The sequence below is a fragment of the Methylomonas sp. MED-D genome (assembly GCF_050276835.1).
Lineage (GTDB): Bacteria > Pseudomonadota > Gammaproteobacteria > Methylococcales > Methylomonadaceae > Methylomonas > Methylomonas koyamae_A.
Genome location: NZ_CP189965.1, coordinates 1 through 230686 on the forward strand (window position 1 = coordinate 1; position 230686 = coordinate 230686).

Consider the following 230686-nt stretch of genomic DNA (forward strand, 5'->3'; position numbering starts at 1 on the left):
ATGAGTGTGATTTGGAACAACTGCCTGGCCAAGCTGGAACATGAAATTCCCGGCGCCGACCTGAATACGTGGATCCGGCCACTGCAAGCGGTGGAAACCGACAGCCAGTTAAAACTGCTCGCGCCCAATCGCTTCATCATTGATCATATCAAGCAACATTTTCTGACCCGCATCGAAGACGCGGTCAACGAATTTTCCAACGCCACGCTAGCGGTGCATTTCGAAATCGGCAGCAAGAAAGCGTCGGCGATCAAAACGCAAACGCTGAACAAAAGTCCGGTTCAGAAAAAAAACCAGCCCAACTTTTTAAATAAGGCGTTCACGTTCGAGAGCTTCGTCGAGGGTAAATCCAACCAATTGGCGCGCGCCGCGTCGGTCACGGTTTCCGACAACATCGGCAAGGTATACAACCCGCTCTTTGTTTACGGCAGTTCCGGCTTGGGCAAAACCCATTTGATGCACGCTATCGGCAATGCAGTGCTGCAGAAAAAACCGGACGCCAACATCGTCTACCTGCACTCGGAAAAATTCGTGCAGGATATGGTCAAGGCCTTGCAACAAAACCAGATCAATCATTTCAAGGATTACTATCGCAACATCGATGTTTTGTTGATGGACGATATTCAATTTCTGGCCGGCAAGGAACGTTCGCAGGAAGAGTTTTTCCACACCTTTAATAATCTGCTCGACCAAAAACATCAGGTGGTACTAACTTGCGATAAGTACCCAAAAGAAATCGAGGGCCTGGAAGACCGTTTGAAGTCCCGCTTCAGTTGGGGTTTGCCGGTGGCGATAGAACCGCCCGATTTGGAAACGCGCACCGCTATTTTAATCAAGAAAGCCCAACAGGTTGGCGTGGATCTTAGCCACGACGTGGCGTTTTTCATCGCCAAGCGCATTCCGTCCAATGTTCGAGATTTAGAAGGCGCATTGCGCCGGGTGGTCGCGAATTCGCAATTCACCGGCCGCGACATCACCGTCGAATTTACCAAGGAAGCCTTGCACGATTTGATCAGCTTGCAGGATAAACTGGTCAGCATCGACAACATCCAAAAAACCGTCGCCGAATACTTCAAAATCCGGGTCGCCGACTTATCGTCGAAAAACCGCAAGCAGTCGATTACCCGCCCTAGACAAATCGCCATGACTTTAGCCAGGGAACTGACTTCGCACAGCTACCCGGAAATCGGCGATGCTTTCGGCGGCCGCGACCACACCACCGTCATCAATGCTTGCAAACGGGTCGCCGAACTCAAGGACGAAGACGTCAAAATGGCGGAAGATTACAAAAACCTGCTGCGCACGCTGTCGCACTAAGCCTTGCAGCGGGCGATATCGCTCGCTGCCGCCAATTCCGGGCGCTTTCCGCCCAAAGCCACCACGCCGGCTCAAACACTAAACCTCGAAGTTCAGGCATCGACCGCTCTTCCTGTTACTCGGTCGTATCCCCATTCGCGCGGAAAGACCGGTCATTCCGACATCAATCTTTCGAATTACCCGCTTGACCGAAACGCGAACGATGTTTGTCGCAAACTTCTTATTTCTCCAATCCCTAAAAATTAGTCCTTCCCGCTCGAACAGCCGCCAATCAAACGGGTATCTTAGGCCTAATTCATTGCCTACACCGTCGATTCGCGCGTCGAGAAACCGTCATTTCTGCTGTTGACTATCCTGTCTTTATCCCACCGAGTAGATTGTGGTTCAGCTGTGCATAACTTCAAGACTCGAAGTTGTCCACAATTGCCGCACAGGCGTTACCTACCCGAAAAGACAAGATTCGCCAGACACTAAGACTATGAAAGCACTTCTAAAATTGGGCTTACCCACAACCAAAGGGCTTGCTAATAGCAGTAATAAACTATATTTCTTTTACATTGTTATTGATTAATTCGACGCGAGACGGTCGAAACGAAAAGTCGGTAAACAGACAGACAAAGCCCGTGGAACTCGTTTTTCGAGATTTGCGCGGGTGACGAAAACCGTCAAGCACGCACTAGCTTTTTCCACGATAATACGCCGACCAATTGTGGAAAACCCTGTCATTAGGACCTGGCGCTCTTGGCACGAAACTTGTGGATAAAGTTGCCATCTCTCGTTGTCCACAAATCGTCAACAGGCTATGGGCCGGGATCGCCGCCTTGTTACGTACAAGACAATCGTTTGTTTTATATTACGTAAATCGGGTTTTCCACAGCTTTGCGACTTGTTAATAGTAAAAATAAAAAATAGATATCTATGAAATTTGTTATTAGCCGAGATCTGATTCTGCCATCGTTGCAGCAAATCGTCAGTGTTATAGAAAAGCGCCAGACCATGCCTATTCTTTCCAACGTGCTGTTGTGGGCGGATGAAAGTTCTCTGGTGATGACCGGTACCGATACCGAAATCCAAATCGTCAGCAAGGTCTATTGTGAATCGATAGAAAACCCTGGCGTCATCACGGTACCGGCTCGCAAGTTTTTAGATATTTGCCGGTTGTTGCCTGGCGGTGCGGAGCTCAAGTTCGAGTTGCACGAAGACAAGGTAAAACTATCATCGGGCCGTAGCCGATTTTCGTTGAGCACCTTGCCGGCGGAGCATTATCCGGAGTTCAACGAATCGGAATACGAATACCGGTTTGCGTTAAATGCCGGCAAATTTAAGAAGGGCCTGGATAAAACCCTGTTTTGCATGGCCAACCAGGATGTCAGGTATTACCTGAACGGTTTATTGCTTCACGTCAGTAATTCGAAGATGAAACTGGTGGCGTCCGACGGCCATCGCTTGGCGATTTTCGAGGACGACATCGGTTTCGCCACCGGCTACGAATCGCGCATCATCATTCCCCGCAAAGCGGTTCAAGAGCTAAACCGTTTGCTGGACGATCCCGAAGCGGAATTGGATGTACAGTTCTCGGCCAACCATATCAAGGTCCAATTCAAAGATGTGGTATTCTCCTCAAAGCTGATAGATGCCAAGTTTCCCGACTTCAGTAAAGTCTTCAACCAATCTTTCATGACGCCGTTGCTGATTCAAAAGCAGGTGTTGCGCGACGCCCTGACTCGGGTGGCGATCTTGTCCAACGAAAAATACAAAGGCGTGACCTTCGATATCGGCGGCGACGTTCTTAAACTGAGCACGCATAACCCGGAACACGACGAAGCGGAAGAAGAACTGATCATCGATTATCACGGTCAGACGCTGAGTATTTCCTTCAACTCGCAATACATGCTGGATGCGGTTTCGAATCTTGATTCCGAATTGGCGGTGCTGACGATAGCGGGCAATGCCAGCAGTTGTTTTATCGAAGAACCCGAACAACCCTTATTTAAATTCATTGTCATGCCGATGCGCCTGTAAGCGGGACAATGACCTTGATCGCACTGGATGTTTTTTCGGTTCGAAACATCCGTGAAGCCAGCCTTACTCCTTCGCCGGCAATCAACCTGATTACCGGCGCCAATGCCAGCGGCAAAAGTTCGTTGCTGGAAGCCATTTTCATTCTTGGGCGCGCCCGGTCCTTTCGCACCACGCATATCAAGCAAGCCATTGCCTTCGACCAAACCCACCTGGTGGTGTCCGCGCAAAATCGCCAGCAAGGCCAATCGCTAAGTCGGATTGGGATTCAAATCGACGTCAAGCAATGCGAAATTCGCATCGACGGCGAGAATCGGCAAAAGTCGGATTTGGCCTATGCACTGCCGGTACAGTTGATCGACCCAAAGAGTTACCGCCTGCTTGATGCCGGTCCGCAAGTTCGCCGCGAGTTTTTGGACTGGGGGATTTTTAATCAACACAAACAGTTTCTGGGTCATTGGCGGAAATACGCCAAGGCACTGCAGCAACGTAATAGTCTGTTGAAGTCTCGCCAACTCAGGCAAATTCCGGCGTGGGACCGAGAGTTGGCCGAGCACGGCAAGGTCATCAACCAATTTCGACAAGCCTATGTTGACGAACTGTTGCCGGTGTTTAACGAAACCGCACGGCAATTTTTAACGGACGTTCAAGCGGATGTTCGTTTTCATCCGGGATGGCCTGATGAAAACGAATTGGAACATTACCTGAAACAGGATTTGGATAGAGATCTGCGTTACGGATTTACCCATAGCGGGCCGCATCGCGCAGACTTCATTTGTTATTGCGACAAACGCCCAGCCAAGGACTTCCTATCCAGAGGACAGCAAAAGCTCTATGTACTGGCTTTACTGATGGCGCAAGTAACGTTGTTGAACCGGATTAGCCCGAATGCCTGCTGCATTTTGATCGACGACTTGGCGGCGGAATTGGATACAGAAAACAAGGCAAAATTGTTAAAATATCTGGCTGAACTGAACTGCCAAGTCTTTATCACCAGTACCGATTTTTCCGACTTCGGCGATTTGGCGCCTCTCAAAACTTATAAAAGGTTTCACGTGGAACACGGAAGAATTCAAACGCCGTGATCGCAACGCGAACAAGACAACACAATAACTATAACTCTCACCAGCAGAAGCAACGATGCAGGAATAGATCCCCTCTGGCGTCAATGCGGCAAAACCCTACATTACGGAACACACCATGAGTGAACAATACGACAGTTCGAACATCACAGTACTGAAAGGCCTGGATGCGGTCAGAAAACGTCCCGGCATGTACATAGGCGATACCGACGACGGTTCCGGCTTGCATCACATGGTGTTCGAAGTAGTCGACAATTCCATTGACGAAGCCTTGGCCGGCTACTGTAAAGGTGTCGATGTGGTGATACACGAAAACGGTTCGGTATCGGTCTACGACGACGGTCGCGGTATCCCGGTCGATATTCACAAGGAAGAAGGCCGTTCCGCCGCCGAAGTCATCATGACCGTCTTGCACGCCGGCGGTAAATTCGACGACAACGCCTACAAGGTGTCAGGCGGCTTGCACGGCGTCGGGGTTTCGGTCGTGAATGCGTTATCCGAAGAGCTGACATTGAAGGTGCGCAAGAACGGTAAATTGCACATGCAAAAATATGTGCTCGGCGAACCGGTCGCACCGCTGGCCATCGTTGGTGATGCCGAAGGTAGCGGCACCTACATCAACTTCAAGCCCAGCCCGACCATCTTCACCAACATCGAATTCCACTACGACATACTCGCCAAACGGCTGCGCGAATTATCCTTCCTCAACTCCGGCGTCAGAATCTCGCTACGCGACGAACGCAGCGGCAAGGAAGACGTGTTCGAATTCGAAGGCGGCATCAGCGCCTTTGTTCAACACTTGAACAAGAACAAAACCCCGCTGTTCGAAAAAGTGTTTCACTTCCAGGCCGAGAAAGAAGGCGTCACTGTTGAAGTTGCGATGCAATGGAACGATTCCTATCAGGAAAATGTGTTCTGCTACACCAACAATATTCCGCAACGCGATGGCGGTACCCACTTGGCCGGCTTCCGGGCCGCGCTGACTCGCACCATCAACCAATACATCGAAAGCAACGGTCTGGCTAAAAAGGAAAAGGTCGCCACCACCGGCGACGATGCTCGCGAAGGTTTGACCGCCGTATTGTCGGTGAAAGTCCCCGATCCCAAGTTCTCGTCGCAAACCAAGGACAAACTGGTGTCCTCGGAAGTCAAACCGCTGGTCGAATCGACGATGAACGAGAAACTCCAGGAATTTCTGCTGGAGCAGCCTCAAGTTGCTAAAGCAATCGCCGGCAAGATTATCGACGCCGCCCGCGCCCGCGAAGCGGCCCGCAAGGCCCGCGAAATGACTCGCCGCAAAACCACGCTGGATATCGCCGGCCTGCCCGGTAAATTGGCCGACTGTCAGGAAAAAGACCCGGCCTTGTCCGAACTGTTCATCGTGGAAGGGGACTCGGCCGGCGGTTCCGCCAAACAAGGCCGCGACCGCCGCACCCAGGCCATCCTGCCGCTGAAAGGTAAAATTCTGAACGTGGAACGCGCCCGCTTCGACAGAATGATTTCATCGGAAGAAGTCGGCACCTTGATTACCGCGCTGGGCTGCGGCATCGGCAAGGACGAATACAACGTCGACAAACTGCGCTACCACCGCATCATCATCATGACCGACGCCGACGTCGACGGCTCGCACATCCGCACCCTGCTGCTGACCTTCTTCTATCGGCAATTGCCGGAGCTGGTCGAACGCGGCCATATCTACATCGCCCAACCGCCGCTGTATAAAGTCAAAAAAGGCAAACAAGAACATTACGTCAAGGACGACAGCGCCTTGAATCAATACCTGATCCAATTGGCGCTGGACAAGGCCCAACTGCAAACCGACGCCGATACGCCGATCATCCAGGGCCAGGGCCTGGAAAAGCTGGCAACCGAATTCGCCGAGGTCATGGCGGTCATAAATCGCCTGTCCAGACGCTACGACGATCTGTACCTGGAACAAATGACCTATTTACAGCCCCTGGACGCCACCGCCAAGGCCGACGAAGCGAAACTAAGCGCCTGGTTTGTCGATTTGGAGCAGAAGCTCAACAGCGGCGACCACAAGGCCGTATTCAGCACCGAGGTTAAATATCACGGTGCCGACGACTTCGACATCACCGTCAACAAGCGCCTGCACGGCATCACCAAAAGCTTCGTGCTGCACTCCACCTTCTTTACAGGCATGGACTATCAAAAAATAGCCCGCTACGCCGAGCAAACCCTGAGCCTGTTCGGTCCGGATTCAGTGATGCGGATGGGCGAGCGCGAGCAAAGCGTCGCCAATTTCAAGGAAGCCTTCGAATGGATGATGAAGGAAGTCAAAAAAGGCCAACACATCCAGCGCTACAAAGGTCTAGGCGAAATGAACCCCGAGCAACTCTGGGAAACCACGCTGGACAGCAACAGCCGCCGCCTGCTGCAAGTCACCATCAACGACGTGATCGCCGCCGACGAAATCTTCACCACGCTAATGGGCGACGTCGTTGAACCGCGGCGGGATTTCATCGTCAAGAACGCGCTGGATGTGGCGAATTTGGATGTGTAGAGATGTATCGGAATTACCCAAATGGGTGGTGCTGGGCATTAGTATTTCCAAATGAGATCGAAACTACTCGGATAACCGGTAAAGCCGACGCTAAAGCTGGGTAATGGTATGCGCCGATATTTCAAACGTCGCTTAACAGCGGCCGGCTTAATGTTTGGTACCACCAATTGGCCGCTTCACCTTTATTTGCGGTACGCATTGCCAGCCACACCGGTTCCGACGGACGCGCTTCTGCAACCTGCAACTCCATCAGCGATCCGGTTTCCAGATCTTGGGCAACTAATCGTCGCGGTAAAAAGCCAAAGCCCAATCCGGCCCGTTGAAATTGGATTTTGGTGTCGATATTCGGCACCGTAATGCGTTTTTGTCCAGACAATAAGCCTACCGTTTTTGCCGGTAGCGACCGGGCGCTGTCGGCGACGGCGATAACCGTATGCATATGCAGGATGTCGGTTTTAATTGGCTGATTCGCCGCAGCCAACGGGTGGACGGGCGCGACGCAAAATGCAAAATCCACGGTATCGATTTGCCTGACTTGATAGCCGCTCCAATTCGGGCAATCGCCGACGGCTATGACGATATCCGCCCGTTCCTCACGTAATGCCTCCCATACCCCACTCATCACTTCCGTGGTGAAGCGAATGCGGGTTCCGCATTCCAGGGTATTAAACTCATGCAAATCGTTAATAAACACCCTGCTGGGTATCAGTGAATCAAACACCACGGTCAGCTCGGCTTCATATCCCGACGCGATTTTATATAGCCGAGATTCGAGATCGCCAAAGGCGTGCAATAACAAACGCCCTTCGTTTAACAAGGCATTTCCGGCCGGAGTTAGCGAAAGCTTGGGGCCATTGCGTTCGAATAATTTCAGATTCAATTGTTCTTCCAATTTGCCGACGGCATAGGAAATGGTGGAGGGTACGCGATGCAGCAGTTCAGCCGCGCCCGACATCGATCCGGTGCGGTCGATCGCATCGATAATTTGAATAGCTTCCAGCGATAACTTCATTAGATCTCCAAAACCACTTTCGAAAAAATCGAATATTAAAAGCAAAATAACTCGTTTTAAATACTAAAAACTCAGGAGTATTCTAATTTCACTCGCTTAAAACCCCAAGATTTCAGACAAAAGCTGAGAGAATGTTAATTCGAAATTTTTGAAAGGAGCTAGATCATGCTGGAAATTCGTCCCGCCCACCGCCGAGGTAGCGCTCAGTTCGACTGGCTATTCTCAAGACACACTTTTTCCTTTGGCAATTACTACGATCCGCAGCAAAGCGGATTTTCCGATTTGTTGGTGATCAACGAAGATATTGTGCAGCCGGGTAAAGGCTTTGGCACGCATCCGCATCGGGACATGGAAATTTTTACCTATGTCATCGACGGTGCGCTGGCGCACAAAGATTCGATGGACAACGGCTCGGTGATCGAAACCGGAGACGTTCAGTTAATGACTGCCGGAACCGGCGTGACTCATAGCGAGTTCAATCATTCGCAGAGCGAGTTGGTGCATTTTCTGCAAATTTGGCTGGTGCCGAGTAGCAAAGGCGTCGAGCCGCGCTATCAGCAAAGTCATTTTAGCCCCGCGCAAAAACAAGGCCGGCTGGCGCTGATTATTTCGCCGGACGGTGCGGAAGGATCATTGTCGGTTTACCAAGATGTGCGGGTTTACGCCGGCTGTTTCGATGTCGGCGAACAGGCGCAGTTAACGCTCGCGGATAACCGTTATGCTTACGTGCATCTGGTACGCGGCACCTTGACCGCGAACGGTACCGTGCTGCACGCTGGCGATGGCGCCCGCATCCGCGGCGAGAGCCTAATCGATATACAACAGGGCCACAATGCCGAAGTGTTGGTGTTTGATTTACGCCCGCATGAGAAACCCAGCCGGTAGTGCGCCATGAACGAAATCAGCCAAACGCCGCCCAACAACGAACAAGTTTTTTTCGCCATCCGCCATCGGCTGAAAAAAGGTAAGCGCAACCTTCAGCAGTATGAGCGTTGGTTAAGCAAAATCATGCCGATCGCGGCGAGCTTTCCGGGGCATTTGGGGGTACAAGTCGTCCGGCCGCCGGACGGCCACAACGAGTATCTGATCGTGGTGCGCTTTGCCGGAATCCAGGCCTTGGAATTCTGGCAGCGGTCTCCGGAACGCCAGCAGTTGCTTCAGGAAATTACCGGGATTCTGGACAGCGAAGAAGCGATCGACATCAAAACCGGCATCGATTACTGGTTTACCCCGCCGGCGGTGGGTAAGCATCCGCGGCGTTGGAAGCAATGGCTGGTGACGACGTCGGTGATCTGGCCGTTGACGATGTATGTGCCGCCAGCGATGGAACCCCTGTTTGTAAAGTATCCGCAGCTGGGGGAGTTCGGCATTCGCCAGGGTGTATTGGCTTTGGTTATCGTCGGTTTGGTGGTGTATTTGATTATGCCGCTCTATGTCCGGCTAATCGCGAAATGGTTTTTTAAAAGTTAGCGTCCGAATTATGCCTAGGGCGAAAGTCAACGGCAGCGGACTGTGGCAATCGTTACCGCAGTCCTGGCAAAGCCTATTAAGACCACTTTAATAACGGGACAGACTGAATTATGGGACAAACTCCTTCCAGCAAAATACTGAACTGGCAGATTGAAGGTTGCCATTTTTCTCGCTTCGATATATCGCCCGAGCAGTCGATTTCATTGGAAAAAATCTTTCACGATGAAATTGCCATTATCGGTTTTTCCGGTGCGGTTTGGAAAAGCCGGCAAAATGGTCAGAACTATCTTGAAACGCCAAATTGTCTAGTGATGCGCGATGCGGGGCAAATATTCTCCCTGAAATCGGCTTTTATAAACAAGGACGGTGCAATTTGTCGCGAAATCAAAATCAGCCCTCGGCAACTGATCGATTATTGCGAAAAGCATGAGTTAAGCAAGTTTGTATTGGATTTTAAAAATCCGATCATTGATAACCTGTATTTACGGAATTACTTTGCCGATACGCATAGAGTTTTAGAAGCCAGCCAATGTGCCCTGGAACAATCGACTTGTCTGGCTTTGTTTGTGAATCGGTTTTTGCAGCAAGTGACAGGCAATCATTACGCTTGCCCGCAACTATTAAAGCCTTCGAAAGTGAAAATATCCATTGAATATTTGCGGACTTTTTATAATCGAAACATTTCTCTGAACGAGCTTTCGGAAGTCACTAAATCGAATCCGTTTGTGCTATTAAGGAATTTTAAAAAATGCTTGGGAATTACGCCCCACGAATATTTGCAAGCGTATCGAATTATTCAAGCCAAAAAGTTTATTTCTACCGGAATTGCATTAACCGACGTTGCGATATTGTGCGGTTTTGCCGATCAAAGTCATCTAAATCGCGTGTTTAAAAGAAAAGTTGGAGTAACACCGGGCCAATTTCGAAACGTTTAATCGAGATTGTTTACCCGCCGAATTACTGTCATTTGTACGGTAAAACTGTCATGGGTTTTGTAGCACTTTTCCTACCGGCTCCTCCATGTTTCGCTTTGCCTTTTGTTTACAGGAGAGATATTAAACCATTTTATTTATACGTTAATTTTTAAGAAAAAAAGTCAATATTGTTCAATACCCAAGCCACAGAGCTTGGTCAAATACAAGTCCGTGAATTCGGACTTAATCAATTTAGTTTAAAGGAGCAATCAATGAGCGCAGCCACCGAAAAACTTATTACCCCCGATAATTGTGCGTTTATTTTTATCGACCATCAACCGCAAATGGCTTTTGGCGTGACCAATATCGACCGCCAATTACTCAAGAACAACGCTGTCGCGATGGCCAAAACGGCCAAGTTGTTCAATATTCCTACCGTTCTCACCGCCGTCGAAACCGAATCATTCAGCGGCTATATTTGGCCCGAGTTGATGGATGTGTTGCAGCAAGACCCGATCGAACGTACCAGCATGAATAGCTGGGAAGACGAGGCCTTCGTCGCCGCCGTTAAAAAAACCGGACGGAAAAAATTGGTGATGGCTGCGTTATGGACGGAAGCTTGTCTGATCTTCCCAACCATCTGCGCGCTGGCGGAAGGCTATGAAGTCATCATGAATACCGATGCCTCGGGCGGTACTTCTGTAGAAGCGCACAATGCCGCCATCAGGCGCGCCGAACAACATGGTGCGGAGTCGATCACCTCGCTGCAGGTGCTTTTGGAACTGCAACGCGATTGGAGTCGTAAAGAAACCTATGTCGGCACAACGGATATTGCCCGCGAACATTTTGGCGCGTACGGCATGGGTATCGACTATGCGGCCAGCCTGGTGCACGACTATGGGCAACGCGCCAAATATCCGCACAAAGTTAATCAATAAACGGCGGCGAATTGAATGCGTTTCCCTGATAAATACAGTTGATGAGGTGCGTGGCATATGAATCCTTCTAGCCCGGAGACCATTTTATTTAATGGCAAAATCACGACACTGGATCCAGTACAGCCGGAGGTCAGCGCGATCGCCATCGCCGCCGGCAAAGTTCTTGCGTTAGGCTCGGATGCACAGATCCAGGCGCTGGCGACCGCCGATACCGTCGCCATTGATTTGCACGGTAAACGGGTCCTGCCGGGCTTGAACGACTCGCACCTGCATTTGATTCGCGGCGGCTTGAATTACAACATGGAGCTGCGCTGGGAAGGCGTTGGCAGCATCGCCGATGCCTTGGCGATGCTGCAGCTGCAAGCGGCCAGAACGCCGGCGCCGCAATGGGTGCGGGTGGTTGGCGGTTGGAGCGAGTTTCAATTTAAAGAAAGGCGGATGCCGACCCTGGCGGAAATCAACGCCGTTTCGCCGGATACGCCGGTGTTTATCCTGCATCTCTATGATCGGGCGTTATTGAACGGCGCCGCGTTGCGCGCCGCCGGCATCGGTAAAGACACGCCCGATCCGCCCGGCGGCAAAGTTCAGCGCGACGCCAACGGCAATCCGACCGGGATGTTGATTGCCGAACCCAATGCGATGATTTTGTATTCGACCTTGGCCAAGGGGCCGAAATTGCCGCTGGACGATCAGATCAACTCCACCCGGCATTTCATGCGCGAGTTGAATCGTTTGGGCGTGACCAGTTGCATCGATGCCGGCGGCGGTTTTCAAAATTACCCGGAAGACTACCAGGTGATCGAACAACTGCATGCAGACGGACAGATGACCGTCCGCATCGCCTACAACTTGTTTACCCAAAACAAGGGCGGTGAGCTGGCGGATTTTCAGAAATGGGCCGGCGTTGTCAAACCCTACAGCGGCGACAGTTACTTTCGCCAGAATGGCGCGGGCGAGATGCTGGTATTTTCCGCCGCCGATTTCGAAGATTTTCTGCAACCCCGCCCGGATATGGCGGCCAGCATGGAAAAAGAGCTGGGCGACGTGGTTCGGTTTTTGGTGGAGAATCGCTGGCCGTTCCGGTTGCATGCTACTTACGACGAAACCATAGACCGGGCGCTGGATGTGTTCGAGGCGATTGATCGCGACACCCGTTTCGACGATTTGCGCTGGTTTTTCGACCATGCCGAAACCGTCAGCGAAATAAATCTGGCGCGGATCAAGCAGTTGGGTGGCGGCATTGCGGTACAGCACCGCATGGCCTTTCAAGGCGAATATTTTGTAGACCGCTACGGTAAAAAGGCAGCCGAGCATACTCCGCCGCTGCGAAAAATGTTGGAAATGGGCATCCCGGTAGGCGGCGGCACCGATGCCACCCGGGTTGCCAGTTTTAATCCCTGGGTCTCTTTGTATTGGCTGGTAACAGGCAGAACGGTCGGCGGGTTGCCGCTCTACGGCGAGAGCAATTGCCTGGAACGCGAAGAGGCCTTGCGTCTGTGGACCGCCGGCAGCGCCTATAAATCGAACGAAGAGACGGTAAAAGGCGCGTTGTCGCCAGGCATGTATGCCGACCTGATCGTGACATCGCACGATTTCATGACCGTCGCCGACGAGACCATCAAGGCCATTAGCTCGCTGCTGACCATGGTAGGCGGGAGGATTGTTTACGCGGCGGATGATTTCAGCCGGTTCGATACGCCGTTGCCGCCAGCCAGTCCGGATTGGTCTCCAGTGCGCTATTTTGGCGGCCATCAAACACCGCAAACGCATTATGCGTTACCTGCCGCTTCATGCGCAGCGCACACCTGTGCGATTCACGGTCATCACCCAGGCCACGACGGCAAGCTCTCTCGCTGGTTGGGGCTGGACAATGCTGGAAAACAAGCACAGTTTGACAATCCGTGGGCACTGGGCTGCGGCTGTTTTGCCTACTAGTAGCGGCTCGCCTTCATGCAAAACCGCGAATGAGGTCATTGCCAATGAAACCCGGACTCATGCCATTGGCCTTATTGCTGGTTAGCACCGTAGGGATCGCGCAAGAGACCGAGCCGGGTTTTAACAGCAACCGCTGGCAGGAAAATTACCAATACCTTGCCAAGCACACTCGGCGGAGCAGCTATGAATCGCTCAAATACCTGCCGCTGACCGCCGACCGCGAGGACGTGTATTTATCCTTGGGCGGAAATTTTCGGGAACGTTTCAATAGCTACGACAACGATTTGTTCGGCCTGAAAACACACGCCGACGGCCAGCAATTTTTGCATCGCTTTTTGCTGCATGCCGATCTCCATGTCACCGAACACTTGAGGGCCTTTGTGCAATTGGGCAGCTATCTGTCTAATAACCTGGGGTTGCGGAAAGGGCCATTGGATAACGATAGCGCGGATTTACAGCAGGGTTTTATCGACTTGCATTTTCAAGCCGTGACCGCTCGAGTGGGGAGGCAAGAGTTTGCGCTGGGTTCGTCCCGTTTAATCAGCGCACGTGAAGGCCAAAATGCGCGGCGAGCTTTCGATGGCATGCGGCTTTCGCTAAAGAACGACTATCTGGACCTGGATGCGTTCGGTTTTGAAGAAGTGGCGATAACACCGGCGACTTTCGACGACCAGGGAAATACCCAAGAAAAACTCTGGGGGTTGAACAGCAAATGGTCGTTCAAGCCAACCGATGCCGAAATCTATTACATTGGCCTGCAACGTAAAGAAGCCCATTATCAAAACACCATCGCCGACGAATCCCGCCATTCGTTCGGCAGCCGGGTGTTCGGCAAGCGGTTTGGCTGGGACTGGAATTTTGAAGGCATTTACCAAATCGGCAGCTTCGGACCTTTGACTATCAATGCCTGGACTGCGGCATCCAACACCGGCTATACCTTTGCCACCCCAAGCTGGCGACCGCGCTTGGGTTTAAGCGCCAATATTGCCAGTGGCGACAGGAATGCCAAAGACCGGCAGCTGAATACCTTTAATCCCTTATACCCCAATCTGTCGTATTTTGAGGAAGCGGCGATACTGGCGCCGCAGAATTTTTTTAATGTGATGCCGAATCTCTCCTTGCAGCCGCTGCCGGGCATCCGGCTGTCCGTTGATTGGAATTTTTACTGGCGATTATCAAAAAACGATGCGGTATATACGCGAGGACTCAACCCATTGGAGCAGACGCTAGGGACTAACGGTCGATTTGTCACCCAAGCCCTTTCCACCAATATAGAGTGGGAAATCGATAAGCATTTTTCGCTTGGTTTTAGTTACAGCCATTTTTTTGCGGAACAGGTGATTACCGAAGCGGGAGGACGGGATACCGACTACGTCCGTACCCAATTCAACGCGGTATTCTAAAAACGGGTTCCGTTGCAGTTGGTTGATGCAATTGCCGGCGAGTTTGCCCCATAATCGGGGAAATTTTTCCGGTTTTTACGACTAAGTTAATTTATGGCTATGGATTCATCCGCCTTGCTGTCCCAACCTTTCCTATTCTTTGAAACGCCAATATTTACGCTGGGTACGCAATCGGTCAATGTCATTTGGTTGGCTAAATTCACGCTGTGTCTAGGGTTGATGCTGTTGGTCGTCCGCTGGATACGCCATATCCTGAATACGCGCTTGTTGGTCGGCCTGGTTGTCAACGAAGGCGATCGCAAACTGATCGCCAATCTCGCCGGTTTTACGCTGTTGGCGGTTGGTGTCGTAGCGATCATGCAAGTCATGGGCATCAAATTCGAGACACTGGCGCTCATTTTCGGCGGCCTGGGAGTCGCGGTCGGTTTTGGCTTGCAAGACATCACCAAGAACATTGCCAGCGGCATTACCTTGATGAGCGAACGCAAACTAAAAGTGGGCGATCTTATTTATTTTGCCGGTGGCGAAGGACGCATCCGGGATATTTTTCTGCGCTCGACCGTGATTACATCGTTCCAAGGTTCGGAACTGATCATTCCCAATGTTCAGCTCACCAACAATATCGTGGAAAAATGGGGGTATCAAGCCAAGCGTGGGCGGGTTGAAATTCCACTTGTGGTCGAACAGCACAGCAATCTGGTATTGGTAACCGAGTTGTTATTGAAAGCCGCCGGCCAGGAACCCAACGTATTAAGCGATCCGGCACCCAAAGCCTTGCTTCAGGGGTTTGGCGATATCGGGTTGAATTTCGAACTGTGGGTTTGGACCGATCATATCGATCAACGTAGCCTGATCAGAAGTGCGTTAAACTTTCGGATTGAATACTTATTTCGACTGCATGCCATTAAAATTCCCTATCATCCGACGAATAACCGGAACCTTTACCCGGTCACCGATGCGGCCACCAACCTGATCAACGGTTCGCCGGAAGCGGCAAGCATGCCGTCCATACACAATGCTCTCATTGAGCTGCCTTATTTTCAGTATTTCGATGAACTGGAAATACGCGAACTGATAGAACAGGGCTCGCCGCGTTATTTCAATCCTGGCGACATTTTGGTTAAACAGGACGAATACTTTCCATTTTTCTGCGTCATGCTCAAAGGCGAGGTCGATGCGATATTCGAGAACGAGAAAGTCAGTCAGCGCTTGTTTAGCCTGCAACATCGCGATTTTTTCGGCGAACTGCCCTTGCTTTTGAAGATTCCCTATCCGACATCGATGCGCGCCGTCGGCGAAGTTGTTTTGTTTACAATACCTGAGGATTGCTTTGCGGACCTGTTAAGCCGTTATCCGCAAATCAAGGCCGCCGTAAGCGAAGAAATGCTGAAGCGGCAGGAATACATTCAACTCTGTCAATCGTCGTTGAAAAAAATGGGTTTGCTCCCTGAAGAATTCGACAATAATCCGGTCACATGGCTAAAAAGCCGGCTCATGAAGCTGTGGGGGAATTGATCTCTTTCATTTTTTACAGACAAGCCGTAATCTCGGTTGTTGGGGAGACTAGGATCATGCAATATGCCTAACCCCCGGGCCGGATAGAATAGGTTTAAGAGGATGAGCGCGCCTGGGATCTTCTGGAGGTTGGCTGACCAGAATCTGAAAGAGAGAAACTCCAATGAGTGGCAAGGCTTGATCTCGATTGAATGTCACTATAAGTACAACTTTAGTGTGTTCAAAATCCGTTTTGCTAGTCCTGTAAGCTATTGAATTCAATGGGGGTAAATTCCCGCCATCACAAATTATGAGATCTGACATGCCGATTGAAAATCATGAAACCGTCGGAAGCGCTCAAATCCAAACGCATGGCGATACGCCAGATCGTTGGCCGGTTTCGAGCTGTCGAGTGACACAAAAAGTGAAAACTGTGCCAAATGAGTGAAAAACTAATGACACAAAAAATGAAAAAATCCGACAGTACTTGCTCATTTATTTCAAACTGAGCACTCGCGAGGCAGGTGCCCTTTCTTGGGATGGTACCTGCTCTCCTAAATTGATTTTGATTGTCAGGATTTTTGGTTTGATAGGGAAAAATCTAAGGGAATGGAAAAAATGCACATAGTGTGTCGGTCAATTCTGGCAAAAGCAGTCTACAGCAGCCATATTGATTCAATTGTGCACTGAATGCCACTGCATATTCCCGGCCTATACCAGCGCAATATTCCACCCCAAACCATCCCCAATTCCAATATGTTTGCGACAGTACAGAGCGAGGATTTTTGATAACTCGAACTGTCGCTATCGACCCGTTGCGGCCTGTCTTCCGAAGTGATTCAATGGCAGCAACTTGACCGTCACCAGTCATAAATGCAAAAAATAAATTCTCGCTCAGCTGTGCATTTTTAGATTGGATATGCAGTTAACGAATTCATTGGTAACTTATTCATCAAAATCCGCAGCATGGCAAAGAACGACCGACTTCTATTAGATGGAATTATTGACGATCGTGTTGTAAGCAAACAACCATCGGAAAAGCGTGATGAGGCGTTTGAGTACCTCGCATTGGAGCAAATCCTAAAAGAATTCGATCTCTCGACTGATGAGATTCTTTACGGATCAATTGACGGAAGGGGGGACGGTGGAATCGATGGTTTTTTCATCCTAGTAAATGGTCATCTGCTACAGGATGTCGAATCTTTTGTATGGCCCCGCTCCAACTCAGAGCTTAAGCTAGTTCTGATTAGCTGCAAGCATCACGATACCTTTAAGCAAGCAACATTAGACTCACTTATTGCAACTCTTACAGAGTTGCTAGATTTTTCAATTGATGACGTAGAGCTAAAAGGAGGGTATTCCGAAGACCTGCTGCGTATGCGTGGAAACCTGAAGTTCGCATATAGAAAGCTCTCGCCACGACTCGCAAACTTTACAGTTAATGTGTACTACGCATCGCGTGGGGACACTGGTGAAATTGGTGACGAGGTTGCAGCCCGCGGACGACAAATAGCATTGCTTGCAGAAGATAGCTTTCGATCCTGTACATCCAATTTCACCTTCGTCGGCGCTACTGAGCTTGTAGAACTCCATCGAAAATTTCCAAACTACTCGTTGGAGTTACCATTCGTCGAGGCACTGTCAAAAGGCGAACGTTATGTGGTTCTTGCACGACTTTCCGACTACTATAAATTCATTTCCGATGGAGGAAAGCTCCGGCGCTACCTATTTGAGTCCAATGTCAGAGACTTCATGGGTCTCAATCGCGTGAATGAAGACATAAAGGTAACGCTCGATAACAAGAATTCGCCTGATTTCTGGTGGCTAAACAATGGTGTGACTGTTCTGGCTACTTCTGCTGCGATTACAGGCAAATCAATCCAAGTAAGTGATATTCAAATCGTTAATGGCCTTCAAACAACGGAGTCAATTTTTAGACACTTTGAGCAAGAACCGGGGAGTCTTGATGATCGTTGTGTCCTGGTAAAGGTGATTGTCACAAAAGACGAAGCCATACGTGACGCCATTATTCGCGCAACAAACAACCAAACAGACGTCGAGTTGGCTTCGCTCCACGCTACTGACAAAATTCAACGAGATATTGAGGATGTCTTTTTGCGGCATGGACTGTTCTACGAGCGAAGGAAAAACTTTTACGCAAACCAAGGGCACCCTCCTGCCGAGTTGGTGACTCCACTATATGCAGCCGCCGGCTATGTCGCTCTCATGCTCAAGAAACCACACATTGCGGCTTCACTCAGATCCAAGTTCATGAGATCAACGGAAACTTACGAGGCTGTCTTTGATGAGGCAGTACAGCTCGATGTCTGGCCTAGGATTGTTCAGCTCCTGAAGAAAGTCGATATCGAGTTGGAGATTCTGCGACCACAAGGGAAAGCAACAGACAGGTTCCTTAAAGGTTGGCGCTATGTGACGGCATTTTTGGTTTTGGCACAACACTTTCGCAAGTTTACGTATTCGGCCACAGAGCTTGCCACCTTAGATGTCTCCCAAATTACGCCCCAAGCAATCGAGCAGGTTTGGCATCAACTGAATGCCCAAGAATCCGCGAGCGCTCGAATGGGAGGCTGGACATCGCGTAAGAATGTGCTTGCAGCATGTGAAAAGGCGGCAAGCACGTTTGGTATAACGGGCGGGAAGGCGCTCTCGAACACCCAACCTGTAATTTACCAGCCGTCGTGCCGAACTCCGTTACGCCCCGTTATTACTAGCGAATTTGTTGAAAGGGTACGAGCTTTGCTACCACCTCAACCCTGGAAGCCGGGAATAAATAAAAAGGTATGTGCAGAATTGGGGTGTGAAACCTCGGCCTACTTTGCCGCTGTCGAGATGTTGATCGAAGATGGTGTATTTCTTAGGCAACGAGATGGTGTTCTTTACGATCCCGAAGGCAATGTAGTTGCTTTCGATACAGAACGAGTGGATCCGGATACCCTTGAACTACTAACGAACAAAACCTAATACTGCGCTCAGCCTGAACGTTACCGCATGCTGTTTCAATGCACCGAGGGCGTTGGTCGGGCCATATTTGGCCATTATTTCTGATCACCGAATGATATACCGTGTAGGAAGTTCTATACCAACCAATCAGTTATCGCTCAAATGAGATTTTGCTTGGTAATTTACTGAAACACTTCTTTATTGGTTAGCTGTCAAACCCATGATCGTACCTTGAGGTCTATGTCTCTTATAAAAATTGTCTTCGCTATTGCGGCCTTTGTGCTCGCCTCTTTCTCGGTGTGTGCTGAAGAAGCCAAGGCTTGTCCTTCACGCCCCCAAGCACGGAAGAATGTAACAGCCTCTTCAGCGAAACCAAACGTCCATGAAGTGACCGTTTTTTGCGGTTCGGCAACAGTGACTCAATATGTCGGTGACCCCATGGTCGAAAAGTCTGCGACGGATGGGCATTCCGAACCAACGTCTCTTGAAAAGTTACTCGAAGCGATAGCAAAAATTCTTTCCAGCATTGCTTGGCCCATCGCCGCAGTCTTTATTGCCCATTATTTCAAGAAAGAACTGGCAATTCTCCTGGCTCGTCTTAAGCGTCTCAAAGCTGGCGCAGCGGAAGCAGAGTTTGCTGATCAGTTGAGAGAAACTGAAGAGGAAGTTGAGATTGAGCGAACACCCGATGCTCAAGCGGTAACGCCTGCTGCTATCGAGGGTGCCGCTGCCAATCCAAGAGGAACAATCTTATCTGCTTGGCTTGAGGTTGAAGCCGCAATCCAATGGCTCCATGAAGTTAAAGGGCTCGCTCGGCCAGCGGTTCGACCAATCAGAGGGGTTTTACCATTGATGCGAGAAATTCAAAGGGCAGAAATCCTTGACTTCAATTACGTTGCTCTTTTTCACGATCTCCGATCCCTTCGAAACAACGCAGTACATGACCCAGATTTCAATCCTCCGGCCGAGTCAGTGGTCCATTACGTTCAGCTTGCACGAGAGTTAACGTCAGCGTTGAAGAAAGCCGCTATGGAGGTTTAATGCATTCACCCTCCGGATGCTTAGTGATGAAGTTGCGCAGGGCCGGTTACCTCACCGTTATGCGTAAGCGCTTTATGAACCCCGTCATTGATTTTCCGAACAGAGCGTTACGGGTTTGTTAGGTTATTGAATTGTTGAAATGCCAAGGCAGCAATGCCTCGAAGTCTTCGACGGTTTTGGCCTGGGGTAACTGGCGGAACAACGCCACCAGATAGGTGTAGGTGTTAGCGGAAAATGTTAAAGATGCATACCCTAATGTATGTATCCAAATCTGGCATCCTGAAAAAGACCTATATCAATATCTCTATTTCCAGACGGCTCATTTCGATTCCGGTGCGACCGAAGCGCCAATCCATTTGCCACCAACGGCAGCAGAATATAGAAAACAGATGAATATGATTCGGGAATCTGATTTTGGAAAAATTCTCTTTGACTCACCGGCAGCCAAGGAACAACTTATTGGGCTAGATCTCATTGCTTATCGTCATTTTCAAACACCGATTCCACCTTCAGTTTGGTATTCGCTTCTAAACAATGTTGCTATTTAAGTTACAAAGTACTTTATATGAGTCCCTTTCAAGGTCAAATGGCTTCTAGGGAGCACAGAAACGGGGTCAAGTATTGCATAAAGCATTTACAGGTAAATACGTAAAGGCAGCTATCTATTCAAGAGCTGTCATACGTAATAGTAACGTAACGACTTGAAGGCGTTGTGACCATGATGAAAATCAGCCCGTTCTATTTTCCGGGTGTTCTTTCAACCACGTTTTCAGGGCGTCATTGATGCGGGTTTGCCAGCCGCTTCCGGTTGCCTTGAAAGCCTCGACAATATCGGCATCCAGACGAATGGCGGTAAATACTTTGGGATTAGCCTTGCGCGGCCTGCCGCCTTTGGGTTTTAGCATTTCAGCTGCGATTTCCTCACCAAAAAGTTCCGGTAGCACCTCTGATGACGGGCGAGCGCGGGCAAAGTCTTGTTCTGTCCATTCCGGGTTATCCTCGTCGAGCGAAGCGGGGTTAATTCGATTGGCCATAGCGTTTTTCCTCTCGTTTATTCGCTTTTCTAAAACTGATGATATGCAGGGCATCGTCACGGGTTGTAAACACCACGGCAAAAAGACGGTCTTCAATCCTGCCGAATGCTCTGAAGCGCCGTTCACCATAATCCTGGCGGGTGTCTTCCATGATCAAGGCATGTTGCCAAGCGAAGTTTTCGACCATAGTGAAAGGCAAACCGCGTTCCTGGATATTTCGGGCGTTCTTGGCGGGATCAAAAGTCAATCTCATCAGGTTATTGTATAGACAAAATCATGATAAGCCCATCATGACTCATCCCACTTTCATGAATTTACGATGCTGACCTTAGAAAGGCTAACAACAAGATGCCATCGATACTCTGGGCAAGTTTTTTTCTCTGGCTCGTGACAGACAAAATGCCATGGAGGTATACGCCGAAGCGTTGCAAGTCCAAGGTCTACTCGCTCTGAACGTATTAGACGACAGGCATGATGCGTCACACATTAGAGTGGTATTGAAACTGGGATTAGGACGGCCAGTTTTAGCCAAGACGGATAGGATCGGTGTACTTTCCCATCTCCCATCATTTGGCTCAAAATTGGTTCTATCTGGCAAGCTTGAGCGCAAACAACGGCGCCAAGTGCCATATATAAAAATAAGCGATTGTAATAAAAGGTGTTTTCTTGTGGCTCACGATTGATTTATGAGCCAAGCTTACCAGTCAAAATCGGCGAGACCCCCAGAAATTGCGGCATAAAATCGGCTTGAACGCATTCCCATGAGCCCCGACCGCATATAAACCCAAGCCGAAGGCGTATAAAAAACGCTAGAAGTTGCCTTCCGGCCTTTGGAAGGTGCCTGCGGCTGGTTTGAGCGTGCCTTCCGGTGTTTCGGATGCGCCTTCCTGGGTTGCGAAGGTGCCTTCCGGACATTTTTATGTGCCTTCGGGTTGGATTTATGCGTCTTCCAAGCCTTTGGGAACGCCTTCGCGGCCGTCGGAAACCCGCCCGGATGCTTCGGAAATGACCACAAGGCGATTGCTCATGCCTTCGCCCTGTTTTATCGGCCAATAGTGCGACATTTTACCGCACTTGTAGAAGCGGAGAGCTTACCTATAATTCGTCGCGACCTATTTTTAGTGTTAGAAATCCCGTCGATGGATCATTTCCGCTATGCCGGCTTTCGGATTCGCCGATTCCCGCATGGCTTTAATCGCTTTGTTTTAAAAAGGAGAGCATCCCATGGCTAAATCGTAAGCGGTCCTTTAACAGCATCTGTATAAACAGCTCGAAAGGAACGAAGATAGTGTCCACTTATAATCAGGTGGACACCTATGAAGGAGCATAACACGCGATTATCGCGGCCATTAATCGTGGGGCACGGGCGAGACGGCCGTTGCCTTTATGATCCGGAAGCCAAGCGGGAGCTAGTGAAAGTTTGCTTGCATTCGGGCACATCGGTTGCCAAGATCGCTCTGCAATACGGTATCAATGCCAATCTGCTGCGCAAGTGGATGGGGCATTACCGAGAAACAGGACATCCGAATCCGAACAGTCCATTAACGTTGCCGGCTTTTGTGCCCGTTCAGTCGCTGAGCGCAGAGAAACCGGCTGAGTCAGCGCTCAGTGCGGAGTTGCCCAACGGCGTTAAACTCGCGTTACAGCCTGTCGCACTGAGCGACCTGCCGGTGATTTTGAAGGCGTTGGCCGAGCTGCCATGTTTCGTTTCGACGCAGGATTGAAGGTCTACCTGCACCGCGAGCCGGTCGACGGCCGCAAGGCCATCAATGGTTTAGCGCTGCTGGTTGAGCAGGCATTAGGCTTGAATCCGTTCGAGCCGGCCATCTACGTGTTCAGCAACCGCCGGCGGGATCGGATCAAACTGCTGTTGTGGGACCGCACCGGTTTTTGGTTGATGCTCAAGCGGCTGGAAGCCGACCGTTTTCACTGGCCGAAAGAGGCAGCAGTTGTGATGTTGACGGTCGAGCAACTCCACTGGTTGTTAGCCGGTATTGACTTGGCCGCGATGCGGCCGCATCCGGCACGAACCTATACCCAAGTGGGCTGAAACGCGGATGTAAAGCCGGTAAAATAACGGCATGACGCCCACCATCACGCTGTCCACCGAAGACTACCAAGCCTTGCTGGCCGAGCAGCAACGGCTGGCGAGTCAACTGCGGTTGGTGACGGTCGAGCGGGATTTATTGAAAGAACGTGTGGATGCCTTTCTGCATAGGCTGTATGCCGCAAAATCCGAGGCGCGGGCCAATCCGGCCCAGCGCGACCTGTTCCTGAACGAAGCCGAAGTGTTGGCGCCGAACGGTGCTCCAATCGCCGAGGAAGCCACGCCCGAAGCGGTCGAGGTGGCCGGTCACCGCCGTAAGAAACGCGGTCGCAAACCGCTCGATCCGCATCTGCCGCGTGAGATCGTGCGCCATGAATTAGCGGAAGCCGAACGCATCTGTGCGCATGACGGTACTCGTCTGGTGGAAATCGGCGCTGAAATCAGCGAGCAGCTCGACATCGTGCCGCAACAGGTGCGAGTCATTCAACATCACCGCGTCAAATATGCCTGCCCGTGCTGCGATGAAAGCATTCGCGTGACGCCGGCACCGGTTCGCATCATCCCCAAAGGCTTACTCACCGAAACGGCATTAGCCTGGGTCGTCACCGCCAAATACCAGGATAGCCTGCCGCTGTATCGGCAAGCCGCGCTGTTGAGCCGTTTCGGCGGCGATCTGTCGCGCAACACGCTGGCGGCTAGCATGGTGCGGGTTGGCGACGCAGTGCAACCCATCATCAACTTGCTGCGCGACCATCTGCTCGATGCCGATCTGATCCTGGGCGACGAAACCGTGGTTCAAGTGCTCAAAGAATCCGGCCGAGCCGCGCAAAGCAAAAGCTATCTGTGGGCACAAATGACCGGCTCCGGACCGCCGATTCGGCTGTTCAGCTACACGCCGGGGCGCGGCGGAACGCATGCGCAGCCGTTGTATGAAGGCATCAAACCCGGCGCGGTACTGATGAGCGACGGCTATGAGGTGTATAACGCCATTGCAGCCAGCCGGGGTGCGATTCACCTCGGCTGTTGGGCGCATGCGCGGCGTTATTTTGTCGAGGCCGAAGCCGCCATTCCTAAAGCCGCGCGCGGCCCGGAGCAACTGGCGACGCAGTTTATCGCGGCGATGGGTGAACTGTACGCGATTGAAACTCAGACGGAAGACCTGAGCGTCGAACAGCGTGGGCAGCGGCGCCAGGAGCAAAGCCGACCGGTTTTGGTCAAAATCGAAGCCCTGCTGCTACAACATCTGCATGCGGTAATCCCCGGTAGTTTGCTGGGCAAGGCTTTGCATTACTTGTCATCGCAGTGGTCCAAACTGATCCGCTTCGTCGACAACGGCGCTTGGCCCATCGACAACAACCTCTGCGAAAACGCCATACGCCCCTTCGTGGTGGGCCGCCGCAATTGGTTGTTTTGCGATACGGTGGCCGGCGCCCGTGCCAGCGCTAATCTTTACTCGTTGATCGAAACCTGCAAGGCCAATAGCGTCGACCCTTACACCTATCTGGTCGATCTGTTCCGAAAGCTTCCCACCGCAAAAACTGTCGAAGAGTTCGAAGCGCTGTTGCCTTGGAATCTCGACGCCCTAACGGACTAATCGTACGCCAACGGTTAAGTCATTGTCCGTTTCAGTTCTAGTGCGTCCTTCAAAGATCGCTTACGCTAAATCGGATTATTTTCCGCGTCCCGATGGCGAGTTATTGATGTGGCATGATCGATTTATCTTGAATCTTGCCAGTTTGAAAACGCAGCTGGGCTTATCCGATGAGGATATTGCCGGCTGCGGTAGCGATAATAAGGAACTGCACGGTAAAGTGGCCGCCGCCAATATTGCCGCGGCTGCCTCTCATCATGCCACCGCCGAGAAACAAGCGTATCGCAATCAATTGGAGGATAAGGTAAGAGCTTTGGCTCGGCGTATCAAATCTCATCCCAGTTACACGGATGCGCTCGGCAATCTGCTGGGTATCGTCGGCGCGGAAATCAGTACGGATTTATCGGATGCCAAACCGATTTTGAAGGCGGTCGATCAGACCGGCGGTATTGTGGTGTTGAGTTTTCAAAAGTCCAAAAGCGACGGCATCAATATTTATTCGCAACGCGACAACGATAGCGAGTTTTTGTTTTTAGCGCGCGATACGCTAACCCGCTATGTCGATAACCGTCCGCTGTTGATTGCCGGCAAGCCGGAGTTACGGCGTTATACGGCGGTTTATGTGGTCAAGGATGTTGAAGTCGGCCAATTCAGCGACGAGTTGGTCGTCAGTTGCGCGCCTTAATCGGATAACCCAAGTCTTACCGAGCGGCCTGATCGGCAAAGCCTTGGCGTACCGGGCACGCATTGGGCAGCGCTCACCGTCTATCGCGAAGACGGGCGGCTGGACTTCGACAACAATGCCGTCGAACGCGCCATTCGCCCCTTCCGGATTGGCCGCGACAATTGGATTTTCGCCGATACCGTTAACGGCGCCAAGGCCAGCGCCAAAAGGACTGCGCAAGGCTCGAACGCTTGCGGACATCGAACGACGAATGCCATGGGCCGCCGAATCCTACTATAACTAACTGAACTAAGTGGGGTAGACCTCACTGCGGCCGCGCCCGCTTTGCGCTGAGTAGCGCTCGACTTGCCAGGTAAAGCAATAGTCCGAGCGGGCCAAACAGGAACGTGGTGGGCAGGGCGATAACAAGCGGAAGGCGGGAATTGCCTTCGGACGAGGCGTCGTCGACCAACCACCTGCCGACGAGAAGGTCGAAGGCGAGAAAGTGCGTCCAAGCGCCGAGCATCTTGCCAGGGGCGGCGAACAGAATCTGCACGGCCTCAAGCGACTGAAATCCTCCGCCGGGCGTTGAGCCCCAGTACCGAGCGAGAAACGCGACATAAGCCGTGCAGAGCAGGAGTGGTGCTACTCGACCGCTGACGAACAAGATGTTCTCGCGAGCTCGGCCGGCCCGTAGTGGAGCCGCGAACGCAAGGCCCAACCAGGCCGCCATGGCGGCAATGCTTACGATGGAGAAGGCGCTTTCGGGCAAGGTGATGTCCCTTATTTGGCCGCATGCGCGGCGGGTTTGTGTGAGGTCTAAAGCTAACCGGGCGCGGCACGGAAAACTGAAAAATAAAGCCGTTGTAAAACCGAGCTCCGATCGAGCGCCATGTTATGCATTGGGGCCTTTGCCGAGCACACGTGTCAGACGATCAATATTCTGCTCGTTTGCGGAGCCAACCCTTTGCTTGACGGCTTGAGCTGTTTCGGCGTCTTCGAATACTTGTTCCCAAGTCAAGTGCGTACCTTCGCTGACAGGAATGAGTTGCACGGTAAGCTTGAAGTTTGGAGGGCAATCATGATGGATCACGATTTTGGTATCAGGTACAAGTTCCTCGAAGAAACTGTCATTGGGATAGTTGTTCCCATCAGGGCCGTGCATGATGAACTTCCAGCGACCACCTTCAGTGAACTCAAAAATTTCAAAGGTGTTGGAAAAACCTTCAGGCCCCCACCATAAAGCCAACAAATCAGCCGACGCAAAAGCGCGGTATATTTCCTTGGGCGTGTATGGCAAGTTTCTGGAAGTGCGCATTGTTCTATCTTCACTCATAACCATGACTCCGAGGTAAGTTGGGTTATTACTGCATAACGTCTTAATTCACCGGCCTACTCAACTTTTCGCGCAAGCGGGCATGTGAGTGGTTCTTCGATTGCGGTTGGTTTTTATTTTGAAACAACATGCGGGTTAGTATTGAGTTTCAAGCAACGCTGATGGCGCCAGGAATGAAGCGTATTAACCGGGCGCAATATCTAACTTTTTTTGTTTGACCTGGCGCTAGAGTAAAACGAACGGAATTTTTACCACATTCGCGCAAAATCCATGGATAGGATGCAGCGACTTCGTAATCTCCGGGAGGTAAATCATAGACATATTTCCCCCAAGGTTTGCGTTCTATATTTCCGTTGATCGTAATCGTAGCAGCGAGTGCTTTATAGAAGAACGCAAAAGGGTTGTGCGTAACTGTTACCTCAATACTACTTTTTGCATTTGAAGCGGCTGTGGTCATAAATATTCCTGGCCTAACGCTTAAATTAAGGTGTGCCGTGAGGCGTCCCGCTTGAATGAGGGGTTGGACGGCGATTTCACTTTTGCAACGGGCTACTGGGATTAGCTTGTGTTCGCACAATTCAAACCAACATTCCTCCGATTATGCTATCGCTAATAGTATCTACGCGGGCTTATTTGATGCTTTGAATCTTAGCATTCCAAATGCTGCGGCAATGCCACTGGCAAATAGTGCTAAAGCACTTGGTAGTGGCACTGGTGACGCCTCGACGTGAAAGCTATAGTAACCTCCTGACCAGTCATGCGATAGATACCCGTCGATTATAAGATGTGTGCCATCAAATGTGCCCACAAGACTTTCAGGAACGCCCCAATGCAAAGTTGTATTTGAGCACATATATCCCATTGCGGTTTCAAGAGCGCAAAAATTCCACTCAAAACCGGATATTTCTGTGCCAAACATGTTAAAAGGACCGATGCTATATATAGGACTGAAACCAGATACTTCAGGTGGAAGATCTAATGTTGGAAAATTTATACTAATGTTACGTAAAGTTAAAGGCTCATAACTTGGAGTACCGTCATACTTAGTATCGATATAGTAATCAGTTTGTAAGACCCGAACTAATCCACCAAAATTAGCATTAATTAGCTCTCTAGGCTCATCCCAATATGATGGGTTGTAAGTAAGTATACTTGATGACTCATTAATAATAAGGATGGTCGTTGTATCTGTTGCTGTATTTGCCCCTGCCGCCAGCAAGGGAAATGACATAAGCGTTGCAGTTGATAATAGTTTTTTAATCATAAGTTTTCTACTTTCCTATGTATTGTATTTATAAGGTACCAAAATATTAATGTGTAGGAACTTGTCGGTCCCTTACCTTTGTTAGGCTTCTTGGACTTACTCGCGACATTATCCGCTTTGAGAAGTGCCTCGCACTCACCAGACGATGGAACCGTGCGATCCGCATTAATGTTATGCCAGCCACCACGGTTCGGATCTGGGTAACCACATACCGTAAAGCGCACCGGATGATTCATCAGTCCTTTACGCTTTTGAACGGCATTCGTGCGCTCTTCATCCTCGATGATATCTACGATGGCTGATCGACCGAGAAATGGGCGTGACATAGTAGCTCCGGAAAATTTGAGGTGCCTAACGTAGAGCTAACCGGGCGCGACACAGAAAGCTGAGGAATAAAGCCGCATTATAACCGCGCTCCGATTGAGCGCCATGTTGGACGAAGCCGCTAACGCGGAGAATATCCCGATTGGCAGGTAGTTCATAAAATGTAACCTCACGCCCTCTTTAAGAGTGGACATTCCACGACGAATCATGAGGTTACTCGTCAATGACACCATCACCCGAATCCGATTTCAAGCCAAACTATCAAAGCCATCTTAAACACCTCAAGCTCAAAGGGTTGCAGCCCAAGACGATAGAGAGGCCTAACCGCCATCACGATCACTGCGGTCTGTTTTTTGAAAGCAACGTCATAAACAGACCGCAACCGCCCAAAACACCGAAAAGCTATTTTCTTATATTAAAGTGACCTACCGAACCCAGGGCTTGTCCGACAATCGGTTCAGATGGTGGCTTCGCGCGTTGCGCTCGCACCATCTAACCTTATTCGCGTTAGGCATTTTTCTTCTTGGGCTTGGGTTGGGGGAGCTCATTTGCCGTAACCTGAATTAACTGGCTTAGCCAGTCTCTGTCTTCCCACAAGTCTGCGGTAACTAAAAGGTGGGGTTTTGCTCCGGGATAAGGAGAGCCTTCAATTACCTGTGAAATAAACCCTCGGCCAGTACTCGTGGGTTTTAGAAACAGCTGATCGTCGCAGACTAGTGCGACGGGTTTCCCCGCCAAATACAAACAGTACTCCCCAAACATCTTTTTTGCGGATACTTGGCCTAGACTCGAGAGTTGGTCTAGGAGAAAGTCCATGGTTGTTTGAGAGGTCGTCATGCGGTTTATGCCTAACGCCAAGCTCACCCGACGAAAACCGCGTAGCGGTTTTTGGTCGGGTGGAGCGACATGTTAGGCATTTGCTGCATATTCTTCTGCCGAATAACCGAACAATGAAGATGACAATGATATTTTAGAGAGTTCTAATTCAGGCTCAGCATTAAGCGCCTTGTTTAGTGCATCAATTTCGGCTGAATTGGAAACAAGCATTTCTACGACCCTTTTACTGAATATCTCTGTGTATCCGTTTTCGAAAACTCCTAAAGCAAAGCCAAGGGCAGTTGTAAACACATGGCTGTCTGACACTTTGACCTTCTCGCCTGTATCCAAAAGATCGAATTCAGATGGGAACCGCTTCACTCCCATCTTCTTTAGCAAGCCCCAGCCAAATGCCATTGGAACCAAATCTGCTCGTAATCCGGCTGCTACTCTTGACAAGCCTTCTTCTGTTAGTCGATCAACGGCATTGTCACGATCACCGTTTGCAAGAAGATATGCCCGAATCGTCAAGTAGACCTGCCTTTCAGCTTCTGTATGATCCATCTTTTATGCCTAACGCCGAGCTAAGGGGCGTGCCGCTCACGGACGCTAAACGAAGCCCCAAAGCTTGATAAATTACAAAACTTTAAAACCGTCATGAGGCGGCACATCCCTTTGAGCGCCATGTTATGCATTTAATCTTTCCCAAACTTCTTTCTCCGTAGGTGCAGTTGCTTTGTTTTTAAGCTGAACTCTTCCGCCACTAGAAACTGCCGTTGCCCACGAAACTACATTTTTTACTGGTTTTTGCTGCCAGCCGTTTTCTAAAAGCCAAGACTGAAGACTAGATACATCTATTTCAATGTCATTTTGATGAAGTGCTCGAAGAGTTACTTTAATTCGATCCTCATCGTTGGGGTGTAATGCTGTCTTATTGCAGGTGGTAGATAAAGAGGTAAACGCTTTTTCGAGAATTTCGTTCATTTGTATTCCTTACTATGTGCATAACGTAATGTATACGACATTGCTTGTCCTATAATCCAGGGCATTATGTCGTATAATCCTTTTTTCATGATAGCAAGTTATTGTTTGTGAAAGAATTCGCTCGGGCAAACGGGACATGTTATGGAAACAAATACGACATCGGCACCGCCAAAAAAACGACTGGATCAGGTACGCGATAAAATTCGTTTCAAGCACTACAGTCTGAGTACCGAGGATACCTATGTCTACTGGATTAAGCAATTTATTTTATTAACGCCAAGCGTCATTCGACGGAGATGGGTGCGGCCGAAGTCGAACGGTTCTTGACCTATCTGGCAACCCAGCGGCATGTCTCCAGCTCCACGCAAAATCAGGCTTTGTCGGCCATTCTGTTTTTGTATCGCGACATGCTAGCGGTGCAATTGCCTTGGTTGGACGGCTTCGAGCGCTCGAAAAAGCCGCGCAGATTGCCGGTGGTGTTGACGACGGCCGAAGTGCAGCAACTGCTCAAACACGCGGAATCAGCGTCGCCGCCCATAGGCCTCCTCATCCGCTTGCTTTACGGCACCGGCATGCGATTGATGGAAGCGGTTCGTTTGCGGATCAAGGATGTGGAGTTATCCCGCAAGGAGATTGTGGTTCGCGACGGCAAGGGCGGCAAAGACCGCGTAACGATGTTGCCGGATAGTTTGTTGGAGCTGATGCGGACACAACTGGCGCTGCGCAAGTCTTGGCACGATGAGGATTTGCGCTTGGGGAAAGTCGATGTCTGGTTGCCCGACGCGCTGGCGGTCAAATATCTCAACGCGGCAAGGGAATGGGGCTGGCAATAGGTGTTTGCAGCGGCAAATTATTCCGTCGATCCGCGTTCCAAAGGCGAACGCCGCCACCATGTCTATGAAAAACAGGTGCAGCGCTATGTCAAAAAAGCGGCCGCGGCGGCGGGCGTCGTCAAGCCGACTTCGCCGCATACTCTGCGCCATTCTTTCGCGACCCATATATTGCAAGCCGGCTACGATATTCGTACCGTGCAGGAGTTGCTCGGCCACAGCGATGTCTCCACAACCGTAACTATTCAGCGCGAAGTAAAAACGCCCTCTCCCGACGGAGCGGGGGGGTGAATACCTTGATGTCAGCTATGCCGTTCGCTGAGCGGAGTCGAAGCGAAATCGCTGGCTTCGGCTCCGCTCAGCCAGCGGCTTACATTGACTGTAACCGCTTAACTTGACGCCATTGGTAACCACCTTCCCCCCAAACGGCCTCTGAATAGTTACCCACGACCATGATATACACCCATGTACTGAACAAAGGCGGTAAAGGCGTGACCAGTCCGCTGGATTTAATTAAATAAGCACCAAACCGAGCAACAAGCCAGCAGAAATTCATCGGCGCCAGGTCTTGCAAAACCCGCGTAATCCGACAGGCGTTTCTCCGCATGATAGTAACCGATGGCGCTAGCACCGCTGCTGAAACACGACTAGCTTAACCCACCTGATTTTCGCCGTCCTCGCATACCTTGTCATAAACCTCGCGCAAGCTGAGTTGGCAGTCGATGCTTTCAAGGGGCACGTTCGCGTCCAATCCCAGCGATTCGCTCAATATCCAGACTTCGCCTTGGCGCAGATAGCGCTCGATGCCGGGCTGATCCTGGATAACCAGCAGATATTCGCGCAAACTGGCGATTTTTCGATAATCGGCAAACTTTGCACCGCGGTCGTAGGCCTCGGTGGACGGTGATAACACTTCGATCAGCAGCGTGGGATTGAGCAAGGTATCCAACTGGGTGTCTTCGAACTCCGGTTTGCCGCAAACCACGGCGACATCCGGGTAATGATAGCTGCGGGCCTTGGCGGCCTTGACCCGCATGTCGTTGACGTAGGCTTCGCAGGGGCGGTTTTTCAGTTGTCTTCGTAACTCTCCAGCGATATTGATGGTTATCAAATTATGCTCGCGGCTGGCACCGGTCATGGCATGGATTTGCCCGTCGTGGAATTCGCTTTTAATCGCGGCGCTGCGTTCCAGGCTTAAGTATTCTTCGGCGGTGTAGTGAGTTTGTTTAACCACGGCGGACATGAATCACCTCGGCAAATCATCGCAATTAAGGGAGCAGACCAAATGACGGTGCTGCAAATGGCGGGAAGCTCGATAGGCGTTCAATTCTACGGAAAAACTAAAATAGCAGGCAACTTCCTGCTTTCCTTTTTACAGGGGGTTCTTGTAATGCCGCGCCCCAAATGCTCTCGGCACAAACCACCTCGGCCTGAGATAATAAGCGCTTCGTTGTTTCGCTGTATTCGCCGTCCGTGTCCCCCAAACTCAATCCGCAACAACTCGCCGCCGTCAAAACCATCGATCATCCGCTGCTGGTGTTGGCCGGTGCCGGCAGCGGCAAGACGCGGGTGATTACCGAGAAAATCGCCTATCTGGTGCAGCAGGGCATGCAGGCCCGGCATATCGCGGCGGTGACCTTCACCAACAAGGCGGCGCGGGAGATGAAGAGCCGGGTGTCTAAACTGTTGGACGACAAGCAAAGCCGGGGCCTCAGAGTCTCGACCTTCCACTCGTTGGGTTTGGACATACTGCGCGCCGAGTACAAGACGCTGGAGTACAAATCCAGTATCAGTCTGTTCGACGAGCAAGACCGGCTGAGCTTGTTGAAAAATCTAGTCAGCCACGGCATCAAGGATTGCGAAGAGGATCAGATCGATGAATACAACTGGCAGATCGGCCAATGGAAGAACGCCTTCGTTACGCCCAAGCAGGCCTTGCATTTACCGGACGCGGCGCTCCACGCGCCGGCCAGGCTTTACGAGGCCTACACCCGCAGCCTGAAAGCCTACAACGCGGTGGATTTCGACGACCTGATTCTGTTACCGGTGTTGCTGTTTCAACAGCATGCGGCGGTGCTGGAAAAATGGCAGAACCGGATTCGTTATTTGCTGGTGGACGAGTACCAGGACACTAACATCACTCAGTACCAGTTGGTCAAACTGTTGGCCGGCAACCTGGGTCGCTTTACCGTGGTCGGCGACGACGACCAGTCGATTTACGCCTGGCGCGGGGCGCAACCTGAGAACTTAAGCCAGCTGCAGAAGGATTACGGTCGCTTGCAGGTCATCAAGCTGGAGCAAAACTACCGCTCGGCCGGGCGAATCTTGAAAGTCGCCAACCACCTGATCGCCAACAATCCGCATACCTTCGAAAAGAAATTATGGAGCGAGCTGGGTTTCGGCGACCCGCTGCGAGTGCTGAGCCATAAAAACGACATTGCCGAGGCCAAGCAGATCGTCGCCGAAATCGTCCACCACCGCTTCAAGACCGGCGGCTCGTACGGCGATTACGCGATTCTGTATCGCGGTAATCATCAGTCGCGGTTGTTCGAGAAGGAATTACGCGAGAACAACGTGCCCTACTTCATCAGCGGTAGCGCCTCGTTTTTTTCTCACGCCGAGATCAAGGACGTGTTGGCCTATCTGCGCTTGTTGGTCAATCCCGGTGACGACGCGGCATTTTTGCGGGTGATCAACACCCCACGCCGCGAGATCGGCCCGACCACGCTGGAAAAACTCGGCGCTTACGCCAACGAACGGCATATCAGTCTGTTCGACGCCTGCGGCGAGTTCGGCTTGCAACAGCGCATCTCGGAAAAATCGACGCAACGTTTGCACAAGTTTTGCGAGCTGATTACCGACACTGCCCGCGAGGTCGAAACCGGCGACACCTTCAAGACCATCCACCGTCTGATCGACCAGATTCATTACCAATCCTGGTTGCAGGAAAACAGCAAAACGCCGGCGGCGGCCGAACGGCGCATGAAAAACGTGCTGGAACTGGTCGAATGGCTGGAGCGCATCGCCGTAAAAGACGGAGCTAACGGCGACGGGGATGCCGGAGCTAGCGCGACGCATGCGGCGGGCGCCGGGAAGTCGCTGGCCGAAGTCATCGCCAAGGTGATGTTGCTGGACATCCTAGACCGCAACCAGGAAGAGCAGGCCGGCGATCAAGTCAGTCTGATGACGCTGCACGCCGCCAAGGGTCTGGAGTTTCCGCATGTGTTCATGATCGGCATGGAAGAAAACCTGCTGCCGCATCAAAACAGCATCGAGACCGACAACATCGAGGAAGAACGCCGGCTGGCCTACGTGGGTATCACCCGCGCCCAACGGACCTTAACCTTCAGTTATTGCACCCATCGCAAGCGCTACGGCGAAATGGCCGAATGCGAACCCAGCCGGTTTTTGGCGGAATTGCCGGAAGAGGATTTGGAGTGGGCCAACAAGAAACAGTTGGCACCGGAAGAAAGCAAACAGCGCGGCAAGGCCAATTTGGCCAATTTGAAGGCGATGCTGAGTTGATTTGCATTGTATTTACAGTAATTTCGCAGTAGTCTTTTGTGTCGACGGTTTCACTTTTAGGAGCATTGACATGCCACGCTTTACGATAGATCTTTCCGCCGAGATCGACCAAAAACTCACCGAAATTTCGCGCAAGGAAGGCATCAGCAAAGCCGAAGCCATGCGCCGGGCTTTCGCGTTGCTGGCTGTTGCCGAGCAGGAGAAATCCAAGGGCAATTCATTGGGTATCGTGCGCGAAAATGCCGACAGTCATGAATTGCAAGCCATCGGCAGAATTGTGGGGGTCTGATGGCTGAAAAGCCGCAATCCCGGGACGTTGATATCAACGATGCTTTTCGGAGCGATAGCCAAGTCGGACTCGACGAGAGCGATAGGCTAAAATTGGCCCGCCAGGTGTTAATGGGCATGGCGGCGATTTGTATTGGGGTATTCGTTGGATACGCCAGTTATCCCGACAACAAAGCGTTGGCGGATATTTTTGAGCTGATAAAGATCGGTGCTTTGCCGTTAATTACGTTAATCGTGTCGTTCTATTTTCCGAATAGTGCGAAGTAGCTCGATGAAAGCCGGGGCAATCCAGTTTACCCCGGCTTTTTTCAATTTATTGCAGTACTACGAAAAACGCTTCTCCGCCGCGTTGCAGATTGACCAGCAGCGGGGCATTCGGATTAACCACCTGTTTTATTTCATCGAGATTGCGCACCCGGTAGCGGTTGGCGGTGACAATGATGTCGCCGGGGCGTAAGCCGGTTTTCCAGGCCTTGGAGTTTTGCTCGACCTTCTCGATCAACACGCCTTCGACCTGATCCTTGGGCGTCACGCCCAGCGCCGCGCCGCTCAGCGTGGGGTGCAGTTTGTCGCCGGCCAATTGCGGACGCTTGGGTTTGCCTATCGTGGCTTGCAGATTCATCCGCTCTTCGCCGCGCACGACGTCCAGATTGGCGGTATCGCCGATTTGCAGCAAGCCGACGGCATTGCGGATTTGGGCACTGCCGCCCTTGACGTCCTGACCGTTGATGCCGACGATGATGTCGCCGGGTTCCAGGCCGGCTTTCTCGGCCGGCGAACCGGCTTCGACCCGGCTGACCACGGCGCCGTGCTGGCTTTTCAACGAAAAGGCCTTGATCAGATCCGGCGTCAAATCCTGAGTGGTCACGCCGAGCAGGCCGCGGCGGACTTCGCCATGCTGGACCAACGACTCCATTAAACGCATCGCCATGTTGGACGGGATCGCAAAACCGATACCGACGTTACCGCCGCTGGGCGCCAGAATCGCGGTGTTCATGCCGACGAATTCGCCGCGCAGATTGACTAGCGCGCCACCGGAGTTGCCGGGGTTGATCGAGGCGTCGGTTTGAATGAAATCTTCGTAACCTTCGATACCCAAATTGGAGCGGCCCAAGGCGCTGACGATGCCGGAGGTCACGGTTTGGCCGAGGCCGAACGGGTTGCCGATCGCCACGACGAAGTCGCCGACCTTGAGTTGGCCGGAGTCGGCGACTTTCAACGCGGTCAGATTGTCGGCCGGAATTTGAATAACCGCCACGTCGGCTTCCGGATCGGCGCCGAGCAGTTTGGCGTTCAATTGCCGGCCGTCCGCCAAGGTCACGGTGATCTTGTCGGCTTTGTCGATGACGTGGTTATTGGTCAGCACGTAACCTTGATCCTTATCGACGATGACGCCGGAACCGAGACTGTTTTTTTGTTGCTGGCGCGGATTGTTAGGTATGTTGAAGAAGCGCCGAAACACCGGATCGTTCATCAACGGATTTTCCTGCATCCGCACATTGGTGGAGGTGGAAATGTTCACCACGGCGGGCATGCTTTGTTCCAGCATCGGCGCCAACGACGGCAGCGGACTGCCATCCACTTGGCCAGGCAGCGCGGCCATGCCCCCGGTGCTTTGGAGACCTATCGCTATAATCAGTAACAATCGGGTAATCTTCATCATGGTTTCGGGTTTTAGGCGGTTAAAAATGCCAGCATGGACAAGCTGGATGACGAAATGTTTCTACAAGCCTATAAGTAATAATGTTCTATCATAATTCAAGTGCATCCGACGCAATCCCACCACTTTTTATCCGCAACTGACCCGTGGCTGTCGATATCCATTCCGCCGAAGGCCGGGTCATCCGGCAACTGATACCGCTGTCGACGCTGCCGTTCAACAAGTTCGAGGAGTTGTGCGGGCTGGTCGAGATCGAACAGGCCGAAGTGGGCGATTATTTGTTTCGCTACGGCGAGGATCGTAACGATCTGATTTATTTGATCGACGGCAGCGTCACACTGCAGACTGACGAGTTGACGATAGAAACCATCAAGGCCGGCGGCACGTCGGCCCGCTTCGCGCTAGCGCACCAGATCCCACGAAAAGTCAATGCGCTCGCGGATAGCAGGATTCGATTTTTACGCTTGAGTGCTGATATGATCAGGGCCGCGCAAGAGCCGCCGTACGAAGAAACCGAGAGTTATATGATAGTTGACGATGTCGAGGAAAACGACGATTGGATGACGACGTTGTTGAAGTCCCCGGTATTTCGCGCGTTGCCTCCCGCCAATTTGCAAAAAATTTTGATGGGTTTGCAGGAGGTCCGCTTCAATCCCGGCGACGTCATTGTCAGGCAAGGCGATGTCGGCGACTATTACTACATCGTCAAGAAAGGCCAATGTCTGGTCAGCCGCAAGCCGGCGCCCAACGCCAAGGACATTAAATTGGCGCAGTTGGGCAATCAGGATACCTTCGGCGAGGATGCGCTGATTTCCGGCGAGCCTCGTAACGTTTCGATCACCGCGCTGACCGAGGTGTCGTTGTTGCGCCTGGCCAAGGAAGCCTTCATCACGCTGATCAAGACGCCCACGTTGAAGTACGTCGATTATTACGAGATGCAGGATCTGGTGGCCAAGGGCGCCGATTTGATCGACGTGCGCGAGCCGGACGAATATCGCCGAGGTCATTTGCCGCTCAGTATCAACGTGCCGTTTTACTCGTTGCGGATGCAGATCAAGACCTTGAATCGTCAACACCCCATCGTGGTGGTTTGCCAAAGCGGCCGCATGAGCGCCACCGCCGCGTTCATCCTGCTCCGGCACAAATTCAACGCTTTGATCCTGAACGGCGGTTTAGACCAGATCGATCCCGGTCAATTGAAAACGGCCTCGTCGTTTCCGATCGACGACGGCGTCGAAACCAGCAACTTCATCGACACCACCGGTAGCGAACCGCAACCGGTCAGCAGTTTGCCGGCGACGACCCAGGCATCGTTCGCCGAATCGTCGTCGCTGCAAGACGATACGGTCCGCATGCGCCGCTTGTTGCAGCAACTGAAGACCAAATACAATATTTTGGATGCCGAGAAAAAGGCTTTGGAGATGAAGTATCTGGCACTCGCCAAATACACTGAAGCGTTGAAGGCCGAACTGGCCGAATTGAAAAAACCGCGCTAGCCGGGCCGGCGATGCGATGGCATCCGGCCCAATCCAGCGGACGGAAAGCCTTTATTTGATTTTGGCTTCTTTGTACATCACATGCTTGCGAACGACGGGATCGTATTTTTTGATCTCCATTTTTTCGGGCATGGTTTTTTTGTTTTTGGTGGTGGTATAGAAATGGCCGGTGCCTTCGCTGGATACCAATTTGATTTTGTCGCGCATGGTCAGTCTCCTTAAACTTTTTCGCCGCGTTTGCGGATGTCGGCCAACACTGAGTCTATGCCGTTTTTATCGATGATGCGCATGCCTTTCGGCGACACTCTCAAGCGGACCCAACGGTTTTCGCTCTCGACCCAAAATCTGTGGTAATGCAGATTGGGCAGAAAACGTCTTTTGGTGTGGTTCATTGCGTGCGACACGTTATTGCCGCTCAGCGGGTTTTTACCTGTTACTTGGCATACTCTGGACATGACTACCTCAGTGCGAGCTTTTAATTCAAAATAGCCGCGCTTTATATCAAAAAAACTTAAGCCGGTAAACCACAGCCCGGAAAATAAATTTGATAGAATCGGACTTATTTTCTCCGGTTTTCCCCGCGAAAGGACAGCAATGGCTATCAAACTCGGCATGGTCATGGACCCCATAGACCAAATCAACATCAAGAAAGACACCAGTTTCGCCATGCTGTTGGAGGCCCAGGCGCGAGGCTGGGAATTGCATTATCTGGAGCTCGCCGATCTTTACCTCAGCAACGGCCATGCTTATGCCCGCAGCCGGCTGCTGAGGGTGGAGCGCAATCCGAACGGATGGTTTGAGTTTACCGGCGAACAACGCATTGAATTGGCCGATCTCGATGCGATTATCATGCGCAAGGACCCGCCGTTCAATCAGGAATACATCTACGCGACCTACATGTTGGAACAGGCCGAGCGTCAGGGCGTTTACGTGGTCAATAAGCCGCAATCGCTACGCGACGCCAACGAAAAAATGTACACGGCCTGGTTCCCGCAATGCTGCACCGACACCTTGGTGGCTCGCGAACGGCAACGCATCCGCGAATTCCTGGCGGAGCACCGCGAAATCATTCTGAAGCCGCTGGACGGCATGGGCGGCGCGTCGATTTTCTACGTCCGCGAAGGCGATCCCAACCTGAGCGTGATTCTGGAAACGATGACCGACCACGGCAGCCGCTTCATCATGGCGCAAAAATACCTGCCGGAGGTCAGGGACGGCGACAAACGCATCTTGATGGTCAACGGCGAGCCGGTGCCTTATTGCTTGGCCCGCATCCCGGCCAGCGGCGAAAGCCGGGGCAATCTGGCGGCCGGCGGCCGCGGCGAAGGACGCGAATTGAGCGCCAGGGATCGCTGGATCGCCGAGCAAGTCGGCCCGGTGTTGCGCGAAAAAGGTCTGATTTTTGTCGGTCTGGACGTGATCGGCGACTATCTGACCGAAGTCAACGTTACCAGCCCGACCTGCGTTCAGGAATTGGACAAGCAATTCGGCATCAACATCAGCGCCCAGTTGATGGACCATATCGCCGCCAAGGTATCCGCCTAAAATGTCCGCACCGCCATTGACGCCAACGCCGTTATCGCAAAGCGACACGCTGCTCACCGCGCTATTCGTCGCGGCGATCATTCATGTCGCGGTCCTGCTCGGCGTCAATTTCACCGCGCCGCATCCGCCCAAGGCCGACAAATCGATCGAAATCACGGTCTCGCACGCGCCGGCCAAGCAGGCGCCCAAGGAAGCCAAATACTTGGCCGCCGATCACCAGATCGGCGCAGGCCGCGAAACCCGCAAGCCGGCGACGATTCCGCAAACTCTACCGAGAGCGGAACAAACCGAAAGTCAGCCGCGGCCTAAAGCCGCGCCCGTGCCGTCGGCACCGTCTCCCAAACCCGTCGTGCAAAAAGTCCTGACCCAGGCGCAAGCGCCGGTCAAGGTCGAATCGCGCCCCGAGCAGCCGGTCGAACCGGAACAGGTGGCCGAGCCGCTCGAAGACAAACCGAAATTGTCGGCCGAAGCCTTGCAACAGCAGATCGCCCAACTTGGCGAACGTATCCGGGCCAGCCAGCTCAGCGCCGAAAACACCAAGATCAAGTCCGTCAACGCCATCAGCACGCATAAATATTTGGCGGCGCAATACGTCAAGGATTGGGAGGACAAGGTTGAGCGTACCGGCAATCTGAATTATCCTGAGGCTGCGCGTAAAGCCGGCTCCCAGCAAATGCTGACCATGGATGTCGGCATCAACGCCGACGGCAGTATTTACAGCATGCGCATCGTCCGGTCTTCCGGCAACCCGGCCTTGGACGATGCCGCCAAGCGGATTGTCAAGATGAGCGCGCCGTTTGCCGAATTGCCCGAGGAATTGATGCGCGAAGTGAACGTTTTGGTAATAACCAGAGTCTGGAAATTTTCAGACGAAACCGGGATGACCGCCCGCTAGCCCAACAGTATTCCCATGACAGACGCGACTTATCTGAATAACCAATTTCTGATCGCCATGCCCAGTTTGGCCGATCCGCACTTTTTTCATACCGTGACCTACCTATGCCAGCATAACGACGAAGGCGCGCTGGGTATCGTCATCAATCGACCGACCGGTATGAAATTGCGCGACATCTTCGAACAAATGGGCATCGATTGCGACCTGAACGACGTGCTGGAAACGCCGGTCTTCGCCGGCGGACCGGTGCAGCAGGAACGCGGCTTCGTCATCCACGGTTTTTGCGAACAGCACTGGGATTCCAGCATTCCGACCGCTGAAAACATTACGTTAACCAGCTCGCGCGACATCCTCGAAGCCATTGCCAAGGGCAAGGGGCCTAGGGATTATCTGATCGCTCTCGGTTACGCCGGCTGGGGTAGCGGCCAACTGGAAAAAGAGATCGTCGAAAACGCTTGGCTGAATACCCCGTCCGGCGAAACGATCCTGTATCACACGCCGATCAGCCAGCGCTGGAATGCCGCCGCCAGCCAACTTGGCATCGACATCAATCGCCTGACCACGCCGGCCGGCCATGGTTAACCGCGACCCCTTGGCCGCCAAACTGAGTAGCGACACGTATCTGGGTTTCGATTTCGGCAACAAGAAAATCGGCGTCTCGGTCGGCCATGCCGACACCGGCATCGCCAGTCCGCTGGCCACGTTGCGCTCGATTCAGCAAGTGCCGGACTGGCAAGCCATCGGCAAATTGATTGTCGAATGGCAACCGGTCGGCCTGGTGGTCGGCATTTCCCGGCAACAAGACGGCAGCGACAACGTCATCACCCCCCGTATGCGGAAATTTTGCCGGCAATTGCACGGCCGCTACCAACTGCCGGTGCATCAGATCGACGAAACCCTGACCACGTTCGCCGCCAAGCAAATGCTGTACGACGATCTGCATGTCAGCGCTGCTAAACTATGGGCCGTGCAGGACCAATTGGCCGCTCAAATCATTCTGCAGAGCTGGTTCGACCGCTAGTCGAGGCCGCTTCGGCCCGGTTTTTTCTTCGCTGGTTTTTCCTATAATAATTACAATCCAACCGCCAACCGCCATGTCAACCGCTACTTTAAACATTGATGTATTACTCGACGCGCTGGAGTTGGCGATACGCCAGCAAATCGCCGAACGCAAGCTGCACAACCCGCTGCTGATCGGGATTCATAGCGGCGGCGCCTGGGTCGCCAATCACATGCATCGCCGCTTGGGCGGCAGCGAGCCGTTGGGCTTGTTGGACATCACCTTTTACCGAGACGATTTTTCGCAAATCGGCATGCATCCCAAGATCAAAACCAGCCAATTGCCGCCGCATCTGGAAGGCCGCGACATTATTTTGATCGACGACGTGTTCTATACCGGTCGCACCGCGCGGGCCGCGCTGAACGAAATTTTCGACTACGGCCGGCCCAACCAAGTGGTGTTGGCAGTGTTGATAGAACGCGACGGTCGGCAGATACCGCTGCAACCGGATTGCCGGGGCATCCGCATCGATTTGTCCGGCAATCAGCGCATCAAACTGACCGGCCCGGAACCCTTGGGCATCGAAATTCAAACCCCTAGCGGAGTACCTGCATGACCAAGCATTTGCAGCTCAACGAGCAGGGTAAGCTCAAGCATTTTCTATCCATTGAAGGTCTGAGCCGCGAACTGTTGACCGAGATCCTCGACACCGCCGAATCCTTCGCCGGCATGTCGGAGCATCAAGTCAAAAAAGTGCCGCTGCTACGCGGCAAAACCATCGTCAATCTGTTTTTCGAAAACAGTACTCGTACTCGCGCCACGTTCGAACTGGCCGCCGCCCGGCTGTCGGCCGACGTGATGAATATGAACATCGCCACTTCGTCAACGGCCAAGGGCGAAAGCCTGCTGGACACGATACATAACCTGGAAGCAATGCACGTCGACATGTTCGTGGTCCGTCACGCATTGAGCGGCGCCGCGCATTTCATCGCGCAGCATGTCGCGCCGCATATCAGCGTGATTAATGCCGGCGACGGTCAACATGCCCATCCGACCCAGGCGATGCTGGATATGTACACGATCCGCCAATATAAACAGCGTTTCGAGGGCCTGAAAGTCGCCATCGTCGGCGACATTCTGCATTCGCGGGTAGCCCGCTCGCAAATCGTCGCGCTGAATACCTTGGGTGTTGCCGAAGTCAGGGTCATCGCCCCAAAAACCTTGTTGCCGGCTCAGGTCGCCAGCATGGGCGTCGTCGCCGTACACGACATGGACGAAGGTTTGAGCGATGTCGATGTGGTCATCATGCTCAGATTGCAAAAAGAGCGGATGAATTCGGCCTTTTTGCCGAGCGAAAGCGAATTTTTTCGCTGCTTCGGTTTGACCGAGGCCAGGCTGCAACGCGCCAAGCCGGATGCCGTCGTGATGCATCCCGGCCCGATCAATCGCGGCGTGGAGATTGCCTCCAGCGTCGCCGACGGTCCCCAGTCGGTGATTCTGCAACAGGTTAGTAACGGTATTTCGGTGAGAATGGCGATTATGTCGATGACGATGTCCGGTCAGGGAGGAACGGCGTGAGCAAACTATTGATCAAGAACGGTCGGGTGATCGACCCGGCCAATCGAATCGACGCCCAAGCCGATCTGGCGATCGCCGACGGTAAAATCGTCGGTTTAGTCGGCGACGACTTCAGTGCGGATCAAATTATCGACGCCGCCAACCAAATCGTTTGTCCCGGCTTCGTCGATATGAGCGTGCGGCTGCGCGAGCCGGGCCAAACCCAAAAAGGCAATATCCTCGGCGAATCGCGCGCCGCGCTGGCCGCCGGCGTCACCTCGTTGTGCCTGCCGCCGGATACCCAACCGGTCATCGATACGCCGGCCGTCGTCGAATTCATCAAGGACAAGGCCGAAAAAGCCGAATACCCGCAAATCCACCCGGTCGCCGCCTTGACGCAACGCCTGGCGGGCAGCGAACTGAGCACGATGTTCGCACTGAAACAGGCCGGCTGCATCGCGGTCGGCAACGCCAGCGCGCCGCTCGCCAACCTGTTGATCCTGCGCCGGGCCATGGAATACGCCGGCAGTCACGGTCTGCTGTTGATGTATCGCGCCAACGAAGCCTCGCTGAGCGGCAAGGGGTGCGCCCATGAAGGCGCGGTTGCCAGCCGTTACGGTCTGCCGGGCATTCCGGAAGCGGCCGAGTCGATTGCGTTGGCCCAGTGCCTGGAACTCGCCGAGCTGACCGGTTGCCGCGTGCATATCAGTCAAGTCAGCTGCCGGCAATCCGTGATTAAAATTCAGCAGGCGAAAAAATACGGGCTGAACGTCACCGCCGACGTCGCGGTACACCAACTGCACCTAACCGAGAACGACATTACGCCGTTCGACAGCAATTACCACGTGATTCCGCCGCTACGCAACGATATCGACCGCCAATATCTGCGCGACGGTCTCGCCAACGGTACGCTAGACGCGATTTGTTCCGACCATCAGCCCCACGACCTGGACGCCAAACTCGGCGCGTTTCCGGAAACCGAGCCCGGCGTCGCCGCGTTGGAGACGCTGCTGCCGTTGACCTTGGCCTACGCCCGCCAACATGGCTTGAGTCTGGCGCGCGCCATCGCCAGTCTCACCGAGAAGCCGGCGGGTATATTGAGCCTGAACGCCGGCTCGCTGACGCCGGGGCGCCCCGCCGACGTTTGCGTGTTCGATCCCGAGTACCTTTGGCGGGTCGAACGTGGCCAATGGCTGAGCGCCGGTTGCAATACGCCCTATTGGGGACAAACCTTGACCGGCCGGGTCACGCACACCCTGCTCGGCGGTAGATTGGCGTATCGATTGCCACCCGGATGATGCTAGCTCGCCTCCGCTAACCCCATTTTGCGCCGCCACGCGGCATCTTTCAGGAATACCCATGGTTTGTATCAAAAACAGGAATAGCTCGCCGAGCATCATCGACGACTTGAAAGGCGATCAGTCTTGGCGCATTTTCCGGATCATTAGCGAATTCACCGAAGGCTTCGACGAACTGTCGGATCTGTGCGACGCGGTTTCCATTTTCGGCTCGGCGCGGCTGGAGCCGGAACACTTTTATTACCAAAAGACCGTCGAATTGGCCGAGCTGCTCAGCCAACAGGGTTTCGCGATCATCAGCGGCGGCGGGCCGGGCATCATGGAAGCCGCCAACAAGGGTGCGCTGGCCCAGGGCCAGACTTCCATCGGTCTGAACATCGAGTTGCCTATGGAGCAAAAGCCCAACCCCTACCAAAGCCTGTCGCTGAATTTTCGCTATTTTTTCGTCCGCAAGGTCATGTTCGTCCGCTATTCGATGGGTTACGTGTGCATGCCCGGCGGTTTCGGTACGTTGGACGAGTTCTTCGAAGCGTTGACGCTGATGCAAACTCACAAGATCTATCCGTTGCCGCTGGTCTTGTTCGGCGGCGATTTCTGGAACGGATTGGTGGATTGGATGAAATGCAAGATGCTGGAATACGGTACGATTTCCGAGGAGGACCTGTCGTTGATCACGATCACCGACGATCCCCGCCAAGTCGTCGACATCATGATCGCCCATCGGGAATGGAAAGACCAACAGCGGCGCAATTAAACTTTCCGGGCCGCCATCTGTCACAACCTTGCTTTAAACCAGGATTTTATTCGACATGACCGAGACCAGTCTCAGTACCAGCCAAGCCGCCCTCCAACAACTGCAAGCCCACATCAACACCCAAATCATCGGTCAGGCCGTTCTGGTGGAGCGGATGCTGATCGCGCTGCTGGCCGACGGCCACTTGCTGGTCGAGGGCGCGCCGGGATTGGCTAAAACCCGTGCCATCAATGTGTTGGGTCAGGGTCTGGAAGCCGATTTCCATCGGGTGCAATTCACGCCAGACCTGCTGCCGGCCGATTTGACCGGCACCGAAATTTACCGTCCGCAACAAGGTAGCTTCGAATTTCAAAAAGGTCCGCTGTTTCACAACCTGATATTGGCAGACGAAATCAATCGGGCGCCGGCCAAGGTGCAGGCGGCGCTTTTGGAAGCGATGGCGGAACGCCAGATCACGGTCGGCAAGGCCACCTACCCGCTACCGCCCTTGTTCATGGTCATGGCCACCCAAAACCCGATCGAACAAGAAGGCACCTACCCGTTGCCGGAAGCCCAGCTCGACCGTTTCCTGCTGCACGTCAAAATCGATTATCCCAGCCCGAGTCACGAGCAGGCGATTCTGCACCTGGCCCGAGCCGAGGCGCGCGGCGAGCTGGCGCATAAGACCGCGGCGCCGACCAAGGTCGGCCAACAAACTTTGTTCGCGGCGCGCGCCGAGGTGCTGGATTTGTACATGGCTGAAAGTCTGGAGCAGTATTTGCTGCAAATCGTGCTGGCAACCCGCAATCCGGGCGCGTACGGCCAGGACTTGGTCGGCTGGATACAATACGGCGCCAGCCCGCGCGCCAGCATCGCGTTGGACCGGTGCGCCCGGGCCAAGGCCTGGCTGCAACAGCGCGATTTCGTCGATCCCGGCGACATCCAGGACCTGGCCTACGACGTGCTGCGCCATCGTTTGATTCTGTCCTACGAAGCGGAAGCGGAAGGCATCAGTCCGGACCACGTCATCAAAGAGTTGATCGCCCGTATCGCGGTACCCTGATGAACCAGTTCCAAATCGCCGGCAACGAACGCATCGCGGTCGACTTAAAGACGCTGCTCGATTTGGCCAAACCGGCCGCCGCGTTGAAACTGGGCAGCGGCACGATTCGCGCCAGCCAGGGCGGACATTATCTGTCGCGCTTCAAGGGGCGCGGCATGGCCTTCGATGAAACCCGTTTGTACCAACCCGGCGACGACGTGCGCCGCATCGATTGGCGGGTGACCGCCCGCACCGACAAACCGCACAGCAAAATCTATCGCGAAGAGCGCGAGCGGCCGATGTTTATTGCCGTCGATTATCGCGCCAGCATGCAATTCGCGACTCGAGGCGTATTCAAGGCGGTACAGGCCGCCAGACTAGCGGCGCTGCTGGCTTGGGCCGCCTGGCATCAGGGCGACCGGATCGGCGGGCAGATTTTCGCCGAACACGGCTGCCAGGAATTCAAGCCGCAAAACGGCAAGGCCGCCGTGTTGCGTTTCCTGAACGCGCTGGTTCGGCCGGATTTTGCCGGCGACCCGGTGACCGGTTTGGACCAGCCGTTGGCGCGTTTGCTGCACCACGCCCGCCCCGGCAGTCGGGTCTATATCCTCAGCGATTTTCGCGGACTGAACGCCGCCGCCGAAAATCATTTGGCTTATCTGGCTCGCCACTGCGACATCGTATTGGTGCAAATTTTCGATCCGTTCGAGCTTGCCTTGCCGGCGAGCGGCAGATTCCGACTGGTGGACCGTTGGCGCGAACTGATCGTCGACGCCGCCGACCGTCGGCAAGCTGAGGCGCATCGCCAACGTTTCGAGCAACGCCAAACCTTGCTGCAGCGCTTGAGCAAGCAATTGCGCTTGTCGTGGCTGCAATGCAGTACTCAGCAGCTTCCGCGGCAGGCCTTGGGACCGACCTTGCCCGCACCCGGAGGCCGGGCATGAACGCGATGCCGCCGATGTTTAACATCGTAGACAATGGGTTCGGCCAGGTCGGCCGCGAAAGCCGAAGCCTGCCGCCCGCCGGCATCAAAGCCATGTTTTGGTTGGCCGCCGCGATGTTCGCCAGCGGCTGGGCCGGCTTGAATATCGTGATTCCGCCGGGCTATGCCAGTCCGCTGTGGCCGCCGGCGGGTATCGCGCTGGCCGCGTTGCTGATCTGGGGCCGCCGCTTGTGGCCCGGCGTCTGGTTAGGCGCGACCGCGACCCAGTTTCTGGCGATCGCCGACTTTACCGAACACTATTCGCTGGTTTCGGCGCTGACCGCGTTGGTGATAGGCGGCGGCAGCACCTTGCAGGTGTTGGCCGCCTGCTATTTATCCGCGAAATACCTGGAACCCGGACTGCCGAAATTGGACAGCCCGCGCTCGATACTCGGATTCTTTGTGCTGACCGCGCCGCTGGCCTGCTTGATCGCCCCGAGCGTCGGCGTTGCCGCGCTATCCGCCGCGCAATTCATGCCACCCGAGCAGTTGGGAAGCGCTTGGCGTAACTGGTGGATAGGCGACTGTCTCGGCGTTACCGTCGTTACGCCGCTGTTGTTGTGCTGGTTCGGGATGCCTCGCGAACTCTGGCGGCCGCGCGGGATCAGCGTCGCGCTGCCGTTGCTGGCCGCGTTGTTGGCTTTGGTGCTGGTTTTCGTTCAGGTGTTTCGGGCCGAGCAGGCTCGCATCCAGGTGGCATTCGATAACCGTGCCGGCGAGATCGAGCGCTTGTTGACCGAGTACGCAGCCAATGTACTCGACAATACCCTGGCCCTGCGCGATGTGTTCGTGGCGTCCGAGGAGGTGACCCGCCGCGAGTTCGCGGTGTTCGCCCAAGGCATCTTGTTGCGCCATCCGGAGATTCAGGCCCTGGAATGGCTGCCGCTGGTCAAAGCGGCACGGTTGGCCGCCTTCGAAACATCGGTGCGCGCGGAAGGTTACCGCGAGTTTCGAGTGACTGAGCGCCGGCCCGACGGCTCGCTGGCGCCGGCCGAATTACGTCCGGAATATTGTCCGGTTGCGTTTATCGAACCCATGCCGGGGAATCAGGCCGCCTTCGGCCTGGATTCCTGCGCCAATTCGGCTAGTAAAGCCTCCAAGGATTACGCTCGCGAAACCGGCAAGATTAGCGCCTCGCCGCTTTTGAATTTGATTCAGGATACCGCCGGTTTGCCGGGCATACTGGTATCGGCACCGCTGATCAAGCAAGCATCGAGCATCGATGCGCCGGTATTCGAGGGCTATATATCGGCGGTGCTTCTGCCGGCCAAAATGGTCGACATCGTCACCCAGGGTTTGAGTTTGGACGAATTCGGTTTAAAAATCGAAGATCTTGGCGCTCCGGAAACCTTGGCGGTGTTGTTCGCCAAACCCATCGACAGCCTGACCGGCAAATACGCTCTGAAAGAGTGGCACCATCGCTTTGCGTTCGCCGACCGAACTTGGCAAATCACGGTCAGTCCGGGTAGCGGCTTCGTGGCAGCGCAAGGCTCGTCGCTGCCCTGGATTACCTTGATCGGCGGTTTATGCTTCGCCAGTTTGCTGAACGTGTTGCTACTGATCGTCAGTGGCCGCACCGCTCACGTCGAAGCCTTGATCGAGGAACGCACCGACGAATTGGAAAACGCCGTCGCCGAATTGCAGTCGGCCGCGGCCAAGGCCCGAGAATCGGAAGTGAAGTTGCGCACCATCGTCGATTCAGAGCCGGACTGCGTGAAACTGCTGGATACCGCCGGCCGTTTGTTGCAGATCAATCCGGCCGGTTTGGACATGATAGGCGCCGAGAGTCTGGAACAGGCGCAAGCGCTGGATTTGGCCGAACTGATCGTGCCCAAGTACCGCGCCGCTTTCGAAGGCTTGAGTCGGCGGGTGTTTGCCGGCGTATCGGGAACCTTGGAATTCGAAATTATCGGCTTGAAGGGCCGCCATCGCTGGCTGGACACTCATTCGGTGCCGATGCGCGACGCCGAGGGGCGGATCACCGCGCTGCTGGGCCTGACCCGCGACATTACCGAACGCAAGCGCGCCGAGGAACATTTGCGGCTGGCGGCCAGGGTGTTCAGCGATGCCCACGAAGGTATCCTGATTACCGACGCCAACGCCAATATCATCGATGTCAATCCGACCTTTTGCGACATTACCGGCTATAGCCGCACCGAAGTCCTCGGACAAAATCCGAGGTTTTTGCAAAGCGGCAAACACCCAACCGATTTCTACGCGGACATCTGGAGAACCCTGCGGCTCAATTCGTATTGGCGCGGCGAGTTGTGGAACCGGAAGAAAAACGGCGAACTCTATGCCGAACATCTGACGATCTCGGCATTGTGCGACGCCGACGGCAATACCAGCCACTATATCGGCCTGTTCTCGGACGTGACCCACGCCAAGCAGCAACAGCAATTGCTGGAGTTGATCGCCCATTACGATCCGCTGACCGGCCTGCCCAACCGGATTTTGTTCGCCGACCGGCTGAACCGGGCCATCGCCCACGCCAAGCGCGAACCGTCGCTGCTGGCGATCTGCTTCCTGGATTTGGATGGTTTCAAGCCGGTCAACGATCAGTTCGGCCACGACGCCGGCGATCGGGTGTTGGTCGAAATTGCCGAACGCATCAAGGGCGGCATCCGCGAGGAAGACAGCGTGTCCCGCCACGGCGGCGACGAATTTGCGTTATTGTTGGGCGGCATCGAGTCGGTCGAACAATGCGAACAAGCGATATTGCGCATCCACCGGGCGATCTCGCAACCCATCCTGATCGACGACCAGCCGGTCGAGGTCGGCGCCAGCACCGGATTCACGGTGTTTCCACTGGACGACGCAGACCCGGATACCTTGTTGCGCCATGCCGACCAAGCTATGTATCAGGCCAAAATGGCCGGCAAGAACTGCTTCCGCCTGTTCGATACCAACCGCGACCAGCAAATCATTCACCGCAATCTGCGCCTCAAGGAAATCGAGGAAGCGTTTGGCGCCGGCCAGTTTTGCCTGTACTACCAACCCAAGGTCAACATTCAAACCGGTCGGGTGACCGGCGCGGAGGCCTTGCTGCGCTGGCGGCATCCCGAGCAAGGCTTGGTGCCGCCGCTGAGCTTTCTTCCCGCCATCGCCTCCACCGAACTGGAAATCCGGATCGGCAATTGGGTGATCGCCGAGGCTTGCCGACAACTCGCCGACTGGCAAGCGCAAGGCTTGAACTTGGAAGTCAGCGTCAACGTTTCGTCCTACCATCTGTTGTGGCCCGGTCTGTACGAGCACATCGAGGCGACGCTGGCCCAATATCCGGCGGTCGACTCGACCTATCTGCAACTGGAGATCCTGGAAAGCACCGCGCTGGACGATTTGACCGCGGTCAACCGTACCGTCAGGCATTGCCGCGAGGAGTTGGGCATCAGCATCGCCCTCGACGATTTCGGCACCGGTTACTCGTCGCTGACCCATTTGCGGCACTTGTCGGTGGATACCGTCAAAATCGACCAAAGCTTCGTCCGCGACATGCTGGACGATCCGGACGATTATGCGATCATCGAGAGCGTCATTGGGTTGAGTCAGGCGTTCCGGCGCCGGGTTATCGCCGAGGGGGTCGAAAACCCGGATCACGGTACCGTCCTGTTGTTGATGGGTTGTCAATTGCTGCAAGGCTATGCCATTGCCAGGCCGATGCCGGCCGCCGATCTGCCGGCCTGGATCGCCGCCTACCGCCCGTATTCGGAATGGCGGCATTACGCCAATGCCGGTTTGGCGCCGGATCGGGCCCTGGTCGAGATCCGCAAATTCGACACCCGCCACTGGCTGGAGCATCTGCGAGACAGTTTGAATGCGGAATCCGGTGCCGACCGGCATTGGCCGATATTGAATCCGCGTAAATGCCATTTGGGCCGTTGGTTGAAACAGGCCAAGGCAGGGAACAAACACAGTCAGGCCTGGTTGAACCAAATAGAGGTCCTGCACCAGGAACGTCATCGCTTGGCCAGCGACTTAAAACATCGCTACGATGCCGGCGAAATCGCGGTCGCTCGCAACGGGTTCGAGCAAGTGCGGGCCGTTCACGATGCGCTGTACGCGCTACTGGTCGCCGAACCCGAACCGGACACCGAGGACGCTTGATCATGGATGGCTTGCAACTCAAGGATATACATTTGCCTAGCCCGGTCGGCTATTGGCCGCCGGCACCGGGTTGGTGGCTGCTGGCAATAGTGCTGCCGGCGCTAGTTTGGGCGAGTTTCCGGTGGTACCGGCGCCCGCGCCGCCGCGCCGTCGTTAAAACCGCGCAAGCGATGTTGACGGCGATTCGCGACGATGCCGGAATGGACGATCGCCAAAAGCTGGCCGCCCTGTCGGCGCTGTTGCGGCGGGTGGCGATCAGTCGCGATGGGCGCGCATCGGTCGCCGGATTGCACGGCGACGCTTGGCTACGCTATCTGGACGCGAGTCTGGCCGACCGGCCGTTCAGCGAGGGCGAAGGCCGCTGCTTGGCCGACGGGCCTTACCGGCCGTCGGCGCCGGTCGACGACATTGCCGCCGTTGCCGCACTGTGCGAGCGCTGGCTGAAGCAACGAGCGAAATCCTCATGATTGAATGGCAATGGCCCTGGCTGCTGGTTTTGCTACCGCTGCCGCTGCTGATCAGAATCGCGTTGCCGGCCCGGCCCATGGATAGACAGGCCGCGCTAAAAGTACCGTTTCTCGACGAGTTCGGCGGCGGCGACGCCCGCATCGTCAGTGCGCGTAGTCCTTGGGCGCTACGCATCGCGGCAATCGCTTGGCTGTGTTTGATCTTGGCCGCCGCCCGGCCGTTGTGGCTAGGCGAACCCTTGGAACAGGCCATCAGCGGCCGCGATTTGATGCTGGCCGTCGACGTATCCGGCAGCATGCAAGAAGAAGATTTTTTTATCGGTAAACGCCGGGTCGACCGACTGACCGCGATCAAGCAGGTGGCGGGCGAATTCATCCGGCGCCGGGCCGGGGATCGGCTCGGATTGATCTTATTCGGCACTCAGGCTTATTTGCACGTGCCGCTGACCTTCGACCGCAAAACCGTGCAGACCTTGCTGGACGAAGCCTTCATCGGGATTACCGAGGACGATCCGAAAACCTCCATCGGCGATGCGATTGGCTTGGCCGTCAAGCGCCTGGAACAGCAGCGGGACGACAGCCGGGTCTTGATTTTGCTGACCGACGGCGCCAATACCGCCGGCGAACTGACGCCGTTGAAAGCCGCCGAAATCGCGGCCGAACACCATTTGAAAATTTACACGATAGGCATAGGCGCCGATGAAATGGTGGTGCGTAGCCTGTTTGGCAACCGCCGGGTCAATCCGTCCGCCGACTTGGACGAAACGACGCTGACCGCGATCGCAGAGGCAACCGGTGGCCGCTATTTTCGGGCGCGCGATACCGAAGAGCTGGATCGCATTTACCGGCTGCTGGATCAGCTGGAACCGGTCGAAAAGGACAAGCAATATTTCCGGCCGCGCCGGGAACTCTACCATTGGCCGTTGGGATTGGCGCTGTTACTGAGCGCCGGCTTGGCGACCGGTTATTTGCGGCGCGGCTGACGGAGACTTGAGCGATGATCGATTGGTCTAACTTTCATTTTCTACGTCCCTGGTGGTTGTACGCTTTATTGCCGGCCGCGATCTTGCTGGGACTGCATTGGAAGCGCCGTTTGGGGCGCGGGGCATGGCGGGCGTTTTGCGATGCCGAGTTACTGCCGTTCATCTTGCAAGACCAGCCGGCGACCGGCCGGAATTACCGTTTGCCGCTGGCCGCGGCGGTTGTGTCGCTGACCGTGGTCGCGCTGGCCGGCCCAACCTGGCAACGTTTGCCGGGTCCGGCCTTCCGCAACGAATCGGCGCTGGTCATCGCGTTGGATTTGTCGCGATCGATGGATGCGACCGACATCAAACCCAGCCGCATCGCCAAGGCTCGCTATAAAATCGCCGATCTGCTCAAGCAGCGCAAGGACGGCCAGACCGCGTTGCTGGTCTACGGCGGCGATGCGTTTACCGTGACGCCACTGACCAACGACGTCGCGACCATCGATAGCCAATTGACCGCGTTGACCACCGACATCATGCCCAGTCCCGGCACCAACGCCGGCGTCGCCATTCGCAAGGCCGCCGAATTGTTGCAACAGGCCGGCCTCGCCCAAGGCCATATCCTGCTGGTCTGCGACGGCGTCGATAGCGACAGCGCCGCGCTGGCGGAACAATGGTTGGGTCGCTATCGCCTGTCGGTGCTGGGCATCGGCACCGGCGACGGCGCGCCGATTCCGGTCGGCGGGGGCGGATTCCTAAAGGACGCCGATGGTAATATCGTCGTCGCCAAGCTCGATGCCGGCGCGCTGCAAGCCTTGGCCGACGCCGGCCGAGGCCTGTATCGACCGGTCGGCGCCGGCGATGAAGACGTCGAGGCATTGAGCAAGCTGTTCAATAATCCGAACACTACCGAGCCGCTGACCGGCACCGAATTGATGTTGCAGCAATGGGACGAAACCGGCCCCTGGTTGGTTTTGCTGCTGCTGCCTTGGGCTGCCTGGCAGTTTCGCAAGGGCTTGTTATTTTGGGCTGCCTTGGCGCTATTGCCGGCCTGGCCGGATGACGCCCACGCCCTGGACTGGCAAAGTTTGTGGCGCACGCCGGATCAACAGGGCCGGCAAGCTTTCGACAGCGAACAATACGACGCGGCGGCGAGCCGTTTCGAAAACCCGGAATGGCGCGCGGCGGCCCAATTTAGGGCGGGTCAATATCGGGAAGCCGCCGAAACCTTGAAATCGGCCACCAGCGCCGACGGCCATTACAACCGGGGGAACGCGTTGGCTCGGGCCGGCGATTTGTCCGCGGCGCTGGAAGCCTATCAACAGGCACTGAAATTGCAGCCAGATCATGCGGATGCCCGCTACAACAAAGAATTGATAGAGAAGCAATTGGCCCAACAACAGCAAGCGGAAAATTCGTCCGATTCCAAGCAAGACTCCACGCAAGCGCAACCCGGCGCTCAAAACCGGCAACAGCCGGGGTCGAAGCAGGATGATGCCACCCAATCGCCGCGTCCCGACCAACAAGGCCAGCCCTCGGACCCGGCGGCGGGTAACGAGAAGCGCCAGTCCGACACCCAATCGGCGCAAGCCGACGATCAACAGCGCGACGACAACAGCGAAAAGTCGCGAGAAGCCTCGCCGCAATCCGCCGAGCCGGCCAAGCCGCCCGAATCGACCGAGGCGGGTCGGGAGCTTACTCAACCGACCGCCCAGCCGGATCAAGCCGGCGAACGCGACGAAACCGAGCGGGCCAACGCCCAGTTGCTGAAACGCATCCCGGACGAACCGACCGGCCTGCTCAAGCGCAAATTCAAATACCAGTACGGTCAACGCAACCCGGCGCCTCGCGACGCGCCGGGTTGGTGAGCGCCGTGCCCTCCCGTCACTAGGATCGTGCGACGCTCGGAATGAAACCATAACGATGGACATAGGACTGATCCTGTTATTAATTGTCGTCAACGGCCTGTTCGCGATGTCGGAAATGGCCTTGGTATCGGCGCGCAAGGCCAGGCTGCGCAAACTGGCCGCCGAGAAACGGGCCGGCGCGGAAGCGGCGTTGAAACTGCACGACGAACCGTCGCGGTTTTTGTCCACGGTGCAGGTCGGCATCACCGGCGTCGGCATCTTGAACGGCGCGCTCGGCGAGGACGCCTTGACCGCGCCGATCGCCGGCTATTTACAACAGTTTCCGCTATTGGCGGACTATGCCGACTCGATCGCGCTGTTGGCGACGGTGGCGGTGATTACCTATTTCTCGGTGGTCGTCGGTGAGTTGTTGCCCAAGCGCCTAGCCTTGCTGCGGCCGGAAGCCATCGCCGCGCGGTTGGCGCGGCCGATGAACCTGATCGCGCTGATGGCCAGTCCGCTGGTTTGGTTGCTGTCGTCTTCCAGCAATCTATTGCTGAAACTACTGCGGGCCGATCGGACCCCGGAAGCCGCCGTCACCGATGAAGAGATCAAGTTGTTGATGGAAATCGGCGCGGAATCCGGCGTGTTTCATGCCGAAGAGCGCCACTTGGTCGGCAACGTGTTGCAACTGGATGCCCAACAAGTCGGCGCGGTGATGACGCCGCGTCAACGGATCTACGCCATCGACCTGACCGATGACTTAGCCGTCACCAGCGCCAAGCTGGCCGATTGCCCGTATTCGCGCGCCGTCGTCTGCCGGGGCGGCCTGGACGAGGTGATCGGCATCCTACAACGCAGCGAACTATTGAAGGCGGCGATGAACGGGCTCGCCTTCGATTTGGTTTCCGGATTGCACGCGCCGATCTACGTTCCGGAATCGCTGACGCTGACCCAGTTGTTGAAGCGCTTTCGCGAAACGCGTAGCGATCTGGCGCTGATCGTCGACGAATACGGCGACATCGAAGGCCTGGCGACGCTGAGCGACGTGTTGAAAGCCATCGTCGGCGACTTGCCCAGTCCCGAGCTCAATCTGGACAGCGAAGCGGCGCAACGCGCGGACGGTTCCTGGCTGATCGACGGCCGCTTGGCGATACAACGCATGAAAACCCTGACAGGCATCGATATGCCGCTGCCCGGCGAAAACGACGGCGATTACCACACCGTCGGCGGGTTCATCCTTTATTATTTGGAAGACCTGCCCAAGGTCGCCGATGCCTTCGAATACGAACGTTGGCGTTTTGAAGTGGTCGATATCGACGGCACGCGCATCGATAAGGTGCTGATCGCCGAGGTGTCGCGGCCATGATGCCCTCCACACACCGCCGGCCCAAGTCCGGCACCGACTCACTCGGTGGAACCGCCGGATGGCGGGTCGCTACCCGATCAATTACCAGGAATAGGTCAATGCCCATCAATCCTCGTTTCTCTCGTTACGCCCGTCTGTTGAACGCCGCGCTGTTGGCTTTGGCCTTGGTCCCGGCCGCGAGGGCCGAGTCCGGCCAACCGGTGACCGCCACGCCGGCGCTGTTGAAGCTGTTGAAAATCGCCGAAATCAAACCCGTCACGGTCAGCGAGTCGCTGAGATTGTCGGCGCGGGTGGAACTGGACCAGCATCGGGTTGCCAAGATCGGCGCCACCGTGACCGGCCGGGTCACCGAAATCAATGCGATGCTGGGACAAGTCGTCACCAAGGGCGAGCGCTTGGCCTCGCTGAACAGCACCGAACTCAGCCAAGCTCAATCCGAATATCTCAAGGCCAGCTCGCAAGTCAATTTGCGACGCCTGACCGTGCAACGCGCCGAGCGCTTGCACGACAGCGGGGTGCTGGCGGAAGCCGAGTTGCTGGAACGGCGCGGCGTGCTGACCGAAGCCGAAGTCGATCTACGGGCGGCGACCGACCGCCTGCGGGTGCTGGGCATGAGCGACGGCGATTTGAAACGCTTGGCCCAGCAACGGGTCATCGATTCGTTTTCGCCGGTGACTTCCAGTATCGCCGGCGTCGTCATCGAGCGTAACGTCGCGGTTGGACAGGTCGTGCAGCCGGCCGACAGCCTGTATACGGTGGCCGACTTGTCGCATTTATGGTTGGTGGCCGAAATCCCGGAGCAGCAGGCGTACTGGGCTAGGCAAGGCGATCAAGTTCAAGCCGAGGTGCCGGCCCTGCCGGGCCTGGAAGTCAGCGGCAAGTTGATTTACGTGGCCGATTTGGTCGATCCCGATACCCGCACCGTCACCGTGCGCATGGCCTTGGCCAATCCGGAACGCTTGTTCAAGCCGCAAATGCTGGCCACCTTGAAAATCAGTAAGCCGGACACCCAATCCCTGGTGGTGCCGAGCCGGGCTGTGGTCCGCGAGACCGATCGGGATTATGTATTCGTGCGTCTGGCCGACGACCGCTTCGAACTGCGGCCGGTGCAACTGGGCGCCGAACAGGCGCAGCAACGGCCGTTGTTGTCCGGTCTGAACGCCGGCGAGCATATCGTCGTCGACGGCGCATTTCATCTGAACAACGAGCGCTTGCGTAGCGCGTTGGAGTAAACCATGGTCAACGGACTGATCGAAGTCGCGTTGCGACAACGGATTTTGGTGGCGGTACTGGCGGTGGCGCTGATCGGCTTCGGTGCCAGAGCCATGCAAAAGTTGTCGGTGGACGCATTTCCCGACGTAACCAATATCCAGGTGCAAATCGCCACCGATGCCACCGGCCGTTCCCCCGACGAAGTCGAGCGTTTGGTGACGGTGCCGCTGGAAATCGCGATGGCCGGCTTGCCGGGCCTGGAAGAGATGCGTTCGCTGAACAAAAACGGCTTGTCGCTGATCACGCTGATTTTCAGCGACAGTACCGAAGTGTATTTCGCCAGGCAATTGGTGATGGAGCGGCTGATCGAGGTCAAGCAGCAAATGCCGGACGGCGTCAATCCGGTGTTGGGTCCGGTGTCCACGGGGCTGGGTGAGGTCTATCAATACACGCTGGACCGCGACGACGACGGGGAACGGCCTTTGTCCGTGGATGAATTGCAGTTACGTCGGGAGACTCAGGATTGGGTGGTGCGGCCCTTGTTGCGCGGCATTCCCGGCGTCGCCGAAATCAACTCCCAAGGCGGTTACGTCAAGCAATATCAGGTGTTGGTCAATCCGGATCGCTTGCACCATTACCGGATCAAGCTCAACGACGTGTTCGACGCACTGGCCCGCAACAACGCCAACAGCGGCGGCGGCGTATTGCCGCATTATGCTGAACAATATCTGATTCGCGGCGTCGGTCTGATCAACGATGTCGACGACATCGGCGGCATTGTTCTGAAGGAAGACAACAGCGTGCCGGTCCACATGCACGACGTCGCCGACATCGCGATCGGCCACGAGGTCCGGGTCGGCGCGGTAATCAAGGACGGTTACACCGAGGCGGTCGGCGGCGTCGTGATGATGCTGCGCGGCGGCAACGCCAAGGAAGTGGTCGGCCGGATCAAGGCGCGCGTCGCCGAAATCAACGCCAAGGGCATGTTGCCGCACGGCCTGAAGATCGTGCCGTACTACGACCGTAGCGATTTGGTGGACGCCGCGCTGCACACGGTCACCAAGGTGTTGATGGAAGGCATCGTGCTGGTCGTCATCGTCTTGTTCCTGTTTCTCGGCGACGTGCGCTCCAGCTTGATTGTCGTCGCCACGTTGATCGTAACGCCGCTGGTCACGTTTATCGCGATGAACAAACTCGGCTTGTCCGCCAATCTGATGTCGCTGGGCGGCTTGGCCATCGCGATCGGATTGATGGTGGACGGTTCGGTGGTGGTGGTGGAAAACGCGTTCCGCCTGCTCGGCGAGCGCAAGGGCCGCGCCACCAGCCGGGTCAGGGTCGTCGAAGCCGCCACGCACGAAGTGGCGACGCCGGTATTGTTCGGGGTCGGCATCATCATCCTGGTATTTCTGCCGCTGATGACCTTGCAAGGCATGGAGGGCAAGATGTTCGCGCCGTTGGCGTACACGATCGCGATCGCGCTGTTGGTATCGCTGATTGTGTCGTTGACGTTGTCGCCGGTGTTGTGCGCGTTTTTTCTGGAAGGCCACGACGGCGAGCACGACACGCGCTTGATTGCGTTCTGCAAACGCCAATACCTGCGTATCCTGAATCTGGCCTTGACCAACCGGCTTAAAGTGGTGGCGATCGCGCTGGCGATTTTCGGGGCGACGCTGCTCATGTTGCCCTTCCTCGGTACGTCGTTCATTCCGGAAATGAAGGAAGGCTCCATCGTGCCGGGCATCAATCGCATGCCGAACATTTCGTTGGAAGAGAGCATCAACGTCGAAATGCAGGCGATGAAGATGGTGCTGGGCATTCCCGGCGTCAAAAATGTGGTCAGCGGCGTCGGCCGCGGCGAGAGTCCGGCCGATCCGCAGGCGCAGAACGAATCGACACCCATCGTTACATTGAAACCGCGCGAGGAATGGCCGGCCGGCTGGACCCAGGACGATATCGCCGACGCGATGAGCGACACCTTGAACGCCAACCTGCCCGGCATGCAAGTGGTCATGGCGCAACCGATATCCGACCGTGTCGACGAAATGGTCACCGGCGTACGTTCCGACGTGGCGGTCAAGGTGTTCGGCGACGATTTGGCCGAACTGAAACGGCTGGCCGATGCGATCGCGGTCGCGGCCGGCGGCGTCGCCGGCGCCCGCGACATTCGGGTCGAACGGATGACAGGCCAGCAATATCTGAATATCACGATCGATCGCCAGGCCATCGCCCGTCACGGCCTGAATGCGTCCGACATTCACGACGTGATCGAAACCGCGATCGCCGGCAAGGTCGCCACCGAAATATATCAAGGCGAGCGGCGCTTCTCGGCGGCGGTGCGCTTGCCGGAGAATTTCCGCAACGATATCGCCGCGATCGACAATCTGATGTTGACCGCGCCCAACGGCGCTCGCGTCCGACTGGGCGACGTCACCGAGATCAGCTTGAACGACGGCCCGGCGCAAGTCAGCCGGGAAATGGGCAAGCGCCGCATCGTGGTCGGCATCAACGTTCGCGACCGGGATTTGGGTGGTTTCGTCGCCGAGTTGCAGCAAACCATTTCGGCCAAGATCGCGTTGCCGGAAGGCTATTATCTGCAGTGGGGAGGTCAATTCCAGAACATGGAGCGGGCCTTGGGCCACTTGCAGTTGATCATTCCGATCACGATCGCGGCGATTTTCTTTTTGTTGTTCATGCTGTTCCAGTCGTTGCGTTTTGCCGCGCTGATCATCCTGGTGTTGCCGTTCGCGTCGATCGGCGGGATCATCACCCTGTTCGCGACCGGCGAATATTTGTCGGTGCCGGCCTCGGTCGGTTTTATCGCCCTATGGGGTATCGCGGTATTGAACGGCGTGGTATTGATTTCCTACATTCGCGGTTTACGCGCCAGCGGCATGACCCAAGCGCATGCGATCCGTCAGGGCTGCGAGCAACGTTTCCGGCCGGTGATGATGACGGCGACCGTGGCCTTGCTGGGTCTAGTGCCGTTTCTATTCGCCACCGGGCCCGGTTCGGAAGTCCAAAAACCGCTGGCCATCGTCGTGATCGGCGGCCTGATCAGCTCGACGCTGTTGACGCTGGTGGTGTTGCCGGCCTTGTATGGCTGGTTCGACGACCGTAGCGACAGCCGCAAACCTTTTTCGATGCATTAATTTCCGGAAGCCTACGATGTTGACTCGCCTAGGCCGGCGCGCCGGCTTATTTTTTTTGTTGATGCTGATCGCCACGCTGTCGCGGGCCGCCGACATCCAGGTGTCGGTCAGCCGCAACCCGGTGGCGATGAACGAATCGTTTCAAATCGTGTTCAGCGCCGAGGATGAACCCGACGGCGAGCCGGACTTCGGGCCGTTGCGCGACCATTTCGAGATTCTCAACCAGCAGCGCAGTTCCAGTTCCTCCTGGGTCAACGGCAAAAGCAGCCGCAATGAGCAGTGGATATTGAACGCGATGGCCAAGCAGGCCGGCGAGTTGTTGATTCCGCCGATCCGGTTCGGCGCCGACAGTAGCCGGCCGCTGAAAATTGTCGTGTCCGCTTCCGCCGTCGATCCCCAGCAGGATGGCGATCTGTTTCTGGAGGTGACGGCGACGCCGGAAAAGCCCTACGTGCAATCGCAGGTCATCTATACCTTGAAACTGTTCCGGCGCGTGCAAATTACCCAGGCCAGCCTCGGCGAGCCGGAGATCAAGGACGCGCTGGTCGAAAAATTGGGCGAGGACGACAGTTACACGACGCAAGTCAACGGCGTCGAGTATTGGGTGACCGAACGCAAATACGCGATTTTTCCGCAGCAGAGCGGCTTGTTTACGATTGCGCCGCTGACGCTGAACGCCGAAGTCGTGGCCGGCGGCCGGCCGCGTTTCAACGGCTTCTTCAATCGGCCCACCACCGAAACCCGCCGGGTCACCTCCAAGCCGGTCACATTGAACGTGTTACCGGTACCGGCCGGGTTCGCGGGCAACTGGTTGAGCGCAGAGCATCTGGAATTGCGCGAGCAATGGTCCGATCCCGGTCGGCACGCCAAGGTTGGCGAGCCGCTGACCCGCACGATCACACTGACCGCTCGGGGCGCCACGGTCGGTCAGTTGCCGGAGTTGACGGATAAGGCGGCGATCGACGGCGTTAAGAGCTATCCCGACCAGCCGCTGTTGAAGGAAGACAAGCTGACCGACGGCCTGACCGCGCTACGCGAGGAGAAAGTCGCGTTGATTCCGTCCAAACCCGGCCGCTACACCTTGCCGCCCCTGGAAATTCCCTGGTTCAACACCCGTACCGGCAAAATCGAGAGTGCTCGGCTACCGGCCGCGACGATCATTGCCGAAGCCGGCGCCGGCGAGACCGCGCCAACCGGCTCGCAACCCCAGACCGGCGCGGACGCAACCATGCCGATGACGCGTGTCGAAACGGTGGTCGCCTCGGATAGCGAGTTACGCTTTTGGCGGGCGGCGACGGTCGTCTGCGCGCTAGGTTGGCTGGCTACCGGAATTTGGGCATGGCGCCGTCGAGCCGGTGCTGTGGCGGAAAACCGCGTCAAGCCGGTGCCGGCCGGCGAGTCGTCGCTGGAACGCAACTTGAAGCGGGCGTGCTGGGAAAACAATCCGCAAGCCGCCAAGCAGTGCTTGCTGCAATGGGGCCGTCAGCGCTTCGGTACCGACAGCCTGTCCGGGTTGGCCGACCAATGTAGTGCGATGCTGGCCGAGGAAATCGAGGCCTTGAACCGATTGCTTTATTCCGGTGGGGAAGCCGATTGGCAGGGGCGTGCGCTTTGGGAGGCTTTCATCGCGGAATCGCCGGCCGCGCCGGTTCAGTCCGGGGTGGACGACGGCCTGGAGCCGTTGTTTAAAATCCGCGACTAGGCCTGATGCCGGCCTCAATCGCGTCGGCGCAAATGATCGCGCGCCAGGTATAACGCGGCGATCGAACGGGCCTCGCTGCACTCGCCGCTGGCCAGCAAGCTGTCGATCCGCGCCAGCGGCCACGGTACCACTTGCAGTTCTTCCGGCTCGTCGCCGACCAGTTTTTCCGGATAAAGTTGCTCGGCCAGGATGATGTCTATCGTGTGCTCCAGATAGGCCGGCGCCAGGGAAACCTGATGGAGATGCCGTAAACTGGCCGCGCCGTAACCGATTTCTTCCTTCAATTCCCGATTGGCGGCGCTGAGCATGTCCTCGCCGTCGTCCAGCTTGCCCTTGGGCAGCCCCAATTCGTAGCGGTGCAAACCGGCGGCGTATTCCCGGACCAACAGCACCGTGTCGATATCCAACATCGGCACGATCAATACCGCGCCGCAGCCGGTGCCGCCGCGCGCCAGGCGTTCGTAACGGCGGCGGACGCCGTTGCTGAATTCCAGCTCCAGCGCTTCGACGCGGAACTGGCTGGTCTGAGCGACCACGGTCTTGTTGAGAATTTTCGGTCGGTTCGGCATGGCTGCGGGTCGGCGTAAGGTCTTGAGTCACTATAACCCAGACCCGCCGACCGCCGGCAAGAATTTAGCCGGCGTCCGCCAGCGCGACGATGGCCGGCAGGCGGACGCCGGGGCGCTGGCGGAAACCCAACACCGGCGTGATGCCGCTCGCCAGCAAGGCTTGAATTTGACTCTCGCTCAACACGGTTTCTGCGCCGGCCTGCAACACGGTTTCGCCTTGTTCGCTGTAGGCAAACACCGGTATCTCCGGGAAAGCCAAGTCTTCCGGTTCCGGGTTGGCCTTTAACAAGGCCTGCGCGCACAAAAACGCCGGATTGCCCCAAAGTAGCTCTTCGACCGCCGGCGGTAGAGCGCACTCCTCGAACGCCAGACTTTCCAGCGGATCGCGTTTGGCGCCGTAGGGCAAGCGCATCAAATAGCGCGGATAAGCCAGTACGACGCGGTCGGCGGCGATGTCCAGGCTAGGCGCGTGGCGGGTCAGCGCGGCTTCGGCCCAGTCTGCCGCGATGCCGCCGATCGCGCATCCGTCCAGGCTCGCCGCCAGATCGGCGTAAGCGGCTAGCAGTGCCCGATCCGCGTCGCCCAGGCCGAAGCGGTGATCGATCAACACCACGGACGAACGGTCGTCCTCGCGGCGGCGGGCATGTTCGACGATAGCCGCGGCGGTTGCCGCGTCGAACGCCGCTGGATCGGCATCGACCAAAAACAGCCGATGTTCGCCTTCGGCCGCGGCGCCGACCAAGTTCCGAGTGGCGCGCCATAGGGCTTCCATATCCTGAAAGGCCGGGGCGTGCAAGACGCCGCGCAGATATTGGCCGACCACGGCGTCGATCAAGTCGGCCAGGGCGGTGTGTTCCGGTAGGGTAGCCCGACTGACGTGCGGCGCTACCAAGCCGTCTAACCAGCCGGTGAGCTTATCGGTCGGCACCGACGCGGCTTCCGAGGATCGGCCGAGCAGACGCCGTAAGGTTTCGTCGTCGCTTTCGTCGCCGGTCGGCGCGGTCGCTGGCGGCGGGGTTACGGCCGGCGCGATCGGCAGATACTGGCGGATTGCCGCCGCGGCCAACTCGGCGGTTGCCGGATTGTTCAAGCGAGTTTTCAGTTCGCTCAAATCGGCGAGTAGCGCTATCCGTTTCAGCCAGCGGTCGGGATGAAAATCGTCCAGCTCGGCAAACGGCAAAGTCTGGCCGCCGGTAACCGTCACCGTCGGCGCCAATTCCGCCAAAACCTGGTCGAAATTGTCGAGGTCAATCGCAATGGGACGCCCGGCGCCGGATCGGCCGGAGTAGCGCCCGAGCAGATAAATGCAACGGCCGTCGCCATCCTCGATGCGGCGCGATGTTGGCCGGTTCCAGCCCAGATTGAATTCGATACGGCCGGTCATGTCGTTGCTCCTAGTACTGGTTATTGGATTTTGGCCCGACGGGCCGTCACGGATGGGTGCGGTCTATAAGTCTGGACCAATTCGGCGAATTCGTCCGCTTGAGGTCGCGAAGATGGTCAGGCGCGACGGATTTAGTTAACATCGCGGCCGGCTCGGGGGCTTCCCGGCGCAACTAAAAGTTGAGAGACGATGCTGGATTGGCGAGAAATCGATACCGTGCTATTGGACATGGACGGCACGCTACTGGACCTGAACTTCGATAATCATTTCTGGCAGGAATTCGTGCCGTTACGCTACGCCGAATTGCACGGCTTAACGCTGGAGGCTGCCAAAGTGGCATTGGCGCCCCGATTTAAAGCGATGGAAGGCAAACTGGAATGGTATTGCCTGGACTACTGGAGCGAGGAGTTGAACTTGAATATCGCCGGTTTGAAACAGGAGTTGGCGGGTTTGATTGCCGTGCATCCGCATGTCGTCGAGTTTTTGGAAGCGGCGCGCGGCCGAGGCGTGTACTTATTGCTGGTGACCAACGCCCATCGCGACAGTTTGAGTCTGAAAATGGAAAAGACCTGTTTGCACCGTTTTTTCGATCGTATCGTCAGTTCGCACGATGTCGGGTTGGCCAAGGAACAATGCGGATTCTGGCGGCGACTGCAGGATCAGCATGTCTTCGAAAAGCAGCGGACCTTGCTGGTCGACGATAGTTTGGCGGTGTTGCGTTCGGCGGCGGCGTTCGGGATTGCTCATCTGGTCTCGATCAGCAAGCCGGATAGCCGCCGGCCGATACGCGAGATTACGGAGTTTCCGGCTGTGGAAGATTTTCGGGCGCTGATGCCGGGGCTGTTGTAGCGGGCTGGCCGTGCTCGCGGTGCGGACGCGGCGGCCGGCGGTCGCGTTCCGGTTTATCGCCGCGCGGCGGCCGCTTGCCGTGGGCCGGCACGCGTTCGCGCGGCTCGCGCCGTTCCGGCTTGATCACGTCTTCGATCAGCAATTCCTGGTCGATGGCCCTAACCGGCACTTTTTCGCCGATGTAATCTTCGATGTCGGGCATCGAGTAGGCATATTCCTCGCAGATAAAGCTGATCGCTTCGCCGCTGGCGCCGAAACGGGCGGTGCGGCCGATACGGTGTACGTAATCCTCGACATCCTGTGGCAGATCGTAGTTGAACACGTGCGACACATCGGGAATATGCAAGCCGCGCGCCGCGACATCGGTGGCGATCAGCAAGGTGACCCGGTTTTCCTGGAAGTCGTTGAGCAGGCGCTGACGCTTTTCCTGCGGCACGTCGCCGCTCAGCATCGCTACTTTGTGGCCGTTGGCTTGCAGATAATCGTCGAGCTGTTCGGCGCAACGCTTGGTGTTGACGAACACGATGCTGCGCACCGGCTGGTGGGTTTTCAACAAACCCAGCAATAGCGGAATTTTCTGATCGTTGGCCGGACAGAACGCGAACTGATTGATGGCCTTGGAGGTGACTTCCTCGGTCTCGATCTTGACCATCACCGGGTTATTCATGTGTTCGTAGGCGAGTTCGGTCACTTTGTAGGACAGTGTGGCCGAAAACAACAGATTCAAACGCTTTTCCGGCGGCGGCATCCGGCGTAGCAGGAAGCGAATGTCCTTGATGAAGCCCAGATCGAACATCCGGTCGGCTTCGTCCATCACCGACACCTGAATATTGTCGAGCGTGAATGCGCCTTGCCGGTAAAAGTCGATAATGCGCCCCGGCGTGCCGATAATGATGTCCACGTCGGTTTTCAGTTTATCGAGTTGCTTCTGGTAATCGGTGCCGCCGTAGATCAGCGCGAATTTCAGATTCAGATAGCGGCTGAGCGCCAGGGCGTCCTTATGAATCTGGATTGCCAGCTCACGGGTCGGCGCCAAAATCAATGCTCTGGGGTTTTTGATCTTTTCGCTTTCGTCGTTGATCAAACGCTGAAAGGTCGCCAACAAAAACGTGGCGGTCTTGCCGGTGCCGGTTTGGGCCTGGCCGGCGACATCGCGGTCGCGTAGCGCAATCGGCAGGGCTCTGTCCTGGATCGGCGAGCATTGGATGAATCCGGCTTCTTTCAAACCTTTGATAATGGAGTCGGACAACTCCAAGTTGCTAAAACGGGTTTCCGTCAAAATTGTTTTTTTCATAACGCGATAGAATACCGTAAAAGCCGTGGCGTTTGAAATCGATTGACAATCGAAGCGGGACGAAACTATAGTCTTGACTTTGCAAACTATTGGAGATTGGCGTGAGTGACCTAGTCCTTCATGTATCGGACGCGGAGTTTAACGATACCGTATTGAAAGCCAGCGGGCCGGTTCTGGTTGATTATTGGGCGGAATGGTGCGGCCCTTGCAAAATGATCGCCCCGGTTCTGGACGAAATCGCCTCGGAATACCAAGGTAAGCTGACCGTGGCCAAACTGAACATCGACGAGAACCCCAAAACTCCGCAACATTACGGCGTGCGTGGCATCCCGACGCTGATGATATTCAAGGGTGGCGAGATCGAAGCTACCAAGGTCGGCGCGCTGACCAAATCCCAATTGGCTGCCTTCATCGATAGCAACCTCTAAATTTACCGTATTCGACGTTAACCGGACCGCTGACAAATTAAGTTTGCTAAGTCCGGTTATTGCGCTAGAATTCCCGGCAGCGTATACCCCACACGCGCCTTAGCCGCCCGAACTCAAAACTCCAACAACACACTTACCCCCGCTGTAAACGGCATTCTGCTGCTTTACGTGTTCTTTTTTCCCTAAAACATCATGAATCTTACCGAGTTAAAACTTAAACAAGTCAGTGAAATCATCAATATAGCCGAGTCCCTAGGACTGGAAAACATAGACAGAGCCCGAAAGCAGGAATTGATCTTTTCGATCTTGAAGAAACAGGCTAAAAGCGGCGAGGATATATTTGGCGATGGGGTATTGGAGATTTTGCAGGACGGTTTTGGGTTTTTACGCACCCCCGGCGCATCCTATTTGGCCGGCCCCGACGACATTTACGTTTCGCCCAGCCAGATCAGACGTTTCGGTTTACGCACCGGCGACACGGTAAGCGGCAAGATCAGACCTCCAAAAGAAGGCGAACGCTATTTCGCGATGCTGAAAGTCGAAAGCATCAACTTCGAGTCTCCCGAGCAATCCAAAAACAAGATTTCCTTTTCCAACCTGACCCCTCTGTTCGCCAATAAGCGTTTTCGCTTGGAGCAAGGTAACGGTACCAGCGAAGATCTTACCGCCCGTATCATCGATTTGGTCGCGCCTATCGGCAAGGGTCAGCGCGGACTAATCGTGTCGCCGCCGAAAGCCGGTAAAACGATGATCATGCAAGCGATCGCCCATGCGATAGCCGAGAAAAACCCGGACTGCTACCTGATCGTATTGTTGATCGACGAACGGCCGGAAGAGGTCACCGAAATGGAGCGTTGCGTACGCGGCGAAGTGATTTCCAGCACCTTCGACGAACCGGCCACCCGCCACGTTCAGGTGGCCGAGATGGTGATCGAGAAAGCCCGCCGGTTGGTAGAGCACAAATTCGATGTAGTCATTCTGTTAGACTCGATCACCCGTCTGGCGCGCGCCTACAACATGGTAGTGCCGTCGTCCGGTAAATTGCTGTCCGGCGGTGTCGACGCGAATGCCCTGGAAAAACCCAAGCGCTTTTTCGGCGCGGCTCGAAATATCGAGGAAGGCGGCAGCTTGACGATCATCGCTACCGCGTTGGTCGAGACCGGTTCGCGGATGGACGAGGTGATTTTCGAGGAGTTCAAAGGCACCGGCAACATGGAGTTGCATCTGGAACGTAAGATCGCCGAAAAACGCGTTTATCCGGCCATCAACATCAACCGTTCCGGTACTCGCCGCGAGGAATACTTGGTCGATCCCGACGAACTGCAAAAAACCTGGATTCTGCGCAAGATACTGCAACCGATGGACGAGTTGGCGGCATCCGAATTCCTGCTGGGCAAACTCAAGGATTTCAAAACCAATGCCGAGTTTTTCGATTCGATGAAACGCTAAGCGGTTGGCCGAGGCGGTGCTGTCGCGCCGCCTCGACGTTGCCGATATCCGAATATCGCTTTTTCCCGCCGATCTTTGCTATAGTCCGCCCCCAGACTGTTTGGGGGGACGTGTTTTGCAACGCTCAAGTAAATTTCTTGTCCAGTTTTTGCACTTAACTGGACCATTCTGGAACGCCGAAAACAAGGCGCTTAGCCGTAGCCTGACGCTATCTCTAATAGGATTGACCGTCGCGCAAATCGCTGTATCGGTGATTATTACCGAATGGAGCGCGCACCTATTCGATGCTCTTGATCAGCATGACATGAGCAAACTCTGGACTCAAGTCGGCGCGATACTGCTGATTTTCGTCGCCAACATCGGCATCACCGTTACCCACTTAAAAGTCAAACGCCGCTTGCAACTGGAATGGCGAGCCTGGTTGACCGAAAAAATGCTGGGCCAATGGATGCACAAGGGTCGTCATTATCTCGTTACCCATATTCCCGGCAAGCATGACAATCCTGACGGCCGGATTGCCGAGGATATTCGGATCGCTACCGAATATGCGGTGGATTTGTTTCATACCTTGCTGTACTGCGTGCTGTTGTTGATCAGCTTTACCGAGATCCTCTGGTCCCTGTCCGGCACGGTGACCTTGGATCTACTATTCGTTCAAGTGCCCATTCACGGCCATTTGGTGTGGTTGGCGCTGATCTACGCCGCCACCGCCTCGACCTTGGGCTGGCTGATTGGCCGGCCGTTGATCAAGGCCACCGACAACCGCCAGACCGTCGAAGCCAATTTCCGTTTCGGCCTGGTCAAGGCGCGGGAGAACTCGATGGCCATCGCGCTGATCCATGGCGAACCTCATGAAAAGCAACACTTTCAAACGTTGTTTGCCGACATCGTCGCCGCTTGGCACGATCAAACCAAGGCTTGGGAGAAGATTATGCTGTTCAGCTCCGGTTATTCGGTGCTGACGATGGCGTTTCCGATTCTGGTATCCGCGCCGCGCTACATCTTGGGTAGCATCACGCTCGGCGCGCTGATGCAATCGGCCCAGGCTTTCCAGCACACGGTGTCCGCACTGTCCTGGCCTGTCGACAATATGGGCAAGGTCGCGGAATGGCGGGCCTCGGTGGAACGCGTGCTGGGTTTGAGCCAAGGCTTGATCCAGCTCGAACGCGAAATCGCCAAGCCCGATCCGCACCGCATTCAAATCCAAAAAGGCAGCGACTCGGTGTTGCGTTTTCGCGATTTGTGTATCGCTCGGCTGGACTCCATTGTCTGCATTGCCAATCTGAACGAGGAGGTTCGTGGTGGCGAGCGCATCCTGATCGGCGGCAACGCATTTTCCGGTAACAAGTTATTCAAGGCGATTGCCGGCTTGTGGCCGTGGGGCGAAGGCGTCATCGAGCTGCCCGACGACGAACCCTTAATGTTCATGCCGCCGCGTCCCTATTTGCCGACCGGCACGTTGCGCGATTCGATTTGTTACCCGGCCTCCGGCACCGCCGTCAAGCAGGATGACCTGGAGGCCGCGCTGTTACTGGCCGGCTTGCCCGAGTTGATCGAACCTCTCGACAAATTCGACGACTGGGCGAAATCGTTGGAGCGCGAGCAACAACAGCGGCTGGGCATGGTGCGCTTGCTGTTGCACAAGCCGAAATGGATATTGATGCAGGAGGCTTTCGACTCGTTGGATCCGGATGGCGAATTGGCAATGATCAATCTGATTTTCGAAAGATTGCCGAATTCGGCGTTATTGACGATTACCAAACAACCCAATATTCAAGCCTTACACCAGCGTCAAATCACGCTTTGCTAGTCGAATTGCGGCCGCCCGCGCTGGTGGTGAACAAGCACCAGACCAGTCGTTAAGGCTGGGCCCGGCCGGTTGGGCTAAATTTTTTTTGCACAATGATGAGGTTTTTCGCCGCTGAAACGTCTTATCAAATGAAACCCCGAAAAAGCCCGGCCGCATTTCGCCGCCGGACAAGGAAAAACTGGTGTAGTTCATGATAAAACCAAGACGCTCTAATCGCTCCAAAGCCGACGGCGATGCATTGGCCGTTACATCCGACAGCTTTCCATCGGCGCGTTACTTTCAAATACATTTCGAATATTTGCATGAAATGATCGGCGATTTGCGCCAACAGATCGGGCAAGCCAATCAGCAAATCGCCGAACTGCAACGTCAGTTGCGGAGCGATGTCGATTTGGACGAGATGGGATCTGTCGGTTATCAAGGCGAGAGTCAGGCACGTATCGGCCGGCCGGCCGGCTGAGCCGATCAGACCTTGTAACCGTCGCTGTTTTTTTCGACCCAGCGACTCTGCCCGGCTGCCAGGGTTTCCCGTTTCCAAAACGGTGCCCGACTTTTCAGCGCTTCCATGATGTAGCGGCTGGCATCGAAGGCGTCGCCGCGATGCTCGGCCCAAGCCGCGACCAGAACCAGCGTATCGCCTGGTTGCACCTCGCCGACCCGATGAATCACCAAGGTATCCAGCAGTGCCCAGCGCGAGTTGGCGTCGACCACGATGGTGGCCAATTGCTTCTCGGTCATGCCTGGGTAATGGTGCAATGTCATGCCGATAACGCCGTCGCCGAGATTAAAGTCTCGCATGCTACCGACGAATACCGCGGCCGCGCCATATTTCCCAATGTTTTCCGCCAGTTCGAATCGCTCGTAGTCCGCCAATAGCGACCAAGGTTCGAACGTTTGTTCCACGATGCGTATCGTCATGTCAGCCGCCGGTCACCGGTGGAAAAAACGCCACTTCGTCACCGTCGTTTAGCGCGGCGTCGCTAGAGGCATAATCCATATTGATTGCAATCAACATATTGTCAGGCCAGGCCAGATCGGGATTCAGGCGCCGCCAAAGCGCGCCGGCCGAAATCGGGCCGTCCCAAACGAATTCGTCGGCTTGCCGCCCTACCCGATCTTGCAGGCTGGCGAAATAGAGGACTTTAATCGACATAACAATTTTCCGGAGAATACAATACAAGCCTGTTTTACTACACCGAACACCCAGATGCCAGCAAAGCTCTCTCATTTTAATGCCGTCGGCGAAGCGCACATGGTCGACGTCGGTGATAAAGCCGTGACAGAGCGCACGGCTGTCGGCGAAGGCTATATCGCGATGCAGGATTACACTCTGACGTTGATTATGTCCGGCAGCCATAAAAAAGGCGACGTGCTGGGAATTGCTCGAATCGCCGGCATCATGGCCAGCAAGAAAACCGCCGAGTTGATTCCGCTGTGCCACCCATTGTCGCTGACCCACGTCGAGATCCAACTGGAACCGCAACCCGAATTCAATCGAGTTTATTGTCGAGCCACCGTCAAAACTACCGGGAAAACCGGCGTGGAAATGGAAGCCCTGAATGCTACCCAGGTAGCGCTATTGACGATATATGACATGTGCAAGGCGGTTGATCGCGGCATGACGATACAATCGGTACGCTTGGTGGAAAAAATCGGCGGCAAATCCGGCCACTGGCGCCGCGACGAATCCGAAATCGTTTGATGTCGTCGACCTTTGGCGCCAAGCACGCCAAAGGTATGCCGCGTACCACTTCAAGCTTTCGGAACAGCGCACGAATTTTACTGGTCAAAACGCCTCTCCATGCTATTTTAAACTTCCATGAAGCGCCTAATTTGCTGAACCGCAACTGGAAAAGGTCGGTTACCGATTCAATTGTCGCCAGAACAGGGTAGAATTAGCGAATGATGATGGCGTTGAATTTGGCAATTGGCTGCCGATATGCAAACGACCGTACTATCGCATCAGGAGTTTCAACCGTTTGACCATGACTTTTAAACCACGCGTCTCAATAGATCATCGCCGCCGACCTGCCTGGTTTACGTTACTGGCTTGCCTCGCGACTTATCAAGGCACGGTTCCAGCGCTAAGTGCGGATGTACCCGCGGCCGCGCCTGTGCTGGAGACCATGCCGCCAAGCCAGGTCAGTCCGCCTACGATTCCGATTCCTGCCGACAATCCTATCGGCGCGATACTGCTCAGCAAACAACACCCTTTGCTGCTGCGCGCCGATTTTAGCCGCGTGAGCGAGCTCGTCAATCAGGTCTACCAGAACAGCCATTTTCAACCGATTTGGTTCTCCGCCGCACGTTCCGAAAAGAATCTGCGCGATTTGATCGATATTTTGAATAATGCGCCTAACGATGCGCTAAATCCGGGCAATTATGATGTCGACCATATCCGGAATTTGATTGGCGGCTTAATCCCGACCGGAAACGCGATTGCCGGCCACGACGTCGCATTGACGGTGTCGCTAGTGCGCTTCCTGCACGAATTGCGCCAGGGTCAGGTCGAGCCCCGCGAAGTCGGCTATCCGGTGCATATCGCCCCTAAACCAACCTTGGATGTGGCGACCTTGTTACGAGAGCATTTAGATAAGCAGACTCTGCCCGAACTCGTCCAAACTTTCGAGCCGAAAGCCAAGCAGTATCAACAGCTGAAACAGATTCTGAATCGGCTGCGGCAACTGGACCGGCAAAGCGATCTGGCGGAGTTCAAACCCGGACATGCGTTAAGACCCGGCGACCGGCATCCGCAAGTCGCCAATTTGCGTCAACGTCTGGTCGCGCTGGGTGTGGTTGACTCGCTGCAAGGCGGAGACGATACGTATTCTAGCGATTTGGTCGAAGCGGTCAAAAAGATTCAGCAACAGCAAGCGTTGAAGGCCGACGGCGTCATAGGTCCGGCGACATTGGCGGCGTTGAACGCGCAATCCGTCGGCGAAAAAATTGCGCAAATCGAGCTGGCGATGGAACGGGCGCGCTGGATTCCAGATCCCGCCGACGGCCCTATGATAGTCGTCAACATCCCCGCCTTCGAATTGTGGGCGTTTAATTCGACCGACGATGCCAATCCGTTGAACATGAAAGTCATCGTTGGTAAATCCCCGGACAATCAGACGCCGCTACTCTGGGAAGAAATGAAATACCTGGAGTTCATGCCTTACTGGAATATTCCGAAAAGTATTTTCGAGAAGGAAATCTTGCCGAAAACCGCGAATAACGAAGGCTATCTGGCTAGCCAGGATATCGAACTGGTTCGTCACCAAAATAGCGAGGAGCGCGGCGGCGGCAGCTATTTGCGCGCCCGGCAACGGCCCGGCAAGAAAAACCCGCTGGGCCGCGTCAAATTCGTGTTCCCGAACACCGCCGACGTTTATTTGCACGATACGCCGGGCCGGGCGGCTTTCAATCGCCAACGTCGCGACTTGAGTCACGGTTGCGTTCGGGTCGCAGAGCCGGAGCAGTTGGCCGAATTCGTGTTGGGTGATCAACAAGGCTGGGACAAGGAAAGCATTAAATCAGCGATGTCCGCTCCGAAGACTCGCCACGTGACCTTGAAGCGCTCGGTACCGGTGTTGTTTTATTACGGCACCGCGTTCGTCGATCACCAAAACCAGTTGCGCTTTTATCCGGATATTTACGGGCAAGACGAGCAATTGAAAAAAGCCCTACAAAAATTGCAAAACCCGTCGGCGCCGAATGCCGCCGCCAACAATCAATTGGCGGCGAACAAAACCTCGGACCTCCCGACCAATCCGTAATCCGGGATGCCCATAAAAAAAGCGCCTTAAAGGCGCTTTTTTTATGGGCTGGCGAGTTACAAGCTCCAGGTTCTAAACGTTCCGGTATCCAGGTGGATGAAATTCGAGTCCGGATAATAGCCCACTCCGCCGCGATGCATCGCTACCGCCGCATTGTGGATGCGCCGCAGATCGAAGCGTTCGATGCGAATGTCGACCGCCCGGCCATACATATGGAAGCTGTTGTTGGCGACGCCCGAATGTTCGGCGTGCAATTTGGCGTTGGTTAACGGCGAGCGATAACCGCAAATCACATCGAACGGCTGACTTAGACCCAGCATTTGCTTGAGATCGTGTAATTGATCCAAAAGCTCCGGATCGATGGGGTGAACATCATCGGTGCGGTGGTCCCGCAGCAAAAAACTGATTTCGTTCAACGCATCGCTCAGATAGCGGCCTTTTTCAAAATAGGTCAGATTCAAGTGATCGCCGGTATGCGGATTTTGAAAAGCCAGCGAACGATGATTCACCAAGCGTCCCCGGTCCGCTAAAAACATCGGCTCGCGCGGGCCTGGCATCACCAAATCGCGTTGGATCGGTTGAATCTCCGAATGTACTCTACCGCCGTGATAACTATGCCGATTCGCATAGTGATATTCCGTCGTCACGCCGTGTTTTTTTCCGCCGTAAACGTCGTGTACCCGGCTGTTAGGCGCGCCATGCTGGTCCGCCGAAGCGAGACGGGCATGACCGTGATCCGGTCGCGCGGATTTAGCCGATCTGCTTGCTACCGTCATGTTTGATCCCCGGCTGGATCCAGACTTGTGAATTTCTCGCGCCGCCTTAGCGGCGTGTTTAGGTAAGCGCACCGCAGTTCTGCCGGCGGCTGCCGCGCCATGGTTGTGTTCCGATTTTGCCGCCGATTTTTTTGCTGCCTGCACCGCGCCGGGCATCGCTATAGATAAGACAGCGCCGACCGCGAAACGGCCGAAAAAACTACGACGAGAGAGTTCCACCTCGTCCTGTTTGCTGCTGTGATTTTCTAAGTTACGTCTCAGCATCCATCATCTCCCAATTTAACTTCGCTCGGATAGTTATTGATTCCGAAGGCCAAAACCCAAAAAGATCCGGAACGATTATAGCACTGCATCACGGTTCTGGCCCGTTTTGTGGGAAACCGCGGCTCCCCTTCGGTGCGGCAATGGGTAGGAGCAGCTCAACGCGGCAGGTCTATCCGTTCGAAATATTTTTGCAAGTCGATCCGAATCGGCATGAAGTAAACGTGCAGATCGGCAATGGTGGCGGACGCGATCAGCTGGTTGGCGAAGGCAACGTTCCAGTCGTAATCGGGGCGGAAGTCGGCCGGAAATTTGACCTGGTTTTTGACTTCCCAATAATTCATCGACGCTTTGGTGATGATTGGACTGATCCCGATATAGGTCTCCAGCCCCCGAACCTGCTCGGCATAAATCTCCACCATTCGGCTATCGTAGAACGGTTGCGAAAATAGCCCTGTCGCGCCGGCATCGGCCTTGCGCTGGATGTAGTCGCATTCGTCCCGCAGACCGTGCCGATGCGGGTCGAAACCGGCATAGATATTCAACTCGGGAAAACGCTGATGTGTCGCACGAATCAGATCCACGACATCGGTGTTGTAAAAAGCCCGCTTCAAGCCTTCCGGCGGATCGCCGGTGACCAGCAATACGCTGTCCAACTGGTACTGCTCGATGATCCGGTACAACTCGCCGCTCTCAATCTTGAAATCGATTGCTCGAAAATGCGGAACAAAGCGATATTTGCCGCGATCGATGCGAGTCGCCAATTCCCAACTACGGGTGTCGAAACGCTGGATATCCGGTATGTTGATGATATTGATACCGTTACCCAAACCTTGAACGAAAGCGTATTGTTCATCGAAAGCCGCAAGGCTTCTAGGCACTATTTCAAAAGAGATATTCATGGACGTTACGTGCAGTGTTGAGCGTCGATTCGCCGCTACCGTTAGCACTTAGGCCGAACCAAAACTCAATCATCCTAGATGGCCTGCTCGGAGATTCGGCTGCCGGCGCTAGCGCTGGTTGCGATGTTAGGGTGTTGAAACGTTTGTTGGACGTTGAGTTAATGAATGTTGGGTTGGCGGCAGCGGATATTTAGGCATTTCCGACGGAGGCATCTCCGCCGGGGGCAATACACACGCTACATCTGGCCGATTGATTCGGTATTCTAGCCGACTCCGGGACAAAAAACGCGTGCGAGACGGTTCGGAACTATTTTGCTAAGGGATGAATTGCTCGCGCGTCTGTTGCTGATGCTGCTGAATTGCCAACTGCAGCTTGTACGCCGCATAGTATTTGTAAATATTGCGCACGTAGGTCGTGGTTTCCCAGCCTATTTTATCGGCGACGACCAATTCCAGGTTATTGAACCAGCGATTGGGGTCGAAGCCGCGCTTTTCCGCCTCATGGCGCAGACGGGTGATGGCGCCAGGGCCGGCATTGTAGCTGGCGAAGGCAAAAAGCGTTCGGTCGTCGTCGCGGAACTCGATGTCGCTGAAGTAACGCGCCATCAAATCGTCCAAATACTTTGCGCCGGCGTGGATGTTGGCTTCCAAACGCCGCACGTCGCCGACGTTTAGGCTCCGGCCGGTGGACGGCAGTACCTGCATCACCCCAATCGCGCCGGTTGGTCCGCGCGCGCTCTGCCTCAGTTGCGATTCCTGAAAACCTTGGGCGGCCAGCATCAGTGGGTCGAAGCGGTATTGGTCGCCGTATTTTTCGAACAGCTTCAGCATATCGGCGAAACGCTGCCATTCCTGATCGGCGGTGTTGTTCCGGATTTGCTCGATGTTTTTATTGAAAGCCACGATGGTTTGTTCGATCAAACGATGTTTTTTGACATCATTGAAATAAAAGTCCCGCAGTACCGCCTGCAATTCGGGACTTTGCTTGCGAAAAACCCACCCCGACTGTCCGGCGGAGCGCACCGCCACATCGGTCACGGTGATATTGGGCAAAACCTTGGCCCAAATATCCGCCTTCCAATCGTCGACGATGATGATGCCGACCAAGCCGGCATTCAGCATTTCCATTAAATCTTCGTCTTCAATCGCATCCGGTACGGTGACGATATTGACCGGCGCTTTTCCGGCGCTTTTCAGTCGGCCGTTCAACGCGGTCAGGCTGGCGTGGTAGCTGGACGACGGGCGGACATGCACGGTTTTGCCGCTTAAGTCCTCGACGTTAGCGATTACTTCGCCGCCGCGACGAACCAGCACCAACTCGGAGATCGAATAGTCGTCGGGCGCCAGAAAGTCGACCAGATCAAGACGCTCCGGGGTTTTAGTCAGATCGGCGGCGACAATGTCTCCCAAGCCGCGCTTGAGATCATCAATCAGCCGGTCGCGAGTCGTCGGCACGATTACAACGGTAATCGGCCGTTTGTGTAACTGCTTGGCGTATTGATGGTTAATGTAACGTTCGAAGTTACGCACCAGTTCGGCGGTTAAACCGCGCTCGCGACCCTTATCGTGAAAATATAGCGTCCGGCTGTGAGGCGCTAAAACTCGAATTAATCGCCGCTCCAACATTTGCGAGAAATCGCCGACCCAAACCTCGTTGGTCAGCGACAATTGCCGGGTCGAACCGGATGTGGACCGGTTCGGAAATAGGTCGGCATCGGCAAGCGCGGGTTGCGGCAACGCCAGACACAGTACAAACAGTTTCAGTATGAATTTCGGCATCGGACGATGAATAACACTGCTTTGAAATTATCGAAGATTGGCACTATACCGCGAGCCGGGGACAGGTGGGAACGTCGAGTTGGCATGCGGGTCCGCTTGATTTTCCGAATAGATTTCGTTGTCGAGTCAGCGTGGACGGCTAAGGTGCCGGGGTTACATCCGTTTCTAACTACTGGGCCTCGAATCCTTGCGTATCGGTAGACTGCCGCCTTCAGGCTACGGGGGTAATGCCGTAAATTACTCGGTCACGACTGGAATCTTGCCAATCTTCGATTGCCATTCCTTGGGAGCGGTGTCGTGTATCGACTCGCCCCGACTATCGACCGCCACCGTCACCGGCATATCCTCGACCACGAATTCGTGTACCGCTTCCATGCCCAATTCCGGAAACGCGACGACCCGCGCCTGTTTGATGGCTTTGGAGACCAAATAAGCCGCACCGCCGACCGCGATCAAATACACGGCTTTGTGCTTGGCGATGGCGGCTATTGCTTGCGGGCCGCGCTCGGATTTACCGATCATGCCCAGGAGGCCGGTTTTTTCCAGTACCGTATCGGTAAAGCCGTCCATCCGGGTGGCGGTGGTCGGGCCGGCCGGGCCAACCACTTCGTCGCGCACCGCATCGACCGGACCGACGTAATAAATGAACTTGTCCTTTAAATCCACGCCGTTCGGTAACGGTTCGCCTTTGTTTAATAGATCGACAATACGCTTGTGGGCGGCGTCGCGACCGGTCAGCAATGTGCCGCTGAGCAGTAGAGTTTCGCCGGGTTTCCAGTCGGCAACGTCTTGCTTGGTCAGGCCGTCGATATTGACCCGCCGCGCCGTGCTGGCGGATTGGGTAATTGCCGGCCAGTCGGATAAACTGGGCGGCGTTAATACGGCTGGGCCTGAGCCGTCCAAGACGAAATGGGCATGGCGGGTGGCTGCACAGTTGGGGATCATCGCCACCGGCTTATTGGCCGCGTGAGTTGGGTAATCCAGGATTTTCACATCCAGCACCGTGGTCAAGCCGCCCAGACCCTGGGCTCCGATGCCCAGCGCGTTGACTTTGTCGTACAACTCCAGCCGCAAGTCTTCCAGCGCATTGCTAGGGCCGCGCGCGATCAAGTCCTGAATATCGATAGAACCCATGCAAGCCTGTTTGGCCAAAATCATGGCTTTCTCGGCGGTGCCGCCGATGCCGATACCCAAAATGCCGGGCGGACACCAGCCGGCGCCCATGGTCGGCACGGTTTTCATCACCCAATCGGCGATGCTGTCGGCCGGATTCAGCATGACGAATTTGGACTTGGCTTCCGAGCCGCCGCCCTTCGCCGCGACTTCCACGTCTACTTTATCGCCCGGCACCTGCTCCATATGCACCACCGCCGGCGTATTGTCCTTGGTGTTGATACGCTTGCCGGCCGGATCGGACAGGATGGATGCCCGCAACACGTTATCCGGATGCAGATAAGCCCGCCGTACGCCTTCGTTGACCATTTCGCTAACACCCAGCTTGGCGTCCCAGCGCACCTCCATGCCGATCTTCAAAAACACCGTGACGATGCCGGTGTCCTGACAAATCGGCCGGCGGCCTTCGGCGCACATCCGCGAGTTGATTAAAATCTGCGCCATCGCGTCCTTGGCGGCCGGGCTTTGCTCCTTCAGATACGCCGTGTATAAGGCGTCGATAAAATCCTGAGGATGGTAGTACGAGATGAATTGCAAGGCATCGGCGATGCTTTGGATGAAATCGTCTTGACGTATCGTTGTCATGGCGCAACTGAAAGCTAAAAATCAGCCCGAAATTTACCACGAAGAGCCGAGGGGTTGGGCACTTTTGAAAGTGCCGGTATTTATCCGTTAGCTCGTCGATACGCGGGAGCCGCAAAATCGCCCCTCAACGCCGCAGGAAGGCCTGGATATTCCCTATATCGACCAATAGGGGCTTGAAAGTGCGGCGTGCCGCTCTCGATCTCGATGGCCTTGTTTGATTATCGAAGGCATAAATCCGGCATATCGAAGAAGACTTCCAGGCGATCCAGTTCGGTGTTGGCGATTTCCAGCGCGGCATCGAAAGTCGCCAAGTCGCCGGATTGGGTGGCGATATCCAGCATCAGATCGCACATCGATTTGGTTTTGATCAGGGAGTCGCGTTGCCTCTCCAGTTCTTCCTGTTGCTCGTCTGTAATTAAGTAAATTTTCATGACAACTATCCTTTACCGTCCACGGTCAGTCCAATGTCAGCATCGCCATTTTTCTTTGAAAGAATTTACGATTTGGCAATCTGGTTTGATTAAAAATGTGATCAATTTTGCAATTATCGGCTTGTTGCGTATGGTCGCCTTGAAAGCGCCGGCCTGGAATTGTTCGATGGTCCAGTGCGCGACCATGATGACGGTGCGGATGTCGGGAAGGTTTTTGACATGCGTCGGCGCTGGTCGGTGGGAACCGCGCGGTTCGCAACGCATTGAAACTATGGATGTGGAGTGTGAGGATTCAGTCGGGTGGACACCGCGCGGGCCGGCTCGCGCTGCAACCGGAATTTGCCAGTGCGTTTAAGGCCGGGCTTGGCGGCATTCGACTTACCGTACGACTTACGTTAGGCCTTGGGACTAACCAAGACCGTCCCCGCCCGCCGTTCTCAAATAGCCGCTTTTGATCGCTTGAGCCAGCTCGTGTACCGCCATCGCATAATGGGTGCTGTGGTTGTAACGGGTAATGACGTAAAAGTTGGGGTGTCCCAGCCGGTATTCGTCGCGGTCATGGTGACGGAGCAACAGCAAACTGAGCGGGTAATCGCAACTGCAGGATTCCGCCGGTTTCAGCCCCGCGTCAGTCAGTTTGTCCAGCGAATACCGGCTGTCGAAGCCGGTTTCCAAGTCGGCGGCGGGTTGGCCGGACGCGGCGGAAACCACCGGTTGACCGGCTTGCCAACCGTGTTCGGCAAAATAGTGGGCGACGCTGCCGATCGCGTCTTCCGGATTCCATAGATCGCGGCGGCCATCGCCGTTGAAGTCGACCGCCCATTGCAAAAAGCTGCTGGGCATAAACTGACCCAAGCCCATCGCGCCGGCGAACGAGCCGACCGGCTTGCCGGGGTCCACGCCTTCGGCACGGGTCATGACCAGAAAATTCTCCAGTTCGCCTCGGAAATACTCGCCCCGGCGCTGGTAATCGAAGGCCAAGGTGGTTAGGGCGTCAATGACGCGGTGATTGCCGACGAAACCGCCGAACGTGGTTTCCACCGCCAGAATGCCAAGGATGTACTCGGCCGGCACGCCGTATTCGCGGCTGGCGCGTTGCAGCGAGGATCGGTACTTTTGCCAGAAAGCGACGCCGGCGTCGATATGACGGGCGTCGAGAAATTGGGCGCGATAGCGGCTCCAGCCGCCCTTGGCCGGCTTGCCCTTCATCGCTTGGTCCGACTTGGCGAGGTAGTCCAGAGTCCATTGCTTGCGCTTGGCTTGGCTGAACAGTCCGTACAGATATTCGCGATGGAAGCCGTGCTTTTGGCTGATGTCGTCAATAAAACGGCCGAGCGCTGGGTATCCGGCGTAATCGCCGGATACCGAAGAGGCCCGATAGTTGCCGGGTTCGGCCAGCGGCCTTAAATCGGGTGTCGCGGTACGGCCGCGTTCCGGCGGCGCTTGCCGGGTTGGACTGTAAGCCCGCTCGGAGGGCGCGTTCTTGGAAATGGGTTGAGAGCTGCAGCCATCCAGCAGCGCAATCAGCAGGACGGCGGCGATTTTGTTGGCGCGCGGAGAATTCGGAGGTTTCAAAGGTCGGGTTACCCAATGTTATTTATACAGCGCGCCTCCGTCGTCGTCGTTTTCTTCCAGCATCATGTCCTTGACCTCGAAATTGACGTTTTCGGCGCCCAGTTTGATCATCAGGCGGACTTCGTTGCGGGAGTCGGCGGCGTGTAGCGCGTCTTCGTAGCTAATTTTACCGGCTGCGTACAAATCGTAAAGCGCTTGGTCGAAAGTCTGCATGCCGTGTTCGCGCGAATTCTTCATCAATTCCTTCAGTTTATGCACTTCGCCCTTGCGGATCATGTCCGACACCAGCGGGGTGTTCAACAGAATTTCGATCGCCGGATAGCGGCCCTTGCCGTCCGAGCGCTGCACCAGTTGTTGGGCGACGATACCACGCAGATTCAACGATAGGTCCATGAACAATTGGCTGTGCATTTCCTCCGGAAAGAAATGCAGAATCCGGTCCAACGCTTGGTTGGCGTTGTTGGCATGCAAGGTACAAACGCACAAGTGACCGGTTTCGGCGAAGGTGATGGCGTGCTGCATCGTGTCGCGGGTGCGTACCTCGCCGATCAGGATCACGTCGGGCGCTTGCCGCAAAGTGTTTTTCAGCGCGACTTCGAAGGACTCGGTATCCAGGCCCACTTCGCGTTGGGTCACAATACAGCCTTGGTGCGGATGGATGAACTCGATCGGGTCCTCGATCGAAATGATGTGACCGCTGGTGTTTTCGTTGCGATGCCGAATCAGCGCCGCCAGCGATGTGGATTTACCGGTGCCGGTCGCGCCGACGAACATCACCAGACCGCGCTTATACATGATCAAGTCTTTCAGCACCGGCGGCAGGTGCAGTTGTTCGGCGGTAGGAATCGTGGTTTCGATGCGGCGTAACACCATGCCGGCCGAATCGCGTTGAGTAAAGGCGCTTACCCGGAAGCGACCCAATTCACTGACACTCAGCGCGAACTGGCATTCCTTAGTATTCTCGAACTCGTCGCGCTGGCGTTGCGACATCACGCTGAGCACCAGTTTCATGGTTTGTTCGCTGTTCAAAACACCCTTGGATACTTCGACGACCTTGCCGTCCACTTTCATGGACGGCGCCCGGCCGGCGGTAATGAACAGGTCGGACGCTCTTTTCTCGACCATCAGCGCCAATAAGGCTTTAAAGTCCATGGCCCCTCCTTAACCTCAGCGGAACATATCTTTGTTGACCGCGCGCGTCATCGCCGCCTTCGCGGTGATCAAACCCTTATCAACCAGTTCCTTCAGGTTTTGATCCAGCGTCTGCATGCCGTCCTTGCGGCCGGTTTGGATCGCCGAATACATTTGCGCGACCTTGGCCTCGCGGATCAGGTTGCGAATCGCCGGCGTGCCGACCATGATTTCGTGCGCGGCGATTCGGCCGCCGCCGACTTTCTTCAGCAGCGTTTGAGAAATCACCGCTTGCAAGGATTCCGACAGCATGGCCCGGATCATGTCTTTCTCGGCGGCGGGGAACACGTCGATAATCCGGTCTATGGTTTTCGCGGCCGAGGTGGTGTGCAGCGTGCCGAACACCAAGTGGCCGGTTTCCGCGGCGGTCAGCGCCAGCCGGATGGTTTCCAGGTCGCGCATCTCGCCGACCAGGATGATGTCGGGGTCTTCCCGCAAGGCCGAGCGCAAGGCTTCGTTAAAACCCAAGGTATCGCGGTGAATTTCGCGTTGGTTGATCAGCGATTTCTGGCTTTCGTGAACGAATTCGATCGGGTCTTCGACGGTCAGGATGTGCGCGTAATCGTTGGTGTTGATGTGATTGATCATCGCCGCTAGCGTCGTCGACTTACCGGAACCGGTCGGTCCGGTCACCAGGATCAAGCCGCGTGGTTTGGTACACAGTTCCGCGAAAAATTTCGGCGCGTCCAAATCTTCCAACGTCAGCACCTTGGACGGAATGGTCCGGAACACGCCGGCCGCGCCGCGATCCTGATTGAAAGCGTTGACCCGGAATCGAGCCACGCCGGGCAACGCGAACGAAAAGTCGGTCTCCAGAAACTCCTCGTAATCGCGGCGCTGCTTGTCGTTCATGATGTCGTAGATCAGCGCGTGGACTTCCTTGTGATTGAGCGGCGGGATGTTGATCCGCCGGATGTCGCCGTCCACCCGGATCATCGGCGGCAAGCCGGCGGACAAATGCAGGTCCGAGGCTTTGTTTTTAACGGAAAAAGTCAGCAATTCTGCGATGTCCATGGGGCGGGGTCCAACGAAAAAAGGTGGTGGGCAAAGGATAGTACAAAATCCGAATCGGCGGCGGGGATGCGCGCCGAACCCGCCGAAAACACAGCATTGGACCTAACGATGTAGCCAATCTAGGCCGGGGGAATGGCCGCTTTGACAAGCGTGATAGCCCGTTTAATTTCGCCGGTTAAGTCCGTTCCGCTTGTCGAAAAGGTTGCAGGCCGGCAGGCTCGGCTGTTGTCTTCGAATGCGAGGCGCAGACCCAAGTAGCGCTCGCTTCACCCGCGCGGAACCATTGGTGGCGTCTCCCCGTTTACTGTTGCTCCGCGCAGCGTATGCAGAGCGCGGCGTAGGGCAATGCGGCCAGCCGGGCGGGCTTGATCGGCTCGCCGCAGCGTTGGCAGATACCGTAGGTGCCGGCGTCGATGCGGATGATCGCTTGCTTGATTTTTTCGACTTCGTCCCGAGTGACGTTGCCGATGGCATCCAGCACTTCGTCGTTCTCGGTTTGGGTCGCTTGTTCGGAAAAATCGCGGTCCAGCGCTTGGTCGATGTGCTTAACGTCGTCGGTAATTTTACCGAGGCGGTCGTCCAGCTCTTCCAGCATGTTCAAAAGCTGGTCGCGCACGTCGTCGTAGTCTTTCATAAGCGTCTCCGCGGTCCGGCCGGATCGCATGGGTGTTGGGGCTGTCGGCTTTATACAACGAAGCCGATGGCGGGTGCAACCGGGCTGGACTATACTCGGCCGCAGCCCTTTCGCTACCGACATTTCTCCGATGGATCTCGCCCTCGAACGCTTATTGGACACCGCTAACCGGATTATCCTCGGCAAGCCCCGCCAAATCCGGTTGGCGGTTTGCTGTCTGCTGGCCAGAGGACATCTGTTGATCGAGGACATTCCGGGCGTCGGCAAAACCACGCTGGCGCACACCCTGGCCAAACTGTTTGGGATGGAGTACCAGCGCATCCAATTCACCAGCGACATTTTGCCCGCCGATATTCTCGGCTCGTCGGTCTTCGATGCCCAACGCCAGACGTTTACGTTTCACGCCGGACCGATTTTCAAGCAAATGGTGTTGGCCGACGAAATCAACCGGGCCACGCCCAAGGCCCAAAGCGCGTTGCTGGAGGCGATGGAAGAGCGTCAGGTGACGATAGAAGGCAAGACCTATCCGTTGCCGCAGCCGTTTTTCGTCATCGCGACCCAGAATCCGGCTCACCAGATCGGCACTTTCCCGCTGCCGGAATCGCAGGTGGATCGGTTTTTGATGCGGATCGAACTGGGTTATCCCGATCGCCAGGCCGAACGCGAATTGCTAAGCGGCCGTCCCCGCCATGCCTTGATCGACAATCTGCCGGTGGTGATCGGCGCCGGCGAATTGCTCGAAATGCAATTGGCGGCGACCGAGGTTCACGTTTCGCCGGCCTTGCTGGATTATCTGCAAGGCATCTTGGATTTCAGCCGGCACCACCCGGATTACGCCAGCGGCTTGTCGCCGCGCGGCGGATTGGGCTTATTAGCCGCTGCTAGGGCTTGGGCGTTTCTGGACCGGCGCAAGGCGGTCTTGCCGGAAGACTTGCAAGCCGTGTTGCCGGCGGTGGCCGGCCATCGCTTGCAGGCGGGGGTTGTCGATTCGGCGGCCACCGTCGCGCCGATACTCGAACAAGTCGCCGTGTTGTGAGCCTGAAGCTGTCGGAACGCTTTCGCCTGTCCCGCTTCATTCGCGGCGAAGCGCCGTCCGGCGACGCGATAGAACTCAATCACCGGCGCATCTTCATTATTCCCAACCGGCGGGGATTGTTGTTCGTTGGCTTGATCGGCGTGCTATTGCTGATCGGCTACGTTTACGGCAACAACCTGTGCTACTTGTTGGGTTTTTTGTTGGCCGGCGTTTTTTTTGTGACGATACTGCATACCTATCTGGCGCTGGCGGGCTTGGTGGTGCGGGCCGGGCGGCAGGCACCGGTATTCGCGGGCCAACCGGCCGCTTACGCTTTTACGCTGGAACCGGGACGGCGACCTCGTCCAAATCTCGAGTTGAGTTTGCGGAGTCGCTTGACAGTGGAATTGCCGGCCGAACAAAGCCGTACCGTCACGTTATTCGAGACTGCCGCCCTGCGCGGACGGCGCCAACCGGGCACTTTAACCGTCAGCAGTAGTTATCCGCTGGGTATATTTCGCGCTTGGTCGCCGTTGCGTTTCGATAGTCCATTGCTGGTTTACCCTAAACCGGCCGAGCCGGGCGTGCCGTTTCCCGAGCAAGCCGGCGGCGACGGCCGGGCAGGCTATCGGGCGCGCGGCGGCGACGAGTTCAACGGATTGCGGGCCTACCAACTCGGCGACACCCTACGGCAGATCGATTGGAAGACTTACGCCAAGGGCCAAGGCGTGCATAGCAAACAGTACGGCGGCAATACCGCCGCCGAGCTGTGGCTGGATTTGCAAGCGGCGTCCGGCCACCATTTGGAGGAACGCTTGAGTTTGCTGTGCCGCTGGGTGGTGGACGCCGAACATGCCGGCCTGCGTTACGGCTTGGTTCTACCCAATCTGCGCCTGGCGCCCGATCGCGGTACCCAGCATTATCGGCGCTGCCTGGAAGCGCTGGCGGTGTTCGGCGTATGACCGACTATTTACCCGACCGCCTGCTCTGGTTTGTGTTGGCATCGACCGGCCTGATCGTGTTGCCGCACGCCTGGCACGTGCCGCTGCCGCTGTTCGGTTTTTTCCTGTTGCCGCTGGGCTGGCGATGCGTGGGTATCGGCCGGCCGGACTGCTTGCCGGGCAAGTGGCTGTTGTTCGCGCTGACCTTGGCCGGGCTGGCCTTGCTGTTCAGTCAGCAGCGCGGCGTATTCGGCCGGGATGCCGGCACCGGTTTATTCGTGGTGTCGCTGGGCTTGAAATTGCTGGAAATTCGCGGCCGGCGCGACGTCTACGTGATCGTGTTTTTGTCGTTCATCGTCGCCGCCACCCAATTTCTTTACGAAGAAAGCATCTTGATGGCCGGCTATATTGCGCTAGTCTGCGTCCTAGGCTTGGCGACCTTGATTACGTTGAACAGCCGGACGCCGCGCACCGGCGCGGCGCTGTGGAGTGCCGGGCGCTTGATCGCCCAGGCTGTTCCGGCCGCGCTGGTGTTGTTCGTATTGTTTCCGCGACTGGAGGCGCCGCGCTGGAGTTGGTTGCAGGATACCGACAGGGCCAGGAGCGGCTTGAGTAATAAGCTGGAGCCGGGCGCCATCGCCGAACTGAGTCTGTCCGGCGACCTGGTATTCCGGGTGAAGTTCGCCGGCGAGCTGCCACCGGCCCATCTGCGTTACTGGCGCGGGCCGATTTACGCCTTCACCGACGGCGTGGTTTGGCAGCAACTACCCTATGCCGGTCGCGGCGAAGGCGATCCGGCCTTCGATACGACTCGGATTTACGACTACACGCTGTTGATGGAACCGCAAAACCAGCATTGGGTCTACGCGCTGGATTTGCCTTACCGCTATCCGCCCGAATTGCGCCGCAACGGCTTGTACCAATTGCTGGCCGACAACAACCCCGGCGAACGCGCCGAATATCGGCTGGCGTCGGCCCCCAACTACCGGACCGGCGACCTCGACGACTCGGGACGCCGGGAAAACCTGCAACTGCCGGGCAAGCTGGCGCCCAGGATCCAAGCGCTGGTCGAGCGCTTGCGCGACGGCGATGCCGATCCGGAACGCTTCATCACTCGACTACTCGGGTATTTTCGCGAGCAGAATTTTCGTTACACGCTGACGCCGCCGACTATGCCGGTCAAACCGATCGAAGCGTTTTTGTTCGACCAGCGGGCCGGCTTCTGCAGTCACTACGCGACCGCGTTCGTTTATGTGTTGCGGGCGGCGGGCATTCCGGCGCGGGTGGTGGGCGGTTATCAGGGCGGCCAGTTCAACGCGGTCGGCGGATTTCTGGAAGTTCGCCAGGCCGACGCGCATGCCTGGGCGGAAGTCTGGCTGGCGGAACGCGGCTGGGTACGCTTCGATCCGACCGCGGCGATTGCGCCGGAACGTATCGAGCGCGGCGTCGATATCGACTTGCAGGTTGCCAGCGGCGCGGTGAACTTTAGGACTTCCAATTTCGATCCAACGGCGCTGAGCTGGTTGCAACGCGGTGCTCAGTTGTGGAGCAACGTCGATTATCAATGGCAGCGCTGGGTCATCAATTACGATAACGCCAGTCAGCGCGAATTTCTGTCGGCGCTGGGGATCCAGGATTGGTTGACGCTGGCCTACTGGCTGTTTGCCAGTTTGGCCGGCATCGGCGGGCTACTGGCCTGGCGTTTGTTGAAACCATTGCGTCGGCGCCGGGACCCGGTCGCCGAGTTGTATAGACGCTTCGTCGCGCGCTTGGTCAAAGCGGGATTGATGGCCAAACCGGGGTATGGTCCGAGCGAATTGGCGGATCAGCTTCGCCGGCTAAGACCCGATTTAGCCGAACCGGCCGGCCGCATCGCCGAAACGTTTAACCGCCTGTATTTCGAGGAAACCGGCGAAGACGTCGATCTAAGCGATTTGAAACGGCGGATCGACGCTCTACGCTGATCGGCCCGGATCGGCCCGTTTTAGGGCTGAGCCGCCGGCTTGGCGGCCGGCGCCGGTTTAACGACCGGCACGTCGCCGCCGGTGGGTGCCGGCGGCGGTGGGGTTTGGGCCTTGGCTTGTTGGGCTTTTTCGGCTTGGAGTTCCTTGTTGCCTTCACCGTACATCACGGCCGACGTCATGAACAGGCCGGTGCAAACAAAGATGATCGGTAAGCGGCCGGGTTTGTCCATCCAAAATAGCAGCCACTTAGGCTTGATCAAACCGACCAGCAACAGGACTAAGGTAAGAATCAGGAGGTTGAAGCTGTAGTAAATCAGAGTGTTCATGTATCCGGGTTGGTTAGCGGCAGGTGAAAGAAACCTATATTATTACCAGGCTTAGGATCGGCAATCATAAAAAAATTACATCAGCCTCGGGAGGCAGTTATGGGCGGTTTCGGTTTATTCGTGACAGTGTTGTTCTTTTTCGCCATTTTGATGGTGTTCATGAGCGTCAAATCGGTGCCGCAAGGCATGGAATACACAGTCGAGCGTTTCGGCAAGTACACGGCGACCTTGACGCCGGGTTTGAACATCATCGTCCCCATCATCGATCAGATCGGCAGAAAATTGAATATGATGGAACAAGTCATCGACGTGCCGTCGCAGGAAGTCATTACCAAGGACAACGCCATGGTGCGGGTGGACGGCGTGGTGTTCTACCAAATCATGGATGCCGCCAAGGCGGCTTACGAGGTGAATTATCTGGATGTGGCGATTATCAATCTGGTGATGACCAACATCCGCACCGTGATGGGTTCGATGGACCTGGACGAATTGCTATCGCGCCGCGACGAAATCAACGCCCGTTTGCTGGCGGTGGTCGACGACGCGACCACGCCGTGGGGCATCAAAGTCACCCGGATCGAAATCAAGGACATTGCGCCACCCAAGGATTTGGTCGATTCGATGGCTCGGCAAATGAAGGCCGAACGGGAAAAACGCGCGCAGATTTTGGAAGCCGAAGGCTTGCGGCAGGCGGAAATTTTAAAAGCCGAGGGTTTGAAACAGAGCGCGATTCTGGAAGCCGAAGGCCGCCGCGAAGCGGCGTTTCGCGAGGCCGAAGCCCGCGAGCGCTTGGCGGAAGCCGAGGCCAAGGCCACGCTGATGGTGTCCGAAGCCATCGCCAAGGGCGACGTGCAGGCGATCAATTTTTTCGTCGCGCAAAAATACATCGAGTCCATCAAGGAGATCGCCACCGCCGACAACAGCAAGCTGATTCTAATGCCGCTGGAAGCCTCCAGCGTGATCGGTGCCTTGGGCGGTATCGGCGAATTGGCCAAGGAAGCTTTGTCCAAAAAAGGCTAGTGCGATGAGCGAATTCGACATCGTGTTCTGGTATTGGTGGGTGGCCGCGGTCGCGTTCCTGGGCTTGGAGATTTTGGTCAGCGGTTTCTTCTTTTTGTGGCTGGCGGTGGCGGCTTTCGTGACCGGCGCGTTGTTACTGGTCGTGCCGGTGATGGGATTTAACGTGCAAGTGCTGCTGTTCTCGGCGATGGCGATCGCGGCGGTACTGGCTTGGCGCCGTTACGCCGGCGCCAAATCGCAAACCAGCGATCATCCGCTGTTGAACCGGCGCGGGGCTCAATACGTCGGCCGTACCTTCAATTTGGTGGAAGCCATCGAAAACGGACAGGGCAAAATCAAGGTGGACGACACGATCTGGAAAGTCCACGGCGACGATTGCCCGGTGGGCGGTAAGGTCAAGGTAGTCGCCGTCAACGGTACCGTGTTCGACGTGGAAATCTGTCGCTAGCTACCCCCAGTGAGGGGATTGCGATTTTTAACCCAGGGTGAGCTTCAATCCGCCAATAGTTTGCCCTGGGTGCTCGTTATCGTTCACGGGCTTAACGCTGAAGAATTTGTCCAAAAACAACGAGGTAGTCTCGGCGTGGGTATTCAAGGGGCCGAGACCGCAAAAATCGATCTGAAGCAATCCTGAATCTCTTAGCAATTTGGCGGATTCCGGATGCCAGTCGGAGTTATCGAGAATAATCAAACCACCTGCTCTTAAATGCTTTAACGCGTTGTTTGCGCAAGCGTAGCGCGTCCTGAAACGAGATTCGCCGTCGACAATAATGACGTCGAACTGGCCGAAATTATTCAAAGCCTCCGCGTAATCGCCAAATGCTTGACTATATTCATCCCCATCTATTGCGACAAGTATCGGTGTGGTGTTGTCCGGTAAGACATTGGAAGACAAGATTTTGTCGTACCAGACCCGTGAGCCCTCCAGGCTCACGACCGATTTAGACCGGCCGGCCCACCATCGGGTCGAATTGCCGCAACCGAATTCAAAGACTTCCGCTTCTGAAAAATCCCATTTCGCCAGTTGTTCGATGGCCGGATAGGTGTACCAGGGGAGCGGATTACCTTCGCGGTCGACGCACATGGTTTCGCGAAGCGAACGCAAATACCCTCTATGAGTTCCAACCGCGCTGCAAGTGTACAAATACTGCTCCAACTCAGATGCGCTAAGCCTATCGTCCAGCAGATTACAGTGTTTAAGTATTCGGTACTTCTTTGCCAATTCAGGCAAGTATTTTATCTTTTTGAATAATTTTTCCATTTTCAGACCTGCTGTCAAAGTAATATTTATAGCCAACGCGGCGGCCTGTCTGGAATCTCCTCGCTAATTCCGAAGGAAATTTCCCATTCCGATGGACGACGCAAGTGATCGAGGAAAAATCAATCATCAAATAAACAACTTGCCGGACATTCAATTTCCGACGCCAATTATGATCGGAAATCAAACCGCTAAACTATCTACTTTTTAACGTAAAGATCGGTAATCGTCCCTTCTATCATCTCCGCCGCGAACGCAAACGTCTCCGACAAGGTCGGGTGCGGATGGATGCTCAGGCTGACGTCGGTGGCGTCAGCGCCCATTTCCAAGGCCAATACCGCTTCCGCCACCAACTCGCCTGCGCCGGGGCCGGTGAAGCCGGCACCCAGGATTCGCCCGTTGGTTTTGTCGGTCAAAATTTTAGTGATGCCTTCGCTACGTCCCAAGGCTAACGACCGACCGCTGGCGGCCCACGGGAATACGGCTTTGTCGTATTCGACGCCTTGCTGTTGCGCCTGGGTTTCGGTCAATCCCATCCAGGCCACTTCCGGATCGGTGTAGGCCACCGATGGAATCGTCAACGCATCGAAACCGGCTTTATGGCCGGCAATGGTTTCGGCGGCGATTTTGCCTTCGTGAGTGGCTTTGTGGGCCAGCATCGGGTTGCCGACGATGTCGCCGATCGCGAAAATGTGGCCGACGTTGGTGCGGCCCTGTTTGTCGACCGGAATAAAGCCGCGTTCGTCGACGGTAACGCCTGCTTTATCGGCGTCGATTAGTTTGCCGTTCGGCCGACGGCCGACCGCGACCAGCACCGCGTCGAAAGTTTCGCTTTCCGGCGCGTCCTTACCTTCCATAGATACCTTAATGCCAGCGTCGGTGGCTTCCATCGCTTTCACGCTGGTTTTCAGCCACAGATTGTCGTATTGCTTTTTGATCTTACGTTGCAGCGGCGTGACCAAATCCTTGTCGCAGCCGGGGATGATTTGGTCCATCAACTCGACCACGCTGATTTTCGAGCCCAAGGCGTGATACACCGTCGCCATTTCCAGACCGATGATGCCGCCGCCGACGATCAGCAGCTTCTCCGGCACGAAGTTCAAGTTCAACGCATCGGTCGAATCCCAGACGCGCGGGTCGTCGTGCGGGAAACCGGGAATTTTAGTCGGCTGCGAGCCGGCGGCGATGATCGCGTTATCGAAAGTCACGGTTTGGCTGCCGGACTCGTTTTCGACGGTCAGGCTATTGGCTGAAGCGAACTTGCCGACACCGTTGATCACGGCGACTTTGCGCTGTTTGGCCAGCTTCGCCAAACCTTGATTCAAACCCTGGCTGACGCTTTGCTTCCAGCCGCGAATTTTATCCAAATCGACTTGCGGCTGGCCAAAGCTGACGCCGTGTTCGGCCATCGCCTCGGCTTCATGGATGATTTGCGCGGCGTGCAACAAGGCTTTCGACGGAATGCAACCGACGTTCAGACAAACGCCGCCCAGCACCGGATAGCGTTCGACCAGGACCACCTGCTTGCCCAAATCGGCGGCGCGGAAGGCCGCCGTGTAACCGCCGGGGCCGCCGCCCAGGACCAGAACTTCGGCGTGAGTTTGTGTATTGCTCATGAAATGGAACTCCTAAATGACGAAATCGGTGAGGCGTGCCAGCTGATGCCGAAACGGCGTCAACGCTTAAAGGCGATTTTACAGCTTACCGCGACGGATCAAAAACTAAACTGAGGCCTTTCGGTAAAACCTGCGTCAGCGACCGGCGGCACTCGAGAGCCAGATGCCCTGACGCGCTGAGCATCAGGCTAGGGGTAAGGATCAGCCGGGTTTCGGGGGGAACCCGGTCGGAATCGCGGGGCGACTTTCGAGACTGGGTTTTAACGGATGAGCCGTAGGCGAGGACCTGTGGCGTGGTATTCCACATAATCGAAGGCGTTTGGACACCGGTCTGTCCGTACTTTTTCGGCACAAACAGACAAGTGCCCGTCGGGTCCTTATACCCTCGGGCCGGCTACGGCACGCCCGCTGGCAGCGTATACACCGCTTGGGAGGTTTCGCCGATCGTCGCCAAAAAAGCCGACATGTCGGGCGCCGAACCGGACGTGTAGTAAGTGGTGGCGCTGGCTGGTCGCCGAGGCGCGGTGGCGGCCGGCAGAACACGGGCGAGTTGCCGGGCGATGGCGTCGGAAGGCTCGACCACCGCGACCGTCGGTCCGGCAATCCGCGAAATTTCCGAAGTCAGAAACGCGTAATGCGTGCAGCCCAGCACAATGGTATCGGCGCCGGCGGCAATGCCGGGTCTGATGAATTTGTCCAACAGATCTAAGGTTGCCGCGCTACCAAATTCGCCGCGTTCGACCTGGTCCGCCAAACCCGGACACGGTTGCAGGATCACGTTAACCTCCCGGCCGTAGGCGCTGCACAGTCGGGCGACCGACGCGCTCCGGATCGTGTTGGTGGTGGCCATGACCAACACCACCTTGGATTGCGTGATTCGCGCGGCCGGCTTGATGGCCGGTTCCATCGCGACGATCGGCAAGCCATGCAGTTTGCGTAGCTGTTGGGCGGCGACGACGCTGGCGGTGTTGCAGGCCAGCACCAAGGCTCGCGCGCCGCGTTGCACCAGGAAGGCGGCGATTTGCCGGGCGCGCGCTTCGATGAAGTCCGGCGCCCGGTCGCCGTACGGCGCGTGGGCATTGTCCGCGACGTAAACGAAGGATTCGTTTGGCAACTTTTCCCGTAAGGCGCGCAACACCGACAGTCCGCCGATGCCGGAGTCGTAAACGCCGATCGGCGCGGAACAGGTTTCGGAGGTGGGCATGATCGAGCTAAGGCTCCCAATTGGCGAACCGTGAATTTTCGCACATTCACTGAAAAACGCTCGCGCGGAATCCTGTCTTGGGCTTACCCAAGCGCTTTGCCGCTACTGCCCGAGGTCTACCCGGCGAAATTAAATTGCGGCCTAGCGGTCCCGTTAGTCGCCGCACCCCGCCTTGCCGGACTTGATGTCGGCAAGGCTGCAAGCACCGAAACCAAGCAATTGGCTGTCCAACAACGCCACTTTGACCGAACGTCCGGCCGCGGAATCGTCGGTTTGCTGCTCGGCGGCCGCTTCGTTTGTCGACGCTGACCGGCTGGCGGCGGCCGCTGCCGCGCCGGCATTGTCGGGCATGGTCGGGAGTGCCAGGATTTGGCCGAATCCGATACTGCTTCCCAATACCTGAATATTGCTGGCGCCGATCACGGCGGTGGCGGCAATTGTCACGTTCTGCCCACCGATACCGGCCTCGCCGGCATCGACGACGCCTTTCGGCGCGGCCAGCACGACATTGCCTATCCTATCGCTGTTATAGCCCGACTGCGCCCGAATACCGCTGCCGGAAATCGTCGGCGGAAATTCGACGATCAGTTGGCTGGTGGATTTGTCGATGCTGATTCTTGGCGCGGCGGTCGCCAAGGCCGCTTTGGCGCCGCGGCCCGCGTCGATATTGCCCTCGGAAGACCAGACGGTAATGTCGCCGCCGGCCAATGTGAATACCCGTTGCTGGTTCACCTGCAAGTCGTTTTTGACCAGGATGTTGATGTTGCCTTCGCGCTGAGCCATGATGCCCAGATCGGCTTGGTCGGCTTTACCGCCGGTAAATCCCGAAGCCAGGCCGACGTTGATCATGCCGCCCGGCGCCAACAGATTGACGTCGCCGCCTTGCACGGTTTGAATCCGGCTAAAGAACAACTTGATGTCGCCGGCCGGCGCGTCCGGGAACAACAGAGCGATCGCGTCGTAACCGCGTTGGTAGGCCGCCTGCTGCTTGGCGCCCGTCGTCACCGCCGCGGCCTTGGCCGAGGCGCGAATTTCGTCGAACAGCACCGCCAACGCGATTTGTAGCCGGCCGATCGGCGTGGTTTGTTGCTCTAAGGAAGCGCGCAAGCTTTGGTAGTTGCCGGACACGACATAGGTGTTCAGGAAGTCTTCCAGCGGCGCGGTGGAGTCGGAGAAGCGGTTGCCGGCCAACACGCTAATGTCGGCGCCTTGACTGGGTAGCGCAACGTTGTGCAAATTGCCGACCGAGATAATGCCGCCGGACACGCCCAGGTCAATATTGCGACCGGCCCACACGTTCAACAAACCCGGCCCGCCCAGTTCGATTTGGGCGTTGGTCGTAATATAAGCCCCGGTCGTCGGGTTTCTGATCAACTCGTAGAGGATGTCGCGGCCGGCGCTGATGCTGCTGACGTCGTCGGCATGCAGATTCTGCAAGGCCAAGCCCAGGTTTTTAAAGTCCAGTCCGGCGTAAAACGTGGTGGCCTTGGCGGTAATCACGCTGGCGGACCCGATACCGGTGATGCTGCCGTGCGCGGCAATCAGCCGATTTGAACGGCTGTCGTTGGTGTGGACCGATACATCGGCGTGCTGGGGCGAATTGCCGCCGGTATTGGTCGGATTCAGCACGGACGGCAACAGGCTGGGATCGGCGTCCAGTTGTTCGATCTTGCTGTCGCTTAGCGTACCGACGCCCAGGGTCAGATTGCCCCAGGCCGCCAGATCCAGCGTCCCGCCGCTGCTCGGAAACAGCGACAGCGAATTGTTGACGTTGATATCGCCGCTGAGCGCGTGGGCGGTCAGATTGCCGGGATAGTAGGACCACCAATCCACGCCGGCCTGAGAAATATAGGATTGCGGATCGCTGGTGGCGGTCGGGAAGGTTTTGGCCAGTTGGTCGATCAGATCCGTGTCGTTGTTAAAATCGATAGCGCCGGCCAGCGTTTGCAGTGCGAGGCCGCTACGCTCGCTGTAATTGAAAAAGTAGCTGTTGACGATGGCCGTATTGGACGCCGGATTACTGGCCGGTGGGACACCGAACGGATTCACAACCGCGCCGACCGCGATACCGATCGCCGCTTGCACGTTAAAGATCGAATCGCCGATCGCGAAAATCGGCCCCGCGCTGTAGACGACGCTGTCTTCCGGGGCGTCCGGATCGGATCGGCTGGCGGTAATCGCGCCGCCGGCCTTCAGGTTAGCGTTGCCCTTGTCCACAAAAAACACCCCGCCGGCAATGTCGCCGCCCGCCCGCAAGTTCAGATCGCCGCCGCCGCGAATCAGCGGCATGCTTTCGGCGATGTTACCGTCGGCATCGACGGCGCCGGTCAGCTTGGCCGAGGTCGGCAGCATCACCGACAAATTCAGAATGTCGCGGCCGGCGTTGATTTCTATATCGCCGCTGCCGAGCGCGCCAAGGTTTTCCCGGAAGCCAAAGCTTTGGTTTTGGTTGTTAAAGCTATACGGCGCATCGAAGCTGATACCCCAGGCCGTGGCGCCTGTCAATGTACCGTCATCGGCTGGCGATCGAACGCTGCCGTGTTGCAGCCAATCGCTGAGGAACTGCGAGCTGACCGCGCCGATGATGTCGCCGCCGGCGCGCAGCGCCAAGCCGCCGCCGTCGACCGGATATTCCACGAAAAACTCCTTGCCGGCGGTTTTACCGGACAGACTGCCGTAGCGGTTGACGGACTCGGCGCGGCCCATCGTATAGATTGCCGAAGTCCAGTCGGTCAGCTTGATATTGCCGGCGGCGGCAATCTCGATGTCGCCGGTGCCGGTCCGAATGCGGCTGTTGGCGCCCACCGTCAAATTGCCGGTGCCGAATGCCGGCGCGCTCAGCAAGCCCATCAGGTTCGCGCTGGACAAGTCGGCGCCGGCCACCAGTTGGTAGCTCCAGGACGCGCCGGTTTGCAGGACTTCCCGACTTTGCCAACTGTCGTTAGTACCCAATAATGCGTTCATTTGCTTGCCGTCATAACGGGCAATGCCGTCCGACAGGTTTTGATTGATGTCCAAATTTTCGGCGGCGCGAATCACCAACAGCCCTGGTACTTTTTCTGCCCCGAAATGCCAATCCTGGCCATTGGCGTAGGGCAAGGCCAGGTCCCAGCCGTTGAATTCGGTCAAGCCGCTCAGCGTGCGCGGGTTGGCGTTGGTAGTGCCCCTGAAAAACAAGGTTCGGTAGGTGGGCGAGTTGGGATTGGCATCGAAATAATAGCTGCCGGCAGTCAACGAGCAACTGGTCAGCGTGCACGGAGAGTTCGAAGACGCCGGCGAAAAGTAGCTGTACTCCTTGATAATCTCGCCATCGGCGTTTAAGCGGCGTAAGGCCTGGACGGCGCCGGCGATATTGTCCAGCTTGGTTCGCCAGACTGTCGTCGAGCCGACTCTGGTCCAGGTTGCCGTCGCCAAATTCTCGGACAAATTCATATCCAGACTGCCGCTGCCTTGCACGTCCAATCCGGGCTGTAGCGTAAAGCCGCCCAAGCGCCCGCTCAAATCCGCGTTGTCGGCGGCGGCGGTCATGAAAACGCGGGTATCGTCGTACCATTGCTTGATTTGGGCGTTGGTGATGGCGTCGGTCGCGTAATGGGCCATCGCCGCGACTTTCAGGCTGGCGGCGCCGGCGACGCTGCCGGCGGCAATATCGACCGCCGCATCGTCGTCGCCTTTGCGGTTGACGATGACATCGATTTCGCCGCCGCCGGCCGCGCCGCTCAGGTCCAGCACGGAGCCGGACGCTATCGCGACGCCTTCCAGCCCGTCGCCGTCGGCGTCGGTCGAGGTCAACGTGATCGTGCCGCCGGCCTGATCGGCACCGCTCGAAACCGCGCCGAGTTTGGCGCCGGCCAAGATCGTCAGTGCGTCGCCGGCCGCCAGTTGCAGTTTGCCGGCTTGGGTGCCGCTGACGCTCAGTTCGCCGGCCACCGTCAACGAACCGCTGTCGGCGGCCAGCGCGATGTTGGCGGCTTGCAGGCTTTGGCCGGCCGTTATTGTCATGTCGCCCAGGCGCTGGCGGATCGCGATATCGCCGTTAAAACCGCCGTCGTGCAATTGCCCGAGCAACCCGGCCCATTGGGTGGGGCTCAGGCTGAGGCTGTCCAAGGCCAAGCCGCCGCCGACCGCGCCGGAGTGAGCACGGCCCACCAAGCTGCCTGCCAACGTCAGCTCGCCGTTGGCGGCCGCCAGGTTCAGACTGCCGGCGTCGCCGCCGACACTGCTGCCGGATACGTCCAAGCGCGCGCCGTTCAGGATTGCCAGTTTGCCTTGCTCGGCGGTCAGCGAAATATAGCCGCCGCCGGCATAGGCTACCGCATCGGCCAGGTTGACGACCCGGCCGGCGGCATCGATGTCGCCGCCGACCGTCAGGTCGCGGCCGGCGTTCAGCGTCACGCCGCCGGCGGCCAGTTCGATACGGCCTTGTTGCACGATGTCGCGCGCGTTAACGGTCAAGCGCGCGCCCAGGCCGCCACCGACCGCGCCGCCGTTGCCGGCGCCGACCGTCAGATCGTGGCCGCCCAACTCGATCACGGTATTGGCGCCGGCACTGGCGGTCCACACCGGCGCGGTGACGGCCAAGTCGGCGGTCGAGTGGATCGTGGCGGTGCCGTCGTCGATCAGCGCCACACCGGCGCTGAGCGCGACTTGGCCGAAGCCGGACCAAGCGTATTCGCCTTCGGCCAAGCTCAGGCTGTTACGGGCGGATAAATCCAAGCGCATGTCGCCGGCTAAGGTTTGCGCCGCCGCCGCGCGACCGGTATGGGTCAACGTGATCGTATCGGCAACGATGCTGGCGGTTTGTCCACCGGCCACGCCGCGCAAGTTCGCGGCATTCAAGGTTAATTCTTTCACCGCCAGATGCAGCGCGCCGGCAAAGTCGATGGCGTCGTAGCTGTTCAACGCGATACGGTCCGCATTTAGGCCGTTCAAGCTACTGTCGCTCAGGTTCAGGCCGGCGGCCGTGCCGTCGCCGCCCAGCGTGATTCGGCTGGAACTCAAGGCCAGATCGCCGCCGTTCATCGCGATCGTGCCGTTGAATGCCACATCCCGGCTACCGTCCAGCAAGATGGAGCCGGCGCTGCTTAACACCGCGCCGGTTTTTACCTCCAGCAAGCCGGTCGCGTTGCCGACTCCGCCGCCGGAGCGCTCGATTTGGCTTTGCGCTCCCGCCGAAACCCGCAACAAGGCGCCGGCGCCGCTGCCGTCGGCATTCGTCACGCTTAATTCGGTGTCGGTGCGGCTCAACTGGCCGGATGCGGCCAAACTCGCGTTGGCGCCGACCGTGACCCGGTCGCGCGCGGCCAACAGGATTTCCCGGCCGTGCAGGGCTACTCCGTCGCCAATCGCGACGCTATCGGCGGCGACGGTCAGTTGAGTGCCGTCGCCGTTCCGTTGCCGGCGTCCGCCCAATAACAGACTATCGACGTTCAGCCGATTCAGTTGCTCGGCCAATAAGGCGACGCCGTCGCTCGGAACGGCCGCGCTCAAGTCTTGCACGACGTTGAGTTTATTGGCGCCGATGTCCAGCATGCCGCCCAAGCCGCCGGCCGCGGCGGTGGCACTGATGTCGGCGGCCAACGTCAGGCGGCCTTGCGCCAACAGGGCCAGATTGCCGGCATCTTGCGGCAAGCCGGCGCCTTTCGCGCCGAAAAATTCGCTGGCGGTGGTCTCGTCGTATTCCGAGCGGGTCCGGGCAACAGTGCCGGCTTCGACCGCGAAGCCGGACCAGCGGCCGGCGGCGATACCGGTATTCGCGGTGTAACGGTAACCGGCGATGACCTGGGTGCCGTCGATCAGACTACTGGTGGTGCCGGCGGCCATGTCCAAGCTGTCGGCTTGCGGCGTGACCAAAAACGCATTAGGCAACAGTGCGTAATGGGCCGGTAACAGCACGTAGTCGCCGGCCGCCAGATAATTGGCATCGCCCGGATTACCCAGCGCCGCGCTCAAATGCAGGTTGTCGCCAAAATTTAGACCCGAGTTGGCGAATTCGATGGGATCGTAAGCGGCGAAATCCGCCAAATAAGCCGGCAAGATCGCGTAAGCGCCGCTGGTGTCGAGGACATCCTGGCTGCCACCGGCGCCGGCGACGAATTCGAAGGCCGACAAATCGCCGCCGCCGTTCAGATTAACGCTGGCCCCGGCGGCCAGGTTGATGTCGGGCCCGGACAATACGATGGACTTGGCCGGTGTCGTGGTTTGGATGTTGCTGGCGGTGCCGAGCGGATACAGCCAGCCCAGACCGCCTTGGGTGCGGCCGAACGGAATCACGCTGTCGGCGCCGACCGAAGTAATGCTGCCGTCCAACAAGGCCAAGGATAGGCCGGCGTTCAACTCGATGCTGCCGAACGGCGCCAGCAAGCGGCCTTGGCTTTGGATATGCGCTGCCTCTATCGTCAATTTACCGGCAGCCGACAACGGCGTCGCCTGGCTGCCGACGCCGGGCAGAACCGTCACCGTGCCGTCGGGATTGACGGCCGCATCGATAGCGATCGTGTAATGGCTGAGCGTGGTCGGGTAGATTTCCCGAGCGCCCAAGACCAGATCGCCGGCCAGTCTCAGCGCGCCCAGCAAATCCGCTTCGGCATTGGGATTGATGCCGGTCAGCCGCAGGTCGCCGTTGCTGAGCAAGCGAGTCTCGGCGAAGCCGCCGATCGCGGTGGCGCCGAACAGGTTGATCAGGTTGGCGTTAACCGTCAAGCGGTCTTCGCCGCCGGCCGCGCCTGGCGAGCCGGACACGGTTCGGTTCAAGCTCGAACCCAGATTGACTACGTTGGCGGACAGAACGGCCGAACCGTCGCCAACGTGGCCAATCAACGGCGCATCCAGGGTCAAGCTTTGTTCGACGGCCAGAGTGACCGGGCCGTCGAAGCGGATTTCGCCATTGCTCAGGTTCGCCAGACTGAGCCGGTCGGCGCCGCTTTGCGTGATTTGGCGGGCACTGATATAAGCAAGACCATTGAATTCGGCCGGTACGGCGCCGGCCGCGATCGCGGCCTCGACATCGCTCGATAGCACCTCCGCTTCGGCGCCGACCCGAATCACCCGTTCGCCGGTCGGAAAATTGGTGAACTCGCCGGCGCCGCGTTTGCGGATGTCCAGAGCCAGATTGACGGTGCCGCCGGATACGCCGCCGCCGGCCGCGCCGGTACCGGCACCGGCTTGCGCCAGCAATTGGCCTTGCAGGATCAAACCTTCGGCTGCACTCAGGTCGATCGTACCGCCGGCCGAGGCCAGGGTCTGTTTGGTTCGGCCCTTGGCGTTGAGGATGTCCAGCCGTGCCTGTGTGCCGGAAACGTCGATCGTGCTGCCGGCGGCGGCGGCAATATAGCCTCGGAGAGCGGTCAGCGACACCGTGCCGCCGGCTTTCACATCGCCCTGCGACAAGCCGGAGCCGTTCGGCGTTAGCACGCTGGCGCCGACCGCGTTGAGATGGCCGAGGGCGCCGAGGAAAATGCCTAAATCGGGATCGTAGCCGCTGTCGAAAGCGCTGCCGGGGCTGGTTAGGGCGATTTTGATGGTACCGGCCGGCGCATTCAGCGTGCCGTTAATACGGATGCTATCGTCGGAGGTCAGAGCGAATTGCGCGCCCCAATCCGCGCCTATCCAAGCGTTGGCGCCGATCACGATGCCGCCGTGGTCGCTGACGATGCCAAAACTGGTTCGTCTGGCATGGGTTAAATTCAGATCAACCGCCAGGCGCTGGTAATCCGGCAGCAGCGCCAGATGGACTAATTCGCTTAAAGGCGTGCCGCTGGCGGCTTGCATCGCGTTGCCGTTCAATTGCCAATTGGTTTGGCGCAATTGCCAGCGGGTGCCGTCGGCGATTTTTAACGCGCCAACCGTCGTTGTCAGCGCGTAAGCGCCGAAGTTGGCGTTTTGCAGCCAACTGCTGCTCAAATACAAGGTGCCGTCGGCTTCAATCGGCAGACCGGAGCCGTCGGCGATTTCGACCCGGCCGGTGCTGATGCTCAGCGTGCCGTTTTTTTGCAAGCCGACCGCCGACAGCGTGGCGCCGAGCCGGAATTCGCTCGGTTCGCTGGCGGTACTGTTGTTTTGCAGCGAGATGTTGCCGCCGGCGCCGCCGGTGACTTTATGGGTGGCGGTCATCCGGGCGCCGCCGTTGGCCGCCAAGCTGGCACCGCGCGCCAACAGCAAGCCGCCGCCGGCCTGCAAGGCAATGTCGCCGCCGTCCAGCCACAAGGTTTGCAAGCTATTGGTCCGGCCGTCCTTGATGTCGTTGATCCAGCGGCCGCTGGTGTCGATGCGGCTCGCGGTACCCAGCGTCAGCTTGCCGTCTAAATCGCCGGACACCGAGGTCAACGCGACGTCGCCGGCCGGCGCGATCAGGCTGCCCTGCACATCGATAGTTCCGGCACGGACCGTGAAGCCGCCGCCGGCCGCCAGGTTCAAGACCACGCCGGCGTCGATCGTGAAACGTCCCAGGGTTTTCAACTCGAAATGATTCAGGCCGTGGCCGAACAAGGCCGGCGTCAGGGCCAAGACGTTGGCGATGTCTTCGCCGCCGTCGTTCGCCGCGCCGACAAAGGCCACGGTTTGCGACGCGGTGCCGTTCCAAGTAAGATCCAGGTCCAGCGTGCCGCCGCCGGCGGCCGTGGCCGGATCGCGCTGATACAGGCCGCCGACGGTGTCGGCATTCACGCTGCCGTCGAGGCGCGCCGCTTGGGTCCGGATCGAAAGCGTGCCGGCAGCGCCGCCCTGCCGGTAAGCCGCTTCGTAATGCCGGCCGCTGACGATTTGTTGGTAGGTGCGGTTGGGGTCGGCCGTGGCGATGTCGAACAGGCGGCCGTCGGACAGTAGTTGCGTGGTATTGACGTAACCGCCCAGGTAACTCAGGTAGCCGCCGGAAATGTCCAGGTCGGCGCCGGTCTGGACGATCAGATCGCCTTCCGATTGCAAGCTGATCGTGCCGGCGCCGATACTGCGTTCGAATACCGAGTGCGGCCGCTTGGCGATCGCGCCGGAAGCGTCGGCCAGCGTCGTGCCGTCGCGGACGTCCACCTTGACGGTTTTACCGTGCAAGATACCGTCTTTCTGCAAGGGCGCGTCGCGCAACTCGTAATTGCGCAATTCCAGATCGACGATATTGCTGCTCATCGCCAATTCGACGTTCTTAACGCCGGATACGTCGATGTTACTGCCTTGCTCCAGGACGATCCGGCTGGCGTTGCCGGCGATATTCTGAGTGAGCGGTGCGTCGGGAACGGCGCTGGCGATCAAATTCACATCGCCGGCGTGGGCGACTATTTGCGCGCCATTCTTCAATCGAATGCTCCCGGCCTCGATGTCGATGCGCGAGCGCGGTTGGGTTTGTTCGTCCACGGCGGTGCCGCCGCTGGCGTCCAGCGCCACTTCGGTCAGACTGCCGCCGTCCAGCACCACGCGGGCTTGCCTGCCCAAACCGTCCTCGCCCGCTTGGGCCCTGGTGGTGGTTTTAGGTTTTAGCTTATAGGGGCCTGTTCCGGTCAATTGCGCGCCTTCGCGGGCCAGCAAGCGCACGCTGCCGTTCAAGGCTACCGAGGTCGAGGCCGAAACGACGCCTTGCTGCGACACCGCGAAGCCCAGCATCGTGGTGTTGCCGCGCTCGGTCAAAATCTTGCCGACGTTTTCGACGCTGCCGCCGGTACCCACCTCCACCAACAAGCCGCGCACATCGCTGGTGTCGCTGGCTTGCAAATAGACTTTATCGTTCGCGCCGACTAGCAGGACTTGGCCGTCCGGCGCGGTGATGGTGCCGTCGTTTTCTACGTCCGGCGCCGCCAGCAGCACCCGACCGCTGTTGGCGGCGGAGATCGCGGCGCCGTTCTCGACCAAAATCCGAATTTTCTCGCGCCGGCCGTTGCCGAGATCGCGGTAGACGGCGCCGTCGCCGGTCAACGCCGCGACCGGCGCGGGGTTGACGCCGGTCGCGCCGGAATCGACGACGTTGGCGATGCCCTTGTCGAACACCTCATCCTCGATTTTCAAGGTGGTGGCGACCAGCGAGTTGACGTTGACCGACGCGCCCTGTCCGAACACGAAGCCATTGGCATTGACCAAATACACCTGGCCGTTGGCGCTGAGATTGCCGTAAATCTTGCTGGCGTCGAGCTGGTGAATGTTGTTCAACGCAATCGAACCGCTACCGGGCTGGGCGAATTGCACGCTCTTGCCGGCATCCACGTTAAAGCTTTGCCAATCCAGCACCGCTTTGGCGGTGGTTTGGTTGACGGTCAGTTTTTGGCCGTCGGCGCTGTAGCTGGCGGAGGCATGGCCGACATCGATAGTCGGATGCAAGGCCGGGTTCGCCAACTCGGCGATGCTAGAACCGGGCGTTGCTCCTGCGCCGACCGCGACCGGCAAGCCGGCGTCGGCCAGTAATTCGCCGCCGGCGCCGGCCAGCAAGCCGCCCGCTAGAATCCGCCGAATGCAGACCGCGAGTGGAGCCAGTTTGAAGCTGAACGGGGAGCGCTGGGATTTCATCGAATTTCACCGGAATCGAGTTTGAAGCCTGTTATATATCAATGTCTATATCGAATTCGCAAGCCTTCGGGCTGGAGCGCTCTGGCTAAGCTAGTAAAAAAACTATGTTGCCAACGGTGTAAACGCTGATTTTCCGCAGGTTGTGTGGGATTATTTCCAAATTGCAAATAAGCCATTGCCTCTGAATGTGTTTGACGAGCTTCACATTTTTGCATTACGTTATGCTCCACGGTAAACATCGAAGATAGATGATTGAATCGTAAGGGCTGGGTAGCGGACGCGGATAGATTGATGCCGGAATGCTGACAAGGCCGTGGGCAACCAACGGGACGGACGTCCCTCTCAAACTAACTACAGAGGTAGAGTATGAAAATTTTTAACAAACACGGTTTCGGCTTGACGGCGGTGTGCATGGTGCTCGGCATGGGTTCGGCCCAGGCGGCGATTAACCCCGGTACCCAAGCGCAGCAAACCAGCGGCGAGATGTTTTTGAGCGTCTACGACGTCGACAATGCCACGACCTACGGCATCGATTTGGCGACCACGGTCAACGACTTCACCGACAACATTGCCAATGGCACGAGCTATACCTGGAATCTGGGACCGCGCTGGGCCAACTTTATCGCCAACGCCACCGGCGAGTTGCAATGGAACGTTTTGGGCAGCAACTATTACACTGCGGTCAGCTTGTTAGACCCGCATTACGGCATTCTGGTCAGCCAAACCAATATCTCGGATCTAAGGGAAGCCGATAAGCTTCTGGTGCAGGTCAGCCAGTTGCAAGGCCAAACCACCGGGGTCAAAAACCAGGCGCTCGCGCTTAACCAGGCCTTGCCGAACAGTACGCCGATTGTGACCCCGGGCAAGACCAAGTTGACCGACTACGCGGCGAACTGGGACTTGACGACGACCAATTCCAACGCGTTTAGCGAGGAAGGCGGCATTGGTCTGTTCCAGGCCTCTGCCTACCTGTATGCCGACGGCACGGAGCATACCAATTTCTTCGGTGAAAATGACGAAACCGTCAGAATGTTGTTTTGGCACACCGGTTCCACGCCCGGTACCACCACAAATAGCCAGGCAAACTTCGACTTCATGCCCGGTTATATGTCGCTGGATATCGCTAGCGGCACCTTGAACTGGAATTACGTCACCGCGGTACCGCTACCCGGCGCCGCCTGGATGTTTCTGGGCGGCTTGCTGAGCTTGTTGCGCTTTACCAACCGCTCTCGCCAGTCTGTTCAAGCCTGAATCAGCATTACAAACGGTAACAGCCCCGGCATGGCCGGGGCGATCGTTAACTTAGGAGACAAAAAATGAATCGCTTTACCCCTAAGCGCCTGGCTCAACTGAGCTTGGCGATCAGCATGGTATTTTCGGGCGGCGCCCTGGCGCTGCTGCCCACCGACGGCACGCCCGATCTGGCGCTCTATTTGCCGGGTTCGCAAGCCAACGATCCGGTGCTGGGCTTTCCGGTAGCCAATAGCGTCATCGACAGCATCTGTGCCGACAAGGCCAATATTGCCGGCACGACTACCCACGTCTACTTTCAAGCGCTGCCTTCCGAGGTGGACAGTGTCGCGAAAAACGACAGTTATTCGGGAATTTATTGCCTGACTTCGAGCGCGAAACTGGCCAGCATACTGGGTAGCGGCGCGGCCAGTACCTTGGCGACCGCCGGCAGCTATGTGGCCGATGCGACTCACCCCGCTCCCGCCACCGCGCCTTACAACACCGCCGCCACCAAGATCAAAGTCTGGATCTCGCGCCGCCGCTTGGGTGCGTCCGCGGTGGGTTTATCCGCCGCGTCCACGAATAGCCCGTTGGGTTTTATCAAGGACCCCAGCAATTGCGGCACGACCACCAATACCTCGGGCAGCTTCAGCTACTCGTCGGGCGGCACCACCTTCCAATATAACTTTGCTTGTCACCTCACGCCCGACGACCCGCTCGATACCTTCAACGTGGCCCTGCCCACCGGGGCGACCGGCGACGTCACCCCGGATGTGATGGGGGCACCGGACAATACCGTGCCGGATACCACGCCGATCGACTATACCCAGTTCAACACCCGCAGAACCATCGCCAGCCACATCATCGGCACGCCGGTTACGTTGAAACTGTACCAAGCCCTGCAACTGGCCGGCATCGTCAGCGGCACCCTGCCCAGCGACTGCGGTTTGGCCGGCCAAGGCGTAACCCCGGTCAGCTCTAACGCATCCGGCGAGAACGCCGCTTGCCAACCCAGCCTGACCAAATCGCAACTGGCCAGTATCTTTAGCGGCGCGGTCGGGGATTGGACCGCGCTCAAGGTGAAATTGCCGACCACGCCGACCACTGGCTTTACGCCGACCGATACCGATCCGGCACCGAACGACACCGATAACGTGATCGATTTGGAAGAGTTGGTCAGCCAGGCCAAGGCCGCCGGCTTCGCCGGAACCGGTACCGGTAACACCAAGTTGGACGTCCCCCAGGACACCAAGGTGCACGTCTGCCGCCGCGAAAACGGCGCCGGCCAACAAGTGGCGGTTTTAGCCAATATCTTGCAGTACCCATGCTTGGGTAGTCACGGACCGGTGATTGCCGATACCGGTTCGTCCAACGCGGATTTTATGTATGCGACCAGCTTGGGCGCGGTGGATAGCTGCCTGACCGACTTGAACAACGGCACCAACAACTATTTCAGCGGCACCAACTCCTGGAATAGCACCACCGGCGCGACCAGGCACAACCCCGCACCGTACAACGATTACCGCGACATTCCGCAAAACGTCGCTCACGGCAATCAGTGGGGCATCAGTATCCAAACTACCGAGCGTAACGCGAGCCGCAGTGCCAATTACCGCTTCATTAAAATCGACGGCGCGTCGCCAACCGGCAAGGAAGTGGCGCAAAACCGCTATCCCTTGGTCGGCGAGTACACCTTCTCCTGGCGCACGACATATAACACCGCCAACCTGGGAACCAGCAAGGGCAACGATGTTAACAAGTTGCAAAACGGCCTGGTCAAAGTGGGCCAACTGGCTTCTACCGTTGCCGCCCGCAATACCAGCTTGAGCAACCACGGTTGGGGGCAAGCCGGCTACGTGGCACTGAGCGCCAACGTGGCGCCGCCGGCTGGTTGGGACCCGGCCAATCCGGTAACCCCTTATCTGCGGCAAACGGCCGGCCAGCCCGATGCTTGCGCGCTGCCTGTCCTTAACACCAACTACAACGACTTGTCGTTGCCTACCCCTTAAGTTTCCCACGCCGCGGCCAAACCGGACCTTGGCCGCGGTATCCCCTGCGAACCGTGCATTGGCGGGAAGTCCTTTACCCAAACACGTTAGCGTTAACAAATCAGGATCTTCGAGCCTCTGTCCATAGGGAACCGGATACGCTTGGACGGCACACGGATGTGCACCCTTTCGCCGATCCGCGGGAAGCCAATCGGATTCCGCTACCGGATGTGTCAGCCGACGAGTTTCGGCGCATATGTCCAGAGCTTCCGCGATTTCGGCCTTTTACACTGGATTCAGGCTGGTCGACGATCGTGAATTTGTCCGATGAAGTGCTTTTATTCCCCTGTTCGCCTAAGTACGTTCGGCGAGAACGTGGCCGGCGGGCTTCCGAACTTTCAATCACTCTCCCCTAACGATTTTTCCCGATGATCCCATTCGATGCGTAATCTTATTCCGCGAATTCTATTCCTTTGTTGTTTACCTTCTCTCGGCCACGCCTGGTGGAACGCCGACTGGAGTTCGCGCCGGCAGGTAGCGGTGGACGCCTCGGCGACCGGAGCCGACATCCAGCAGACCTTGTCTGACGTACCGGTGCTGGTGCGGCTGCATGCCGGCAACTTCGGCTATTTTGCCGAACTGGCCGAGAACGGCCGCGATTTGCGCGCGTTGAAGGACGAGCAGACCCCGCTGGCCTATCAGGTCGAGCAAGTCGATGTGTTGAGCGAGATCGGCCTGATCTGGGTCAAGCTGCCGCAAGTGCGCGGCGGAGTGGCGACCGACGATTTCTGGTTGTACTACGGCAACGCCAATGCCGCCGACGGCTCCGATTCGAAAAGCCTGTACGACGTGGCCCAAGGCTTGGTCTACCACTTTGCCGCCGGCGAGGTCCTGCCGCAAGACGCCACCGCCTACGCTAGCCACGCCGCCGATTCCAAAGCCGCGATTCAGTCCGCCGGCTGGATCGGCGCCGCCGCTCAATTCACCGGCGCCGGGCCTATTGTCGTTAATCCGGCGCCGCAATTGGCGGTCGATCCGGCGAAAGGCTGGACCTTTTCGGCCTGGCTGAAAATCGACCAAGCCAACCCTGCCGCCACCCTGCTCAGCGCCCAAGCCCCCGGCCTGGACTTGCGTTTGAGTGTGCAAGGCAACGCCCTGACTGCCGTCGCCGGCGGTGCAAGCACCGCGCCGGCACCGCTGACCCTGGGTCGATGGCAACACGTCGCTTTGGTTTTGCGTCCGGAAAACCTGACCGCCCAGACCGGCGGCCAAGCCGTGCGAAACCCTGGCAGCGAGGTTACGCCGCAAATCGTCGAGCTTTATATCGACGGTGTTTCGGCCGGCAGCGTCAAAACCCAACTCCCGGCCGGCCAACCGGTCATCCGCTTGGGCGACAACTACCAAGGCTGGCTGGACGAAGTGCAAATCGCCGCCACCGCCCGCGGCGCCGACTGGCTCAAGTTCGCCTACCGCAGCCAAAGCCCCGACTTCGCCGTCATCGGCTACGGCCAGGACGAGTCCAACGGCGGCGGCTCGGATAGCCATTTTCTGGTCATCGTCCAAAACGTTACCGTCGATGGCTGGGTCGTCATCGGCCTGACCTTGGTGATGCTGATAATCGCCGTCATGGTTATGGTCGGTAAAGCCTTGGTGCTTAATCGCATCGGCAAGGACAACCGCGCCTTTCTCGAAAAATACCGCCAGCTCGATCCGAATAAGCTCGGCGGGCTGGACCAACAGGAAAGCTCGGCGGAGCACGAACTGGCCGATTCGGATTTACTGACCGCGCTGGTCGGCAAACACGATCACTTTCAAAGCTCGCCGCTATACCATCTCTACCACACCGCGATTCACGAGTTGCAAAAGCTGCAAGGCAACGCCGAACAAGTCGTCGCCCGCGAAGCCTGGGACTACTTGCGGGTCAAGCTCGACAGCCGAATCGTCCACGAAAGCCAACGCCTGAATCGGCATATGGTGTTGCTGACTATCGCGATTGCCGGCGGCCCGTTCTTGGGGCTGCTCGGCACGGTGGTCGGCGTGATGATCACCTTCGCCGCCATCGCCGCCACCGGCGACGTCAACATCAACTCGATCGCGCCCGGCATTGCCGCCGCGCTGCTGGCGACCGTCGCCGGCTTGGCGGTCGCGATCCCGTCCTTGTTTGCCTATAACTATCTGCTGACCCAAATCAAGGATATCACCGCCGGCATGCGGGTGTTCAGCGACGAATTTCTGGCCTTGTTGGCGATGCGCGCCGCCCGCCAAACAGCCGCGCGGCAAGAGGCCAGGCCATGAAGATCGACGACCAGGATAAAGTTTACGACGACATCAACATCACGCCGATGCTGGACGTGGCTTATGTGCTGTTGCTGATTTTCATCATCATGACCACCGCCACGGTGCAAGGCATCACCGTCAACCTACCCAAGGCCAGCAACACGCCGGCCATGTCCAAGCCTAAGACCAAGGCCATTTCGATTACGCCGGACGGCAGTATTTACCTGGATACCTACCCGGTGTCGCTACAGGAACTGGAAACCCGACTGGCGCAATATAAGGCCGCCACGCCGGACTTGCCGGTGGTGGTGAAAGCCGACGCCAGCGTGCAGTACCAGAAAGTCATCGATGTGCTGGACATCGTCACCCGCCTGCAAATCAGCCAGTTGGGCTTGGTGACGCAGAAGTTGGTGAAGTAGCGACCGATGACAAATCAGTATGCGTGGTTACGCCGTTTGCCGATGTTGCTCGGCATCGGTTTGAGCGTGGCGATTGTCTGGGGCGTGTGGTGGTTGGCGAAGCACTACGAGAAGCCGCCTCAGGCCAAGAAGCAGGTGCAGCAAATCGCGATGATCCAGCCGCCACCGCCCCCGCCGCCAACGCCGGACCAACCGCCGCCGCCGGAAGAGATCAAGGTGGAAAAAATCGAAGAACCGGAACCCGCGCCAGAGCCGGAACCTTCGCCCGAGAAGGACGAAGCACCGCCGGCGGAGGCGCTCGGTTTGGATGCCGACGGCTCGGCCGGCGGCGACGCTTTCGGCTTGCAAGCTCGCAAGGGCGGCCGCTCTCTGCTGGGCGGCGGGGGCGGCAACGCGGTGATTTGGTACGGCGGCCAAGTCCAGCGCCGAATCGAAGACGGCTTGCAAAACTTGCTGGCCGACACGCCGGCCGCCAGTGCGGCCTTTAGCGTGATTCTGGATATCTGGGTCGGCGCCGACGGCGGCATTAGCCGTAGCGAACTGGCGTCAGGCAGCGGCAATGCCGAGGTTGATCGTGCTCTGCGCGCGGCGTTGCCGAAGTTGCGGGCCAGCGTTGGCCGTCCGCCGCCGGAAACGATGCCGCAACCGATCCGGATTCGGCTGAATTCCAGGGTTTAGCCGTGGCTAACCCGGTGCTCGGCGCTGGCCCAAGCCGACTAACTTAAAAACCTTTGAATAGCGAAAACACCACGATGAATACCGCGATCAAACCCCTGGTTCTACTGTTGATTGGCGGCGCGACGACGGCCGCCCAGGCCGCCGCGCCCGGCGACGAAGTCATCCCGGTCAAGAAATCCACGTTGGTGAATTTGGTGGACCTGCTGGTGCAGCGGGGCGTCTTGAAACCCGACGAGGGCCAGGGTTTGGTGCGGGCGGCCGAACAGGAAGCCGCCGAAACCCAAGCCGCGCAAGTCAAAAGCAATGAAGCCAAAGCGGCGACCTCGACCGCGGAAGATGCCGGGGAGCCGGGTAATTCGGCTCCCAAAACCGGCAAAACCAAGCACGTCGGCTACGTACCGGAATTCGTCAAAAAGGAGATCCGCGACCAGGTACGGGCCGAGTTGAAGGCCGAGGTGTTGCAGGACGTCAAACAAGACGCCAAAACCGAAGGTTGGGGCATCCCCGCCGCGCTGCCGGAATGGGTGGCGGCGATTCATCCCAGCTTCGATATGCGGGTGCGTTTTGCCGACGAGTTTTACGGCAAGGAAAATGCCGGGGGGATCGCGAATGCCGGTCTGGATGCCGCCGGCAATTTTTTCGGCCCTTACAACTGGTTGGCGATCAACCGGCTCGCCAACAGTCCGCAAGGCGGCTTGCAGCGGCAGGTTTCTCAAAACCCTAATGAGGCCATCGTCAACAACCAAATCGATCGTTTGCGGCTGCGGGAACGTTTCCGTTTGGGTTTCGAAGCCAATTTGAGCGACGGCTTGAAAGCCGGCGTCCGCTTTGCGACCAGCAATCTGAACAACCCGGTCTCCAACGACCAGACCTTGGGCAACACCGGCCAGTCCTACCAGTTCGCGATCGACCGCGCCTATCTGCGATACGACTACCTGGACGAGCGAAACACTTCATGGTTCAGCCTGTACGCCGGGCGCATCATCAATCCCTTCCTGTCCACCGATGTGGTGTTCGACCCGGATTTGAGCTTCGAAGGCGTGGCCGGTAGTGTACGTTTGCCGTTCAATCGCGGTACCAGCAAATTGGCCGGCTATAAAGCGCCAAATCCGACCGCCCGCTTCGGCATCAACCAAGGTCAGCAAACCCCGGACAGTTTGTTCTTGACGCTGGGCGTGTTTCCGTTGCAAGACATCGACGTGTCGGTTAACGACAAATGGCTGTACGCCGGTCAGGTCGGCGCCGACTGGCTGGTGTGGCATGATTCCCGGCTGAATCTGGCGGCATCGTATTACGAATTCCAGAACGTCAACGCCCGCCGCAACCCGATCGGCAGCCACGTCTACGATTGGACCGCGCCGCAGTTCGTCCAGAAAGGCAACTCGATGGTGGCGATTACCGACGATCAGACCTTGAACGGTGTGTGCGACGATACGGTCGGTTGTTTATTCGGCCTGGCCTCGCGGTTTAAGGTGTTCAATGCCACCGCGATGTTCGACTACGCCGGCTTCGACCCGGTTCATGTATTGCTGACCGCCGATTACGCCAAAAACCTGGGCTACAACCAGCAAAAAATCCTGACCGAATTCGCCAACGGCATCGTTAACTACACCGACAGCCGGCCGCGCACCACCGCTTATCAGATTCGCGCCGATATCGGCCAAGTCGAGGTTCGCCATTTCGGCGACTGGAGTGTCAATTTGGCTTACCGCTACGTGCAGCGCGACGCGGTGTTGGACGCCTTCACCGACTCGATTTTCCATCTGGGCGGTACCAATGCCAAGGGCTGGGTGATCGGCACCCAATACGGTCTGTCCAAATACGCCTGGCTCAATCTGCGCTGGCTTAGCACCGATGCGATCGACGGCCCCAAATACAGCATCGACACTGTCAACGTCGATCTGAACGCACGGTTTTAGGGGATGGCGATGCGTTGGATTGGTTTATCAGGTTTAACGGTGTTGGTGTTGTTGGCCGGCCTCGAAACCGGTCGGGCCGAACCCAAGCCGGCACCCGTCGGCGACAGTGCGATCAAGAAAGCCCAGGGTATCATCCGCCAGCTCAGCCAGGAAAAATCCGCGCTGGAGGCGGAAAAAACCGCATGGCTGGCCGACAAGGCAACTTTGGAGGGCAAACTCAAATTACTCGAAAATCAGGCCAGATTGCTGCCGGCACTGCAGGACCAGGTGGAACGCTACAAAGCCGGCTTGGACAGCGTGCGCGGTAGCCTGGAAAATCAGTTGGTCCAACAGCGTCAGCGCGAACAGGCCTTGCTGCAAAAGCATAACGACATGGTTTTGCAGGCCCGCGCCATCCGCGAAGATAACACGGTGTTGGTGCAAGCGGTGCAAGAACGCGAGCGATGGATTAGCCAATGCGGCGAATTGAACCGTCAGCTGCGCGAGGTCGGCCGGGACATCGTGCAACACAGTGGCGATAAAAGTCTGTTCGAACAACTGGCCGAGCTGGAACCGATCACCGGGATTGCCCAAGTGCAAAACGAGGCCCAGGCCGAAACCTATCGCTATCGCTTGCGGCAATTGAAAGTCACGCCGTTCGAAGCCGTAGTGCCGGTACAATCCGACGGTACGCCCGCCGCCGCGGCGGCAATGCCGGCCGAACCGGCGTCGACCGGGGTACCTGGCGCCGGTGCGGTAGAGCCGGTTGATAACGCGGAATCGCCGGATGCCGGCCAAGCGGCGCGGGCGGCCGATGACACCGCGAGTCACGGCCGGGGGGCTGGCCGATGAGCCGCATCGCGCCTTTTGCCGTTGCGCTCGGGCTAAGCCTGGCCGTCACGACGGTTCAAGCGCAAACTGCGGCAGCCGCGCCAACCGGTGCCGGCGCCACGGGTGCCGATCGCGCCGCCAATGCCGAGACGGTCGCCGCCGAATGGGCGGGCGAGCAGAAACCCCGATTCGACGTTTTCGATTATCAAATCGACGGCAACACGCTGCTAGACGACGAAACCCTGGAAAAAGCCGTTTATCCCTTCCTCGGTCCGGATAAGAGCGTCGACGAGGTCGAACGGGCCCGCGCGGCGCTGGAGCAAGCCTACCGTCAGGCCGGCTATCCGACCGTGGTCGTGTCGATTCCGGAGCAGGACGTGGCGGGCGACAGCGTGCGCCTACAAGTACTGGAAGGCAGCATCGAAACCGTCTACATCAGCGGTTCGCGTTATTACGCGCTGGGCAAGATCCGCGAAGGCTTGCCGGCGCTGGCCGAGGGTCAAGTCCCGCACATGCCGCGACTACAGGAGCAAATGAACACGCTGGCCAAGCAATCGGCCGACCGCAACGTCACGCCGGTGTTCCGGGCCGGTGCGACGCCGGGCAAAATGGAAGTGGAACTGAAGGTCAAGGACGAATTACCGCTGCATGGCAGCGTCGAAATGAACAGCCGCAACTCCGAGCGCACCAGCTATTCCCGGCTGCTGGGCTCGCTACGCTACGACAACCTGTGGCAGGCTTTTCATAGCGCTTCCTTGCAATATCAGGTCTCGCCGCAAGTCAGCGAAGAAGTCGAAGTCTGGTCGGGCACCTACGTGCTGCCGACCGGTTGGGCCGACACCCGTTTGGCGCTATACGGCATAGGCATCAGCTCCAACACCCAACTCGGCGTCAATATCGGCGGCTTGTCGGTGGTCGGTACCGGCTCGATCTACGGCGCGCGGCTGGTCAAGCCGCTGGCGGGCTCTTCCGAAAGTATTTTTCACAATCTGACCTTCGGCTTCGACTATAAAAGTTTCGGTCAGCAGATTGCCAGCTTCACCGAGAATACGCCGATCAGCTATGCAGGGTTCATGGCCGGCTACGACGGAACGCGGCGCGGCGACGGCTACGCCAGTAGTCTGAACCTGGCCGGTCATTTCAGTTTTCGCGGCTTGGGTAATGATGCCGCCGAATTCGAGCGCAAACGGGCCGGGGCCACCCCTAACTATTTCTACCTGACTGGCGACGTGAAACACCAGCAGCTACTGCCCTGGGATTTTCGCTTGCAAGCCAGGGCCAGCGGCCAGGCCAGCATCGGAAAACTGATCAGTAACGAGCAATTCGCGGCCGGCGGCCCGCTCAGCGTGCGCGGTTATCATCAGACCCAGGTTCTGGCGGACCATGGCGTCAATCTGTCTCTGGAGCTTTACAGCCCGCACTTGCTGCCTGCCGACTGGGACGCCGCGCAAAATCTGCGCTTGCTGGGTTTTATCGACTGGGCCAGATTGTGGACAGACGCGCCGATCGCGCCGACTCCGGCGGTCGAACAACTCGCTTCGGCCGGTTTGGGCCTGCGTATGCAATGGTTCAAGCGCCTGCTCGGCGAACTGGATTGGAGCTATCCCTTTCACGGCCAAAGCAGTGTTTCCGCCGGCCAACAGCGCGTGGATTTTCGGTTGGTTTACGAATTTTAGGGCTGCAACTCAAACGGCTTTCGTAGCGATTGCCGATAGCCGGAAGGCTAACGGAGTTCAACGGATTGCGGAGGCAAGACAACCTTTAGTGATGACAGCCAACAAGTCGGATCGGTGTTTATAAATCCCATCCCGTTCGTCGGTTCTCAAGAAGCTGAAACCGTGATAGAGAAAAAGCGCGCGGATAACTTCATCAGAGCCGGGCGATCAATTAAGCACCTTCACGAAGAAACCGAAACGACCTTCGACAAGGCTTTCCCGAGCGAGGCGGAAGGACTCGGGACAAACGGTCGAGACTAAACTGAACGGCAATGGGTGCTGGGCAAGGAAGGCCGTTCGAACCAGGGGCGCTGGTAACGCGTGTCGCGGTAACGCTCATTGCGGTGCAAAAAGCCGGCTTGCGATTGATTTTGGTGCGGCTTTTCGGCGGGCGGCGCGGGGAGGATCGGTGTGAAGGCTGGTAGCGTGGGACATGCAAGGGTTGGCACCGGATTTGCTAAATTAAAATCGTAACTCCTGGCTGTTCCTCCTGTCCTCTCCCGTGGGACTCACACCCTCCGCTTCTGACCGGGCCGAGGGTATTTTTTTGCGCCGAGTGCGGCCTTGGGTTTTGGAGGGGCTCAGTCGCTCAGCAGCGGCATGGTGCCTTGAAACTGCCGACGGGCTTGCGCGGTGAGTTTGGCAAGCCGCTCGCCGTCCAATTTCAGGCGCGACCAAGCCACGCCGTTGACTTGCAATTGGCGCGCCTCGCACACCTCGTCATCTTGGAGCGTTTCGGCCAGCAGATTGGCGGTATAGATGACATCGGCCATCGTCTTGCCGCCGCCGGGTAGATAATGGGTATGGTGCAGCGCGATCGCGTGTTGAATATCCACCGGAAAATTCCAACGTTTGGCAACTTCGCTGCCCAGCAGGGTATGGTCGAAACCGAAGGTTTCCCGTTCCAGTTGCAGCGGCGACAAGCCGCTTTCTTCGCTGAGTTCGCCTAATCGGGCGACGTCGTGCGGAAAACAGCTCCACATTACCAATTTGCCGATGTCGTGCAGTAGGCCGGCGGTGAACGCGGCGTCAGGGTTTAGGCCTGTGCCGCCCGCCAACAGCTTCGCGCACACCGCGGCGGCGACATTGTGCCGCCAGAATGCCCGCCAGTCGAAATACTTTTCCATGCCGGTAAAGACGTTGATCAGGCCGGCGGTCAAGACCAAACCGCGCACGTTGGTGAACCCGAGCATGGCGATGGCTTCGCTGATCGAGCCGATCTGCCCGGATACCCCGTAAAACGGTGAGTTGGCGACCCGCATCAAGCGAGCCACTAGCGCCTGGTCGTGGGCGATTTTATTGGCCAGCGTGGCGATATTGACGTTTTCGTCGCCGAAGTTTTCCAGTAATTCTACGACCAATCCAGGCAGCGACGGCAGCTGCCGAATGCTGTCCAGAACTTTGTCGAGATTGCCGGCGTATTGGGATCTTTCAGTCATTGTCTCGGGTTTTCCTGACCGGATTCCGGCCAAAGCATCAGGATGCGTCCGCGCGAAACGCTGTCGGCTCCCATGGTTCGACAAAGCGCCCATGCGGATAGGCCGCCGGTCAGCACGATGCGCCGCTCGCGGCCGTCGGGATCGGCCAGTACCGCCAGCGCGGCGGCCGGCAGGCGCAGGGAGGCCTCGCAGCTCAGCAACGGTATGCCGTCGTCGCTGGCCAGCAAGCGGTTGGCCTGGCGATTGGCCATTACGATCAAACCGTCGTCGTCGATGCCGATCACCGCGGTCGGCAAATGTTCCAGGATTTCCCTGGACACTTGCAGCATGTTGATGCCCCGGCCGAGTTCCCGGGTTTTTTCGGCGATGCGCCGCTCCAAGTCCCGATTGATGGCCGACAGCTCGGCGTTGGCTTGTTCCAAGGCCCGGCCCAGCGCGGCATTCTCCAGCGTCAATTCGTAGCGTTGAAAAGCTTCGCGCACCGCGTCGCGCAGATGCTCCTCGCGCCAGGGTTTGTTCAAGAATTTATAGATGGCACCCTGATTGATCGCGTCGGTCACGGTCTGGATGTCGTTGAACCCGGACAGAATGATGCGAGCCGTGGCCGGGTAAAGATCCTTGACCTTGCGGAAAAATTCGACGCCGCTCATGCCCGGCATGCGCTGGCCGGACACGATGACGCCGACTCGCTGCCTGGCCAGTATCTCCAGTGCCTCGCCGCCGCCGGTCGCGGTCATAATCCGGTAGCCGTCGCCGTCGAGTTGACGCACCAAGGCTTCGACGACCTTGGTTTCGTCGTCGACCACCAGTAGACGGCGCTCCTCGCTGTCGCCGCCGCCGCGCCGGGCGGCCAATCGATCGAAACGCCGGTAAAAGTCGATGAATTCATCGGCCGGTAACGGTTTGCCCAGAAAATAGCCTTGCACTTCGTTGCAACGGTGATTGGCTAGAAAATTCAATTGGCCTTCGGTTTCTACGCCTTCGGCTATGACCCGCAGGCGCAATTCGTGCGCCATGCTGATGATAGAGCGGACCAGCGCGGCGACGTTGGGGTCGCTGGTCAGCTCGCGGGTAAAGGATTGGTCGATCTTGACCGTCGTGACCGGAAAACGGCTCAGATAACTCAGCGACGAATAGCCGGTGCCGAAGTCGTCGACGGCCAAGCAGATGCCCATCGCCCGTAGCGCTCGCAACGTACCTATCGACTCCTCGACGTTGCGCATCAACAGGCTTTCGGTCAGCTCCAGTTCCAATAATCTGGGGTCCAGACCGGTTTCCCGCAGTACCGCCTCGATGCAATCGGCCATGCTGTGTTCGGTGAATTGTACCGGCGACAGATTGATGGCCATTCTTAACGGGGGCAGGCCGGCCGCGCGCCAGGCGCCGACCTGGCGGCAACCGGTTTCCAGCACCCACCGTCCCAACGGCACGATCAATGCGGTTTCCTCGGCGATCTTGATGAATTCGGCCGGCGAGATCCAACCCAGCGTCGGATGCCGCCAACGCGCCAAGGCTTCGACGCCGATGATGCGGCCGCTATCCAGATCGATCTGCGGTTGATAATGCAGAGCCAGCTGGCGGTGCTCCAAGGCCAAGCGCAATTCGTTTTCCAGATGCAGCCGGTGGGCGTTGGCGGCATTCATTTCGTCGGAAAAATACAGATACCGGTTCTTGCCTTGTTCCTTGGCGCGGTACATCGCGGTGTCGGCGCGTTTCAGCAACACCACCGCGTCGGCGCCGTCTTTCGGAAAGGCGCAAACGCCGATACTGACCGTCAAAAACAAGGTGTGACCGTCGATGTAAAACGGCGCCGCCAGCAAATCGAGAATTTTCTGAGCGATGCAATGAATGTCTTCGAACTTGCCTATTCCGGTGGCGAGAATCACGAATTCGTCGCCGCCCAGTCTGGCCACGGTGTCGGCTTCGCGGATACCGCTGTCCAGTCGCACCGATGCCGCCACCAATAATTTATCGCCGATTTCGTGGCCCAAACTGTCGTTGATCAGTTTGAATCGATCGAAGTCTATCGACAGTACCGCTAGCCAGTGCTCGCTACGCCCGGCCAGCGCGATGGCTTGGCCGATACGGTCCAGCATCAGGTTGCGGTTGGGTAGGCCGGTCAATTCGTCGCGACTTGCCGCTTGCGTTGCCACAGCCGCGCGCTCGGCGGCGTAGATCAGCATCGTGCCATGCAAGGCGGCCGGCCGGTCCGACTCGGCCGCGGCGGTGCTCAGTTGCAGTCGCGCGGGCATTTGCGCGCCGTCCGCGCGGGCGACTCGACACTCGGTCCCGCTCGGCGAGAGCTGTGTCAATAAGTGCCGGTCTTCGGGGATGACCACGGTTTGCCAGAAATACGGAATTCGCCGCCAATGTTCGGCGGGGTAACCCAGTCGTTCGGTCTGGTCTGAGACGTAACGGCACAAGCCGGTCCGCGGATCGGCTTCCCACGCGATAGTCCAGATTCGTTGCAACAACTGATAACTTTCCGGATCGGCGATCATGGTACCTTGAGTAGCGGAAGCGGAACGAACAAGCGGTTAGATGTCATTTCAGTGAGAGTGGGTGCGGACCGGTCGACTTGGCGGACGAAACGCGGCGCAAACCTCCAAAAGGTAGTCGAAATCCGGGATTTGCCAATGGCGCGAACTTCCGACCGCGCCCTCGTCTAATGCCGTATTGACGTCGACGCGGGTCGCCGACGCCGGAATTCCGCAAAATGCCGGAGCCGCTGGCGCGCGTTGGGATAAGCTCCCCGCGCGCGGCAAGGCGCCCGGACATTGTCCCAATCAAATTCAGGATAGTTTCCAGTATGACGCATTGGCTTTATTTGGCCGTATCCATTCTGACCGAAGTCGCGGCGAGCTCGCTGCTCAAGTACAGCGACGGTTTTTCCAAGCCGTGGCCGTCGTTGGCCATCGCGATCGGCTACGGTCTGTCGTTTTATTGCTTTTCGGTGGCGCTACGCACGATCCCAATCAGCATAGGCTATGCGGTTTGGGCCGGGCTTGGCATTGTCGGCATCGGCTTGATCGACGTTGCCCTGTTCGGCCAGAAGCTGGACGGACCGGCACTGGCCGGTATCGGCTTGGTGGTGGCCGGTGTCGTGACGCTGAGTCTGTTTTCCAATTCGGTCGGGCATTAAGGATTTAGCGCTCAAACGGCTGGCCGGCCGGATCTCACGCTAGCGCGTCAGCCGCGATCAGAGGCTCGCCGGCCGTGCCTTAAGCCCGCGCCGGGCGATCTTACTCTTTTCGCGGCACGTAGCCGTTCGGCACTTGGAAACCGCCGGCAAACAGGAATTTTTCCCGTTCGACCTCCAGGACCTTCTTGGCGTAGGGATCGAAACTGGATAAGCGCTGCTCGTTAATGATCATAGTCTGCATCGCCAGCCAGTCTTTCCAGGCTTGTTTGGAAACCTGTTCGAAAATACGTTGGCCCTTGGGGCCGGGAAACGGTGGCGAGTCTAGGCCCTCCGCTTCCACACCCAGTTTTACGCATTGAACCATTCTTGTCATAGTGAACCTCGCTCTCGTTAGGTGGTCACAGCTGCTCCGAAACGTGCCGGAAGCCGTGAGTATTCCGGCCAGCGTTATACCAAAGCACGGGTTCCGCTTCCATCACATTGTTGATAGGGTTATTGGAGACGATGCCAACTTCGCCGATCGTAACCTCGGATCGCGGCGGTGCGGTTTTACCGTTCCGTTTTGCCGGATCGACAATGTATGAAAGAATCGGCGACGGTACCAACCCAGGCCCGATTCGGCAATCCGCCGGATCGGGCCTCCACTTCATATAGATCACGGACATGACGACCTTTTGCTTTCGCGGCACTGTTTTCCTCGCCGCTTGGATGTTTTTTGCCGGCTGCGGTAGCGACGTGCCGGCCACCGAATCGACACCCGCCACCAACCCCGCCCTGAGTGTGACGACGATACAACCCGCCGGTCGGGATATTCCGCTGACGCTGGCCGCCAACGGTTCGATCGCCGCGTGGCAGGAGGCGATCATCGGCGCCGAGGTCGGCGATCTGCGGCTGGCCGAAGTCCGCGCCCAGGTCGGCGACGCAGTGCGCAAGGGTCAGGTGCTGGCGCTACTGGATGCCGAAACCGTGCAGGCGGATCTTGCCCAAGCCAAGGCCATATTGGCCGAGACCAAGGCCAGCCTGGAAGAGGCCAGACTCAACGCCGACCGCACCCGCCATTCCACCTCGTCGTTGGCGCTTAGCGCCCAACAAGTCGCCCAATATCTGACGGGCGAAAAGACCGCTCAGGCCAAGGTCGAATCGGCTCAGGCCCAAGTGGACGCACAGTTGTTGCGCCTCAAGCATACCCAAGTGGTCGCCAGCGACGATGGCGTGATTTCGGCGCGCAACGCGACCTTGGGCGCGGTGGCTTCGGCCGGCCAGGAATTATTTCGCTTGATTCGGCAGAGCCGCCTGGAATGGCGCGCCGAAGTCACCGCCGCCGAAATCGCCAAATTGCGGCCGGGACTGGAAGTGACGGTCGAGGTGCCCAATGTCGGCCGGACGCCCGGCAAAGTCCGTCAGTTGGCGCCAACTCTGGACCCGCAAAGCCGCAACGGTCTGGTCTACGTTGACCTGCCGGATGCCGTCCGCCAAGGCCTGCGAGCCGGTATGTTCGCCAGGGGCGAATTTGCCCTGGGCGCCAGTCCCGCGCTGATCGTGCCGCAAACCGCGGTGTCCTTGCGCGAAGGTTTCAGCTACGTGTTCAAGCTCGGCGAGCGCCAGGGAGACCTGGCCAAGGTGGCCCTGGTCAAGGTTCAACTCGGCCGGCGCAGCGGCGACGATCTGGAAGTACTGGCCGGCATCAGCGCCGGCGACCAGCTGGTGGCCGGCGGCGTGTCCTTCCTGGCCGACGGCGATCTGGTGCGGGTGGTGGCGAAATGAACGTCTCCGCTTGGTGCATCCGCAACCCGATTCCGGCCCTGATGCTGTTCGTGCTGCTGGGTTTCGGCGGTTTACAAGGCTTCAATGCGATGAAAGTCCAGAACTTTCCCGATCTGGACTTGCCGACCGTGACCTTGACCGCCAATCTGCCCGGCGCGTCGCCGGCCCAATTGGAAACCGACGTGGCCCGCAAGCTGGAAAACTCGCTGGCCACGCTGCAAGGTCTTAAGCACCTCTACACCAAGATCTACGACGGCAACGTGGTGATCAACGCCGAATTTCGCCTGGAAAAACCGGTGCAGGAAGCGGTGGACGATGTGCGCTCGGCGGTCTCCAAGGTGCGCGCCGATTTGCCGGCCGACTTGCGCGAGCCGGTCGTTACCAAATTGGATCTGGCCGGCGCGCCGATACTGGCGCTGACCGTGTCCTCCGACAAACGCGACGACGAAGCGCTGTCCTGGTTCGTCGAGGATACCGTCGCCAAGCGACTGCTGGCGGTGCGCGGCGTCGGCGCGGTGACCCGAGTCGGCGGCGTCAGCCGGGAAATCGGCATCGCGTTGGACCCGGTCAAACTACAGGCGCTGGGCGTCAGCGCCGCCGACATTTCCCGGCAACTGCGCCAGGTGCAGCAGGAAAGCGCCGGCGGCCGCACCGATCTTGGCAGCGGCGAGCAGCCCTTGCGCACGCTGGCGAAAGTCGCGTCGGTCGAGGAATTACGGCCGCTGCAACTGGCCTTGCCCGACGGCCGCCGCATCCGGCTGGATCAAGTCGCCGACCTGAACGATTCGGTTGCCGAACCGCGCGCGCTGGCCTTGCTGGACGGCCGGCCGGTGGTCGGTTTCGAGGTTACCCGCAGCCGAGGCGCCAGCGAGGTCGAAGTCGGTGCCGGCGTGCAACGGGCGCTGGCGGACTTGAAACTAAGCTATCCGGACGTGCAATTCACCGAAGCCTTCAATTTTGTCGAGCCGGTCGCCGAGGAATTTCAAGGCTCGATGACGATGATCTACGAAGGCGCGCTGCTGGCGGTCATCGTGGTCTGGCTGTTTTTGCGAGACTGGCGCGCCACCTTCGTCTCGGCGGTGGCCTTGCCGCTATCGGTGATCCCGTCGTTTCTGGGCATGTATTTGCTGGGTTTTTCGTTGAACGTGATTACCTTGCTGGCGCTGTCGCTGGTGATCGGCATTCTGGTCGACGACGCGATCGTCGAAGTCGAAAACATCGTCCGTCACCAGCGCATGGGCAAGACGCCCTATCAAGCGGCGCTGGAAGCGGCCGACGAAATAGGCCTGGCCGTCGTCGCCACCACGTTCGCGTTGGTGGCGGTGTTTCTGCCGACCGCGTTTATGAGCGGGGTGCCAGGGCGTTTTTTCAAACAATTCGGCTGGACCGCCGCGCTGGCCATCATCGCCTCGCTGATTGTGGCCCGGATGTTGACGCCGATGATGTCGGCTTATCTGTTGAAGGATCGCGAACACGTCGCGGCGCCCGAAGGTTGGCTGATGCGGACTTACATGAACATGGCGGCCTGGTGCTTGCGCCACCGCATTGTGACGATGGCCGGCGCGCTGGCGTTTTTCATCGGCTCGCTGATGTTGATTCCGCTGTTGCCGACCGGCTTCATCCCGGCCGACGACAATCCGCAAACCCAGGTCTTCGTCGAGCTGTCGCCCGGCGCGACGCTGGCGCAAACCCGCGCCTCGGCCGAACAGGCCCGGCAATTGGTGGCGGCGGTGCCTTACGTCAAAAGCGTCTACACCACGATAGGCGCCGGCGCGGCCGGTAGCGACCCGATGGTAATGAGCATGGGTACCAGCGAGGTGCGCAAGGCGACGCTAACCGTCACTCTGGCTGCCCGCCGCGACCGGCCGGTGCGCAAGCAAACGATAGAAAACGACATTCGGATCGCGTTGCAACGTTTGCCCGGCGTGCGTACCAAGGTCGGCTTGGGCGCGTCCGGCGAAAAATACGTGCTGGTGTTGAGTGGCGACGATCCGCAGGCCTTGAGCAAGGCCGCCGGCGAAGTCGAGCGCGACTTGCGCACGATACCCGGCCTGGGCAGCATCGCCTCCAGCGCGGCCTTGATCCGCCCGGAAATCGCGGTGCGTCCCGACTTCGCCCGCGCCGCCGATCTGGGCGTCACCACCGCCGCGTTGGCTGAAACCCTGCGCATCGCGACGATAGGCGACTACGACTGGTCGCTGCCCAAACTCAACCTGAGCCAACGGCAAGTGCCGATCGTCGTCAAACTGGCGAGTGCCGGCCGTCAGGATTTGGCGGTGCTGGAACGTTTGACGGTGCCGTCCAACAAGCCCAACGTTGGCTCGGTGCTGGTCGGCCAGGTCGCCAAGCTGGAGCTGTCCAGCGGCCCGGCCTTGATCGACCGCTACGACCGCGCCCGCAACGTCAATTTCGAAATCGAACTCAACGGCCAACCGCTCGGCGACGTCGCCAATGCCGCGCATCAGTTGCCCAGCATCCGCCACCTGCCGGCCGGTGTGCGCTTGCTCAGCATCGGCGATGCCGAAATGATGGAGGAGTTGTTCGGCAGTTTCGGTTCGGCGATGTTGACCGGCGTGTTGTGCATCTTCGTGGTGTTGGTATTGCTGTTTAAGGACTTCATCCAACCCATCACGATTTTGACCGCGCTGCCGCTGTCGTTCGGCGGTGGCTTCGTCGCTTTGCTAATCGCCGGCAAGGCTTTTTCGATGCCGTCGCTGATCGGCCTGGTGATGCTGATGGGCATCGCCACCAAAAACTCCATTCTGCTGGTGGAATACGCCATCGTCGCTCGCCGCGAGCATGGCCTGAACCGCGGCGAAGCGCTGCTGGACGCCTGCCGCAAGCGGGCTAGGCCCATCGTGATGACCACGATCGCGATGGGCGCCGGCATGCTGCCGATCGCGTTGGGCATGGGTGCCGCCGACGCCTCGTTTCGCAGTCCGATGGCGATCGCGGTGATCGGCGGCTTGGTCACGTCGACGCTGCTCAGCCTATTGGTGATTCCGGTGGCCTATTGCTATCTGGACGATTTGAAAATGAGCTTGGCGCGCGGCTACGCTCGGTGGTTGAGCTGGTTGAATCGGCGGGCGGCGCAAGCCTGATCGCGTATCCGTTGGCCGCCGGCGCCTAAAGGAGGCGCGGACCGGGGGAAATAACCGCGCCGTCCGATTCGGGCAGTTGCGCCAACAGCTGTTTGATCGGTGTCGGCAAACCCAGGGCGGCCCAGGCTTCCGGAGCTTGCCAGGCAAAAGTCGCGGGGTCGGCGATCGCGGCGACTTCCGCCAAGCTGGCCAATAACGGCGTGTACTCCAGGTGATAATGCGAAAAGGTATGGCGGCGTTGCGCTAAGGCCGCGACGGCCGCCAAACGATAGCCGCGTTCGCGACACCACGCCTCGGCGCTCGGCCGATCCGGAAACTCCGGCAAACTCCACAAGCCGCCCCAGATACCGGTTGGCGGACGCTTTTCCAGCAAGATCGCACCGTCGCGCGCGGTCAACAGCAGCATATAACATTGTTTGACCGGCAAAGCCTTACGCGGTTTGGCTGCCGGCAATTGCCGAACCAGTCCCCGATGTTTGGCCTCGCATCCGGCCTGGACCGGGCAAATCTCGCACAGCGGCTTGGCGCGGGTACACAACGTCGAGCCCAAATCCATCATCGCCTGGGTATAGTCGGCGGTTCGGTGTTTCGGCGTGTAGGTCTCCGCGAGCTGCCAGAGTTGGGCCGCGACCCTGGTCTCGCCCGGCCAGCCATGGATCGCGTGAAAGCGCGTCAATACCCGTTTGACGTTGCCGTCCAATATCGGTTGGCTTTGCCCGCCGGCAATGCTGAGTATCGCGCCGGCCGTCGAGCGGCCGATGCCGGGCAAGGCGCTCAGCGCTTCGACGGTTTGCGGAAACTCGCCGCCGTTCGCCGCGACCAGGCGCGCGGTCTTGTGCAGATTGCGGGCACGGGCGTAATAACCCAGTCCGGCCCAATGCTGCAACACATCGTCCAGTTCCGCGTCCGCCAAATGCCGAATGGTCGGGAATCGGTCCATGAAGCGCTGGAAATAGCCGATCACGCTGGCTACTTGAGTCTGCTGCAACATGATCTCCGACACCCAAACCCGGTAGGGATTGATGTCTTGTTGCCAAGGTAAATCCCTGCGGCCATGTAGGTCGAACCATGCGAAGAGTTGTTGTTGGAAGTGGGCGGGTGACACGGAAGGAATATTGAAGCGGCTCGGTGAAATGGGATGACGATCCCACGGAAGGGTTCCTGAATCAAGCGTGATTATAGAGCTTGCTATTTGCGGTCGGCGGTTTATTCCACAACTACCGCCCGTCGAATTTTCACGACCTGATGTTTTCCTATGCCGGTCTGGGCAGTCCGCGTTCGGGATTGAACGAAAAGACCGGCGAGCGAGGCCGGAAACCGGGGCATATCGGGTTGGGCGTCCGGTTTTCGGCACTCGACGATGCTGGACCACGCGGGATTGGGCCGACCTACAACAGTCTGGCTAGATCCGCCGGCGGGACGCGGAAATGGGCGCTCCGACGGCGCAAAAAAATCAGATCAGCATGTAAACGCGGGCTGCGCTTATCTGCCTAAGGTTAGCCTGACGTCGGTTGTCGTGGCCCGTTACTCTCGGCGGATACGCTCGACTGCGGTAAATCCGTCGCGCGTTCGGTCATCGTGTCGTATCATCGGTCGCCAGTGACCCGTTTGCCCTTTCCGAGGAGCCGTTCTGATGAGTAAGAGCCATCCCGTCCCGATTTGCCGAAGCGATCAGTTAGCCGAGCTGGGTAAGTGGTGCTTTTCGGTGCTATACCGGGGAGCGCCCGAACCGGCCTTGGTGGTGCGTTTTAACGGCACGGTGTTCGGCTATTTGAATCATTGCGCCCATATGCCGAGGACGCTGGATTGCGAACGCGACGGCGTGTTCGATCCCACCGGCCGTTATCTGCAATGCTCGATGCACGGGATTTGTTACGATCCGGTGAGCGGACGATCGTTGAGCGAAATTTGTCTGGATAAGAGTCTGACGGCGATCAAGGTCGACGAGCAACAGGGTTGGATTTACCTGATCGACAAGCACGCCAGGCTGGAATCGACTGAGTCGTAAGGTTCGCTGCACCTAGCGCCATTCGATGACCGCGCTGGCTTCCTGGCGGGTTTTCGGGCGAGCCGGCGGGTTTTTCCGGTAACCGAAAGCCACCAGATAAGCGACGCTCCATTGTTCGAGGTCGATGCCGATCTCGGCGGCCAGAGCCTGTTCCAAACTGTTGCGCTCGAAGCCTTCGATCGGACAGGAGTCTATGCCGATTAGGGCTGCCGCCGTCATCATATTGGCCAGCGGAATATAGGTCTGCTTGCCGGCCCAGTCGTTGATGGCGCGTTCCGATTCCAGCAGCGCGAAGTCGTGCTTTTGAAATTTTTCCAGTACTTGGGTGCGGGTTTGGGCGGCGTCTTCCGGGTAATGCTGAACCTCGCGCATGAAACCTTGCACATAGTCGCTGTCGTAGCGCAGGTCTCGGCTTTTGCGGCACAGCGTCAAGATCAGGTGGCTGGCGGTCGGCAACTGTTTTTGACCGCCCCAGATGTGCGGACGCAGTTTCTCGCGCAATGCTGGGGTTTGAATCACCAGAAATTTCCAGGGCTCCAGGCCGAACGAACAAGGCGACAGCCTGGCGGTTTCCAGTATGAAGTCGAAGTCCGCGCCGGCGATTTTGCGTTCGGCATCGAATTCCTTGCAGGCGTGGCGGAAGTGGAAGGCTTCCAGAATCGCGGGTTTATTGATCGTCATCGCATCCTCGTGGCGAACGGTGGACTAAGGGTTTGCACGGAACCGAGGTTTGGACGGCGGCCTTGCCGGCATTGGCCGGCAAGGCCCATGGGCGAGGGTCGGCCCTCGGATTCCAGGCGTTTAATGCTAGAGGCTATCGCCCACTTCGCGGTGGTAAAACGGCCATTTCTTGACGTGCAAATACTTGCGGATCGGGGTTTTGATAACCGACACGCACAGCGCGATCGAAAACAAACACCAGACCGCGCAATACTCGTTCGGATCGTCGGTGGTGACGTCCGAAATCCACGGTCCGATCAAATAGTGAAAACCGACGAAACGCCAGGAACCATAAATGATGGGCAGATAAAACGCCGCCAAAATATAGGAAAACGCATGCAGGCCCCAGTTGAAGCCGAACAGCCACTCGACCGGATCGGACATCAACCCGTTCAACGGCATTTTCCACGCGATATGCCAGGCGCCCGACACCGAACAGGTCTGCGCGCCGCAGAAGCCTTCGACGCCCTCGACGCAGTTGCCGGCCCACGCGAACGGATACATTTTAATCAACATCGCCAGCGAGCTGATCGCGCACAGCGTATAGACGGTAGTCCTGATTTTGAGCTTGACGCTTTCCGGAATGAAATACATCGCCACCATATTCACGAAAAACGGCTGAAAGGCAATATGCACGTAGCCGAGCAGCGTCAGTATCTGATTGTTCGGGTTGTCGCATAGATTGATGTACACATAGGTTGCCGCCTGCAACAGTTCCATCAACGCGAAATAAGTCAACGGAATCCAAAGTTCCTTGGACTCGCCTTTGTACGCCACGTAAACGGCGGTGGTCAAACCGGCGGCGGCTAATACGCCCGACGCTTCTCCGCTCCAACACATTGAAAAGTACCCCCTTTCGTTATTTTAATTATGCGATTGCCATTCGGATGGCATAGGGAGCTAGTCCCGCCGCCATCGAACGCAATCTTCCGGGCGGGGCGTTCGGTGAGTCCGAATGGTCGGCTTGGCGAATACCCCTAGTTTTTGCCGCGACCTCGAGCCGCGAAAAAAGCGGCGAATTATCCCATAAAACCCTTCACTTACCGGCGGCTTTTTGCCGAACGATCGCGGCGGCGGGTCAATATAAGTCCAGCGGATCGACATCCAGCGACCAACGCACCGATCTGGCCTCGCGCAAGTCGGCGAGGCGGGGGACCCAAAAATCCAATAGCCGCTGCAAAGCCGGGCGCTTATCGCTTTGCAGTAGTATTTGGTAACGGTATACCCCGGCGCGTCTGACCATCGGCGCGCTAACCGGGCCGAGCACTTGCACGTCGGACGGCGTAAAGTCGGTCAAACATTGAATAGCCGCCCGCAAAAATTGCGGCGGTGCGCCGGCGTTACCGGCTTGCGCCCGCAGCAGGGCTTGATAGCCGAATGGCGGCAGCCCCGCGGCGCGGCGTTCGCCGAGCTCGGCTTCGGCGAACGCCCGATAGCCGCGGCTCAGCAAGCTATGCAGCAGCGCGTGTCTCGGATGGCGGGTTTGTAGGATCACCCGGCCGGGCAATTCGGCCCGGCCGGCTCGGCCGGCGACTTGTACGATCAATTGCGCTAACTTCTCGCCGCCGCGAAAATCGATGCTGAACAGACCGCTGTCGATATCCAGGATGGCCACCAAGGTCACGTTCGGGAAGTGGTGGCCCTTGGCGAGCATTTGCGTGCCGAGCACGATGTCGGCATCGCCGCGATGAATTTGCTGCAAATAGCCTTCGAGCGCGCCCTTGCACTGCGTGGTGTCGCGGTCCAGGCGGACGATGCGGTGGCCGGCGAACAACTCCTTCAGCGTTTCTTCGATGCGTTCGGTGCCCAGGCCGAGTGCCTGCAACTCGCCGACGCCGCAGGCCGGACACTGCCGCGGCAAGGCTTGCTCGTAGCCGCAATGATGGCAGCGCAATTTGTGTATGCCGGCGTGGATGACCAGATTGGCGTCGCAACGGTGACAGCGCGATACCCAACCGCAATCGTGGCAGATTTGCACCGGCGCATAACCGCGCCGGTTTAGAAACAGCAGCACTTGCCGGCCTTCGGCGAGTTCCGCGCCGATCGCCGTTACCAATGGCTCCGACAGACCGGCTTGCAGCTTCTTGCCGCGAATGTCCAACACCTGAAATGCCGGCGGCTTGGCGTTGCCGGCTCGGTGCGGCAAGTGCGACAGACGGTAGCGGCCCTGGGCCACATTGGCCAGACTCTCCAGCGACGGCGTCGCCGAACCCATCACCACCGGAATATTCAGCAGCTTGGCTCTGGTGATCGCGACATCGCGCGCCGAAAATCGAAACCCGTCCTGTTGTTTGAAGGAGCCGTCGTGTTCCTCGTCCAACACGATCAGGCCGGGTTCCCGAAGCGGCGTAAACAGCGCGGATCGAGTGCCGAGCAGTATCCGCGCCACGCCGGCGCGCATACTCAGCCAGGCTTGTTGGCGTTGCCGGTCGGTCAGATTCGAGTGAAAGGTTTCGATCCCCACCCCGAAGCGCTGCCGAAACCGCTGTTCCAATTGCGGCGTCAGATTGATTTCAGGCAGCAATACCAAGACTTGCCGCCCCAAAGCCAGGGTTCGGGCGATGATCTGCATGTAGACTTCGGTCTTGCCGCTGCCGGTCACCCCCTCCAACAAATGCACCGCGAACCGGTCCAGGTCGGCGCCGACCGCGTCGATCGCGGCTAGCTGGTCCGGATTGGCGGCCAGCGCGGCACCGAGCACGACCGGACCATCCGACGGGTCCGGCATTCGCGGCTCGACCAAACCTTTGTCGATCAACGCCCGCAGGGCCGGCTTGTGTCCGGCCAATTCGGCCGCCGACCAAGCCGGTTCGCGGCTGAGCATTCGTCGCAGCAAATCTTTTTGCCGAGTGGCGCGTCCCAAATCGACATCAGGCGCCCGGCCGGCCGCGGTCGGCGCGAAATAACGCTCGCACTGCAATGTGGCCGGCAAACCTTGGCGTAACGCGGTCGGAAATGCCGTTGCCACTACTTCACCGATCGGATGGTGGTAGTAGCGGGCAGCCCATTCCAGCAACTGCAAATCGAGAGCCGACAACAACGGGGTGTCGTCCAGTAGCTCGATGACCGGCTTAATCGAGCGACTGGCTAGCGTCGAGCCGTTGGCGCTACCCATGACGACGCCGACGCATTGACGCTTGCCGAACGGCACCAAAACCCTGGCGCCACGCTGAAATTCCGCCGAATTGCCGAGTTCGGAAGGTCGGTAATCGAACAATCTGTCCAACGGAACCGGCACCGCAATTTTTAAAATCAAACTGTCGGCGGCATCGCATTTAGCCATTTTTGATGAGTTGTTTTCGATGTTGCATCGCTAAGTGATTATGTCGGCTAAGGAATTTAAGTTACCCACAAAACCTGTGGATAACTCTGTGGATGGAGGCGAATACGGACCGCTTAGTGTCGGATTTAATTACAGATTTGTTAAATTGCGTAAATTTGAGCCAATGTAATTTATCTTTATTTATCAATGACTTGAAATCAATCTTCGGCAGGCTCCATCGTTTTCCGTCTAGGCGGCGAGGCTTCGGGCGTTTGCTCCGTTTTTGTGCATAACTTGTTACAAAACTGAGGGAAATAACACAGCTTGGAGAAGGAAACCCTGTCCGATATTCGACAATGCTTATTTGCTAATGCGCGGCGCCGAATCGCCCCATAGCAGCCCGGCCCAGGTCGCCAGCAACAGGAAAGCAAACAAGGTCCAGGCCGGTATGCTCAATCCCAGTAAGGTCCAGTCGATCTTGGCGCATTCGCCGGTGCCGCTCAACATCAATTTGATGGTGTCGGCCAACGGGAAATTCTGAAATACGTATTCCAGGCCGGGGCTGCATTCCGGTACCTCCTCCGGCGGCAAATGCTGCAACCACACGTGACGGGCGGAAACGCTGGCGCCGATCAATGCGGCGGCGGCGGCCAAAACCGCATAGATCTTACGGCCGCGGTTGTGCAGGCCCGCCGCCAGGAAAATCAAGCCGGTGGCCAGTATGGCCAAGCGCTGCGAAATACATAGCGGACAGGGCTCCAGCTCTTCGACGAATTGCAAATAGGCACCGACGGCCAGCAAACCGGCGCAGGCCATAAAACCGATAAAGAACCGCGCGCGCGGACTGAAATAATCAAAAAGCGAGCTGATCATAACGAATGAGGGCTAAATTTGGAGTATGAAAAATCGGTTCGAAGCGGAGGCTTTCGAACCGCGCTAACCATCCGCGACATGTTAACAACTTCGCGCTGCGATGGCTTATCGGGTCCGAGCATTCCGCTAAATATCGCAAAACTCGTCTTCGACATCTTTTTTAAAAGCCCGAATTTCCCGAGTCGGCCCCAGAATGACCAGAATGTCGCCGGCGTTCAAGCGGCGTTCGGTTTGTTCGCTGACAAACTGCAACTGATCGCCGGCCTGTTGATCGACGATGCCGATCAGTATCAAATTGTATTGCGTCCCCAGCTCCAGTTGCTCGACCGTGCGGCCTTGTAAATAGCTGGTTTGAGGAATCGCGATTTCCGCCATCCGCAAATCGTGGCGGCCGAATACGGTGTGGTCGAAAATATCGGTAATGTCGGGCCGTTTCAGCATGTCGTGAATCTTGCGGCCGCAAATTTCGTAGGGATCGATGATTTTGTTGGCGCCGGCCGCCAGCAGTTTTTCCGCCGATTCCGGGCTGTCGACGATGGCGATGATGACCAGTTTCTTGTCCATCGCTCGCGCCGACAAGGTCAGAAACACGTTTTCGGAGTCGTCGTCGAAAAAACAAAACAGGATGTCGATATCCCGACCGATGCCTATCGATTTCAATTCCTCGTCGCTACGAAAATCGATCGTGGCCGATTCGAAGCCGTTTTCAGCGGCCATCGCGGTATGCAGCGGCCGATGGTCGATAACCAGGATGTCGTGGTGCTCGCGATCCAGGCGGCTGATGGCCTCGAACGACAGGCGGTTGTAGCCGAATACGGCGACCTTTTTCATGGCGACGTCCTATTCCACAAGCGGCGCTGCTCGACCTGATCGCGAAAATGATCGATCCCGTATTTCCGCCCCAGCAACACCAACAAATCGCCATGGCGCAGGATGAATTTTTCTTCGGGATTGAAGTAAAAATGCTGTTGTTTCACCTGGTACTTGTTCTTGTGCTTGAAATGGATGGGATTGTCGCTGATCACGCCCAGCAGCGTCAGCTTGTTTTGCTTCAGGTCCAACTGGCCGATGCGACGGTTGTCTAGCGGCGAGTTTTCGGTGACCAAAACGGTTTCCATCGTAATTTCGGTCTGGTTTTGCAGAATCCCGGAAATCGCCTCGAAGGCCACCGGCTGGCCGACGAACTCGGCGGCCAGCAACCCGGCGACCTCGAAGGGCCGAATCACGTTGTCCGCGCCGGCTTGGTAGAGTTTGTTGACGTTTTCGTGGCGGTTGGCGCGGGAAATAATCCGCACATTTTTATTCAAGTGCCGGCCGGTCAGGGTGATGTAAACGTTGACGACGTCGTCGCCGGTGATGCACAAAATCGCGGTGGCGCCGCGATTGATGCCGGCGTTCAGTAACACTTCGTTTTTGCTGGCATCGTTTTGCACCGCCAGATATCCCAGGTTTTTGGCCTGGACGACGTTAACCTCCTTGCGGTCGATAACGATGAAGGGCTGCTGCTCCCGATGCAGATGGCGGGCGATTTCTTGCCCGACCCGGCCGAAGCCGCAAATGATGATGAAATTTTGGTAGCGGTCCAGTTCGGCATAGGCGCGACTTTCGCGCAGCGACAGCATTTTTTCGGCGAAGGCGGCGATCAGAATCGATGTAAAAAACGACAACACGCCAATGCTGGTTAGGATCAGAAACACCGCGACCCAGCGTCCGCCGGTGGTTTGCGGGGTGATGTCGCCGTAACCGACCGTCGCCAAGGTCACGACGGACCAATAGAAGGCGTCGAACATGGTTTTGATGCTGCCGCTCGCCACCTGGTATTCGAACATATAAATCGCCACGCTGGCGATGAACAGCAAGAAACCGCTGAAAATCAGCAAGGTAGTCAGCTCGTAACGCCGGCTGGCCAGCACGTTGGCAAACAATTTGGCACTATCCGAATAGCGGAACAGCTTGAACAAGCGGAATACGATGAAAATGCGCAAGATGTCCAGCGGTCGATAGCTGGGCAAAATCGCCAAAATGTCGATCACCGCGAACGCCGAACTCATGTATTCCAGTTCCTTCGCGAGTATGCGCTTGCCGGCCGCCGGCAAATTGAACGGCAAATTCAAATAAAGGGCTTTTTCGTATTCTTCGATGATGATTTTGTAGGAATCCGAATAAATCCAACCGCGTAGCAAGTACTCGGTAATGAATACCGCCAGGATTGCCTGCTCGAAATAGCCGCCCATGGTGCTGGCCTGATGTTCGATCCGATACAGCAAAAAGATCACGCTCAACACAATCAGGCCGATCATGATGCTGTCGAAGCGTCGTTTACGCGGGCTATGCGGTTCTTCCAATAGCTGGTAGAAGAATTGTTTGCTGCGCCGGTAGCCTTCGGCCGACTTCAGAAAATACGCGGCGTAAACGATTAGTTTGGAAAGCATGACTCAGGGCTGATGGGGTGGCTTCTTAAAGTCGACGACCTTGCAGGCCGGGCCGAGGTTGATTTCGTCGATCACTAGGTGCGGGCCGGCTTGCAATATGTAGAGCGCGGCGTCGGCGACATCGTCGGCACTTAAGGCTTGCCCCGCTTGCTTGCCCGGTGCGAAGTGCAAGGTTTCGAAAAACGCGGTATCGACCATGCCGGGGTTGATCAAGGATACCCGAACGCCGCTCTTGCCGCATTCCTCGCGTAACGCCTGACTAAAACCGCGTAACGCAAACTTGCTGGCGCAATAGATGCTACCGTTACGGCTACCTTTCAGCGCGGCTTCCGAGCCGATGTAGAGCAGGTTGGCGCGAGCTTGTTGCTTGAGTTGGGGCAGCAGCGCCCGCGTCAAACAAGCTTGAGCGGTGAAGTTGACGGTTATCAGCTGCTCGATCTGCGCCTGTGAATGTTGCTCGAGCGCGCCGAACCGGCCGTAACCGGCCGCGAACACCACCGCGTCGAGATCCGGAAAGTCCTGCTGCAAACGCTTCGCGAACGGCGCGATAGCGGACAAATCCGCCAAATCCAGCGCCATCGGATAAAAACGCGGATGGACCCGCTCGAAACGACGGCTATCGCGGGACGTGCCGATCACGCGATGGCCTAGTTGTAACAGACGCCGGGCGATGGCGCGGCCGATGCCCGAACTCGCGCCGGTGACCAGGATTGCGCGGCTCACGGCATGCACCGGAACAACTGGGCTTCGTCTAGGTATTGCCGTAACATTTCGCTACAGTCGGCGATCATCGATTGTTCCAGGTCGGCGCGATACGAGACCAGGCCGGCCGAGGTTTGCAACGGACTGGCAAACAGGCGCTCGTCCGGATAGAGCTTATGCATCTTCTTGTAATACGCCTCGGGTAGGCGGAAGGTACCGAGGCTGACAGAGTGCAAGGTTTCGGCATCCAGGGTCGCGAAGACTTGCTGGAACAATGCCCGGTATTGCTCGCGATAGTCGTGTTGGTATATCAACGGATCGAAACGCAAACCGATGGGCCAGCCCTGTTGCTGCAACTTGGTAGCCGCTTCCAAGCGCTTGGCGACGGCTGGCGCCTTGGCTTCGACTTGTTCGGCCACCGCGTCCGGCGCCAAGCTAAATGCCACGACGCAACGCGGCCATGGCCGGCGCGTCAACAGGCTGCGAATTTGGGTGCTCTTGGTACGTAACTCCAGCCAGGCATTGGGCAGCGTCTCGAAAAACGGCAGGAACTGCTCGGCGAAACCGGTGATCGGTTCCAGGGCCAGGCTGTCGCAATCGTAGCCCGAGAAAAAATAGACGGCCTCGTTGGGCGTTTCCGCGCAAATTTGGTCGATTTCACGCTGAAAATCCTCGAAATTGACGAACAACACGTAATTGGCCGACTGGTACATGCCTTGTAAAAAGCAGTAGCGGCAGTCGTACAGGCAATTGAGCATATGCGAGAAGTAGTAATTACGTGTCCCGCCGATGCCGTAACCCGCCGGCGCCGGCAACGCGAATTTCCGGTATTTCTCGGCCAGGATCAACGCCGGCCTTTGCTTTTGCAAGCGAAAATTCTGCGCCCTGGGATTGAAGACTTCGCCGTAGCGCGCGCACTCCACTACGCGCGCTCGCGGAAAGCGGGCGCGTATCGCCGCCGTGCGGGAATGCCCGGCGACGGCGGCTTCGATATACAAGGTATCTATCATGCGGGCATAAACAACGAAGGCGAAAACTCGGTCGGGCGCTCATTATAAATGACGATAGGCCGGGGTCGGCGCTTGCTGATAGAATCGGCACTTTTAACCCGACACAGCCATGCGATTGATCAGAGGCCTGCACCATCTGGAGCCGTTGCGCGACGGTTGCGCATTGACGATAGGCAATTTCGACGGACTGCACCTTGGCCACCGCCGCGTCATCGAAACCTTGGCCGAGCATGGTCGCCGTCTGCATCTGCCGACCGTGGCGATGGTGTTCGAACCCCAGCCGCTGGAATATTTTCTAGGCGATCACGCCCCGTCCCGGTTGACCCGCTTACGGGAAAAAGCCATTCAATTCGCCAAACTGCCGATAGACGAACTGTTGGTGCTGCCTTTCAATCGGACTCTGGCGGATTGCGATGCCGAACATTTCATCCGTGACATTCTGGTCGAACGCCTGCGCGTCAAACATTTGGTGGTCGGCGACGATTTTCATTTCGGCAAGGCCAGGCGCGGCAATTTTGCGATGCTGCAGCATTTCGGCGAACAGTACGGTTTCGCGGTCGAAGACAGCCATTCCTTCGAAGTCGATAGTTTGCGGGTCAGCAGTACGTTAATTCGCGACGCGCTCAGCGAAGGCCAACTGGCGTTGGCTCGAACCATGTTGGGCCGCGACTTTTCGGTGTGCGGACGGGTAGCCCACGGCGACAAACGCGGTCGCGAACTGGGTTTTCCGACCGCCAACGTACGGATGTTTCGCAAAAATACGCCGATAGTCGGTGTGTACGCGGTGACGATGAGCGGTCTGGACGGTAACGAATATCCTGGGGTTGCCAACGTCGGCACGCGTCCTACCGTCGACGGCGGCGCCAAAGTGGTCTTGGAAACGCATTTATTCGATTTCAATCAAGATATTTACGGCCATTACGTGGAAGTTCATTTCAAACGCAAATTGCGTAACGAAACCCGCTTTGCGTCGTTGGCAGCCTTGAAAGCGCAAATTGAATTGGATGTGGTCGATGCGCGGCGGTTTTTCGCCGAGGAGGAAGCGCGATGAGTGGGCTGGATCGGGTGGCTTCGCCCTGCGTGCGCAATTGTTGTCTGGACGACGAGGATGTTTGCTTGGGATGCTTCCGAAGTTTGTCGGAAATTTGCGGCTGGAGCGTCGCCGACGACCGCGAGCGATTGAGTTGCTTGGCCCGCGCCGAACAGCGCAAAGCGGCCAAAAAGTCGCCGAAAGCTCAAGCAGGAGCCGGCGAGCCGACCGGCGGAATCTCACCGTAAAATCCAAGGAGACAACGGTTACTGCTTCGGATCGGCAAATCACGCAACATTCGCCGATCCGCGCAATGGCGCGCGCCGCCTCGAAAATCTCACATCTTATGGGTCTGAATCGTCAATCCGAGCTGTTGATACCGCCGATAGCGCTGGCGACCGGCTTGTTTGCTGGCTTCACTGTTGTCAAGGATCTCGAGTATCCGCTCGGTCGGAGGCGAGGTCGGCGGAAAGTCGGCGGACAGGTTGACAATGACACCGCGCCAGTTTTCCGGAATATCGCCGACGCCGATTAGAATCGTGCCGGGGTGGCTGGGCAGCGTGCCCGAATAGCGTTGATGAGGCACGAAACTACCGGCCCGAAACGTCCACAAGTGTTTGTCCATCAGCTCGGCCTGTTCGGCGGAATCGGTGAGTACATAACAAAACCGGCCGCTACGGTAGATCTTTTCGATCAGCTTGCAGGCGAATTCGTAGCGTTGCTCCAAATCGTGCGAGCTCAGCACGTAAAAGCTGACTTCAGGCGCAGCGGGCGAGTAGCCGAGTTCTGTCATGTCGTAGGCGTGGTTCGGCCGGGAGCTTGAAGCCGCGATCGCCATCGCGGCTGAGTTTGATTTTTCCCCAAAACGAACTTACGCCGCAGCCCGGTTCAGCAAATACTGAGTCAGCAACGGCACGGGTCGGCCGGTCGCGCCTTTGTTCGCACCGGTGCGCCAAGCGGTGCCGGCGATGTCGATATGAGCCCAGCGGAAATCCTCGGCGAATTTGGACAGAAACACCGCCGCGGTGATGCTGCCGCCATCGGGACCGCCGATGTTGGCCAGATCGGCAAAATTGGATTTAAGCTGTTCCTGGTATTCTTCCCAGATCGGCATGCGCCAGAGCATGTCGCAGGCGGTTTCGCTAGCGCCCAGCAGATCGTTGCACAACTTGTCGTCGTTGCCGAACAGGCCGCTCGGCACTCGGCCCAACGCGACGATGCAGGCACCGGTCAGCGTGGCCATGTCGATCACCACGTCGGGATTGTATTTTTTGGCGTAGGTCAGCGTGTCGCACAGAATCAAGCGGCCTTCGGCATCGGTGTTCAGCACTTCGATGGTTTTGCCGGACATGCTGGTCAGAATGTCGCCCGGTTTATTGGCGGCGCCGTCCGGCAGGTTTTCCGAGGACGGGATCAAGCCAACAATGTTCAGCGGCAAATTCAATTGGGTGACCGCCCGCAGAATCCCTAACACACTAGCCCCGCCGCACATGTCGTACTTCATTTCGTCCATGCCTTGGCCGGGCTTCAGCGAAATGCCGCCGGCGTCGAAAGTCAGACCCTTGCCGACCAGCACGATGGGCTTGTGGCTATTGTCGCCGCCCTGATAGTCCAGGCAAATCAGCTTGGCCGGCTGGCGGCTACCGCGCGATACGGCCAGGAACGAGCCCATGCCCAGCGCTTCCATGTCGTGCTCTTCGAGAATTTGGCAGGTCAGCTTGTCGTGTTGGCCGGCCAACGCCAAGGCCTGCTCGGCCAGATAAGTCGGCGTGCAGACGTTGCCCGGCAAGTCGCCGAGCGATTTGGCCAATTCGACGCCGGCCGCGATCGCCGCGCCTTGTTGCAATCCGGCTTCGGCCTGGGCGTGTTGTGCTTCACTGGCAACGATGGCCAGTTGTTGCAACGGAATCTTGTCGTCGACCTTTTTGGTCGCGCTGTATTGGTAAACGCCGTCGCCGAACAGTTCCACGATTTGCCGGGCTTTCCATTGCGCGTCGCCGGCTTCGACGTCGATGTCCAGCAACGCGGCGGTCGCGGCCTTGACCTTGCTAGCCTTGATCGCGCCGACCGCGGCGATCAGCGCCTTACGGAACTGCTTGCGGCCGATTTTGCCGCGCTCGCCGAAGCCGACCAACACGAGACGTTGAATACCGCCGTCCGGCAAATGGTTGATTAACAGCGTTTCGGCGTTTTTCCCCTTGATGTCGCCCCGGCCGATCAGTTTGGTGAGCAGGCCGCCAAATTGTTGGTCTAGCGCCGTCGCGGCCGGGCCGAGTTGTTGGTTTTCGTAGAGGCCGACCAGCAGGCAGTCGCTTTGCAGTTTGTCTAGGGGAGCGCTTTCTATAAAATAGTCCATTGCGATAGGTCGTGGGTGTCTTGGATTGAAGGGGATCGCCGAGGCGCGGCCGGGTTCGCCGGATTATACCTTAGAAAATCAGGAGTGCGTTGTTGAGCAATTTGCGAGCTTTACCCAGTGCCGGCCGGCCGTTTCGGCTATTGACGGTGCTGGACAAAATGATCGTCAAGGAGTTGTTTTTGACGGTCGGCGGCGTGTTGACGGTACTGGTGGTAATTATCGTCAGCCGCAAGTTCATCCGGGTGTTGGCTCAGGCCATCGAGGGCAACATCGCCAACGAGACGGTATTGACCTTGTTGGGTCTGAAAATCGTGTTGGCCGCCAATGCCTTCCTGCCCGCATCGCTGTTCATGGCGGTCCTGATGGTGTTGGGCCGGATGTACCGGGAACAGGAGATGGCGGCGATCGCCTCCGCCGGCGGCAGCGTGTTCACGATTTACCGCGCGGTATTTCTGTTGGTCGTGCCGCTGAGTCTGGCCGGCGTGGCGCTGTCGATGCTCGCGGCGCCCTGGGCCGAGGCGATGAGCGAAAAACTGATGCACCAGGATAGGCAGGATGCCGATATTCGCGGTATTTCAGCCGGCCGCTTCAGCGAATACAGCGACGGCGAGTTGATCTTTTACACCGAGAACGTCGACAAGGACGGCCGGATGCACAAGGTCTTCGTGCAAAACAAGCAGGGCGAGCGCACCGGCGTCGTCAACGCCGAGACCGGACGTTTGGCGTTTTTACCCGGCGGGCTATACCTGATACTGGAAAACGGCGAGCGGGTGATGGGCCAGCCCGGTAACCGGGACTTCACGATCGAAAAATTCGGCGAATACGCGGTCTTGGTCGAAAAGAAAACCACCGAACTGGTGTTGGGCCGAGAGGCGGTAGCGACCGAAGATTTGTGGTCGTCTCGGGAGACGCGCGATGTCGCCGAATTGCAGGATCGCTTGAATACGCCATCCGGCGTCATCCTGTTGGCATTCTTGGGCGTGCCGCTGGCCCGGCTTTCGCCGCGCGGTGGTATTTACGGGAGCATGATGGTCGCTTTCGGCATTTATTTCGTGTACGGCAACTTGCAACGGGTCAATCATAGCTGGGTGGTCGGCGGCAAAGTGCCGGGCTGGCTTGGCTATTTTTGGGTGGACGCCCTGTTGTTGACGGTCGGTTTGCTAATGCTGGCTCGACTCTACGGCTGGCGCTGGCTGTGGGAAACCGTAAGGGGGAAACTGGCATGATCAATGTTCTGACTTGGTATATCGTCAAGGAAATCGTCAAGGGTTCGTTGATTGCGGTGTTGCTGTTGCTGACGTTGTTTAATTTATTTAGCTTCAGCGACGAACTGAAAGATTTGGGCCAGGGCAATTACGGCCTGAAACAAATTCTGTGGTTTTTGACCCTGACCTCGCCTCGGGTGTTTTACGAATTGGTGCCGTCGTCGGCATTGCTCGGCAGCTTGTTCGTGGTCGGCTCAATGGCGAACAATCGTGAAATCGTCGCGATGCGCGCCGCCGGCTTGTCGATCGCCTGGATCATCCGCTCCATCATGTTGGCCGGCTTAGTGTTGGTCAGCGTCGCGGTCGCGGTGGGCGAATTCGTCGCGCCGACTTGCGAGAAGGCCGCGCAGGTCTTGAAAACCACGGCCTTGCATGACGGCGTCGTGATGCGCTCTTTATATGGTATGTGGCTGCGCGAGGGCGACAGCTTCATCAATGTCCGTAGATTGCAAGATGACGGTACCTTGGCCGACATTCGGATTTACGACATCGACGACCAACACCACGTGAGTCGAATCACCCAAGCGGAGCGAGCCCAATTTCTAGGCAACAAACAATGGAAGTTGGAAAACGTTCGCTATTCCGAAATCGGCCAACCGCGAATTTTGGCCGGCGCCCAGCCTGAACAGGCCTGGACTTCGGGCATCGATTCGGATTTGCTGAAAGTGGCGGTCGTCAACTCGGATAATTTATCGTTGTACGATTTATTTATGTACATCGACTTTCTGAAACAGAACAGTCAGAAGTCGCAGAGTTACGAGCTGGCGTTCTGGAGTCGTTTGATCAACCCGTTCGTGACCTTCGTGATGCTGATGGTGTCGGCGCCGTTCGTGATCGGCATAGGCCGAGGTACCAGCACCGGTGCCAGGGTGATGGTAGGTATCGTGATCGGGATGACTTTCAACATCTTCGACCGGATCGCCGGTCATGTTGGCTTGGTTTACGACATAAATCCGATGCTAATGGCCATGTTGCCGAGCGCCGTGGTGTTTTGCGTGGCTTCGTTGGCGGTGTGGCGAGTCAGCTAGCGGTGGGCGGGCGCTTGGGGCGGAAGTTTCCGCACCAAGCGGCATTGGGTTATTTGTGGGTCATGAACAAATAGAGAAATTTACATTTCAGCGTCATATCCTTGCCGTCCAGTTCAACGACCGAACAGTCTTCGTATTTTTCGCGGCCGGGCGTGATTTGTTTTTTGATCACACCGTTTTCGATACTGTATTTAATCGGAATGGTCATTTCGCCGATGCCGCTACGCGCATCTTCGCCGGTAGTGATCAAGGTACCGTCTTTTTGGAATTCCCAGGTGACCTGCAAGGGTTTCCTTTCTCTGTCCAGCGCGAGCGCTTCGGCGGTAACTTGCCATTTTCCGATGAGTTTAGAGTTATCTTGCAGTTGCACGTCGGCATCAGCGGCGGCCGAGATCAATGCGCCAAACAGTGACAGGGCTATTGTTATAGTTTTCATTCTGGACTCCCGGACTAGGATTGGTGTGAGGCGCGAATATAGCACATCCGTTTCGGCATTATCCCGGGCCGTCCAGAAAAAACAGGCGGGTGCCGGATAGCCGGTCGTGCCAGGCCAAGCCTTCTTTGTCGATCAAACACCACGCAAAGCCCAAGCCAAAAATTGCCCATGACAGCAGGCCGCCAATAAAGCGCACGCCGGCCCGCCGCCATCCCAGTTTGCCGCCGGCCTTGTCCGCGACTCGAATTTTCCAGGCCTTCAAGCCGAGCGTCTGGCCGCCATGCGTCCAAAACCAACCGTAAAAACCGAACGCCACGGCCAACAAATACAGCGGATAAAAATATTGGCCGCTGTTAAAGGCTTCTCCGGCATTGAACGGCAGAATCAGCGCGGTTGCGACAAACCAGATGGCCAACAACAGGAATCCGTCGTAAAACACGGCGGCCATGCGACGCAAAAAGCCCGGTGTCGCGGCTTTGGCGGCACCGGGCTTGGCGGTTTCAAAAAGATCGTGACGCAATTATTTTTCGAACAAAGCCAGCTTCTGGCCCATGTACATGCTCATGCCGACCAGACAGCCCAGCATGACCAGCGAAAACAAGAAAGGCGGCCGGTGAAACACCAGCAATGCGAAATCGGCCACGAACAAACTGGTGAACAAGGGTTGGTCGATAAAACCATTTAATATCTTCTTAAACATACGCTCCACGCTCCGAAGTAAATTGCCCGCCGCCGGAGCCCGGACAACGAGGACAGTCATCGATATTATTTAGTATCGCCGCCACTCGGCGAGTCTCTGAATTCTACCTATAAAGGTAGGGATTGTAAAAGAAAGCGCTCGATTGAGCATGAATCTGGCTCGGTGTTATGATAAAGGTGCCCGGCCGGCTCCGATCCTGCTTGATAGCCTTCGACCCGCCGCCACTTAAAACTTTAGGGATAGAGCCATTTTTAGTTTTTTCAGAAGAATTTTCTCGCCGCCCGGCACCGCTGTCGAAGCGGCTCCAGTCGCGCCGCATTCCAGTAATGCCCCGAGAATATACGCGCGAGCCGAACATTGCATCTCCAGAGCGCAAATCAGCGAAAATGCGTTGAAGGTATTGTTGCGGCTTAAAAAAGCCGATTTCGAAGCTTATTTGGTTGGCGGATGCGTCAGGGATTTGCTTTTAGGCCGGGAGCCGAAAGACTTCGATGTCGCGACTAACGCCAGCCCCGAGCAGGTTAAGCAGATCTTTCGCAATTGCCGAATCATAGGCAGGCGCTTTCGGTTGGCTCACGTGTTTTTCGGTCGGGAAATTATCGAAGTGGCAACGTTCCGAGGCTCGGAGGCCGAGGCGCCCGATCAGCAAGTCGTTCACGAAGATGGCCGCTTACTGCGCGATAATGTGTTCGGTACGTTGGAGGAAGACGTCTGGCGGCGGGATTTTACCGTCAACGCGCTCTACTATAATATCCGAGATTTTTCGGTCGTCGACTTTACCGGCGGCATGAGTGACCACTCGGCCGGCGTCTTGAAGCTAATTGGCGACCCTCAGCAGCGCTACCGGGAAGATCCGGTGAGGATGCTGCGCGCGGTGCGCTTCGCGGTCAAGCTGAGTTTCAGCTTGCATCCGGATACCGAGCAGCCGATATACGAACTGACGGATTTACTAAAAAGTATCCCTTCCGCCCGCTTGTACGACGAAGTGTTGAAGCTGTTTTTGGCCGGCTACGGTGTGCAAACCTTCGAAATGCTGCGCCATTACGGCTTGTTTGCGATTTTGTTTCCCGACACCGATCGCTGTCTGGCCAGTCAGGAGCAGGATTTTCCCCGCTTATTCGTGATCCGAGCGCTGGAAAATTCCGATGCGCGTTTCAATGACGGCAAGACGCTGACGCCGTATTTTCTGTTGGCCGCATTATTGTGGGAACCACTGACTGTATCGGCCCAACAACGCATCGACCACGGCGAAAACGAAACGCTGGCTTATCAAAACGCCGCCAACGAGGTTTTGGGGCGGCAAGTCAAGATTACCGCAATGCCGCGCCACATCACGCAGTCGATCCGCGACGTCTGGTTTTTGCAACAGAAATTCACTCGCACCGTAGGTTCTCGGCCGTTTCGTTTGCTCGAACAACCCAAATTCCGCGCGGCCTACGATTTTCTGCAGTTGCGCGCCGAAACCGGTGGCGCCGATCCGGAACTAGTGGCCTGGTGGACGGGCTTTCAGGAGGCCGACGAGGACGAACGTCATCGGATGACCGCACCGCCCAAGGGCGGCGGTAAACCCAGGGCAAGAAAAACAGGCCGCTACCGCTCCCGTTCCAAACAACCCAATTCGCAATGAGCCTACCCGTTGGTTATAGGGAAGCCTATATCGGCCTGGGCAGTAATCTGGAAGACTCGGTAGCTCACGTCACGCAGGCCAGAGGCGAGATTGCCGAGCTAGCCGAGGTTGTCGAACTGGGTTTTTCGGCCTTGTATCGCAGTTTGCCGGTTGGACCGCAAGATCAGCCGGAGTATGTCAACGCGGCAATGCGGATCGCCACCGCGCTGCCGGCCATCGATTTACTGCGCCAATTGCAAGCCATCGAAAACCGCCATGGCCGGGTGCGTGGGCAGCGCTGGGGCGCTCGAACCCTGGATCTGGATCTGTTGCTCTACGATGCCCAGATCATCGAACAACCGGATCTGATCGTACCGCATCCCGAATTGGCCAAGCGTGCCTTTGTCCTGTATCCGCTGGCGGAGCTTTCAGTACCGGATTTGACGGTGCCCGGTCTCGGCTCGCTGGCCGAACTGATGAGCCGCTGTCCGCCGGACGGTTTGACCCAAATCGATTCATGACCCTGTACGGCGAGACCACCAAAATGTTGACGATCAGCGATCTGGCGGCAATGAAACGCGCCGGCGAAAAGATTAGCTGCCTGACCGCGTACGACGCGAGCTTCGCGGCGGTACTCGATAACGCCGGCATCGACGTACTGCTGGTTGGCGATTCGTTGGGCATGGTCGTCCAAGGCGAAGCGAGCACATTGCCGGTGACTATCGACGACATGGTCTACCACGGCCGCTGTGTCGCGAAAACGCGTCGCCGAGCATTTTTGATCGTCGATCTGCCATTTGCCAGTTACGCACTGCCCGAGCAAGCGCTGAACAATGCCGCGCGGCTAATGCGCGAGGGCGGCGCGCAAATGGTCAAGCTGGAAGGTGCCAAGCCTGCCATCGTTGCCTTTTTGGTCGAGCAAGGCATCCCGGTTTGCGGACATCTGGGCCTGCTGCCGCAATCGGTCAACCGACTGGGCGGGTATCGGGTGCAAGGCCGGGACGCCGGCCAGGCCGAGCGCATTCTGGCCGACGCCGTGGCATTGGAACAAGCCGGCGCCGGCGGTTTGGTACTGGAATGCGTGCCGGCGGCACTGGCCGAGCGCATCAGTCGGCGGTTGGCGATACCGGTAATCGGCATCGGCGCGGGCGCGGCTTGCGACGGCCAGGTGTTGGTGTTGTACGATATGCTCGACATCGGCGCAGGCAAACGGCCGCGTTTTTCGAAAAACTTCATGACCGGCGCGGCCGGTATCGCGGACGCGGTCGCCAGCTACCACGCCGCCGTTAAATCCGGTGAATTTCCCAGCTCCGAGCACGCCTACTGATCATGCAAACCGTCGATCGCATCGAAGCATTGCGAATGCTGCTGAAACCCTGGCGCCGGGCCGATTTGAAAATTGCCTTCGTCCCGACGATGGGCAATCTGCACGCCGGACATCTCCGGCTGGTCGAGGCTGCCCGCCGTCATGCCGACAAGATTGTGGTCAGTATTTTCGTGAATCCGACCCAGTTCGGTCCGACCGAAGATTTTGCCAGTTACCCGCGCACCGAAGCCGACGACGTGGCCAAGTTGAGCGAAGTCGGCGCCGATCTGCTGTTTCTGCCCGGCGTCGCGGAAATCTATCCGCAGGCTTCCCTGACGACTATCTCGGTTGCCGGTTTGTCGACCATCCATTGTGGCGCGAGTCGGCCCGGCCATTTCGACGGTGTGGCGTTGGTTGTCTGCAAATTGTTGAACATGGTTCAGCCCGATCTGCTGCTGCTTGGCGAAAAGGATTTTCAACAATTGACGCTGATTCGGCGCATGGTGGCCGATCTGAATCTACCGGTGGCAATCCAAGGTGTCGCGACGGAGCGGGACGACGACGGCTTGGCGCTGAGTTCGCGTAACGGCTATTTGACGGCACCGCAGCGCGCTAGCGCGCCTGAGTTGTACCGATGTTTGCGGGCCGCTGGAGATGCGATACAGCGCGGCGAGCGCGATTTTGCCGGGATAGAAGCCGCCCAGTCGCTACGCCTGACACAAGCCGGGTTCGTGGTGGATTACTTTACGATTTGTCGCGCCGCCGATCTGGCGCCCGCCACTTCCGGCGACATGGATCTGGTGATTCTTGCCGCGGCCAAACTCGGCAATACCCGCTTGATCGACAACCTGGTTTGTCGTTCAAATGGTTGACGAGACAAGGCTTTCCGGCGATAAAGCCAATGCCGATATTTGATAGCCCGTTCAATTTCAGGCATAATCGCCATCCCTGTCTTCGAACTTGTTTACCATGCAAACCATCATGCTTAAAGCCAAGTTACACCGTGCGCGGGTAACGCATTCAGAACTGGATTACGAAGGATCCTGTGCGATTGACGGCAAGATTTTGGATTTTTCAGGGATTAGGGAATACGAGCAGATCCATATTTACAACGTCAACAATGGCGAACGCTTCACGACGTACGCGATTCGCGCTCAGGACGGCTCCGGTATTTTTTCGATCAACGGCGCGGCGGCTCGTTTGGCGTGTCCCGGCGATCTGATCATCGTCGCGGCTTACGTCAGTCTCGACGAAAAAGAGTTGAAAAACTATCAGCCGACGCTGGTGTATTTCGACGGCAATAACCACATCAGCCATTCCAGCCACGCCATTCCGGTACAAGCCGCATAACGTAAAAGCAACCGCCGCATTGCGTCGGCGGTTGCCGAAGGGTTTTACGCTTCCGATACGTCGATTTCGCTGACTTTCTCGGTTAGCGTGATGCTTTGTTCTATCGTCACCAAAACTTTCTGATAGCCGATGCGCTTGTTACTGTTGATCAGTAGCGGCGCTTTGATAGACCCCTTGATGGTCGGCTTGCCGTTTTCCTGTTCGTTATCCTTGTGCAGTAAAATCAAAATCAATAAATCGTCGCCTTCCTCGATCTTCAACAGCGCTTCTTCGTCGTCGGTCAGCGTGAAGTTGTAATTGATGTTGAAATGGGCCGGATGCGCGACCGAGAATGTCAATTCCGCGTTATCCACCGCTTGCAGCCAATAAACGATTTCGCTGCCTTCCTGATGAAACAGCTTGAAACGGGTTTGATCCTCGAAGCCAGGAATACCGCGCGGAAAGGTGATAATGGTGTCCGGATTGATGTCTTGGTTGCCTAGCAATTTCGATTGAATTTCCATGATCCCGCCAGTTTCTATTGAAGCCTTCTGAGCGGCTTCGTTGATAAATGCCCCAAGTTATAGCATGTAACCGGTGATTTGCAATCCTTACCGGGAGACTTGCCTTGCGCAAACGACTATTCCGGCCTAAAATCGCCTTCCCTCTTTCAGGTGTCCTGGACCGTATGGTCCGGCTTAAACAGGAAGTCGGTGAGCCGGTGTCATCCACCGTTCATGCCGACGCTGCCCCCGCAACGGTAGATAAGTCAAGAATTGCGAACAAGCCACTGTGCGATTGCGCATGGGAAGGCCGCAACTTCAGGCCGCTAAGGCCGCTTATGAGCCCGGAGACTGGCCCGAAAGATCATTCGAGACAGCGGAGGGCTGTTTACGGAATGGTCGCAGCCTGTCTACGCCTTTTTCGTGCCCCGTTCTCCTCTGTCGTTTTTATACCCCGAATGCGCGGTGGGCGCAGAGGACAACCATGCACAAACCTTACTATCCCTTGCTGGCGTTGGCGGGAGCCGGCACCGTATTTTCCGGGGCGACACCGGCCGAATCGAGCGTTAATTTGCCGGATACCGTCGTTACGGCGACTCGCACCGCCACGCTTACCGACGAACTCGCCAGCGCGACCACGGTATTTACACGCGCCGACATCGAGCAATCGCAAGTCAAAACCCTGCCCGATCTACTCAAAACCGCGCCCGGCCTGGACATTACTCAGAACGGCGGCTACGGTCAGCAAGCGAACGTCTATATGCGCGGCACTAATTCCGACCATATTTTGGTGTTGATCGACGGCATCAAGGCCGGTTCGGTCACTTTGGGCACCACGGCGTTTCAATGGTTGCCGATCGATCAAATCGAGCGGGTCGAAATTACCCGAGGACCGCAATCGGCGCTCTACGGTTCGGAAGCGATCGGCGGTGTCATTCAGATTTTCACCCGCAAGGGTGCTCGGACCGAAACCCCCAGCATCAGCCTGGATGCCGGTGCCGGGTCGTTCGATACCGTCAACGGCGCGGGTTCTATCAGTGGCAAATGGGGCGACAATTGGTATAGCTTGGGCGCTTCTCACCTGGGCAGCCAAGGTTTCAATACCCGCAGTATCGGCACGGAAACCGATAGGGATGCCTATTACAACACCGGCCTAAACGCCCGTGTCGGCCATCGTTTTGCGAACAACGCGGAGGTCGAAGCCTTTTTCATGCGCGCCGAAGGCAAATCCGAATACGATGGCACACCGAATCGAACCGTTTTCGTCAATCAAGTGGTCGGTACGACGGCCAGCTTCGACGTACTGGAACATTGGCGCTCGATATTCCGTTTCGGCCAGACCGAGGACAGGGCCGACAATTTCAACGCTAACGGCCAGTTCAACAGCCAATACAACACCACCCGCTGGAATGCCAGTTGGCAGAACGAATTTCGCCTGACCGAAGCCCATCGTCTGACCTTGGGCAGCGATTATCGCCTCGACGAAGTACGTAGTTCGGTGAACTACAGCGAATCCTCGCGCTACGACGTCGGGGTATTCGCTGACTTGCACAGCCGGCTATTCGATCGCCATTTCATCAACGCGGCCTTACGCTGGGACGAGAACCAAGCCTTCGGCGACCGGGTGACCGGCAATTTCGGCTGGCGCTTTAACTGGGATTACGGTTTGAGCGCGTTCGCCAGTTTCGGCAACGCGTTCAAGGCGCCGACCTTCAATGACTTGTACTGGCCGCACAACCAGTCCGACTTTGCCGGCTTTACCTACATCACCGAGGGCAATCCGCGGCTGAAGCCCGAGGAATCGACGACCTTCGAAGCCGGCCTCGCTGGACAGCATGACTGGCTGAATTGGCAATTGCGCGCCTATCACACCAATATCGACAATCTAATCGATTGGGCCGGCGAAATCCTGAATTCGACCACCTATCGCTATCAGCCGCAAAACGTCGATAAAGCCCAAATCGACGGCCTAGAGGCGGAACTGGGCGGTCAATGGCTGGGTTGGCAAAATAAGTTGAGCATGAGCTTGCTCAGCCCGCGCAATCGCCAAACCAATCTGGATCTGGCCCGGCGCGCCGAGCAAAGTCTGTCTTACGATTTGTCGCGCTCGTTTGGTGCCGTCGACGTTGGCGGCCATGTGCTGGCGCAAGGCCATCGCTACGACGACCGGGCCAACACCCGGAAAGTCGATGGCTTCGTGACCGTGGATTTACGCACCGCCTTCCACATCGACAAGCATTGGACGCTGAGCGCTAAATTGAACAATCTGCTGGATAAGCAATACCAAACCGTCGATACTTATAATACCGCCGGCCGGAACTTTTACTTTTCCGTACATTACAACAACTGATTCCCTTGGAGACCTCTCGATGACCATGCCTAGTTTTGCCGTCAAACCCGGTGCCGTCGCGTTGATGGCGCTGATGGCCGCCACCCGCTTTCACCATTTCGGCACGCCGTTCGCGCTACCCGATGCCTCGTTGGCGATTTTCTTTCTGGCCGGCTTATGGCTCGGCGGTCGCTATCTGTTCGCGCTGCTGTTGCTGGAAGCCGGGTTGATCGATTACCTGGCCATCACCAAGCTGGGCGTTAGCGATTTTTGCGTATCGCCCGCCTACGGATTTTTGATTCTTGCCTATGGAGCGATGTGGCTGGGCGGGAAGTGGTGCCGGCGATACAGCGGCCTTACCGCCGCCAATGTCGCACAGCGCTTCGCGGCGCTGGTCGTTTCGACATCGGCCGCCTTTTTGATTTCCAACGGCAGTTTCTACTGGTTGTCGGGCCGTCACGCCGAAACCTCGCTGGCTCAATATGCCGAAGGTTTCGCGAAATACTATCCATCCTATTTGTCGGCCACCCTGATTTACGGCATTGCGATTTTTGCGGCGGTCTCGGCCGTCAAGGTACTGTTAGCCCAGAAAGCGGCACGCGCGGCGATTTGACAGCCTTCGCGAGTGCTGCTCGCGATTCGGTCGTCGCTAAGCGGTTTGGAGCGGTAAATCCGGATTCACCGCTCCGCCGCTCGGTCAAGATTACATGATTCAGTTTTGCACCTGCCATCCCGAAAGGTCGGCCTCGCCGCATACCTTCATCCCTTAACCGCATGACCTTGACCCTGATCGTCCTTTTAGCCGTAGGACTGGACCGCTGCCTGGGCGAGCCGCGCAATGCGTTGCATCCGTTGGCGGCATTCGGCCGCTGGGTCGGCATTCTGGAACGAAGCTGGCTCGATCTGGCCGCCTCCCCGGCCAAGCAACGCTGGGCAGGCATTCTGGCTTTGCTAGGCGCGGTGGCCCCGGCGTTGTCGTGCTTGTTGGCGCTTCCGGCGATACCGGCATTGCAAGCCGGATTGGCGGTCGCGATCCTGTATTTTTGCATCGCCGCCCGTAGCCTGGAGCAACACGCCACGGCAGTTGCCTCTGCTTTGGAAGCCGGTGACCTGGCATTGGCCAGGCAACGGGTCGGCTACATCGTCAGCCGTCAAACCGAAACAATGTCCGAGGAAGACGTGCGGCGAGCCGTAATCGAGTCGGTGTTGGAGAATGGCGCCGACGCGGTATTCGCGCCGCTGTTCTGGTTTGTGCTGGCCGGCCCGGCCGGGGCGGTCGTTTACCGATTGGTCAACACCCTGGACGCAATGTGGGGTTATCGGAATATTCGCTACCGACACTTCGGTTGGGCCGCGGCGCGTTTCGACGATGTGTTGAACTGGTTGCCGGCGAGGCTGACGGCGTTGAGCTACGCGGCGTTGGCCGACACGGGACGGGCAATACGCGCGTGGCTGCAATTCGCGCCGTTACTGGATAGTCCGAACGCTGGTCCGGTGATGAGCGCCGGCGCCGGCGCGTTAAATTTGCGGTTGGGCGGTCCCGCCGTCTATCACGGCCAGCTCAAGCAAAAACCCTGGTTCGGCGGCGACAGATCGCCGGAGTTGGCCGACATTGCCCGCGCTTGCGGCTTGGTGCAACGAACCTTGTGGTTGTGGCTGGCGGCGATCGCGCTGGGAGACTACCTTGCTTGAGCACGGCGGCCGATTGCGCCGGGCCGCTCGGTATTACGGCATACCGCTGGCCGATTGGCTGGATTTGTCCACCGGCCTGAACCCAAACGGCTGGCCGGTGCCGGCCATTCCGGCCGAATGCTGGCAACGCCTGCCCGAGGATGACGACGAGTTGCCGGATGCCGCGCGTCGTTACTACGGGAACCCTCACATTCTGGCGGTGGCCGGTTCCCAGGCAGCGATTCAAGCCTTGCCGTCGTTGCGCCCGCCGGGGCGAGTCGGCGTACTGCATCCGGCTTACGCGGAACACGCCGCCAATTGGCAACGCGCCGACCACCAATTAGTCGTGTTGAGCGAAGCGGACATCGAACCGGCACTGGACGACTTGGACGTGCTGATTGTGGTCAATCCGAACAATCCGACCGGTAAGTTATGGCAGCCGGCCCAATTGCTGGCTTGGCAAATTCGTCTCGCCGAGCGCGGCGGCTGGCTAATCGTGGATGAGGCGTTCATGGACAGCCGGCCCGAATCGAGTTTAGCCAGCTTGCCGGTGCGGCCGGGCTTGATCGTGCTGCGCTCGCTGGGCAAGTTTTTCGGGTTGGCGGGCTTACGTTGCGGTTTCACGATCGCCGAAGCGGACTTGCTGGCTCTGCTGGCCGAAACGCTGGGGCCGTGGCCTATCAGTCATCCTGGTCGCTATGCGGCGACCATGGCCTTGGCCGATACGGTTTGGCAGCAGGCGACCATCCGGCACTTGCATAGCCAGGCGGCTCGGCTGGCGGCGTTGCTGAGCGACCACGGCTGGCCACCCGACGGCGGATGCGATTTGTTTCAATGGCTGCGTTGCCCGGCGGCGCCGGCCTTGCACGCCGCGCTGGCCGAGCATGGCGTTTTGACCCGTTTGTTCACCGAACCGGACGGCCTACGCTTCGGCTTACCGGGCGATGAGGCGGCCTGGCAGCGACTGAGTCTGACCTTGGCCCGCCCGGAAATTCAAGCATTGCGCCGTTACTGAGCCTCGTGCCGCGAGGCGGCCGGCGCCAACTGATATTCCTCGCCTTCCTTGGCCAGATAAATTGGCGGCTCGCTGCCGATGTTTTGCAGGATGGCGTTATAAATCGATTCCAGATCGGCGTCGCCGCGCGTTGGCTCGTGGTGGGTCAGAAACAGGCGCTTGGCGGCGGCCTGCTTGGCATGCGCTATCGCCGAGGCATAGGTGCCGTGGCCCCAGCCGCGCCGATGGGCGTATTCGGTTTCGGTGTACGACGAATCGATAATCAGCGCATCCACGCCGCTCATCGCGGCGATGACTTCGGCCAGTTTTTGTTCGGTCAAATCCTGCATTGCTTGAAAGCCGGGATGGTCGCTACGGTAGGGATTGGTCGGCGGTTCGTAGTCGCCGGTAAAGAACAGCGAACTGCCGTCGGCATCCTCGATCCGATAACCGAAGTTGTAGACCGGATGATTCAAGACCGTCGGCGTGACCTTCACCCCGCCAACCGCCATCGTTTCGCCGGCTTTTAGCGTGAAATAGCGGATGTCGGCTTGCAACTGGGCTTCGCTGATCGGGAAATAGCTGTGTTGCAATTGCACGTTCATCGCCCGCTCTATGCCTTGCTGGGTGAAGGGATCGAGTCCGCCGTAGATGTTGATGCGATTGCCGGCCTTGAACATCGGCAGAAAGAAGGGTAGGCCCTGGATGTGGTCCCAATGGGTATGGGTAATCAGGATGTGCGCGGTCAGCGGCTGACGGCTCTCCAGGCTCTGAGCCAGCGCGTGGATGCCGGTGCCGGCGTCGAGAATGATCAAGTCCCCGGACGAGCTGGCGATTTCGATGCACGTGGTATTGCCGCCGTATTTGACCGTATTCGGGCCGGGGGTTGCTATGGAGCCTCTGACACCCCAGAATTTGACTTTCAACGCCAATCCCCCATGCCGCTCAGTGCGCCTCGTCCCAATTCGCGCCGGTTCCGGCTTCGACGAGCAGGGGCACGGCCAACTCGGCGGCGTTGGACATGATGGCGACGATTTGGGCGATGCTGGCGTCGAGCTGGGATTCGGCCACTTCGAACACCAATTCGTCGTGTACCTGCATGATCATGTTCAAGTCGGCGCCGCTGGTTTCTATCCAGTGATGGCAGGCGATCATCGCCCGTTTGATAATGTCGGCGGCACTGCCCTGCATCGGCGCGTTGATCGCGGTGCGCTCGGCATATTGGCGCTGGGCGGCGTTGCGGGCGTTGATGTCCGGCAAATACAGGCGGCGGCCGAAGATCGTTTCGACGTAGCCGAGGCGCTTGGCCTGTTCGCGGATGTCGTCCATGTAGCGTTTGACGCCGGGATAGCGGCTGAAATACAGATCGATGTAGGACTGGGCCTGATTGCGCGGCAGACCCAGCTGTTGCGCCAGACCGAAGGCCGACATGCCGTAGATCAGGCCGAAATTGATGGCTTTGGCCGAACGGCGCAAATCGTGGGTAACTTGGTCCGGCGCGACTTCGAACACTTCGGCGGCCGTGGCGCGGTGAACGTCTTCGCCGTCGGCAAAGGCTTTCAGCAAGCCGGCGTCGCCGGACAAATGCGCCATGATCCGCAGTTCGATCTGCGAATAGTCGGCGGCGACGATTTTATAGCCGGGTGGAGCGATGAAGGCCTGGCGAATTTTGCGGCCCTCTTCGCTACGGATCGGAATGTTCTGCAGATTGGGATCGGTGGACGACAGCCGGCCGGTCGCCGCGACCGCCTGATGGTAGGAGGTATGTACCCGGCCTGTCTTAGGATTGATCTGTTGCGGCAGTTTGTCGGTATACGTCGATTTCAGCTTGCTCATGCCGCGATGTTCCAAAATCACTCGCGGCAACGGATAATCGATCGCCAGTTCCTGCAGCACCGATTCGTCGGTGGATGGCTGGCCTTTCGGCGTCTTCTTCAGTACCGGCAATTTTTGGCGGTCGTACAGAATTTCCTGGATTTGCTTGGGCGAGCCCAGGTTGAAGGTCGAACCGGCCAGATCGTGGGCCTGGATTTCCAGGCCTATCATCCGATCGGCGAGTTCCTGGCTTTGCTGCGCCAACATGTCGCTATCGATCAACACGCCATTGGCTTCGATGCGGGTCAACACGTCGATCAGTGGCACTTCGATCTCGTTATACAGCGCCCAAAGACCGGGCTGCCGTTGCAATTGCGCCGACAAGGTTTGGTGCAAACGCAAGGTGATGTCGGCGTCTTCGGCGGCATACTCGGTGGCTTGGTCGATGGCGACCTCGGCAAAGCCGATCTGCTTGGCGCCCTTGCCGCACACGTCTTCGAAATGAATGGTTTCGACGCCGAGGTAGTGCTTGGCTAGGTCGTCCATATTGTGCTTGGTGGCGGTACTATTGAGTACGTAGGATTCCAGCATCGTATCGTGGCGGATGCCGCGCAACGCGATGCCGTGGTTGGCCAGCACGTGGGCGTCGTATTTTAGGTTTTGACCGAGCTTGGCTTTCGCGGGATCTTCCAACAGTGGCCGCAAGGCCGCCAACACACTTTCCCGGTCGAGTTGGGCCGGCGCGTCCGGATAATCGTGCGCCAACGGCAAATAGGCGGCCCGACCGGCTTCCACCGCGAACGAGACGCCGACGATTTGCGCGTCGCTGTAATTCAGGCTGCTGGTTTCGGTGTCGAACGCAAACAGATCGGCTTGCGTGAGCGCCGCCAGCCAGGAGTCGAAATCGGCTTGATCGAGGATGGTTTGGTACTCTCTGGTCAACGCGGCGGCGGATTCGGAGCTTGCTCCAGCGTTTCCGCCCTGGCTCTCGGCAACGTCGGAAACCGCGGTAGCCGAAGGCGCGGCGTCGCCGTTCAAGGTCTTTAGCCAACTGCTGAAGCCGAGTTGCCCCAACTGGTTTTTCAGGGCCGGGATGTTCGGTTCCTTGCGTTTCAGGTCGTCCAGCGTGTAGTGCAACGCCACGTCGCATTTGATCGTGGTCAGTTCGCGCGATAGCGGCAACTGACCCAGCGCGTCGCGGAGGTTGTCGCCGATTTTGCCCTTGATGTCGCCGGCGTGGGCGATCAGGTTGTCCAGCGTACCGTATTCCTGCAACCACTTGGCGGCGGTCTTCGGGCCGACCTTGGGCACGCCGGGAATGTTATCGACCGCGTCGCCCATCAAGGCCAGATAATCGATGATTTGCTCGGGCTTGACGCCGAATTTGTCGATCACGCCGGCGATGTCCATCCGGGTATTGGTCATTGAGTTTTCCAGGATGATTTGATCGTTGACCAATTGCGCCATGTCCTTGTCACCGGTGGAAATGACGACCTGGAAGCCCTGGCGGGCCGCGCTTTGCGCCAAGCAGCCCAACACGTCGTCGGCCTCGACGCCGTGCTCGATAATCAGCGGCAATCCCAACGCCCGGATCAGTTCGTGCAAGGGTTGGATTTGCACCCGCAAATCGTCCGGCATCGGCGGGCGATGGGCCTTGTATTGCTCGTACATTTCGTGGCGAAAAGTCTTGCCCGGCGCGTCGAACACCACCGCGAAATACGGCGTGTTGTAATCGTTGATCAGCTTGCGCAGCATGTTGGAGACGCCGTAAATCGCGTTGGTCGGTTCGCCTTGCGCATTGGTCAGCGGCGGAACGGCATGAAAGGCGCGGAACAGGAACGACGAACCGTCGACCAGGATCAGTTTGTGTGTGGCGGAATCGGACATGTGAGCTTATCGGCGCAAAGATTCGGGCAACGATACAGGGCCGAATCAGGCCCTGCAAGTGTTGAATATCACAGAGCGGTGGCGATTGGCGCGAAACTCGCGTGTCGCGCGGCATATCCCGGCCGGCGGCTTACTCGGCTTCGGCCGGTTCGGGCTGGTCCACCAAGGCGGCGATCACCAAATCGCCGCTAACGTTTAGGGTAGTCCGGCACATGTCCAAGAAGCGGTCCACGCCCAGAATCAGCCCCATGCCTTCGGCCGGAATGCCGACCTGTTGCGTCAAAATCATAATCAGCGGCAGCGAGCCGCCGGGTACGCCGGCGGTGCCGATGCCGGCCAATATCGCCATCATCACCACTCTAACCTGTTCGGCCATCGACAGATCGACCCCGTAGACTTGGGCCAGAAACAACACGGTAATGCCCTCGAACAGCGCGGTGCCGTTTTGATTGGCGGTCGAGCCTATCGTCAGTACGAAGCGGGCGATTTCCGGTTTGATCGCCAAATCGCGCTCGGCCAGCTCCAGCGAACGCGGCAGCGTGGCATTGGACGACGCGGTCGCGAAAGCGTATAGATAGACTTCCCGACAATCCCGAAAAAACGCCAGCGGCGACCGCTGGGTAAAGGTTTTCAACAATGCCGAGTACACCAGGGCTTGCTGCATTAGCAAGCCGCCGACCACGACAGCCACGTAAAATCCCAACGACACCAAAATGTGGTGGCCGAATTTGAACGTCGATTGAAACACCAGCGCGAACACCGCCAACGGCGCCAGACGCATCGCCCAATCGACGACGACCAGGCTGGCGGCGTAGCTTTCTTCCAGCAATTCGACCCAGCGCGACGTCTTGCCGGCCGTGATCGTGGCCAAGGCCGCGCCGAACACCAGCGAGAAGAACATCAGCGCCAGCATTTCGCCTTCCAACGCTTGCGAGGCGGTCGCGAATGGATTCTTGGGAATAATATCCAACAAAGTTTGTTCGATGGGTTTGGCTTGTTCGGCGTTTCGGCGGATGCCGCCGACCGCCGTGGTTTCGCCGTTTTGGGGAATTTCGACGCCGACACCGGGTTCGGCGATATTCACCAGAGTGATGCCGATCGCAACCGATGCGGAACTGGCCAACAACGTGAACAGCAGCGTGCGCCGCGCCACCCGCGCCAGGCCGTGGTGGCTGCTGAGTTGGAATACCCCCAGTATCAGGCCGCTGACGACCATCGGCACCACGACCATGAAAATCAGCCGCAAAAAGATTTGCCCCAACGGTTCCAGCACATAGCGAACGCTCAGTTGCAGCGGCAAGCAGCCGGCGTATTCGTGGCCGATCAATCCGGCCGCGGCGCCCAGTACGAGGCCAAGTAACAAGCGATGGTGATTTTTCATGGCGGTCTAGGACGAAATCGCAAAGTTCGGATGATACTGCGAATCGGCGCGAGGACCGAGATTGGATTGTTATGTTTAGGAATGGTTGCGGATGGCACGATGGGTCGTCCCTGCCTGGATAAAAGCCGATGTCCAAGCTTTTATCCAGGTATTCCTTGGCGTCGTTGTTTTCCATGTTCACGGGGGAGAGAACTTAACATCCTTGATGCCGCCTTTAATTTAGCAAGTGGTATGCCAAAACAACCAGGCCAAGCGCGATGCGCCATGCCTAGGCCGATCGACACGGAATTCGTTAAAAACTATGTTAAATTCCGTAAAAAATACAAATCGTAGCGGCATTTCCCGCACTTCGGTCGCTCTGGCGCGAATCATGGATAATGTCCGGGAAATTTACCGCCGCCGAACTTAGCTTGAGACATTTCCGACATCCCGAACGTTACCGCACCCCGGCCCGCCGCTTTCGGCCGGCCGCGGCTTCATCTTGGTGGCGTTCTCTGAAACGGGGATTCGGCTATGCGATTGCCGCTTTCGTCGTGGGGTCGGTGCTGAGCGTCGCGGTATTGCGCTACTTACCGCCGCCAACCTCGGCTTTCATGTTGAACCGGCATTGGGAAGATTGGCAGGCAGGCAAGGACTATCGGCCGATCTCCCAGCAGTGGGTCGACGGCGGGCGTATATCCCCGCATGCCTATGCGGCGGTGGTGGCTTCGGAAGATCAATTGTTTTTTCAGCACAACGGCTTCGATGTCGAGGCGATCGGCAAGGCATGGTCGCACCATGCGCGCGGTGGCAAGCTGCGGGGCGCCAGCACGATCAGTCAGCAAGTCGCGAAAAATTTGTTTCTGAGTCCGGCGAGAAATTGGGCCAGAAAAGCACTGGAGATTTGGTTTACCGTGCTGATCGAGGCGTTCTGGAGCAAACAGCGGATACTCGAGATCTATTTGAACATCGCCGAATTCGGCGATCATTTATTCGGCGTCGAAGCGGCCAGCCGCCGTTATTTCGGCGTTCCCGCCCAACAGATGACGCCGGCGCAAGCCGCATTGTTGGCCGCGACGCTGCCGAATCCTCTACTGCTGAAAGCCGATAGACCCAGCGCTTATGTCGCTAGGCGGCAGAGCTGGATATTGGCGCAAATGCGCGTGGCGGGTCGCTGAGGCGGACCCGTTCGGGCTCATTCGATGCTTTCGGTGTCGTCGTCGGATTCGCTTTGGTAGGCCGCGCCGGCATCGGCGATCAGCTGTTTCAAGTATTGATACAGCTGCCTTGCGGCCTTCGGCGGTTTGCCATCCTTCGCTTCTTTCTGAGCATTGCGTTGCAACTGACGCAGATGCTGGGTGTCGGCGTCCGGATATTCGCCGACCAATTCGGTAATTTGACCGTTACCGGAGTCGGCCAATAATGCGTCGCGCCAGCGTTCGGCCTGATGGTGCTCGCGCACCGCATGGGCGCTGCGGTTTTTGAGGCGGTCCAGCTTTTCGCGGATCGCGTCGGTATCGAGCTCGCGCATTCGCGCGGTGATGTATTTCAGCAGACGCTTCTTGGCGGCGTTTTGCCCCATTTTGCCGGCATCACGCAAGGCTTGCTCTATCGGTTCCGGCAGCTCGAATTCGGCGATTTGGGCTGCCGACAAGCCACAGATTTCCTCGGCCATCGCAAACACTTCGGCGATTTCCTTTTTGATGCGCGTCTTGTTTGGGCGTACCGCGTAATACTCGACTTCGTCGTCTTCGTCTTCCAGATAAAATTCTTCGTTCATTTCAAACCATTGCGATGAGGAACAGCACAAACATCACGACCATGACGAGCGGCACGATCAAGCCGCCCCAGTCGGATGGTGCTTGCCGGCTGCGGGCCAACGCGGCTTTGATGCTGGGTTGCATCCAGAATAAAATCAAAAGCGCCATGGCGCCAATCAGCAGATTTTCCCAAGTGGAAAGCATGGTGTCGCCCCAGTTACGGCCGATAGACGGCGGCCGGAGTGCCGTGTTCGGCATATCTTAACAAACCTGATGGAAAGCCATGGTCAGGTTTTGTCCGGCGCTTTAGGATAGTCAGGGAGTTGTCGCCGATAAATGATTGCCCCGGCAGGGAAAAGTCCGGATAGTCACAGAAGCTGTGGATAAGTCTGTGAGTTGAGCGGCGATTTCCGGTCGAATTCCCCGGTTTTCCTGAAGCGAGCTTAAATTGTACAGAAATTGGCCAATAAAAATACATTATTTATCAATGGCTTGTCTTTACTCTTTTGAATTCAACGAGTTATTTTGTCAAGCTTTTTTACAGTCTCGTCTTTAATGGCTAAATGTGAATAACTGATAATGAAGCGATCCGTCCGACTTGGACGATTCGGCGGTTTCCCCAATTGGCCAGTTCTAAGGATTCAACAAATTTGCGATAATGGCCGGTTTTTGACAGAGTCTTTTCATGTGGTTTAAGAATCTTGCCGTCTATCGGTTTTCCGAGCCGTTCGAGTTGTCCGCCGACGCCGTGCAACAAAAACTGGCTGAGTCTCCTTTCAAGCCATGTGGTAGCCACGACACCTTCAGTTTCGGCTGGACTTCGCCGTTGGGGCGGGCGTCCGACGACCTCGCGCACGTCAACAATGGCTTTTTGATGGTTTGCGCCAAGAAAGAGGAAAAGGTGGTTCCCGGTTCGGTCGTTAACGAGATGCTACAGGATCGGATTACTGAAATCGAAGAGCGCGAAGCTCGCAAACTGCCGGCCAAGGAACGCAGTCGGCTGAAGGACGAATTAATTTTTGATTTATTGCCGAGAGCCTTTTCCTTTTCCAAAAAGACCTATGCCTACATCGACAGTCGAGGTGGTTGGCTGGTTGTTGACGCTGCCTCGGCGAAGAAAGCCGAGGACTTATTGAGCCTGTTACGCAAATGCCTGGGCTCGTTGCCGGTGACGCCGATTGCCGGCAACGGCATGGCCTCCAGCGTGATGACCCGTTGGCTGCTATCAAACCAAGCCCCTGGTGACATTGTCATCGAAGACGAATGCGAATTGCGATCACCCGAGGAAGAGGGCGCAATTATTCGCTGCAAGCGCCACGACCTGGGTTTGCCGGAGATCAAAAATCATTTGGATACCGGAAAACAAGTCATTAAATTAGCGATGAATTGGACGGATAGGCTATCGTTTGTGCTCGACGAGAATTTGGCGATTAAGCGCCTGAAATTCCTGGATTTAGTGCAGGAACAAGCCGCGAATATCGAGGCGTTCGACGAAGTCGAGCAATTCGATGCCGATTTTTCGATTATGACCGCGGAACTTGCCCAGTTCCTGCCGCGTCTGCTCGAATTATTTAACGTTGAAGGTAAGGTTCAATGAAAACCCGATTATTGATAAGCCTGTTGATAGGTGTGGTCGCGGCCGTCCCGTCGGCCTCGGCCTTGACCTTGCCGCCGCCGGACCGGCCCGGCGATAGCCTGATCGGCAATCCGCCGCACGAGGTCAAATATGTTGCGGCCAAACAAGAAGACACGTTGATCGATATCGCCGTCAATTTCAGGCTGGGGCAGGATCAAATTGTGTTGGCCAACCCTTACGTCGACCGCTGGTTGCCGGGCGCCGGCGCTCAGGTGCGTATTCCCAGCAGTTTTTTATTGCCTAATGCGCCCCGCGAAGGGATTGTGATCAATTTGCCGGAAATGCGAATTTACTACTTTCCGGACGCTACCAAGGTAGTGACGTATGCGATCGGCATAGGCAGGGAGGACGACTGGAAAACGCCGCTTGGCAAAACCCGGATTCTCGGTAAAACCGAGCGGCCATCGTGGACGCCGCCTAAGTCCATCATTGCCGAACATTTGGCCGATGGCGACGTTCTGGAGCCGTATTACCCGCCCGGTCCCGACAACCCGTTGGGGTTGTACGCGTTTCGCCTGGGCATTCCCGGTTATTTGATCCATAGCACCAACAAAACCAATGGCGTCGGCATGCGCGTCAGCCATGGCTGCATCAGGATGTATCCCGCCGATATCGAGCAGTTCTTCCCGATGGTGAAAACCGGTACCACGGTCAATATTGTCAATCAGCCGATAAAGGTTGGCTGGTATCACGATACCTTGTATCTGGAAACCTATCCGCAAATGGAAGAGACGCCCGCGACTTTCGAGCAGCGCTTGCATGTGGCATTGGATTTAATCGAACAAGCCAATGGCGGCAAGATGCCGGTCATCAAGGGGGCGATTTTGAAAGCCGCTCTCGAAAAAGCGAGCGGCATTCCGATTGCGATTTACGAGAGACCCGTGCAAACGCCGGCTATCGTACAAAGTCAGGCGCACTGACCGCTAACTCGGGACAACAAAAAAAGCCCGTGAACCTTTCGGTTCACGGGCTTTTTTAATCGGCAACTCAAATAATAAAGCTTATTTGTGTTGTGATTTTTTGAACATGCGGTCCAATTTGCTGTTGGTATCTTGAGCATATTGAGCGGCACGGTTAGCAGCGGCTTCGGCAGCGGCAGCTTTAGCAGCGGCTTCGGCAGCGGCAGCTTTAGCGGAAGCGGCGTCAGCAGAGGCAGCGGAAACTTGTGGTTTCAGGCTGTCGATTTGACCTTGCAGGTTTTCGATATCTGAAGTGCTGGCGCAACCAGTAGCCAGAGCTGCAACGGCAACAACTGCTGATAATTTAATGGCTTTCATCATGGTGTTTTCCCCTTGATTGTGGTTTCAAAAAATAAAATGAAAAAACGGTGGCAATTGTCCAACATTTTTTTGGTTTTTACCAACATTATTTCACGGTGACAAGCGTCCCTTTTTCCACCCATTGACTCAACAAGTCTATTTGTTCGTTAGTCAATGCGATACATCCGTGTGTCCAGTTTGTGGTTTTATGAATGGCGAGATTGGCACTACCCAAGCCATGGATACCAATCTGACCTCCCAATTCGGTGTTTTGCGGCGGAATTTGGCCGGCAGTATGCGCCCGGGCGATGGCTTCGTAGGTGCCCAAATCGATTTTGCCTTGTTTCAAGGCTTCGTCGGCGTGGTCGACATCCGGATAGGTCAAGCCGAAAAACTTACGAAACGAGCTTTTCTGATTGATCCAGCCGATACGGTAGTTGCCGAGCGGTGTCACATCGTCGCCGCGATGGCTTTTCTTGCCCGCGCCGCTACGGCCGATGGCGATGTTTTCCAGCACGGCAAGCGTTTTTTCACCTTTCTTGACCTCCATGTTCAGCTTTTCGGTATCGACCAGCAGCCAGACGTCCGATGCCAGACTTACCGAGGACCCTAGACAGCCAATTAGGACAAAAACTTTCGATAATTTTTTCTTCAGCATGGCAATCTGTAAATAACCGGGGTTTTGGTGTAATTTAACCCTTCCGAAACGCGGTAAAACAAAGGGTAGCATATGACAATAACAATCACCAAAACCACTGCCTATGACGATCAAAAGCCCGGCACATCGGGGCTACGGAAAAAAGTAAGCGTTTTCCAACAACCGAATTATCTGCAAAACTTCGTCCAATCCATATTCAATAGCTTGGACGGCTTCCAAGGCGACACCCTGGTCATCGGCGGAGACGGTCGCTATTTCAATCGACAAGCCATTCAGATCATCATCAAAATGGCGATCGCCAACGGTTTCGGTAAGCTCATTATAGGCCAAGGCGGCTTATTGTCCACCCCTGCCGCGTCGAATATTATCAGGAAATACAAAGCCTTCGGTGGCATAGTTCTATCGGCTAGTCACAATCCCGGCGGACCTGACGAAGATTTCGGCATCAAGTACAACGTCGGCAACGGCGGCCCGGCCCCGGAGAAGTTCACCGATGCACTCTACGCTAATACCAAAGTTATTGCCGAATATCGGAGCGCGGAGGTTGCGGACATCGATCTGGATACGCTTGGCGAGCAGCAAATCGCCGGTGTGAAGGTTAGCATCATCGACCCGGTGGCCGATTACGCCGCGCTGATGACCGACATTTTCGATTTCGAATTGATTAAACAAAGCATTGCCGCCGGCTTGATCACTCTAAAGTTCGATGCCATGCATGCCATTACAGGCCCTTACGCCAAAAAAATATTGGAAGAGGAGCTCGGCGCGGCGCCGGGCTCGGTGTTCAATGCCGTACCGCTGGAAGATTTCGGCGGCGGTCACCCTGACCCGAATCTCGCGCATGCTCATGAACTGGCCGAACTCATGCTCGGGGCGGACGCCCCGGTGTTCGGCGCGGCATCCGACGGCGATGGCGACCGCAACATGATCATGGGCGCCAACATTTTCGTCACGCCCAGCGACAGTTTGGCGATCATGGCCGCCAACGCCAAACTGATTCCGGCCTATGCCAAGGGTATCAGCGGCGTGGCCCGGTCGATGCCGACCAGCCAGGCTGTCGATCGGGTCGCCGACAAACTCAGTCTGCCCTGTTACGAAACTCCAACCGGCTGGAAATTTTTCGGCAATTTGCTCGACGCCGACAAAATCACGATCTGCGGCGAAGAAAGCTTCGGCTCGGGTTCCAGCCACGTGCGAGAGAAGGACGGCTTGTGGGCGGTCTTGTTTTGGTTGAACCTGATCGCCCGCAAACGCCAGCCGGTCGCCGATATCGTCCGCGAACATTGGCAAACGTATGGCCGCGACATCTATTGCCGGCACGACTATGAGGCCGTCGATAGCGATATCGCCAACGGCATATTCGACCACTTGCGCGGCCTTCTGAACGGCTTGCCCGGTAAAAGTTGGGGCGATTACACGGTCAAATACGCCGATGAATTCAGCTACACCGATCCGGTGGACGGCAGCGTCAGCAGCGCGCAAGGCATACGCATCGGCTTCGCCAACGGTTCGCGTATCGTGTTCCGTTTGTCGGGCACCGGTACGGTGGGCGCCACGTTGCGAATTTATCTGGAGCGTTACGAACGCGACGTCGCCAAACACGATCAGGATGCTCAAGAAGCCTTGGCCGATTTGATCGCGCTCGCCGAGCAGTTTTGCGAAGTCAAACGGCGTACCGGCCGTAACGCACCTGACGTGATCACCTGATTCGGCGTTTTCAGGCGCCCCGGAATTTGGGTCGGTGCCGAGCGGCGCGGTTTTCTCCTCGGGTCGAACGCGGCAAGCCGCGCTTCGGCCTGCTAACATTAACGGCCAAAAGCCGGCCGACGCAGTTGGCGGGTTAGGTATCGCCGTCGCGATTGGCGCCGGCGGCTTTGCTGTTAACGCAGCGTCGGATGCGGCGCATTCGAAGTTCGGGCGATAAAACGGGGAGGAAGGGACATGTTGGATATTTTCGGTCCAGGTAGACGGGCGGACTCGTCGATTCGAGCTTTCGCTCGATGGGTATTTTCAACTTGTCCGGCCGCGGTCCCCGATAATCCGCGCGTCGCCGCGCTCTCAATCGGGCTATGCTGGACCCTCGCCGGGTTGCTGACGCTGGCTTGCGCCGGATCAGCCTGGGCCGGGAGTCCCTTTTACCTGACCGCCGAGCGCAGCTTTTCCAATACCGAGTCGCCGGCCGTACGCCTCGATTACACCGTCACCGACCAGCCCATGTTGCTTCGGGTATTGAAGGCCGACAACCTGGAAAATTTTTTGGATGGTCAATTCAATGTCAGTCGCAGTTACGAACAACCCGTTAACGAACTCAATCCGGGCCACTATTTCGCCAAGGGTCTGAATAACGCCCAATCGCCGTTGAAGCTGTTGCGCGGCCTGTTGGATGTGGAGTTCCGCAAGGCGTTGAAAGAAAGCAACTTTAGCGGCTCGGTATTGACCGTCACCGAAAAACCGCTGGTCTCGGTGCCGCAACAGATTTTGGTCGCGGCGCCTAAAGGTTTTAGCGTCGTCAGGGAAAGCTATCTGGATTTGCAACGCAACGGCCGGCAAACCCATGACTTGGGCTGGTGGTTTAACGAAGACGCCTGGAGTGAAAACCGTTACAAGGTTAGGCAAGTCGCGCTCGAGCCCTTGCCGGACGGCCTTTATTTATTGCAGGCCGTGCAAGGCAAAACCGAGGCGCAATGCTTGATTCAGGTCAGCAGTCTGGCGGTACAGGTCAAGCAATCCAGCGAGCAATTGCTGGTGCGGACGATGAACCGCGATCTGCAACCGGTGGCCGGCGCCAAGGTCAGCGTTCGCGACGGCCGTGGGCGTTGGCGGGCGATCCCGGGTGCTTCCGATGCCGTCGGCGAATTGCGTTTCGACAACCCCGACGGAATTCTAGACGGCAAATTGCTGGTCAGGGTCGATGCGCCGGCCGGCAAGCCGGGCGAAGCACCGCGCACCGCGCTGACCGCGACGGACTTTCTACCGACTCAGGCCAAGGACGACGCGGTGTTTGTCATGACCGACCGGCCGATCTTCAAGCCCGGCGAAACCTTTTTCTACAAGGGTATCGTCCGCAACATGCAGGATGGACGGTTGCAAATACCGGCGTTTCAATCCAGGCAAACCGACGTTTCGTTGCTGCGCGCCGACGGCAACGCCACCGGTTTGCAAGGCCAAACCCTGTTGACCGATTTCGGTTCGTTTTCCGGCAGCTTCGATTTGGACCCCGCACAGACGCCGGGCTTGTACCGCTTGCTGGCCCAGATCGACCAAAAAGCCTACGGCGGCGAATTCAGGGTGCGCGATTACATCAAGCCGACTTTTTATCTGGAATGGCTGGATCGCAGTTCCAGCGTGCAACCCGGCCAAACCTTTAACTTGAAATTCCGCGCCAAGCGCTACAGCGGCGGCGTACCGCAGAACGTCAAGTTCGAGGTGTTTCTGTACCGTAAGAAATTCGAGGTGCCGCAATTCGTCAGCGAGGCCGGCGCCGGTTTGACGGCCGGCAACGATTATTTTGGTCAGATCAAATCCGCGGCACCGCTGAGCCAGCCGCAGCGATTGTTCAGTTCGATCGAAGCGCGTCAAGCCGTCGATGCCAGCAACCCGTGGGAAACCGCCGCCAAACTGGGCGAAAACGGCGACGGCAGCTTCGAATTCACGGTGCCGGTCGAGGCTCAAGCCGATGCCAAACAGCCCAAACCCGAACAGGAATGGATATACACCCTGATGGTGCGCGCCCAGGATACGGCCGGCGGCAGTGCGATTTTGACCGACAACCTGTACGCGACGCTGTCGGAAGCCCAGCCGGCGTTACGCTTCAATAAAACCGTCGCGGCGGTTGGCGACAACGATCTGCAACTGTTGCTGCAAACCAGCTATCCGGACGGCAAACCCGCCGCCGGGGCCGGTGGCGTGGTCGATGTTTTGATCGAACAACCCGGTTCGGCTAAGCGCGGTCTGGTCAAACTGGAATTCCAAACCGACGAACGCGGCCAGCAAGTATTGACGATCCCGGCCCTGCAACAATACGGTCGCTTGTCGGCGGTCGCCCGCTTGGAAACCTTGGCCGGCAGAGTGATGAACCATGCCGCGGAGTCGCAAGCGGCAACCTTGATTGTCGCCGGCAGCGGTGGCGAAGCGGTGGCGGACAATCCGGAACTGGAGTTGTACACGCCGAGCACTATTCTCAGCCCCGGCGAGCAAGCCAGGATCTTCGCGCTGCTGCCCAAGGCCTGGGGAAATAACGAGCGCGGGGCAATCTGGGAAACCGTGGCGGGTGCCAAGTTGTTCGATAGCCGTAGCGCTCAGGTGCAAGGCCGCAGTCGATGGTTCGACGTGACCGCCAAACCCGAATTTGGTACCGGCTTTTACCATACCGTGACCGTGCCGGTGGCTGGCGGCAAATTTAAGGAACAGACGCTGGGGTTCAGAATCGTGCCGTGGGACAAGCGTTTGCAAATCGCCATCGAACCGGCCCAAGCCGACGCCGAGCCGCTGAAGCCGACCCAAATCAAACTTCAAGTCAAGCGCGCCGACGGCACGCCGGCCGCCGACACCGAATTGGCGGTGTCCATTGTCGATCGCGCCGTTTACGCGGTGCAAGCTGAATTCCGGCCCGGCATTTTCGACTTTTTCTACCCGCTGCAACGCAGCAATTTATCCACTTTTTACTCCGATGACCTGCAAGGCTACGGTTACGCCGATTTGTTACGCAAACCCAATTTCGCGCTGAGTGCCTTGAAAAGTCAAAGCAAGCTGGCGAAGAAAGCGATGCGCGATACCGCCGGCTGGTTTCCGCATGTCGTTACCGATGCCAACGGGGTTGCCGCTATCGATGTCGATATGCCCGCCAACGTCACCGAATGGCTGGTCACCGCGGTCGCCAGCGACAAGGACGGCAGGCTCGGCGAAACGACCGGCCAATTTCGCACCAAGACCGACATCGCCGTCGATACCGTCGGCCCGCAATTTTTGCGCGGCGGCGACGAAGTCGAATTGGCCGTGAAGTTGATCAACCACTTGGCCGATCCGGTTAAGCTGACCGGCGATCTGAGTCTTTCGGAATCGCTGCAGCGACAAAGCGGTGAGCTTGCCTGGGCTGCCGAATTGGCCGGCAAGGCCGAACAACTGTGGCCGCTGCGTTTACGGGCGGCCGTCGAATCCGGCAACGCGTCCCTGAGGGTGGGCTTGACCGCGCCGGCGCCGGTCAAGGTCGGTGGTGCCGAGACCTTCGATCTGCCTATTCAGCCGGCCGCGCTACCGCAAGTCTATGCAGCCGAACGCCGCGATGGCGGTTTGCATTTCGATATTCCGGAACCAGCCCAAGCCAAGCAACTGACGGTGCGGGTCAATTCCGGCTTGCTCGGCGCGGCCTTGCAAGCAGCGGCCATGCTGGCGCAATATCCATACGGCTGTACCGAACAATTGGCGCATAGCACGGTGCCGAATCTGGTGCTGCTGGACTTGATCGAGCGGGCCGGTTTGAAAGCCGAGCAACTCGGACCGCTCGAAAAGCCCTTGCAGCGTGCCAAGCAAAATGCCGCGCTGGGTATCCGCAAATTGATACAAAACCAAAAAGCCGACGGCGGTTTCGGATTGTGGCCCAACGACAGCGCCGCGAGTGTACCGGTTACCTTGATTGCGATGCAGGCCTTGAAATACGCCGAAGAACTGAAGATCGAGGGTGCCGCCGCAGCCTACGGGAAAGGCGTGGTCTGGCTGGAGCAACAGGCCGCTAGTAACCAAGCTTCGGACGGTTTTACGCTGGCCGGCTACACCGCCGCCACTTATATTTACCAAGGCCCATGGCAACAGCAGGCCGATTTCGTCGCCCGAGTGTATGCCGACGATCGGGCCGGCATCGCCGACTTGACCGCCGCGCTGCGCTTGGTGACCGCCTATCGAACCATTAGCTGGCACAGTTTCAATCAAGCCTTGCAGGACAAATCCGATCTGCAAAAACGCTTGGTTACCCGCTTGCAACAAGCCTTGGACGCGATTGATCCGGGTACTTATCAGTCCGAGCGCGGCGAGTTGTATGGCCGATTGGGTTTTGGCTTCGGATTGCCCAGCGTGGTTTCCGAAGGACTAGGTGTTTTGTTTACGGCCGGTGAACTACCTCAGGCTCTGGAAACCAAACTCAAACGCCTGCTGCTGCAAACTCAGCAACACGGCTATTGGACTTCGACTTACGACACGGCCCAAGTGATCTTCAACACCCGCGAACTACTCAGCAAGGAAGCCGCCGCCGCGCAAAACGCCAAGGCAAGGTCCTTGAAAGCCAGCGCGGCCGGCCGCGTGCTGGGTAATTTGAATCGAATACCCGGCGGTTATCTGGGGCGTTTCGACTCATTGCCGGCGGCCGGCGAGCTGGCGGACATCCGCATTGCCGAGTTAAGCGATACCGACGTGGCTTCGGCCAGCTTGCAAGTGGATGTGCCGTATCCGGCGGTTAGCGCTCGCGCGGCCGGTCTGACCGTCGAGCGGGTTTTTCGCCGCATCACGTCGAGCGGCAACGAATCGATCGACTTGAACCAGCCGCTAAGCCTCGGCGATGTGGTAGTCAGCGAAATCCGGATCAAACGGCATGACGAGCCGGGTCGTTTGCCAACCGGCAGCGAATTCGTCGTCGTCGAAGATGGAATTCCGGCGTTGGCGGAAGGCCAGGAGAACGACCAAACCTACTTGGCCGACGCCAAATTGCAAGCCAGCGACGACAACTATTGGGCCAACGTCAAGGAAACCCAGCGCTACCCGGACCGCATCGTTCGCGTCGCCAAGCTACAACCCGGTGGGGATTTAACCTTATACCAAGTTTGGAAAGTCGGCCGTCCCGGTAATGCTGCGATACCGCCGGCCAGCGGCTTCGACATGTATAACGCGGCGGTTAGGGGGAATAGTCCGGCCGGAAGAGTGATTGCGCGTTAGAAAAGAGGTGCCGGACTATCCGCCAAGCTCCGGCTCCGACCCGGAGCATCCGGCAAACCTGGTTTTTGACGGTGGCTTGTTGGAGCGTAACACCGGAGGATTTGCCGCTATTTTGGCGTTAGCTGGTGGCGAGCTTAGCAGTGGCAAACCGTCGCCGCCTGAAAACAAAAATCGAATAACAAGCGCCATTCCAGCGCTTGAATCCGTCGGCACAGCATTTCGATTTCCGCGTCACCCTTTCGGCCCAGCTCGCACAGGTCGACGAAACCGTAGGCGTCCCATTCGGGCAGTTTACCCAAAAAGCCCGCCATGCCGGGCAATTCCTGATCGGCAAGCAACCGTTGAACTTGCCGGTTCAAGTCGGGAAAAATCGGGTGGCGGCCGGTGCGATCCAGCCAATACTTGCTGTTGCCGCTGTCCGGTTCGCGGCGGTGCATGATCGCGTGCCAATAACTCCCGGAAGGCCCGGTTATTTTTTGGCTGATTCGATGGCTTTGTTCGAGATAGTCGTAATACAGCCAAAGCCCGGCAATACACAGCGCCGCATAATTGCTGTCCTTGACGACGCGCGGTGCGAATGCCGTTTCGATTTGCAGCGAGTTCAAGGTGTCGTAAACACTCGGTTCAGGCTGTCCCGGACCTAAATCCATCAAGCGCTGTTCGGCCAGCAATTGACCGAAAACCGGGCCGTAAAATTGGCTGTTGAAGGTCATTTCTTATCTCATCCGTCCGTCCGATCGATCGGTCTATACAACCATGCCGCCGATTCCGTTTGAACCCTGAATTCTATCGACTGAAGCGAGCTACCCGAACATAACCCCGATTGTAACTCGCATTCTAATGCGCGATCTTGTAGCCAAAAATGGAAACCTGTCTACAACAACAACCGCCGTATATCCGCCAGATTGGCTTTCAACGCTTCCATGAAACGCGCGCCCTCGGCACCGTCGATGACGCGATGGTCGTAGGTGATATCCAAAGGCAGCATCAGTTTCGGTTCGAATTCCTTTCCGTTCCAGACCGGTTGCACCTTGGAACGAGTCACGCCCAGGATCGCGACTTCCGGGGCGTTGACGATGGGTGTGAACGCGGTGCCGCCGATGCCGCCCAGGCTGGAAATGGTCATGCAACCGCCCTGCATGTCGGCGGGTTTCAACTTGCCGAGTCTGGCCAGTTCGCTCATTTCGGCCAATTCGGTCGACAGTTGGAAAATGCCTTTCTTGTCGACGTCGCGGATCACCGGCACCACCAAGCCATTCGGGGTATCGACGGCGATGCCGATATGGAAGTATTTCTTGAAGTACAGTTTGTCGCCTTCCGGGGACAGCGAGCTATTGAATGCGGGGTATTTCTGCATCGCCGCGACCAGCGCCTTCATGATGAACACCAGGCCGGTCAGCTTGACGCCGTCCTTGCCTTGGCCGGCGTTGACGGATTTGCGGAATTCTTCCATCTCGTCGATGGCGACTTCGTCGTGGTAGGTTACTAGCGGCAGGTTCAGCCAGACTCGGGTCAGGTTTTGACCGGTCAGGCGCTTGATTTTGCTCAACGGTTTTTCCTCGATTTCGCCGAACTGGCTGAAATCGACGGCCGGAATCGCTGGTATGCCGGCACCGCCGGTTGTCGCCGGCGCCGAGGTCATCGCTTGCTTGACGAAGTTTTTCACGTCGTCTTGCAGGATGCGTCCCTTGCGGCCGCTGCCGGCGGGAATTTTGCTCAAATCGACGCCGAGTTCGCGGGCGAACAAGCGCACGCTGGGCGTGGCGTGAGGTTTAAAGCCTTCGGCGCTGGCAACGACCGGAGCGGCAGGCGCTGGTGCCGGTTTAGCCGCTTCGGGTTTGGGCGCTTCGGCGACCGGAGCGGGAACGACTTCGGCGGGTCCCGCCGGGGCCGGCGCGGGCGCGGCCTCGGCAACCGCGGGCACGGCAGCGGCTTCACCGACTTCGACGGTGGCGATCAGGCTGCCTTCGGCGACTTTGTCGCCCGGCTTGATGTGTACGGCCTTGATGATGCCGGCCGCGCTGGACGGCAAGTCCATGGTCGCCTTGTCGGTTTCCATGACCGCCAGGGTCTGCTCGATGGCGACGACGTCGCCGGGCTGGACCAATACCTCAACGATGTCGATTTCCGGCACGTTGCCGACGTCGGGGACTTTTACTTCGATTAAAGAACTCATGTGTCGCTTTCCGTTAAATCAGCCGTTAAATCAACCAGGGCGCGGTGACGTTGGGATTGATATTGTATTTGGCGATGGCCACCTCGACTTTCGCGGCGTCGAACTCGCCACCTTGGGCCAGCGCGTGCAGCGCGGCGACGGCCACGTGGTAGCGGTCCACCTCGAAGAAACTGCGCAAATTGGCGCGGGTGTCGGACCGGCCGAAGCCGTCGGTACCCAAGACCGTGTAAGGTTGTTTGACCCAAGGCCGAATTTGTTCGGCAAAGGCGCGCATATAGTCGGTCGCGGCGACGATAGGGCCTTTGGCGCCGCCCAGGCAATGTTCGATATGCGTGGTACGCGGCTTTTCTGTGGGATGCAGTCGATTCCAGCGCTCGCAGCTTTGGCCGTCGCGCGCCAGTTCGGTGAAACTGGGGCAACTCCACAAGTCGGCATCGACGCCCCAATCGTCGTGGAGTAATCCGGCGGCTTCGATGACCTCGATAAAGATGGTGCCGGAACCCAGCAGTTGCACGCGCGGCTTTTTACTGTTCGGGCCTTTCTTGAACAAATACATGCCCTTCAGAATATCGGCTTCCGAACCTTCGACCAACGCGGGTTGATCGTAGTTTTCGTTCATCAAGGTGATGTAGTAGAAAATGTCTTCCTGTTCGACATACATCCGGCGCAAGCCGTCGTGGACGATCACGGCCAGTTCGAAGGCGAAGGTCGGATCGTAGGAATAGCAGTTGGGCACGGTCGCCGCCACCAAATGGCTGTGCCCGTCTTCGTGCTGCAAGCCTTCGCCGTTCAAGGTGGTGCGACCGGCGGTGCCGCCCAGCAGGAAGCCGCGGGTGCGTTGATCGGCGGCGGCCCAGATCAAATCGGCGACGCGTTGGAAACCGAACATCGAGTAGTAAATGAAGAACGGAATCATCGGCACGCCGTGGGTCGAATAGGCGGTACCGGCCGCGATCCAGTCGCACAGGCCGCCGGCTTCGTTGATGCCTTCCTGCAACACTTGGCCGTGCTTGTCTTCCTTGTAGAACATCAGTTGTTCGGCGTCTTGCGGCGTGTAAAGCTGACCAACCTGCGACCAAATGCCGAGCTGGCGGAACATGCCTTCCATGCCGAAGGTGCGCGATTCATCCGGCACGATGGGCACGACCCGCTTGCCGATTTGCTTGTCCTTGACCAGGATGTTGAGGATACGGACGAAGGCCATCGTCGTTGAAATCTCGTGACCTTCGCCGGTGCCTTCCAGCAGGGCTTTGAAGGCCGGCAGAGCCGGAATTTCCAGAGGATAGGATTTAGGGCGTCGCGCGGGCAAATAGCCGCCCAGATCGACGCGGCGTTGCCGCAAATATTTGAGTTCTTCGGAGTCTTCCGCGAAGCGGATATAGGGCAAATTGGGTAGTTCTTCGTCGCTGATCGGCAATTGGTAGCGGTCGCGGATGGCTTTGATCGACTCCAGACTCATCTTCTTTTGCTGATGGCTGGTGTTTTGCGCCTGACCGGAATCGCCCATGCCGTAACCTTTGATGGTTTTGGCCAGAATCACGGTCGGCTGGCCTTGGTGGTTGGCCGCCGCGTTGTAGGCCGCGAAGACCTTGATCGGGTCGTGACCGCCGCGATTCAGTTCCCAGATATCGCGGTCGGTGTAATCCTTGACCAGTTCCTTGAGTTCCGGCGTATTGAAGAACTTCTCCCGGACATAGGCGCCGTCCTTGGATTTGAAAGTCTGGTAGTCGCCGTCGACGCATTCCATCATGCGTTTGACCACCAAGCCGTCCTTGTCGCGCGCCAGGATGGCGTCCCAGCGCCGGCCCCAGATGACTTTAATGACGTTCCAGTTGGCGCCGCGGAAGTTGCCTTCCAATTCCTGAATGATCTTGCCGTTGCCGCGTACCGGGCCGTCCAGACGTTGCAGGTTGCAGTTGACGACGAAAATCAGGTTATCCAGTTTTTCGCGGCCGGCCATGCCGATCGCGCCCAGGGTTTCCGGCTCGTCGGTCTCGCCGTCCCCAAGGAAGGCCCACACTTTCCGGCCGTCGGTATTGGTCATGCCGCGATCCTGCATGTAGCGCATGAAGCGGGCTTGGTAAATCGCCATGATCGGCCCCAGCCCCATCGACACGGTCGGAAATTGCCAGAATTCCGGCATCAGCCAGGGATGCGGATAGGACGACAAGCCGTTGCCGCCGACTTCTTGGCGGAAGTTGTCCATTTGCGCCTCGCTCAAGCGCCCCAGCAAGAAGGCGTGGGCGTAAGTACCGGGCGCCGAATGGCCTTGCGAGAAAATCAGGTCGCCACCGTGTTTGTCCGAAGCGGCGTTCCAGAAATGGTTTTGGCCGACGTCGTACAGGGTGATCGCCGACGCGAAGCTGGCGATATGGCCGCCGACATTGGTGTATTTGTTGGCGCGCAACACCATCATCATCGCGTTCCAGCGCACGTAGGAGCGGACGGTGCGTTCGATATCGGTGTTGCCGGGATACTTCGGCTGCTTATCGACCGGGATGGTGTTGATGTAGGGGGTGTTGGCGGAGAAGGGTATATCCAGACCGGATTGCCTGGCGGTTTCAAGCAGGGTTTCGATCAGGTAGCTGGCGCGGTCGCTGCCTTCCTTTTCGATGACCGCCTGTAGCGCCTCCATCCATTCCTGAGTTTCTGCGGGATCGATATCGTGTTTGCCGGCAATGTCGGTATTGTTGGTCATTTCGGAACCTGGAATAACGTGGGATGAGCTTAAAAAGGATACCCGAAATGGTCGGCGCAAGCATGTTTTTTTGGGAGGCTTTCGGCCAATTTGTTGGCTTTGCGCCGCGATCGAAAAATCGCAATCGGCGGCGGCTAGCCGCTTGCGGACCGATACCGAACATTCCGTATCGTAAAGAGACGAGTTTCCCGTTAGTCCAGTGGCCTGCCGAGCGTGGATCGCGTAGAATTGGACCATCCTTTTTAGTCATGGGTAAGTCCTTATGCAGACCACGTTATCCAAACTCTTCGCCTTGCTGGGAATGGCCTTCGCCGCTTCTCACGCGAATGCCACCACGGTTACCTACACCCCGCCCAACCAGGTTACCTACACTTCTGAAGTCTTCTCGCCGAGCAATACCGCCAGAACCTTCGACTTCGAAATTCCAGAAGCCGTCATTGCCACCTTCATTGATGGCGTGTTCACGATCAGCGCCACCGGCGATTACACGATCGACGCCGCCAACGAATCGGTCAACGCCGTCGTGCTCGACAGCTACGTCCCCGGCGACGATTACTATCTTTACGATTGGGATGCGCGGCCGCAAACCGGTTTCGGCACGGCCACCGAATTGGGCGCCGAGGGAGGCGACATTTCCTGGGTACGTTGGACCAGAAGTTTCGATATTAGCGGCGACGACATCGTTAACTGGACTCAGGACGGTCGGGTCGTGATTCGATTGACCTTGTCCGATGGGGTCGATCTGGATTTGTTCAACAGCGGCTTGTCCGACCAATTTCCGCCATCCTTGCAAGCGACGCTGACTTATTCGGTGGCCGCGGTACCTCTGCCGGCCGCGACTTGGCTGTTTACGACCGGCTTGCTCGGTGTGTTGGGCGTTGGCGGACGCCGGCATTTGATTTAGCGTTACGCTGTCAGCAAAAAAAAACCGGCGCGAGCCGGTTTTTTTATGTCTGGAGATTTCGATTTTACGGCGTGGACAGCGCGTGCAAGCTATCGGGGTGTTCCAATACGCTGGCCGGGGTTTGCAATTGTGTCGTCAGCAAGGCCCCGGTGTCGACGGTAAAGCTGCCGGTCACGCTGTCGCCGTCGCCATCGGTCGCGGTAAAACCGAATTTCAAATCGAGCTGCTGGGTGTTGGGCAAATTCAGGTATTTCAGACCGCCAACCTCGAAACCGCCGGAGATCACCTGAATCTTCAGCGTATCGTAACCGCCGTCCACGGTGATCGCCGGCGCGTAATCGCCGCCGGCTGTCGCGTTAAAACTCACAGTCTTACTACCGACCACGGCGCCGTCGCGATAGGCGGTCCAGCGAAACGCATCGGCGCCGCTATTGGTGTTGAATTCCTGCAACTGTACCGAATTCACCAATTGTTTGACGGATACATCGAAGTTATCGACCGTTCCGAACTGGTAGGTAATCGATTCGCCCTTGTCCACGCTGGCGTTGCCTATCCCGATGTGACCGTTGGCGACATTAAGGTCGCTGCCCGTCACCAGCAGCGAATTGCCGACCGTCACTTGTCCGGCGGGCCCGGTGCTGGTGGTGCCGAAGCCGAGCGTCACGCTATCGGCCGGGGGCAGATCCAGTACTTGGTAGAGCGTTAGCGTGTAATCGCCGATTGCGGAGCCGTTTTGCGTCGGCGTCAACGTAAACACCATCCGGTCGCTGGCATCCAATCCCTGAGGGCCTTTGTCGATGAAGGCGTAGATTTCGTCCAAGCCGTCCGCGTTGGTGTCGGCAACCGCGAAGCTGACCGCGTCGGCGTCCGACGTCAATTGCCAGGGCGCGCCGTTAGAGGAAATTTCGGGCAGGTTCAGCGTAACACTGCCCAAGCCGTCGAATCCCAAGTCGTAATCGATCAACTGCGTTAACGCTTCGCCGACGGAATCTTTCAGTTGACCGTTGGCATTGGTGATGGTGGGGCCGTCGTCGTAAACCGTTACGGTAAAATCGGTATTCGCGCTACTGCCATCGGCGGCGGTCAAGCTTGCCGAGATGTCGAATGCCAGTGGGTTGCCGCTGCCGGTGTGGGCCAGCGGTTGTAGCAGTGTAAATTGATAGGTGCCGTTTTCGACCTTCACGGTGTAATGGCCGCCATCATCGGTCAATGTCTGCGTCGCCGGGTTCCAGGTGGCGCCGGCGGCGGCCAACGTGACCGAAGCCGGCGCCGCGCCGTCTATCGTCAATGCTGCTGTCACGGATCGGTCGGCGTCGCTTTCGTCGACGGCCGAATCGAGCGCGGTGACCGCCGGGGCGTAATCGACGCTGACCGTGGCCGGCTCCGAACGCAAACCCAGATTATCGGCGATGGTGTATTGAATCGGGGTCGGGTCGCCGATGAAGCCGGCGACCGGCGTAAACGTGATGGTGCCGGACTCGAGGTCGACACTCCAGGTGCCCTGGCCCGCGACCACTAGCGCTTGGCCCGGCGCCGACGTGCCGACAATCTGAATACTGGTCGGATCGACGCTACCGTCCGGGTCGCTGTCGTTGCTCAATACCTTTAATGTCGCGGCGTTGCCTGGAACTAGGCCGGAGATGCCGTCGTCGCCGGCCACCGGCGGTAGGTTGTAGTCGATACTGACCGTGGCTGGATCGGAACGTAGGCCGAGATTGTCCGCGACGGTATATTGGATCGGGCTCGGATCGCCGACGAAGTCGGCGGCGGGGGTAAACGTGATCGCACCGCTGACGGGGTCCACACTCCACACGCCCTCCCCGGCCACCGTTAGTGACTGTCCGGGCGCGGCGGTGCCGACGATTTGCACGCTGGTCGGGTCCAGGCTGCCGTCCGGGTCGCTATCGTTGCCGAGCACGTCCAAGGTGACCGGCGTGCCGGCCGGCAATCCGCTCGAGCCGTCGTCGACCGCGATCGGCGGTTGGTTGAGCCCGCCGTCCGCGGTTGCAGGCAGGCGGCGCGGATCGAGTAGCAGGACTTGCGGGGCGATGTCGTTGAACGCCACGACCGGGCCTATCGTATCGAAGCCGTTGTTGACCGGCGCGACGGGATTTAAATAATCGATGCTGACGATGCCGTGGCCTTCATTGCCGCCGCCGGGTCCGCCGCCGGCCGCCGGTGCGCCGGCCGCGGTGGGATCGGCAACCTTGGTCGGATCCTGGCCGGCCAACAACGCGGCCTGAATGTCTTCCACGCTAGGGCCGCTGGCTTGCGCTTGGCCGTTGCCGGTTATATCGCCACCGTCCGGCAACGCGTCGCCAAGCGCCATCCGGTCGTTACCGCCCATGTCCAGACTGCCGCCGCCATCCAATGCAACCACCAGGCTGGCGCCGTCGGCGGTCTCCAAGATGTCCGTCGCGTCGATGCGGTCGCCCACCTGCAGTATGCGCCGGCCGCCGTCGGCGGAAAGCGCGGTAACGGTGCCGGTGACAACAGTAACGGTTCCTACGGCCATGAGAGCTCCTTTGAATGCCTCAGCGAAAAATCAAGCGACAATGATAAGCCATGTCGGGTTACGCGCCAGTGTCACGACGCCGAAAATTACGAACTACACGAGAGCATCGAACAACCGGCGCGTTCCTTAGCCCAATCCGGCCGCTTCGCGGCGAACCGATCGCGCTCGGGTTGCTCGGCATACGGCGCGCGCAATAAATCCAGCAACTCCCAAACCAGGCTGAAATCGCCTTGTTCGGCCAGATCGATGGCTTGTTGAGCCAAATAATTGCGCAACACGTATTTGGGATTGACCCGATTCATGATTTCGCGGCGCTCGCTTTGCGGCAGGCCGTCGCTTAACAGCCTTTTCCGATAATCGCCGAACCAGCGCTCGGCCATTTCGACGACGGCTTCGCTCAAGGTCTCGTAACTGTTTCGTTGCAACAGCTCGATAAATTCGGCATTGGCTTGGTCGTCGGCCGATCCGGCGATATCGACATCGGCCAGTTGCCGGAAGAACAGCGTCATGTCGGTTTCGGCATTCTGCAACAACTTCAACACCCGATGGGTCAGGGCCTCGTCGCCGGCATCGGCATCGAATGCCGACAGGCCGAGTTTGGCGGCCAATGTCGCCTGCCATTGCCGGTCGAAGGTGTCGGTAAAGCTTTGCAGGGCCTGCTGCAAGCCCTCGGCGCGCTTAACCAGCGGATACAAGGCGTTGGCCAGTTGCACCAGATTCCAATAGGCGATTTTGGGTTGGTTGCCGTAACGGTAGCGGCGGCCTTGGGCATCGGTGGTGTTGGGCGTCCAGTCCGGATCGTAGTTTTCCAGCCAGCCGTAGGGGCCGTAATCGATGGTCAAGCCCAGAATCGACATGTTGTCGGTATTCATCACGCCGTGGACGAAGCCGACCCGTTGCCAATGCACCACCATATCGGCGGTTTTCCGGCAGACTTCGGCGAACCATTGCAGGTAAACGGCGGTACACGGTTCGCCCAATTCCGGAAAGTCGTTGCGTATCGTGTAGTCCACCAAGGCTTTCAGCGACTCCAGGTCGTCGCGGGCGGTGAATAATTGGAAGTTGCCGAAACGGACGAAGGACGGCGCGACCCGGCACACAATCGCGCCCGGTTCCAATTGCGGATTGCCGTCGTAAAACATGTCGCGCACCACGGTTTCGCCGGTCAAAACCACGCTGAGCGCGCGGGTGGTCGGCACGCCGAGGTGGTGCATCGCCTCGCTGCATAAAAATTCCCGAATCGACGAGCGCAATACCGCCAGGCCGTCGGCGCTACGCGAATACGGGGTCAGGCCGGCGCCCTTCAATTGCAGGGTTTGCCGCGAGCCGTCCGGGCAGATCACTTCGCCGAGATTGATGGCGCGGCCGTCGCCCAGTTGTCCGGCCCAATGCCCGAACTGGTGACCGCCGTATCCCATCGCGAACGGCTCCATCCCGTCCGCCAGCCGGTTGCCGGCGAAGACTTGGCAAAAATCGTCGGAGCGACAGACCTCCTCGGCAATGCCCAGCGCCGGGGCCAGGTCGGCGGCGTAGGCCACTAGTCGCGGGTTCTTGACCCTGCTGGGTGTGACTTTCGAATAACAGGACGCATACACTTGGCGGCGAAAATTGTCGGGTTCCGGGTCGCCCGGCAACTCGCGGACGAATCGGTTGTCGAAGCGCAGGCTATCGAGGGGGAGGCTATCGGCTGAGGCTGGCATGGTAATCGACTCACGGGCTAAAAATTACGAATCGTTGCGCGAACCGGCTAAGATACGCGGCGTTCCGCTACTTATATCAATCAATTTCCCTATCAGGCAATGCTTATGAGAAATATCGCGAAAATATTCAGCTTGCGGGCTGTTTCCCTGGGTTCGGCCCTGATGCTTTCCAGCCTGTCGGCGCTGCCGTTGAGCGGTTGCGTCACGGTCGGTCAGGAATTCGCCGCGTCCAGAGTACCGGAAATCAAAGTCGGTCAAACCCGCAAGCAGGACATCACCGAACTGTTCGGCACGCCCTGGCGTACCGGCATGGAAGACGGCCGGCCGACGTGGACCTACGGCATCTACAAATATTCGCTGTTCGGCGGCGACGACACTCAGGATTTGCTGATTCGCTTCGATAACCAGGGCGTCGTCAAATCCTACACGTTCAGCTCTACCCGGAAGTAGTTCGCGGCGTGTCGGCGCGCGGCGGCTTGGCGATGGTGCTGGTGCTGATTTGCGGCGGCGCCGACGCCAAAAAACTTTACAAATACCGCGATCCCCAGGGCCTCTGGCATTACAGCGACCAGGCGCCGCCGGACGCCGGTCCGGTTGAGATTCGGCAAATGAAGCCGGCCGCCGCTCAGAGAGTGTGGCTGGAAAAATCCGGCGACGACCGACGCGCGACCTTCGCGGTTCGCAACACCTATCCGGGACCGATTGAAGTCGAGATCGACTGGCGGGACGGCGAAAACGTCGAGGCCCAGCCAGCGCTGCCGAGCCGTTTCGTTGTCGGTCCCGGTCTGTCCGCGCCGCTGTTCGCGGTTGACGCCGTTCCCGGCGCCGGCCGATGGCACTACGGTTTGCAATATCGCTATGTGCTCGGCCAGCCGCTGGCCGAAGCGCCGGGGGACCCCGATTACCGCCCGCCGTTGGCGTTGGGAAGCCGCTTTCAAATCACCCAAGGCTTCGGCGGCGAATACAGCCATACCGACGACCAGAATCGGTACGCGGTGGACATCATGATGCCGGTCGATACTCCGGTGCATGCGGCGCGCGCCGGCGTCGTGCTGGATGTCGAAAACGATTTCGACGGCAACGGCACCGAACCCGCCTATGCCGGCAAAGCCAACACGATTCGCATCGGCCATGACGACGGCACGATGGCGGTCTATGCCCATCTTGCGTTGGAAAAAGCCCTCGTCAAGGTCGGCGAGCGGGTCGCGGCCGGACAATTGATCGGGTTTTCGGGAAATACCGGCCTTACCACCGGTCCCCACCTGCACTTCGCGGTGCAGGTCAATCGCGGCATGGCGTTGGTGTCGGTGCCATTCCGTTTTGTCGACGCGCAAGGTCGGCGCTTTACGCCGGAATTGGGCCGGTGGCTGGGCGATCAGCCGTCTCCGGCCGGCGTCGCGGCCGAGTCGCCGTAGAACCGATAACAGCCCTTGCCGGCGCATTTGGCTTGGTACATCGCTTGGTCGGCGTGCTTCATTAAAGTTTTGACGTCGGCTCCGTGATTGGGATAAATCGCGATGCCCAAGCTGGTCGAAATATTCACCGCGTATTGCTCGAGCGAAAACGGTCGGTTCAAGGCTTCCAAAATCTTTTCGGAAATCGCCACCACATCGCGCTCGCCGTCGATTTGTGGCAGCAGAACCACGAATTCGTCGCCCCCCAGCCGGGATACCGTATCGGATTCGCGGCGGACGCAGGCCCGTAGCCGGCAGGCCACGTCTTGCAACAGCAAATCGCCGATGTCGTGACCGTAACTGTCGTTGACCGGTTTGAACTGGTCCAGGTCCAGATATATCAAGGCGAGCCGGGTTTGCTCGCGTCTGGCTTGCGCCAGCGCCTGACGCAAGCGGTCGCTGAGCAGGATGCGATTGGGCAGATCGGTTAGCGGGTCGTGGTGGGCCAAATGGTGGACGTGGTCTTCGATGGCCTTGCGCTCGCTGATGTCGGTCATCGCCGCGACAAAATGGGTGATGGCGCCGTCCGCGCCTCGCACCGCGGTCATGGTTTGCCAGACTGGAAATACCGTGCCGTTCTTGTGCCGATTCCACAGTTCGCCCTGCCAGACGCCGTTACGGCGCAAGCCGCTCCATACTTCGTCGTAAAAGCGGCCGTCGTGAATATCCGAATGCAACAGGTTAAGGTTGCGGCCGACCGCGTCGGCCGGGGTGTAGCCGGTCATTTCGCTAAACGACAGATTGATTTTCAGGATCACCGCGTCGGCATCGGTGATGGCCATGCCTTCTTGGGACTCGAATGCGGTGGCGGCGATGCGTAACTGGGTTTCGGCTTGTTTGCGTTCGCTAATATTTTGCGCGAATGCAAACATCAGCGAACGATCGCCGTAACGGATGTAATGTCCGGTCACTTCGACCGGCACCAGCGTACCGTCCTTGCGGCGGTGCCGGCTCTCCAGCACGACGATTTCCTCGGCTTGTAGACGTTGCCACAACATCGGCCAGTCCGCCTCGCTCAAATCGAGGTTGAACTGCCAGGGGAACATGCCCAACAATTCGGCGCGGCTGTAACCCAGCGTTTCGCAGGCGTAATCGTTGATATAGGTGATACGGCCGTTTTCGTCCAGCCAGTAGAACGCGGTCTTGCTTTTATCGACCATGGCTCGGGTAAACCACAGCTCGGATTCGATTTGCTTGAATTCGGTGATGTCGTCGTAAACGCCCAGCACGCCGATGGTTTCGCCGCGTCGGTTACGTAACGGCGCTTTCGATGTGCGCAGCACACATTCGCCGTGATCGGACGTGATTTGTGGTTCTTCGTAAGCCAGTTTCGCTTGACCGGACTCAATGACCCAACGGTCGTCGCGCCGGTAGAGCTCCGCTTGCCGGTACCACGCCAATTGAGTGTCGACCTTGCCGATCACGGTCGCCACGTCCGGCGCGCCGCTGTCCTCGGCGAACAAAGCATTGCAGCCCAGATAACGGGAAGCTCGGTCCTTCCAGAATACGCGCAACGGGATGGTTTCGATCACCAGTTGCAACAAGTTGCGCGACTCGGCCAGCGCATTCATCGCCTCGACTCGCTCCGACACGTCGTACAGCACTACCAAGTGGAGGTGGTCGCAGAGCGGCCCCAACGGCGTTACGGTGACGACCACGTTTTTGGTTATGCCGTTCTTGCAAAAAACCTTGAGTTCCAGCGGTTCGAAGCGGGGCGGCTCGCAATTCAGCCGGCGCTGCCATTCGTCGGTTACCCAATAGCGATAGTCGCTGTCCGGATAGGCTTTGCGGCGCCAGGTTTCGACATCGGGAAGATCGGCCGCCAGGTAGCCGAAAGCGTTGCTGAAGGCCGGATTCAGGCGTAATATCCGGCGATCGGCGTCGAACAAGGCGATCGGTATCGGCAGGGCGTCGATGATCGTGTTCAGTTGCAAAATGTTGCGGTCTAGCGAAGCCATTTTCTCGAGGAGCAACACCGTGATGCCCGACACCAGAGACGCGACGATCAGCGACGCGACCAAGCCGGTCAGCAAATAATCCCAGGTGATTACGCCGCGCAACAACCAGCTCATCGCGGCGACGATGGTTTCGGTCAGCAGCAGCGCCAGTACCACGGCCAGCAGCCAGACCTGCCATTTGCGAGAGTGTTGCAGAGCGGGGATGGGAGCGAAATTCACGGACGGCCTCGAACTGGCGATACGACGGTCGAACGCCGTCGCTTGTAAGTGTTAACTTACACTTTACGTCCGGCTTTGGAAAGAGGGCGATCACTTGCCCGCCGTGTCGAGCGGAATACTCCCGGCCTTTTCAATGACGCGTGCGACGATCGAGTCGCAGCATCAGCCACGCGGCGGCGGAGAAGATCGCGCCGGCCACGAAAGTCAGCGCCGCGCCGTGGCTATCCCACAGCCAGCCGGCGACGACACTGGCAGCCAGCATTGCCAGGCCTGAGATCAGATTGAAAAAGCCGAAACCGGTGCCGCGTAAATCGGCCGGCGCGGTGTCCGCTACCAGTTTGGCGAGCAGACCTTGGGTCATCCCCATGTGAACGCCCCATAAACCGACGCCGGCCAGCGTCGCCCGCCAATCGGCGCTGCTGGCCAACACCAGGTCCGCGCCGATCAGCACCAGCAAGCCCCAGCTCAGTAAGCGCGCCGGCGAAATCCGGTCCGACAATTTTCCAAACGGATAGGCGGTTGCCGAGTACACGATATTCATCGCCACCATCACCAGCGGTACCAGCGCTAAGGCTATGCCCCCCTGTTGCGCCCTGAGTACCAGAAACGCCTCGCTGAAGCGCGCCAATGTGAACACCGCGCCGATGGTCACGACCCGCCAATAGGTCTTGCCCAAGCGGCGCAGATTGGCGCGGCGGATTGGATTGCCGTGCCTGGCCTTGACCAGATGCTTGGGTTCCTTGACGCCGACCAGCAGCATCAGTACCGCCAAGGCGCCCGGAATCACCGCCACCCAAAACACGGCCCGAAAGTCATTGTCCCACCACAGCATCAAGGTTACCGCCAACAAAGGGCCCAGAAACGCGCCGATATTATCCAGTGACTGCCGCAAGCCGAAGGCCGCGCCGCGAATTCCGGCCGGCGCCAGGTCCGCCACCAGCGCATCGCGCGGCGCGCCGCGTATGCCTTTGCCGACTCTGTCCAGCAAGCGGGCGGTCAGCACCATGCCGCTACTGGCGGCAATGGCGAACAGCGGCTTGGTCAGCGCGCCCAGACTGTAACCGATCAACGCCAGGCTTTTGCGCTTACCCAGGTAATCGCTGGCGACGCCGGAAAAGACCTTGACGATCAGCGCGGTGGCTTCGGCTGCGCCTTCGATCAAGCCGACGCTCAATGTGCTGGCGCTCAGCGTGCCGACCATGAACAACGGTAGCAGGCTGTGAATCATTTCCGAGGAAATGTCCATCAACAGACTGACGAAGCCCAGCGCCCACACGCCGCCAGGGATTTGCCGCCAAACGGCGATGGGTTTCGATGGGTTCATTTTGTTGATCGGTTGGGGCACTGGGGCGCCGGCGGCGCCGATTTCGGTGGCATTTCACCACAGATTGCGATAAAAAGCCGGTCCGATCATTTTTGCAACTAGGAGGACATCATGAAACCCATTTGGCTAGTGTTAAGCCTGTTAATCGCGAGCGGCGCGCAAGCCGCGTTGCGCGAGCAGACCGTCGAATACAGCGCCGGCGATACTCGGCTGCGCGGCTATCTGGCCTGGGACGACGCCAAGGGCCTCAAGCAGCCGGGCGTGCTGGTCGTCCACGAATGGTGGGGCTTGAACGACTACGCCCGCCAGCGCGCCAAAATGCTGGCCGAGCTGGGCTATACCGCGTTGGCGGTGGATATGTACGGGGACGGGAAGTCCAGCGAACACGCTGCCGAAGCGTCGGCCTTCATGAAATCGGTGCTGGAACGGGCCGACATCGCCAAGCAACGTTTTCTGGCGGCCTTGCAATTCTTGCGTGAGCAACCCAACGTCGATGTCGGCAAGATTGCCGCGATCGGCTACTGTTTCGGCGGATCGACTGTGTTGAACATGGCGCGGCAAGGCGTCGAATTGGCGGCCGTGGTCAGCTTTCACGGCAATCTGGTGACCGATACTCCGGCCAAACCCGGCAGTGTCAAGGCTAAGGTGTTGGTGTTGAACGGCGCGGCCGACGGCTTCGTGACGCCGCAAAGCATCGCGGACTTCGAAAAGGAAATGGCGCTGGCCAAGGCGGATTATCGCGTCGTCAATTATCCGGGCGTCAAACACGGTTTTACCAATCCGGATGCCGACCGTCTCGGCAAGGCCAACCAGTTGGACGTGGCTTACGACGCGGAAGCCGACCGGCTATCCTGGACGGCGATGCAAGAACTGTTCGATTCGCTATTTAAATGATCGCGGCGGCCGTTCCGGTGGAGCGGCCGCGCCGATGGTGGACGTAGGATGGACTTAGCGGGTGCCGAACACGACGATGGTTTTGCCGTGGGCGGTGATCAAGCCCTTGTCTTCCAGCTCCTTCAATACCCGGCCGGCCATTTCCCTGGAGCAGCCGACGATACGACCGATTTCCTGACGGGTGATGTGCAATTGCATGCCGTCGGGGTGGGTGATCGCGTCCGGCTCCTTGCACAGATCCAGTAAGGTCCGGGCGATACGTCCCTCGACGTCCATGAAGGCCAAGTCGCGGTATTTGCGGCTGGTAATCAGCAAACGGGTGGAGAGTTGCTCGCCGAGCACGGTCAGAATTTCGACGGCCTGATCGCGCAGATCGGCGTTCAGCAATTGCTTGAAACGCTCGTAACCGATCTCCGCCATCTGGCACTTGGTGCGGGTTTTCACCAACACGCTACGGGTTTCGGCATTTTTGAACACGCCGATTTCGCCTACGAAATCGTGCTTGTTCAAATAAGCCAGAATCAGTTCCCGGCCTTCTTCGTCTTCGACGCTGACGCTGACCGAGCCGTCGACCACAAACAACAACTTGTCGCCGACGTCGCCGGGGCGGACGATCGTGATTTTGGCCGGATAGGTCCGGACATGGCAGAAGCGCAAAAAGGCTTCGAGAGCGGATGGCGAGATCTTGTTTTGTTTAACGAAGCTCATAATTTGTAATAATTCTGTGAACTGATTTGGCTACCTTATCAAGGTGCAGGAGTTTCGGAAAAAAATCAAGACATTTGACGGGTTCGTTGTAAAATCCGCGTCAATTTTGGTTTCGACTTGGGTTAGAGGATGCAAGCAACGATTAAATGGGTCGACGGCAGATTGTTCGTCGGCGAGTCCGGCAGCGGACACACGGTGGTGATGGACGGTCCGCCCGACCACGGCGGTCGGAATTTGGGCGTGCGTCCGATGGAAATGCTGCTGATGGGCGTGGGCGGCTGCTCGTCGTTCGACGTGGTCGACATCCTGCAGAAAGGCCGCCACGAAATCGTGCATTGCAGTGCCGAATTGACCGCCGAACGCGCCGACGCCGTGCCGGCGGTGTTTACCAAAATCCACCTGCATTTCAAGGTGACCGGGAAAAATCTGCCGGCATCGGCGGTGGAGCGGGCGGTGAAACTGTCCGCCGAAAAATATTGTTCGGCATCCATCATGCTGGGCAAGGCCGGCGTGGAAATCAGTCACGATTTCGAAGTTATCGAGGGTTAAGCGGTTGAGCAAATTACAATTACACGGGTTTAACAACCTGACCAAATCGTTGAGCTTCAACATTTACGACGTTTGCTACGCGCCCAAGGAGCAAGAAAAAGCGTACATCGAATACATCGACGAAGCTTACAACGCCAAACGCCTGACCCAAATTTTGAAGGATGTCGCCAACATCATCGGCGCGCAGATTTTGAACATCGCTCATCAGGATTACGACCCGCAAGGCGCCAGCGTAACGATGCTGATTTCCGAGGGCGCGGTGATCCCGGCCGGCATGAATTCCGAGTCGCCCGGACCGTTGCCCGACACGATTTTGGCGCATTTGGACAAGAGCCACATCACCGTGCACACCTATCCGGAAAGTCATCCGGATACCGATATTTGCACGTTTCGGGCCGACATCGACGTGTCCACCTGCGGACAAATTTCGCCGTTGAAAGCCTTGAATTATCTAATACATAGCTTCGAGTCCGACATCGTCATCATGGATTACCGGGTGCGCGGATTCACCCGCGACGTGACCGGCCAGAAGATCTATATCGACCACAAGATCAACTCGATTCAAAACTACATCGCCGAAAGCACCAAGGAGCTGTATCAAATGATCGACGTCAACGTCTATCAGGAGAACATCTTCCATACCAAGATGATGCTGAAGGAAACCGAACTGGAAAATTACCTGTTCGAAAAGGAAAGTAATTTCAGCGACGAGGAGCAGGAAGAAATCCAGGAAATGCTCCAGGAAGAAATGGCCGAAATCTTCTACGGCCGCAATTTTTCGTAAGCCATTACTGACTTGATAGCATCGATGCCGTCGATTCCGGCGGCATCGCTCGATAGCCTTCGGCATTGCCGGTTTCCCCGTCCATCTACCCACTCCACGCATCATCCCCCTCGGCTAGGCGTTTGCGCGCTTGCCACGCAATTGTCGCGCTAGCGTCATCGGCTTTTCATATTCCCGGTTTGTAATGCCCAGCGGTGGCTGGGACGGAATCGTCCCAGCACCTTCAACGGCATCTTTCAAATGGGGTACAGACTTATGTTCAAACCAAGATTTTTCGCGGCGGTGGCGCTGGCATTCGCGCTACCGGCTCAGGCCCAAACGGTCGCTTTAGCCGTCGACGGCAGTTGGAGCGAGTTCGTTGTCGATGATTTTTCCGCCGAATCCGGCATCGATCCGCTCAGCTGGATCGCCGACGACGGCTCGGCCATCGCATTCGATTTCACGTTGAGCGCTCCGGCGATTCTGAAAGTCGTGGACGCCGGCTTTTCCGGCGATAGTTTCCAGGTCTTCGATAACGGTATCAGCTTGGCCTTTACTAGTGCCGGCATCAATAATTATCGGGATGGCGATACGCCGAGCGTGATCGATTTCGATACGGCCTGGAGTCAAACCAATTTCAGCCGGGGCTTGTTTCAGCTCGGCGCCGGCAGCCACCATATCACCGGCCTGTTGGCGGTGTCCGCGCTGGATGCGGAGGGGGTGCCCTTCAACGCCACCCTGGGCGGCGTCGCTCTGACGGCGGTTCCGTTGCCGGGCGCCGCTTGGCTGATGCTGTCCGGTAGCGGCTTGTTGGCTGCCGTCGCGCGGCGCCGTTCGGCTTAATTGGGAGAATCGCCATGAGAAACAAACAATTGATCGCCGGTATCGGCATCGCGTTAGCGACGCTGGGTTGCGCGCAAGCCGCCACTAGCACCGTTAAGATCGTCGCATTCAACGACTTCCACGGCAATCTGCAATCGCCGGGCAATTTCGGCGTGCAGGCCGGCGGCTCCGGCACCGCGATCGTCAGCAAGCCGGCCGGCGGCGTCGATATGCTGGCCGCTTACGTCGATGCGTTGAAAGCGGAGAATCAGAACAGCGTCGTCGTGTCGGCCGGCGACCTGATCGGTGCCAGCCCATTGATCTCGGCCTTTTTTCACGACGAAGGCACGATAGAAACGATGAACCGCCTGGGCCTGGAATTCAACGCGGTCGGCAACCACGAGTTCGACGAAGGCAAGGACGAGTTGCTGCGGATGCAGGCGGGCGGCTGCCATCCGACCGACAGCAACACCTGCAAGGGCGCGGAAGTCGGCACGCCGGTACCGTTCGAAGGCGCAAAATTCAAGTTTCTGGCCGCCAACGTGGTTAACACCGCGAACGGCAAGACCGTGTTTCCGGCTTACGCCATCAAGAGCTTCAACACCGCCGGCGGCAAGCTCAAGGTCGGCTTCATCGGTTTGACCTTGAAGGAAACCCCGACCATCGTCACGCCGGCCGGCGTCGCCGGTTTGGCGTTCAAGGACGAAGCCGCCACCGTCAACGGCTTGGTGCCGAAATTGCGCGCCCAGGGCGTCGAAGCCATCGTCGTGTTGCTGCATCAAGGCGGCTCGCAAGGCAGCGCGGCGCCGAATTTCATCAACGATTGCTCGGCGGCCTTGCAAGACCCGACCACTTCGCCGGTCAAGGGCATCGTCGCCCAACTGGACAACGCGGTGGACATGGTGATTTCCGGCCACACCCACACCGGTTTCATCTGCCAGTTGCCCAACAAGGCCGGCCGCGCGATTCCGGTGACCCAGGCCAGTTCGTTCGGCCGGGTGCTGACCGACATCGACCTGACCATCAACCACGCCAACGGCGATGTCGTCGCGGTCGATGCGCGTAACATCACCGTGGACAGGACCGACGCCAATTATATGGCCGACGCCGAAATCAAAGGCATCGTCGACGGTTATGCCGCATTGGTGGCACCGCTGGCCGCTCGCACGATAGGCACGATTACCGGCCCGGCTACCAACTCGGCGAACGGCGCCGGCGAAATGGCGGCCGGCGATTTGATCGCCGATGCGCAATGGCAAGCCACCTCGGCGGCGGCATTCGGCGGCGCCCAGTTTGCGCTGATGAACCCCGGCGGCGTGCGCAATCCGGGCTTCACCGCCGCCGGCTATCCGCACGACGTCAGCTACGGCGAAGCGTTTACGGTGCAGCCGTTCGGCAACAGCTTGGTGACGCTGACCTTGACCGCCGCGCAATTAAAAGATGTGCTGGAGCAGCAATTCGTCGGCGGCGGTTGTTTGTTGTCCGACGGCGTGACCAAGAACAATCAAACCTCGCAACGCATCCTGCAAATCTCCAACGGCTTGCATCAGGAGTGGAGCGAGTCCGCGCCGGCTTGCGCCAAGGTACGCAATGTATCGCTGAGCGTTTACGACGCCGATGGCAACCCGACCGCTACCGACCTGATCGTCAGCGACGGCGCGGTGATCAACCCCAGCCAAACCTACCGGGTCACGGTCAACAACTTCATGGCGACCGGCGGCGACAACTATAGCGTGTTCACCCAGGGCGGCGACATGCTAGGCGGCGCGCAGGACATCGACGCGCTGATCGGCTATCTGGGCCGTTATCTGCCGCCGCATCCGGCCTACGATCCAAGCGCCGCGACGTTGCACGCGCCGCGCACCGTCAAGCTGCCTTAAAACGCTGGGGCCGGTCGGACTGGACGCCGACCGGCCCTTTTACGCCAAATCCTCGCCGCGTTCGCCAGAGCTGATTCGCCCGCCCTTGTGGACCTCCAGCATGTAGACCTTGCCGTCGCCGTGGTGGCCGCTGTGGGCCACTCGCATCACCGTGGTAAAAATTCGCTCGGCCAGTGCGTCCGGCGCGAAAATCTCGATGCGCTTCTTGGGCAAGAAGGGTTTGTAGTCCTGAATATGTTCGGTCCGTTCCCGGCCGAAACCTTCGCAATCCATCACCGACATGCCGGGAAAGCCGGGAATCTCCAATAGCGCCAACGTCAAGGGATTGAGTTTATGCGGTTGGATGTAGGCGCGTATCTCTTTCATGGGCAGTCCTAGGGCTCGTCGGCTTCGGAAAAATAACGGTACAGGGCCGGTAGTAGGGTCAATGTTAGAACGGTGGCGGTCGCCAAACCGCCGATAATCACCACCGCGAACGGTTTGGCGGTTTCCGAACCGACGCTGGTGGACAAAGCCGCCGGCAGCAAACCCAGCATCGCCATCAGCGCGGTCATGACCACCGGCCGCAAGCGGCTGACCGAGCCGTTGACGATCGCGTCGTGCAGGGACTGACCTTCGCGGCGCAATTTGTTCAACTGCGATACCAGAATCACGCCGTTTTGTACCGCGATGCCGAACAGCGCGATAAAGCCGACCGCCGCCGACACGCTCAAATTGATGCCGGTCGCCAGCAGGATCAGTAAACCGCCGATCATCGCGAACGGTACGTTCATCACGATCAACAACGCGTTTCTAACCGACATGAAGGCCCAGAACAGCAAGACGAAGATCAATCCCAGACTGATCGGAACAATGATGGCCAGGCGTTTCATCGCCCGTTGCTGGTTTTCGAACTGGCCGCTCCAGACGATATGATAGCCCGGCGGCAAGGCCACTTGCTCGGCGACTTTTTCCCGAGCTTCGGCGACGAAGCTGCCCTGGTCGCGGTCGATTAGGTTACATTTGATCGCGATCCGCCGCATGTTGTCCTCGCGGCTGATGCGCGACGCGCCCTGATTGACCTTGATCGTCGCCAGTTGCGCCAACGGAATCTTTAAGCCGTCCGGCGAGCTGACCAGCAAATTCTCCAGGCTGGCGATCGAATTGCGGGCGTTCTCCTGATAGCGCAGCGTGATGTCGAAGCGCCGTTCGCCTTCCAGAAACTGAGAAGCCGCCTTGCCGCCCATGCCGATTTCCATGACCCGTTCCACATCGGCGACGTTGATGCCGTAACGGGAAATCTTGGCGCGGTCGATCTCGACGATGGCTTGCGCCAAGCCGGCTTGCTGCTCGGCGGCCACGTCGGTGGCGCCGCGGATCGAGGCCAGGATTTGGGTAATTTGATCGGCTTGGTCTTGCAAGGTTTTCAAATCGCCGCCGAACACCTTGATCGCGATTTCGCCCTTGACGCCGGAAATCGCCTCCTCGACGTTATCCTGAATCACCTGGGAAAAGTTGGTCATCAGGCCGGGATAAACCGCCAAGGCCTTATCCATCGCCTGCACCAGTTCGTCCTTGGAATGGTAACGCCAAGTCGATTTCGGGTTTAGATCGATTAACGCTTCCAGGTTATTGAAGCCTTTCGGATCGGTACCGTCTTCGGGCCGGCCCAACTGGGTCAGCACCATTTTCGCTTCGCTAAAGGTTTCCAGCTTGGCGCGCACCCGCCGTTCGATGTCCTTGGCGGTGGTCAGCGACACCGGCGTCGGCAGCGTGATGGTCAGCCAGATGTTGCCCTCGTCCAGTTTGGGCATGAATTCGGTACCGATCAGCCGGACGGTCATGAAACTCAACACCAGCGCCGCGACCGCCGCCGTAAACACGATTTTGGCGTGGCGCAACACCCATTCCAGCAGGCGCCGGTAGTGGCGTTCCATCGCGTGTACCAACGGATTGTGGCGCTCGCCGATGTTCGGCCCGAGCAAATAGGTCAGCATTGCCGGTACGAAGGTCAGGCTGAACAGCATCGACGCCACCAATGCGAAGCTCAGCGTGTAGGCCATTGGCGAAAAGATTTTGGCTTCGACGCGCTGGAACGTGAAGATCGGCAAAAAGGCGATGATGATAATGGCCTTGGAAAACAGGATGGGCCGGCCCATCTCGGTGGCGGTGTTCAGCAACGACTGGCGCAGATGGCGCATGTCGGCCTTGCGCTGCAAATCCAGGGTAATTTGTACCATCACCGCTTCCACCAGCACTACCGCGCTGTCGACGATAATGCCGAAATCGATCGCGCCCAACGAAATCAGGTTGGCCGAGACGCCGCCGGCATCGACCAGAATAAACGCGAACAGTAAGGACAGCGGAATGATCAAGGTGACCAGCAAGGCCGCCAGGAAGCGGCGCAAAAACACCAGCAGGATCACCAGAATCAATGCCGCGCCTTCGATCATATTGTGTTCGACGGTATGCACGGTATGGCCGACCAGCTCGGTGCGGTCGTAAATCGGCGTGATTTTGACACCGGGCGGCAGGCCGAACTGGTTCAGTTCGGCGATCTTGTCCTTGACGCCATTGACCACTTCCACCGCGTCGCGGCCCTTGATCAACAGCACGATGCCTTCGACGATGTCGTCGCGCTGATTCATCGCCACGATGCCGGTGCGCGGTTGCGGGCCGACCGCGATTTCGGCGATGTCCTTGACCCGCACCGGCACGCCGTCGTGGCTGGCGACGACGATATCGCCGATTTCGTCGGCCGACTTCAGCAAGCCGACACCCCGCACTACCAAGGCTTCGTCGCCGTCCTCGATATAGCCGCCGCCGGTGTTAGTGTTATTGGCGGCGATCGCCGCGTACACTTGGTTCAGATCGAGTTGGTAATTCTTCAGCCGATCAGGTTTGACCAGTACCTTGTATTCCTTGACGCCGCCGCCGTAGGAAATCACGTCGGCCACACCCTGCACGGTGCGCAACTTCGGTTCGATCACCCAGTCCTGCAACGCGCGCTGCTCGGTCAACGGCAGATGTTTGGCGTCGATCACGTAGCGGTAAATCTCGCCGACGCCGGTCGACAGAGGCCCCAACTGCGGTTTGACCTCGTCCGGAATGTCGGCATTGTGCAGGCGCTCCAGTACTTGCTGGCGCGAAAAGTAATCCTCGGCGTCGTCGTCGAAGGTTAACGTCACCACCGACAAGCCGAAGATCGACACCGAGCGCATGTTCAGCAGATGCGGCAGACCGTTCATTTCCCGTTCGATCGGCAGCGTGACCAACTTTTCGACCTCTTCCGGCGCCTGGCCGGGATACTGGGTAACGACTTGGACGAACACGTTCTGCACGTCGGGAAAGGCCTGAACCGGCAGTTTTTCGAAGGCAATGATGCCGGATACGGCGACGGCCAGCGTCATGCCGATCGCCATCAAGCGTTGCTGCAAACAAAAAGCGATGATGCGCGCGATCATGAGCTATCCCGGTCAATTGGCCTGAGTGTCGGCATCTTCCTCGGCGCGCAGCACCAGGGCGCCTTCGGTGACTAGGCGCTCGCCGGGCTGTAAGCCTTCCAGAACGACGCCTTGGTCTTTCAGGCGCAGGCCGATTTTGATCGGCTTTTGCTTGAAACGATTTTCCCCGGTCGCGACGAATACGTAATCGGATTCGGCCTCGGTAAATACCGCCGTCAGCGGAATCACGATCGCCTGTTGAGACGGGTCGCTTTCCAGAGTCACGCTGGCGTACATGCCCGGCAGCAGGCGGCCGTCCGGATTGGCCAGCTCGCACCGCACTTGCACGCTGCGGCTGTTTTCATCCAGTACTTGGCCGATATAGCGCACCACGGCCGGAAAACGTTCGCCCGGATAGGCGGGCACTTCGACGCTGACTTGCTGACCGACCTTGATCTTGCTCAGATGGATCTCGAACACCTCCAGCACCGCGCTCAGCCGGCTCAAGTCGGACACCACGAACAATGGACGGTCGGTGTCCGGGCCGACTTCCTGACCGGGATTGACGTTACGCTCGACGACGTTGCCGGCCAACGGCGATTTCAACGCAAACCGGCCGTTGGCTTGGCGACCGGCCAGATGCAGATTTTTCAAGCGGGTTTCGGTGCGTTGCAGTTCGCTGCGCGCCCGCTGCAAATCGTCCTCGGCTTGCTCGAAGTCCTTGCGGGCGACGACCTTGCCTTCGTAGAGCTCGCGCTGGCGTTGATAGGCCCGGTTGGCCAGCGTCGATTCGGCCCGAGCCTTGGCGAAATCGGCTTCGGCGTCGGCGACATCGGGGCTGTGCAATTCCAACAGCGTCGACCCGGCGGCGACTTGGCTGCCCAAGGCCAGCGCTTGGCCGACTACCCGGCCGGCGACCGGCGAGCTAATCCGCGAGGTCAGGTTTTCGTCGTAGGCGATCTTGCCGGCCAGAGGCTCCATCGTCGGCGGCCGGCTGTAGGCCACTTCGCGAATCTTGACGTAGGTTTTTTTCGGCGAATCGGCTTGCAACACCACCTCGCCCGGCGTTTTGGCAGCTGGGGGCGGCGGAGTTTTATCGGCGGCTTCGTTGCACGCGGCCAGCGCCAGCAAGCCCGCCAGCAGCGCGGTCCGAATCGGGACGTTAAAATGGCGTTTAAACACGGTGGTCATCAGGGCTTGGGAATGGAATTTGAATCGGCGGCCGGATGGCCGAGCGGGGTTTCGTCGCCGACGGCTTTGGCCAAGTCGTAATAGGCGTTGGCACGACCGACGACGGCCGCGAAGTAGTCGCGCATCGCGGTTTTGTAACTGCGCTGCGCCTCGATAAAATCCAACACGCCGGTCGCGCCTTTTTTGAAAGCCAGTTCGGCGCTGTCTCGCACGGTTTGGGCATCGGTCAGCAAGCCGTTTTCGTAGCGTTGGGCGATTTTATCGGCGCTGCGCCAGGCGGCCAGCGCATTGGCCACGTCGCTACGAATCGCCAGTTCGGTTTGTTCGACCGCCAATTGCGCTTGATTCAAACCGACTGTCGCCTTGTCGGCTTCGCCCTGGTACTGATAAAACACCGGCACCGGCACGCTGACGCCGACGAAAAACGAATTGAGCGCGTTGTTGCTGGGGTCGCGGGCGTAACCGGCGTTGACCGTGACGTCCGGGTATTTCAAGCGGCGGGCCAATTCCAGCTCCTTTTGCGCTTGCTCGGCGCGGCGCCGATCGGCCTGCAAATCCGGCCGCTGACGCAAGGCTTGGTCGAGCAATGCGGTTTCATCGCCGTGCTGGCCGATGTCGCTGAGCGCCGGCCAGACTTCGGTGGCCTCGAATTGCCAGTCCGGCTCCGGCCAACGCAGAACTTGCGCCAGCGAGGTTTGGGCCTGACGCACCGCCGCTTCGGCCGCGTCCAGATCCGCTTCGGCGCGGGTGGCTTCCATTTTGACCCGTAAAAAATCCGCTTCGGCGATGTCTCCGCTGTTTAGGCGCAGCTTGTTGGCCACCGCGATGTCCCGATAATGGGAGACGGCTTCCTGGGCTAGCCAGCGGTTTTTTTGGGCCAGCAACAGATCGAAGTAGGCGTCCAGCACCATATTGCTAAAGATACGCACTGCATCGCGCAGATCGGCTTCCGCGGCTTGCGTCGCGAAGCCGCTGCTTTCGATGCGCAAACCGCGTTTGCCGGCCATCTCAATCAACTGACTGAACGAAAAGTATTCGGCGGGCCCGCAAGAGACCGACGGATTGTGATTGCAGCCGCGCGCCGCCGAGCCCATGTTGGGATTGTCGCCGATCTCGGACAACTGGAAATTGAAATCCGGATTGGGGATGGCGCCGGCGATGACTTCCTGGGCGCGGGCCTGATCGATGTTGTATTGGGCGGCGATCAAATCCAGATTGCGCTGAAAGAACAGCGCCAAGGTTTGCTCGGCGCTGACTAGCCGGGTTTGCGCCCACGCCGACTGCCCGCCGAGCAGCGCCAGGAGGCAACAGAGTTGCTGGAATCGTTTTCGCATCAATTTCGCCGTGATTGATTAAACCTCCGGCCGCGCCGGAGCAGATTCAGTTTAGCAAGAGCTTTGCCATTACCGAGTCGGGGTTACGGTCCGCGCCGACACCCGCCGTTCGCGGGCCGCGCATGATAGCAGACTATTATCGATACGCTATCTTTTTCCGGAAAAGCCTTTTTTGGGTAAAATCCCCCAACCTGCGGTTGATTTCAACCGCGCGACGTCAGAATTCGAAATGGGCGCGCAGTCCGTAAACGTCGACCGGACCTCGATCGGCATTGTAGGCCGGATTGGCGATGTGCTGGTAGTCGGCGGTCAGCCACACCGAGGGCCAGGGATGGAATTTATAGTAAACGTCTACCAACTGTTCCGGCCGGTAGCGGATGGTGCCGTCGCCGATAAATCCGTCCACGCCGCCCAGGCGCAAATAGTCGACGTGGCTGGCCGACAACCAACTGCTGGCGAAGCCGACCCCGACCGTGTCGCGGGCTCGGCCCCAATATTCGCCGTCGACGGCCGCGCCCAACGACAACGAGCGGTCGGCCGAGGTATAGGAGTACACCTCGGTTTGCCCGTCCGAAACCATGCCGCGTAGAAATATCCCGATCGCGCCAGTCAAGCGCTGTTCGATATTGATGCCGATGCCGGTTTTGACGTTGGGTCGGCGCACCCAACACAGATCCGGCGCGCCGGCGTTGGTCGAGTCGTAATGAAAGCCGCCGCAAGCCGCGGCGTTTTTGCTTGGGTCGTCCTTCAGCGCCGCGATGGCCGCGTCCCAGCGACCCATGATTTCCCGATTGCGGTAGGCCAACAGCCGCACCGCGCCGTCTTGGCCGTACAGCGTGTGGCGGTGTTCGATCTCCAGTTGATCGCCGTAATGGTTGAACACGTTGAAATCCAACGGCAGATCGTTGGGATTTTGGGGCGTGGCGAAGCGGCCCAGCCGCAAGGTCCACGCGCCGAGATGATATTCGCCGGCCAGACCGACCGAATAACCGCGCGCGTCGGCGGCAAAGTCGTAAGCCGCGTGGCTGAGAAACGCCATGTTCAAAAACTGCTGGCGCAGGTCGGCGGAAAAGCGGTTCTTGTCGAAAATGTCCAACACGCTGAGATTGCCGAAAGTGACCACCAAGCGGTGGCTGTCCAACGCGCCGGCCAGTTGCAAGGGCGCGGACTCGTTGCGGCCGTCGTCGCCACCGAAGCCAAAGGTTTGCTTAAGATAAAACCGCGACTTGTACCAGGTCGCGCTGACCGAGCCGGTTTTTTGCAATTCGAAGTTTTGGATGCCGCCGCCCAAGCCCTTCAAGTCGGACAGCGGCAGTTCGGAAATCATTTCCGGCGCCAGATAAATCTCGCCGCCCGGCCAGGCTTTCAAACCGAAATAAGCGGTAAAGGTGCCGGTAAAACTGCGCTCGGCATTCGGACTGAGCGAATGCGGCGTGCCGTTCAGATTGGTGTAAGCCGCCGCGAAGGCCGGTTTCCAGCTGGAGATGTAGGTAGCCTGGGCGTAGGCGTTCCAACGCTCGTCGTCCAGGTCGTGCCAGCCCTGGTCGGCCAGGGCCTGCATTAACGAAAATTCGTCGCCCGCCAAGCCGGCCACGGGCGCCAGCAGCACCAGCAAGCACCATCTCCAACCACGGACCGCCCCCAGGATATTAGCCATCGCCCCGCCCCCATCGGTGAAAACCGGCGGCACTATACCAGTCTCCGTCGTGCGCGCGTGAAAGACGTAAACCCGTTTCGAGTAAAAAAGGGTTTGGTCGGTCTAATCTGGCCCGGCAGCGGCGAGCATCAGCGAATCCGAAAATAACGGACTTAGAAAAACAACTCGCGCATCTTCTTACCCGGCGATTCGGCGCGCATGAAGGCTTCGCCGACCAGGAAGGTGTATATGCCGTTGTCCTGCATCAGTTTGACGTCGGCCGGAGTGTGGATGCCGCTTTCGGTGACGATCAATTTGTCGGCCGGAATCGTGTTTTTCAGGTCCAGCGTGGTTTGTAGGGACACTTCGAAGGTACGCAGATTGCGGTTGTTGATGCCTATCATATGGGTGTTCAGCGCCAAGGCCCGTTCCAGTTCCTCGGCATCGTGCACTTCCACCAACACGTCCATGCCCAAACCGGTCGCGGTATCGGCCAGTTCCTTCAGCATCGCGTCGTCCAGCGCGGCGACGATCAACAAGATACAGTCGGCGCCCAGCGCCCTCGATTCGTGGATTTGATACGGATCGATCATGAAATCCTTACGGATCGCCGGCAGCGGGCAACGTTCGCGGACCATTTGCAGATTGGCTTCCGAGCCCTGGAAAAATTCCTTGTCGGTCAACACCGACAAACAGGTCGCACCGTTGAAGGCATAATCGACCGCGATTTCCACCGGCTTGAAGTCCTCGCGGATCACGCCTTGGCTGGGCGAAGCCTTTTTGATTTCGGCGATGATTGCCGGTTTTTGCTGGTCGGCCTTGTTGCGCAAGGCCTGGTAAAAGCCGCGCGGAGCCTGCACGGTGCCGGCCAATTCTTGTAGCATAGCCAACGGTGTGTTGTTCTTGCGGCGCGCTACTTCTTCGGCTTTTTTGGCGAGGATGGTTTTGAGGATGTCGGGTGTGTCGGTCATGTTGTGTGGTTTGGCTAGGTGATGTATCGCTAATGCTCGGATTATATTGCAAAGTGTTCCGGACTCGGCGTCAAAGCCATTCGGCTTGATTCTTTTTATTCGCTCGCGGCAACGGCGCGTTAGACGATTTCAGCCGCAGGGGCCACAAGCGCCTTTTCCAACCAAGCCGAAATAGGCCGGTTGTTTGCCCTGTCGCAGTGGCTTGCCGGATTGTTCCTGAATAAAGATGGCGGTTTTATAGGGGCGCCAGAGCGTCGGCGCTTCGGCGTGGGCGCCGACGCGGTAGTACTTCATCTTTCGCGCTGTTTGTTGGACTGAGAACGGCATTGTTATCAGTCCAGCAGCAACAATGCTCGGGGCGGAACTATGGAATTCTATCTGGCCGGGTTAGCGAGTATCCAACCCGGCTTTTCCGGCGTCGCACGCTAAACAAACACCTTCGCAGTCCGGGCTTGTTGCTTAGAGCCGCTTAACACCCAGCCTATTAACAAGACCGACAAGGGAAGCGCTAACGAAGGAATAGGCACTGGAACAGGTAACAGAAGCGGCGTAATTCCAGCCAGCGCGGCTTGCGGCGACAATGGTTGAGCAAGAAATCCGCTCGACGTAGTTTGATCCGCTTCAACGAAATTATAGCTTGCTTGTCCTGGAGACCAATGCGAGTAATAACTAAAAACTCGGTTTGAACTGTCAGGCGTAACGCCGTCGTAACTCCAGCGTATATATCCAACACCCTGACCCAGGTTAAACAGATCGGTATTGCCAATTTCCAAATTCCAACCGCTCGGTCCCGATAACAAACTAATTTCTTGATCCGAGAAATACGGAATAGTTAATGCGGCGTGTTCGTTGATTTGCTGGCCAAATATTTGATAGCTATATTGCCATAAGCTTTCAGCTTCGTTATAGCCCAATCGCTGACCAATAAGGACAGGATTCGAGGCAGGAACACCTTCGGGTGGCTGTCCTGGCGATATTGTTATACCGGGCAATTCCGGGCGAATGGTTACTTCGGGGACCGTTATTTGATTTGAGTGGATTGGCGTATTATCGATAACTTCGCTAGCGTGAGCATTGAATGAAAATACGCCAATCAATGCCGGCCATAATAATTTCCTGAACATTTTTGTTTCCTTACGTTTGAAAATAGGAGATGTCTGGAAGTAGAGTGTTTCGAGTCTCTACCACGGAGCTTGTCGCGCCGAACTGACTCTAACATATTAACTGATTGCGGAGCAATCCCGATTACCGTTATCGCGCTCCCGCGTGGATGCAATCCAGCGTTTCCCGCATCATCATCTCGCTAAACACTAGTTCGGCGTTTAGGCCTTTCTGCCAAAATGGGAATTCGCGGTCGTTCTTATGCGCGGCCTTGGCGAAACGCAACTTTTGCAAAAGGCGCTCGGCTTTTGTTGTTGCGGCAGGTCGATGATTCGCCGGTCAGAGTAGGATTTGAAACTGGCGACGCATTTGTCCAAAACCGTAGCCTGGGCGACAGGTTTTCCAGGATCGCGTAAGCGAAGAGTTTGAAATTGGCGTGCTGCCGTTGGTATCGCCAAGTATCCAGAACGATTTGAATGGCATCAGGGCGGGTAAACTCCGGCTGACTTTATTCTCGTTACAGGTTAGAAATGGGGTTTGTCCGGTTTGGTGATGAGGTTGCGGCTGCTGCCCATTTTGCCTCCCTTGGTTACGGACGCTGCTATGCTATAGCGTGGTCAAGCGGTGCTTGCCGCCGCTCGAACCTCTACGGTTGTAGGAAGTGACCCTGTTGGAGCGGGCTTTGGCAGTTATTCGCTTGCAAACACGACGCCACGCGGGGTGGCAAGGCTATATTGCAGCGACTTTGTCTTCGCCCTGGATGCACAGAAGATGTCGAGATGAGATGTGTATAACGTGAACGCAGAGCGCGGGAACGATGGAAATCAGGGTTACTAATCGGGTTTCGCGATATTACTCGGTTGTTCGCTTTCACCACCAGGCGTTTCTAACGATGATTCCGAATCGTGATTATTAACTCCAGGGAAAGAAGTTACCGCCATTGGTAGTGATTTATCTCCTTTTACAATACTTTCTAAACCAGTTAAAAGATTGAGCTGTATATTTTCAATCGTTCCGTGAGCTTCCGGTCGATAACAGTCCCTTTGAAGCTGAACTTTATCGTAGTCATAGTTTAAGGATTGCGCCATTGCATAAAGCAAATCAGTAAACAGCTCATCGCATTTTTTAGCCATGCCTCACCTGACTCATATGTATTTCTTTGGCCTAGGTGGTTATTATAATTCTTCCAACAATTAGTAACTGCTTGTTCTTTTTGAGTTTGATATCGCGTTCTTATAAGTGGAATCATTTGACCATAAAACTCAATGTCAATCATGTTTAGAGCTTGAACATGGTCTCTATTTAGGCGCTCTGCTCGTGTAGACATCAAGGTTTTGAACAACCTGATACGACGTTCCTTTTTTTCACTAAAATTTTCAAGAAATTTCTGAGCCTGGACAGCAAGGATTGGCCCCACAATGACTGAAATGGTCATTATCCAATCTTTAGTATCCATATTCAGTTCATTAATCAAAGGCATGGTGCCAAGCCCTAAAAAATTACGAATTAGATGTTGAATGTTTTATTTTTCAGCGCATCTTTACTCCCACTCAATCGTCGCCGGCGGCTTGCCGGAGATGTCGTAAGTTACTCTGGAAATCCCCGGCACTTCGTTGATGATGCGCCTTGAGACCAAGTCCAGAAAGTCGTAGGGCAAGTGGGCCCAGCGGGCGGTCATGAAATCGATGGTTTCGACAGCGCGCAAGGCCACGACGTAGTCGTATTTGCGGCCGTCGCCCATTACGCCGACCGATTTGACCGGCAGGAACACCGCGAAGGCCTGGCTGACTTGGTTGTACAAATCATGGCGATACAGTTCTTCGATGAAGATGGCGTCGGCCTTGCGCAGTAAGTCGGCATAGGATTTTTTGACTTCGCCGAGGATGCGCACGCCCAAGCCGGGACCGGGGAAGGGGTGGCGGTAGATCATGTCGGCCGGCAGGCCCAGTTCCAGGCCGAGTTTGCGGACTTCGTCCTTGAACAGTTCGCGCAGTGGTTCGACCAGTTTCAGCTTCATGTTTTCCGGCAGGCCGCCGACGTTGTGGTGGGATTTGATCAGATGCGCCTTGCCGCTTTTGGCGCCGGCCGATTCGATGACGTCCGGGTAGATCGTGCCTTGCGCCAACCATTTGGCGTCGGTCAGTTTGCCGGCTTCCTCGTCGAAAATCTCGACGAACAATCCGCCGATGATTTTGCGTTTTTGCTCCGGGTCGTTGACGCCGGACAGTGCGCTCATGTAGCGGGCCTCGGCATCGACGCGGATGACCTTGATGCCCATGTGTTCGGCGAACATTGCCATGACCTGATCGCCTTCGTGCAGGCGCAACAGGCCGGTATCCACGAACACGCAGGTCAGTTGCGAGGCTATGGCGCGGTGCAATAAGGCCGCGACCACCGATGAATCGACGCCGCCGGACAAGCCGAGAATCACTTGGTCGCTACCGACTTTTTCGCGCACCGCGTTGATGCTATCTTCGATGATGTTGCTGGCGTTCCACAGCGCCGCGCAGCCGCAGATGTCCAATACGAAGCGGCTCAGGATGCGGCCGCCCTGCTTGGTGTGGGTGACTTCCGGGTGGAATTGCAGCGCGTAGAAATTGCGCGCCTCGTCGGCGATGCCGGCAATCGGCGCGCCGTCGGAGCTGGCGATCAGTTTGAAGCCGTTCGGCAATTCGACCACGCGGTCGCCGTGGCTCATCCATACGTCGAGTAGGCCGTAGCCTTCCGGTGAGACGTGGTCTTCGATTTCCGTCAACAGTTTGGAGTGGCCGCGAGCGCGAATTTGGGCGTAGCCGAATTCGCGGTGGTCGGAGGACTCGACCTTGCCGCCCAACTGTTCGGCCATGGTTTGCATACCGTAGCAAATGCCCAGTACCGGCACGCCTAATTCGAACACGGCCTGCGGCGCGCGCGGGGTGTCGCTGCTGGTCACGGTTTCCGGACCGCCGGACAGGATGATGCCCTTGGCGCCGAAGTTTTTGACTTCGTCGTCGCGACTGTCGCAGGAATAAATCTCGCAATACACGCCGATCTCGCGGATGCGGCGGGCGATCAGCTGCGTGTATTGCGAACCGAAGTCGAGGATCAGGATTTTGTCGGCGTGGATGTTGGATGCGGGAGTCGTCACGGGAACACCTTGAAGTAACGGAAGCGGCTTGGGCTTTAATCTAGCCCAAGCCGTCGGAAATAACAGAAAATCGGTCGCTGCCTAGAGTACGCGATACTCGCGGTACAGCTGATCCAGCAGGGCTTTGCTATCGGCGACCGGCTGGTTCAGTCCGCGCTCGGCGATGCTGCGTTGCAGTTTTTTCAAAAACCGCAGATAGGGCGCGGCCCGCATGAAGTGGCGCAGGTTGGTATGGCCGCGCACGATCGCGCCGATCCGGTCGGCGTTGCCGCTCAGCGCTGCCGAGTCGGCTCGGACTTCGGCGGGTTTGAAGAACATCGTCAAGTTGCCGCCGTCTTCCGATAAGCGGTATTCGCTTGCGGTCAGGCCGACTTTTTCGCCCATCCGTTGCAGGGTGTTGGCGTTGAAATTGAACAGATGGGCTTCGTGAAAGCTGCTGGCCGGCGATTGGCAGACGGCCTCGACGTTGGGTACTTCGACAACCAGGATACCGTCGGGTTTGAGCAGGCCGCGCAGGCGGCCGAGCACCGCGCTGGGGTCTTCGGTGTGTTCCAGCACGTGCCAAATCGTGACTAGGTCGAAACTGGCGTCGTCGAGTGCGGCGTCCTGGATGAAGCCGATTTGCAGATTCAAGCCGTATTGGGCGGCGGAATATTCGCCGTAGCCCTTGTTCGGTTCGATACCTTGCAGCTCGTGGCCCAGCGATTGAATCAGGTAGGCGAATTCGCCGCCGCCGGTGCCGACGTCCAACACCCGTCGGCGTTGCTGCAACAGATGCTTGATCTTGGCGTGGCGTTCCAACGCCACCCGGCCGGCGCGCAGGATATGCTTGGCCTTGGGCGCGTAGGTTTGCTTATAGGCCAGACGGTAGTCGTCGGCGTAAAACTGGCGGGGGTCGTGCGGAAACGGGTCGCTCCATACCAGGCCGCAATCCTTGCAGATTACGGTGCGTAACGCCGCGCCGCTACGGGAACGGTTGGACAGTACCTCGACATGGCGGCCGCCGCACAGGTTGCAGGGCATGGAGGATTCGAGTTGGTTTGCTTGCATGCTGATTTCCGGAAACCCGCCGTCGCCGGTCGGCGACGGCCAGGGAGCGGACCGGGATCGGTCCGGATTAGTTCATGTGGTAGTTGGGCGCTTCCTTGGTGATCGTCACGTCGTGGACGTGGCTTTCCCGCATGCCGGCGCTGGTGACTCGAACGAACTGAGCATTGTTGTGCATTTCTTCTATCGTGCTGTTACCGGTATAGCCCATCGCCGAGCGCACGCCGCCCAACAATTGATGGACGATGGCCAGTACCGAGCCTTTGTAAGGCACCCGGCCTTCGATGCCTTCCGGCACCAATTTTTCGACCTGCTCGGTATCTTCCTGGAAATAGCGGTCGCTGGAGCCTTGTTGCTGCGACATCGCACCCAGCGAGCCCATGCCCCGGTAAGATTTGTACGAGCGGCCCTGGAACAATTCGACTTCGCCGGGGGCTTCCTCGGTGCCGGCGAACAAGCCGCCCAGCATCACCGCGTGAGCGCCGGCCGCCAATGCCTTGGCGACGTCGCCGGAATAACGAATGCCGCCGTCGGCGATCAGCGGCACGCCGCTGGCTTTCAAGGCGTCGGCGACATTGCTGACCGCGGTGATCTGCGGCACGCCGACGCCGGCGACGATACGGGTGGTGCAGATCGAGCCGGGACCGATGCCGACCTTGACGCCGTCGGCACCGGCTTCGACCAGCGCCTTGGCTGCCGCAGCCGTGGCGATGTTGCCGCCGATGACCTGAACCTGCGGAAAGTTTTGTTTGACCCAGCGCACCTTGTCCAGCACGCCTTGCGAGTGGCCGTGGGCGGTGTCGACGATAATCACGTCCACGCCGGCCTCGACCAGCGCGCCGACCCGTTCGCCGGTGTCGGCGCCGGTCCCGACCGCCGCGCCGACGATCAGCCTTTCCTGCTCGTCCTTGCAAGCTTGCGGATTGTCCTTGGCTTTTTGAATGTCCTTGACGGTAATCATGCCGCGTAAATGAAAGGCGTCGTTGACCACCAGGACTTTTTCGATGCGGTGGGTATGCAGTTTTTCGATGACTTCCCGGTGGCTGAAGCTTTCGCGCACGGTGACCAGCTTGTCTTTCGGCGTCATGATCTGGCTGATCGCCACGTCGAGGCGGGTTTCGAAACGCAAATCTCGGCTGGTAACGATGCCGACCAATTCTTCACCGTCGACGACCGGCACTCCGGAAATATTCTTGGCGCGGGTCAGTTCCAGCACTTCGTGGACCGTGACGTTGGGCGAAACCGTGATCGGGTCCTTGATGACGCCGCTTTCGTATTTTTTGACCCGCCGTACTTCGCCGGCCTGCTGCTCGACCGTCATGTTCTTGTGGATGATGCCGATGCCGCCTTCCTGGGCGATCGCGATCGCCAAGCGGGCTTCGGTAACGGTGTCCATCGCCGCCGAAACCAGCGGGATGTTCAGGGTGATTTTGCGGGTCAGCCGGGTTTTCAGCTCGACTTCGCGGGGTAATACGGAAGAATGGGCCGGCACCAATAACACGTCATCGAAGGTGAGCGCTTCCTGAATAATTTGCATAATCACACCTGGGGCTAATCTTTAATAAGCCCGCCATTGTACAACCTAAGCGCCCATCCTAAAAATCGGAAATAGTCAACGGGATTTGCCGGCATCACGGGGTTTTCCGGGTCAGCTCGGCGACAATGCGCTGATATTCCTCGGTCTTGGGTCGATGCAGATACACGCCCAGCGCCGCCATCAGGCTGAAAATATAGAGGGTGTTGTAACCGTCCCCGATCAGAAACATCCCGAAACCGAACAGCCCGACCCATGCGATCAGCCCCTGGGTGACCGCAATCGTGACCAGATAGCGGGCCGCCGCCGGTTTGGGGCCTGGCATGGTCTGGTTCAGACGCAGCAGGACGTGGCGCAGCAGATTGGTGAACGGAAACAGCACGATGGCAATGCCGTACAGCACGCTACGGATCAGCTCGCGCCGGTCGGCCGGCCAGCCGAGCTGAAACTCGTTCGGCCAGAAGTGGCAAAACGCGTTGTAGGCTAGCAGCAGCGCCAGCATCGCGACGCAGATCAGTTTGTGGGCCGTCAGCTTATCGTGGTTGTCTCGACCAGGCGACTCGGGCATTACTGGCTCCTTAACTGGCGGTGGCGGTAATCGCGCAGGATAACAACAAACGCGACGAAGTCGTAAGCGGCGTGGGCCACCATCGGCATCAGCAGGTTGCGCTCGCCGCCGTAATCCAGCAAAACGCCGAGATAGAGACCGATCAGCAAGGCCAACACCGCGTACAATGGGGTTACCGCGTGTACCAGCGCGAACACCGTGTTGCTCAGCCAGAGCGCGGGCAGCGCGCCCCAACGGTTCTCCAGCCACGGCTGCAAAAAGCCGCGAAACAACGCTTCCTCGCCGAAGCCGGCTAGACCGGCCAGAATCAGCAGATCGGACCAGTGCCGTCCGACCAGTCGGGCGCCCAACGTCTCCAGCAGCAATTCGCGAATGTCGCGCAACGCCGGATATTCCAGCGCTTGCAGCGCGAAAAACACGATCAACAGCGGCAGCGTGGCCAATAAGCCGTTCGCCAATGCCGGTTCCGACCAATCCAAGCCCGCGAACGGATCGACGTCGGTCAACCAGCCGAACAGAACCGCCAGCGGCGCCAAGCCGGCCTCGAATAGGCAGGCCAGCCGGAAAAAACGGTCTTGCGGCGGAATCGAATCGGACATTAGCGGTGGCTGCGAGAAGGGGTTGACCGAAAATTCTAAACAAAAACCGTTAAAATTGGCAGTCCAAACCAATCCGAGAGCCGCGCATGCAATGCTTTATTTATAAAAGCCTTAAAAAAGACGAACTCTATTTATATCTGGACAAGAAAGACGATTTCTCGGCTTTACCGGCCGATTTGTTCGCCAGCTTGGGTCGCTTGCAATTCGTGATGGAGCTGGAGTTGACGCCGGAACGCAAACTGGCCAGGGAGAAGGTCGAAAAAGTCATCGCCAGCCTGCGGGCGAAAGGCTTTTTCGTGCAACTCCCGCCCACTCGGCTGGCCGATCCGCTATCGCTTGCCAACGCCAAGCTGCACTGAAATCGGCGAATGCCAACCGGTTAATCCGTGCTAACATGGTCGCATTTTTATCGGGGGGCGGCTTTCTCCTGTTTCTCAAAAGACTCACCGGGAATTGTTACAAATGTCAGATAATCCATTAGCTTACGAAGACTCCAAGTCGAGAGGCATTCTGTGGGGATTCGGATCCTTGGTCAGCGTGGTGGTCATCGTGATGCTGGTTTTGGGGGAATGGTGGAGCCAGGAGCCGGAACAATTCAGCGTCGAAGATGAAGCGATCGAACGCATGAACGTGACCCACACCGATCAAATGCCGATCGGCTACGTCTACGCCAACACGCTGGCGCACATTGCCGACGTGATTTTATTCAAGGCCGGCGGGTACTTATCCAACGACGTGGCGCCGCCCGGCTTGTTCTGCGATAACATCCAAAGTTTCGAGTACGGCGCGCTGGTCATGCTGCGCGATGGCACCACCGCCTTGCGCAACCACTTCGCCCGCGACCAGTCGCAATCGGCCGAAGACCCGGATTTGGCGAAAGCGGAGCCTTATTTTTACTACGAACGCAATTCCTGGGCGCTGCCGTCCACCGAATCCGAATACGTTAAAGGCGTCGAGGCATTGCATGGTTACATGGCGCGTTTGCAAAATCCGACTTCGGAATCCAAACCGGCCCAGTTTCATGCCCGCGCGGATAACCTGTGGCAATACACCGAGGTTGTCATCAAACGCTTGGGCGGATTGTCCACCCGTTTGGCGGCCAGTACCGACCGCTTCTCCGGCGCCGCGCACGGCGACCCCTCCAACCCGGTCGATATGAACATGCCGACCATCGGTCAAACGCCTTGGCTGGAAATCGATAACGTGTTCTACGAAGCGCGCGGCGCCAGCTGGGCCTTGTTACACATTCTGCGGGCAATCAAGCACGATTTTTCCGACATTTTGCTCGACAAGCGGGCGATGAATACGCTGGACATCATGATCCAGTCGCTGGAAAAAGCCTTGACGCCGACCTTGAGTCCGGTGGTATTGAACGGCGATGGCTTCGGCCTGTTCGCCAACTATTCGCTGGCGCTGGCCAACTACATCGCCCGAGCCAATGCGGCGGCCTTGGACTTGCGCGACGTGATGAACCGGGGTTAAGGCGGCGATGCAGGACCAAATCAACGAAAACCTGAAAAAAATCGAAACCTGGAAGCGGATCATCTTCATGGTGATCTACGCGGCCATCGACAGCCTGGTGAAGTTGTTGCTGTGGCTGGTAATTCTGTTGCAGGTCGGCTCGGTGCTGCTGACTGGCGCATGCAATCCCAACATCCTGAATTTCGGCCGCTCGCTGTCGATTTATCACTACCACATTTTGCTGTTTCTGACCTTCAATACCGACAAATTGCCGTTTCCGTTCGCGGACTGGAACGACACTGCCAATCTGGAATTGCCCCACAAACCCTAGTACGCCATGACCGAGGTGCCGCGCAAAATCATCCATATCGACATGGATGCGTTTTACGCGGCGGTCGAGCAACGCGACCACCCGCAATACCGCAACAAGCCGGTCATCGTCGGCGGCCAGCCCGATTCGCGCGGCGTTGTCGCCACCTGTAGCTACGAGGCCCGCGTGTTCGGCGTGCATTCGGCGATGCCGTCGTCGCAGGCCTACCGGCTCTGTCCGCAAGCGATTTTCGTTAGACCGCGTTTCGACGTGTACCGGGTTGTTTCGGCAGCCATCCGCGCCATCTTCGCCCGCTATTGCGATTGCATCGAGCCCTTGTCGCTGGATGAAGCCTATCTGGACGTCAGCTCGGCCGAATCGGCGATGCGATTGGCCGGGCAAATCAAACAAGCCATTCGCCGGGAAACCGGACTAATCGCTTCGGCCGGCGTGTCCTATAACAAGTTTTTGGCGAAAATCGCCTCGGATTTGGGCAAACCGGACGGTTTGCACTTGATCACCCCCGAGCAAGGCCCCGCCTTCGTCGAAACCCTAGCCGTCGGCAAATTTCACGGTATCGGTCCGGCCACCGAACGCAAGATGCAGGCGCTTGGGATACTGACCGGCCTGGATTTAAAAAAAGCCCCGCTGGCCTTGTTGCAACAGCATTTCGGGAAGGCCGCCCAGCATTATCACGACATCGCCCGAGGCGTCGATCACCGGCCGGTGCGGGCCGACAGACAGCGCAAATCGGTCGGCGTCGAAACCACCTTCGAACGGGACGTCGCCGACGCGGCGACTCAGTCGCGTTTGCTACAGGCTTTATTCAGCCAAGCCCTGTTACGGCTGACCGAAAAGCAGATGACGGCTTACACGCTGACGGTCAAAATCAAGTACCGCAACTTCGTGCAAGTGACCCGCGCCCGGACGCTGGATCGACCGATCGCCGACGACGCGGATACGCGCCTATTGCTAGCCGAGTTGTTGCACAGCGCCGGCACCGGCAGCGAGCCGGTGCGATTATTGGGGGTCACCTTATCCGGCCTGGACCCGGAGCGCTCCGCCGGGCAGTACCACCAGCTCGATTTATTCGAACACCTCTAGGACAGGATGACCCGACGCTCAGGCGCTTTCCAACTGATCCTTGATCGGCAAATGACGGATACGCTGGCCGGTTGCCGCGAAAATGGCGTTGCACAGTGCTGGCGCGATCGGCGGCACGCCGGGTTCGCCGACGCCGCCCAACGGCACATCGAAATCGCCGGCCGGCAGCAAATGCACCCGAATCTCGCGCGGTGCATCGTCGATTCGGGCGATTTGGTAGGCATGGAAATTATCCTGTTGCACAGCGCCGTTCTTGAAACTGATCTCGCCTTGAGTAGCCAAGCTGACACCCATATTGCAAGCGCCTTCGATTTGCGAGCGTATCCGTTCCGGGTTGACTTGCGGGCCGCAGTCGACGGCGATGTCGATGCGGGGAATGCTGAGTTTGCCGTCCGCGCCAACCGCGACTTCGGCGACCACCGCCACATAGGTGACAAAACTGTAATGCGCCGCCAGGCCCAGACCTTGACCCTTGGGCAAGGTGCGGCCCCAGCTGGCTTCGCGGGTCGCGGTTTCGACGACGCGGCGCAGGCGGCCGGTATCGATCGGATAGCGTTCCGGCGACTCGCCGTGGTTCCAGTTGTCGCCGAGTCCGCGTGGATCGATTTTGCGAGGCGGACCGATCAAGGCCAGCAAAAAATCGCGGTGATCCTGGCCGGCCGCCGCCGCCAATTCGGCGACGAAGGATTGCACCGCGAACGCGTGCGGAATGTTCGAAACCGAACGGAACCAGCCGATTCGGGTGTGAGCCTCGGCCTCGGCGGTTTCGATGCGCAGATGCTTGATCGCGAACGGCACGTTGATCACGCCCATGCCCAATTCCACCGGCATCGGCAATTTGCTGCCGGCGACGAAGGTCGAGGAAATGCTCGGCGAGGCGGTGCGATGCAACCAAGACAAGGGCTTGCCTTCCGCGCTCAGTCCGGCTTCCAGGCGATCGAGCGTCACGGTGTGGTAGTAGGAATGATGCAAATCGTCTTCGCGGGTCCAGGTGACCTTGACCGGTTTGCCGGCCATCGCTTGCGACAGCAAGGCCGCTTCGATCACATAGTCCGGCATCGATTTGCGGCCGAAGCCGCCGCCGAGCAAGGTGACGTGAACCGCTACCTTGTCCTCGGGTAGTTTCAGCCATTTGGCGACCTTTTCCCGGCTCAATTGCGGCGCTTGCGTGCAAGCCCACACTTCGCAACGGCCGTTGCCGATGCGGGCGGTCGCCGCCGGCGGCTCCATCGGTGCCTGGGCCAGATGCGGGACGTAATATTCGGCTTCGACGCGCTTGGCGGCGGATTTCAGCGCCGCCCCAACATCGCCTTCCTGGCGGACTACCTTGGCCGGTTGGCGCGCCGCCGCCTCAAGCTCGGCTTGGTAGGCCGAGGAGTCGTACCCGGCGTGCGGGCCGGCGTCCCATTCGATTTTCAACGCCGCGCGTCCCTGTATCGCCGCCCAGGTATTGGTCGCGATCACCGCAATGCCGCCCAGCGGATTGAATTCGGCCGGCGGCGGACTGCCGGGCAATTCGACGATCTTGATCACGCCCTTCACGGTTAGCGCGGCACCGGCATCGTAGCTCTTAAGCTTGCCGCCGAAGACCGGCGGCCGGGCAATCACGGCATACAACATGCCTTTCAGTCGAGTATCGATGCCGTATTGAGCCTTGCCGGAAACGATGTCGGCGCCGTCGTAAATATCCGACTGGCCCTTGCCGATGTAGCGAAATTCGGTCGGCGCTTTCAATCGCAGGGTATCTCGTTCAGGCACCGGCAGTTTCGCCGCCGCCTTGGCCAGTTCGCCGTAGCCGACGGTCTTGCCGCTGGGTAGATGTTTGACCTGATGCAGCTCGGCGCGTACCTCTTCGAGAGGCACGCGCCATTTGGCCGCCGCCGCCGCTTCCAGCATGCGCCGGGCCGCCGCGCCGACCCGGCGCATCGGCAGGAAAAAATGCCGAGTGCTGCGCGAGCCGTCGGTATCCTGATTGCCGAAGCGGACCTCGTCGCCGGGCGCTTGCTCAACCCTCACCCGTGCCCAATCGGCTTCCAGTTCGTCGGCGACCACCATCGGCAAACTGGTACGCACGCCCTGACCCATTTCCGAGCGGTGGCAAACGATGGTGACCATGCCGTCGGCGGCAATTGCGACGAACACCAGCGGATCGTCTATCCAGCCGTGCGGCATCGCGTCGGCGCCGTACTTTGCCGGGGTTTGCGGCGATGCGGTTTCGTCGGCTTTCAACAAGGCCGGAAAGCCCGCGGCCAGCACGAAGCCGGTCAGCGCGCTGGTTTTCAGGAACTCGCGGCGGCTGACGTTGACGATGCTCAGCGCGTCGCCGGGACGATCGGAAAACGGCCGGTTCATACGGGCTCCTCGTTCAGACTCGCGGCTTGTTTGATCGCCGCGCGGATGCGTTGGTAAGTACCGCAGCGGCATAAATTCACGCTCATCGCCTTGTCGATGTCTTCATCGCTGGGCCGAGGGTGTTGTTTGAGCAGCGCGGTGGCCGACATGATTTGTCCGGACTGACAATAGCCGCATTGCGGCACGTTCAAGGCCAGCCAGGCGTCCTGAACCTTGCGGCCGACCGGGTCGTTGCCGACGGCTTCTATCGTGACGATTTTCTTGCCGGCCGCCGCCGAGATCGGCGTCACGCAGGCGCGGGTGGGGGTGCCGTCCAGATGCACCATGCAGGCTCCGCACACCGCCATGCCGCAGCCGAACTTGGTGCCGGTCATGCCGAGCCGGTCGCGCAAGGCCCACAGTAGCGGCGTGTCGTCGGGCAGATCGATTTTATGGCGTTTGCCGTTGATATCGAGCGTGGTCATGGTCTATCGCTCCGTTAGGTGTCGCGAAAAATGCCGTGTGGCGAGTGGGCGCATCGTACACGGCGGTTGTCGGCCGGTAAAGCGGCCGAATTAACCGGGCGGACTTGCCGGGAGGCCGCTCAACGGTACGCAACCCGCGCCCCGCCGAACCGCGACCATTTCGGCGACGATCGCCAGCGCGATTTCCTCGGGCGTTTTCGCGCCTAAATCCAGTCCGGCGGGCGCCCGGATACGCTTCAGGGAGGTTTCGTCCCAACCTTCGCCGGCCAAGCGCGAAATCACCAATTGCGCGCGTTTGCGGCTGGACACCAATGCGATGTAGCCGGCTTCGGAATTTAGGGCCTGGGTCAGCGCGTCGTAATCGCCTTTGTGGTGGGTGGCGACGACGACAAAATCGCCGGCAAACGGTTGCAATTGTTGATAGCGCTGATCGTCGGTAATCAGCCGGCAGGCGCCGGGGAAGCGTGTCGGCAAGGCCTGATGATCGTCAACGATGGCGTCGAAACCCAGGCGGCCGGCGAATTCGCACAAGGCCTCGACGATGCGGCCGTGGCCCAACAGCCAGGCGCGCGGTTTCGGCACCACCGGCTCGACGTAGACCCGCATACTGCCGCCGCAGGGCATGCCGGCGCCGAATACTTCGTCGGTCAGATCGACATCGATCACACAGGGTTCGCCGCTGGCCAGGGCTTTTAGCGCGGTATCGACCGCCATCGCCTGCGCGCAACCCCCGCCTATCCAGCCGGCCAGGACCTCGCCGGTTTCGCCGATCAGAGCCTTGGCGCCGGGTTTGGCCGACGACGAACCGAGAATTTCGACCACGGTGGCCAGGGCGTGCGGACGGCGGGCGTCGCGCAATTCAAGTTGCAAACTTAACAGATCGGGTTTTTGCATTGTCGGGGGAGTAAGTCTTCGGGCCTGTCGATGTCGCGGAAAATACCGGGGTCGTCGCAATCGAGCAGCATGAGTTGATGAAGATGGGCTTGGATGACCGATTTTGCGCCTTGATCGCCTTGCAATGCAATCAATTCAGGCGCCAATGCCGCGGCGAAACCGACCGGATGGCCGCGCCGGCCGTTGAACACCGGGGCAGCCACTAAGGCGCCGCCGCGCAAGGCCTCGGCGACTTTGATCACCGTACTCGGCAATATCCAGGGCATGTCGGCCAGTGCCACCAACCAGCCGGCGGCCGGCGAGGCCACCTGCACGCCGCGGGCCAAGCTGTGTCCCATGCCCAGGTCGGCATCGCGGCAAACCGCGACTTCGGCGCCGGCGGCTTGCAAACGGTCGGCCAAGGCCGGATTGTCCGGCCGAACCACCGTGACGACCCGATCGCAACCCTCCGCCAGATTCCGGTAGGCGCGTAGCGCAATAGGTTCTCCATCCGGCAGGCATTGACTCAATTTGTCGGCGCCGTAGCGGCGACTAGCGCCGGCGGCCAACAGAATTCCGACTATTTTCGGCATCGGCTAAAACATGCGGTTGAGTGTGGCGACATCGGGACGGGTGAAAAGCCTGGATTCGAGTTAAGCGTTACCGAACAGGGGAAACGGCGCGCCGGTGAGTCCGATTGCGAAGCGCGACTGATTTCAATGCCCGGCACTCGGCGATTTTTGCCTAGCCCGGACCGCCGGCGAACCTTAGCATCGACGCAACGGCGGCGCAATTGCCCGTTGGATTCTTCTCGCTGGCGCTTAATTCGTGTTTGTCGGACTCTCGATAGTGCGGGTCAATTTGGCGGGGGGCGCTTTCGCGTTATTACGGGGGGCAACTCATAGGCCACGGGTGGACCGATGTTTACCTTCGCGGCTAACGTCGTTCCGGCGCTCGTCTGTGTATTTTTCGGTGCAAAACGTCGTTTTCCGTCGGTTGGGACTCTGCGCTGACATACTAAGCCTGGGCGGACAACGGGCAGGCCGACTATAATTGGCCCAACTTCGTCTTGAAAACCGCACCGATGCTCAAGCTCAGTTTTTCGCCAGCGATATTGCCGATAGCGCTATTGGCCGCGTTGCTGGCCGGTTGCGCCGGCGACGACAAGAAGGCGCTGAATATCGCCCCGCAAGCAATACCGGCCGACGCGCCCAAGGTGGTCGCCGAGGCCTTGCAATTGCAGGGGCGGCCTTACGTTTACGGTGGAGCTTCGCCCAGCCAGGGCTTCGATTGCAGCGGCTTGGTGTATTACGTCTATAACCGCCAAGGTTTGCGTCTGCCGCGCGATACCTTTTCGTTGGCCACCCAGTTGCCGGCCGTCCATCCGGAGCAGCGCCGGCCGGGCGATCTGTTGTTTTTCAATACCGACAAGCCCTACTCCCACGTCGGCATTTATGTCGGCGACGACCGCTTCGTGCATGCCCCCAGTAGTCGGACTGGTCGGGTCATGGTGTCCGATTTGAATCAACCGTATTGGCGGGAGCGCTTCATCGGCGTGCGCCGGCCGCCCAGCCAGCCCGCGCTATCGATGAACGAAGCTTGTTTCGGCGGCTAATATTGGCGGCCGGCGCGCCCGTTTCTAGCGATAGTACGATCAGGTTAGGAACAATCCTCCGCCAGTCGAGCCCAAATCCGGCCGCGCACCGTTAAACGCAGCCGTTAAACAAGTACAAGGCTATGAATCAACGCATTCCTGCTCTCGATAATCTGCGCGGTCTGGTGATGGTACTGATGACTCTGGACCATACCCGCGACTTCTTCAGCAACGCCCATTTCGATCCTACCGACCTGGACAAAACCTCCCCGGCCCTGTTCATGACGCGCTGGATCACCCATTTTTGCGCGGCGGTGTTCGTGTTCCTGGCCGGCACCAGCGCTTATCTGTGGGCGACCAAACGCGGTCCGGACGCGCCGCTCGGCGAATTTCTGGTCAAACGCGGCCTGCTGTTAGTCGTGTTGGTGGCGACCGTCGAAGCCTTTGCCTGGAATTTCCGGGCCGACTTGCGCCAGCTCGACGCTGGCGTTTTGTGGGCGATCGGCTGGTCGATGATCGCGTTGGCCGGCCTGGTCAAACTACCGCTGGCTTGGCTGGTGGCGTTCGGCGGTTTCATGGTGGCGACCCACAATCTGTTCGACGGGATTAAACCGGAACACTTGGGCGGGTTCGGCCCGTGGTGGGCGGTGTTACATACCGGTGACGACATCGATTTCGGCGCCGGTTGGAAACTGAATCCCTATTATCCGCTGGTACCGTGGATCGGCGTGATGGCGCTGGGTTATGGCTTCGGCGGACTGATCAGCAGTCCGGGCTGGCAAAGCGGTCGGCGGCTGGCCGGATTGGGCGCCGCGCTGATTCTGGGATTTATCGCGCTGCGCTACAGCAATTTTTACGGCGATCCCAAACCCTGGCGAAGCTACCCCGACTCGACATTTACGCTGCTGTCGTTTATCAATTGCCATAAATACCCGCCGTCCTTGCTGTACTTGCTGATGACCTTGGGTCCGGCCATGCTGTTTCTGGCAGCCAGCAGCGGTCGGCTGTTGCCGATTTTGCCGGTGTTCGGTAAGACCCCGCTATTTTACTATTTGATCCATCTTTACCTGATACACGGTTTGGCGGTGCTCATCGCCTATTGGACCGACGGTCCGGTCGCTGCCATCGCCGGCGGCGGCATTTGGCGGAAAGACTTGCCGGCGGACTACGGCTACGGGTTGCCCGGCGTTTACGCGATTTGGCTGCTGGTGTTGCTGATGCTGTATCCGGTCTGCCGCTGGTTCGAAGCCTTCAAGGCGGCGCGTCCGGATTGGCGGTGGCTGCGCTATTTGTAGCGCGCTGCGAAGGCTAATTCGCCTCGACGACCACCGCCGTCAAGTCTTGCACTTCAAAGCGCTTGGCGGCCGCGCGCGACACAGCGTTCACCCGTGGCGCCGAACGAAAGATCGGCCACGACTACCTAATTTCTACAACAACCGGCTCGGCCGAAAGAGGAACTTCTTGCTGGAACTCGACTGGATTGCGGCCTACCTGGGCCTGGGGGTGGCGGTCGGCTTTTTTGCCGGCTTGCTAGGTATCGGCGGCGGCGGCATTATGGTGCCGGTGTTGACCACTTTGTTCGCAATGCAAAACTTCGGCGCGGCTCACTTGGTACACATGGCGCTGGCAACTTCGATGGCGGCCATCATCGTGACGTCGATCGCCAGCCTACGGGCTCACCATCGGCATGGGGCGGTGATTTGGCCGGTGGTATGGACGCTCTCGCCCGGCATTATCGCCGGCACCTTCGCGGCGGCGTTCGTTGCCGCGTTGATTCCAAACCGACCGTTAGCCCTGTTTTTCGTGGTGTTCATGGCTTATGTGTCGCTGCAAATGGTGCTCAACGTTCGCCCCAAGCCCAGTCGACAGCTGCCGGGCGCTACGGGTTTAAGCCTGGTTGGCCTGTTGATCGGCGCGGTGTCGGCGCTGGTGGCGATCGGCGGCGGTTCTTTGACCGTGCCGTTTCTAAGCTGGTGCAACGTGCGCATCCAGAATGCGATCGGCACCTCCGCGGCGGTCGGCCTGCCGTTGTCGCTGGCCGGCACTTTGGGCTACATGGCCAGCGGTTGGCGGGTCGAAGGCCTGCCGGCCCATAGTTTCGGCTACATCTATTTGCCGGCGGTGGCGGCGATTGCGCTAGTCAGCGTGGTGACCGCGCCATTGGGCGCCAGACTGGCCCATCGCCTGCCGGTACCGGCCTTGAAAAAACTGTTCGCGCTGTTGTTGTTGCTGCTGTCCGCCAAGATGCTGCACACCGTCTACGACGCCTGAAACCCGGCCGGGAAAATCGGCGGGCGGCCGAGCGCGATTGGTTATAATGCCGGACAACGGAATGCACTATAAAGTGGAGGGATTTCATCCATGCCGCGCCGCGGCTATTGACTGGGGAAGAATATAAATGGCTGATGAACTACATAAAATCCTGATCGTCGGCGGCGGTGCCGCCGGTCTGGAGCTGGCGACCGAACTCGGGAAAAAACTCGGCAAGTCCGGCCAGGCGGAGATCACGCTACTGGATGCCACTTCGACTCACATCTGGAAGCCGTTGCTGCACGAAGTCGCCTCCGGCACCTTGGCCGAAGCCGAGGAAATCGAATACATGGCTCAGGCCCACCGCAACCATTTCCGTTTCCTGTTCGGCCGCATGGAAGGCCTGGATAGAGCAAACAAGGAAATCGTCGTTGGGGCAATCACCAACAAGAAGGGCGAAGAGATCATTCCGCAGCGCCGCTTCAAATACGACACCTTGGTGATGGCGGTAGGTAGCGTCAGCAACACCTTCGGCATCAAGGGCGTCGACCAGCACTGCATGTTCATCGACACCACTACCCAAGCCTATCGCTTTCAGCGGCAGTTGGTGGAAACCTATTACATCCAGTCTTACGCCAACCAAAGCAGGCAACGCGACAAGCCGCTGTCCATCGTCATCGTCGGCGCCGGTGCCACCGGCGTGGAGTTGTCCGCCGAATTGCACGAGGTCACTAAACTGCTGGCGACTTACGGCCTGGAAGGCTCGATAGAAGTCAACATCACCATCATCGAAGCCGCCACCCAATTGCTGCCAGCCTTGCCGCCGCGTTTGTCGCAAGCCACCCAAGACCAATTGCTCAAGTTGGGCATCCAGTTGAAGCTGGGCCGCAAAGTCACCGAAGTCACCGAGACCGAAGTGCATACCTACGACGGCGAGGTGTTCGACGCCGATCTGAAAGTCTGGGCCGCCGGTATCAAGGCGCCGGACTGGATGAAAAGTCTGGACGGTTTGGAAACCAACCACATCAACCAGCTGGTGGTGGATCAAACCCTGCAAACCAGCGATCCCGACGTATTCGCGATCGGCGACTGCGCCGCCTGCGCCTGGGCCGACCATGCCGGTAACGTGCCGCCGCGCGCTCAGGCCGCCCATCAAATGGCCTCGGCCGTTGCCAAGACCATCGTCAACCGTCTGAACGGCAAGGCGCCGGTTAAATTCGTTTACCACGATTACGGCTCGCTGGTGTCGCTAGGTAAATTCAGCACGGTCGGTTCGTTGATGGGCAGCCTGATGGGTACGGTCAGCGTCGGCGGTTTTATCGCCTATGTGGTGTATTTGTCGCTGTACAAAATGCACCAAGTGGCGATTCATGGCTATTTCCGCACCGCGATGCTAACCCTGTCCAACCTGTTCCGGCGCAGTACCCACGCCAAAATCAAGATGCACTAATCCACCCGACGAGCGAGCGCAATGTTAGAAATCGAATACGAATTCCGCGAGGAAGACCTGGTTCACTTCAACGAACTCAGGCTGAAAAGCGATCCGGAAATGCAAAAGAAAATCCGCAACAACCGCCTGTTCGCCCCCGGCGTGATGATGGCGATCGGTTTGTTTTACTACGTGTACTACGTGGATATGATGACCACCGCCTACATCACGATCTTGGCGCTGGGTTGGGCGTTTGCGTCGCCTTTCATCATGAAAATCGACATGCGCCGCCAATTCTTCAATAAATACACCGAGGCCGAGAAAAAAGCCATGTTCGGCATCCACCATCTGACGGCGGAGCCGGAGTTCTTGCGGGAAACCTCGCCGGGCGGCAAGCACAAGACGCTGTGGAAAGACATGCTGCGCGTCGAGCGCCATAAGGATTACGTCTACATTTACGTCGATTTCGACGCCGCCATCGTCATCCCCCGCGCAACCGTCAAAAAGGGCGACCTTAAGGTGTTCGCCAAGCAGGTGGAAGGCTTGATCGAGCGCGCCAGCTGAGCTTTTGCCAGCCCGATAGGCTTTGGCCGCGACTTCGCCCAGCCAACCGCTTGTCTCAAGACGTCAATTGGTCTCTCCGCATCGGCGATGGAACGCTGATGCAAAAGTCGTTTTTGCCGGCGAGCTTGACCTGATACATCGCTTTGTCGGCATGATCGATCAACTGGGCAATCGACAAATGGGCGTGCTCCGGTCCGCTGGCGCAGATGCCTATGCTAACGCCGATATTCGCGTTTCGGCCCTGATTCAACGGGATGTCTTGCAGCAGTAAGCGGATTGTTTTTTGTGCTATCCGGCTTAAGTCGGCTTGGTTGATCGCCGGTTTGCAGATTAAAGCGGCCAGAAATTCGTCTCCGCCCAGCCTAACCAGAATATCGTTTGCCCGAAAACAAGCCAATAAGCGCTCGGCTACCGCTATCAGAACGGTATCGCCGGCTTCGTGGCCGTAGTTATCGTTGATCGGTTTGAAATTATCCAAGTCCATCAGGAAAATCGCGAAGCCGCAGGCTTCTTGCAGGGCCAGATCGCGCATCAGATTAAGGCGGGTTTCCAGGCCATTGCGATTGAACAGCTTGGTCAATGGGTCGCGCTCCGCTTTAAAACGCGTTTGCAGTTCTTCAATCTTTCGTTCCGTGATATCGATTACGATCATTTGCACGAAAGCGCTGCCTTCGAATTCCGACGTTTCGCTCACCCTGGCTTTTGAAAACAGGCATTGAGCCCAACGCGGCCCATCTTGGTCGTCTGTAGTCACCAATTCGAATTCGCCGTTCGTCAACTCGCCGGCGGTTAGCGTGTCGAATACGATACGATTAATTTGGCGGGCATCCTTGAAAAATTGCTCTACGCGGGCCGGACCTTCGGGCGCCGCGTCCAGACGCAACACCTCACGGCAAACCGGGTTGTGCAAAATGACATCGCCGTGTTCGTTCAGCACGCAAATACCGACGCTGGCATTCTCGAACAGCAGTCGAAAACGTTGTTCAAGCTTTTCGAGCTGCTCGCGCAACTCACGTTCGGAATGAATACGGAAATGCGAAATATCCAACAGGAAATTGATGTCGGCGATCAAGTGGCCAATTTCGTCCTTTCGGTGGCTAAGCGGACAGTGCAAGCGTTTCGTGCCGCTTGGGTCGATACGGTTCAGTGTGGATGCCACCGTTTTGATGGTGCGCACGAAGATTTGCTGGATAGCCAGCATGATGATCAGCGCCACGATCAACGTGTACGACGACAGGAGTAGCGCCTGATTTCGAGCGATCAGCTTGGCATTGCGCTCGATAACGTCGTGTTTGGGGAAAATTTGCAGCACACCGACTTTCTCGCCCGGACTGAATGGAGAATCCAGGTCGAGCGCTAACGGCGCTTCGCCGAGAGCATCATTCAGCGGTTTATGGTCATTGGTCGAATGCCAACCGCTTTGACTTTTCAGCAAGACGCCGGCTACGACTTCGTTATTCATTAAACCGCCGATAACGTCGTCCGCAATCTCTTGGTTATCCAGGTAAGCCGCGATCTGCGCGCTTTTTTCGACGGTTTTGGCTAATTCCATGATTCTGGCGTAAGCCTTATTGCGCTCTTGCCGCAACGTATCGGTATAGGACACCGCCGAGCCGACCCCCGCGACCAACAGCGCAAAAAAACTGATGACCAGCGTAATCCGTACCGAAAGTTTCTTAAAGGTGATCATGAGTTAGGCGAGTGAGTCGTCAGTCGGCCGGTTTTAGACGATATACGACTTTGCAACAGCCGTCATAGTCCCGGCCGTCGACATAACCGATGGCATCGGCGTTTTCCTTGACCGCCGACAACACCGCGGCCGGACTGGGCAGCATTTTCGGCGGCGTGGCGTTGCCGGTGAACAGCAGTCGCGCCCAATAGGCATTGACTTGGGGAACGGATTTGCCGACCAATTGTTGATAAAAATGCGCGCGGGTCGGGGAGTCCTGCGCCAGATCGATCGTAAACACGGCTTTGCCGCTGTGGAAATTCTGCTGGCGTCCCATGAAGAAGTCGATCACTTGGTTGCGGCTAAACTCCATGGCCTGATTGGTTTGATTGACCACCACCAAAACCTCCTCGCCGCAACATGCGGGTTGCCCGTGTAGCGTCGCCAACGGAATCAGAAAAATATAGGGATTCAAGAAACGGCGCTTGCCGGCCGGCAGCGCTTCCGAAGGGCTGACCCGCCTTGCATCGCTACGATTGGTGCCTCGGAAACGTCTCATGTTCAAACGGCCCGCCATCATTAAAAAGACCAATTCATGCTGAGCGAAAACAAATCGACATCTAAATCCGGCGTCGAAATCTCACGGCTGCCGTTCAGCCAAAGACTGGAAGAGTTAGCGGCGACATGACTGTGGTCCCATTGAATCTTGGCGGCCAAATTGGGCGCGAAATCCCAGCGGGCACCCAAACTGATGGTCTCCTGATTGATCCTATACTCTTGCATGGCTACCGATGTGGCGGCATACAGTTGGTCTTGCAACGGACCCGAGATTTCCGGCGGTACGACCGCTTTTGACTCGCCGCTCGGTCTGGCGATGCTGAACAAGAGATAGGGGGTAATGTCGCCGATGTGTCGGCCAATACTGAAGTAACCGCTGAATTGGCTTTGTATTTCGGGCACGCCGGAATCGAGATAACCAAACTCGCTTTGAATGCTCCATTCGTTGGCGTTATAGGCGGCGCCTATTGAGTAAAAGCCAATGCCTTTACCAACCTTGTTGAGTTGCGCGGCGTAATCGGCCGCATTGCTCCAGACGGTTTTCACTCCAGGGCCGGTGAGCCCTTGGAGCAGCTGCGAGATTCCCGCGAAGTTTTTATCGAAAATGGTATAGGTGGCGCCGAGGGACAACTGCCAGTCCTCATCTTCGTAACTGAATTTGCCACCGAATATCGGCGAAAGCGCCAAGGTGTTTTTTGAAACGGTATCGAGCTGAAAGATCGGAAACGAATGCGAGTAACTACCGGCAAACGCTTTCGCTTGAAAAAAACCCTGCGCGAGCGGTACGCGCCAAGCCAGGTCCACGCCATCAAAGTTTTGGTTAATCAAGGAGCCGTAAAATTCCGTGGGCGGCCTTTCCCACAAATAGGCGTAACCGACATTGCGGTAATCGGATAGCAGATAAACATCCAGCCCCAAGCGTCCCGCGCGCACGGTGAAGTTGCGGCTGGGTTGCCAGCGCAGCAAGCCCCAAAATAAGTTTTCGTTCAATGAGTTGTACGATCTGTCCTTAATCAGGAACTGCACCATTGCATCCCATTCGTCGGTAAATTTGGCGCTGGCCTGAATACCGAGTTGGGTGCTAGATCTCCACGACCAATGACCGTCGAAGGTGTTCGGTTGATCGGTCGATGTTTGTAAATACAGGATGTCGCTGCTGTCGTAAACAACGCCTAAGGTACCAAAACTGCTCAGGCGTAATTTTCCATCCTCCGTGGAAAAAAAGTCCGCACGAACGGTTCGCACGCTCAATAGAATCGGCAGACTACACACAAACAATGAAATTATCCGCTTCACGACGCACTCCGAATGCCTAGGGCAATGGCGTTAAGTTAACAAAATCAAATCATGTCGCATTTCATAAGTTATTGAAAAATATTTGAATAAAACATTATAGAGGCGTCAGTGCCAGTGCCGGAACTGTCGGAAACCGATGGATCACTGGATTAGCGCATTGAGATTACGAAGCCTACCGTCAACCGTCAAATCGACTCTTACGGTATACATTGTCAACGTCCGCACGGTATTCAGAGCGTTTGGAAGGCGATTTCAGCACAACCGAGTCGTTTGCAGATTCAACAAGTGTAGACGTTACGCGTTAATGATAGAACGAAACCGGATAGGCAGCTTATTGTTGTATGGCGTCTTCAATGAATAGGCCCAAAACAACCTCTCGACCTGTCTTGCTTCAACGCATTGGGTCGCGATCAAGAGCGCCGGCTTTGCGAGCAGGTTCTATCGCTCAAGGCTTCCGGAATTCGGATTGGCGTGACCTGCCTAACTCAGCTTCTTGTATTTTTCCGGACTATCTTTAACCGAATATAATCGATAAAGTGGCGCCGGTTCTACACGAGCGTCTGGCCGATCGGGCATGCAATCACCTCTTGGAAGTAGCAAAGCAGATGAAAAATTATCCTGAAGTAAAGATTCCTTCCCTGGATGCCTGGGCCAAGGCGGCCGCGAAATCCGCGCCGGGCGGCGCGGTCGAGAACCTGACCTGGACGACGCCGGAGGGGCTGTCCGTCAAGCCGCTCTACACCAAGGCCGACACCGAAAACCTGCCGTTCGCCGATACCCTGCCGGGATTCGAACCGTTTTTGCGCGGCCCGCAAGCGACGATGTATGCGGCGCGGCCCTGGACCATCCGCCAATACGCCGGCTTTTCGACCGCCGAGGAATCCAACGCCTTTTACTGTAAGGCCTTGGCGGCCGGCGGCCAGGGCATCTCGGTGGCCTTCGACCTGGCCACCCATCGCGGTTACGACTCCGACCATCCGCGGGTGACCGGCGATGTCGGCAAGGCCGGTGTGGCGATCGATTCGGTCGAAGACATGAAAATTCTGTTCGACGGCATTCCGCTGGACAAAGTCTCGGTGTCGATGACGATGAACGGTGCGGTGTTGCCGGTGCTGGCCGGCTACGTGGTCGCCGCCGAGGAGCAGGGCGTGTCGATGGCACAATTGTCAGGGACCATCCAGAACGACATCCTCAAGGAGTTCATGGTCCGCAATACCTATATCTACCCGCCGACGCCGTCGATGAAGATTATCGCCGACATCATCGCCTACACGGCCAAGCACATGCCCAAGTTCAACTCGATCTCGATCTCGGGGTACCACATGCAGGAGGCTGGCGCGACCCAGGCCTTGGAACTGGCGTTTACCTTGGCCGACGGCCTTGAGTATGTAAAAACCGCGATTGCCTCGGGCATGGACGTGGACGATTTCGCCGGCCGGCTAAGTTTCTTTTTCGCGATCGGCATGAACTTCTACCTTGAGGTCGCCAAGCTGCGCGCGGCGCGTTTGTTGTGGTGGCGGATCATGAAGGCGTTTGAACCCAAGAATCCCAAATCAATGATGCTGCGTACCCATAGCCAAACCTCGGGCTGGTCGCTGGCCGAGCAGGACCCTTACAACAATGTGGTACGAACCACGATAGAGGCGATGGCGGCGGTATTCGGCGGCACCCAGTCGCTGCATACCAACGCGCTCGACGAGGCCATCGCCCTGCCCACCGAATTCTCGGCGCGGATCGCCCGCAACACTCAGTTGATCATCCAGGAAGAGACCCACATCACCAAGGTTATCGATCCTTGGGCCGGCTCGTACATGATGGAATCGCTGACCCAGGACATTGCAGACAAGGCTTGGGCCATCATCGAAGAAGTCCAGGCGATGGGCGGCATGACCAAGGCGGTCGAGACGGGCTGGGCCAAGCTGCAAATCGAAAAATGCGCCACCCAAAAGCAAGCCAATATCGATTCGGGTCGAGACGTGATTGTCGGCGTTAACAAATACAAACTGCCTCGGCAAGACGCCATCGATATTCTGAACGTCGATAACCACGCGGTCCGCGACGCGCAGGTGGCGCGTCTGGCCGAGATTCGCGCCAGCCGCGACGCCGGAGCGGTTCAGGTGGCGCTGGCCGCTTTGAGCGACTGCGCGAAAAGCGGCGACGGTAATCTGCTCGACCTGGCCATCAAGGCTATTCGCCTGCGCGCCACGGTCGGCGAAATCTCCGAAGCGCTCGAACAGGTCTGGGGCCGCCATCGCGCCAGCAATCAGGTCGTGACCGGCGTGTACGGCGCGGCCTTCGAGGCCGATCAGGAGTGGACGCAACTTAAGGAACAGGTCAACGATTTTGCGGCCGCCGAAGGTCGCCGGCCGCGCATCATGATCGCCAAATTAGGCCAAGACGGCCACGACCGCGGCGCTAAGGTCGTCGCGACCGCCTTCGCCGATCTGGGCTTCGACGTCGATATCGCGCCGCTGTTTCAGACGCCGGAAGAAGTCGCCCGCCAAGCCATCGAAAACGACGTGCACGCGATCGGCGTATCGACGCTGGCGGCCGGCCATAAAACGTTGGTGCCGGCGCTGATCGACATTTTGGCCGGGCAGGGCGCCGGCGATATCATCGTCTTCGTCGGCGGCGTGATTCCAGCCCAGGACTACGAGTTTTTGTTCGCCGCCGGCGCCAAGGGCGTGTTCGGACCCGGCACGCCGATTCCGCAATGCGCGCGGGATGTGTTGAACGCCATCCAAGCGGCGCAAGCGCCGACGGCATCCTGATCCGGGGCCAACAGCATGCCGGTTCTACCGAATTTCCAACTCAACCGCGAAGACCAAGCGCTGGTCGGTGCCGTGCTCGCCGGTCAGCGCCGCGCCTTGGCCAAGACGATTACCCTGATCGAGTCGACCCGTAGCGACCATCGCCAGCGGGCAGGGACCCTGTTGCATGCCCTGCTGCCGAACAGCGGCAACTCGATTCGGCTCGGCATTTCCGGCACGCCGGGCGTCGGTAAATCCACGTTTATCGAGGCACTCGGCTTGCACCTGATCGAACAGGGGCATCGGGTCGCGGTGCTGGCGGTCGATCCGTCATCCTCGCGCTCCGGCGGTTCCATTCTCGGCGACAAAACCCGGATGGAATTATTGTCCGCACGCGACGAAGCCTTCATTCGCCCATCGCCTTCATCCGGGTCGCTGGGCGGCGTCGCCGCTTCGACGCGAGAAGCCATGCTGGTTTGCGAAGCGGCGGGCTTCGATGTGATCATCGTCGAAACCGTTGGTGTTGGTCAGAGCGAGACAGCGGTCGCCGGCATGACCGATGCGTTCTGCCTATTACAGCAACCTAACGCGGGCGACGATCTGCAGGCGATGAAAAAAGGTATCGTCGAACTGGCTGACATTTTCGTCGTCAACAAGGCCGATCTCGATCCCGTGGCGGCCGACCTGACCGCAGGCCAAATCACGGGGGCGCTGACACTGCTGCGGCCAAGCGCCGCGCGCTGGCAGCCGCCGGTACTGAAAGTCAGTGCGGCTTTGGGTGAAGGTATCGGCAATTTCTGGCAACAACTCGGCCTCTTTCGCCAGACCGTCGGCGAAACCGGCGAATTGGCCGCTAAACGCAGGCATCAGTCGTTATCCTGGATGTGGGCGCTGATCGAGTCCGGCCTCCAGGAACGCTTTCGAGAAAACCCCGGCGTCCGGGCCGCCATGCCGGATTTAAGCGCCGCCGTCGAAAACGGCAGCGTATCGCCTACGCTGGCTGCGCACCGTTTGCTCGAACTGATGGGCGATACTACCGGGATTTAGCCCGAACGCTGGGCGACAATAAGGCAAAAGGGGCATGCCGGTTAGCCGATAGCAGGCATTAAAATAGCGCACATACTACCTGCCCAAGGTTTGCATCATACGACTGGCCGCATTTTCGGCTCGAGGTGTGCTGAGCAGATGAACATCGTTAGTCATCAACGCCCAGGCAGAAATATCGACCTCAGTTTTTCGACGCCAATTGGTGCATCCTTACGCTGCGGGAACTGCGAATAAATCTGCGGTAACTTAGTTGGATGGCTTGCCGTCGGTTAGCGGGTGCAAGGAGGATTTCTCGGTGTTACCGGCTTCGGTTGTTTGGGAGTCAAGGTTGTTTTGAAGCGCGCGCCGCGCCCGAAAGGCGCCCGGCGGCTCTTGGAATTGCTGACGGAATTGGCGATAAAAGTAAGACAGATCGTTAAACCCGGATTGGAAGGCGATCGCAGCGATATCAAAGTGGCGGAACTTAGGGTCGGCCAGCAGCCGGCATGCCCGGGCAATTCTTAGTCGATTAAGAATCTGAGTAACACTTTCTCCGGTTTCATTCAGCAGATCGAACAAATACCTCCGGGATATTCTCAATTCGCCGGCGATTTGCGCCGCATTCAGCCCTGGCTCACTAAAGTGCTTTTCCAGATATCGAATGACGGCCGCTTGCCGGGCCGCCCGCACCCCTCCGGAATGGGACTCCTTAACCACCTCGTCGTTACAAAGAAAAGCGATGAGATCGACAATATGATTCCCCACTAGTTCGCCTAGGCTAGGATCTTGAGCGACGCCCCCCCGGTCTAGCATTTGCAGGTAATTTCTTAACAACTCTATGCCCTCCGAGTTGCAAAGAGGAGTCATAACCAGGCGTTCGGCTTTCGGTACCCGTTTGGTCAATTCTGATCTGGAAATGCGCAAGCTCAAGAGTTCCTGGTATCCCTCGGGCGAGTCTGGTCCGAACCCGCCGTCGAGAACTTTGGTCGAATCAACTAAGCCGGCGGTGCTTCGATTGATCAACAGTCGCCGCTGTCCTTGCATAACCTCCCAGATACCGGCTACGCATACCGATAGGCCTAGGTAATCGTCTAACCCGTCTCCGGAAATGAGTTCACGAGTACGGCGAAAACGCACCGCGGTACTAGTATGCGCCGCCAAGTTCACGTGGCCGAAGGAATGAAACCGTGTTTGGTTGAAAAAAGGCCGCGAATCGGCGTGTTCGACATCGAATCCAGCAATTTTTCTGGCAAACATTTCGCGCCAAATGTCGACCCGGTCTTTATCCGGGAAATCAGTGCTGGAAAAGATGAATGCAGCGTTAGTCATAGGCCCAAATTCATTTTACTTTTTGATGGATGCGATCGATGGCCTGAAACCAACATCGAACGCCAGGGAAATAAAGAGGTCGGAGAAAAATAAAATATCATCCAGCTACTTGTCCGACTTATCTTTTTGCTCATCTACTGGTCGTCCCGATTTTTTTGCCGTTAACAGGCTGTTGAAATTTAAAAAACTGCTCCACTTTTGCCTCCAAAAACGCATTTTCCGCAAAATAAAGTTTTGTAAGTCCCTGATTGTTTGTCACAGCTAAATGACTTTTAGCGACAAATTGGAAGATTTTTTCCACCGAGTTTCTTTTTCAACAACCTGTTAGACGCAAGCTAAGTTAGTCCCCGCCAAGTAACATGTCGAGTGAAGAAATACCTTGAGGTCGTCTAGGAGAAACGGGCTCCGCTTCCTGATGGCGACTCAAGCTTCAATTCGTCATGGCGAGCGTATCGGGTCGATTTGAACGAGTGTTTTCGCTGAATGAATTCGAAGCAGTGATCGGTGTCGCGGAGAACGAACCGCGAGTTGGACCGCGTTAAAATTTTTTTAGGGGCATTGAACCTTAGCGTTGCTCCGGGGATATACCAACGAGCGGCACCGGTGCTCCGACCACCCCCTATTCGGTAGCTGCGCCATGCCGCTCGGTTATACGGTCTATATTCCTTGTAAACCGCAATCGCACCCGGAGGGAACTTAGTTTCCCGCCGGGTGCTTCCATCGGATATCAGCAACAGAGGATAGGTGTATGAGAATCAACACAGCGAAACATTGGGTATTCGTCGCGATCATCGCCGCCGCGCAGCCGGCGCAAGCCGTCGCGGTCAGCGACGCGATCGGCGATTATGTCGCCGGATACAACGGCAGTACGGCGGGCGACTTGGATGTGGTGTCGGCGTCGGTCAGTTACGATCAGGCCACCGCGACTTTCCGTTTGGATAGTACGTTCAATGCCGACATCGGTTCGTCGCCGAGCGGTTTTTATATTTGGGGCTTCAATCGCGGCGGCGGTACCGCGCTTTTCGAATCTAACGGTCTGAAGAATATTTTGTTCGATTCGGTCGTGCGCTTGAACAACGACGGCACCGGCTTGGTAACCTTGATCGCGCCGTCGTTCAGCACGACGAACCTCGCTCCGGGCTCGGTGACGATCACCGGTAATCATATGGTTGCCGAGATTGCATCGGGTCTGTTGCCGTCGACCGGTTTCGCGCCGGAAAGTTTTACCTGGAACCTGTGGCCGCGCGACGGCGCGGTTGCCGCCGGCTTCACCCAGATTTCCGATTTTGCCCCGGACACCTTCAACGTTGGCGTACAGGTCGTACCCCTGCCAAACGCGGCTTGGTTGTTCGGTTCGATGCTGGGCTTGATGGGGTTGCGCCGCAACCGCCGCGCGGCTGGACGGTAAATTCGCCGGGCTCTTGGCTCTTGCAATCGGGCCGGAACGGCCCGATTGCAAGGCTTTGCTAGCTGTCGTCCTGAATGATCGAAATCAACAGTTCGTTGAAGGTATGGATTGGGGAACCGGTTCCCACCGTATCCACGACGGTCGCCAACAGGCGGTTCACCGCGCCGAGCAGCTTTTCCAGGATTTTATGGCCGCCGACCAGTTCGATGCCGTAGAGCATGAACTCCTCGGTAAAATGATTGATGACTTTCAGCTTCAAATGCAGCGGACTGCCGAGCAAACCGTGCGTCAACAAGGTGTTGGTGTCGGCGCGTTGAATCGCGTCTTTCAATGCGTAAAAGTGAGGGTCCAGTTCGCGCCACGCCCGTTTGTAATCGTCGCGGAATTTGGGCAAAAAATACTGGTCCGCGCCGATCAAGTCGCCGAGCAGCTTTTGTAAGGTATCGACGAAGTGGAGTAGATTTTTCCTGTCGTCGTCGCTCACGCCGAATTCGAGTTTTTCCATGCCGTATCCAATGCCAGGGGTTCCGCGCGGCGCGCGCCAAGGCGCTGGCCCGCAAAAGTTCACTGCCCGGCGCGGTTTCGGGCGGTTATTGCTTGGATAATAGCAGAAACCTGCCGGCGCGGCGGTTCGCGCTGTGCGACGCCGACGATTTACCGTTAACAGATTCCGCTGACGATCGGCATTTGCGTTCTCGGCCCCGGATGCCGGACCGAACCGCCGTCGCCGCTACGGGTCAGGGCGTGACTTCGTAGTTGGAATACGGTTGCGACTTCAGTCTGTCTTCCAACACGGTCAGCTTCATGATCGGCTCGGCCAGTTCGTAGCAAGTCTCTACGCTGTCCTTCAACATCGCATAGCCTTCCGGATCGGCGACCGGTCGTTGCGACTGCCAGGCCTCGCGCCAAGCCGCTTCGTCCGGCCATTGCGCATAGGCTACCCAACTGCCGTCGGCATCGCGGTGCAACCGCGATCCGAGACTGCCGTACATTTGATAGACGGCGTCGGTCACCTTCAGCCAGCCCTCGCGAAATTTCGCTTCGTATCCCGGTTTCACCCGCCAACGATATACGGCAACAAACATGGCTATTCTCCTATCCAGTGTGTACGCGCCGGCCCGAGGCCGGCCTTCGATAATGTGTTACCAAGCTTCCAGCACCACCACTTTCCATTCCCGGTTCGCCACCGGATTTAGACTGACCCAAGAGGCGATGCGCCGGCCGCTATACGCCGCCGAATTTTCATAATACCCCACCCCGCCCCGTTGCCCGGCAATTTCTTCGGCCAATTGGCGCAGCTCCGGGAGTTGGGCATACCGTTCCTCCCGAAACAGATTTAGCCCGATTTCGTTTGTCTCGGTATCGAACAAAATCAACCCGTCATCCTGGATGATCCAAATGGTTCGGCGGCTGTCTTGCAACTCCGCGTGCAGTAAGCCGCCTAGAAATTCGGCGGCCTTGATACGACCGGAGACGAAGCCGATCGTCGCATTGCCGGCCTTGACCGGCGCGACCAGCGTGACAGCCTGATAACCTTCCGGTGCCGCATGCACCTGGCTCAGCACCGGCTCGCCGCTTTGTAAGGCCATTCGGTTATGTTCCAGCTGCGAAGTGTCGGCGCCGATCGCGTGCCGGTAGCGGGCCGGCGCCACGGCCAGGAGGGTGCCTGGCGCCCGGGTGGCGGCGGCACTTTCCAGACGCGGCAGCTCCGTGGTCAGTTTTTCCAAGCGCGGCGTGGCGCCGACCAGGTCGGCATCGGTCCGAAATTGAGTCGCGGCCTGAACTAAGCCGTTCAGCAAATTTGCGAATTCGCCGCCGATACTATAGGCAATCCGGCTGGCGACGGTTAGATTGGTGTTGGAAATGCGGGTTACGTCGGCCAGCGCCTGCTCGGCGCGTTGAAACTGTTGCTTGGCCTGTTCGCCCTCGGCGACCGCCAGTTTGTGGGCTTGCTTGGCTTCGATACCGAATCTCAATGCCAAGCCGGCGCCGATCACGATAGACGCCATGACCGCAGCTGTTGCCAGCAACAACACCTTGTTGCGGGCAATAAAACGCTTCAGCAGTTCGGCGCGGGTATAGGCGTAGGCATTGACGAGACGCCCGTCGCGAAACGCCCGCAATTCGTCGGCGAACGCGCCGGCATCCTTGAACCGCTTGGCCTTGTCCTTGGCCAACGCGTGATCGCAGATCGCCACCAGTTCGACCGGAGCCGCCAACTTCGGATTCCGCGCGGTCGGCATGGCCTGGTCGGAAGCCAACTCGGCTAGAATCCGGTCCATGC

196 protein-coding genes, 4 pseudogenes and 1 riboswitch (1 of these 201 cut by a window edge) are annotated in these 230686 nt (G+C 57.6%); of the genes and pseudogenes, 106 read left to right on the forward strand and 94 right to left on the reverse strand.

Annotation, left to right across the window (positions count from 1 at the left end):
• From dnaA to gyrB, 4 genes are all read left to right on the forward strand, one after another.
• Positions 1-1317, forward strand: a complete 1317-nt coding sequence (gene dnaA, locus ACQE3E_RS00005) for a chromosomal replication initiator protein DnaA (RefSeq protein WP_168033534.1) — start codon at positions 1-3, stop codon at positions 1315-1317.
• A gap of 918 nt (positions 1318-2235) precedes the next feature.
• Positions 2236-3339: a DNA polymerase III subunit beta gene (gene dnaN / locus ACQE3E_RS00010; protein WP_313730906.1), complete on the forward strand. Its 1104-nt coding sequence runs from the start codon at positions 2236-2238 to the stop codon at positions 3337-3339.
• 8 nt (positions 3340-3347) lie between these two features.
• Positions 3348-4421 (forward strand): DNA replication/repair protein RecF, encoded by a 1074-nt coding sequence (gene recF, locus ACQE3E_RS00015; protein WP_313730905.1) that lies wholly within the window; start codon positions 3348-3350, stop codon positions 4419-4421.
• Positions 4422-4536: 115 nt separating this feature from the next.
• Positions 4537-6942, forward strand: coding sequence for a DNA topoisomerase (ATP-hydrolyzing) subunit B (gyrB, locus tag ACQE3E_RS00020; RefSeq protein ID WP_313730904.1), 2406 nt, complete (start codon positions 4537-4539; stop codon positions 6940-6942).
• Positions 6943-7063: 121 nt separating this feature from the next.
• Here the strand turns inward: gyrB and ACQE3E_RS00025 are convergent, their stop codons facing one another.
• Complete coding sequence (locus ACQE3E_RS00025; protein WP_313729436.1) at positions 7064-7954, reverse strand: LysR family transcriptional regulator; 891 nt, start codon at positions 7952-7954, stop codon at positions 7064-7066.
• Between the two features lie 165 nt (positions 7955-8119).
• On the opposite strand from ACQE3E_RS00025, the gene ACQE3E_RS00030 reads away from it, so the two are divergent.
• The 9 genes from ACQE3E_RS00030 (at position 8120) to ACQE3E_RS00070 (ending at position 20110) form a co-directional block, all read left to right on the forward strand.
• Positions 8120-8839, forward strand: coding sequence for a pirin family protein (locus ACQE3E_RS00030; RefSeq protein WP_313729435.1), 720 nt, complete (start codon positions 8120-8122; stop codon positions 8837-8839).
• Positions 8840-8845: 6 nt separating this feature from the next.
• Positions 8846-9424 (forward strand): antibiotic biosynthesis monooxygenase, encoded by a 579-nt coding sequence (locus ACQE3E_RS00035; protein ID WP_313729434.1) that lies wholly within the window; start codon positions 8846-8848, stop codon positions 9422-9424.
• Between the two features lie 110 nt (positions 9425-9534).
• A complete protein-coding gene (locus ACQE3E_RS00040; protein WP_313729433.1) occupies positions 9535-10359 on the forward strand; it encodes a helix-turn-helix transcriptional regulator in 825 nt (274 codons plus the stop codon).
• Between the two features lie 251 nt (positions 10360-10610).
• Positions 10611-11276, forward strand: coding sequence for a hydrolase (locus ACQE3E_RS00045; protein ID WP_313729432.1), 666 nt, complete (start codon positions 10611-10613; stop codon positions 11274-11276).
• 57 nt (positions 11277-11333) lie between these two features.
• Positions 11334-13211, forward strand: coding sequence for an amidohydrolase (locus tag ACQE3E_RS00050; RefSeq protein WP_313729431.1), 1878 nt, complete (start codon positions 11334-11336; stop codon positions 13209-13211).
• A 44-nt stretch (positions 13212-13255) separates the two neighbouring features.
• A complete protein-coding gene (locus ACQE3E_RS00055; protein ID WP_313729430.1) occupies positions 13256-14614 on the forward strand; it encodes an alginate export family protein in 1359 nt (452 codons plus the stop codon).
• 93 nt (positions 14615-14707) lie between these two features.
• Positions 14708-16129, forward strand: coding sequence for a mechanosensitive ion channel domain-containing protein (locus ACQE3E_RS00060; protein WP_313729429.1), 1422 nt, complete (start codon positions 14708-14710; stop codon positions 16127-16129).
• A gap of 945 nt (positions 16130-17074) precedes the next feature.
• Positions 17075-19090: an AIPR family protein gene (locus tag ACQE3E_RS00065; protein WP_313729428.1), complete on the forward strand. Its 2016-nt coding sequence runs from the start codon at positions 17075-17077 to the stop codon at positions 19088-19090.
• 219 nt (positions 19091-19309) lie between these two features.
• Positions 19310-20110: a hypothetical protein gene (locus ACQE3E_RS00070; RefSeq protein ID WP_313729427.1), complete on the forward strand. Its 801-nt coding sequence runs from the start codon at positions 19310-19312 to the stop codon at positions 20108-20110.
• 118 nt (positions 20111-20228) lie between these two features.
• Here ACQE3E_RS00070 and ACQE3E_RS00075 read toward each other — a convergent pair.
• Positions 20229-20330, reverse strand: a pseudogene (locus tag ACQE3E_RS00075) (transposase domain-containing protein); the annotation flags it as partial.
• 1 nt (position 20331) lies between these two features.
• Here ACQE3E_RS00075 and ACQE3E_RS00080 point away from each other — a divergent pair.
• Positions 20332-20658: a hypothetical protein gene (locus ACQE3E_RS00080; protein ID WP_313729426.1), complete on the forward strand. Its 327-nt coding sequence runs from the start codon at positions 20332-20334 to the stop codon at positions 20656-20658.
• A 180-nt stretch (positions 20659-20838) separates the two neighbouring features.
• Here the strand turns inward: ACQE3E_RS00080 and ACQE3E_RS00085 are convergent, their stop codons facing one another.
• Together ACQE3E_RS00085 and ACQE3E_RS00090 are read right to left on the reverse strand one after the other, a co-directional pair.
• A complete protein-coding gene (locus tag ACQE3E_RS00085; RefSeq protein WP_313729425.1) occupies positions 20839-21144 on the reverse strand; it encodes a BrnA antitoxin family protein in 306 nt (101 codons plus the stop codon).
• A complete protein-coding gene (locus ACQE3E_RS00090; protein WP_313729424.1) occupies positions 21128-21397 on the reverse strand; it encodes a BrnT family toxin in 270 nt (89 codons plus the stop codon). Before ACQE3E_RS00090 ends, ACQE3E_RS00085 begins: the two co-directional genes overlap by 17 nt.
• Before the next feature lie 1063 nt (positions 21398-22460).
• Between ACQE3E_RS00090 and ACQE3E_RS00095 the strand changes: the two genes are divergently transcribed.
• The 5 genes and pseudogenes from ACQE3E_RS00095 to ACQE3E_RS00115 form a co-directional block, all read left to right on the forward strand.
• Complete coding sequence (locus ACQE3E_RS00095) at positions 22461-22868, forward strand: transposase (protein WP_231883784.1); 408 nt, start codon at positions 22461-22463, stop codon at positions 22866-22868.
• On the forward strand, positions 22844-23194 hold the full coding sequence (tnpB, locus tag ACQE3E_RS00100; RefSeq protein WP_313727828.1) for an IS66 family insertion sequence element accessory protein TnpB: 351 nt from the start codon (positions 22844-22846) through the stop codon (positions 23192-23194). The genes ACQE3E_RS00095 and tnpB overlap by 25 nt, the downstream gene beginning before the upstream one ends.
• Before the next feature lie 31 nt (positions 23195-23225).
• The gene (gene tnpC, locus ACQE3E_RS00105; protein ID WP_313728405.1) at positions 23226-24785 is read left to right on the forward strand and encodes an IS66 family transposase; all 1560 of its coding nucleotides are present in this window, start codon (positions 23226-23228) and stop codon (positions 24783-24785) included.
• Between the two features lie 106 nt (positions 24786-24891).
• The gene (locus tag ACQE3E_RS00110) at positions 24892-25467 is read left to right on the forward strand and encodes a hypothetical protein (RefSeq protein ID WP_313729423.1); all 576 of its coding nucleotides are present in this window, start codon (positions 24892-24894) and stop codon (positions 25465-25467) included.
• A gap of 69 nt (positions 25468-25536) precedes the next feature.
• Positions 25537-25746 (forward strand): annotated as a pseudogene (locus ACQE3E_RS00115) (IS66 family transposase); the annotation flags it as partial.
• A gap of 25 nt (positions 25747-25771) precedes the next feature.
• Here the strand turns inward: ACQE3E_RS00115 and ACQE3E_RS00120 are convergent.
• The 8 genes from ACQE3E_RS00120 to ACQE3E_RS00155 form a co-directional block, all read right to left on the reverse strand.
• Complete coding sequence (locus tag ACQE3E_RS00120) at positions 25772-26218, reverse strand: abscisic acid-deficient protein Aba4 family protein (RefSeq protein WP_313729422.1); 447 nt, start codon at positions 26216-26218, stop codon at positions 25772-25774.
• A 123-nt stretch (positions 26219-26341) separates the two neighbouring features.
• Complete coding sequence (locus tag ACQE3E_RS00125) at positions 26342-26782, reverse strand: SRPBCC domain-containing protein (RefSeq protein ID WP_313729421.1); 441 nt, start codon at positions 26780-26782, stop codon at positions 26342-26344.
• Between the two features lie 148 nt (positions 26783-26930).
• Positions 26931-27239: a hypothetical protein gene (locus ACQE3E_RS00130; protein WP_313729420.1), complete on the reverse strand. Its 309-nt coding sequence runs from the start codon at positions 27237-27239 to the stop codon at positions 26931-26933.
• A gap of 162 nt (positions 27240-27401) precedes the next feature.
• A complete protein-coding gene (locus ACQE3E_RS00135) occupies positions 27402-28046 on the reverse strand; it encodes a hypothetical protein (RefSeq protein ID WP_157197712.1) in 645 nt (214 codons plus the stop codon).
• Positions 28043-28372, reverse strand: coding sequence for a hypothetical protein (locus ACQE3E_RS00140; RefSeq protein ID WP_313729419.1), 330 nt, complete (start codon positions 28370-28372; stop codon positions 28043-28045). Before ACQE3E_RS00140 ends, ACQE3E_RS00135 begins: the two co-directional genes overlap by 4 nt.
• Before the next feature lie 505 nt (positions 28373-28877).
• Positions 28878-29207 carry a TfoX/Sxy family protein gene (locus ACQE3E_RS00145; RefSeq protein ID WP_064024646.1) on the reverse strand — a complete coding sequence of 110 codons (330 nt, stop codon included), beginning with the start codon at positions 29205-29207 and terminating at the stop codon, positions 28878-28880.
• A 72-nt stretch (positions 29208-29279) separates the two neighbouring features.
• Positions 29280-29750: a hypothetical protein gene (locus ACQE3E_RS00150; protein WP_313729418.1), complete on the reverse strand. Its 471-nt coding sequence runs from the start codon at positions 29748-29750 to the stop codon at positions 29280-29282.
• Positions 29751-29873: 123 nt separating this feature from the next.
• A complete protein-coding gene (locus ACQE3E_RS00155; RefSeq protein ID WP_313729417.1) occupies positions 29874-30170 on the reverse strand; it encodes a DUF1889 family protein in 297 nt (98 codons plus the stop codon).
• Positions 30171-30311: 141 nt separating this feature from the next.
• On the opposite strand from ACQE3E_RS00155, the pseudogene ACQE3E_RS00160 reads away from it, so the two are divergent.
• The 3 genes and pseudogenes from ACQE3E_RS00160 to ACQE3E_RS00170 all read left to right on the forward strand — a co-directional run.
• Positions 30312-30535, forward strand: a pseudogene (locus ACQE3E_RS00160) (phage integrase N-terminal SAM-like domain-containing protein); the annotation flags it as partial.
• Positions 30536-30577: 42 nt separating this feature from the next.
• Positions 30578-31003: a tyrosine-type recombinase/integrase gene (locus tag ACQE3E_RS00165; RefSeq protein ID WP_427501663.1), complete on the forward strand. Its 426-nt coding sequence runs from the start codon at positions 30578-30580 to the stop codon at positions 31001-31003.
• Positions 31004-31291 carry a tyrosine-type recombinase/integrase gene (locus ACQE3E_RS00170; RefSeq protein WP_313729415.1) on the forward strand — a complete coding sequence of 96 codons (288 nt, stop codon included), beginning with the start codon at positions 31004-31006 and terminating at the stop codon, positions 31289-31291.
• A gap of 361 nt (positions 31292-31652) precedes the next feature.
• Here ACQE3E_RS00170 and ACQE3E_RS00175 read toward each other — a convergent pair whose 3' ends face one another.
• Complete coding sequence (locus tag ACQE3E_RS00175; RefSeq protein ID WP_313729414.1) at positions 31653-32243, reverse strand: Uma2 family endonuclease; 591 nt, start codon at positions 32241-32243, stop codon at positions 31653-31655.
• Between the two features lie 230 nt (positions 32244-32473).
• Here ACQE3E_RS00175 and rep point away from each other — a divergent pair, with 230 nt between their 5' ends.
• From rep to ACQE3E_RS00190, 3 genes are all read left to right on the forward strand, one after another.
• A complete protein-coding gene (gene rep / locus ACQE3E_RS00180; RefSeq protein WP_427501128.1) occupies positions 32474-34525 on the forward strand; it encodes a DNA helicase Rep in 2052 nt (683 codons plus the stop codon).
• A gap of 70 nt (positions 34526-34595) precedes the next feature.
• Positions 34596-34814 (forward strand): ribbon-helix-helix protein, CopG family, encoded by a 219-nt coding sequence (locus tag ACQE3E_RS00185; RefSeq protein WP_064024659.1) that lies wholly within the window; start codon positions 34596-34598, stop codon positions 34812-34814.
• On the forward strand, positions 34814-35080 hold the full coding sequence (locus ACQE3E_RS00190; RefSeq protein ID WP_082885312.1) for a hypothetical protein: 267 nt from the start codon (positions 34814-34816) through the stop codon (positions 35078-35080). The genes ACQE3E_RS00185 and ACQE3E_RS00190 overlap by 1 nt, the downstream gene beginning before the upstream one ends.
• 46 nt (positions 35081-35126) lie before the next feature.
• Here the strand turns inward: ACQE3E_RS00190 and ACQE3E_RS00195 are convergent, their stop codons facing one another.
• A complete protein-coding gene (locus ACQE3E_RS00195; protein ID WP_064024691.1) occupies positions 35127-36473 on the reverse strand; it encodes a DegQ family serine endoprotease in 1347 nt (448 codons plus the stop codon).
• A gap of 146 nt (positions 36474-36619) precedes the next feature.
• Here ACQE3E_RS00195 and ACQE3E_RS00200 point away from each other — a divergent pair, with 146 nt between their 5' ends.
• Positions 36620-37969 carry a cyclic nucleotide-binding domain-containing protein gene (locus tag ACQE3E_RS00200; protein ID WP_064024663.1) on the forward strand — a complete coding sequence of 450 codons (1350 nt, stop codon included), beginning with the start codon at positions 36620-36622 and terminating at the stop codon, positions 37967-37969.
• A gap of 51 nt (positions 37970-38020) precedes the next feature.
• Here ACQE3E_RS00200 and rpmG read toward each other — a convergent pair whose 3' ends face one another.
• Together rpmG and rpmB are read right to left on the reverse strand one after the other, a co-directional pair.
• A complete protein-coding gene (gene rpmG, locus ACQE3E_RS00205; protein WP_064024665.1) occupies positions 38021-38176 on the reverse strand; it encodes a 50S ribosomal protein L33 in 156 nt (51 codons plus the stop codon).
• Positions 38177-38187: 11 nt separating this feature from the next.
• Positions 38188-38424 carry a 50S ribosomal protein L28 gene (rpmB, locus tag ACQE3E_RS00210; RefSeq protein ID WP_064024667.1) on the reverse strand — a complete coding sequence of 79 codons (237 nt, stop codon included), beginning with the start codon at positions 38422-38424 and terminating at the stop codon, positions 38188-38190.
• 139 nt (positions 38425-38563) lie between these two features.
• On the opposite strand from rpmB, the gene gshB reads away from it, so the two are divergent.
• From gshB to ACQE3E_RS00300, 18 genes are all read left to right on the forward strand, one after another.
• Positions 38564-39514, forward strand: a complete 951-nt coding sequence (gene gshB / locus ACQE3E_RS00215) for a glutathione synthase (RefSeq protein ID WP_064024669.1) — start codon at positions 38564-38566, stop codon at positions 39512-39514.
• Position 39515: 1 nt separating this feature from the next.
• Positions 39516-40409: a TonB family protein gene (locus ACQE3E_RS00220; protein ID WP_281021880.1), complete on the forward strand. Its 894-nt coding sequence runs from the start codon at positions 39516-39518 to the stop codon at positions 40407-40409.
• 15 nt (positions 40410-40424) lie between these two features.
• Positions 40425-40991, forward strand: a complete 567-nt coding sequence (locus ACQE3E_RS00225; protein ID WP_064024672.1) for a YqgE/AlgH family protein — start codon at positions 40425-40427, stop codon at positions 40989-40991.
• The gene (gene ruvX, locus ACQE3E_RS00230) at positions 40984-41430 is read left to right on the forward strand and encodes a Holliday junction resolvase RuvX (protein WP_064024674.1); all 447 of its coding nucleotides are present in this window, start codon (positions 40984-40986) and stop codon (positions 41428-41430) included. The genes ACQE3E_RS00225 and ruvX overlap by 8 nt, the downstream gene beginning before the upstream one ends.
• Before the next feature lie 73 nt (positions 41431-41503).
• Complete coding sequence (gene pyrR, locus ACQE3E_RS00235; RefSeq protein ID WP_064024676.1) at positions 41504-42025, forward strand: bifunctional pyr operon transcriptional regulator/uracil phosphoribosyltransferase PyrR; 522 nt, start codon at positions 41504-41506, stop codon at positions 42023-42025.
• On the forward strand, positions 42022-42987 hold the full coding sequence (locus tag ACQE3E_RS00240; RefSeq protein ID WP_071158491.1) for an aspartate carbamoyltransferase catalytic subunit: 966 nt from the start codon (positions 42022-42024) through the stop codon (positions 42985-42987). Before pyrR ends, ACQE3E_RS00240 begins: the two co-directional genes overlap by 4 nt.
• Complete coding sequence (locus ACQE3E_RS00245; RefSeq protein WP_313729411.1) at positions 42984-44264, forward strand: dihydroorotase; 1281 nt, start codon at positions 42984-42986, stop codon at positions 44262-44264. Before ACQE3E_RS00240 ends, ACQE3E_RS00245 begins: the two co-directional genes overlap by 4 nt.
• A gap of 61 nt (positions 44265-44325) precedes the next feature.
• Positions 44326-45018, forward strand: a complete 693-nt coding sequence (locus tag ACQE3E_RS00250) for a TIGR00730 family Rossman fold protein (RefSeq protein ID WP_064024683.1) — start codon at positions 44326-44328, stop codon at positions 45016-45018.
• A gap of 55 nt (positions 45019-45073) precedes the next feature.
• Positions 45074-46060, forward strand: a complete 987-nt coding sequence (locus ACQE3E_RS00255) for an AAA family ATPase (protein WP_313729410.1) — start codon at positions 45074-45076, stop codon at positions 46058-46060.
• Positions 46060-46983 carry a DUF58 domain-containing protein gene (locus tag ACQE3E_RS00260; protein WP_281021883.1) on the forward strand — a complete coding sequence of 308 codons (924 nt, stop codon included), beginning with the start codon at positions 46060-46062 and terminating at the stop codon, positions 46981-46983. The genes ACQE3E_RS00255 and ACQE3E_RS00260 overlap by 1 nt, the downstream gene beginning before the upstream one ends.
• Entirely contained in the window at positions 46980-51125 is a 4146-nt protein-coding gene (locus tag ACQE3E_RS00265) for an EAL domain-containing protein (RefSeq protein ID WP_313729409.1), read from the forward strand. Before ACQE3E_RS00260 ends, ACQE3E_RS00265 begins: the two co-directional genes overlap by 4 nt.
• A 2-nt stretch (positions 51126-51127) precedes the next feature.
• Positions 51128-51592, forward strand: a complete 465-nt coding sequence (locus ACQE3E_RS00270; RefSeq protein ID WP_281021885.1) for a DUF4381 domain-containing protein — start codon at positions 51128-51130, stop codon at positions 51590-51592.
• The gene (locus tag ACQE3E_RS00275; RefSeq protein ID WP_313729408.1) at positions 51589-52575 is read left to right on the forward strand and encodes a vWA domain-containing protein; all 987 of its coding nucleotides are present in this window, start codon (positions 51589-51591) and stop codon (positions 52573-52575) included. Before ACQE3E_RS00270 ends, ACQE3E_RS00275 begins: the two co-directional genes overlap by 4 nt.
• Positions 52576-52589: 14 nt before the next feature.
• Positions 52590-54425: a VWA domain-containing protein gene (locus ACQE3E_RS00280; protein WP_313729407.1), complete on the forward strand. Its 1836-nt coding sequence runs from the start codon at positions 52590-52592 to the stop codon at positions 54423-54425.
• Positions 54426-54480: 55 nt separating this feature from the next.
• Positions 54481-55773, forward strand: coding sequence for a hemolysin family protein (locus tag ACQE3E_RS00285; RefSeq protein WP_313729406.1), 1293 nt, complete (start codon positions 54481-54483; stop codon positions 55771-55773).
• A gap of 98 nt (positions 55774-55871) precedes the next feature.
• Entirely contained in the window at positions 55872-57005 is a 1134-nt protein-coding gene (locus tag ACQE3E_RS00290; RefSeq protein WP_313729405.1) for an efflux RND transporter periplasmic adaptor subunit, read from the forward strand.
• A 3-nt stretch (positions 57006-57008) separates the two neighbouring features.
• The gene (locus tag ACQE3E_RS00295; RefSeq protein WP_313729404.1) at positions 57009-60134 is read left to right on the forward strand and encodes an efflux RND transporter permease subunit; all 3126 of its coding nucleotides are present in this window, start codon (positions 57009-57011) and stop codon (positions 60132-60134) included.
• 16 nt (positions 60135-60150) lie between these two features.
• Positions 60151-61836 carry a BatD family protein gene (locus tag ACQE3E_RS00300; protein ID WP_313729403.1) on the forward strand — a complete coding sequence of 562 codons (1686 nt, stop codon included), beginning with the start codon at positions 60151-60153 and terminating at the stop codon, positions 61834-61836.
• 14 nt (positions 61837-61850) lie between these two features.
• Here the strand turns inward: ACQE3E_RS00300 and nudE are convergent, their stop codons facing one another.
• Both nudE and ACQE3E_RS00310 read right to left on the reverse strand, forming a co-directional pair.
• The gene (gene nudE / locus ACQE3E_RS00305) at positions 61851-62405 is read right to left on the reverse strand and encodes an ADP compounds hydrolase NudE (protein ID WP_064025449.1); all 555 of its coding nucleotides are present in this window, start codon (positions 62403-62405) and stop codon (positions 61851-61853) included.
• A gap of 64 nt (positions 62406-62469) precedes the next feature.
• The gene (locus ACQE3E_RS00310) at positions 62470-63789 is read right to left on the reverse strand and encodes a type VI secretion system contractile sheath domain-containing protein (protein WP_281021892.1); all 1320 of its coding nucleotides are present in this window, start codon (positions 63787-63789) and stop codon (positions 62470-62472) included.
• A 189-nt stretch (positions 63790-63978) separates the two neighbouring features.
• Between ACQE3E_RS00310 and yrfG the strand changes: the two genes are divergently transcribed.
• Positions 63979-64638 (forward strand): GMP/IMP nucleotidase, encoded by a 660-nt coding sequence (gene yrfG / locus ACQE3E_RS00315; protein ID WP_281021893.1) that lies wholly within the window; start codon positions 63979-63981, stop codon positions 64636-64638.
• Here the strand turns inward: yrfG and ACQE3E_RS00320 are convergent.
• A complete protein-coding gene (locus tag ACQE3E_RS00320) occupies positions 64583-65932 on the reverse strand; it encodes a DEAD/DEAH box helicase (RefSeq protein ID WP_064025456.1) in 1350 nt (449 codons plus the stop codon). The genes yrfG and ACQE3E_RS00320 overlap by 56 nt on opposite strands.
• 101 nt (positions 65933-66033) lie before the next feature.
• On the opposite strand from ACQE3E_RS00320, the gene trxA reads away from it, so the two are divergent.
• From trxA to ACQE3E_RS00340, 4 genes are all read left to right on the forward strand, one after another.
• Entirely contained in the window at positions 66034-66360 is a 327-nt protein-coding gene (gene trxA, locus ACQE3E_RS00325; protein ID WP_064025458.1) for a thioredoxin TrxA, read from the forward strand.
• Positions 66361-66552: 192 nt separating this feature from the next.
• A complete protein-coding gene (rho, locus tag ACQE3E_RS00330) occupies positions 66553-67809 on the forward strand; it encodes a transcription termination factor Rho (RefSeq protein WP_064025460.1) in 1257 nt (418 codons plus the stop codon).
• Positions 67810-67957: 148 nt separating this feature from the next.
• The gene (locus ACQE3E_RS00335) at positions 67958-69619 is read left to right on the forward strand and encodes an ABC transporter ATP-binding protein/permease (protein WP_331710110.1); all 1662 of its coding nucleotides are present in this window, start codon (positions 67958-67960) and stop codon (positions 69617-69619) included.
• A 190-nt stretch (positions 69620-69809) separates the two neighbouring features.
• Positions 69810-70079 (forward strand): hypothetical protein, encoded by a 270-nt coding sequence (locus ACQE3E_RS00340; RefSeq protein ID WP_064025464.1) that lies wholly within the window; start codon positions 69810-69812, stop codon positions 70077-70079.
• 5 nt (positions 70080-70084) lie between these two features.
• Here ACQE3E_RS00340 and ACQE3E_RS00345 read toward each other — a convergent pair whose 3' ends face one another.
• Together ACQE3E_RS00345 and ACQE3E_RS00350 are read right to left on the reverse strand one after the other, a co-directional pair.
• Positions 70085-70537: a molybdenum cofactor biosynthesis protein MoaE gene (locus tag ACQE3E_RS00345; protein ID WP_313729398.1), complete on the reverse strand. Its 453-nt coding sequence runs from the start codon at positions 70535-70537 to the stop codon at positions 70085-70087.
• Position 70538: 1 nt separating this feature from the next.
• On the reverse strand, positions 70539-70772 hold the full coding sequence (locus tag ACQE3E_RS00350; RefSeq protein ID WP_064025469.1) for a MoaD/ThiS family protein: 234 nt from the start codon (positions 70770-70772) through the stop codon (positions 70539-70541).
• Between the two features lie 54 nt (positions 70773-70826).
• Between ACQE3E_RS00350 and moaC the strand changes: the two genes are divergently transcribed.
• Together moaC and ACQE3E_RS00360 are read left to right on the forward strand one after the other, a co-directional pair.
• On the forward strand, positions 70827-71321 hold the full coding sequence (gene moaC, locus ACQE3E_RS00355) for a cyclic pyranopterin monophosphate synthase MoaC (RefSeq protein WP_064025471.1): 495 nt from the start codon (positions 70827-70829) through the stop codon (positions 71319-71321).
• Between the two features lie 424 nt (positions 71322-71745).
• Positions 71746-73380 carry a L,D-transpeptidase family protein gene (locus tag ACQE3E_RS00360; protein ID WP_427501129.1) on the forward strand — a complete coding sequence of 545 codons (1635 nt, stop codon included), beginning with the start codon at positions 71746-71748 and terminating at the stop codon, positions 73378-73380.
• Between the two features lie 56 nt (positions 73381-73436).
• On the opposite strand, the gene ACQE3E_RS00365 is transcribed toward ACQE3E_RS00360, so the two are convergent.
• The 9 genes from ACQE3E_RS00365 to ACQE3E_RS00405 form a co-directional block, all read right to left on the reverse strand.
• A complete protein-coding gene (locus tag ACQE3E_RS00365) occupies positions 73437-74156 on the reverse strand; it encodes a YcbK family protein (protein ID WP_231883603.1) in 720 nt (239 codons plus the stop codon).
• 419 nt (positions 74157-74575) lie between these two features.
• Complete coding sequence (locus tag ACQE3E_RS00370; RefSeq protein WP_071160008.1) at positions 74576-75319, reverse strand: methylenetetrahydrofolate reductase; 744 nt, start codon at positions 75317-75319, stop codon at positions 74576-74578.
• A gap of 315 nt (positions 75320-75634) precedes the next feature.
• A complete protein-coding gene (locus ACQE3E_RS00375) occupies positions 75635-77098 on the reverse strand; it encodes a transglycosylase SLT domain-containing protein (protein WP_427501130.1) in 1464 nt (487 codons plus the stop codon).
• Between the two features lie 237 nt (positions 77099-77335).
• Positions 77336-78856 (reverse strand): fumarate hydratase, encoded by a 1521-nt coding sequence (locus tag ACQE3E_RS00380; RefSeq protein WP_427501131.1) that lies wholly within the window; start codon positions 78854-78856, stop codon positions 77336-77338.
• Positions 78857-79074: 218 nt separating this feature from the next.
• Positions 79075-79287, reverse strand: a complete 213-nt coding sequence (locus tag ACQE3E_RS00385) for a hypothetical protein (protein ID WP_071160012.1) — start codon at positions 79285-79287, stop codon at positions 79075-79077.
• Between the two features lie 408 nt (positions 79288-79695).
• Entirely contained in the window at positions 79696-80862 is a 1167-nt protein-coding gene (gene mltB / locus ACQE3E_RS00390) for a lytic murein transglycosylase B (RefSeq protein WP_313729393.1), read from the reverse strand.
• Positions 80863-80880: 18 nt separating this feature from the next.
• On the reverse strand, positions 80881-82014 hold the full coding sequence (locus tag ACQE3E_RS00395) for a PilT/PilU family type 4a pilus ATPase (protein WP_064026987.1): 1134 nt from the start codon (positions 82012-82014) through the stop codon (positions 80881-80883).
• A gap of 15 nt (positions 82015-82029) precedes the next feature.
• The gene (locus ACQE3E_RS00400) at positions 82030-83067 is read right to left on the reverse strand and encodes a type IV pilus twitching motility protein PilT (protein WP_064026984.1); all 1038 of its coding nucleotides are present in this window, start codon (positions 83065-83067) and stop codon (positions 82030-82032) included.
• A gap of 301 nt (positions 83068-83368) precedes the next feature.
• The gene (locus ACQE3E_RS00405; protein WP_064026982.1) at positions 83369-83701 is read right to left on the reverse strand and encodes a TraR/DksA family transcriptional regulator; all 333 of its coding nucleotides are present in this window, start codon (positions 83699-83701) and stop codon (positions 83369-83371) included.
• Between the two features lie 130 nt (positions 83702-83831).
• Here ACQE3E_RS00405 and ACQE3E_RS00410 point away from each other — a divergent pair, with 130 nt between their 5' ends.
• From ACQE3E_RS00410 to ACQE3E_RS00420, 3 genes are read left to right on the forward strand one after another with little or no spacing between them, the layout of a single operon-like run.
• On the forward strand, positions 83832-84737 hold the full coding sequence (locus ACQE3E_RS00410; protein ID WP_427501132.1) for an AAA family ATPase: 906 nt from the start codon (positions 83832-83834) through the stop codon (positions 84735-84737).
• Positions 84734-85678 carry a DUF58 domain-containing protein gene (locus ACQE3E_RS00415; RefSeq protein WP_427501133.1) on the forward strand — a complete coding sequence of 315 codons (945 nt, stop codon included), beginning with the start codon at positions 84734-84736 and terminating at the stop codon, positions 85676-85678. The genes ACQE3E_RS00410 and ACQE3E_RS00415 overlap by 4 nt, the downstream gene beginning before the upstream one ends.
• A complete protein-coding gene (locus ACQE3E_RS00420) occupies positions 85675-87621 on the forward strand; it encodes a transglutaminase TgpA family protein (protein WP_427501134.1) in 1947 nt (648 codons plus the stop codon). Before ACQE3E_RS00415 ends, ACQE3E_RS00420 begins: the two co-directional genes overlap by 4 nt.
• Positions 87622-87641: 20 nt before the next feature.
• On the opposite strand, the gene ACQE3E_RS00425 is transcribed toward ACQE3E_RS00420, so the two are convergent.
• Positions 87642-87947 (reverse strand): hypothetical protein, encoded by a 306-nt coding sequence (locus ACQE3E_RS00425; protein WP_281021908.1) that lies wholly within the window; start codon positions 87945-87947, stop codon positions 87642-87644.
• 99 nt (positions 87948-88046) lie between these two features.
• Here ACQE3E_RS00425 and ACQE3E_RS00430 point away from each other — a divergent pair, with 99 nt between their 5' ends.
• Together ACQE3E_RS00430 and ACQE3E_RS00435 are read left to right on the forward strand one after the other, a co-directional pair.
• Positions 88047-88967, forward strand: a complete 921-nt coding sequence (locus tag ACQE3E_RS00430; RefSeq protein ID WP_064026972.1) for an SPFH domain-containing protein — start codon at positions 88047-88049, stop codon at positions 88965-88967.
• A 4-nt stretch (positions 88968-88971) separates the two neighbouring features.
• On the forward strand, positions 88972-89415 hold the full coding sequence (locus ACQE3E_RS00435; RefSeq protein WP_313729391.1) for an NfeD family protein: 444 nt from the start codon (positions 88972-88974) through the stop codon (positions 89413-89415).
• A gap of 27 nt (positions 89416-89442) precedes the next feature.
• Here the strand turns inward: ACQE3E_RS00435 and ACQE3E_RS00440 are convergent, their stop codons facing one another.
• The 4 genes from ACQE3E_RS00440 to ACQE3E_RS00455 form a co-directional block, all read right to left on the reverse strand.
• Entirely contained in the window at positions 89443-90228 is a 786-nt protein-coding gene (locus ACQE3E_RS00440; protein ID WP_064026968.1) for a class I SAM-dependent methyltransferase, read from the reverse strand.
• 197 nt (positions 90229-90425) lie between these two features.
• Positions 90426-91841, reverse strand: coding sequence for a dihydrolipoyl dehydrogenase (lpdA, locus tag ACQE3E_RS00445; RefSeq protein ID WP_313729390.1), 1416 nt, complete (start codon positions 91839-91841; stop codon positions 90426-90428).
• Between the two features lie 394 nt (positions 91842-92235).
• A complete protein-coding gene (murI, locus tag ACQE3E_RS00450; RefSeq protein WP_313729389.1) occupies positions 92236-93045 on the reverse strand; it encodes a glutamate racemase in 810 nt (269 codons plus the stop codon).
• A 153-nt stretch (positions 93046-93198) separates the two neighbouring features.
• On the reverse strand, positions 93199-103530 hold the full coding sequence (locus ACQE3E_RS00455) for a filamentous haemagglutinin family protein (RefSeq protein ID WP_427501135.1): 10332 nt from the start codon (positions 103528-103530) through the stop codon (positions 93199-93201).
• A gap of 366 nt (positions 103531-103896) precedes the next feature.
• Between ACQE3E_RS00455 and ACQE3E_RS00460 the strand changes: the two genes are divergently transcribed.
• The 8 genes from ACQE3E_RS00460 (at position 103897) to ACQE3E_RS00495 (ending at position 114530) form a co-directional block, all read left to right on the forward strand.
• Positions 103897-104781: a hypothetical protein gene (locus tag ACQE3E_RS00460; protein ID WP_281021914.1), complete on the forward strand. Its 885-nt coding sequence runs from the start codon at positions 103897-103899 to the stop codon at positions 104779-104781.
• A 65-nt stretch (positions 104782-104846) separates the two neighbouring features.
• Positions 104847-106772, forward strand: coding sequence for a hypothetical protein (locus tag ACQE3E_RS00465; protein WP_071160033.1), 1926 nt, complete (start codon positions 104847-104849; stop codon positions 106770-106772).
• A gap of 420 nt (positions 106773-107192) precedes the next feature.
• On the forward strand, positions 107193-109046 hold the full coding sequence (locus tag ACQE3E_RS00470; protein WP_313729387.1) for a DUF2341 domain-containing protein: 1854 nt from the start codon (positions 107193-107195) through the stop codon (positions 109044-109046).
• Positions 109043-109447, forward strand: a complete 405-nt coding sequence (locus ACQE3E_RS00475) for an ExbD/TolR family protein (RefSeq protein WP_064026943.1) — start codon at positions 109043-109045, stop codon at positions 109445-109447. The genes ACQE3E_RS00470 and ACQE3E_RS00475 overlap by 4 nt, the downstream gene beginning before the upstream one ends.
• 6 nt (positions 109448-109453) lie before the next feature.
• Positions 109454-110125 (forward strand): energy transducer TonB family protein, encoded by a 672-nt coding sequence (locus ACQE3E_RS00480; protein WP_064026940.1) that lies wholly within the window; start codon positions 109454-109456, stop codon positions 110123-110125.
• A gap of 74 nt (positions 110126-110199) precedes the next feature.
• A complete protein-coding gene (locus ACQE3E_RS00485; RefSeq protein ID WP_313729385.1) occupies positions 110200-112044 on the forward strand; it encodes a putative porin in 1845 nt (614 codons plus the stop codon).
• A gap of 9 nt (positions 112045-112053) precedes the next feature.
• Positions 112054-112875, forward strand: coding sequence for a hypothetical protein (locus tag ACQE3E_RS00490; protein WP_313729384.1), 822 nt, complete (start codon positions 112054-112056; stop codon positions 112873-112875).
• Entirely contained in the window at positions 112872-114530 is a 1659-nt protein-coding gene (locus ACQE3E_RS00495; RefSeq protein ID WP_427501136.1) for a ShlB/FhaC/HecB family hemolysin secretion/activation protein, read from the forward strand. The genes ACQE3E_RS00490 and ACQE3E_RS00495 overlap by 4 nt, the downstream gene beginning before the upstream one ends.
• A 620-nt stretch (positions 114531-115150) precedes the next feature.
• Here the strand turns inward: ACQE3E_RS00495 and ACQE3E_RS00500 are convergent.
• Together ACQE3E_RS00500 and ACQE3E_RS00505 are read right to left on the reverse strand one after the other, a co-directional pair.
• The gene (locus tag ACQE3E_RS00500) at positions 115151-116008 is read right to left on the reverse strand and encodes an HDOD domain-containing protein (protein WP_071160047.1); all 858 of its coding nucleotides are present in this window, start codon (positions 116006-116008) and stop codon (positions 115151-115153) included.
• Positions 116005-118509, reverse strand: coding sequence for an EAL domain-containing protein (locus ACQE3E_RS00505; RefSeq protein ID WP_064026928.1), 2505 nt, complete (start codon positions 118507-118509; stop codon positions 116005-116007). The genes ACQE3E_RS00500 and ACQE3E_RS00505 overlap by 4 nt, the downstream gene beginning before the upstream one ends.
• A gap of 308 nt (positions 118510-118817) precedes the next feature.
• On the opposite strand from ACQE3E_RS00505, the gene ACQE3E_RS00510 reads away from it, so the two are divergent.
• Positions 118818-119150: a DMT family transporter gene (locus tag ACQE3E_RS00510; protein WP_071160050.1), complete on the forward strand. Its 333-nt coding sequence runs from the start codon at positions 118818-118820 to the stop codon at positions 119148-119150.
• A gap of 100 nt (positions 119151-119250) precedes the next feature.
• On the opposite strand, the gene ACQE3E_RS00515 is transcribed toward ACQE3E_RS00510, so the two are convergent.
• Positions 119251-119523: an oxidative damage protection protein gene (locus ACQE3E_RS00515; RefSeq protein WP_071160052.1), complete on the reverse strand. Its 273-nt coding sequence runs from the start codon at positions 119521-119523 to the stop codon at positions 119251-119253.
• Between the two features lie 290 nt (positions 119524-119813).
• On the opposite strand from ACQE3E_RS00515, the gene ACQE3E_RS00520 reads away from it, so the two are divergent.
• Together ACQE3E_RS00520 and ACQE3E_RS00525 are read left to right on the forward strand one after the other, a co-directional pair.
• The gene (locus ACQE3E_RS00520) at positions 119814-120914 is read left to right on the forward strand and encodes an efflux RND transporter periplasmic adaptor subunit (protein WP_427501137.1); all 1101 of its coding nucleotides are present in this window, start codon (positions 119814-119816) and stop codon (positions 120912-120914) included.
• Positions 120911-124015 (forward strand): efflux RND transporter permease subunit, encoded by a 3105-nt coding sequence (locus ACQE3E_RS00525; RefSeq protein WP_427501138.1) that lies wholly within the window; start codon positions 120911-120913, stop codon positions 124013-124015. The genes ACQE3E_RS00520 and ACQE3E_RS00525 overlap by 4 nt, the downstream gene beginning before the upstream one ends.
• A 25-nt stretch (positions 124016-124040) precedes the next feature.
• Here ACQE3E_RS00525 and mutY read toward each other — a convergent pair whose 3' ends face one another.
• Positions 124041-125120: an A/G-specific adenine glycosylase gene (mutY, locus tag ACQE3E_RS00530; RefSeq protein ID WP_427501139.1), complete on the reverse strand. Its 1080-nt coding sequence runs from the start codon at positions 125118-125120 to the stop codon at positions 124041-124043.
• Positions 125121-125648: 528 nt separating this feature from the next.
• On the opposite strand from mutY, the gene ACQE3E_RS00535 reads away from it, so the two are divergent.
• Entirely contained in the window at positions 125649-126023 is a 375-nt protein-coding gene (locus ACQE3E_RS00535; RefSeq protein ID WP_313729378.1) for a Rieske (2Fe-2S) protein, read from the forward strand.
• A gap of 12 nt (positions 126024-126035) precedes the next feature.
• Here the strand turns inward: ACQE3E_RS00535 and ACQE3E_RS00540 are convergent, their stop codons facing one another.
• From ACQE3E_RS00540 to ACQE3E_RS00575, 8 genes are all read right to left on the reverse strand, one after another.
• Complete coding sequence (locus ACQE3E_RS00540) at positions 126036-126704, reverse strand: NAD(P)H-dependent oxidoreductase (protein WP_427501140.1); 669 nt, start codon at positions 126702-126704, stop codon at positions 126036-126038.
• A 126-nt stretch (positions 126705-126830) separates the two neighbouring features.
• On the reverse strand, positions 126831-127583 hold the full coding sequence (locus tag ACQE3E_RS00545; protein WP_427501141.1) for a DUF5765 domain-containing protein: 753 nt from the start codon (positions 127581-127583) through the stop codon (positions 126831-126833).
• 238 nt (positions 127584-127821) lie between these two features.
• Positions 127822-130026: a primosomal protein N' gene (locus tag ACQE3E_RS00550; RefSeq protein ID WP_313729376.1), complete on the reverse strand. Its 2205-nt coding sequence runs from the start codon at positions 130024-130026 to the stop codon at positions 127822-127824.
• A 339-nt stretch (positions 130027-130365) separates the two neighbouring features.
• On the reverse strand, positions 130366-130878 hold the full coding sequence (locus ACQE3E_RS00555) for a disulfide bond formation protein B (RefSeq protein WP_168030350.1): 513 nt from the start codon (positions 130876-130878) through the stop codon (positions 130366-130368).
• 126 nt (positions 130879-131004) lie between these two features.
• On the reverse strand, positions 131005-131709 hold the full coding sequence (locus ACQE3E_RS00560) for a potassium channel family protein (protein ID WP_071160071.1): 705 nt from the start codon (positions 131707-131709) through the stop codon (positions 131005-131007).
• Entirely contained in the window at positions 131706-133310 is a 1605-nt protein-coding gene (locus tag ACQE3E_RS00565) for an NAD-binding protein (RefSeq protein ID WP_313729375.1), read from the reverse strand. The genes ACQE3E_RS00560 and ACQE3E_RS00565 overlap by 4 nt, the downstream gene beginning before the upstream one ends.
• Before the next feature lie 3 nt (positions 133311-133313).
• Positions 133314-134042, reverse strand: coding sequence for an SDR family oxidoreductase (locus tag ACQE3E_RS00570; RefSeq protein ID WP_313729374.1), 729 nt, complete (start codon positions 134040-134042; stop codon positions 133314-133316).
• The gene (locus ACQE3E_RS00575) at positions 134030-135022 is read right to left on the reverse strand and encodes an SPL family radical SAM protein (RefSeq protein ID WP_313729373.1); all 993 of its coding nucleotides are present in this window, start codon (positions 135020-135022) and stop codon (positions 134030-134032) included. Before ACQE3E_RS00575 ends, ACQE3E_RS00570 begins: the two co-directional genes overlap by 13 nt.
• A 109-nt stretch (positions 135023-135131) precedes the next feature.
• On the opposite strand from ACQE3E_RS00575, the gene ribF reads away from it, so the two are divergent.
• Together ribF and ACQE3E_RS00585 are read left to right on the forward strand one after the other, a co-directional pair.
• Complete coding sequence (gene ribF, locus ACQE3E_RS00580) at positions 135132-136073, forward strand: bifunctional riboflavin kinase/FAD synthetase (RefSeq protein WP_427501142.1); 942 nt, start codon at positions 135132-135134, stop codon at positions 136071-136073.
• The gene (locus ACQE3E_RS00585; protein ID WP_064026891.1) at positions 136070-136300 is read left to right on the forward strand and encodes a DUF1289 domain-containing protein; all 231 of its coding nucleotides are present in this window, start codon (positions 136070-136072) and stop codon (positions 136298-136300) included. The genes ribF and ACQE3E_RS00585 overlap by 4 nt, the downstream gene beginning before the upstream one ends.
• 89 nt (positions 136301-136389) lie before the next feature.
• Here ACQE3E_RS00585 and ACQE3E_RS00590 read toward each other — a convergent pair whose 3' ends face one another.
• Positions 136390-136845, reverse strand: a complete 456-nt coding sequence (locus tag ACQE3E_RS00590; protein ID WP_427501143.1) for a DNA polymerase III subunit chi — start codon at positions 136843-136845, stop codon at positions 136390-136392.
• Positions 136846-136923: 78 nt separating this feature from the next.
• The gene (locus tag ACQE3E_RS00595; protein WP_426991663.1) at positions 136924-138408 is read right to left on the reverse strand and encodes a leucyl aminopeptidase; all 1485 of its coding nucleotides are present in this window, start codon (positions 138406-138408) and stop codon (positions 136924-136926) included.
• A 92-nt stretch (positions 138409-138500) separates the two neighbouring features.
• Here ACQE3E_RS00595 and lptF point away from each other — a divergent pair, with 92 nt between their 5' ends.
• Together lptF and lptG are read left to right on the forward strand one after the other, a co-directional pair.
• Positions 138501-139634: an LPS export ABC transporter permease LptF gene (gene lptF / locus ACQE3E_RS00600; RefSeq protein ID WP_064026539.1), complete on the forward strand. Its 1134-nt coding sequence runs from the start codon at positions 138501-138503 to the stop codon at positions 139632-139634.
• Positions 139634-140701 carry an LPS export ABC transporter permease LptG gene (gene lptG / locus ACQE3E_RS00605; protein WP_427501664.1) on the forward strand — a complete coding sequence of 356 codons (1068 nt, stop codon included), beginning with the start codon at positions 139634-139636 and terminating at the stop codon, positions 140699-140701. The genes lptF and lptG overlap by 1 nt, the downstream gene beginning before the upstream one ends.
• 49 nt (positions 140702-140750) lie before the next feature.
• Here the strand turns inward: lptG and ACQE3E_RS00610 are convergent, their stop codons facing one another.
• From ACQE3E_RS00610 to ACQE3E_RS00620, 3 genes are read right to left on the reverse strand one after another with little or no spacing between them, the layout of a single operon-like run.
• Complete coding sequence (locus ACQE3E_RS00610; protein ID WP_168030336.1) at positions 140751-141137, reverse strand: lipocalin family protein; 387 nt, start codon at positions 141135-141137, stop codon at positions 140751-140753.
• Between the two features lie 58 nt (positions 141138-141195).
• Positions 141196-141657 (reverse strand): RDD family protein, encoded by a 462-nt coding sequence (locus ACQE3E_RS00615; protein WP_269454748.1) that lies wholly within the window; start codon positions 141655-141657, stop codon positions 141196-141198.
• Positions 141658-141837, reverse strand: coding sequence for a hypothetical protein (locus ACQE3E_RS00620; RefSeq protein WP_064026486.1), 180 nt, complete (start codon positions 141835-141837; stop codon positions 141658-141660).
• 247 nt (positions 141838-142084) lie between these two features.
• Here ACQE3E_RS00620 and pcnB point away from each other — a divergent pair, with 247 nt between their 5' ends.
• From pcnB to panD, 5 genes are all read left to right on the forward strand, one after another.
• Positions 142085-143464, forward strand: coding sequence for a polynucleotide adenylyltransferase PcnB (gene pcnB, locus ACQE3E_RS00625; protein ID WP_064026484.1), 1380 nt, complete (start codon positions 142085-142087; stop codon positions 143462-143464).
• Positions 143461-143964, forward strand: a complete 504-nt coding sequence (gene folK / locus ACQE3E_RS00630) for a 2-amino-4-hydroxy-6-hydroxymethyldihydropteridine diphosphokinase (protein WP_064026482.1) — start codon at positions 143461-143463, stop codon at positions 143962-143964. Before pcnB ends, folK begins: the two co-directional genes overlap by 4 nt.
• Complete coding sequence (gene panB, locus ACQE3E_RS00635) at positions 143961-144770, forward strand: 3-methyl-2-oxobutanoate hydroxymethyltransferase (RefSeq protein WP_313729369.1); 810 nt, start codon at positions 143961-143963, stop codon at positions 144768-144770. The genes folK and panB overlap by 4 nt, the downstream gene beginning before the upstream one ends.
• A 2-nt stretch (positions 144771-144772) precedes the next feature.
• Positions 144773-145621, forward strand: coding sequence for a pantoate--beta-alanine ligase (panC, locus tag ACQE3E_RS00640; protein ID WP_313729368.1), 849 nt, complete (start codon positions 144773-144775; stop codon positions 145619-145621).
• A 97-nt stretch (positions 145622-145718) separates the two neighbouring features.
• Positions 145719-146099, forward strand: a complete 381-nt coding sequence (panD, locus tag ACQE3E_RS00645; RefSeq protein WP_064026534.1) for an aspartate 1-decarboxylase — start codon at positions 145719-145721, stop codon at positions 146097-146099.
• Between the two features lie 44 nt (positions 146100-146143).
• Here the strand turns inward: panD and fliW are convergent, their stop codons facing one another.
• Positions 146144-146602, reverse strand: a complete 459-nt coding sequence (fliW, locus tag ACQE3E_RS00650; RefSeq protein ID WP_064026476.1) for a flagellar assembly protein FliW — start codon at positions 146600-146602, stop codon at positions 146144-146146.
• Positions 146603-146733: 131 nt separating this feature from the next.
• A riboswitch (cobalamin riboswitch) is annotated at positions 146734-146955 on the forward strand.
• A 110-nt stretch (positions 146956-147065) separates the two neighbouring features.
• On the opposite strand from fliW, the gene ACQE3E_RS00655 reads away from it, so the two are divergent.
• From ACQE3E_RS00655 to cobD, 4 genes are all read left to right on the forward strand, one after another.
• Complete coding sequence (locus ACQE3E_RS00655; protein WP_313729367.1) at positions 147066-148931, forward strand: TonB-dependent receptor domain-containing protein; 1866 nt, start codon at positions 147066-147068, stop codon at positions 148929-148931.
• Positions 148932-148950: 19 nt separating this feature from the next.
• Complete coding sequence (locus ACQE3E_RS00660; protein WP_064026472.1) at positions 148951-149523, forward strand: hypothetical protein; 573 nt, start codon at positions 148951-148953, stop codon at positions 149521-149523.
• A gap of 161 nt (positions 149524-149684) precedes the next feature.
• Positions 149685-150602 (forward strand): adenosylcobinamide-phosphate synthase CbiB, encoded by a 918-nt coding sequence (cbiB, locus tag ACQE3E_RS00665; protein ID WP_313729366.1) that lies wholly within the window; start codon positions 149685-149687, stop codon positions 150600-150602.
• Positions 150595-151596, forward strand: a complete 1002-nt coding sequence (cobD, locus tag ACQE3E_RS00670) for a threonine-phosphate decarboxylase CobD (RefSeq protein WP_313729365.1) — start codon at positions 150595-150597, stop codon at positions 151594-151596. The genes cbiB and cobD overlap by 8 nt, the downstream gene beginning before the upstream one ends.
• On the opposite strand, the gene ACQE3E_RS00675 is transcribed toward cobD, so the two are convergent.
• From ACQE3E_RS00675 to ACQE3E_RS00685, 3 genes are all read right to left on the reverse strand, one after another.
• A complete protein-coding gene (locus ACQE3E_RS00675; RefSeq protein ID WP_313729364.1) occupies positions 151590-152501 on the reverse strand; it encodes an MBL fold metallo-hydrolase in 912 nt (303 codons plus the stop codon). The two genes, cobD and ACQE3E_RS00675, sit on opposite strands and share 7 nt — an antisense overlap.
• A 19-nt stretch (positions 152502-152520) precedes the next feature.
• Positions 152521-155277 carry a DNA polymerase I gene (gene polA, locus ACQE3E_RS00680; protein ID WP_313729363.1) on the reverse strand — a complete coding sequence of 919 codons (2757 nt, stop codon included), beginning with the start codon at positions 155275-155277 and terminating at the stop codon, positions 152521-152523.
• A 130-nt stretch (positions 155278-155407) separates the two neighbouring features.
• A complete protein-coding gene (locus ACQE3E_RS00685) occupies positions 155408-156658 on the reverse strand; it encodes a dicarboxylate/amino acid:cation symporter (protein WP_313729362.1) in 1251 nt (416 codons plus the stop codon).
• Between the two features lie 377 nt (positions 156659-157035).
• Between ACQE3E_RS00685 and mtgA the strand changes: the two genes are divergently transcribed.
• Complete coding sequence (gene mtgA / locus ACQE3E_RS00690; protein WP_313729361.1) at positions 157036-157815, forward strand: monofunctional biosynthetic peptidoglycan transglycosylase; 780 nt, start codon at positions 157036-157038, stop codon at positions 157813-157815.
• 17 nt (positions 157816-157832) lie between these two features.
• Here the strand turns inward: mtgA and yjgA are convergent, their stop codons facing one another.
• Both yjgA and ACQE3E_RS00700 read right to left on the reverse strand, forming a co-directional pair.
• The gene (yjgA, locus tag ACQE3E_RS00695) at positions 157833-158417 is read right to left on the reverse strand and encodes a ribosome biogenesis factor YjgA (protein WP_064026462.1); all 585 of its coding nucleotides are present in this window, start codon (positions 158415-158417) and stop codon (positions 157833-157835) included.
• A 1-nt stretch (position 158418) separates the two neighbouring features.
• Positions 158419-158655: a hypothetical protein gene (locus tag ACQE3E_RS00700; protein WP_313729360.1), complete on the reverse strand. Its 237-nt coding sequence runs from the start codon at positions 158653-158655 to the stop codon at positions 158419-158421.
• A gap of 427 nt (positions 158656-159082) precedes the next feature.
• On the opposite strand from ACQE3E_RS00700, the gene rdgC reads away from it, so the two are divergent.
• Complete coding sequence (gene rdgC, locus ACQE3E_RS00705) at positions 159083-159994, forward strand: recombination-associated protein RdgC (protein ID WP_071160101.1); 912 nt, start codon at positions 159083-159085, stop codon at positions 159992-159994.
• On the forward strand, positions 159991-160953 hold the full coding sequence (locus tag ACQE3E_RS00710; RefSeq protein WP_064026458.1) for a L,D-transpeptidase family protein: 963 nt from the start codon (positions 159991-159993) through the stop codon (positions 160951-160953). The genes rdgC and ACQE3E_RS00710 overlap by 4 nt, the downstream gene beginning before the upstream one ends.
• A gap of 81 nt (positions 160954-161034) precedes the next feature.
• On the opposite strand, the gene ACQE3E_RS00715 is transcribed toward ACQE3E_RS00710, so the two are convergent.
• A complete protein-coding gene (locus ACQE3E_RS00715) occupies positions 161035-161313 on the reverse strand; it encodes an Lpp/OprI family alanine-zipper lipoprotein (RefSeq protein WP_082885413.1) in 279 nt (92 codons plus the stop codon).
• An 85-nt stretch (positions 161314-161398) separates the two neighbouring features.
• Positions 161399-161950, reverse strand: a complete 552-nt coding sequence (locus tag ACQE3E_RS00720; protein WP_064026526.1) for a L,D-transpeptidase family protein — start codon at positions 161948-161950, stop codon at positions 161399-161401.
• Between the two features lie 72 nt (positions 161951-162022).
• Here ACQE3E_RS00720 and ACQE3E_RS00725 point away from each other — a divergent pair, with 72 nt between their 5' ends.
• Entirely contained in the window at positions 162023-163657 is a 1635-nt protein-coding gene (locus tag ACQE3E_RS00725; protein ID WP_313729359.1) for an alpha-D-glucose phosphate-specific phosphoglucomutase, read from the forward strand.
• A 234-nt stretch (positions 163658-163891) separates the two neighbouring features.
• Positions 163892-168871 (forward strand): MG2 domain-containing protein, encoded by a 4980-nt coding sequence (locus ACQE3E_RS00730; RefSeq protein WP_427501144.1) that lies wholly within the window; start codon positions 163892-163894, stop codon positions 168869-168871.
• A 134-nt stretch (positions 168872-169005) separates the two neighbouring features.
• On the opposite strand, the gene ACQE3E_RS00735 is transcribed toward ACQE3E_RS00730, so the two are convergent.
• The 3 genes from ACQE3E_RS00735 to aceE form a co-directional block, all read right to left on the reverse strand.
• On the reverse strand, positions 169006-169584 hold the full coding sequence (locus tag ACQE3E_RS00735; RefSeq protein WP_313729357.1) for a hypothetical protein: 579 nt from the start codon (positions 169582-169584) through the stop codon (positions 169006-169008).
• Between the two features lie 161 nt (positions 169585-169745).
• Positions 169746-171047 (reverse strand): dihydrolipoyllysine-residue acetyltransferase, encoded by a 1302-nt coding sequence (gene aceF, locus ACQE3E_RS00740; protein WP_313729356.1) that lies wholly within the window; start codon positions 171045-171047, stop codon positions 169746-169748.
• 25 nt (positions 171048-171072) lie between these two features.
• Positions 171073-173745: a pyruvate dehydrogenase (acetyl-transferring), homodimeric type gene (aceE, locus tag ACQE3E_RS00745; protein ID WP_071160114.1), complete on the reverse strand. Its 2673-nt coding sequence runs from the start codon at positions 173743-173745 to the stop codon at positions 171073-171075.
• Between the two features lie 262 nt (positions 173746-174007).
• Here aceE and ACQE3E_RS00750 point away from each other — a divergent pair, with 262 nt between their 5' ends.
• A complete protein-coding gene (locus tag ACQE3E_RS00750) occupies positions 174008-174649 on the forward strand; it encodes a hypothetical protein (protein ID WP_313729355.1) in 642 nt (213 codons plus the stop codon).
• 64 nt (positions 174650-174713) lie between these two features.
• On the opposite strand, the gene ACQE3E_RS00755 is transcribed toward ACQE3E_RS00750, so the two are convergent.
• Both ACQE3E_RS00755 and ACQE3E_RS00760 read right to left on the reverse strand, forming a co-directional pair.
• Positions 174714-177164 (reverse strand): retention module-containing protein, encoded by a 2451-nt coding sequence (locus ACQE3E_RS00755; protein WP_313729354.1) that lies wholly within the window; start codon positions 177162-177164, stop codon positions 174714-174716.
• Between the two features lie 86 nt (positions 177165-177250).
• A complete protein-coding gene (locus ACQE3E_RS00760) occupies positions 177251-178864 on the reverse strand; it encodes a protein adenylyltransferase SelO (RefSeq protein WP_313729353.1) in 1614 nt (537 codons plus the stop codon).
• 105 nt (positions 178865-178969) lie between these two features.
• Between ACQE3E_RS00760 and bamE the strand changes: the two genes are divergently transcribed.
• Positions 178970-179314 (forward strand): outer membrane protein assembly factor BamE domain-containing protein, encoded by a 345-nt coding sequence (bamE, locus tag ACQE3E_RS00765; protein ID WP_064026436.1) that lies wholly within the window; start codon positions 178970-178972, stop codon positions 179312-179314.
• A gap of 8 nt (positions 179315-179322) precedes the next feature.
• A complete protein-coding gene (locus ACQE3E_RS00770) occupies positions 179323-180279 on the forward strand; it encodes a peptidoglycan DD-metalloendopeptidase family protein (protein WP_313729352.1) in 957 nt (318 codons plus the stop codon).
• Here ACQE3E_RS00770 and ACQE3E_RS00775 read toward each other — a convergent pair.
• Both ACQE3E_RS00775 and ACQE3E_RS00780 read right to left on the reverse strand, forming a co-directional pair.
• Positions 180240-182495, reverse strand: coding sequence for a PAS domain S-box protein (locus ACQE3E_RS00775; protein WP_064026434.1), 2256 nt, complete (start codon positions 182493-182495; stop codon positions 180240-180242). The genes ACQE3E_RS00770 and ACQE3E_RS00775 overlap by 40 nt on opposite strands.
• A 130-nt stretch (positions 182496-182625) precedes the next feature.
• Positions 182626-183819: an MFS transporter gene (locus tag ACQE3E_RS00780; protein ID WP_313729351.1), complete on the reverse strand. Its 1194-nt coding sequence runs from the start codon at positions 183817-183819 to the stop codon at positions 182626-182628.
• A 111-nt stretch (positions 183820-183930) separates the two neighbouring features.
• Between ACQE3E_RS00780 and ACQE3E_RS00785 the strand changes: the two genes are divergently transcribed.
• Positions 183931-184713: a dienelactone hydrolase family protein gene (locus ACQE3E_RS00785; protein ID WP_064026432.1), complete on the forward strand. Its 783-nt coding sequence runs from the start codon at positions 183931-183933 to the stop codon at positions 184711-184713.
• A 54-nt stretch (positions 184714-184767) separates the two neighbouring features.
• Here the strand turns inward: ACQE3E_RS00785 and crp are convergent, their stop codons facing one another.
• Positions 184768-185421, reverse strand: coding sequence for a cAMP-activated global transcriptional regulator CRP (gene crp / locus ACQE3E_RS00790; RefSeq protein WP_064026430.1), 654 nt, complete (start codon positions 185419-185421; stop codon positions 184768-184770).
• 129 nt (positions 185422-185550) lie between these two features.
• On the opposite strand from crp, the gene ACQE3E_RS00795 reads away from it, so the two are divergent.
• The 4 genes from ACQE3E_RS00795 to ACQE3E_RS00810 all read left to right on the forward strand — a co-directional run bounded on the left by ACQE3E_RS00795 (position 185551) and on the right by ACQE3E_RS00810 (position 189435).
• Positions 185551-185970 (forward strand): OsmC family protein, encoded by a 420-nt coding sequence (locus ACQE3E_RS00795; protein ID WP_168030300.1) that lies wholly within the window; start codon positions 185551-185553, stop codon positions 185968-185970.
• A gap of 4 nt (positions 185971-185974) precedes the next feature.
• Positions 185975-186754 (forward strand): adenosylmethionine decarboxylase, encoded by a 780-nt coding sequence (gene speD / locus ACQE3E_RS00800; RefSeq protein ID WP_064026426.1) that lies wholly within the window; start codon positions 185975-185977, stop codon positions 186752-186754.
• Positions 186755-187009: 255 nt separating this feature from the next.
• Positions 187010-187576, forward strand: coding sequence for a hypothetical protein (locus ACQE3E_RS00805; protein WP_313729350.1), 567 nt, complete (start codon positions 187010-187012; stop codon positions 187574-187576).
• Between the two features lie 14 nt (positions 187577-187590).
• On the forward strand, positions 187591-189435 hold the full coding sequence (locus ACQE3E_RS00810) for a bifunctional metallophosphatase/5'-nucleotidase (RefSeq protein ID WP_313729349.1): 1845 nt from the start codon (positions 187591-187593) through the stop codon (positions 189433-189435).
• Between the two features lie 39 nt (positions 189436-189474).
• Here the strand turns inward: ACQE3E_RS00810 and ACQE3E_RS00815 are convergent, their stop codons facing one another.
• From ACQE3E_RS00815 to ACQE3E_RS00880, 14 genes and pseudogenes are all read right to left on the reverse strand, one after another.
• Positions 189475-189801, reverse strand: a complete 327-nt coding sequence (locus tag ACQE3E_RS00815; RefSeq protein WP_071160130.1) for a P-II family nitrogen regulator — start codon at positions 189799-189801, stop codon at positions 189475-189477.
• Positions 189802-189809: 8 nt separating this feature from the next.
• Positions 189810-192878, reverse strand: coding sequence for an efflux RND transporter permease subunit (locus ACQE3E_RS00820; RefSeq protein ID WP_168030294.1), 3069 nt, complete (start codon positions 192876-192878; stop codon positions 189810-189812).
• Positions 192879-192890: 12 nt separating this feature from the next.
• On the reverse strand, positions 192891-194048 hold the full coding sequence (locus ACQE3E_RS00825) for an efflux RND transporter periplasmic adaptor subunit (RefSeq protein ID WP_313729348.1): 1158 nt from the start codon (positions 194046-194048) through the stop codon (positions 192891-192893).
• Positions 194048-195382 carry a TolC family protein gene (locus tag ACQE3E_RS00830; protein WP_313729347.1) on the reverse strand — a complete coding sequence of 445 codons (1335 nt, stop codon included), beginning with the start codon at positions 195380-195382 and terminating at the stop codon, positions 194048-194050. The genes ACQE3E_RS00825 and ACQE3E_RS00830 overlap by 1 nt, the downstream gene beginning before the upstream one ends.
• Positions 195383-195599: 217 nt before the next feature.
• A complete protein-coding gene (locus tag ACQE3E_RS00835; RefSeq protein ID WP_313729346.1) occupies positions 195600-197039 on the reverse strand; it encodes a carbohydrate porin in 1440 nt (479 codons plus the stop codon).
• A 152-nt stretch (positions 197040-197191) separates the two neighbouring features.
• Positions 197192-197989 carry an indole-3-glycerol phosphate synthase TrpC gene (gene trpC, locus ACQE3E_RS00840; protein ID WP_313729345.1) on the reverse strand — a complete coding sequence of 266 codons (798 nt, stop codon included), beginning with the start codon at positions 197987-197989 and terminating at the stop codon, positions 197192-197194.
• A gap of 129 nt (positions 197990-198118) precedes the next feature.
• Positions 198119-198283 (reverse strand): hypothetical protein, encoded by a 165-nt coding sequence (locus ACQE3E_RS00845; protein WP_175463757.1) that lies wholly within the window; start codon positions 198281-198283, stop codon positions 198119-198121.
• A 131-nt stretch (positions 198284-198414) separates the two neighbouring features.
• Entirely contained in the window at positions 198415-199113 is a 699-nt protein-coding gene (locus ACQE3E_RS00850; protein ID WP_313729344.1) for a hypothetical protein, read from the reverse strand.
• 810 nt (positions 199114-199923) lie between these two features.
• Positions 199924-200570: pseudogene (locus tag ACQE3E_RS00855) on the reverse strand (DUF6680 family protein).
• A 60-nt stretch (positions 200571-200630) separates the two neighbouring features.
• Positions 200631-202217 (reverse strand): glutamine-hydrolyzing GMP synthase, encoded by a 1587-nt coding sequence (gene guaA, locus ACQE3E_RS00860; RefSeq protein WP_168030276.1) that lies wholly within the window; start codon positions 202215-202217, stop codon positions 200631-200633.
• A gap of 81 nt (positions 202218-202298) precedes the next feature.
• Positions 202299-203267 (reverse strand): class I SAM-dependent methyltransferase, encoded by a 969-nt coding sequence (locus ACQE3E_RS00865; protein ID WP_313729341.1) that lies wholly within the window; start codon positions 203265-203267, stop codon positions 202299-202301.
• 67 nt (positions 203268-203334) lie between these two features.
• Complete coding sequence (gene guaB, locus ACQE3E_RS00870) at positions 203335-204801, reverse strand: IMP dehydrogenase (protein WP_064026411.1); 1467 nt, start codon at positions 204799-204801, stop codon at positions 203335-203337.
• Positions 204802-204895: 94 nt separating this feature from the next.
• On the reverse strand, positions 204896-205366 hold the full coding sequence (locus ACQE3E_RS00875; protein ID WP_313729340.1) for a hypothetical protein: 471 nt from the start codon (positions 205364-205366) through the stop codon (positions 204896-204898).
• The gene (locus ACQE3E_RS00880; protein ID WP_281021974.1) at positions 205366-205965 is read right to left on the reverse strand and encodes a CPBP family intramembrane glutamic endopeptidase; all 600 of its coding nucleotides are present in this window, start codon (positions 205963-205965) and stop codon (positions 205366-205368) included. The genes ACQE3E_RS00875 and ACQE3E_RS00880 overlap by 1 nt, the downstream gene beginning before the upstream one ends.
• 86 nt (positions 205966-206051) lie before the next feature.
• On the opposite strand from ACQE3E_RS00880, the gene ACQE3E_RS00885 reads away from it, so the two are divergent.
• The 4 genes from ACQE3E_RS00885 to dinB all read left to right on the forward strand — a co-directional run bounded on the left by ACQE3E_RS00885 (position 206052) and on the right by dinB (position 208840).
• A complete protein-coding gene (locus ACQE3E_RS00885) occupies positions 206052-206324 on the forward strand; it encodes a YcgL domain-containing protein (protein ID WP_064026405.1) in 273 nt (90 codons plus the stop codon).
• A 103-nt stretch (positions 206325-206427) separates the two neighbouring features.
• The gene (locus ACQE3E_RS00890) at positions 206428-207447 is read left to right on the forward strand and encodes a DUF2333 family protein (RefSeq protein ID WP_064026403.1); all 1020 of its coding nucleotides are present in this window, start codon (positions 206428-206430) and stop codon (positions 207445-207447) included.
• Between the two features lie 7 nt (positions 207448-207454).
• Positions 207455-207757 (forward strand): DUF4389 domain-containing protein, encoded by a 303-nt coding sequence (locus tag ACQE3E_RS00895; protein ID WP_064026401.1) that lies wholly within the window; start codon positions 207455-207457, stop codon positions 207755-207757.
• A gap of 6 nt (positions 207758-207763) precedes the next feature.
• Positions 207764-208840: a DNA polymerase IV gene (dinB, locus tag ACQE3E_RS00900; RefSeq protein WP_313729339.1), complete on the forward strand. Its 1077-nt coding sequence runs from the start codon at positions 207764-207766 to the stop codon at positions 208838-208840.
• An 18-nt stretch (positions 208841-208858) separates the two neighbouring features.
• On the opposite strand, the gene ACQE3E_RS00905 is transcribed toward dinB, so the two are convergent.
• From ACQE3E_RS00905 to ACQE3E_RS00920, 4 genes are all read right to left on the reverse strand, one after another.
• Entirely contained in the window at positions 208859-211192 is a 2334-nt protein-coding gene (locus ACQE3E_RS00905) for a molybdopterin cofactor-binding domain-containing protein (RefSeq protein WP_427501145.1), read from the reverse strand.
• Positions 211189-211656, reverse strand: a complete 468-nt coding sequence (locus ACQE3E_RS00910) for a (2Fe-2S)-binding protein (protein ID WP_064026395.1) — start codon at positions 211654-211656, stop codon at positions 211189-211191. Before ACQE3E_RS00910 ends, ACQE3E_RS00905 begins: the two co-directional genes overlap by 4 nt.
• Positions 211657-211746: 90 nt before the next feature.
• A complete protein-coding gene (locus tag ACQE3E_RS00915) occupies positions 211747-212550 on the reverse strand; it encodes an XdhC family protein (RefSeq protein ID WP_313729336.1) in 804 nt (267 codons plus the stop codon).
• Entirely contained in the window at positions 212529-213122 is a 594-nt protein-coding gene (locus tag ACQE3E_RS00920) for a nucleotidyltransferase family protein (RefSeq protein ID WP_313729335.1), read from the reverse strand. The genes ACQE3E_RS00915 and ACQE3E_RS00920 overlap by 22 nt, the downstream gene beginning before the upstream one ends.
• Positions 213123-213613: 491 nt before the next feature.
• On the opposite strand from ACQE3E_RS00920, the gene ACQE3E_RS00925 reads away from it, so the two are divergent.
• The 5 genes from ACQE3E_RS00925 to ACQE3E_RS00945 all read left to right on the forward strand — a co-directional run bounded on the left by ACQE3E_RS00925 (position 213614) and on the right by ACQE3E_RS00945 (position 218366).
• Positions 213614-214144, forward strand: coding sequence for a C40 family peptidase (locus ACQE3E_RS00925; protein WP_427501146.1), 531 nt, complete (start codon positions 213614-213616; stop codon positions 214142-214144).
• Positions 214145-214266: 122 nt separating this feature from the next.
• On the forward strand, positions 214267-215418 hold the full coding sequence (locus tag ACQE3E_RS00930) for a DUF1624 domain-containing protein (RefSeq protein ID WP_313729333.1): 1152 nt from the start codon (positions 214267-214269) through the stop codon (positions 215416-215418).
• A gap of 166 nt (positions 215419-215584) precedes the next feature.
• Positions 215585-216394 (forward strand): sulfite exporter TauE/SafE family protein, encoded by an 810-nt coding sequence (locus tag ACQE3E_RS00935; RefSeq protein ID WP_313729332.1) that lies wholly within the window; start codon positions 215585-215587, stop codon positions 216392-216394.
• A gap of 127 nt (positions 216395-216521) precedes the next feature.
• Positions 216522-217823 (forward strand): NAD(P)/FAD-dependent oxidoreductase, encoded by a 1302-nt coding sequence (locus ACQE3E_RS00940; RefSeq protein ID WP_313729331.1) that lies wholly within the window; start codon positions 216522-216524, stop codon positions 217821-217823.
• A 21-nt stretch (positions 217824-217844) separates the two neighbouring features.
• Positions 217845-218366 carry a YcxB family protein gene (locus ACQE3E_RS00945; RefSeq protein WP_064026382.1) on the forward strand — a complete coding sequence of 174 codons (522 nt, stop codon included), beginning with the start codon at positions 217845-217847 and terminating at the stop codon, positions 218364-218366.
• 55 nt (positions 218367-218421) lie between these two features.
• On the opposite strand, the gene ACQE3E_RS00950 is transcribed toward ACQE3E_RS00945, so the two are convergent.
• Genes ACQE3E_RS00950 through ACQE3E_RS00960 form a run of 3 tightly spaced genes read right to left on the reverse strand, consistent with a single transcriptional unit; the run spans position 218422 to position 221871 of the window.
• Positions 218422-220056 carry a sensor domain-containing diguanylate cyclase gene (locus ACQE3E_RS00950; RefSeq protein ID WP_313729330.1) on the reverse strand — a complete coding sequence of 545 codons (1635 nt, stop codon included), beginning with the start codon at positions 220054-220056 and terminating at the stop codon, positions 218422-218424.
• Between the two features lie 19 nt (positions 220057-220075).
• The gene (locus ACQE3E_RS00955) at positions 220076-220594 is read right to left on the reverse strand and encodes a hypothetical protein (protein ID WP_197471738.1); all 519 of its coding nucleotides are present in this window, start codon (positions 220592-220594) and stop codon (positions 220076-220078) included.
• 20 nt (positions 220595-220614) lie between these two features.
• The gene (locus tag ACQE3E_RS00960) at positions 220615-221871 is read right to left on the reverse strand and encodes a hypothetical protein (protein ID WP_313729329.1); all 1257 of its coding nucleotides are present in this window, start codon (positions 221869-221871) and stop codon (positions 220615-220617) included.
• 623 nt (positions 221872-222494) lie between these two features.
• Here ACQE3E_RS00960 and scpA point away from each other — a divergent pair.
• On the forward strand, positions 222495-224660 hold the full coding sequence (gene scpA, locus ACQE3E_RS00965) for a methylmalonyl-CoA mutase (protein WP_313729328.1): 2166 nt from the start codon (positions 222495-222497) through the stop codon (positions 224658-224660).
• 15 nt (positions 224661-224675) lie between these two features.
• On the forward strand, positions 224676-225686 hold the full coding sequence (meaB, locus tag ACQE3E_RS00970) for a methylmalonyl Co-A mutase-associated GTPase MeaB (protein ID WP_071160164.1): 1011 nt from the start codon (positions 224676-224678) through the stop codon (positions 225684-225686).
• A 246-nt stretch (positions 225687-225932) separates the two neighbouring features.
• Here meaB and ACQE3E_RS00975 read toward each other — a convergent pair whose 3' ends face one another.
• A complete protein-coding gene (locus tag ACQE3E_RS00975) occupies positions 225933-226994 on the reverse strand; it encodes a helix-turn-helix domain-containing protein (protein ID WP_313729327.1) in 1062 nt (353 codons plus the stop codon).
• Between the two features lie 130 nt (positions 226995-227124).
• Positions 227125-227295, reverse strand: coding sequence for a hypothetical protein (locus tag ACQE3E_RS00980; RefSeq protein WP_313729326.1), 171 nt, complete (start codon positions 227293-227295; stop codon positions 227125-227127).
• Between the two features lie 447 nt (positions 227296-227742).
• Here ACQE3E_RS00980 and ACQE3E_RS00985 point away from each other — a divergent pair, with 447 nt between their 5' ends.
• Positions 227743-228402 carry a hypothetical protein gene (locus ACQE3E_RS00985; protein WP_313729325.1) on the forward strand — a complete coding sequence of 220 codons (660 nt, stop codon included), beginning with the start codon at positions 227743-227745 and terminating at the stop codon, positions 228400-228402.
• Positions 228403-228460: 58 nt separating this feature from the next.
• On the opposite strand, the gene ACQE3E_RS00990 is transcribed toward ACQE3E_RS00985, so the two are convergent.
• The 3 genes from ACQE3E_RS00990 to ACQE3E_RS01000 all read right to left on the reverse strand — a co-directional run.
• Positions 228461-228907 (reverse strand): hypothetical protein, encoded by a 447-nt coding sequence (locus tag ACQE3E_RS00990; protein ID WP_313729324.1) that lies wholly within the window; start codon positions 228905-228907, stop codon positions 228461-228463.
• 232 nt (positions 228908-229139) lie between these two features.
• Positions 229140-229487, reverse strand: coding sequence for an antibiotic biosynthesis monooxygenase family protein (locus tag ACQE3E_RS00995; RefSeq protein ID WP_313729323.1), 348 nt, complete (start codon positions 229485-229487; stop codon positions 229140-229142).
• 57 nt (positions 229488-229544) lie between these two features.
• On the reverse strand, positions 229545-230686 hold the 3' portion of the coding sequence (locus tag ACQE3E_RS01000; protein WP_313729322.1) for a serine/threonine protein kinase. Its footprint extends 823 nt past the window's final position; 1142 of the gene's 1965 nt are visible here — the last part of the coding sequence; the start codon falls outside the window, past its right edge; its stop codon occupies positions 229545-229547.

Bases quoted from the DNA above. Each gene is read 5' to 3' on its own strand.
- dnaA (WP_168033534.1), top strand. From the start codon at position 1: ATGAGTGTGATTTGGAACAACTGCCTGGCCAAGCTGGAACATGAAATT.
- dnaN (WP_313730906.1), top strand. From the start codon at position 2,236: ATGAAATTTGTTATTAGCCGAGATCTGATTCTGCCATCGTTGCAGCAA.
- recF (WP_313730905.1), top strand. From the start codon at position 3,348: ATGACCTTGATCGCACTGGATGTTTTTTCGGTTCGAAACATCCGTGAA.
- gyrB (WP_313730904.1), top strand. From the start codon at position 4,537: ATGAGTGAACAATACGACAGTTCGAACATCACAGTACTGAAAGGCCTG.
- ACQE3E_RS00025 (WP_313729436.1), bottom strand. From the start codon at position 7,954: ATGAAGTTATCGCTGGAAGCTATTCAAATTATCGATGCGATCGACCGC.
- ACQE3E_RS00030 (WP_313729435.1), top strand. From the start codon at position 8,120: ATGCTGGAAATTCGTCCCGCCCACCGCCGAGGTAGCGCTCAGTTCGAC.
- ACQE3E_RS00035 (WP_313729434.1), top strand. From the start codon at position 8,846: ATGAACGAAATCAGCCAAACGCCGCCCAACAACGAACAAGTTTTTTTC.
- ACQE3E_RS00040 (WP_313729433.1), top strand. From the start codon at position 9,535: ATGGGACAAACTCCTTCCAGCAAAATACTGAACTGGCAGATTGAAGGT.
- ACQE3E_RS00045 (WP_313729432.1), top strand. From the start codon at position 10,611: ATGAGCGCAGCCACCGAAAAACTTATTACCCCCGATAATTGTGCGTTT.
- ACQE3E_RS00050 (WP_313729431.1), top strand. From the start codon at position 11,334: ATGAATCCTTCTAGCCCGGAGACCATTTTATTTAATGGCAAAATCACG.
- ACQE3E_RS00055 (WP_313729430.1), top strand. From the start codon at position 13,256: ATGAAACCCGGACTCATGCCATTGGCCTTATTGCTGGTTAGCACCGTA.
- ACQE3E_RS00060 (WP_313729429.1), top strand. From the start codon at position 14,708: ATGGCTATGGATTCATCCGCCTTGCTGTCCCAACCTTTCCTATTCTTT.
- ACQE3E_RS00065 (WP_313729428.1), top strand. From the start codon at position 17,075: ATGGCAAAGAACGACCGACTTCTATTAGATGGAATTATTGACGATCGT.
- ACQE3E_RS00070 (WP_313729427.1), top strand. From the start codon at position 19,310: ATGTCTCTTATAAAAATTGTCTTCGCTATTGCGGCCTTTGTGCTCGCC.
- ACQE3E_RS00085 (WP_313729425.1), bottom strand. From the start codon at position 21,144: ATGGCCAATCGAATTAACCCCGCTTCGCTCGACGAGGATAACCCGGAA.
- ACQE3E_RS00090 (WP_313729424.1), bottom strand. From the start codon at position 21,397: ATGAGATTGACTTTTGATCCCGCCAAGAACGCCCGAAATATCCAGGAA.
- ACQE3E_RS00095 (WP_231883784.1), top strand. From the start codon at position 22,461: ATGAAGGAGCATAACACGCGATTATCGCGGCCATTAATCGTGGGGCAC.
- tnpB (WP_313727828.1), top strand. From the start codon at position 22,844: ATGTTTCGTTTCGACGCAGGATTGAAGGTCTACCTGCACCGCGAGCCG.
- tnpC (WP_313728405.1), top strand. From the start codon at position 23,226: ATGACGCCCACCATCACGCTGTCCACCGAAGACTACCAAGCCTTGCTG.
- ACQE3E_RS00110 (WP_313729423.1), top strand. From the start codon at position 24,892: ATGTGGCATGATCGATTTATCTTGAATCTTGCCAGTTTGAAAACGCAG.
- ACQE3E_RS00125 (WP_313729421.1), bottom strand. From the start codon at position 26,782: ATGAGTGAAGATAGAACAATGCGCACTTCCAGAAACTTGCCATACACG.
- ACQE3E_RS00130 (WP_313729420.1), bottom strand. From the start codon at position 27,239: ATGACCACAGCCGCTTCAAATGCAAAAAGTAGTATTGAGGTAACAGTT.
- ACQE3E_RS00135 (WP_157197712.1), bottom strand. From the start codon at position 28,046: ATGATTAAAAAACTATTATCAACTGCAACGCTTATGTCATTTCCCTTG.
- ACQE3E_RS00140 (WP_313729419.1), bottom strand. From the start codon at position 28,372: ATGTCACGCCCATTTCTCGGTCGATCAGCCATCGTAGATATCATCGAG.
- ACQE3E_RS00145 (WP_064024646.1), bottom strand. From the start codon at position 29,207: ATGACGACCTCTCAAACAACCATGGACTTTCTCCTAGACCAACTCTCG.
- ACQE3E_RS00150 (WP_313729418.1), bottom strand. From the start codon at position 29,750: ATGGATCATACAGAAGCTGAAAGGCAGGTCTACTTGACGATTCGGGCA.
- ACQE3E_RS00155 (WP_313729417.1), bottom strand. From the start codon at position 30,170: ATGAACGAAATTCTCGAAAAAGCGTTTACCTCTTTATCTACCACCTGC.
- ACQE3E_RS00165 (WP_427501663.1), top strand. From the start codon at position 30,578: ATGCTAGCGGTGCAATTGCCTTGGTTGGACGGCTTCGAGCGCTCGAAA.
- ACQE3E_RS00175 (WP_313729414.1), bottom strand. From the start codon at position 32,243: ATGTCCGCCGTGGTTAAACAAACTCACTACACCGCCGAAGAATACTTA.
- ACQE3E_RS00185 (WP_064024659.1), top strand. From the start codon at position 34,596: ATGCCACGCTTTACGATAGATCTTTCCGCCGAGATCGACCAAAAACTC.
- ACQE3E_RS00190 (WP_082885312.1), top strand. From the start codon at position 34,814: ATGGCTGAAAAGCCGCAATCCCGGGACGTTGATATCAACGATGCTTTT.
- ACQE3E_RS00195 (WP_064024691.1), bottom strand. From the start codon at position 36,473: ATGAAGATTACCCGATTGTTACTGATTATAGCGATAGGTCTCCAAAGC.
- rpmG (WP_064024665.1), bottom strand. From the start codon at position 38,176: ATGCGCGACAAAATCAAATTGGTATCCAGCGAAGGCACCGGCCATTTC.
- rpmB (WP_064024667.1), bottom strand. From the start codon at position 38,424: ATGTCCAGAGTATGCCAAGTAACAGGTAAAAACCCGCTGAGCGGCAAT.
- gshB (WP_064024669.1), top strand. From the start codon at position 38,564: ATGGCTATCAAACTCGGCATGGTCATGGACCCCATAGACCAAATCAAC.
- ACQE3E_RS00220 (WP_281021880.1), top strand. From the start codon at position 39,516: ATGTCCGCACCGCCATTGACGCCAACGCCGTTATCGCAAAGCGACACG.
- ACQE3E_RS00225 (WP_064024672.1), top strand. From the start codon at position 40,425: ATGACAGACGCGACTTATCTGAATAACCAATTTCTGATCGCCATGCCC.
- ruvX (WP_064024674.1), top strand. From the start codon at position 40,984: ATGGTTAACCGCGACCCCTTGGCCGCCAAACTGAGTAGCGACACGTAT.
- pyrR (WP_064024676.1), top strand. From the start codon at position 41,504: ATGTCAACCGCTACTTTAAACATTGATGTATTACTCGACGCGCTGGAG.
- ACQE3E_RS00240 (WP_071158491.1), top strand. From the start codon at position 42,022: ATGACCAAGCATTTGCAGCTCAACGAGCAGGGTAAGCTCAAGCATTTT.
- ACQE3E_RS00250 (WP_064024683.1), top strand. From the start codon at position 44,326: ATGGTTTGTATCAAAAACAGGAATAGCTCGCCGAGCATCATCGACGAC.
- ACQE3E_RS00255 (WP_313729410.1), top strand. From the start codon at position 45,074: ATGACCGAGACCAGTCTCAGTACCAGCCAAGCCGCCCTCCAACAACTG.
- ACQE3E_RS00260 (WP_281021883.1), top strand. From the start codon at position 46,060: ATGAACCAGTTCCAAATCGCCGGCAACGAACGCATCGCGGTCGACTTA.
- ACQE3E_RS00265 (WP_313729409.1), top strand. From the start codon at position 46,980: ATGAACGCGATGCCGCCGATGTTTAACATCGTAGACAATGGGTTCGGC.
- ACQE3E_RS00270 (WP_281021885.1), top strand. From the start codon at position 51,128: ATGGATGGCTTGCAACTCAAGGATATACATTTGCCTAGCCCGGTCGGC.
- ACQE3E_RS00275 (WP_313729408.1), top strand. From the start codon at position 51,589: ATGATTGAATGGCAATGGCCCTGGCTGCTGGTTTTGCTACCGCTGCCG.
- ACQE3E_RS00280 (WP_313729407.1), top strand. From the start codon at position 52,590: ATGATCGATTGGTCTAACTTTCATTTTCTACGTCCCTGGTGGTTGTAC.
- ACQE3E_RS00285 (WP_313729406.1), top strand. From the start codon at position 54,481: ATGGACATAGGACTGATCCTGTTATTAATTGTCGTCAACGGCCTGTTC.
- ACQE3E_RS00290 (WP_313729405.1), top strand. From the start codon at position 55,872: ATGCCCATCAATCCTCGTTTCTCTCGTTACGCCCGTCTGTTGAACGCC.
- ACQE3E_RS00295 (WP_313729404.1), top strand. From the start codon at position 57,009: ATGGTCAACGGACTGATCGAAGTCGCGTTGCGACAACGGATTTTGGTG.
- ACQE3E_RS00300 (WP_313729403.1), top strand. From the start codon at position 60,151: ATGTTGACTCGCCTAGGCCGGCGCGCCGGCTTATTTTTTTTGTTGATG.
- nudE (WP_064025449.1), bottom strand. From the start codon at position 62,405: ATGCCGAACCGACCGAAAATTCTCAACAAGACCGTGGTCGCTCAGACC.
- ACQE3E_RS00310 (WP_281021892.1), bottom strand. From the start codon at position 63,789: ATGACCGGCCGTATCGAATTCAATCTGGGCTGGAACCGGCCAACATCG.
- yrfG (WP_281021893.1), top strand. From the start codon at position 63,979: ATGCTGGATTGGCGAGAAATCGATACCGTGCTATTGGACATGGACGGC.
- ACQE3E_RS00320 (WP_064025456.1), bottom strand. From the start codon at position 65,932: ATGAAAAAAACAATTTTGACGGAAACCCGTTTTAGCAACTTGGAGTTG.
- rho (WP_064025460.1), top strand. From the start codon at position 66,553: ATGAATCTTACCGAGTTAAAACTTAAACAAGTCAGTGAAATCATCAAT.
- ACQE3E_RS00340 (WP_064025464.1), top strand. From the start codon at position 69,810: ATGATAAAACCAAGACGCTCTAATCGCTCCAAAGCCGACGGCGATGCA.
- ACQE3E_RS00345 (WP_313729398.1), bottom strand. From the start codon at position 70,537: ATGACGATACGCATCGTGGAACAAACGTTCGAACCTTGGTCGCTATTG.
- ACQE3E_RS00350 (WP_064025469.1), bottom strand. From the start codon at position 70,772: ATGTCGATTAAAGTCCTCTATTTCGCCAGCCTGCAAGATCGGGTAGGG.
- moaC (WP_064025471.1), top strand. From the start codon at position 70,827: ATGCCAGCAAAGCTCTCTCATTTTAATGCCGTCGGCGAAGCGCACATG.
- ACQE3E_RS00360 (WP_427501129.1), top strand. From the start codon at position 71,746: ATGCCGCCAAGCCAGGTCAGTCCGCCTACGATTCCGATTCCTGCCGAC.
- ACQE3E_RS00365 (WP_231883603.1), bottom strand. From the start codon at position 74,156: ATGACGGTAGCAAGCAGATCGGCTAAATCCGCGCGACCGGATCACGGT.
- ACQE3E_RS00370 (WP_071160008.1), bottom strand. From the start codon at position 75,319: ATGAATATCTCTTTTGAAATAGTGCCTAGAAGCCTTGCGGCTTTCGAT.
- ACQE3E_RS00375 (WP_427501130.1), bottom strand. From the start codon at position 77,098: ATGCCGAAATTCATACTGAAACTGTTTGTACTGTGTCTGGCGTTGCCG.
- ACQE3E_RS00380 (WP_427501131.1), bottom strand. From the start codon at position 78,856: ATGACAACGATACGTCAAGACGATTTCATCCAAAGCATCGCCGATGCC.
- ACQE3E_RS00385 (WP_071160012.1), bottom strand. From the start codon at position 79,287: ATGAAAATTTACTTAATTACAGACGAGCAACAGGAAGAACTGGAGAGG.
- ACQE3E_RS00395 (WP_064026987.1), bottom strand. From the start codon at position 82,014: ATGGACTTTAAAGCCTTATTGGCGCTGATGGTCGAGAAAAGAGCGTCC.
- ACQE3E_RS00400 (WP_064026984.1), bottom strand. From the start codon at position 83,067: ATGGACATCGCAGAATTGCTGACTTTTTCCGTTAAAAACAAAGCCTCG.
- ACQE3E_RS00405 (WP_064026982.1), bottom strand. From the start codon at position 83,701: ATGAAAGACTACGACGACGTGCGCGACCAGCTTTTGAACATGCTGGAA.
- ACQE3E_RS00410 (WP_427501132.1), top strand. From the start codon at position 83,832: ATGGATCTCGCCCTCGAACGCTTATTGGACACCGCTAACCGGATTATC.
- ACQE3E_RS00420 (WP_427501134.1), top strand. From the start codon at position 85,675: ATGACCGACTATTTACCCGACCGCCTGCTCTGGTTTGTGTTGGCATCG.
- ACQE3E_RS00425 (WP_281021908.1), bottom strand. From the start codon at position 87,947: ATGAACACTCTGATTTACTACAGCTTCAACCTCCTGATTCTTACCTTA.
- ACQE3E_RS00430 (WP_064026972.1), top strand. From the start codon at position 88,047: ATGGGCGGTTTCGGTTTATTCGTGACAGTGTTGTTCTTTTTCGCCATT.
- ACQE3E_RS00435 (WP_313729391.1), top strand. From the start codon at position 88,972: ATGAGCGAATTCGACATCGTGTTCTGGTATTGGTGGGTGGCCGCGGTC.
- ACQE3E_RS00440 (WP_064026968.1), bottom strand. From the start codon at position 90,228: ATGGAAAAATTATTCAAAAAGATAAAATACTTGCCTGAATTGGCAAAG.
- lpdA (WP_313729390.1), bottom strand. From the start codon at position 91,841: ATGAGCAATACACAAACTCACGCCGAAGTTCTGGTCCTGGGCGGCGGC.
- murI (WP_313729389.1), bottom strand. From the start codon at position 93,045: ATGCCCACCTCCGAAACCTGTTCCGCGCCGATCGGCGTTTACGACTCC.
- ACQE3E_RS00455 (WP_427501135.1), bottom strand. From the start codon at position 103,530: ATGAAATCCCAGCGCTCCCCGTTCAGCTTCAAACTGGCTCCACTCGCG.
- ACQE3E_RS00460 (WP_281021914.1), top strand. From the start codon at position 103,897: ATGAAAATTTTTAACAAACACGGTTTCGGCTTGACGGCGGTGTGCATG.
- ACQE3E_RS00465 (WP_071160033.1), top strand. From the start codon at position 104,847: ATGAATCGCTTTACCCCTAAGCGCCTGGCTCAACTGAGCTTGGCGATC.
- ACQE3E_RS00470 (WP_313729387.1), top strand. From the start codon at position 107,193: ATGCGTAATCTTATTCCGCGAATTCTATTCCTTTGTTGTTTACCTTCT.
- ACQE3E_RS00475 (WP_064026943.1), top strand. From the start codon at position 109,043: ATGAAGATCGACGACCAGGATAAAGTTTACGACGACATCAACATCACG.
- ACQE3E_RS00480 (WP_064026940.1), top strand. From the start codon at position 109,454: ATGACAAATCAGTATGCGTGGTTACGCCGTTTGCCGATGTTGCTCGGC.
- ACQE3E_RS00485 (WP_313729385.1), top strand. From the start codon at position 110,200: ATGAATACCGCGATCAAACCCCTGGTTCTACTGTTGATTGGCGGCGCG.
- ACQE3E_RS00490 (WP_313729384.1), top strand. From the start codon at position 112,054: ATGCGTTGGATTGGTTTATCAGGTTTAACGGTGTTGGTGTTGTTGGCC.
- ACQE3E_RS00495 (WP_427501136.1), top strand. From the start codon at position 112,872: ATGAGCCGCATCGCGCCTTTTGCCGTTGCGCTCGGGCTAAGCCTGGCC.
- ACQE3E_RS00500 (WP_071160047.1), bottom strand. From the start codon at position 116,008: ATGACTGAAAGATCCCAATACGCCGGCAATCTCGACAAAGTTCTGGAC.
- ACQE3E_RS00505 (WP_064026928.1), bottom strand. From the start codon at position 118,509: ATGATCGCCGATCCGGAAAGTTATCAGTTGTTGCAACGAATCTGGACT.
- ACQE3E_RS00510 (WP_071160050.1), top strand. From the start codon at position 118,818: ATGACGCATTGGCTTTATTTGGCCGTATCCATTCTGACCGAAGTCGCG.
- ACQE3E_RS00515 (WP_071160052.1), bottom strand. From the start codon at position 119,523: ATGACAAGAATGGTTCAATGCGTAAAACTGGGTGTGGAAGCGGAGGGC.
- ACQE3E_RS00520 (WP_427501137.1), top strand. From the start codon at position 119,814: ATGACGACCTTTTGCTTTCGCGGCACTGTTTTCCTCGCCGCTTGGATG.
- ACQE3E_RS00525 (WP_427501138.1), top strand. From the start codon at position 120,911: ATGAACGTCTCCGCTTGGTGCATCCGCAACCCGATTCCGGCCCTGATG.
- ACQE3E_RS00535 (WP_313729378.1), top strand. From the start codon at position 125,649: ATGAGTAAGAGCCATCCCGTCCCGATTTGCCGAAGCGATCAGTTAGCC.
- ACQE3E_RS00540 (WP_427501140.1), bottom strand. From the start codon at position 126,704: ATGACGATCAATAAACCCGCGATTCTGGAAGCCTTCCACTTCCGCCAC.
- ACQE3E_RS00545 (WP_427501141.1), bottom strand. From the start codon at position 127,583: ATGTGTTGGAGCGGAGAAGCGTCGGGCGTATTAGCCGCCGCCGGTTTG.
- ACQE3E_RS00550 (WP_313729376.1), bottom strand. From the start codon at position 130,026: ATGGCTAAATGCGATGCCGCCGACAGTTTGATTTTAAAAATTGCGGTG.
- ACQE3E_RS00555 (WP_168030350.1), bottom strand. From the start codon at position 130,878: ATGATCAGCTCGCTTTTTGATTATTTCAGTCCGCGCGCGCGGTTCTTT.
- ACQE3E_RS00560 (WP_071160071.1), bottom strand. From the start codon at position 131,709: ATGAAAAAGGTCGCCGTATTCGGCTACAACCGCCTGTCGTTCGAGGCC.
- ACQE3E_RS00565 (WP_313729375.1), bottom strand. From the start codon at position 133,310: ATGCTTTCCAAACTAATCGTTTACGCCGCGTATTTTCTGAAGTCGGCC.
- ACQE3E_RS00575 (WP_313729373.1), bottom strand. From the start codon at position 135,022: ATGATAGATACCTTGTATATCGAAGCCGCCGTCGCCGGGCATTCCCGC.
- ribF (WP_427501142.1), top strand. From the start codon at position 135,132: ATGCGATTGATCAGAGGCCTGCACCATCTGGAGCCGTTGCGCGACGGT.
- ACQE3E_RS00585 (WP_064026891.1), top strand. From the start codon at position 136,070: ATGAGTGGGCTGGATCGGGTGGCTTCGCCCTGCGTGCGCAATTGTTGT.
- ACQE3E_RS00590 (WP_427501143.1), bottom strand. From the start codon at position 136,845: ATGACAGAACTCGGCTACTCGCCCGCTGCGCCTGAAGTCAGCTTTTAC.
- ACQE3E_RS00595 (WP_426991663.1), bottom strand. From the start codon at position 138,408: ATGGACTATTTTATAGAAAGCGCTCCCCTAGACAAACTGCAAAGCGAC.
- ACQE3E_RS00610 (WP_168030336.1), bottom strand. From the start codon at position 141,137: ATGAAAACTATAACAATAGCCCTGTCACTGTTTGGCGCATTGATCTCG.
- ACQE3E_RS00620 (WP_064026486.1), bottom strand. From the start codon at position 141,837: ATGTTTAAGAAGATATTAAATGGTTTTATCGACCAACCCTTGTTCACC.
- folK (WP_064026482.1), top strand. From the start codon at position 143,461: ATGAGCCTACCCGTTGGTTATAGGGAAGCCTATATCGGCCTGGGCAGT.
- panB (WP_313729369.1), top strand. From the start codon at position 143,961: ATGACCCTGTACGGCGAGACCACCAAAATGTTGACGATCAGCGATCTG.
- panC (WP_313729368.1), top strand. From the start codon at position 144,773: ATGCAAACCGTCGATCGCATCGAAGCATTGCGAATGCTGCTGAAACCC.
- panD (WP_064026534.1), top strand. From the start codon at position 145,719: ATGCAAACCATCATGCTTAAAGCCAAGTTACACCGTGCGCGGGTAACG.
- fliW (WP_064026476.1), bottom strand. From the start codon at position 146,602: ATGGAAATTCAATCGAAATTGCTAGGCAACCAAGACATCAATCCGGAC.
- ACQE3E_RS00655 (WP_313729367.1), top strand. From the start codon at position 147,066: ATGCACAAACCTTACTATCCCTTGCTGGCGTTGGCGGGAGCCGGCACC.
- ACQE3E_RS00660 (WP_064026472.1), top strand. From the start codon at position 148,951: ATGACCATGCCTAGTTTTGCCGTCAAACCCGGTGCCGTCGCGTTGATG.
- cbiB (WP_313729366.1), top strand. From the start codon at position 149,685: ATGACCTTGACCCTGATCGTCCTTTTAGCCGTAGGACTGGACCGCTGC.
- polA (WP_313729363.1), bottom strand. From the start codon at position 155,277: ATGTCCGATTCCGCCACACACAAACTGATCCTGGTCGACGGTTCGTCG.
- ACQE3E_RS00685 (WP_313729362.1), bottom strand. From the start codon at position 156,658: ATGAAAAATCACCATCGCTTGTTACTTGGCCTCGTACTGGGCGCCGCG.
- mtgA (WP_313729361.1), top strand. From the start codon at position 157,036: ATGTCCGGGAAATTTACCGCCGCCGAACTTAGCTTGAGACATTTCCGA.
- yjgA (WP_064026462.1), bottom strand. From the start codon at position 158,417: ATGAACGAAGAATTTTATCTGGAAGACGAAGACGACGAAGTCGAGTAT.
- ACQE3E_RS00700 (WP_313729360.1), bottom strand. From the start codon at position 158,655: ATGCCGAACACGGCACTCCGGCCGCCGTCTATCGGCCGTAACTGGGGC.
- rdgC (WP_071160101.1), top strand. From the start codon at position 159,083: ATGTGGTTTAAGAATCTTGCCGTCTATCGGTTTTCCGAGCCGTTCGAG.
- ACQE3E_RS00710 (WP_064026458.1), top strand. From the start codon at position 159,991: ATGAAAACCCGATTATTGATAAGCCTGTTGATAGGTGTGGTCGCGGCC.
- ACQE3E_RS00715 (WP_082885413.1), bottom strand. From the start codon at position 161,313: ATGATGAAAGCCATTAAATTATCAGCAGTTGTTGCCGTTGCAGCTCTG.
- ACQE3E_RS00720 (WP_064026526.1), bottom strand. From the start codon at position 161,950: ATGCTGAAGAAAAAATTATCGAAAGTTTTTGTCCTAATTGGCTGTCTA.
- ACQE3E_RS00725 (WP_313729359.1), top strand. From the start codon at position 162,023: ATGACAATAACAATCACCAAAACCACTGCCTATGACGATCAAAAGCCC.
- ACQE3E_RS00730 (WP_427501144.1), top strand. From the start codon at position 163,892: ATGTTGGATATTTTCGGTCCAGGTAGACGGGCGGACTCGTCGATTCGA.
- ACQE3E_RS00735 (WP_313729357.1), bottom strand. From the start codon at position 169,584: ATGACCTTCAACAGCCAATTTTACGGCCCGGTTTTCGGTCAATTGCTG.
- aceF (WP_313729356.1), bottom strand. From the start codon at position 171,047: ATGAGTTCTTTAATCGAAGTAAAAGTCCCCGACGTCGGCAACGTGCCG.
- aceE (WP_071160114.1), bottom strand. From the start codon at position 173,745: ATGACCAACAATACCGACATTGCCGGCAAACACGATATCGATCCCGCA.
- ACQE3E_RS00750 (WP_313729355.1), top strand. From the start codon at position 174,008: ATGCAGACCACGTTATCCAAACTCTTCGCCTTGCTGGGAATGGCCTTC.
- ACQE3E_RS00755 (WP_313729354.1), bottom strand. From the start codon at position 177,164: ATGGCCGTAGGAACCGTTACTGTTGTCACCGGCACCGTTACCGCGCTT.
- ACQE3E_RS00760 (WP_313729353.1), bottom strand. From the start codon at position 178,864: ATGCCAGCCTCAGCCGATAGCCTCCCCCTCGATAGCCTGCGCTTCGAC.
- bamE (WP_064026436.1), top strand. From the start codon at position 178,970: ATGAGAAATATCGCGAAAATATTCAGCTTGCGGGCTGTTTCCCTGGGT.
- ACQE3E_RS00780 (WP_313729351.1), bottom strand. From the start codon at position 183,819: ATGAACCCATCGAAACCCATCGCCGTTTGGCGGCAAATCCCTGGCGGC.
- ACQE3E_RS00785 (WP_064026432.1), top strand. From the start codon at position 183,931: ATGAAACCCATTTGGCTAGTGTTAAGCCTGTTAATCGCGAGCGGCGCG.
- crp (WP_064026430.1), bottom strand. From the start codon at position 185,421: ATGAGCTTCGTTAAACAAAACAAGATCTCGCCATCCGCTCTCGAAGCC.
- ACQE3E_RS00795 (WP_168030300.1), top strand. From the start codon at position 185,551: ATGCAAGCAACGATTAAATGGGTCGACGGCAGATTGTTCGTCGGCGAG.
- ACQE3E_RS00805 (WP_313729350.1), top strand. From the start codon at position 187,010: ATGTTCAAACCAAGATTTTTCGCGGCGGTGGCGCTGGCATTCGCGCTA.
- ACQE3E_RS00810 (WP_313729349.1), top strand. From the start codon at position 187,591: ATGAGAAACAAACAATTGATCGCCGGTATCGGCATCGCGTTAGCGACG.
- ACQE3E_RS00815 (WP_071160130.1), bottom strand. From the start codon at position 189,801: ATGAAAGAGATACGCGCCTACATCCAACCGCATAAACTCAATCCCTTG.
- ACQE3E_RS00820 (WP_168030294.1), bottom strand. From the start codon at position 192,878: ATGATCGCGCGCATCATCGCTTTTTGTTTGCAGCAACGCTTGATGGCG.
- ACQE3E_RS00825 (WP_313729348.1), bottom strand. From the start codon at position 194,048: ATGACCACCGTGTTTAAACGCCATTTTAACGTCCCGATTCGGACCGCG.
- ACQE3E_RS00830 (WP_313729347.1), bottom strand. From the start codon at position 195,382: ATGCGAAAACGATTCCAGCAACTCTGTTGCCTCCTGGCGCTGCTCGGC.
- ACQE3E_RS00835 (WP_313729346.1), bottom strand. From the start codon at position 197,039: ATGGCTAATATCCTGGGGGCGGTCCGTGGTTGGAGATGGTGCTTGCTG.
- trpC (WP_313729345.1), bottom strand. From the start codon at position 197,989: ATGACCGACACACCCGACATCCTCAAAACCATCCTCGCCAAAAAAGCC.
- ACQE3E_RS00845 (WP_175463757.1), bottom strand. From the start codon at position 198,283: ATGAAGTACTACCGCGTCGGCGCCCACGCCGAAGCGCCGACGCTCTGG.
- ACQE3E_RS00850 (WP_313729344.1), bottom strand. From the start codon at position 199,113: ATGTTCAGGAAATTATTATGGCCGGCATTGATTGGCGTATTTTCATTC.
- ACQE3E_RS00865 (WP_313729341.1), bottom strand. From the start codon at position 203,267: ATGCAAGCAAACCAACTCGAATCCTCCATGCCCTGCAACCTGTGCGGC.
- guaB (WP_064026411.1), bottom strand. From the start codon at position 204,801: ATGCAAATTATTCAGGAAGCGCTCACCTTCGATGACGTGTTATTGGTG.
- ACQE3E_RS00875 (WP_313729340.1), bottom strand. From the start codon at position 205,366: ATGCCCGAGTCGCCTGGTCGAGACAACCACGATAAGCTGACGGCCCAC.
- ACQE3E_RS00880 (WP_281021974.1), bottom strand. From the start codon at position 205,965: ATGTCCGATTCGATTCCGCCGCAAGACCGTTTTTTCCGGCTGGCCTGC.
- ACQE3E_RS00885 (WP_064026405.1), top strand. From the start codon at position 206,052: ATGCAATGCTTTATTTATAAAAGCCTTAAAAAAGACGAACTCTATTTA.
- ACQE3E_RS00890 (WP_064026403.1), top strand. From the start codon at position 206,428: ATGTCAGATAATCCATTAGCTTACGAAGACTCCAAGTCGAGAGGCATT.
- ACQE3E_RS00895 (WP_064026401.1), top strand. From the start codon at position 207,455: ATGCAGGACCAAATCAACGAAAACCTGAAAAAAATCGAAACCTGGAAG.
- dinB (WP_313729339.1), top strand. From the start codon at position 207,764: ATGACCGAGGTGCCGCGCAAAATCATCCATATCGACATGGATGCGTTT.
- ACQE3E_RS00905 (WP_427501145.1), bottom strand. From the start codon at position 211,192: ATGAACCGGCCGTTTTCCGATCGTCCCGGCGACGCGCTGAGCATCGTC.
- ACQE3E_RS00910 (WP_064026395.1), bottom strand. From the start codon at position 211,656: ATGACCACGCTCGATATCAACGGCAAACGCCATAAAATCGATCTGCCC.
- ACQE3E_RS00915 (WP_313729336.1), bottom strand. From the start codon at position 212,550: ATGCAAAAACCCGATCTGTTAAGTTTGCAACTTGAATTGCGCGACGCC.
- ACQE3E_RS00920 (WP_313729335.1), bottom strand. From the start codon at position 213,122: ATGCCGAAAATAGTCGGAATTCTGTTGGCCGCCGGCGCTAGTCGCCGC.
- ACQE3E_RS00925 (WP_427501146.1), top strand. From the start codon at position 213,614: ATGCTCAAGCTCAGTTTTTCGCCAGCGATATTGCCGATAGCGCTATTG.
- ACQE3E_RS00930 (WP_313729333.1), top strand. From the start codon at position 214,267: ATGAATCAACGCATTCCTGCTCTCGATAATCTGCGCGGTCTGGTGATG.
- ACQE3E_RS00940 (WP_313729331.1), top strand. From the start codon at position 216,522: ATGGCTGATGAACTACATAAAATCCTGATCGTCGGCGGCGGTGCCGCC.
- ACQE3E_RS00945 (WP_064026382.1), top strand. From the start codon at position 217,845: ATGTTAGAAATCGAATACGAATTCCGCGAGGAAGACCTGGTTCACTTC.
- ACQE3E_RS00950 (WP_313729330.1), bottom strand. From the start codon at position 220,056: ATGATCACCTTTAAGAAACTTTCGGTACGGATTACGCTGGTCATCAGT.
- ACQE3E_RS00955 (WP_197471738.1), bottom strand. From the start codon at position 220,594: ATGAGACGTTTCCGAGGCACCAATCGTAGCGATGCAAGGCGGGTCAGC.
- scpA (WP_313729328.1), top strand. From the start codon at position 222,495: ATGAAAAATTATCCTGAAGTAAAGATTCCTTCCCTGGATGCCTGGGCC.
- meaB (WP_071160164.1), top strand. From the start codon at position 224,676: ATGCCGGTTCTACCGAATTTCCAACTCAACCGCGAAGACCAAGCGCTG.
- ACQE3E_RS00975 (WP_313729327.1), bottom strand. From the start codon at position 226,994: ATGACTAACGCTGCATTCATCTTTTCCAGCACTGATTTCCCGGATAAA.
- ACQE3E_RS00985 (WP_313729325.1), top strand. From the start codon at position 227,743: ATGAGAATCAACACAGCGAAACATTGGGTATTCGTCGCGATCATCGCC.
- ACQE3E_RS00990 (WP_313729324.1), bottom strand. From the start codon at position 228,907: ATGGAAAAACTCGAATTCGGCGTGAGCGACGACGACAGGAAAAATCTA.
- ACQE3E_RS00995 (WP_313729323.1), bottom strand. From the start codon at position 229,487: ATGTTTGTTGCCGTATATCGTTGGCGGGTGAAACCGGGATACGAAGCG.